Genomic DNA, 200,120 nt, shown 5'->3' with positions numbered 1-200,120 from the left:
AGCGAAAGCTTCCGCCAGGCCCACCCCTTTATTCATGGGTCATGGGTACTCGTGGACGCCCACGCCCGGCAGCGCGAACTCGCACCAGACGGCCTTGCCGCCGCCGGGGGTGCGGCGCGATCCCCAGGACGAGGCGATGGTGGCGATGATCGAGATGCCGCGGCCGGCCTCGTCCGCGGGCTCGGCGCGGCGGCGGCGCGGCAGGTGGTCGTCGCCGTCGGTGACCTCGATGATCAGGCGGCGGTCGGTGCGGCGCAGCCGGAGCCGCATGGGCGGTTCGCCGTGCTGGAGGGAGTTGGCCACGAGCTCGCTGGCGGCCAGGACGCCCAGGTCGCGGAGCTCGGTGGGGAAGCGCCAGCTGGCGAGGACGCCCGAGGCGAAGGCGCGGGCGCGGGGCGCGGCCTCGATGCCGCCGAGGAGCTCGAGCGCGGCGTTGTGGAAGAGCTCTGCGTCGTGGCCGGTGCGGAAGGGGTGCTGGAGGACGAGGAGGGCGACGTCGTCGTCGTGTTCCTGGGTGACGCCGAGGGCGCGGATGAGGCGGTCGCACATGACCTGGGGTGAGCCGGTCGCACCCGCGAATGCCCGCTCGAGTGCGGCGACGCCTTCGTCGATGTCCTCGTGGCGGCGTTCGACCAGGCCGTCCGTATAGAGGACGGCGCTGGAGCCGGGGCCGAGGGGCATGCTGCCGGAGGTGTGGAGCCAGCCGCCGGTGCCGAGCGGGGGGCCGGTGGGCTCGGCGGCCCGGTGGATGGTGCCGTCGGGGTCGCGGACGAGGATCGGCAGATGGCCCGCCGAGGCGTAGACGAGGCGGCCCTCGTTGGGGTCGTGGACGGCGTAGGCGCAGGTGGCGATCTGGGTGGCGTCGATCTCGGCGGCGAGGCCGTCGAGGAGCTGGAGGACCTCGTGGGGTGGGAGGTCGAGGCGCGCGTAGGCCCGTACGGCGGTGCGGAGCTGGCCCATGACGGCGGCCGCGCGGACGCCTCGGCCCATGACGTCGCCGATGACGAGCGCGGTGCGGCCGGCGCCGAGGGTGATGACGTCGTACCAGTCGCCGCCGACGGCGGTGTCGCTGCCGCCGGGCTGGTAGGTGGCGGCGACGCGGAGGTCGTCGGGCTGCTCCAGCTCCTGGGGGAGGAGGCTGCGCTGGAGGGTGACGGCCGCCTCGCGCTGGCGGCGTTCGCTGGCGCGCAGTCGTTCCGCGGCTTCCACCTGGTCGGTGACGTCGGCGGCGAAGACGAGGACGCCGCGCCGGCTGTCCCCCCTGTCCTTGTCGGCGGTTTCCTCGCCGACCGGGCCGTCGTCGCCGACGTCGATGGGGGTGCAGGTGAAGGTGTAGTAGCCGTGGCGGCCGGCGGCGACGGGGACGCGGCGGGACTTGACCGTGCGGGGTTTGCGGCTGCGTAGTACCTGGTCCATCAGGGGGAGCAGACCGAGCTCCACGAGCTCGGGGAGGGCGTCGCGGGCGGGGGTGCCGGGGGTGCGGGGGCCGAAGAGGGCGGCGTAGGCGTCGTTGACGTAGGCGATGCGGTGCTCGGGGCCGTAGACGACGGCGACGAGGGCCGGGACCGTGCCGAGGATGTCGTGGACGGAGAGCGCGTCCAGGCGGGGGACGGACTCGGTCTCCGGCGCCGGGGCGGACTCGGCCCGGGCGGCGGGCACGGTGCCGGGGCCGGAGGGCCCGCTACCGCCGGGGGGCGCGGGCTGTGGCTGCTGCGGGGGCGTGGCGGGCGTGCGGTCGGCGCGCGCCGCTGCTCGGCGCTGCGTTCCGGGGAGCCGGGCGCTCCAGCGGGTGAAGTTCACTGAGGATTACCTCGCGGAGTCGTTCCGGGTCAGCTCGGCGACGTGGGATGCCTTGCGGGGTGGCGGTGCCGCGCGCCCGGCTCGGCGGCGCGGTTGGCGGTGCGGGGGCCGGCCCCCGGGGGAGTGCAGCAAACGTCCGGATCCTCATGATTGTTACTCTTCGCGGCTACCAGCCCACCCATGGTCACACGTCCAGTGTGGCCGACGGGTCCGACATTCGTCAGACGCCGCGTCCCAAAAAAGGCGTTCCCGTGCTCAGGGCCGTGCCCGTCGCCGGCGTCAACTGGCCTCCGGGTGGCGTCCGGTGCCCGCCGCGAGCTCGAATTCGGCCCGGGGGTTCTCCAGCGAGCCGAGCGAGACGATCTCGCGTTTGAACAGCCCGGCGAGGGCCCAGTCTGCGAGGACGCGCGCCTTGCGGTTGAGGGTGGGGACCCTGCTGAGGTGGTAGGCGCGGTGCATGAACCACGCGGGGTAGCCCTTGAGCTTCCTGCCGTAGACGTGGGCGACGCCCTTGTGGAAGCCGAGGGAGGCGACGGAGCCGACGTACTTGTGGCGGTAGTCCTGGAGGTCGTGGCCGCGGAGGGAGGCGATGACGTTCCGGGCGAGGACCTTGGCCTGGCGCACGGCGTGCTGGGCGTTGGGGGCGCAGGTCGTGTCGGCCTGGCCGGCGGTGAGGTCGGGGACGGCCGCGGCGTCCCCGGCGGCCCACGCGTGGGGGACGCCGTCCACGCCGAGGGCGGCGGTGCAGACGAGCCTGCCTCGTTCGTCGAGGGGCAGGTCGGTGGCGGCGAGGATGGGGTGGGGTTTGACACCGGCGGTCCATACGAGCGTGCGGGTGGGGAAGCGGGAGCCGTCGCTGAGCACGGCTACGCGGTTCTCGCAGGACTGGAGGCGGGTGTCGAGGCGTACGTCGATATTGCGGCCGCGCAGTTCCCGGATGGCGTACCGGCCCATCTCCGCGCCGACTTCGGGGAGGATGCGGTGGCTCGCCTCGACCAGGATGAACTTCAGGTCTTCGGGCTGGACGTTGTGGTAGTAGCGGGTGGCGTAACGGGCCATGTCCTCCAGCTCGGCGAGCGCCTCCACGCCCGCGTAGCCGCCGCCGACGAAGACGAAGGTGAGGGCGGCGTAGCGGACTTCGGGGTCGCGGGTGGAGGAGGCGATGTCGAGCTGTTCGAGGACGTGGTTGCGCAGGCCGGTGGCCTCCTCGACCGTCTTGAAGCCGATGCCGTGGTCGGCGAGGCCGGGGACGGGGAGGGTGCGGGAGATGGAGCCGGGAGCGAGGATCAGCTCGTCGTAGTGGAGGTCGACGGCTCCGGTGCCCTCTTCCGCGGTGGCGAGGGTCTTGACGGTGGCGGTGCGGTTCTCGTGGTCGATGGCGGTGACTTCGCCGGTGAGGACCTGGCATTTGGCGAGGACCTGGCGCAGGGGGACGACGACGTGCCGGGGCTGGATGGAGCCTGCGGCGGCCTCGGGCAGGAACGGCTGGTAGGTCATGTACGGCTCGGGGTCGATGACCAGGATGTCGGCCTCGCCGCGCTTGAGCTTCCGCTGGAGGTGGAGGGCGGCGTACATCCCCACGTAGCCGCCGCCGACGACCAGGATGCGGGCGGGGGCGGAGGCTTCCTGGGCGGGGGCCCCGGTGGCCGGATCGGTTCCCGCCGGTGCGGGTTTCCGCCCCTCCCGCTCCTGCCGTCCCTCGTGCCTCTCACGCGCCGGTCCGCTCTCCAAGGCCCTCTTCCTCCTCGCGCTGCCGCGTCGTCCTGGCATCGTCCTCGCGTTGTGGCACAGCTCCTTCCCATGACGCATCGGTCTCAGTGGTTTGTCCACAGGCCTTTTGAAATGTACGACCGGCGCCGGAGCTGATCCGTCCATGCGAAGAGGCTCGTCAAGTAGGAAAAATTCGCAGGTCAGAGGGGATGCGACAGGGTCGGGCGGTGGTGCAGAATCAAAGGGGATCAGGCCTGTACTCCAATCGGGGACGGCCTGTGCGGAACTACCCCCTTCTTTCTTGACCTGGGCTCAACTATGTTCGTACTCCGTCGGGGTGTCGAGACGTGCCCCGGCAGTCAGGGCGGGGAGTCTCCGGGGGGAGACGTCATAACCGGGGGAACGTATGACCATTCAGAGCTCTCATTGGTCTGCCGCTGTCGCGACGACGGCCGACGGCACGAGTGGCCGTAATACGCCGTTGCGCGTGGATGCTCAGCGCAATCTGGAACATGTTCTGCGGGCGGCTCGCGAGGTCTTCGGCGAGCTGGGGTACGGGGCGCCGATGGAGGACGTGGCGCGCCGGGCCCGGGTGGGAGTGGGGACGGTCTACCGCCGCTTCCCCAGCAAGGACGTGCTGGTCCGGCGGATAGCCGAGGAGGAGACGGCACGCCTCACCGAGCAGGCGCGCACCGCGCTGGGGCAGGAGGACGAGCCGTGGTCGGCGCTGTCCCGGTTCCTGCGCACGTCGGTGGCGTCGGGCGCGGGCCGGCTGCTGCCTCCGCAGGTGCTGCGGGTCGGCGTCGACGTGGAGGCCGAGGAGCTCCGCGAGCGGGTTCCGGCGCGGGTGCCGCAGCAGCGGCAGCCCATGGGCGCCGGGGGCCAGCTGCACGAGCTGCGGCTCGTCGAGCAGCGGCCGACGGCGGTCCAGGAGCGGGACGACGCGGGTGCGGCGGCCCTGCTGGACGTCGTGGGCCGGCTGGTGGAGCGGGCGCGCTCGGCGGGTGAGCTGCGCGCCGATGTGACCGTCGCGGATGTGCTGCTGGTGATAGCGACGGCCGCGCCGTCCCTGCCGGACGCGGCACAGCAGGCGGCGGCCTCGTCGCGGCTGCTGGACATCCTGCTGGAGGGCCTGCGGTCCCGTCCCGCGCGGTAGTCGTCCGCGGTCGGTCGTCCGCTGGTTGGCGGAGGCTGTGATGTGACGGTTGCCGTCGGCGGCGCTGGTCGTCGGCGTCGGCAACCGCCCTTCTATCGTCGGTTCTCGTGACCATCGGTATTCCGGCCCGGCCAGGGCCCGGACGGGTGGTTGCCGTCGGTGAAGTGATCCTGCCGCGTTCCCGTATGCGAGGCTGCTCGGAGTTCGAGTGTGCCGGCGTGTACGGGGAGCCTGCGCTATGAGTGTTGACGGGCGGGAAGAGCCTCGCGGGAGCGACGGGGCCGGCGATCCTTCGCCGCTGCACAAGGTGCCCGATCAGGGAGGGTCGTCCGCGCCCTCCCCCGATCCGGGACCCGACTCCCTCTCCGGCGCCCTGGACCTGTGGTTCGGGCCCGTCGGTTCAGGGGTGCCGGCGCCGAGGGACAGTGGCCGGGCGGATGCCGAGCCGGTGGTGACAGACCGGGGTTCTTCCGGCATTCCCACACAGACCGATGCCGCCGGTTGTACCGAGAACGGTGCGCCGGTCGATGATGCGGGTGTGCGGGAAGACCAGGAAGACACGGATGTGCCACCGTCCGACCTCGAGCTGGTCGCACAGCTGCGCGGTGGGGAGAGCGGCGGGGCGTACGAGGAGCTGTACCGGCGCCATGCCGGCGCGGTCCGCCGGTATGCCCGTAGCTGCTGCCGTGACGACCACACCGCCGAGGACCTGACCAATGAGGTCTTCGCCGCCACACTCCAGGCGGTGCGGGGCGGCTCCGGGCCGGACACGGCGGTACGGGCGTATCTGCTGACCACGGTGCGGCGGGTCGCGGCGGCCTGGGGGCGGACGACCCGGCGGGAGCATCTCGTCGAGGACTTCGCCGTCTTCGCGACCTCGTCCGCGGTGGCGTCCGTCGCCGCCGAGGACGACACGCTGGGGCTCGGCGCGGACGTACGGGCCATGCAGGAGGCCGAGGAGACCCTGGCCGTGCGGGCGTTCCGCAGCCTGCCCGAGCGGTGGCAGACGGTCCTCTGGCACACCACCGTGGAGGAGGAGTCGCCGAGCGAGGTGGCACCGCTCCTCGGGCTGACCGCCAATGCCACGGCGGTGCTGGCGCACCGGGCGCGCGAGGGACTGCGGCAGGCGTATCTCCAGGCCCATGTGAGTACGTCGCTGACGTCCGGTGGCGAATGCTCGCGCTACGCGGACCGGCTCGGCGCGTACGCGCGCGGCAGTCTGCGGGCCCGGGCCGAGCGGGGGATGCGCAGGCATCTGGAGGGGTGTTCGCGCTGCCGTATGGCGGCGCGGGAGGTCGCGGACGTCAACGCGCAGCTGCGCGGGCTGCTGCCGGTCGCGGTCATCGGCTGGTTCGCCGCCGACTGGTCGCTCAAGGCGGCGTCCGGGCTCGCCACAGGCGCCGCGGGAGCGGCCGGGGCGGCGGGAGCCGCTGCCGTGAGCACGGGTGCGGGCGCCGGGGCGGATGTGGGTGCCGGTGCGAGTGCTGGGTCGGGTGCCGGTTCGGGCGCCGGTTCGGGCGCCGCCGGTTCGGGCGCCGCCGGTTCGGGCGCCGCCGGTTCGGGTGCCGGTGCTGCGGGAAGCGGGAGTGGAGGCGCGGGCGGCGCGGGCACTGCGGGGAGCGGGGCCGGGACGGGCGGGTCGGCTTCGGCGGGGTCCGGGGCGGCGGGGTCCGGGGCGTCCGGATCGGGGGCGACGGGGTCCGGGGCGTCCGGGTCCGGGGTCGCGGCGCAGGGGCTGGGACTGGCGGCGAAGGTCGCGCTCGTCGCGGGGACGGTGGCCGCCGCCGGGGCGGTCATCGCGTACACCCTCGCGTCCGGGACGTCCGCGCCGCCGGAGAAGCCTCTGGCCAAGAACACCGTGGCCCCCGCCCTGCCGACGCCGCGCGCGCCGAAGGCGACGCCCAGGCTGACCGCCTCGGAGGGCCCGACGGTCCCACCCGCGCTGGTGGCGAAGCCCGTGGCGGGCCCTTCGGGCACGCACGCGAGCACGGACGCGAGCACGGACGCGTCGGCCGGCGCCTCGCCCTCGGCGCCCACGCCCTCCGCGTCGCGCACCCCATCGGCCTCCGCGTCGGCCTCCACATCGGCGGCCGCGACGGGGTCCGGGTCCGGGCCCACCGCTCACGCCCCCACGGCCCACCCGTCCTCCCCCACCTCGAAACCCAAGCCCAAGCCCACGCCCACGCACAAGCCCGACCCCACGTCCGCGCCCGAGCCGAAGCCCACGAACAAGCCCCGGCCCCCGGCGGTCTTCCAGCTCAACCAGCTGGAGTACAGCGGGCTCGGCGACGGTTCGCAGCCCGAGGTGCGGTTCGGCGCGAGCAGTTGGCTGTGGCAGCGGTACGGCGGTGTCCGCATCGGCGGTACGGCGTACCGCCACGGGGTGACCGTCCACGCCGCGTCGTCGGTGACGATCGACCTCAACCGGTCCTGTACGTCCTACGACGCCATGGCGGGACTGGACGACATGTCGTTCGGGCTGGGCACGGTCACGTTCTCCGTCTACGCGGACGGTTCGCGAATGTGGAGTTCGGGCCCGGTGCGGGCCGGGCAGGCGGCGGTGCCGGTCCATGTGCCGCTGACGGGTCGCAAGACGCTGCGCCTCGTCGTACAGCCGGTGTCCGCGTGGGACCGGGTGGCGGTGCCGGACTGGGCGCTGGCCCGGATCAGCTGCGGCTAGCTCCCGCCCCTCACAGGCTGGGCCGGGGCGGTACGCCGCCCGCCACGGCGCGTCGGCGCGGTGCCGCCGGCCCCGTCCAGCAGGTGCCGCGCCGGGCGAGGAGGCGGCGTAACCAGACCTCCGCCGAGACGAGTTCGGCGAGCCCGTCCAGAGGAAGCGGCACGCCGCTCGCCGCCGCGTGCAGGGCGCCCCGTACGACGCCGGCGTCGACGAGACCCGCGTCGGCGAGGAGCGGTGTGGCGAAGAGGTCCTGGAGCGGCCCCAGGGAGGCCCCGATGCCGGCGCGTCCGGCCGCCGCGTGCGCGGCGTGGGACGGGGCGCCCCAGCCGGGCGGCAGTTCACGGATGCCCGCGCCGGCCAGGACGGAGCGCAGCACGGAGGCACGCGCCCCCGGCTGCACCCGGAGTGCTTCGGGGAGCGCGCGGCAGGCCCGTACGACCTGGTTGTCGAGGAAGGGGGCGTGCAGGCGCTGGCCGCGCACCTCAGCGGCCTGCTCCAGGACGCGGTGGTCCGCGGCGTGCCGGCTGAGCGCGGCGGCGGCGCGGCGTTCGCCGGGGCGTTGCGCCAGCCCGTTGGTGCGGACCGCCGCGCTCTGGAGGCGAACCGATACTTCCGCGAGCGCCTCGCCGGTCAGCCATCGGGCGGCGGGCCCGGTCCGGCACCAGGTGAGGGCGGCCAGCGAGGCGTCCACGGGGCCGCCCGCCACCCGGGCGCCCGGGAGCGGGTCGTACGCCTTCGGGGACAGCAGCTCCGCCGCGGCTCCCTCAAGGCCCTCGCGGTAGGACGTGCGGGCGAGCCGCCGCGCCGCCCGGTAGACGGTGAAGGGGACGAACAGCGAGTGCGCCGAGGGGCCGTCGGCGCGGGCCAGCGCCGAGACGGGTTTGAGGAGGTGCCGCCGTCTGCGGTCCATCAGCAGGTCGGCCAGGCGGGCCGGGTGGGCGTCGAGGACCTGCCGGGCGCCGTGTCCGACGAGGTGGTCGGCGCCGCCGGCGGCCAGTCTTCTGCGGTGCCGGGCGGCGGAGGCGATGGCGGGGCCGGGTTCGTCGGTCAGCGGGCCGTCGTACAGCTCGGCGTACGGCAGCGCTTCCGTTCCGGCGGCGACGATGACGTGGCGGAGCCGGGGGTTGGCGGCGATCGTACGGGCCCGTTCGAGTTCGGATTCGCGGGTGCGGCCGCCGTCCGAGGCGAGGTCGTTGAAGGTGACGGCGAGCAGCCGCTCGCCCGTTCCCGTGCCGAAGCCGAGGGGTGTGCCGGGCAGGCCCGGCAGCCCGGCCGCCAGCAGCGCCAGGGTGCCGGAGGCGCTGCCTCCGGAGAGGTCGGCGCCGACCCCTGGGGCCGGTCCGCGACGGTAGGCGGTGCGCCGGTGGGCCGGTCCCGCGCCGGGCGCGGATCCCATGCCAGGGGCGCGCCCGTGACCGTACGCGCCGTCGGACGAGCCGTAGGAGTCGTACGAGTTGTATGAGCTGGCCGAGCCGTATGAGTCGTACGCGCCGGCGCCCGGCAGGTGCTGCCCGTCGCCGTACTCCAGGGCGTGGCGCGGGGCGGCGAGCCGGGTCCGTACCGCTTCGACCATCGCCTCGCGGACGCCCTCGACGGCCTGCCGTACGTCGAGTTGGGGCGCGGCGACGGCGAGCGAGGCGGTGGGTTCGTAGCCGGTGATGTCCCGCGCGCCGTCGCGCAGCACCAGCGCGTGGCCGGGCGGGACGCGGCGGACGCCGGTGTAGGGCGTGCCGTCGGCGAGGGCTTCCGGGGAGTCGGGGCAGGCGAGGAGCGCGGCGAGGTAGCCGATGTCGAGCTCGGCCTCGACGAGGTCGGCGAGCGGGAGGGCCGCGGTGGCGTAGGCGGTGCCGCCGGACCAGGCGGCGTGGAAGACCGGGCGGGCGCCGGCGAGGTCCCCGGCGACGGTGAGGCGGCGGCCGACGCGGGCGACGGCGGTGTAGCTGCCCGGCCAGGCGGTCAGATGGCGCAGGGCGCCGCCGCGCGCGGCGAGGAGGCCGGAGCGCAGGGCGTCGTCGCTCGCGCCGCAGCGGCCGAGCACGGCGAGCCGGGTGCCGGCGTCGGCGTGGACGACGCGGACCTCGTCGGGGCGCCAGTCGCCGACGGCCCACAGGGGTGCCGGTTCGCCCCACAGGAGGCGGGCTCCCACGGGTTCGACCTGGGGGCCGGGCGAGTCGGGCCCGGGCTGGACTCCGGTTCCGGCAGCGCCGCGGCTCCACCCCACCAACCAGCGCATCGCCGCCTCCACAGGCTGTGGACAACCAACAGGACAAGCAACAGGACAAGCAGCAGGACAAGCAGCAGGACAAGCAGCAGGACAAGCAGCAGGACAAGCAGCAGGTCGCACATCAGGTAGCAGTCATCATGCACAGCGGGCGACGATTGCGACATCCATGGGGCGCCCGTTGGGCGACAGGTTCCGTGCGACACCGGCTGCCAACTCACCTGACAACGGAGGGAAATGGCGTTTCGTCACGGTTCGCCCAAGGGGTTGCCCCCGCGACCCGCCTGTCCTCGGCCGCGCGGCACACCCGGATCCGGCCAAATTCGGGGCGCCCCGGTTCGAGCGGTCCGCTCAGGGGGGACCGGAAAGGAGACGGACACGGCGCGAACGCGCCGGGAACGGACCGGACGGCGTGCGCGCGTACGGTCCGGGAGGCGCGAGCCACCTCCCGGACCGTGCCGCCGCCCGCGGGGAATGAGGCGACGGCCTCCCCCAGCCCACTGGTTCCAGCGCAGCGGGCCAACCCACGCGCCTCCATGGAACCGCCGCCCCTACGGGCGCGGACAGAGCGCACGGCGGGCGCACGGCCACACACAACCGGAGCACGTGCCCCTCGATGCACGCACATACGGGCCAGAATCTCGCCATCCGGGACATCGCCTCTTAACGGTCGGGATGCGGCGAACTACGCTGGGTTTACGAATGCCCCGAGCCTATGCCGGGGCGGGCGCCGTTCGTCGAGGGGTGCGCATGTCCAGGGAGCCACGCGGGCCGAATGAGAAGCTGGGCACTGTCCTCGCCCTCGCCGGCATCAGCAACGCCGGTCTCGCGCGCAGGGTCAACGACCTCGGCGCGCAACGCGGTTTGACACTTCGCTATGACAAGACATCCGTCGCCCGCTGGGTCTCCAAGGGCATGGTGCCGCAGGGCGCGGCGCCGCATCTGATCGCGGCGGCCATAGCGGCCAAGCTCGGCCGGCCGGTGCCGCTGCACGAGATCGGGCTCGCGGACGCCGATCCCGCGCCGGAGGTGGGGCTCTCCTTTCCGCGCGATATCGGCCAGGCGGTGCGGTCCGCGACGGAGCTCTACCGGCTGGATGTGGCCGGCCGACGCGGGGGCGGGGGCATCTGGCAGAGCCTGGCCGGTTCCTTCTCCGTCAGCGCGTATTCGACGCCGGCCTCGCGCTGGCTGATAACTCCCGCCGACAGTTCGGTGGCGCGCGAGCCGCAGCAGGCGGCCCGGGAGGCGGCCACGGCCGCCGCCTCGGGAGCCGGCGCGGACTGCGGTTTACCGCAGCGTGTCGGCCACAGCGATGTGACGAAGCTGCGGGAGGCCGCCGACGACGCCCGCCGCTGGGACTCCAAGTACGGTGGCGGCGACTGGCGTTCGTCGATGGTCCCCGAGTGCCTGCGCGTCGACGCGGCGCCGCTGCTGCTGGGCTCGTACAGCGACGACGTGGGGCGCTCGCTCTTCGGCGCGACGGCCGAACTGACCAGGCTGGCGGGCTGGATGGCCTTCGACACGGGCCAGCAGGAGGCCGCCCAGCGCTACTACATCCAGGCGCTGCGGCTGGCCCGGGCGGCGGCGGACGTCCCGCTCGGCGGGTACGTCCTGGCGTCGATGAGCCTCCAGGCCACGTACCGGGGCTTCGCGGACGAGGGCGTCGACCTCGCCCAGGCCGCCCTGGAGCGCAACCGGGGCCTGGCCACCGCCCGCACGATGAGCTTCTTCCGCCTCGTCGAGGCGCGCGCCCAGGCGAAGGCGGGGGACGGCCCCGCGTGCGGTACGGCGCTGAAGGCCGCCGAGGGCTGGCTGGAACGGGCGCGTCCGGGCGACCCGGACCCGTCCTGGCTGGACTTCTATACCCAGGAGCGGTTCGCCGCCGACGCCGCCGAGTGCTACCGCGACCTGCGGGTGCCACGACAGGTACAGCGCTTCACGGAGCAGGCCCTGGCCCGGCCGACGGAGGAGTTCGTACGCTCGCACGGCCTGCGCCTGGTGGTCTCGGCGGTCGCGGAGCTGGAGTCGGGGAACCTGGACGCGGCGTGCGCGGCGGGTACGCGGGCGGTGGAGGTCGCGGGACGGATCTCCTCGGCCCGTACGACGGAGTACGTACGCGATCTGCTCCACCGCCTGGAGCCGTACGGGAACGAGCCCCGGGTGGCGGAGCTGCGCGAGCGGGCGAGGCCGCTGCTGCTGGCGCACGGGTGAGGTCCGGCCGCCGGCCGCAGCTCGAACGGCTCGAACACCCACGCCCCCATCTGGCGGCCGGCTGTCAGTGCCACCCGTCATCATGGTGACGTGGGTGGCGAGGCACTGGAAGTGCGCGGTGACGGCGGCGGGTACGACTGTGATGTGCTGATCGTCGGCGGCGGGATCGTAGGCCTGTCGACGGCGTACGCGATCACGCGCGCCGCGCCGGGCACGAGCGTCGTGGTCCTGGAGAAGGAGAGCGGCCCCGCTCTCCACCAGACCGGCCGCAACAGCGGGGTGATCCACAGCGGGATCTACTACCGCCCCGGTTCGTACAAGGCCCGCTTCGCCGTGCGAGGGGCGGCGGAGATGGTGCGGTTCTGCGCCGAGCAGGGCCTGCCCCACGAGGTGACGGGCAAGCTGATCGTGGCGACCGACCGCGCCGAGCTGCCCCGGCTGCACGCCCTGGTCCAGCGCGGCCGGGAGAACGGCATTCCCGTGCGGGAGCTGGGCCCCGCGCAGATCGCGGAGTACGAGCCGGCGGTGCGCGGCATCGCCGCGATCCACGTCGGTACGACGGGGGTGTGCGACTTCGGCGCGGTGGCCCGCCGTCTGGCCCGGCTGGCGGAGGAGGCCGGTGCCTCCGTGCGTTACGGGGCGGAGGTACGGGTCGTAGGGCGACGCGGCCCGGCCGTCGCGGTGCGCACGGCGCTCGGCGAGGTGCTGCGCGCCCGGGCGCTGGTCAACTGCGCCGGGCTGTACAGCGACCGGGTGGCGCGGCTGGCGGGCGACGACCCGGGGATGCGGATCGTCCCGTTCCGGGGGGAGTACTTCGAGCTGGCCCCGGAGCGTACGGACCTGGTGCGGGGCCTGGTCTATCCGGTGCCGGACCCGGCGTTCCCCTTCCTGGGTGTCCATCTCACCCGGGGCATCGACGGCCGCGTCCACCTCGGGCCGAACGCGGTGCCCGCGACGGCCCGCGAGGGCTACGGCCGCTGGACGGTACGACCGGGCGAGCTGGCCGGCACGGTGGGCTATCCGGGCGCGTGGCGGATGGCCCGGCGCCACTGGCGCTACGGGGCGGGCGAGATACGGCGCTCCCTCTCCCGGCACGCCTTCGCGGAGGCGGTGCAGCGGCTGCTGCCGGGGATCACCGTCGAGGACCTCATACCGGCGGCGCCGGGCGTACGGGCGCAGGCGGTGCTGCGGGACGGGACGCTGGTGGACGACTTCCTGTTCGCGGAGTCGCCCCGCATGGTGCATGTGCTGAACGCGCCCTCGCCGGCGGCGACGGCGTCGCTGCCGATCGGCCGGGAGGTGGCGCGGCGGGTGCTGGTGCATCTCGGCGGGTAGGGCCGGGGGGCACCCCTCCCCGCCGCGACGGCGCCCCACCACGACGGCGGCATCCGGCGGCGCCAAACCGGCGGCACCCCCGGCAAACCGACCGGAGCTCAGCGGCCGGCGTGCTCGTACACGCGCACGTAGTCGACCAGCATCCGGGCGGGAAAGGGCGTCGAGCGGTCGGGCGGGCCGGGCCAGTCGCCACCCACGGCGAGGTTGAGCAGTAGGTAGTGCGGGTGGTCGAAGACCCACTTCTGTCCGTGCTTGAGCTGTCCGGAGCAGGCGGTCCCGTAGGGCTTGCCGTCGAGGTACCAGGTGACCTTCCCGGGCATCCAGTCGACGCGGTAGGTGTGGAAGCCGTCGGAAAGGCTGCCGCCCCGGCCCAGGGTGGTGTGGTTCTCGATGCCCTGGGCGACATACCCCGGGCCGTGGATGGTGCCGTGGACCATGGTGGGCTGCCGGCCGAGGGCCTCCATGACGTCGATCTCGCCGTTGCCGGGCCAGGTGACCTTGTCGACGTTGGCACCGAGCATCCAGAAGGCGGGCCAGAGCCCCTGCCCTTTGGGGATCTTGATCCGGGCCTCGAAGCGGCCGTAGGCGCGGGCGAACTTCCCCTTGGTCGTCAGCCGCGCCGAGGTGATGTCGCAGGGCCCGAAGCCGCACTTCTTGCCGCGTACCTCGCGCACCCGCTCGTGGCGGGCGGTGACGGCGAGGTTGCCGTGGCCGTCGAGGGAGACGTTGCTCGGCCGGTCCGTGTAGTACTGCCACTCGTGATTGCCCCACTGGGGCTCGCCGCCCCGGTCGAAGGACCATTTGGCCCGGTCGGGGCGGTGGCGGGAGGGCCCGCGGAACTCGTCGGACCAGACGAGGCGCCACTCGCGCTCGCGGGAGCGGTCGGCCTTGGGGCCGCCGGGCTTGTGATCGACGGCGGCGGTGCGTACGTGGGCTGCGGCACCGACGTGGCGAAGGCCGGTAATGCGGTCACGGGCTACGTCACGGGCCATGTCACAGCCGCCGATCAGCACCGCGGAGGCGGCCAACATCGCCACCGCCCCGGGAAACCGACGGGTGAGGGGGCGCAGTCGCGGTCGCAGTCGCATGAGTGGTCTCCGTCTCACTCATCGTGGCGGGCCGGGCGAGGAAGATCGTATGAGTGGGACGCGTCCCTGCCGGGCCACCACGCGCGTCAGCGGGCACAGCCCACCGGATCGGCGGAAAGGAATCCGTCCGCTTGACGAGCTGACGAGTAACGACCGCGGCCCCCGGCCTTGATCCGAGGCCCTTGATCCGAAACGGCTTCGCCGGCACCGCCCGTAGACTTGAGGAACTGTGCCCGAGAACCACGCTCCCACCACCGAAGCCACCGCCGAAGCCATGGCCCCCGAGGCCGTCGCGGCGGTACCGGCCCCTGCCGCCCCCGCCCGCGACCGGCGGGAGCCGATGTTCCCCGACGGCCCGGCGCCGGATCCCGCGGGCTCGCACCACGAGCGCCGCATCCGGTCCTTCCAGCCGCGCCGCAGCCGCGTCACGACCGGGCAGGGCGAGGCGCTGCGCCGGCTGTGGCCGAAGTGGGGCCTCGACATCGACGGCCTGAGCCGGCTGGACCTCGGTGAGCTGTTCGGCGACCCGGAACTGCCGGTCGTCCTGGAGATCGGCTTCGGCATGGGCGAGGCCACGGCCAGGATGGCGGAGGCCGACCCCGGCACCGGCATCCTCGGCTGCGACGTCCACACCCCGGGCCAGGGCAACCTGCTGAACCTGGCCGAGCAGAAGGGCCTGAACAACGTCCGGGTGGCCAACGGCGACGCGATCATCCTGCTCCGCGAGATGCTCGCCCCGGACGCCCTCGCCGGCATCCGCGTCTACTTCCCGGACCCGTGGCCCAAGAAGCGCCACCACAAGCGCCGGCTGATCCAGCCGGAGTTCCTGGCGCTCGCCGCGACGCGTGTGGCGCCGGGCGGTCTGCTGCACTGCGCGACGGACTGGGAGCCGTACGCGGAGCAGATGCTGGAGGTCCTTAACTCCAGCCCGGACTTCGAGAACACCCAGCCCGACGGCGGCTACGCCCCGCGCCCGGACTTCCGTCCGCTGACCCGTTTCGAGGGCCAGGGCCTGGACAAGGGCCACGTGGTCCACGACCTGCTGTTCCGCCGCCGCGCGGCGTAACGCACAGCACGTTCCAAGGGGCGGGAAAACCGTCACTTCGCTCTCCGCCCCTTGGTTAGGGTCGGGGCGTGCATGAGCCACCGCCTCACCCTCAGCAGCAGCCGTACGCGCCACCCGTCCCCCCGGCCGCAGGGCACTACGCGCCCCGCCGGGCGCTGTGGGACACCCTCTGGGACAACAAGGCGGTGCGGATCGGAACGGTGTTCCTGCTGCTCGCGCTCTGCGGCCTGATCATCCTGGCGCTGGTCCGCGAGCAGACGGGCACCAAGGGCTTCCTGGTGGGGCTGGGCCTGGCGGTACTGCCGGTACCGCTGCTCATAGCCGCGTTCCGCTGGATGGACCGCGTCGAGCCGAAGCCCTGGAAGAGCCTGATATTCGCCTTCGCGTGGGGCGCGTGCGCGGCCACGCTGGTGGCCATCCTGGCGAACGGCTACGCGACGAAGTGGCTGCTGACGACGGTGGACGTCACGCGACGCGAGGACGCGGCGGGCCTGGGCGCGACGTTCGTGGCCCCGGTGGTCGAGGAAAGCGCCAAGGCAGCGGCGATCCTCCTCCTCTACCTCTTCAGGAGGCGGGACTTCAACGGCATAGTCGACGGCGTCGTGGTCGCCGGAATCACCGCCACGGGCTTCGCCTTCACCGAGAACATCCTCTACCTCGGCAACGCCTTCGCCAACGACCAGAGCTTCGGCTACGAGGGCCTGCGGTCGACGACCGCCGCCACGTTCTTCGTCCGGGTGCTGATGTCGCCCTTCGCGCACCCGCTCTTCACGTCGATGACGGGCCTGGGCTTCGGCCTGGCGGCGACGCTGCCGTCGCGCCGCCGACTCCTCCGCTGGCTGATCCCCATAGGCGCCCTGCTGACCGCCATGCTCCTGCACGGCCTGTGGAACGGCTCGGCCACCCTGCCGGGGGCGGGCTTCCTGGCCGTCTACGCCCTCTTCATGGTGCCGGTCTTCGCGCTGCTGACGTGGCTGACCATCTGGTCCCGCCAGAACGAACTCCGCACGATCCAGACCCACCTCCCCGCCTACCAGGCCGCCGGCTGGCTCACCCCGCCCGAGCCCCACGCCCTCTCCTCCATGCGCGCGAGAGGCATAGCCCGAGACCTCGCCCGCCGCACGGGCGGGCCGGCAGCGGCTCGTGTGGTCGCGGAGTACATCTCCTACGCGACGTCCTTGGCTTTCCTCCGCCACCGAGCCCTGCGGGGCACCCCCGACCCCGCCTTCGGGGCCCGGGAGGCGGAGCTGCTGCACCACTTGTGGCAGCGCCGGGATGTCGCCCAGCCGGCGCTGTCGGGCGCGGTGGCGGGGGTGGGGGTGGCTCGGCCGATGCCACAGGCGTACGGCGTTCCGGCACAGGGGTGGGCCCCGCCGGTGCCGGGCGCGGCACAGGGGTGGGGCTCCCCTACACCCCCGGCTCCCGCCTCGACCCCGGCGTGGGGCCAGGCACCGGGGCAGCACGGCTGAGGGACACGGGCAGGCGCCCCTCCCCGCGAGACAGCGCAAACCTCGACGCCGGGGCCCAGACCATCGGGGTTAGCGCTGCCACAAGCCTCGCCCCCCACGCAGGATCGTTTCTCTCAGTCGACCAGACCCCACGCAGCAGCCGACGGCGAGCCTGCCCAGCCGCCAGGAGTCCGCCAGATTGAGGCGATCTCCAGCTCTTCCAAGTAGGGCATGTACGCCTCGATGTCCTCGCTGAACAGCGCGAGGAGGCGCGGCTTCGACGACTGCTCGTACCAGAAGTGGCTGTACTCAAGGAGCTGCCCCACCGCCTCGCGCACGGCCGAGGTCGGGTTGTGCCGCTTGATGGTCTTGGCTTCCACCAGCCACTCCACCCCATCACGGCGGAGGATCAGGTCCTTGGGGTGCTGCTTCTTCGTGATCGGAACGAACCCGCGTCCATCGACGTAGTGCCCGAATTGCTCGACCAGCACCTCATGGCTGCGCGACTTGACGATCGTCCGCTTAGCGATATGGGTGATGTAGTCGCTACCGTCCTTGGGTTGAAAGCCCTCAAGCCCCTTGTACTCGACGTGCTTCGTCGGTTGGTAACCCGCCTTAAACCCTTTAGGGGCCGGCTCAACCGAGATACCCGGCTCGACACCAGCCGCCAACTTCAGGATCTCTGCGGCGTGCCACAGGTCTTCACGCAAGACACCCTCGGCCGGCAAGGAGTCGATCTCGTAGCGTCGCGCAACGACACTGCCTGCCTCATAGGCTCGCGGCCGATCCACGGTGCTGTTGAACGACGGGCTGCCCGCCCAATCAGCTACGAGCTGCAGCGGGAGCTCACTAAACAGTGTCGCGCCGCGAGCGCTGAGGAAGTCGCGGAGCTTCTGACCCTCTCCGTATTTGTCCGTGAGCCGCGTTACGCCCTGCTGGAGGGTGAGCGTAACGGACTTGAGGTCAGCAGCGAAGATGTAGGCGAGGTAGAGACCTGCCTTCGGGTCTCGAGTGATGTCCGGGTGAAAGACACCGATCCAAGGGGTGTGTGCGGCGCTGCCTTGCCCGCCGTAGCCCTTCGCCTCGAAGCCGCCTGGTACGGCCTGCCGAACCAGCGAGGGCACCTTTCGCAAAAGGTCCTGGGCATGGACCCCGCCCTCAGTCCCTAGGTGTTGCTCATAGGTCGCAGCTATCTCTCCGAGCAGATCACGGATATCCATGACCGGACACTACCTAGAAGCGATCAACATGAGTCACACCTAGATCACTTTCAGACAAGCCTGGGTGCAGAGCCTCCCACACGCGGGGCGTCCCTCCTCGGCCCGCTGTCACACCCCGCTGGTAGAACATCCCCATCGGTTGGGGAGACGAGGGGGCCATCAATGAGCGAGCGCTTCAACAGCCAAGCAACGCCGGTACCCGGCTTGTACGAGGAACTGATCACCTCACGCCTCGAAGGGCACCTACAGAAGCTCGAAGCCAACGGCTGGAAGTCCACAGCCCAGCCGGTGGGTCAGCACTCCTCTCCCCACGTCTTGGCCCGCCACATCGCTCAGACCGTCCACCGCATCCTTGACTCGCTGCCCGCGTCCGAGCAGGTCTTGGCGGCAAACCACATCCTCGAGTCCATGAGCAGTATCGAGGGAGCCAAGCAATGGATTGAGGTTGTGGCGGACGGGCCGCGCCAGTTGCTCGCCATCGCCGAGCAGGAAGCACCGGGCGCCTACAGCATCCGGCCTGCCACGCCACTTTCGGACACGGCACTACTCACCAACTCACCCGAAGACCCCAACCTCGGCTATGAACTACGAGCCGAGCTCGCCACCGCAGACCGCGTTGACCTGCTCTGCGCGTTCGTGAAGTGGCATGGTCTGCGTGTACTCGAAGACTCCCTCAAGGGGGCGGCTGCCCGTGGCGTGCCCATCCGCGTCATCACCACTACCTACATTGGAGCCACCGAGCGGAAAGCGCTGGATCGGCTGGTCAAGGACTTCAATGCAGAGGTCAAGGTCAACTACGAGCTGCGATCCACTCGTCTCCACGCGAAGGCCTGGCTCATCCGCCGCCACAGCGGGTACGACACCGCCTATGTAGGCAGCTCCAACCTCTCGCGGGCAGCTCTCCTGGACGGCCTGGAGTGGAACGTCCGGCTGTCGTCTGTAGCGACTCCGGCGGTTCTCAAGAAGTTCGAGGCCACCTTCGATGCGTACTGGAGCGACGCAGCGTTCGAGCCGTACGACCCCGAGAAGGACGGCGAGCGACTTGCCGCTGCACTGCTCGAAGCGGGCGGTAAGGGAGGAGGGGGCAGGCCCAGCTTGACCTTGTCCGGGCTTGAAGTGCGCCCGTACCCGCATCAGAAGGACATGCTGGAGCGGCTCCAGGTCGAGCGCGACGTCCACGATCGTCACCGCAACCTCCTCGTCGCAGCGACAGGCACCGGTAAGACAGTGATGGCGGCCCTCGACTACCGGGCACTGCGAGCAAAGCTCCAGAACCGTGACCTCAAGCTCCTCTTCGTCGCCCACCGCAAAGAGATCCTGAAGCAGTCGCTCCTCACGTACCAGCATGTGCTCAACGATGCGAACTTTGGTGAACTGCTGGTCGGCGGCGATGTTCCGGAGAACTGGACCCATGTCTTCGCCAGCGTCCAGTCCCTGAACGCCCGCTCGCTCGAGCGCCTTGCTTCTGATCACTTCGACGTGATCGTCATTGATGAGTTCCACCACAGCACCTCACCGACCTACCGTCGCATCATCGACCACTTCAAGCCGGCAGAGCTTCTTGGCCTCACGGCCACACCTGAGCGCATGGACGGGAAGAATGTCCAGGATGAGTTCTTCGACGGTCGTATTGCCGCCGAGATGCGCCTGTGGGAAGCACTGGAGAACGACCTCCTGAGCCCCTTCCACTACTTCGGGATCGCTGACAGCGTGGACCTGGAAGGCCTGACCTGGAAGCGTGGCGCCTACGACACCGGTGAGCTCGACAAACTGTTCACCGGAAACCACGCTCGGGCACGCCTGGTCGTCAAGGCCGTGCAGGACAAGGTGACTGATCCTGGTGCCATGCGGGCCCTGGGCTTCTGTGTATCCGTCGCGCATGCCCACTTCATGGCTGACTTCTTCCAGCAAGCTGGGCTCAACGCCAAGGCCCTCGATGCCTCTACCCCTGCGGTAGAACGCGCCCAGGCGCTGACTGATCTACGTGAGGGCAAGCTCCAGGTCCTCTTCTCTGTCGATCTGTTCAACGAGGGGCTGGACATCCCCGACGTCGACACCCTCCTCCTGCTCCGGCCGACCTCCAGCGCCACCGTCTTCCTTCAGCAGCTCGGCCGTGGCCTCCGACGAACCCCTGACAAGGCCGTGCTCACCGTCCTCGACTTCATCGGGCAGCACCGCAAGGAGTTCCGCTTCGAGGAGCAGTTCCGAGCGCTCACCAACCTCACCCGTAAGCGCTTGGTCGACAACATGGAGCAAGACTTCCCGCTCCTTCCATCGGGGTGCCAGATCGTGCTCGACAGGAAGTCGAAGAAGCGAATCCTGGAGAACATCAAGAACCAGATCGGCGTCAATGTCACACAGCTGACCCGCGAGGTCACTGCGTACGCGGAACCGAAGCTCTCCGGCTATCTTCGCGAGAGCCAGCGGGAGCTTAAGGAGCTCTACCGAGCCAATAACTCCTGGACGCGCCTACTGCGCCGGGCCCGTTTCCTTCCCGAGGTGGGACCGGACGGCGAAGAGGCTCTGCTCAAGCGGGTCTCCGCCTTCCTCCACGTCGATGACCCAGCTCGCGTGGCTGCGTACAGCCGCATGCTTGAGGACGACGTTCCGGCGTACAACTCCCTCGACCAGCAGGGCCAGGCGTACGCCAGGATGCTCTTCTTCTCCCTATGGCCGCTGGGTGGAGGCTTCGCCTCATACGACGAAGGCTTCCAGGCACTGGCCAAACAGGTGGACTTCCGGGACGAGCTCCGGCAGGTGCTGAGCCACAACCTGGCCCACACAGAGCATCTCCCCGTACGGCTGGTAGGGGCACATGCTGACATCCCACTCACCATCCACGCCTCCTACAGCAGGGAAGAAATCCTGCCCGCGCTCGGTCAGTCGAGCGTGGGTGGGTTCCTGCCTGGGCACTTCCGTGAGGGCGTGAAGTGGTGTGAAAACGCAAAGATTGATGCGCTCCTCATCACCCTTGAAAAGGACGAGAAGGATTTCTCCCCGGAGACTCGGTACAAGGATTACGCGCGGAGTCCTGAGCTCTTCCACTGGGAGTCTCAGAACCAGACCTCCAGCACCTCACCCACAGGGGTGCGCTACCAGAACCACAAGGAGAACGGCTCGGACGTCTTCTTGTTCGTACGCCGATACAAAAAGAACGACATAGGCGGTGCCCAGCCATGGATGTTGCTGGGCCCGGCCGAGTACGTCTCGCACGAGGGCAGTAACCCCATGGCCATCATCTGGAAGCTCAAGCACGAGATGCCGGCTGATGTGTGGACATACTCTGCCATTGCCGCCAGCTAAGCCAGCGAATAACCGCTGAACGCGCCTGCGCTATGCGGTCCTCGCCACCGCCGCGTCGAAGCGCTTCTGTGCTCGGTCCAAGGCGGTGGCCGGGTCGGTGTCCTGGGCCTGGAGCCAGTGGAGGAGGTCGGCGATCAGTGCGGTCGCCACCTCCTCGGCCACCGTACGCACAGCAGGTGAGCTGGCCCTGCTCAACGCAGGAAGCCTGCCGTACACGGTGAGGAGGGCCTCGGTGTGCAACATGCGCGAGGTGGCGGGCTGGGACTCTGACGCTGGGAGTTCCGTGGCGAGCTCGCACCAGGTGGTTTTGCCGTAGTCGCTGGGGATCACGCCCCAGCGGTCGGCTGTGGCGGCGATCAGGTGTAGGCCACGTCCTCCTTCTTGCGCGGGGGTAGCCGACCGCAGCGCCGGGAAGCGTCGGGGATCCGGGTCACGGATGGCGATGCGGAGTCGCGGTCCGTCCAACGCGATGGAGATCCAGGTCGGCGTCCTCGGGCCGACGTGCGTGATGACGTTGGTGATCAGTTCCGTGACACAGAGCCGGACCGGATCCTCAAGATGCCGCAGTCCCCAGAGCCGCAAGGGAGCGCTGACTGTACGGCGGAGGTGAGCGACCCTCTCGGGGATGGCGAGGAAGGGGAACTCCCAGATCTTTGCCGGCCTGCTGTGCTCGATGCCCATGTGCGTGCCCAGCCCTTCTGATCGCGGACTCCCCGGTGCGGGAGAGCTCGAGCATGGCAGTGAGCACATCCCGCCATGCAATATGCACCAGGGGATTCCCTCCATTGGGTGATTGGCCTGGTTGATGCTGTCCGCTGGACTGAACGCCGTTCGTGACACGGGAGGTTGAAGTGGCTGGATCACCCACAGCTCGCCGACGGCGGCTGGCCATCGAGCTCAAGAAGCTTCGCGACGACCATCAGCTCACCTGCAATGAAGTCGGCAAGGCGCTGGACTGGAGCGGGTCGAAGGTCAACCGGCTCGAGACCGGCAGCGGGAGGGTGCAACCCTCGGACATCGACGCGCTGTGCCGCTACTACGGCACAGCGGACGAGCTGCGCGAGTTCCTGATGCGGCTGGCCAAGGAGTCCAAGGTTCGAGGCTGGTGGCACGCACATGGGTCGGCCGTGCCGCCCTGGTTCTCGTCCTACGTCGGGCTGGAGCAGGAGGCCTCAAGCCTGCGTCAGTACCAGTGCGAGTTCGTGCCGGGGCTTATGCAGACAGCCGCATACGCCGCGGAGCTGCATCGGGCATCCGGTCGGCTCGAAGGCGAAGAACTTGAACGCCACGTGAACGTACGCATGGCTCGCCAGCAGATCCTGCACCGAGAGGCTCCGCCCGACCTGTGGGCGATCGTGCACGAGAGCGTCCTCCGCCACATCGTCGGCGGCAGGGAGCTGATGCAGGCCCAGCTCGAATATATGCTCCTATCAAGCCAGTTGAAGAACGTGACGTTGCAGGTCCTCCCCTTCGACGCCGGAACGTACCCCGCGACGGGAGCCTTCACGATCCTCGGCTTCCCCGAGCAGGCGGATCCTGATGTCGTCTATCGGGATGGCCTGACCGACGCCGTCTACCTGGAGACTCCGGACGGCGTCAGCCAGTATGCGAAGGCATTCGACAGCATGCGTTCCATCGCGTCGAGCCCACCCCAGTCGGCTCAACTGATCAAGCGCATCTTGAAGGAGTACTCCCAATGAGCAGAGCGGCCCACGCCATATGCGCCCAGGCCGGCTGGTTCAAAAGCAGCTACAGCAACGGCACGGGCGGCGAGTGCCTGGAAGCCGCCTTCGCGACCGACGGAACCGCCTCCGTTCGGGACTCCAAGGAATCGGGCGGACCTGTGCTCGCCTTTTCATGTGCGGCCTGGGGTGGGTTCGTCACAGGCATACGCGAGGGCATGCTTTGCTGATCGTTCACGGCCCGAAGCTCGGGTTCCAGGAGTCGAGAGGGGCCAGCGGCCGGCCCCAGGAAGCGACAACCAGGGGGTTCCGTCTCCGGCGCTTGAGCTTCGGGTTTCGGGGGTCGGGATTCGAGCGCTCTTTCTGAGGAATGGGTGGTGGGTGATAACCCACCCACCCTCCCAAGTCGCGCGTATGCACACGTGGATGACTTTGCGCAACCGAGTCGCCACAGCCCGCTGTCCCCGTGTAGCGTGCGCCACAACAAAGCAACCCCGGCCGGTGCGCCAACACCTGAGCCGGGGTCTGACCACCTAGATCAGAATGAGTGATCTCGTGGCTGACGCCAACCTTACCGCTGTCCCCATGGCCGCGTCCGGATACGGCAAGCGTTCCGCGCCCGACCAAGCCCCGCGTTCCCGGGACGACTTCGCGCACCTGCCCGCCCGTGAGGCGGCCATCGCCGCGTACATCGACCGGCTTCCCGACGGTGCCGCCGTCGACATCAAGTCCCTGGCAAAGCAGATCCCCGCCTACGGGCAGCAGGCCGTGAGCACCGCCCTCAACAACCTCTCCGAGGCCGGGCACCTGCGGCGCATCCGGGAGACGGTCGGCGAGGGCCGTACGCAGTGGGTGACCCGCTCGCACTTCTCCCGGACCGCGCGGGACGATGCCTGGTGGGAGGCCTTCCTCGAGGAAGGAGAGGGCACCGCCTCTGACCCGGTCCCCGCTCGGGCCGCGTCACGCCGCCACCCCACGCGGCTCGCCCGGTCCGCCGCCTACGAGGCTCTGGTCCGGCTTGGTCGTACCGAACCGCGGCTCGGCCTCTCCGCCGCCGAGTGTTCCGACCTTGAGCCGCTCGCCGGCGAGTGGCTGGCGCGCGGGGCCACGCCGGACGACCTCGTACGAGCCCTCACCGCCGGGCTCCCCGACCTCGTCCACCACCCAGGGGCGTTCACCCGCACGAGGCTCACCGAGAAGATGCCACCCGAGGCGCCCAGTGCTCCGGAGCCGTCGCTGCCGCCCCGCCGTCGGGTCATGGAATGCACCGGCTGCGGTGTGCCGGGGCGGCCCGAAGCCCTGCCCGGTGGTTTGTGCCGCGGCTGTCGTGGCGACAGTCCGCGCCCGGAGCTGCCCGGGCCGGCGGCCGACGATGTGCGCGCGTACGTGTCGGAGCTGCGAGCCATGGCCCGTACTAGCCGCTAGGCGCGGACGTAACCTTTACGGCGTGTCCCCCACCTACGCAGAGCGTGCCTCCCGGCTGCCGCACGCTGTCGTGTGGTCGCGGGGCGCTGAGAGCGGCGAAACCGTAACCGTGCTGCCCGACGGATGCATGGATCTGCTGTGGACCGAGGGAAGGCTGCTCGTCGCCGGGCCCGACACGCGGGCGTACCGCCCTGGCTCCAGCGCGCAGGGTCCCTGGGCAGGCGTCCGCTTTCACCCTGGTACCGCTCCCGCCCTGCTCGGCGTACCCGCGCACGAGCTGCGGGATCGGCGTGTGGAGCTCGCCGACCTCTGGTCGGGTGCCGAGGTGCGCCGCTTGACGGAACGCGTTGACGCGGCGCGCGATCCGGCTGCCGCGCTTGAGGAGCTGGCGCTGCGTCTCGCGGGCGACGCGCCAGCCCCGGATCCGTTGCTGGGGGCGGTCGTGGCGTCTCTGGCGGCTGGCCGGTCCGTCGCGGCGACTGGCGAATCGGTGGGGCTCAGTGCGCGGCAGCTCCACCGGCGTGCCCTGAACGCCTTTGGCTACGGGCCCAAGACGCTGGGCCGGATTCTCCGCATGCAGCGCGCCGTCGCCCTGGCCCGCGCCGGCGTGCCCTTCGCGGAGACGGCCGTCCGGGCCGGGTTCGCTGATCAGGCTCATCTGGCGCGTGATGTTCGGGAGTTGGCGGGAGAGTCGTTGTCCGGGCTGGTGCGGCAGTAGTTCACGTCATAGGGGCGAAGAGGTCGACGCCGTTGCCGTCCGGGTCGTGCACCACGGCGTACCGCTGGCCCCAGAAGGCGTCCCACGGCTTCAGCTCGCCGTGGTATCCGGCGCCGACCAGGTCCTCGTACACCGCGTCCACGTGCTCGGGGCCCGTGCACCGGAACGCCAGCCCCATCCGGCCACCGCCCGTCGGCGGACGCCACGACGGGTGGAATGAGCGGACGGTGCTCTCGGGGTCGAGGAGGAGGCGCAGGCCGCCCGGCAGAGCGGCCTCTACGTGCGGCTGGTCCTCGGAGCCCTCGGGAAACTCGATCCCCAGGCGACGGTAGAAGGCGAGCGACGCGGCCAGATCGGAGACGACGAGACCGATGGCGTGGAATTCGGGTGCTGGTGTGGTGCTCATGACCGGGAGCGTAGGGAGGGGGCAGGCGGCCGGTCTTGAAGGAAACGGACACCCGCTGCGTTGTCAGTGGTCACCGCTAGGTTCAGGTACATGAGTTCGGGACTGAGTGTGTATCTGCTGGACCCGGCCAGGACCCGCGCCCTGGTCGGCTCGCGCGACGAGCAATTGCTCCAGGTCATCCGCGAGAGCTTCGCCGACGACCTGGCGCGGGACGACGACTGGTTCTCGCACGCGATAAAGGACGGCGCGCCCACGGCGTACGAGGCGTTGGAAGCCGTCGTCAACGGCGGGCCGTTCAGCGACGATCAGGAGCACGCCTTCCAGTACGGCTACGCCTACAAGCGGCTGTGCGACCTCACCGGTTCCTTCCTCGACAACTCCTCCTTCTGCCCCTTCCGGGGAAGCTGGCTGTCGGTGGTCGACGACGGACTGCGGGCCCTCGGGATCACGGCCGTTTCCGTGGAGGAGTTCAGCTACCCAGGCGTGCCGGCGCCTCTGCCTCGGCCTTACGAAGCACCGGGGTGTGGGGAGTGGAGCCCTGAGCAGTGCGCCAAGGCGCTGGAGCAGTTCGAGGAGACCAAGCGCAAGGGGCACGCTCCGCCGCTCGAACCCGAGGTCGTCGACGCGGTCATGGACGTCATCGGCTGGTTGCGGCACGCCGAGGCCCGGCCCGGGTTCGGGATCATCGGCTTCCGGTCGTAGGTGGCCGGGCGCGCTACATCTCCTCCGCCGCCTCCCCCTCCACGATCGACAGGACCGTGCCCGTCGGGATCACCCGAGTCAGCCGTAGGCCCGCTTCCGTGAAGAGGGCCTCGAATTCCTGCTCCGTGCGTTCGCGGCCCACCAGCGACGCCATCATCAACAGGTCGAGCGTCTTGCCCTGGTGAGGGGCATTGTCCTGGGGGATGACCGCGTCGATGACCAGGACTCGGCCGCCCGGCGCCATGGCCTCGCGGCAGTTGCGGAGGATCGTCCGCGACTGGGCGTCGTCCCAGTCGTGGAGGATGCGCTTGAGGAGGTAGATGTCGCCCGGTGGAGCCGAGGTGAAGAAGTCGCCCTCGGCCAGGGTCCAGCGGCCTGCCAGGTCGGGGGTGTCCAGGCGGTGGCCGGCCAGGACGTGGGGCTGGTCGTAGAGGATGCCCTGGAGACCCGGGGTGTTGCGGAGGGCCGCCTGGAGGAGGCCGCCGTGGCCGCCGCCCACGTCCACCACCGTGGCCGAGGGCGGGAACGAGTAGGCGTCCGCGATCGGTTGGTTCTCCGCGTCCGACATCGCCGCCATACCGTCGTGGAAGATCGCCGTTGTGTCCGCGTTCCCCTCGAAGTAGTCGAAGAACGGCATTCCGAAGATCTGGTCGAAGGCCGATGTGCCCTGCTCCACGCACCTCGTCATCTCGCCCGCCGGCAGCCAGAACGTCCGGTCCGTGATCATCAGGACCGCCGAGCGCACGGACACGGGCGCGTCCGAGCGCAGTGCCGCCCCCGTCTCCGTCAGGTGGAAGCGGCCCTCCCCGTCCTCCTCGAACAAGCCCCTCGTGGCCAGGAGGCGTAGGACTCGGTGGAGGCTGCGGGCATCCGTGCCCGTTGCCTTCGCCAGGTCGGACGGGGTACGAGGGCCGTCCGTCAGGTGGTCCGCCACGCCTGCCGTCACCGCCGCGCGCAGCGCGGCCGGGTAGACGAAGCCCAGGGCCTCGTCGATGATTCTCGCCGCGCTTCGGCGGCCCGCTTCCGCTGTCTTGCGAGCGTCATTGGTCACTCAACGATTCATGCCCAGGGCGGCGGACGATTCCTCTTCCCCCGGCGTTAGCTTTAGGACGAGATCCTTTGTTGCGCATGCGGAGGTTGTTGCTGTGGCAGTTCCTACGTCCCTGGTGGCCGCCGGTGGTCTTGTCGGCGGCTACGGCGTCGCCCGGTGGACCAAGAAGCGGCCCCTCGGTGGAGTGGCCCTCGCCGCCGCCGGGGCTCTCGCCGCCAAGCAGTGGAAGAACACCGCCGGCACCGGGGCCGCCGCCGGGCTCAGCGGGCTCTACGTCGCCGCCTTCGCCGGGTCGCATCCGCTGGCCAAGAAGGTCGGGGCTTGGCCCTCCGTCCTCGGGGTCTCCGCCGCCGTCGCGCTTGCTTCCTGGGTTGTGGAGAGGAACAGCAGTAGCGCCACTAGCTGAAGTCCAGGTCGCCCGTCCTGGTCCGCTTCAGTTCGAAGAACTTCGGGTAACCGGCCAGCAGGCGCACACCGTCGAAGATCCGGACCGCGTCCTCGCCCCGCGGAATCGCGGTCAGCACCGGCCCGAAGAAGGCGACGCCGTCGATGTGCATCGTCGGCGTGCCCACCTCCTCGCCGACCGGGTCCATGCCCTCGTGGTGGCTCTTGCGCAGCGCCTCGTCGTAGTCCGTCGAGTGCGCCGCGTCCGCCAGCGACAGCGGAAGGCCCACCTCGGCGAGGGCCTCGCGGATCACCTCGTCGCCGACCTCCCGGTCGGCGGCGTGGATACGGGTGCCCAGCGCTGTGTAGAGGTCCCGGAGCACATGGTCGCCGTGCTCCTGGGCCGCCGCCATGCACACCCGGACCGGTCCCCAGCCGGTGTCCATGATTCTGCGGTAGCGCTCCGGCAGGTCCTCGCGGCCCTCGTTGAGCACGGACAGGCTCATGACGCGGAAGCGCAGGTCGAGGTCGCGGTGCTGCTCCACCTCCAGGATCCAGCGGGACGTGATCCAGGCGAAGGGGCAGATGGGGTCGAAGTAGAAGTCCACTTTGTTTGTCATGACCACGAGCCTAGGGGGTTGATGTCCCACCGGACTGGTCCATTTGTGGCCCGTGGTCATGGGCCAATCCCTCGACCGTCAAGCGGTCGACGCCTCCGTCAGCTTCGCCAGCTCCTCGTCCGTGAGCTTCAGGTCAGCCACCGCCAGCAGCGGCGGCAGCTGCTCGACCGTACGGGCGCTGGCCAGCGGCGTCGCCACCGTCGGCTGGGCCGCGAGCCAGGCCAGGGCCACGGTCGCGAGCTCGGCGTCGTGGGCCGCGGCCACCTCGTCGAGGGCGGCGAGCACGCGCACGCCCCGCTCCTTCTCCAGGTAGTGCGCCGCGCCGCCCGCACGCGCGCTGTCCACCGTCGTGCCCGGACGGTACTTGCCGGTGAGGAAGCCCGAGGCCAGCGCGAAGTACGGGATCGCGGCCAGGCCGTGCTCGGCGGCCACGGAGGCGAGTTCGCCCTCGTAGGTGTCGCGCGAGACCAGGTTGTAGTGGGGCTGGATCGCCACGTACTTGGCCAGGCCGGCGGTGTCGGAGAAGTCGAGCGAGGCCCGCAGGCGCGCCGCCGTGATGTTGGAGGCCGCGATCTCGCGGACCTTGCCCTCCTTCACCAGGCCGTCCAGCGTCGTGATGATCTCCTCGACGGGGACCGACTCGTCGTCCACGTGCGTGTAGAGGAGGTCGATGTGGTCCGTGCGGAGACGGCGCAGGGACGCCTCCACGTCGGCCTTGACGGTCGCGGGGGCCAGGCCCCGGTGCTCGGGGACGCCGTTGCCGACCTTCGTGGCGATGACGATCGTCTCGCGGTTGCCGCGCTCGGCGAGCCAGTTCCCGATGATCGTCTCGGACTCGCCGCCCTGGTTGCCGGGCACCCAGGCGGAGTAGACGTCCGCCGTGTCGATGAAATTGCCGCCGGCCTCGGCGTAGGCGTCGAGGACGGCGAAGGACTGCTTCTCGTCGGCCGTCCAGCCGAAGACGTTTCCGCCCAGGTTCAGGGGGTGGACGGAGAGACCGCCGATTTCCGTGCGATACGTGTTGTCAGCCATGCGTTGGTCCAACTCCCCTGCCGGGCCCGTTATTCCGCGGGCGCCGGTGCCGGCAGGGGATCGGGAGGGTGGACGGACAGGGGTGCCGCGATGTCCTCCAGCGAGCGGCCTTCCGCCCGTACGGCCAGGAACGCGGCCACCACTCCGCCCATGCACATCAGGGCCGCGCCGAGGCAGAAGGCCACGACCGTATCGGCGACGACGCCGCTCTGGGTGAGGGCCGAGAAGAGGAGCGGGCCGCTGATGCCGCCCGCCGCCGTGCCCACCGCGTAGAAGAAGGCGATGGCCATGGCCCGGGTCTCCATCGGGAAGATCTCGGAGACGGTGAGATAGGCGCTGCTGGCGCCCGCCGAGGCGAAGAAGAGGACCACCGCCCAGCAGGCGGTGAGGGTGACGGCGTTCAGCTGTCCGGCGCCGAACAGCCAGGCGGTGCCGAACAGCAGGACCCCGGCCAAAAGGTATGTCGAGGAGATCATGATGCGCCGGCCGATGGTGTCGAAGAGCTTGCCCAGGAAGAGCGGGCCGAGGAAGTTGCCCACCGCTATGACCGCGAAGTAATAGCCGGTGCGGGACGTGGAGACACCGAAGAAACGGGTGAGGATGGCACCGAAACCGAAGGTGATCGCGTTGTAGAGGAACGCCTGGCCGATGAAGAGGGCGAGGCCCAGGACGGCCCGGCGCCGGTAGTCGGAGAAGACCGTACGGGCGATGTCACGGAATCCGAAGCTCTCGCGCTGACGGATGGCGAGGCGCCCTTTGGCCGGCGGGAGGGGGACGCCTTTCTCGGCGACGACGCGCTTCTCGATCGACGTGACGAGACGTTCGGCTTCCTCGGCTCTGCCGTGGATGAACAGCCAGCGCGGACTTTCGGGCACCTGGCGGCGTACGAGCAGGATGACCAGCCCCAGGATCACGCCCAGTCCGAAGGTCAGCCGCCAGCCGATGGCCTTGTCGAAGATGCTGGTGTCGAGCATCAGGATCGACAGCAACGAACCCGCGATGGCGCCGAGCCAGAAGCTGCCGTTGATGATGAGGTCGACACGGCCGCGGTAGACGGCTGGGATCAGTTCGTCGATGGCGGAGTTGATCGCCGCGTACTCGCCGCCGATACCGAAACCCGTCACGAAGCGGAAGGTGAAGAACCACCAGGACGAGTACGAGAGCGCGGTCAGGGCCGTCGCGGCCAGATAGACCGCGAGCGTGACCATGAAGAGTCTTTTACGGCCGAAGAGATCGGTCAGCCGGCCGAAGAAGAGCGCGCCGGAACAGGCGCCCGCCACATAGAGCGCGGCCGCCACTCCCGTCACCCCGCCGGAAGTGATCGGCAATCCGCTGCCCTGCTCGGAGAGACGGCCGGCGATATTGCCGACGACCGTGACCTCCAGGCCGTCCAGGACCCAGACCGTGCCGAGACCGATCACCACGGTCCAATGCCACCGGGACCAGGGCAGCCGGTCCAGGCGGGCGGGCACGGACGTGGTGATCGTCGCGGTGGTCGTCACGTCATCTGATTTCCCGATCGCACACAGAACATTCCCGGGATATCCGATATCGGGTGGTTCTGGGGTCGCTATGACCTGATTGCCCTGCCCGGCTTGCCGAACCGGCGCCCCCGCCTGCTCGGTCCACCCGCTCGGCCCGCCCGCTCGCTACGGCTCCAGGCCCCTGCCCCGCAGCCACGACAGCGGGTCCACCGGCGCGCCACCACCCGGCCGTACCTCCAGGTGGAGATGCGGGCCGGTGACATTGCCGGTCGCGCCGACCCGGCCGATGACCGTGCCCGTGCCGACCTTGCCCGACGTGACCACCATCGACGACAGGTGGCAGTACCAGACCTCGGTCCCGTCATCGAGCGTCAGCACGATGCGGTAGCCGTAGGCGCCCGCCCAGCCCGCCTGGGTGACGGTGCCGCCGCCGACCGCCTTCACCGGGCTGCCGGTGGGGGCGGCGAAGTCCTCGCCGGTGTGGTTCGCGGACCACATGTTTCCCGCCTGGCCGAAGCCGGCGGTGAGGGTGTACGAGGCCACGGGGAGGGTGAAGGATCCGCCGGCGCCGCGATGCGCGGAGGTGGACGATCCGGTCGAGTGCCGCTCCGGGGTTCCGGCCGAGTCGGCAGATCCGGCCGATCCGGCCGATCCGTCCGTCGCCGCCCCACCGCCGGCCGCCTCCTGTGCGGCCCGCTGCGCGGCCTCGTACGTCGCCGCCTTCGCGTCCGCCGCCTCGCGCTCGGCCGACTCCCGCTCCGCCGCGGCCTTCTCCGCCGCGGCCTTCTCCGCCGCCGCCTTGCGGTGCTGCTCGGCGGCGGCCTGGGCCACTCGCGCCTGCGCCTCGGCCTCGGCGGCGCCCTGCTGGTGCTCGGCCTGCTGGAGGATGCGGGCCCGCAGCACCTCGCCGGCGTCGGCGGTGTCGCGCACGGTACGTACCGTCTCGACGGGGGCCTGCTGCGCCTCGACGGCCCGCTGCCCGCCCTGCTCGTGACCGTCGGCCATGAACGAGCCGACGACCGGAATGCTCTGGGCCAGGTCCGGCATGGATATGGAGGCCTGCGGGCGGTCCTGGGCGCTGGCCATGCCGCCCGCGCCGACCGCCGCGATCATTCCGGCGCCGAGCACCGCCCCGCTGCGCGCCATCGTGCCGCCGCGCGGCTTGACGACGCGGTGCCGGCCGCGGACGGGCGCCGCCGGGTGCTCCTCGCCGGGGACCCACTCGTCGCCCGCCGCCCGGGGCGCGGGGGCGGGGACGACGGCCTCGGGAGCCGGATCCGGCTCGTAAGGGGGAATGTAGGCGGGGACGAACGGAGGGTCGTACGGAGGGTCGTACGGACTGCCATCGAACGCGGAGCTGTCGGAGCTGTTGGACGCCACGAGGGCGACTCCTTTCCTTCCTGTTCGCCTACCGGGTTAGCTGTCGGGTTCGGAGGAGGAAGGTCTCCTACAGGCCTGCGTTCGGGCCCGATTCACCCCAAATGATGGTTCCCCGGTTCCGCCCGCGGGATTCGGCGAAGGCGCACGGCACCGCCCCTGCGACGGCTGCAACGACCGCGCTGCGTTATCGAACGTTAATAGACAGAGCGGCTGGATTCCAAGCCGAAAGGGTGAATCCAGCAGGCGCGTTGGGGCTCTTTATAAGGCGCTTACTTCTGATAGTTCGTCAGTCGTTATGGATCTGAGGAGATCGCAGGCGCACGGTACGGGCGGTGACCTGGGGACGTTTGTGGGTGATGGGAGCGGTACGGAGCCTGCCGTCGATCCGCCGGATGGCGAGCAGGGCCATGTCGTCGTCCGTACGCCCGCCCGCGTGCCGGGTCACGTCCGCCGCGAGGGAGTCCAGCAGGGCGTCGGGGCTGCGGAACTGCTTGCCGTGGAGCCGTGGCTGGGGGTCATAGAACGCCCCGGCCGCGTCCCTGGCCTCGGTGACCCCGTCGGTAAACAGCAGCAACGTCGCCCCCACCGGGAACTCCCACTCCTCCACCCGGTCCGGCCACGCGCCCAGGTCCTCCATCCCCAGCGGCAGGGCGGGCGTTCGGGGGTGGGTGTCCCCGACGGTGCCGTCGGGATGGAGCAGGAGCGGGGGCGGATGGCCGCGGTTGACGATGCGCAGGGCGCCCGCGCCCGGCTGGACCTCGGCCAGGACGGCGGTGGTGAACCCCTCGGCCTGATCGACGTTCGCGCGCCGTGCGCCCTCCCGTTGAAGCGCGCGCTCCAGCCGCACCGCCAGCCCCTCCAGCGTGCGCTCCTGCTCCGCCGCCTCCCGGAACGCGCCGATCAGGATCGCGACCGCCTCCACCGCGCCGAGCCCCTTGCCCCGTACGTCGCCGACGATGACGCGGACGCCGTACGGGGTGTCCTGCACCGCGTAGAGGTCGCCGCCGATCCGGGCGTCGGCCTGCGCGGCGACATAGCGCGCGGCCACGCGGAGCCCGCCGATCCGGGCCGGGGGCGTGGGCAGCACGGCCCGCTGGGCGGCCTCCGCGACACTCCGCACGGACGCCAGCCGGAGATGGCCGCGCCGTACGACGCGGTTGATGCCCACGGCGAGCGCGCCGACGATCAGGACGGTGGCGACCTCGGTCACCGACTCGCCCATCTCCGGCGCCTGCCGCGAGAGGGAGAGCGTGACCATCGCCGCCAGGGACACGACCGCCGTGAGCAGGGTGGCGAAGAGGGAGAGGAGCGGGGCGGCGACGAGGGGCGCGGAGACGAAGAAGGGGGCGGAGGAGTACTTGGGGGGCGTGAGGACGTCGAAAGCGATGCCGCCGATGACGACGGCGGCGGGGAGGCAGCGGGCGACGACGACCGACGTCACCCGCCCGGGGAGCGGCTCGCAGAGCGGATCCGGCCCGGGCGGCAGCCCGTCTCGCTTCCCCACCGTGTGCTCCTGACCGGCCGACGTCCCTTGCTCCGTACCCGTCCACCCTTGCGGGCGGGGTACGGCCGGGCGAACGGGGTTACGCCGTTCGAGGCCCCGGCCGGACGGCCCCGAGGCCCCGGCCGGCTGGCCGGGGCCTCGGGGCCGTCGGAGTTTCAGGAGGTCAGGGCCCTCAGGGCCGCAAGGCCTCAGGACGCGGCAGGGCGGCGACCGCCGCCACCGCCGCCGCCTCGGCGCGACCGGCCGACGGCGTTGCCCGGACGGGTGCCGCCGGAGCGCCGGGAGCCCTCGCCGCCATTGCCGCCGAAGCCGCGGAACGGACGGCCGCCGCCGTTGCCCGAACCGGAACCGGAGCCGGAGCCGGTGGCCGAACCGGCACCCGAACCGGAACGCGAGCCGGAGCGGGAGCGCGAACCGCGCGAGCGCGACGGCTTGGCACCCTTGTCGCCCTGACCGCCCTGCGCCTGGGCCGGGACCGGCGGCGCGATGACGACCGGGACGCCGCTGGGCTCGCGGGCACCGGTGATACGGGCCAGCTCGGGGTCGGTCGGGTAGGTCTTGATGACGTTCGCGGTGATCTCCGCCGTGGTCATCATGCGGCTCATCTCGCGCCGCTGCTCCGGCAGGACGAACGTGACGACGGTGCCGGACTCACCCGCGCGGGCGGTACGGCCACCGCGGTGGAGGTAGTCCTTGTGGTCGACCGGCGGGTCGATGTTGACGACGAGGTCGAGACCGTCGATGTGGATGCCGCGCGCGGCGACGTTCGTCGCGATCAGCGCGGTGACCTGGTCGGTCCGGAACTGCTCCAGCACCCGGTTGCGCTGCGGCTGGCTCTTGCCGCCGTGCAGCGCCGCGGCCCGGACGCCCTGGGACAGCAGCTTCTTCACCAGCCGGTCGGCGCCGCGCTTGGTGTCCACGAACATGATCACGCGCCCGGCGCGGGCCGCGACCCGGCTGACGGCGTCCTTCTTGTCCTGGTCGGTGACGTGGAACAGGTGGTGGTCCATGGTCACCACAGCGCCCACCGACGCGTCGACGGAGTGCGTCACCGGGTCGGTGAGGAAACGGCGGACGAGCCGGTCGACATTGCGGTCCAGGGTCGCGGAGAACAGCATCCGCTGACCGCCCGGGGCGACCTGCTCCAGCAGCTTGGTGACCTGCGGCAGGAAGCCCATGTCGGCCATCTGGTCGGCCTCGTCCAGAACCGTGATCTTCACGTCGCGCAGCGAGCAGTCACCGCGCTGGATGAGGTCCGCGAGGCGGCCCGGCGTCGCGACGAGCACCTCGGCGCCGCGCGCGAGGGTCTGGGCCTGCCGGCCGATGGACATGCCACCGACGACCGTGGCCATCCGCAGGTTGACGGCGGTCGCGTACGGGGTGAGGGAGTCGGTGACCTGCTGGGCCAGCTCGCGCGTGGGCACGAGGACCAGCGCGAGCGGCCGCTTCGCCTCGGCACGCCGTCCCGCCGTACGGGCCAGCAGCGCCAGGCCGAAGGCGAGGGTCTTGCCCGAGCCCGTACGGCCGCGGCCGAGGACGTCACGGCCGGCCAGCGAGTTGGGGAGGGTCGCCGCCTGGATCGGGAAGGGCTCGGTGACGCCCTCGCGGGTCAGCGTGGAGAGCAGACCGCCGGGCATGTCCAGCTCGGCGAAGGAGTCGACGGCCGGCAGGGCCGGCGTCGTGCTGACGGGCGTCTCGAACTCACCCTGGACAGGGGCGGCGGGGCGACGCTCGGGCTGACGTCCGCCACGGGAACGGGCGGGACGGCCGGAGCGGGCGGGGCCCGCCGGACGGCCGGAACGGGCGGAGTCGGCGGAGCGGGACTCCGAGGAGCGGGCGGGGCGTGCGGAACGAGTCATTCGGGGGACCTTCCCTCAGTGGGGTGGCACGCCCGGTTCGGAGACCTCGTTCGCGGGGCGGCCCTGGACGGACGTTCCGGCGTGAGCCCTGGGCGCGCTGGCGCGGGGCGGCAAAAGGCCCGCACCCAGTGGCGCGGGCCTTTTGTCGTGCTGTGCCGCGTGACGCATTTCGGCGTCACGCTGGGCCGGACGAATCCGGCCGGGGTCGTCAGATGTTGACGATGTTCTCCGCCTGCAGGCCCTTCTGGCCCTGCGTGACGTCGAAGGAGACCTTCTGGCCCTCGAAGAGCTCACGGAAGCCGTTCGTGGCGATGTTCGAGTAGTGGGCGAAGACGTCGGGGCCGCCGCCGTCCTGCTCGATGAAGCCGAAGCCCTTTTCCGAGTTGAACCACTTCACGGTGCCGGTAGCCATAGTCTTACTCCTTTGGATGGGGTGGGTCCCCAGACCGGAACAGACCGGCAAAAACAAAAATGCGCCATCGGCAACAAACCGAGGCGCACACAAGTTCATGGGTACCACAATTGCAACTTGGTCGACCGTACCATAGGACCAGCCGCCATGGCCATGGCCTTCTCCTCACCATGGCCCGGGGCGGACGCCCCGCCACCCCGGCTCCTCCCGTACCGCGTCCCTATAACTCGACGCCCTGCGCCCTGGCATGGCGGTCGGCGGCCACCTCCGCCTCCGCCTCGTCGAGATACACCTCACACACGAGCCGCCCGTCGGCCGTCATGTTGTGCTCCAGCTCCCAGAGGCTGACCTCGCCCCCGCCCTCCAGCAAGAACGCGTGCTCGTAGAACCGGCACCAGGTGGCGTCGCGGCCCGTGGCCCGGCGCCTGGGCTTGGTGATCAGCGCGATGTGGTGGCCGAGCGCCCCCTGGAGCAGCTCGCGGACGACTTCCCCGGGCCCGTCCGCGTTCTCCGCGCGGCGCAGCAGCCTGCGGGCGTGGTCGGGCGAGGCCTCGGAGACGTACTCCCGGCGGGGCCTGGTCGGGCCCATCGCGAGGAGCAGCTCCTCCGCCAGCCAGGCGGGCAGCTCCTCGGACTCGCTCCCCGGCCCGATGCCCCCGCCGCCGATCCGGTCATGCACCCGGCGCTCGGCGGCGTCGAGCGCGCCGTCGTCGGTGTAGAGCTCGTAGAGAAAGCGTTCCTGCGGTCCCGTGTCGTGTTCCAGCTCGTAGAGCACGAGGCTGCTGCCGTCGGCGAGCAGGAAGATGTGCCGGTAGGTGTTGCACCGGAGGGGGCGCCGGCCGTCGTTGCGCTGACGGTACGAGCGGAGCTCGGTCTGGTGCATCAGCGCCGTACGCAGCCGGTCCAGGAGGGGCTCGCCGATCTCGAAGCCGTTCTGGGCCCGTTTCAGCAGCTCCGCCACCTGCTCGGCGGGCGTCTGCTCAGCCGGCGTCTGCTCGGAGCCGGTGGAGCCGTCCGGCTCGCCGCTCCGCCTGCTCTCGCCCTCGCCCCCGCCCGCTCGCGTCTTCGCCATGCCCGTCGCCTCCCGAACTCGCCGCACCACTACTGCCCACCCCGCGCACTTACCGTAGCGGCGTGAACACACGCCGGGGGCGGGGTTTTCACCAACTGACGGGTTCGCTCGCGCTCGCGGTCGCCGTCCTCTCGCGGTGCGGGACCTCGGCCGCGGGCCGTTCGTGGCTGGTCGCGCAGTTCCCCGCGCCCCTTACGGGGCGCGGCCCCCTGCGGACGCATCGGCCGTACGGCCACCCCGCCACCAGCCCGTCAGCGCCGCCGCCGACAGCAGAACGCCCGCGCCTACGAACGCCCCGGCCGGGGCCGCGTCCACGACGGGCGGCAGCAGGAGGAGTCCGGCCATCCCTGCCGACCGCGTGACCGTCTGGTCGACGGTCAGGAGCCGGAGGCGCTCGGCCGGGGCGAAGCGGGTCAGGTGGGCGCGCAAGGTCACGGCGCAGACGGGGAAGAGGAGGCCGGAGACGACGCACAGGGCGATCACAGCCGTCATGGAGTCCGCCACGCCCAGCCCGGCCAGCGCGAATCCGGACAGCGCCCAGGCGAGGCAGTACGTGGTGATCCACGACTCGGCGGGCGCGGCCGGGCCGCCGTCGGCCGGCCGTCCGACGAGCTGGCCGGTGAGGAGGTTCCCGGCGAGTCCGCCGGCGGCCGTGGCGGCGAGGGCCAGGCCGTATCCGGTGGCGCCCTGGCCGAAGCGGGAGACGAGCAGTGGGGGCAGGCCGACGGTCGAGACCGCCGCGGTGAACAGGGCCACGCCGTGCACGGCGACCGCGATCGCGATCCGGGGGTGGCGGTGGAGCAGGGACCGGGCGCGTACGTCCGGTCCCTGCCGCCCGGCGGCGGGCGGGTCCCCCGGCGCGTCGTCCGCGCTCCCCTCCGTCGCCGTGCGGTGGCCGAGCCAGCCGAGGGCCAGGGCCGAGACGACGAAGGTGCAGCCGTCGACGGCGAACAGTTCGATCTCGGACACGAGCAGCAGGAGAACCCCCACGCTCCCCTGCCCGAGCACGCCCGCGATCCTCGACGTCAGGTCGAACAGGCCGCTGACCAGCGGCAGCTCCTCGACCGGCACCAGCTGGGGGACCAGCGCGCCGAAGTTGGGGTCGAAGAGCGCGCTGAGCGTGCCGAGCAGCAGCACGAGCGTCAGGGTGATCAGGAAGCCGGTCGTGTCCGGCGACCAGAACAGCGGCACGGCCAGCGCGACGACGGCCCGGCCGGCGTCCACCCAGGCCAGGGAGCGCCAGCGGGAGAAGCGGGCCATCACGGAGCCCGCGCCGCCGAGGGCTATGTAGGGGAGCGACTCGACGACGGCCACCAGGCCCGTCCGGGAGGACGAGCCCGTCGCCTCGTACACGACCCACATCGCGGCCAGCCCGTACAGCCGGTCGCCCAGCACGGACAGGGTCATCGACAGCCACAGCACCCGCACGGATCGGCAGCGCAACAGACGTATGTGCTTCATCGCCTATGCCTCTGGCCCATGACTCATGGCGTGTTACCTCCGGCACATCCGCCTCCGGTGGCCGCACACGATAGGTCGACTGTCCAGATCGCCTCCCGGGCATTCGCCGTCAAACCCGGACCAGTCCAGCCGCGTCGCCACCCTCACGTGTGGCGTTGTTCGCCCCCTGTCTCGGGAAGCGGACGGCGGGGGACGCGCTCGGCCATCCGGGGACGTGCCGCGCGCCAGATGAGGCCATGACGACATAGAGTGACGGGAGCATTGCTCCGCGTATTCACGACCTTTTCAGGACGCGAGGGATCGACGGCCGCCGGCCTTCCTTCGTCCTGCTGAGGCGAACTGGAGGTTTCCCAGTGGCGAAGGCGAAGTTCGAGCGGACAAAACCGCACGTCAACATCGGCACCATCGGTCACGTCGACCACGGCAAGACCACTCTCACCGCGGCGATCACCAAGGTGCTGCACGACAAGTTCCCGGACCTGAACCCCTACACGCCCTTCGACGAGATCGACAAGGCCCCGGAGGAGCGTCAGCGCGGCATCACCATCTCCATCGCGCACGTCGAGTACCAGACCGCGGCGCGCCACTACGCCCACGTCGACTGCCCGGGTCACGCGGACTACATCAAGAACATGATCACCGGTGCCGCCCAGATGGACGGCGCGATCCTCGTGGTCGCCGCGACCGACGGTCCGATGCCGCAGACCAAGGAGCACGTGCTCCTGGCCCGCCAGTCCGGCGTTCCGTACATCGTCGTCGCCCTGAACAAGGCCGACATGGTGGACGACGAGGAGATCCTGGAGCTCGTCGAGCTCGAGGTCCGTGAGCTCCTCAACGAGTACGAGTTCCCGGGTGACGACGCCCCGGTCGTCAAGATCTCCGCGCTGAAGGCGCTCGAGGGCGACCCGACCTGGGTCAAGTCCGTCGAGGACTTGATGGACGCCGTCGACGAGAACATCCCGCAGCCCGAGCGTGACGTCGACAAGCCGTTCCTGATGCCGATCGAGGACGTCTTCACGATCACCGGTCGCGGCACCGTCGTCACCGGCCGTATCGAGCGCGGCATCCTCAAGGTCAACGAGACCGTCGACATCATCGGCATCCACCCGGAGAAGACGACCACGACGGTCACCGGTATCGAGATGTTCCGCAAGCTGCTCGACGAGGGCCAGGCGGGCGAGAACGTCGGTCTGTTGCTGCGCGGCATCAAGCGCGAGGACGTCGAGCGCGGCCAGTGCATCATCAAGCCGGGTTCGGTCACCCCGCACACCGACTTCGAGGCCACGGCCTACATCCTCTCCAAGGACGAGGGCGGCCGTCACACCCCGTTCTTCAACAACTACCGTCCACAGTTCTACTTCCGTACGACCGACGTGACCGGTGTTGTGACCCTCAAGGAGGGCACGGAGATGGTCATGCCCGGCGACAACGCCGAGATGACGGTCCAACTCATCCAGCCGATCGCCATGGAGGAGGGCCTGCGCTTCACCATCCGCGAGGGCGGCCGCACCGTCGGCGCCGGCCAGGTCACCAAGATCACGGCCTAGGGGCGCGAGGGCGATGGGGGGGCGACGGGGAGGAAAGGGTGGGAACGGGACATCGCCAAGGGCTGGCCAGAGGACCCTGGAGCCGGGCCGGCGGCCCCGTTCCCAACCGACACGCTAGCGTCCGCCCCTGGCCGGGCACCGGACCCAGGGCGGCGTGGCGGCGGGAAACCACTCGGGGAAAAGCCTTGGGAAAAGCCTTGAGGCCCAGGTCAGAACGGTCCGACCTGGGCCTCGGCGGTAGGCCGTGTGGGACTCGAACCCACAACCAATGGATTAAAAGTCTGCGGGTCGCGTGTGGTGCCCGATTCCACCGAATGATGACGAGTGCCGTCCCGTGCCGCCAACTGCCGAACACCACAGGCCAGAGGGAACTCTGGATCGCGACTCGTGTCGTTCCGTCCGCCCGGTGACGGTGACGGTGACTGACGGGACGTTCGGCCGAGCAATGGCCGAGCAGGACGACACCTTGACCTGCGCTGATGGCGAGGTGCAGAGGCACGGCTTCCCTGCTCACCCGCATGCGCCGGACCTTGCCGGGACCAGTAACCGGATACCGGCAAGGTCGCGCGCCGGAGTGCGGCTCAGGTCTCCCTCGCCCAACGCCTGACGGGCCCAACGACAGGACTCATCTGGCGTGCGTGCCGTGCACGGCAGCGCAACCCTTCGAAGGAAAAGGGCGTCCACATCACCCTTCGAACACGCCGGACAGCGTCGCGGTCAAGTCGGAAGACACGCGCTCAACCGGTGTACCCCCCTCGGGTCGGGTTCCCCATGCGAGGCGCATGCCGGCGGCGCGGGTCAGCCGTGGGTAAGCCAAAAGATGCTCCCGAAGAGGAGCAGCATGAGGAAGCTGACGGCTCCTCCGACGCCGGGCTTGCGCCGCTTGACGGCGCACCAGGTGAGCATCCCCAGCGCTGGCAGCCATCCGCATGCGTACAAGGCCCAGCCCGCCAGCTCGGCTTCATCGCCTCTCGCGACGTTGAAGCAGATGAAGGCGGCCGTAATGAACAAAGCGGGCGAACCCCAGAGGTTGTCCGAGACTGCCTGTTCCCTCGTCTTTTTCAACTGTGCAACTCCAGGTCAGGTGGCTGTGATGCCCCCGTACCCGGGGGCATCACAGCGTCAAGCGGTATTACATCCCGGAGAGGTAGCGGACCAGCTCAATCATGGCCTCACCGGGCAGGGCCTGGAGCGTCCACTTGACCGGGTTCCAGTCGGAGAGCCCATCGACCCAGTCCTTAAAGGCGCCCGCGCCCTTCTTAGCGGCGTTCACGGCAGCCTTGAAAAGCCCGGGGGACTTCTTCAGCAGCGCGATGATCGCGTCGATCTTCCCGCCGAACATCTCCTGGCCCTCGCCGGCGTTGGCGGCGGCCGTCAGGGCGGCGAGCTCCGCAGCGGAGATGCCGGCCTCGCCATTGGTGGCGGACCGCGGGTTTGCCGCCTTGAGGGCGGTCAGCTGCACCTCGGAGATGGTCAGCGTGGACACGCTGGCCGTATTACGGTGGGCTTCCACGGCGTTGGCGGCCGGAATGGCCACGCCGAGCGAGATGGCTGCCATCGCCGTCGCGGCCGCTATTCTCAGGGACTTGCGGTTCATGTAGTCTTACCTCCGTTGAAGGGTGTCCGCGTCCTTGCGAGGGTCGCCAAAACCAGCTGGGGCGCGGACATTTGATGGGCAGCAAGGGCAGTTTTGCATTCAAGGGATATCTGAGCCTTGCCTGATAGAGGTGCTTGGTGTCTGCCTAGTTAGGCAGTAGCGCCAAGGAGGTCGTCTCGAAGCCGTCAACTGAGACGTAGGCAAGGCCATGTCTCACGGCCTCGTTGATCTCTCGCGAGTCGTTCCCCCACTTGAGCACTAAACAGCCCCCCGGTCTGCCCTTTTTGCTGAGTGCGTGACGAATCTATGCCATTGATTGATCAAAGGGCAAGAAAATTAAGGCGATTGGCCAATTAGCCACGCTAGCGGGGGTCGCCGTGGCTTTGACCAGCCCATTTGAGCGGCAGCGCCTTGATCAATGTGGCTGCTTCTCGATGCCATGCGCCGACGTGAGGGCACCATCCGTCTTGGCATACGCTAAACACTACATAAACGACTGATTTCTTGTCTGGCGTGTCGTCCAGAAGGTTGGCGCGAACTCCAGTCAATTGGTAGTGGCGCGCCCTGATGCGCGCCATATAACCGGCCGTAAGGGCTCTCGACCTGAGACAGCACGGTCAGTTGAACGCCGAGCCGATCGATTTCAGTCAGAGATGCGGCGTTCCTGTTTCATGTCGAGCACTGCCAGGCGATGTGTGGTGCCTGCTCCTAAGCCGCGCCCAGCCGTTCGGAAGCTGATCGAAGGCCGGGCGCCGGGCCACGTCTCCGTCAGACCGATAGAGGCAGATCGGCGAGCATCACCGCGTACACCGGCGAGTCGGGGAACGGCTGGCGCTCACCGACCTTCCGGTACCCCCACGATTCGTACAGGGACTGAACCTTGGGGTGTGTCACGTCCACCAGCAGCGCGGCAAGGTCATCATCCCGGGCGCCCAGAAGGGCACGGTGCAGCCGCTCGGAGTGCCCGTGCTTGCGCCACTTCGGTCGCACCATCAGCTCGGACACATGGAACGTCTTCGCCCTCGCCGGCGCCGGGGCGAGGTGCTCCCGCCACCACTCGCGGTCCGGGTTCGCGGCGGCCCCGTAGGCGTAGCCGATCGGCTCGGAGCCGTCGTAGCCGATCACGCACGAGAACCCGGGATGGCTGGACCAGTGGTCCACGAACCAGGGGAAGCGCTGGACGAACGGATCGTCGGCGCGGTCGGCATAGGCGTCGGCGTGCACGTCGAGAAGGGTCTGGCGGATCTCGGCCGCGTCATCGTGGGTGAAGTGCCGGACATCGATGGTGGTCAAGCTCGGCTCCATTCGCTGCGGAAGCGGTCGCCCCACTCTCCCGCGACGGCGGCGTCCGGGGCCAGGGTGATGAGGTCCCGGTAGAAGTCACCCAGCAGGGACCGCATCCGGCCCGGGATCGGGTATCCAGCCATCAGGTCGAAGACGCTGGAGGCGGTGGCGCACGCCTCTTCGATCTCGCGCTGGTGCAGCTGTGCGAGGGCCAGCCGCGTGGTGGCCAGGGCCCGGTTGCGGTGGAACTGGCGCGGGATGGACGACAACGCGCGGTGCGAGGCGGCCTCGGCTTCCTCGGAATCCCCGATGCGGTCTCGGACGATGGCCTCGAGCGCCGTCAGCTCCGACAGGTCGTAGAAGGCGATCCATGACGGTTGGGGCTGGTCGGGATCGGCCTTGGACAGGGCGGCCTCGGCGTACCCGAGGGACCGAAGCGCGGCCTGGCGATCGCCCTTGGTCGCGTGACCAACGGCCGTGCGGGCGTGCGCCAGGGAGGCGTACAACGGGTCCCTGCGGCAGATCCCGACCGCTTGGGCGGCGTACCCGGCATCGATGGCCTTGGTGTGCTCCTGACGCTGGTGGGCCAGCATCGCGTAGCTGTTCCACACGCGCAGTTGAGCGGCGCCGTCCTTGGCCATGCCGGCGAGGTACAGGGCGCGGTCGAGGTGGGTCTGGGCGCGGTCGGACTGGCGGGCGTCGATGGCGGACCAGGCGGCGGTGGCCGTGTAGTCGGCGGCCACGGTGAACAGGCGCTTGCGGATGCTCTGGGTGGCGGCCTTCTGCTGGAGGTCGAGAGCTTGGCGGGCGCCGGACAGGGCGGCACCCTCCAGGGCCTCGTGGCCGCCCCGGTGGGCGTCCAGGGCCATCAGGGCGTCCAGGCCCTTGCGCAGCTCGATGACGTCGCTGGTACCGACGCGGTTCGGGCGTGTGGAGAAGAGGGGGACGACGGCGGCGGCGGTCGTCCCGGTGGTCGCGGTGAAGAAGGTGCGGCGCAGCACGGGACTCTCCGGGGTGCTGGTGGTGGTACGTCTGCCCGGGGGTGGAGCGAACCCCAGTTCTTCGGCGGTACACCCGAATACTGCCTCTAATGCCTGGAGTTGCCGAGGGTGGGGCCAGCGGGTTTTTCCGGTCAGCCACTGGCGGACGGTGCGGTCGGAGACCGTGCCGGGGTGGCCGGCGCCGATGAGGAACACGTTGACGCTGTCGGCGAGTTCGTTCTGGCTGAACCCCGCCTCGTTCATGTGTTCTTGAAGGCGCTGGTTGGGCTGCCTGTGTTCGGTCCCCTCCACGGCGCTCACGGTAGCGAGACGGCGCGTCGAGCACAGCGGCCCAGGCGAGGTGCGCCCCGGAAATTTCCGGTCGGCCGTGACCAGCACTTGCGGAACTTTTCCTCACGACCCTGCACAGGGCGCCGTTGTACTGGCGTCGGACACGCTGCGTACAGATGCGTGGCGCATTGATCTGCCGCTGTCCTCTCCCCTGCCCAGCCCGGGGGCGGGTGGCGGCCCCGGAACGCTGAGGCGACCAATGATCATGACCGCACACCCCGCCGCGACCGGCGTCCCCGCGTACACCCAGACCATGCCCCGGGAGGCCACATCCGCCCGCCGCGCCCGGCTCCTGGTGACCGCCGCCCTCAACACCTGGGACCTGCCCGACCTGATCGATACAGGTGTGCTGATCGTGTCCGAGCTGGTTGCCAACGCGGTCGTCCATACCGAGTGCCGCAACCTGCGGGTAACTGTCCCCCGGCCCAGGCCGGATCGCGTCCGGGTGGCTGTGGTGGATATGTCCCGGCAGCGGCCCGTCCGCCAGATGCCGCCCTTCGACGAGGAGAGAGGGCGGGGCCTGGCCGTGGTCGCCAGCCTCGCCGACAGGTGGAAGGTCGATTCCCTGCCCTGGGGGAAACGGGTCTGGGCCGAGCTTCACACGGACGCCAGGAAGTGACCGGCCATCCCGTGCCCAATGCCGTTCCGGTCCTCCTCACGGGTCGTACGGCTCATGGCCGGGACGCATTGGTGTGGCCGGCACCCAGCCCCTTGTACGGCTCCACTCCATTCCCGTAGCTGTACAAGGCCCGGCCGCTTCCCCCGAGGCGGCCAGCCCTTCCCGGCGCCGGAGCCCGGTCAGCCCGCGGGGCCGGGGAGGGCACTCTCCGCTAGCGATCGAGGAAAGGAAGCGCTCATGAACACAACCGTTCAGCCATGGGGCCTGACCCGCATGGAGCCCTACCCGTCGGTGATCACCAACGCCGGGACGGCCGTACGGCTCGACCCCGTCACCCAGACCACCGTCTACCACGACGCCCTCGGCCGGCCTATGGAGATGGGCAAGCACGGCACCGGCACCGGCAAGGAGACCAAGACCCGCACCAGCCAGGGCGACGGCTCCAGTTCATCGAACGCCGACGAGGGCCACGACCAGGAAAACGACCAGGACTGACCGATGGCCTCTCCTCGTCCGGTCATCGTCGTGACCGCGCTGGATGACCTGACGGCGGACCACGTCATCACCGAGCTGCACGGCCGGGACATCCCGGTCGTGCGGCTCGACCCCGGCCAGCCGGCCGACGTGACGTTGTCCGCCCGTGCGGGCGCCGGCCGCTCGTGGCACGGCCCGCTCACCACCCCGACCCGCTCCCTCGGCCTGGAGCACGCCAGGGCCGTCTACTACCGGCGCCCATCCCGCTACACCGCCCCCGGTGATCTGAACAACCAGGAGCGGGAGTTCACTGCGGCCCAGGTCCGGCACGGCCTCGGCGGGCTCCTGGCCGCGCTCCCCGAGTGCCTGTATGTCAACCACCCGCACCGCAATTCCGGTGCCGAGTACAAGCCCCGCCAGATCACCGCAGCTCTGCGGGCCGGGCTCGAGGTCCCCCCGACACTGATCACGAACGACCCGGACGCCGCACGCGCCTTCGCGAAGGAGTACGGCCCGGTGGTCTACAAGCCGCTGCGCTCCACCGAGTACCGCCAGGACGGTGAACTCCGCACGATCTGGGTCCGGCCGGTCGACGCCGGCGAGATCGGCGACGGCGTCGCCGCCTGCCCCCACCTGTTCCAGCAGGCCGTCGACAAGACCGCCGACGTACGGATAGCCGCCGTCGGCGACGAGCTGTTCGCCACCCGCATCACCATCGACGGCGATCACCTGGACTGGCGATGGGACTACGACCGGATCACCTACGCCCCCATCGACGTGCCGGGCCCGGTCCGGACCGGCGTCCGCGCCTACCTGCGCGCCTTCGGGCTGGCCTTCGGCGCGTTCGACTTCGCCCTCGGCCGTGACGGTGTGTGGCGCTTCTACGAGTGCAACCCCAACGGGCAGTGGGCGTTCGTTGATGACCACACGACCGGGGCCATCACCGCCGCCCTGGCCGACTTGCTGGAGAAAGGACTCCCCGCATGACCGAGCACACCCCCGTCGTGGTGGACGAGGTCCGCGCCGCCGAGCTGCGCGAGAAACTGGCCGACCAGCTCCAAAGCGACGGGCACCTACGGTCGGCCGTCTGGCGGTCGGCTGTCGAGACCGTCCCCCGGCACGAATTCGCCCGCACGTTCTTCCGCCACGCCGAGACCCCCCAGGGCACCCAGTGGGCCCCGGTCGTCCCCGGCCCCAGTGAGGCGGGCGCGTGGCTGCACGAGGTCTACACCGATCACACACTCGTGACCCAGCTCGACGGCCACGTGCACCCCGGGGACGTCGACGGCCCGGTCCACGGTGACCCGACCTCCTCGTCCACCCTGCCGAGCCTGCTCGTGCGCATGCTCCAGGATCTCGACCCCCAGAACGGGGACCGCGTCCTGCTGGTCGGCGTGGGCACCGGCTACTCCACGTCCCTGGTGTGCGAGCGGCTGAGCAGCAAGCAGGTCACCGGCATCGAGACCGACCCGGCCGCCGCCGAGCGCGCTCGCGCAGCGATCAAGGCCGCCGGGTACGACCCGGATGTCATCACCGGGGACGGCCTTCTCGGCCACCGCGGCAACGCGCCCTATGACAAGCTCATCGCGTTCTGCTCGGTACGCAGTATCCCGCCGGCGTGGCTGGAGCAGGTCCGGCCCGGGGGCACCATCGTGACGACCGTGTCCGGCTGGCTGTACGGCTCGGGCCTGGTCCGGCTGACCGTCGGCGACGGCGGCAGGGCCGAGGGCCGGTTCCTGCCCGGAACCGTGTCGTTCATGATCGCCCGCCCGCAGGCCGCGCCCCCGCTCACGGGCGTGTCCGACCTCCTCACCCAGGCCGCCGAGGAACGGCCGACGCAGGTCGGCCCGGAGGTCCTGAGCGAGTGGACACCGCAGTTCGTCGCGCAGCTCGCCGTACCGGGCGCCCAGTACCTCGGGATGAGCACGGACGGCGGTCCCATGCTGGACCACCTCATCGACCTGCCGAGCCGCTCGTTCGCCACGCTTGCACCCTCTGCCGACGGCGGATCTCTGGGCGGCGGGTTCACCGTCCGCCAAGGCGGCCCACTGCGCCTGTGGGACGCGGTCGAGGACGCCATCGGCACATGGAAAGCGGCCGGAGCACCGCCCCAGACCGAATTCGGCCTGACCGTCACCCCGGACCGCCAACGAGTCTGGCTCGGCTCCCCGGAGGGGCCGGGCTGGGACCTGCCGACCTGAACCACCACGAGAGGACGACCGGCATGGACGACCAGACCGAGACCCCTGACGAGCACAACGACGGCAGCTCAGAGCACAACCGGGCCGCAGAGGCCACTCCTACCGAGACCCGGGCAAGGAACGCGATCCCCTACGGATGGCCGATCAACCCTGCCCTCCCCATCACGTTCAGGACCTGACCTCGGACCGGCGCGTTTGGCGTCGTACCGGCCCCAGGCATGGGCCAAAGGTCCACACCAGCGTGTACCCCTGGACAACAGGCACGCGTCAATCCCGACCCTTTGACAGAGTAGGCGGCACCCCGCCCTTATGCCGCCAGTGATCCGGAGAAGGATCCGCACTGGTGCGGCCCCTGCCAAGCTGGCTCCTCGCAGGAGATCAGAAACGCAGATGCGCCTCGCTCCCGGAAGCCCAGGAACGGGGCGCATCTGTTCGTCTTCGGCTAAGGAACGGCCTCGGGTCAGCGCCCGAAGAGTCGGCCGATCGAGGTAGCTATGCCGGTAGTCGGCTCCGGCTCTGTGGTAGTTGCCAGGTAGTTATCGCTGGTCAGTGCTGGGCTACCTTCGGAACTACCCGCTTCGTCGCCTTCCATGGCAGAAGGAAGGGGACAGGGGGCGACCCCGTTGGGAGGGCGGTCCGGTGGACCCCGACAGAGGTGTCCCCGGCCACCTTGATGGCCCCCTTCACGGGCACCCCCAGGGCGGTGCACAGCGCCCGTGCTTCGGGCACTCCCCACCCGGCCGGGACGCCGGCGTTGTGGAGGTCGGCGACGAGGGTCCGCAGGAGCACGCCGTTGCGGTCCCCGATCAGGGTCCGGAGGCGGGTGAGGAACGCCTGAAGCACCGGCGAGGCCAAATAGCCATCGCGCCATCGACCTGCACCCGCGACACCCGTCGCGCTACGCTCGGCCACAGGCGAGTGATTCGCATCACAATGCCGCTCACGGTTGACCGGAGCCCGGCCCGGCGACGTTCGCTGCCTGCTCGCCGGAGGCACACAGCCACTCCGTGATCGTCAGCATTTCGGCCGAGCATCGGCCGAGCTAATGATCTTCAAAGCTCCGGAAACGCCTCGGGGCCCAGATCAGATGCACTCTGACCTGGGCCTCGGCGGTAGGCCGTGTGGGACTCGAACCCACAACCAATGGATTAAAAGTCCACTGCTCTGCCAATTGAGCTAACGGCCCGCACACCGCAGCATAGCCCGGCCGACCGTGGATGCCCGAGTCGTTATGGCCCCGGACGTCGCGCGGATGTCCGGAAACGGCTCCGGACGGCCGAGGGCCCGTACGGCGTGAATGCCGTACGGGCCCTCAGTTCAGCTGTGGAGAACAGCCGTTGGATCGATCGCTCGATCAGCCGTTGCGCTTCCAGCGCGGCTTCTCGGCGCGGCGGTCGAAGGAGCCGGCGCCACGGTGGTCGTCACGACGGCCGTGGGGGCGGTCGCCGCCGCCGGAGCGGAAGCCGCTGGAGGGACGGTCGTCACGACGGTCGCGGTTGAACGGGCGGTCGCCGCCGGCGGAACGGTAGCCGCCACCGGAGGGACGGTCGTCACGACGGAACGACGGGCGGTCGTCACGGCGGAAGCCACCACGGTCGCCGCCACGGTCACCACCGCGGTCGCCATCGCGACGGTCGTCGCGGCGGAAGCCGCCACGGTCGCCACCGCGCTCGTCACGGTCGTCACGACGGAACGACGGGCGGTCGTCACGACGGAAGCCACCACGGTCACCGTCACGACGGTCGTCGCGGCGGAAGCCGCCACGGTCGCCACCGCGCTCGTCACGGTCGTCACGACGGAACGACGGGCGGTCGTCACGACGGAAGCCACCACGGTCGCCACCGCGCTCACCGTCACGACGGTCGTCACGACGGAACGACGGGCGGTCGTCACGGCGGAAGCCGCCACGGTCACCGTCACGACGGTCGTCGCGGCGGAAGCCGCCACGGTCGCCACCGCGCTCGTCACGGTCGTCGCGGCGGAAGCCACCGCCACGGCGCTCGAAGTTGCCCCGCTCGTCGCGGCGCTCGGAGGCGTTCTGCGCCGGGATGGCGGCGGCCTCCTCCGCCTTGGCGGCGGCCTCGGCCTCGGCCTTGAGCTCCTCGGCGGCAGCGGCGACCGCGGCCTCCGGGTCCTCGCCGCGCTCACGGGCGGCACGGGCCACCAGGCGGTCGGCCTCCTCGCGGAGCTCCGTCGCACGGCGCTGGGCGCGCTCGAGCTGGCGGGTCAGGTCCTGGAGCTCGCGCTCGGCCTGCTTGGCGGCGTTGGCCACGGAGTCGGCCTGGACCTCGGTGAGGGAACGGGCGCCGGTGATCTTGGCGACGTCCTCGTCGAAGACGCCGGCACCGCCGACGATGTGGCGCGAGGCGTCGACGCCCGCGTCCTCCATCAGGCGGAAGATCTGCTTGCGCTGGTGCGGCAGGGCCAGGGAGACGACCGTGCCGGACTGGCCGGCGCGGGCGGTACGGCCCGAGCGGTGCAGGTAGTCCTTGTGGTCACCGGCGGGGTCGACGTTGAGGACCAGGTCGATGCCGTCGACGTGGATGCCTCGGGCGGCCACGTCGGTGGCGACCAGGACGTTCACACGGCCGCCCTTGAAGTCCTCCAGGACGCGGGTACGGGCGCCCTGGGTCATGCCGCCGTGCAGCGCGTCCGCGCGGACACCGGAGTCGAGCAGCTGCTCGGCGACGCGGTCGGCGCCCATCTGGGTGCGGACGAAGATGATGGTGCGGCCCTTGCGGGCGGCGATGGCGGCCGTGACCGGCGCCTTGTCCTTCGGCTTCACGACGAGGACGTGGTGGGTCATGGTGGTGACGGCGCCCTGGGCGGCGTCGACCTCGTGCGTCACCGGGTTGACCAGGTAGCGCTTGACGAGGGTGTCGATCTCGTTCTCCAGCGTGGCGGAGAACAGCAGGCGCTGGCCGCCGGCCGGCACCTGGTCGAGGATCTCGGTGACCTCGGGCAGGAAGCCCATGTCGGCCATCTGGTCGGCCTCGTCGAGGACGGCGACCTGGACCTTGTCGAGCTGGGCGGCACCGCGGTTGAGGATGTCGCGCAGGCGGCCCGGGGTGGCGACGAGGATGTCGACGCCGCGCTCCAGGGCGTAGATCTGGTTGCCCATGGACGTACCGCCGCAGACGACCTTCATCTTCAGGCCGAGCACGTCGCCGTACGGCTGGAGGGCGTCGGCGACCTGCATCGCCAGCTCACGGGTCGGGGTGAGGATCAGGCCGCGGGGGCGCTTCTTCTCGGTGTGGCCACCCGCCAGGGTCGACAGCAGCGGCAGACCGAAGGAGAGGGTCTTGCCGGAGCCGGTACGGCCACGGCCGAGGATGTCCTTGCCGGCCAGGGCGTCCGGGATGGTCGCGGCCTGGATCGGGAAGGGCGTGGTGACGCCGTTCTGGGCCAGCTTGCGGACGATCGCGTCGTCCAGGCCCAGGTCACCGAAGGTGATCTGGGGCTCGGCGGGCTCGGCGGCCTCGACGACCTCAGCGGTGTCGACGGCCGTGTCCGCGATCTCGACGATCTCGGCGGGCTCGACGGCCTCGGGCATGGTGGTGGTGTCAGTGGAAATGGACATGCGAAATGCGAAACCTTCCGGAGTTTCGGCACGCGCCCAAGCTCCGTGTCGGCTTCACAAATGACCGCCTCGATGCGGTCAGCCACGGCAAGGTAAGGAACGCGCCACACGGCGCGCTTCTGTGAGGCGCCGGGCAAATGGGATCAAACGATCTACCACCATACGCACCCTCCACCGGGCAGCGCAAGCGGCGGGCACATGGCCTGCGCCACAGTACCCCTCCGCACCCTACGACGTAAGGGCCCCGGGCTACGAGGGCCCCGGCTGGGGAGCGGCCGTGGAGGGCGGCTGGGTGGCGGGCGGCTGCGTGGGCGGGGCCTGGGTGGGCGCGGGCTGCGTGGCGGGCTGGGTGGGCACGGGGGGCTTGCCCTGTGCCGGGGAGCTGCCCTGGTTGGGGCCGCTCGGCGGCTTGGGGTGGTCCCCCGGCCTGCCCGGCTGCCGGGACGCCGACGGGGAGGCCCCCGGGGCGGCCGAGGCCGACGCGGAGGCGGAGGGGTGCGCATCCTTGGCCGAGGGGCTGCCGCTCGCGCCGCCCTTCACCGACTTTCCGTCCGCGTGGCCGAGGCGGCCCGCCGGGGGCCGCAGACCGCCGTCCGGCTGGGTCCCGGTCTCGCGCTGCCCACCCGTCCCCGACGGCGCCGGACGGCCCGGGTCGCTCACGCTCATGCACCCGCTCACGCACCCGCCCAGGGTCAGGGCCAGGGCAGCCGCGGCCGCGAAACGGGTGAACGCTGTCGCGTGCGCTGACGTTGCGCGCATGAAGGGGACCGCCTTCGGGTACAGGGGGACGAGCGCCCTGCCCAACTGGCCCCGCCCCGCGCAGGACACGCGCGGCGCCCGGCGATCAGCCCTCGATCATCCGTAGCCTCACCCGTGGCCCCGTCCGTGGCCTCACCCGTAGCCCAGCGCGTGGAGACGCTCGTCGTCGATCCCGAAGTGGTGCGCCACTTCATGAACGACCGTCACCTCGACCTCGGCCACGACCTCGTCCCGCGTGGCGCACATCCGCAGCGTCGGCCCCCGGTAGACCGTGATCCGGTCCGGCAGCACCCCGGCGTACCACTCGCCGCGCTCGGTGAGCGGCGTGCCCTCGTAGAGCCCCAGCAGATCCGGGTGCCCGGCCGGGGGCTCGTCCTCGACGAACACGGCGACGTTGTCCATCAGCCGCGTCAGCTCCGGCGGGATCCGGTCCAGACCCTCGGCGACCAGTTCCTCGAACTCCTCGCGCGTCATCTCCAGCACGCCGCCATTGTCCGGCACGAGGGCCTCCGGAGGGGGGTCCCGGGACGCCTCCGGCAAACCGTTTTGGCGATCGGTCCCTGCATCCCATATGCTTCTCACGTCCCCGAGGCGCCGACAAAGCGCCCAGGTGGGCCATCAGCCCTCATCGTCTAGTGGCCCAGGACGCCGCCCTTTCAAGGCGGTAGCACGGGTTCGAATCCCGTTGGGGGCACGCTGTACCGTGTGCGAGACTAGTGCTCGCACATAGCATGGTCCTGTGGAGCAGTTTGGAGTGCTCGCCACCCTGTCAAGGTGGAGGCCGCGGGTTCAAATCCCGTCAGGACCGCTTGCGATCATCTCGGTGATCGCATGGCTGGGTAGCTCAGTTGGTACGAGCGTCCGCCTGAAAAGCGGAAGGTCGCCGGTTCGACCCCGGCCCCAGCCACAGTGAGGCCCCCATCGAAAGATGGGGGCCTCGGTGTTTTCCGGGCACCTTTGCCCCACCTGGCCCCGTCGTCCCCGGCCGCCCCTAAATGCGTTCGCCGCTTCGCGGCGCGTGGTGCGATCCTGGATCCCGTATGTCTACGCAGCCTGCCGCCCCCGCCGCATTCGCCGACCTCGCCGCCCGCCTGCCCGAGCTCACGCTGCGCGATGCGCAGCGGCTGGGGCGACGGCTCGACGGGGCCCGTCGCGTCCGCAAGCCCGAGGCCCGTACGGCCGTCCTGGCCGAGATCGCGGCGGAGGTCGAGGCGGCAGAGCTGCGCGTCGCGAACCGCCGGGCCGCCATGCCGGCCGTCGACTATCCGGAGCAGCTGCCCGTCAGCCAGAAGAAGGACGCGATCCTCGAGGCGATACGCGACCACCAGGTCGTGATCGTGGCGGGTGAGACCGGCTCCGGCAAGACCACCCAGATCCCCAAGATCTGCATGGAGCTCGGCCGCGGCATCAAGGGCCTGATCGGGCACACCCAGCCCCGCCGGATCGCCGCCCGTACGGTCGCCGAGCGCGTGGCCGAGGAGCTGCGGACGCCGCTGGGCGAGGCCGTCGGCTGGAAGGTCCGCTTCACCGACCAGGTGGGCGAGACCACCATGGTCAAGCTGATGACCGACGGCATCCTGCTCGCCGAGATCCAGACGGACCGCGAGCTGCGCCAGTACGACACGATCATCATCGACGAGGCGCACGAGCGCAGCCTCAACATCGACTTCCTCCTCGGCTATCTCGCCCAGCTGCTCCCCCGGCGCCCCGACCTCAAGGTCGTGATCACCTCCGCCACCATCGACCCCGAGCGCTTCTCCCGCCATTTCGGCGACGCGCCGATCGTCGAGGTCTCGGGCCGTACGTATCCCGTGGAGGTCCGCTACCGGCCGCTGCTGGAGGAGGAGTCCTCCGACGCCGACCGTGACCAGATCACCGCGATCTGCGACGCCGTCGACGAGCTCCAGCGGGAGGGGGAGGGCGACATCCTGGTCTTCCTCTCCGGCGAGCGGGAGATCCGCGACACGGCGGACGCCCTGGAGAAGAGAAAGTTCAAGTTCACCGAGGTGCTGCCGCTCTACGCGCGGCTCTCCCATGCCGAGCAGCACCGGGTCTTCCAGCGGCACACCGGCCGCCGGGTCGTCCTCGCCACGAACGTCGCCGAGACGTCCCTGACCGTTCCCGGCATCAAGTACGTCATCGACCCGGGCTTCGCCCGGATCTCCCGCTACAGCCACCGCACCAAGGTCCAGCGGCTGCCGATCGAGCCGGTCTCGCAGGCCAGCGCCAATCAGCGCAAGGGCCGCTGCGGCCGTACGAGCGACGGCATCTGCATCCGGCTGTACTCGGAGGACGATTTCCTCGCGCGGCCGGAGTTCACGGACGCGGAGATCCTCCGGACGAACCTGGCGTCGGTCATCCTCCAGATGACGGCGGCGGGCCTCGGCGACATCGAGAAGTTTCCTTTCATCGACGCGCCGGACCGCCGGAACGTCAAGGACGGTGTCGATCTGCTCCAGGAGCTGGGGGCGATCGACCCGCAGCAGAAGGAGCCGAAGAAGCGGCTCACACCGCTGGGGCGGAAGCTCTCCCAGCTGCCGGTGGACCCGCGGCTGGCCCGCATGGTGCTGGAGGCCGACCGCAACGGCTGTGCCCGCGAGGTGATGGTGATCGCGGCCGCGCTGTCGATCCAGGACCCGCGCGAGCGGCCGTCGGAGAAGCAGGCGCAGGCCGATCAGCAGCACGCCCGCTTCAAGGACGAGACCAGCGACTTCCTCGCCTTCCTGAACCTGTGGCGGTACATCCGCGAGCAGCAGCGGGAGCTGTCGTCCTCGGCCTTCCGTCGGATGTGCAAGTCGGAGTACCTGAACTATCTGCGCATACGTGAGTGGCAGGACATCTACTACCAGCTGCGCACGGTCGCGAAGGCGATGGGCATCCACCTGGCCGAGGAGGACGCGCCGGCGGAGCGGGTGCACCAGTCGCTGCTGTCCGGCCTGCTGTCGCACATCGGCCTGAAGGACACCGAGAAGAACAATGAATTCGTCGGTGCCCGCAACGCCAAGTTCGCGGTGTTCCCGGGTTCGGCGCTCTTCAAGAAGCCGCCGCGCTGGGTGATGTCGGCGGAGCTGGTGGAGACCTCCCGGCTGTGGGCGCGCGTCAACGCGCGGATCGAGCCGGAATGGGTCGAGCCGCTCGCCCAGCACCTGGTGAAGCGCACATACAGCGAGCCGCACTGGGAGCAGAAGCAGGCGGCGGTGATGGCGTACGAGCGGGTGACGCTCTACGGCGTGCCGATCGTGGCGCAGCGGAAGGTGAATTACGGGCGGATCGACCCGGAGATCAGCCGTGAGCTGTTCATCCGCAACGCGCTCGTCGAGGGCGACTGGCGGACGCACCATCAGTTCTTCCACGACAACCGCAAACTGCTGGGCGAGGTCGAGGAGCTGGAGCACCGCGCCCGGCGGCGTGACATTCTCGTGGACGACGAGACACTGTTCGACTTCTATGACCAGCGGCTGCCGGAACACGTGGTCTCCGGGGCGCATTTCGATTCCTGGTGGAAGCACAAGCGGCGTGACGAGCCGGAGTTGCTCAATTTCGAGCACTCCATGCTCATCAACGAGAACGCGGAGGCCGTCACCAAGGACGACTATCCGGACTCCTGGCGGCAGGGCCGGCTGAAGTTCAAGGTGACGTACCAGTTCGAGCCGGGCGCGGACGCGGACGGTGTGACCGTCCATGTCCCGCTCCAGGTGCTCAACCAGGTCTCCGCCGAGGGCTTCGACTGGCAGATCCCGGGACTGCGGGAGGACCTGGTCACGGAGCTGATCCGGTCGCTGCCCAAGCCGATCCGCCGCAATTGCGTGCCCGCGCCGAACTTCGCCCGGCGCTTCCTGGACGGCTTTTCCGGGTCGGCCGCGGTGCCGCTCCAGGAGCCGCTGACGACCGCGCTGGCGCACGGGCTGCACCGGATGACGGCGGTGCGGATGGAGGCGGAGGACTTCGACCTCGCCAAGGTCCCCGACCATCTGAAGATCACTTTCCGGGTGGTCGACGAGCGCAAGCGCAAGATCGCCGAGGACAAGGACCTGGAGGCCCTGCGGCTGCGGCTCAAGCCGAAGACGCAGGCCGCGATCACCAAGGCCTTCGAGCAGGCCGCGGAGAAGACGGATGGAGCCTCCGGCGGCACCGCCCGTCCCGAGCAGCGTTCGGGGCTGACGTCGTGGACGGTCGGGACGCTGCCGCGCACCTTCGAGACGCGTCGCGCGGGCCAGCCGGTGAAGGCGTTCCCGGCGCTGGTCGACGAGGGGTCCTCGGTGGCCGTGCGGCTCTTCGACACCGAGCCCGAGCAGCGCGAGGCGATGTGGGCGGGCGTCCGCCGGCTGATCCTGCTGAACCTGCCGTCGAACCCGGCCAAGTTCGCCCAGGACAAGCTCGGCAATCAGCAGAAGCTCGCCCTCTCGCGGAATCCGCACGGCTCGATCCAGGCGCTCTTCGAGGACTGCGTCGCGGGCTCCGCGGACAAGCTGATGGCGGCCCACGGCGGGCCCGTGTGGGACGAGGAGTCCTTCCGCAAGCTCTTCGACGCCGTCCGGGCCGACATCGTCGACGCGACACTGGACACGATCCGCCGGACGCAGGAGGTGCTGGCCGCCTGGCAGGCGTGCGAGCGCCGGCTGAAGGCCACGACGAGCCCGGTGCTGCTGACGTCGCTGGCGGACGTCAAGCAGCAGCTGGCGGAGCTGATCAAGCCGGGCTTCGTCACGGCGCACGGCGTCCGCCGCCTGCCGGACCTGCTGCGCTATCTGGTGGCCGTCGACCGCCGGCTGACCCAGCTGCCCACCAACGCCGAGCGGGACCGGGCCCGGCTGGCGAAGGTCCAGGAGATGCGCGACGAGTACGCGTGGCTGCTGGAGCAATTCCCCAAGGGCCGCCCCGTGCCCCAGGAGGCCCGGGAGATCCGCTGGATGATCGAGGAGCTCCGGGTGAGCTACTTCGCCCACGCGCTGGGCACGGCCTACCCGGTCTCGGACAAGCGGATCGTCAAGGCGATCGACAAGCTGGCCCCGTAGCGGGACGCCCGCGGACGGCGCCCCGGAGGTGTGGGCGCCGTCACGGGGCGGTGGTTCGACCGCACCCCCTGACCTGCTGTAGAGTCTGTCTCGCAAGAACGCGACAGCGGGAAAGCAAACAAGGTCCTGTGGAGCAGTTTGGAGTGCTCGCCACCCTGTCAAGGTGGAGGCCGCGGGTTCAAATCCCGTCAGGACCGCAGTAGAGTCGGAGCCCGCATCCCTCAGGGATGCGGGCTCCGCTGTTTGTGCGGCCCGGGAGCAAGTGCCCCGGGAGCCCACCGACTTGAAGGCCCGGATCCGGACCCCCGGATCCGGGCCTCGGTGCTTTCGACCTTGACTGCGACACGTGCCAGGGGTACCCCAGTCAGTGGGAGGTGCCGCGCCCTATGACGACGACCGAGCGCAGCCGGCACGAGACCAGGGCGCTGCTGCGCGCCCATCTCTCCGCCGCGGCGGGCTATCGCCACCTGACGAGACACTGCCCGGTCTGTCACCGGCTCCTGCGGCTCGCCCAGGAGGCCGGGAGCGACCAGGAGGCGCCACGGGAGGGCGGCCCCCTCCCCCGGTGACGTACGGCGACTCCTGCGGCGGTGACGGGGGGTGGCACGGACGCCGCCGGGCAGTGGCTCCGCAGAGTGACCGCGAGCGGCAAGTCCTTTACCCCAGCGGCGCGATGGGGGACAAGCATGCCGCGATGTGACGGGAGTCACTGAAAGTATTTCCATGACAGGGGAACTCACCCCCTCCCTGCACCGGGTCAATTTAATATGTGCAATTGCACCGACCTTCCGGTCTTCCGCCGGCGCGTCCGATGGACCCGGGTACGGGCACACCGGAAGCGCCCGCGCGGGGATACCGGCGCATAAAAAAGATCGCGCTGGACTCGGCGGAGTCCAGCGCGATCGACGGCCGGCCCAAGTCGGTGGGCGGGACACCTGTTGGGGCAGGCGTCCGTCGTTTACCGTCTGTGGAGCTTCAGCTGGGCGAGAGCCGGGTTGGGGGCCCCGGAAATCACCCTGTCATTCAGTTGTTCAGCTGTTCAGGCCTCGCTGCGCTGCTGCGGAATGCCCGCCAGCAGGGCACGGACCTCCGCTTCGCGGTAACGGCGGTGTCCTCCGAGCGTGCGGATGGACGTGAGCTTGCCAGCCTTGGCCCAGCGGGTGACCGTCTTCGGGTCCACGCGGAACATCGTGGCAACCTCAGCCGGGGTCAGCAGCGGCTCGGCATCAGGGGTGCGAGCGGTCATGAGCGGCCTCCTCGGGAGAACCGAACCATCACGTCGGTTCTTTCCTCTAAATTCTGCACCTTGACCCGCGTTGCCCGAAATGGCGGACGCGGGCCGAGTCGGTTATAGGACGAACGGCTTGTCCTCGGCACTACAACTACACCATCTGTCCAGCCGCGTCGGCCAAACCGATGGAATTGCCCTCTCAGGTGTTCAACCTCGACGGAACCCGATGGACCATGCCATAGCGGACAGTCACCCCGCCGTGACGATCAGTCACAGCGGGATCAAACAGATCAGGGGTCACCAGATCCGCCAAGGAGTGCAATACCGAACTATCCGCCCTTACTTGGGCGGAAGGAACCCTTCCCAGACTCCTTGTCCTATTTTGCCATGGGGATGGGCGATGGGCGCAAGACCTAACGTAAGTGCGTTAGGTCACGGTTGCCGCAATGGCCCGGATCGGGACCTAGGTCCTGATCGCGGCACCGGCCGGCCGACGGTGCCGGGCGGTCAGCTGGCGAACTGCCGGTCGCGGACCGCCCTCCAACGCTCCGTCAGCCGCTCGTACGCCGCACCGGCCCGCGCCGCGTCTCCCGCCCGCAGCGCGGCCAGCCCGTCCGCCGTGTCGGCGGCCGAGCGGTCCTCGGCCAGCTGTGCCTCGGGAACCATATGCACAAGTCCGCCGTAGTCCAGCTCCACCAGGGACCGCGGATGGAACTCTTCCAGCCACCGCCCGACCTCCACGAGCCCGTCGACCAGCGGCCCCTCCTGCATCGCGTCCCGGAGCGTACGCAATCCACGGGCCACCCGCCGACGCGCCTGGACCATCGGCGTCCGGTAGCGCAGCAGCAGTCCCCCGCCACCCTCCCGGCCCTCCGGGCCCTCCGGCACGGATTTGCCGTACTCGCGCTCGTCGTCCGAGAAGAGCACGAACCAGCGCAGCGGCACCTGCCACGTCGCCGTCCTGATCCACGGCCGGGCGTCCGGGTTGCGGGCCGCCCAGCGCTCGTGGTCCGCGGCGGCCTGGTGCCGCACCACGGGCGGCAGCGCCGCGTCCAGCACGGGCGCGGGAAACCGCTCCGCCAGCTCCCGCAGCGCCAGCCAGCCCCGCAGCCGGGTCCGCCAGGGGCAGACGCACACCACGCCGTCCACGACCGCCACGAAGGCGTCGCCGCTCTCGTGCACCGGGACGGGGACGGGCGGGGTGGGCAGCAAATCCGCCAGCGAGCGGCGCAGTTCGTCCTGGGCCCCGGGGAGGCTCTCCCGGCGCGCGTACCGCAGCCAGTGGGACCGCTCCGGTTCCGGGAACGCGGCCAGCGGCTCGTAGACCCGCAGATAGGCCGCGTACGGCACGGTCACCGACGACGCCACGCCCACGCTCGCTCCCTCAAGCCGTAGGTCACCCGCGGGGAGTTGCGGGTGCCTCACCCCATACCGTCCAAATCGTCCCATGGCACCGGAGCCCGGGAGAGTGATCCTCGGCACGAGCCCGGCCGGCCGGGCCGCCAGGCCCTACCCTCGTGCCCAACCGGCCCTCCACCACCCCAGCGAGGGCGACCTCCGCGGCATATGGGAGTCACCACCGTGACCGACGTACGTCCCACCAGCGGCGCCGACGACGGCGTACTGCGCACCCTCTTCCGTTCCGACCAGGGCGGCCATGAACAGGTCGTGCTCTGCCAGGACGCCGAGAGCGGCCTCAAGGCCGTGATCGCCCTCCATTCCACGGCCCTGGGCCCGGCCCTGGGCGGGACCCGATTCCACCCGTACGAGTCCGACGAGGACGCGGTACGGGACGCGCTGAACCTCTCCCGCGGCATGTCGTACAAGAACGCCCTGGCGGGGCTCGACCACGGCGGCGGAAAGGCTGTGATCATCGGCGATCCCGATCTGATCAAGTCCGAGCAGCTGCTGCTTGCGTACGGACGCTTCGTGGCCTCGCTGGGCGGCCGCTATGTCACCGCATGCGACGTCGGCACGTATGTACAGGACATGGACGTGGTCGCCCGGACGAACCGCTGGACCACGGGCCGCTCGCCCGAGCAGGGCGGCGCCGGCGACTCCTCCGTGCTCACCGCCTTCGGCGTCTTCCAGGGCATGCGGGCCGCCGCGAGAACGAAGTGGGGCGAGCCGACGCTGCGCGGGCGCCGGGTGGGCGTCGCCGGCGTCGGCAAGGTCGGCCACCACCTGGTGGAGCATCTGGTCCAGGACGGCGCGGAGGTCGTGATCACGGACGTCCGGGCCGCCGCGACCGAGCGGATCCTGGCCCGTCACCCCCAGGTCACGGCCGTGGGCGACGCCGCCGCGCTGGTCCGCGCGCCGCTCGACGTCTATGCCCCCTGCGCCCTCGGCGGCGCGCTGGACGACGAGACCGTGGCCGTCCTCACCGCCTCCGTGGTCTGCGGCGCGGCCAACAACCAGCTCGCCCACCCGGGGGTCGAGAAGGACCTCGCCGACCGGGGCGTGCTCTACGCGCCGGACTATGTGGTGAACGCCGGTGGAGTGATCCAGGTCGCCGATGAACTCCTCGGCTTTGATTTCGACCGGGCGAAGGCCAAGGCGACCAAGATTTACGACACGACTTTGGCCATATTCGACCGCGCGCGAGCGGACGGCGTTCCGCCGGCCGTCGCGGCGGACCGGCTCGCCGAGCAGCGCATGGCGGAGGCCAGGGCCGAGGCGGCCCGGGAGGCGGTGAGCACGGTCCCCTCCCCCGCGCGGTGACCCTCCGTGTCCCGACTGACCCGCCCGGGTGATCTTCCGCCCGGGCGGGCGACCGGTGCCCGCACGGCGATCTCCACAGGGATCCCCACAGAAGAGTGACCGGAAGGCGGCGGAAGGAGAGATCTCTCACCACCCCTCGGCGGGTCGGCGCTCGGGACACGTTAAAATCACAGCTGACCAGCGCGTACTGGGCCTCTTCCGGGTCCGGCTCCGTGGCACGTCATGCGGGCGACGTACCGTATGGCCGCGGAAGCAGGTACCGTTGAAGCTCTACAGGCCGGACACCTCCTACAGGGGTCCGCTCTGACTCATGAACGTGAACGCGTGTCAAGACTCTGGGGCCGTCGAGCCCCGTCAATGAGGGGGTCGAGCCATGGGGCGCGGCCGGGCCAAGGCCAAGCAGACAAAGGTCGCCCGCCAGCTGAAGTACAACAGCGGCGGGACCGACCTCTCACGTCTGGCCAATGAGCTGGGCGCAACGCAGCCGTCGATCAAGCAGCCGCCGGAGAGCGAGCCGCTTGTTGAGGACGACGAGCTGGAGGACGACCCGTACGCTCAGTACGCGGCGCGTTACAACGACGAGGAAGAGGACGAGCACTCGTCCGACCCGTCGGTGTATCGGCGTCGCACTTGACGCGGTAGTCATAGCTTTTCAGTGACCCGGTTCGGGGCTTCGCCCCGGACCGGGTTCTGCGCTGTCCTGATGCCGTCCGGCGGGTGCGGGCCGTGTGTGCCCACCCGTGCCGCCAGGGCGGCACGGGTGGGCACACACGGCTCGGTCGTCAGCCCGCGTAGTCACCCGTCAGGGCCACCGGCTCCGCGTGGTCGCCACGGTCCTCGATCTCGCCGCACACCCACGCGTCCACGTCGCGGTCGGCGAAGGTCGCCAGAGCCACGTCCACGGACTCCTGCGGGACGACCGCGATCATGCCGACGCCCATGTTGAGCGTCTTCTCCAGCTCGGGGCGCGCCACCCCGCCCAGCTCGCCCACCAGGCCGAAGACAGGGTCCGGCGTCCAGGTGGAGCGGTCCACGGTCGCGTGGAGGTGGTCCGGGATCACCCGGGCCAGGTTGTTGGCGAGGCCGCCGCCGGTGATGTGCGAGAAGGCGTGGACTTCCGCCGTACGGGTGAGGGCGAGACAGTCCAGCGAGTAGATCTTCGTGGGCTCCAGGAGCTCCTCGCCGAGCGTCCGGCCGAACTCCGGCACCTCCCGGTCCAGCTTCCAGCCGGCCCGGTCGAAGAGCACATGGCGGACCAGTGAGTACCCGTTCGAGTGAAGTCCCGACGAGGCCATCGCGATGACGGCGTCACCCTTGCGGATGCGATCCGCGCCCAGCAGCCGGTCCGCCTCCACCACGCCCGTACCGGCGCCGGCGACGTCGAAGTCGTCCGCCCCCAGCAGCCCGGGGTGTTCGGCGGTCTCGCCGCCGACCAGGGCGCAGCCCGCGAGGACACAGCCCTCGGCGATGCCCTTGACGATGGCGGCGACGCGCTCGGGGTGGACCTTGCCGACGCAGATGTAGTCGGTCATGAACAGCGGCTCGGCGCCGCAGACGACCAGGTCGTCCACGACCATGCCGACGAGGTCGTGGCCGATGGTGTCGTAGACGCCCATCCGGCGGGCGATGTCGACCTTGGTGCCGACACCGTCGGTCGCCGAGGCGAGCAGCGGGCGCTCGTAGCGCTTGAGGGCGCTGGCGTCGAAGAGGCCGGCGAAGCCGCCGAGGCCGCCGACGACCTCGGGGCGGGTGGCCTTCCGCACCCATTCCTTCATGAGCTCGACGGCGAGATCGCCGGCTTCGATGTCGACGCCCGCGCTTGCGTAGCTGGCACCGGTGGTCGCAGACATGCTGTGAACTTTCGTGTCGTCTTGTACTACGGAGCGTTACGGGCGACGGAGCGCGTCGGCGGCGTCGGAGCCACCGGCCAGCTCGGTCTCCAGCAGCTGCTTGCCCAGCAGCTCGGGGTCGGGGAGCGCCATCGGGTACTCACCGTCGAAGCAGGCCCGGCACAGATTGGGCTTGGCGATCGTGGTCGCCTCGACCATCGCGTCGAGGGAGATGTAGGCGAGGGAGTCCGCGCCCAGCGACTTGCCGATCTCCTCGACGGTCATCCCGTTGGCGATCAGCTCCGCGCGGGTGGCGAAGTCGATGCCGAAGAAGCAGGGCCACTTCACCGGCGGGGACGAGATCCGTACATGGACCTCGGCGGCGCCGGCCTCGCGCAGCATCCGCACCAGGGCCCGCTGGGTGTTGCCGCGGACGATCGAGTCGTCGACGACCACCAGGCGCTTGCCCTTGATGACTTCCTTGAGCGGATTGAGCTTGAGGCGGATGCCCAGCTGGCGGATGGTCTGGCTCGGCTGGATGAAGGTCCGGCCGACGTAGGCGTTCTTGACCAGGCCCGTGCCGTACGGAATGCCGCTGGCCTCGGCGTAGCCGACGGCGGCGGGCGTGCCGGACTCCGGGGTCGCTATCACCAGGTCGGCGTCGACGGGGGCCTCGGCGGCGAGGCGACGCCCCATCTCCACACGGGAGAGGTAGACGTTGCGGCCGGCGATCTCGGTGTCCGGGCGGGCCAGGTACACGTACTCGAAGATGCAGCCGCGCGGCTTGGCCTCGGCGAAGCGGGAGGTCCGCACGCCGTTCTCGTCGATGGCGATCATCTCGCCGGGCTCGACCTCGCGGATGAAGGTGGCGCCGCAGATGTCCAGGGCGGCCGTCTCCGAGGCGACCACCCAGCCGCGCTCCAGCCGGCCGAGGACCAGCGGGCGGATGCCCTGCGGGTCACGGGCGGCGTAGAGCGTGTGCTCGTCCATGAAGACGAGGCAGAAGGCGCCCTTGACGTCGGGGAGGACCTTGGCGGCCGCTTCCTCGACGGTCAGCGGCTTGCCGTCGTCGTCGGTCTGCCCGGCAAGCAGGGCCGTGACCAGGTCGGTGTCATTGGTCGCCGCCACCTGGGTGGCCCGGCCGTTGTCGCGCGGGAGCGCGGCGACCATCTCGGCCAGCTCGGCGGTGTTGACCAGGTTCCCGTTGTGGCCCAGGGCGATGGAGCCGTTGGCCGTCGCCCGGAAGGTCGGCTGCGCGTTCTCCCACACCGAGGCTCCGGTGGTGGAGTAGCGGGCGTGACCGACCGCGATATGGCCCTGGAGGGAGCCGAGGGAGGTTTCGTCGAAGACTTGGGAGACCAGTCCCATGTCCTTGAAGACGAGGATCTGGGAGCCGTTGCTCACAGCGATTCCCGCGGACTCCTGTCCACGGTGCTGTAGCGCATACAACCCGAAATAGGTGAGCTTGGCGACCTCTTCACCCGGAGCCCAGACACCGAAGACGCCGCAAGCGTCCTGGGGGCCCTTCTCGCCGGGGAGCAGGTCGTGGTTGAGTCGTCCATCACCACGAGGCACACCTCGAGTCTATGGCAGGGGCGAGGTTCATCCGAACCGGGGACGGCCGGGAAATCTCACACCACGCACAGCCACTCGGCGGGTACAGCGAATCACCTGTTCGTGGCCGGATCTCTACGGTCGGCCACGCCCACGGGTGAGCTCCGCTCAAGTGAGCAAAGGAAGTTGTGCGGAGAGGTCCGCGCGTTCGCCGCTGGCCGTCACGGCGGTGGAGTCGAGGGCATCGGCCCAGGTCAGACGGCCTGTGGCCAGCCGGATCCAGGTGATCGGGTCGGTCTCGACGACGTTCGGCGGTGTCCCGCGCGTGTGTTGGGGACCCGCGACGCACTGAGTGACGGCGAATGGCGGGATACGGACCTCCACGGAGCCGCCGGGGGCCTTGGCCGCCAACACGTCGGCGAGCAACCGGGTGACGGTCGCGAGGGCCTGCCGGTCATGGCGTACGACGGTGCCCGTGGCGGTCGCGAGATCGTCGCCGTGCACCACGGCTTCCACCAGTCGGGTCACCACAAAATCGGACAGCGACATGGCGCCGAGACCCGTGGGGACGGCCTCGACGGAGCCCGGGTCGGCGAGCACGCCGGACAGCCGCTCGGCGACCCGATCCAGCGCGTGCACCAGGAAGTTGGGCTCCCGGCCGACGAGCGCCTCGGCAGCTGCGGCGGTCCTCTCCACCACGTAAGCGGCCCGCGCGCCGCTGCCCGCCGCGTACTCCGGCAGGGTGATCTCGGCCCGTACGGGCGGGGATTCACCGGAACGTTGCGCCTCGACGAGCACCGGCAACAGCTCCAACGCGCCGGTGAGATGCGTGATCAGCTCCCCGGCCGTCCACTTGCCCACCCCGGAGGGTGCGGCGAGCAGCGCCTCGGCGTCCGGTTCGGCGCACACCACGGCCACCACGTCCCGTACGGCACGGACCTGCCCTTCGAGGGCGGCCCGCGTCTTCGCGGGATCGAAGCTGCGGATACGGGGCTTGCGCGGTGCGGGAGGCATGGCGCGAGCCTAATCCTTGGCCAGGCTTCGGGTGGGCCCAACCGGCACAACCGGCCGGGCCCGTCCCGTACTGATGAAGGGAGTTGAGCGAGCGTACAGACGAGCGTTACACGAGCAACGAGGGAATCGTCGCCTCGTGTGCCGCACGCAGCTCCGCCAGCGGGATCACGAACTCGCCCTGGATGTCGAGCTCTTCGCCGTCGACAACGCCGATCCGCGTCGCCGGCAGCCCCCGCGCCCCGCACATGTCGGTGAAACGCAGCTCCTCGCTGCGCGGCACGGCGACGACCGCGCGGCCGGCGGACTCGGAGAAGAGGAGGACGAACGGGTCCACAGCGTCCGGAACGACGATCCGGGCACCCTTGCCGCCGCGCAGGCACGACTCCACCAGGGCCTGGATCAGGCCGCCGTCGGAGAGGTCGTGCGCCGCGTCGATCATGCCGTCGCGGGAGGCGGCGATCAGGATCTCGCCGAGCAGCTTCTCGCGGTCCAGGTCCACAGCCGGCGGCAGTCCGCCGAGGTGGTCGTGGATCACCTGGGACCAGGCCGAACCGCCCAGCTCCTCCTTGGTGTCGCCGAGGAGGTAGAGCAGGTGGCCCTCGTCCGCGAAGGCCATCGGCGTACGGCGGTCGACGTCGTCGATGACGCCCAGGACCGCGACCACGGGGGTCGGGTGGATGGCGGTCTCGCCCGTCTGGTTGTAGAGCGAGACATTGCCGCCGGTCACCGGGGTGCCCAGGGCCAGGCAGCCGTCCGCCAGGCCACGGGTGGCCTCGGCGAACTGCCACATGACGGCCGGGTCCTCCGGCGAGCCGAAGTTCAGGCAGTTGGAGATCGCCAGCGGGCGGGCACCGGTGGCGGCCACGTTGCGGTACGACTCGGCGAGCGCGAGCTGGGCGCCCGTGTACGGGTCGAGCTTGGCGTAGCGGCCGTTGCCGTCCGTGGCGACGGCGACACCGAGGTTGGTGTCCTCGTCGATGCGGACCATGCCGGAGTCCTCGGGCTGGGAGAGGACCGTGTTGCCCTGGACGAAGCGGTCGTACTGGTCCGTGATCCAGGACTTGGAGGCCTGGTTCGGGGAGGAGATCACCTTCAGGACCTGCGCGCGCAGCTCCTCGGCGGTCCCGGGGCGGGCCAGCTTGTTCGCGTCGTCGGCCTGGAGGGCGTCCTGCCACTCCGGACGGGCGTACGGGCGCTCGTAGACCGGGCCCTCGTGGGCGACGGTGCGCGGCGGGACGTCCACGATCTGCTCGCCGTGCCAGAAGATCTCCAGCCGCTCGCCGTCGGTGACCTCACCGATGACGGTGGCGATGACGTCCCACTTCTCGCAGATCTCCAGGAAGCGGTCGACCTTGCCGGGCTCGACGATCGCGCACATGCGCTCCTGCGACTCGCTCATGAGGATCTCCTCGGGCGAGAGCGTCGCGTCGCGCAGCGGTACGTGGTCCAGCTCGACGCGCATGCCGCCGGAGCCGGCGCTGGCCAGCTCGCTGGTGGCGCAGGACAGGCCGGCGCCGCCGAGGTCCTGGATGCCGTCGACCAGGTCCTCGCGGAAGATCTCCAGGGTGCACTCGATGAGGAGCTTCTCCTGGAAGGGGTCGCCGACCTGGACGGCGGGGCGCTTGGTGGGCTTCGAGTCGTCGAAGGTCTCGGACGCGAGGACCGAGACGCCGCCGATGCCGTCGCCACCGGTGCGGGCGCCGTAGAGGATGACCTTGTTGCCGGCGCCGGAGGCCTTGGCGAGGTGGATGTCCTCGTGCTTCATCACACCGACGCACAGGGCGTTGACCAGCGGGTTGCCCTGGTAGCAGGGGTCGAAGACGACCTCGCCGCCGATGTTGGGCAGGCCCAGGCAGTTGCCGTAGCCGCCGATGCCCGCGACGACGCCCGGCAGGACGCGCTTGGTGTCGGGGTGGTCGGCGGCGCCGAAGCGCAGCGGGTCCATGACGGCGACCGGGCGGGCGCCCATCGCGAGGATGTCGCGGACGATGCCGCCGACGCCGGTGGCCGCGCCCTGGTAGGGCTCGATGTAGCTGGGGTGGTTGTGCGACTCGACCTTGAAGGTGACCGCGTAGCCCTGGCCGACGTCGACGACGCCGGCGTTCTCGCCGATGCCGACGAGGAGGGCGTCGTTCTCGGGGGCCTTGTCGCCGAACTGGCGGAGGTGGACCTTGCTGGACTTGTACGAGCAGTGCTCGGACCACATCACCGAGTACATCGCGAGCTCGGCGCCGGTGGGACGGCGGCCGAGGATGGTGCGGATGCGCTCGTACTCGTCCTGCTTGAGGCCGAGTTCGGCCCAGGGCTGGTCGACGTCGGGGGTCTCGTTGGCGTGCTTGACGGTGTCGAGAGTCATGCGCTGACCAGCTTCTTCAGGATCGAGGTGAAGAATCCGAGCCCGTCCGTACGGCCGGTGCCGACGCCCGGCTCGACGGCGTGCTCGGGGTGGGGCATCAGGCCGACGACGTTGCCGGCGGCGTTGGTGATGCCCGCGATGTCGCGGAGCGAGCCGTTGGGGTTGCCGTCCAGGTAGCGGAAGGCGACGCGGCCCTCGGCCTCGAGCTCGTCGAGGGTGTGCTCGTCGGCCACATAGCGGCCGTCGATGTTCTTCAGCGGGACGGAGATCTCCTGGCCCGCCTCGTAGTCGGCCGTCCAGGCGGTGTCCGCGTTCTCCACGCGGAGCTTCTGGTCGCGGCAGATGAAGTGGAGGTGGTTGTTGCGCAGCATCGCGCCGGGCAGCAGGTGGGTCTCGGTGAGCACCTGGAAGCCGTTGCAGATGCCGAGGACCGGCATACCGGCCTTCGCCTGCTCGATGACGCTCTCCATGACCGGCGAGAAGCGGGAGATGGCGCCCGCCCGCAGATAGTCGCCGTAGGAGAAGCCGCCGGGCAGGACCACGGCGTCGACCTGCTTGAGGTCCTTGTCGCGGTGCCAGAGGGGCACGGCCTCGAGGCCGGCGATCCGGACGGCGCGCTGGGTGTCGCGGTCGTCGAGGGTGCCGGGGAAGGTCACGACCCCCACGCGTGCGGTCACGAGTCGACCCGCACGGTGAAGTCCTCGATCACGGTATTGGCGAGAAACGTTTCCGCCATCTCGTGGATACGGGCGAGGGCGGCCTCGTCGACCGGGCCCTCCACCTCGAGTTCAAAGCGCTTGCCCTGACGGACGTCGGCGATCCCCTCGAAACCCAGGCGTGGCAGCGCGCGCTGCACCGCCTGGCCCTGCGGGTCGAGGATCTCCGGCTTGAGCATGACGTCGACTACGACGCGTGCCACTGGCACTCCCGGTGTGTGGTGCGTGAGCTGAAGCGGTACCGCCAGCGTACAGTCCCGGAAAATCTACGCGCATAGATATGCTGGGCTTATCCTTCGCATTTTGCTCGGTCGCGACGGCGACCACTCGGGAAAATTCCGGGAAAAATCCCGGGGGAACACCCGATGGCGATTGCGGTGGGGTGGCGCGACGGAATTAACTGGGCCGCGTCATGCATTGCCCTTTGTCGCACACATGAATAAGTATGGTCTGAGAACAACCGGAACCGACACGTCACCGCAGGTCAGAGCGGTGATACTGGCCGAAAGGACCGATTTCCGTGGCGCAGCGCGTAGTGGTCACACTCTCCGATGACATCGACGGCGGGGTTGCCGCGGAGACCGTCATCTTCGGACTCGACGGCAAGTCGTACGAGATCGACCTGAACTCTGCCAATGCGAAGAAACTGCGGGGCATCTTCGAGCCTTACATGGACGCCGGGCGCAAGCAGTCCCGGTCGGGCCGCGTCTACCGCCGTACGTCCGTGGCACCCGATCCGGCGGCGGTCCGCGCCTGGGCGCGCTCGAACGGGATGGAGGTGCCGCCGCGCGGCCGCATCCCCAAGAAGGTCTACGAGGCGTTCAACGCCGCGGGCTGAGCCGGCCGCCCCGGGGCCCTCACGGGCCGCGCCCACGGTGGTGCGCGGCCCGTCGATCATCGGATTTGCCAACCGCCCCTGGTGATCAGCTAGAGTCTGGATCAACGCCGAAGGGCAACGCCGGGAAACCGGCCGGAACTTCGGGGTGTGTCTTGCGGGTGTAGCTCAGTAGTAGAGCGCCCCCTTTCCAAGGGGGAGGCGCAGTGTGCGATTCCTGTCACCCGCTCTGACCGTCCAGTGGTCCACATCAGTGGATCGTCTGGGTGGACGCGCGGGTGTAGCTCAGTAGTAGAGCGCCCTCTTTCCAAGAGGGAGGCGCAGTGTGCGATTCCTGTCACCCGCTCTGACCGTTCAACGGTCCACATCAGTGGACCGTCTGGATGGGCGCGCGGGTGTAGCTCAGTAGTAGAGCGCCCCCTTTCCAAGGGGGAGGCGCAGTGTGCGATTCCTGTCACCCGCTCTCATCGCTTTACCGACCACCGCTGTGGATCAGGTAGAGTGGTGCACGCGCCGCCCGGTGAAAGCCGGTCGGAGGCATGCGGACGTAGCTCAGTTGGTAGAGCACCACCTTGCCAAGGTGGATGTCGCGAGTTCGAGTCTCGTCGTCCGCTCAGAGAACGAAGGCCCCAGTCATTGCGACTGGGGCCTTCGGCGTTTCCTGAAACGTCCCCCTGAAGCGTCCTCATGACATCCGTCATCCGAAGTCATGACAGCCCGCACTGAGGCTCGGCGGAATTCGCCGGGAGTCTGGAGGCATGGATGTCGGGGACGGTGTGATCGAGGTCTCGGAGCTGCGCCGTAGGTACGGCGGGCAAGGGGACAAGGGATTCGAGGCGGTGCGGGACGTGTCCTTCACCGTGCGGCGCGGGGAGTTGTTCGCGCTGCTGGGGACGAACGGCGCGGGCAAGACCTCCACGGTCGAACTGCTGGAGGGCCTGGCCCGGCCGACCGGGGGAACGGTGCGGGTACTGGGCCACGACCCGCACACGGAACGCCGCCTGGTGCGGCCCCGGATCGGGGTGATGCTCCAGGAGGGCGGCTTCCCCTCCGATCTGAGCGCCGCCGAGACGGTACGGATGTGGGCGGGCTGTACGACCGGGGCGCGGCCCGTCGGGGAGGCCCTGGAGCTCGTGGGGCTCGGCCCGCGCCGGGACGTAAGGGTCAAACAGCTCTCCGGCGGCGAACGCCGGCGGCTCGACCTGGCGCTGGCCCTGCTGGGACGGCCCGAGGTGCTCTTCCTCGACGAGCCGACGACCGGACTGGACCCCGAGGCGCGGCACACCACCTGGGAGTTGGTGCGGCGGCTGCGCGAGGAGGGCACGACGGTGCTGCTCACCACCCACTACCTGGAGGAGGCGGAGTCGCTGGCCGACCGGCTGGCGATCATGCGGGACGGGCGGATCGTGACCACCGGCACACCGGGCCAGGTGATCGGCGCCCATCCGGCGCGCATCCGCTTCGCGATGCCGACGGGCTGGTTCGTGGGCGATCTGCCGCCGCTGGACGCGCTGGGGGTGCTCCGGCACGAGGAGAGCGGCGGCCGGGTGGAGCTCCAGACGGCCGAGTTGCAGCGCACGCTGACCGGGCTGCTGCTGTGGGCCCGGGAAAAGGACGTCGAGCTGGAGGGACTGGACGCGCGGACCGCCTCGCTGGAGGAGGCGTTCCTGGCGATCGCCGGGGCCGCGACGTCGGAGAGGGGCGAGTGATGGCGACGGACACGACGAGGGACGCGCGGGCGAAGAACGCACGGGCGAGGGACGCACGGACGGCGGGTGCGCGGGGTACGGGGGTCCCGGCGGGCGCGACGACCATGACGGGCCGGGCCCTGGCCCTGGGCCGCGCGGAGCTCACACTCCTGGGCCGCAACAGGATGGCGCTCTACACCGTCCTGCTGATGCCCGTGCTCATGGTCTACGCGATGAGCACGGCGACCAAGAGCCTCGACATGAGCGGCACGGGGATGTCCCTGAGGGAGGCGACGATGACGGGCGCCTTCGGGTACGTCCTGCTCTTCGTCGTCTACTACAACCTCATGAGCGTCTTCACCGCCCGGCGCGAGGAGCTGGTCCTCAAGCGGCTGCGGACGGGCGAGGCCGGCGACGCGGAGATCCTCGCGGGCACGGCGCTGCCCTCGCTGGCGATCGCCGTCGCGCAGTGCGTGATCCTGGTGGCGGCGGGCGCGGCATGGCTGCACATGCGCCTGCCGGCGCGCCCGGAACTGCTGGTGGCGGGTGTGCTGCTGGGCCTGGCCATGCTGACGCCGCTGGCCGCCGCGTCCACGGCCTTCGCCAAGACGCCGGAGAGCGCCCAGCTCGCGGCGATGCCGATGACGATGGTCTCGATGCTCGGCTCGGGGATGTTCTTTCCGCTGGAGGGGTTGCCGGACGGGCTCGCGCGGTTCTGCGAGCTGCTGCCCCTGACCCCGGTCGTCCAGCTGATGCGCGACGGCTGGCTCGGCGGCGCGGATCCGGCCGGGACCCTCGGTCATCTGGGGGCCGCTCTCGTCTGGACGGCGCTCGCGGTGTTTGCTGTACGACGGTGGTTCCGTTGGGAACCCCGGCGCTGAACTGCGAGAACGACCAGGAACTACCAGGGGGGTGGGGCGCGTGATCAGCCGTATACGGAAGTTCCGCGACCACAGCAAGATCCGGCAGATCGACATGTACATGCGCTGGGCGCTGTACGCGTGCCCCTGGCTGTTCATCGTGTTCGAGGGCCTGGCGCTGCTGGGCCTGGCCACCACCGACCGGCGGGGGCTGGGCCTGGGAACGGCCCTGCTCGTCGTGGCGATCGTGCAGGCCATGGCCGGTGTGGGCCTGCTGCGCCGCGCCCTCGACCGCTACCTCGGCAAGGAGACCGTCCTGCGGGCGCGGATGGCGGTCTCCTTCGTTCTGCTGACGGCGGCGCTCTGCCTGATCGCTCTGATCTCGACGCACGGCAGCAAGGAACTCGCGCAGGGCGTGTCCACCATGGTCATGGGGGTCGCGATAGCTCCCCTCGGCGCCCTCTGCCTGATCGTGCGCAAGCGCGTCTACTGGGCGCTGTGCGCGGCGGGCTCGCTCGTCGTCCCGGTGCCGTTCGTCCTGGTGGGCATGCCGTTCGCGGTGGCGCTGGGGGGCTCGGTGTTCGGGGCGCTGTTCATCGCCGGGTGGGTCCAGCTGGTGGCGCGCGTCTCGGGGTGGATGCTCTCCATCATGTGGGAGGTCGACGGGGCGCGTGAGGTGCAGGCGCGGCTCGCGGTGGTGGAGGAGCGGCTGCGCTTCTCGCGCGACATGCACGATGTGCTCGGCCGGAACCTGGCGGCGGTCGCGCTCAAGAGCGAGCTCGCCGTGCAGCTGGCGCGGCGCGGCTCGGACGCGGCCGTGGACCAGATGGCCGAGGTGCAGCGCATCGCGCAGGAGTCGCAGCGCGAGCTGCGCGAGGTCGTCCGCGGCTACCGCGAGGCCGATCTCCACACCGAACTGGCCGGTGCGCGAGGGATCCTGACCGCCGCCGGCATCGAGTGCCGCATCGACGCCAGGGCCGCCGACGACCTGCCGCCGGCGGTCCAGTCGACGCTCGCCTGGGTCGTCCGCGAGGCCACGACGAACGTGCTCCGGCACTCGGACGCGGGGCGCTGCGCGCTGCGGCTGCGGTGGGTCGAGGGGGGCGAGGGGCGGGCGGTGCTGACGGTGGAGAACGACGGGGTGCGGGTGGGTTCCAGCGGCGGTTCGGGTGGCTCCGGCGCCGGTTCGGGGCTGGCGGGGCTGCGGGAGCGGCTGGCGGTGCTGGGGGGCACGCTGGCGTACGAGCACGGGGGGAACGGAACGTTTCTGCTGACGGCGCGGGTGCCGGTGGGCTCGGCACCGCCGGAGGCGGACGCCGTAACCGGGGGCACACCCCCGGGAAACGGTGAGGGGGTGGGACCGGGGCGCCCCTCCCCCGCCGCGGCGGTGGGCGGCCACGACGCCGGAGTCCGGCGGCGCCGAACCGGCCTCGTACCCGAAGGGATGGACCGATGACGCCGATCCGCGTGATGCTCGCCGACGACGAGCACCTGATCCGCGGCGCGCTGGCCGCGCTGCTCGGGCTGGAGGACGATCTCCAGGTCGTGGCCGAGGCCGCGTCCGGGACCGAGGCCCTGGCGATGGCCCGCGCCCACCGGCCCGACGTCGCCGTGCTGGATCTCCAGATGCCGGGGGCCGACGGTGTGACGGTCGCCACATCTCTGCGGACCGAACTGCCCGACTGCCGCGCCATGATCGTCACCGGTCACGGCCGGCCCGGGCATCTGAAGCGGGCCCTTGAGGCGGGGGTGCGCGGGTTCGTACCGAAGACGGTCTCGGCCCAGCGGCTCGCCGAGATCATCCGGACCGTGCACGGCGGAAGCCGCTACGTGGACCCGGAATTGGCGGCCGACGCGATCAGCGCGGGCGACTCCCCGCTCACCGCCCGCGAGGCGGAACTGCTGGAACTGGCCGAGGACGGCGCCCCCATAGCGGAGATCGCCGAGCGGGCCTCGCTGACCCAGGGAACGGTCCGGAACTACCTCTCCGCTGCCACCGCGAAGCTGGGTGCCGAGAACCGTCACGCGGCGGCGCGCATCGCACGCGCTCAAGGTTGGCTATAGTGGTGTCCGCACCGCACGAGAGCGCGGGGCGAATGCGGACGTAGCTCAGTTGGTAGAGCACCACCTTGCCAAGGTGGATGTCGCGAGTTCGAGTCTCGTCGTCCGCTCAGAGAACGAAGGCCCCAGTCATTGCGACTGGGGCCTTCGGCGTTCTCGGCCCGTTCAGCCCGCCGTGGGAGGGAAACGCAGCCGGAAGCGGGCGCCGCCGCCTTCGGGGCGTTCAGCGGTGAGCTCGGCGCCATGGGCGCGGGCGATCTGGCGGGCCATGGCGAGCCCGAGGCCGGAGCCGGGCAGGGCACGGGCCTGCCGGGAACGGTAGAAGCGGTCGAAGACATGGGGCAGGTCCTCGGCGGAGATCCCGGGCCCGTGATCGCGGACGGTGAGATCGACGGCACCGTCGGCGGCGCGGACCAGCCGGGTCTCGACCATCGCTCCCGCCGGGCTGAACTTGGCGGCGTTGTCGAGCAGGTTGGACAGCAGCCGCGCCAGCCGGGCCGGTACGCCCGGGACCGTGACCTCGGCGAGGTCCGTCGTGAAGACCGCGCCCGGCCAGTGGCCGCGCGCGACGGCCGCGCAGCGCTCGGCGAGGAGGTCGAGGCGGACCTGTTCGACGAGCGGGCGCGGCTCCTCGTCGCGGGCGAGCTCGATGAGGTCGTTGACCATGCCGGTCACCTCGCGCATCTGCCGGCCCAGACCCTCGGCGGCCCGCTCCCGCTGGGCGGGCGAGAGCCGCTCGGCACGGGCGAGGAGCTCGGCGTTGGTGCGCAGCGCGGTGAGCGGGGTGCGCAGTTCGTGGGAGGCGTCGGCCACGAGGCGGCGCTGGGCGGCGACGGCCTCCTCCAGTTCGCCGAGCATGGTGTTGAAGCTGGCCGCGAGGCGGGTGATCTCGTCCTCGCGCCCGGCCTCATGCGGGGACAGCTCGATGCGGTGGGCCGGGTCGCGGGTGGCGGCGATGCGTTCGGCGGTGGCCGTGAGCCGGGTCACGGGCCGCAGCGAGGTCCGTGAGACCACATAGCCGAGCGCCGCGGCGAGCAGTACCCCGACGCCGCCGACCGCGCCGAGGTACCAGCCGGCCTGACTTACGCCCTGGTCGACGACGTCGGAGCGGGCGGCCACTTGCAGGGCGCGGCCGTCCCGGCCCGGCAGGGGCGTGGTCAGCATCCGCATGGGCCGGCCGTCGTGGACGATGTCGCTGTAGTACGCGCCGAGGGTGCCGGCGGCGACGCGGCGGGTGGCCCCGGTGACGGGCAGCGCGAGACCCCGCTGGCCGGGGGCGGCGGGGTCGGCGCGGACGATCTGGGCGCAGGCGGGGGCGGCGCGCCAGGCGCACTGGTCGTACAGGACGCCGCTGTCGGCGCCGCCGCGGGTCTGCTGGGAGATCAGCCCGGCCTGTTGCTTGAGCTGGATGTCGAGCTGGCGGACGAGTTCGTAGCGGATGACGACATAGGCCGCGCCCAGGACGCCGAGCGCGACGAGCGCGACGGCGGCGGAGGTGACGAGGGCGAGGCGGGCGCGCAGGGGGCGACGGCGGAGGAGGTGGCGGAGGGGGCGGCGACCTCGTACGGGGCCGTCGGTCATTTCCCGGCCGCCAGCCGGTAGCCGACGCCGTGCACGGTGTGGACGAGGCGGGAGGCGCCGCCGGCCTCCAGCTTGCGGCGCAGGTAGCCGATGTAGACGGCGAGGGAGTTGGACTCCGGCCCGAAGTCGGCGCCCCACACCCGTTCCTGGATCACCTCGCGGGGCAGCACCTGCCCGGGGTGGCGCAGGAACACTTCCAGGAGCGCGAATTCGGTGCGGGTGAACTCCAGGGCGATTCCCGCGCGTTCGCCGGTGCGGGTGAGGGGGTCGACGGTGAGGTCGGCGAAGGCCAGCTCCGGCGGGGCGTCGGCGGCGCCGGGCGTCGGGGCGGCCCGGCGCAGCAGGGCCCGGAGGCGGGCCAGGAGCTCGTCGAGGGCGAAGGGTTTGACGAGGTAGTCGTCGGCCCCCGCGTCCAGGCCGGCGACGCGGTCGGAGACGGCGTCGCGGGCGGTCAGGACGAGGACGGGGGTGCGGTCGCCGAGCTCGCGGAGGCGGCGGCAGACGGCGAGGCCGTCGAGGACGGGCATGGCGAGGTCGAGCACGATGGCCCCCGGCGGGGCGGCGGCGACGGCGGAGAGCGCCTCCAGGCCGTCGGCGGCGACGCGGACCGCGTAGCCCTCGACGGCGAGGCCGTCGGCGACGGCGGCCCGGACGTCGGGGTCGTCGTCGACGACCAGGACGGATGTCGGGGGCGTCGGGTCAGGCATTGCGCCTCCGGCGGGGTACGGGATCTTGTGCGTGCCCCCACGATGGCATGCCCTCTCTGAGAGGGCTCTTAGGGCCCGGACCCGGGGGGTTGGGCCCCTCGGTCAGGCGGCGCCCGCCGTCACGCCCACTTCGTGCCGGTCAGTCGCTCGTACGCCTCCACGTACTTCTCGCGCGTCCGGTCCACCACGTTCTCCGGCAGGGGGGGCGGGGGGAGTTCGCCCGTGCGGTCCCAGTCGGAGCCCGGGGAGGTCAGCCAGTCGCGGACGTACTGCTTGTCGAAGGAGGGCTGGGGGCGGCCCGGGGACCAGGTTTCGGCGGGCCAGAAGCGGGAGGAGTCCGGGGTGAGGACCTCGTCGGCCAGGACGAGCTCGCGGTGCTCGTCGAAGCCGAACTCGAACTTCGTGTCGGCGAGGACGATGCCCCGGTCGCGGGCGATGTCGCGCGCCCGGCCGTAGACGGCGAGCGTCGTCTGGCGCAGGATCGCCGCGGTTTCGGCGCCGACCTGGCGGGCGACCTCCTCGTAGGAGACGTTCTCGTCGTGCTCGCCGACCTCCGCCTTGGTGGCGGGGGTGAAGATCGGGAGGGGCAGCTCGGAGCCGTCGCCCAGGCCCTCGGGGAGGGCGAGGCCGCAGACGGTGCGGGTCTCGCGGTACTCGGCGAGGCCGGAGCCGGTGAGGTAGCCGCGGGCCACGCACTCGACGGGGACCATGTCCAGGGAGCGGCAGATCAGGGTGCGGCCGGCCCAGTCGGCGGGGGCGCCGTCCGGGAGGTCCGTGGAGAGGACGTGGTGGGGCACCAGGTCGGCCAGGCGATCGAACCACCACAGGGAGAGCTTGGTGAGGACGCGGCCCTTGTCGGGGATCTCGGTGGGCAGCACCCAGTCGTAGGCGGACATGCGGTCGCTGGCGACCATCACCAGCCGGCCCGCCTCGTCACGGTAGAGGTCGCGGACCTTGCCCGTGTGGAGGTGCGTCAGCCCCGGCACCTCGACGGGCTTGGGCTTCTCGACGAATCCGGACACGCGGCCTCCTGGTGGTTTGTCCAAACACCTCGATTCTGCCGTACGGCACCGACAGGCGACCGGGAGGGGTCAGGCTCGTTTGCAGATGCGGTCCAGGAGATTGGCCGTGGCCCGCTGGACGCGGGTGTCCGTGTGGCCGGGGCGGTCGAGGGCGGGCGACCAGGCGAAGGTGCCGGAGGCGAAGACGAGGGCGCCGCTGGGGGCCCGGTAGAGCGAGGTCTCCTGGTGGCGCTTGGCGCCCTCGCCGTCCAGGTAGGGCGAGTGGGTGAGGAGGATGCGACGGGTGTGCTCGGGCAGGGCCGTACGGGGGAAGTAGCGGTCGGCCTCGCCGGCGACGAGGCCGGGGAGCTCGTCGCCCTCGCCGGCGCCGGTGGCCTCCCAGAGCCAGTGGCCGGCGTTGCGCACGACCATCGGGGCGGGCTCGGGGACGCGGCCCGCGTACTGGATGCCGAGCAGCTGCTGCTCGGGGGGCGACATGTCGCGCCAGAGGGCGGAGCGGCCGGGGCCGCGGCGTTTGCGGCAGGTGAGCAACTGGTGGGGGCCGGCGGGCGAGGGGGCGAGCTCGACCTGCCAGTACATGGTGTTGGCGGAGAGGAAGACCAGGGACGTGCCGCAGTCGCGGGCGTTCTCCACCGTGCGGCGCATCTCGGCCGACCAGTACTCGTCGTGGCCGGGGAAGACGACGCCCCGGTAGCGTGCCGGATCGATTCGCCCCGTGTGGAGATCGCGGGTCTCGGCGTAGGCGAGGTCGTAGCCGTAGCGCTCGGCCCAGCGGATGAAGTCGTAGGCGTGGCCCACGTGCAGCGGCAGGCCGGCGCCCGCGAAGGGGCGGTCGAAGGAGACCGTGGTGGCGGCGGCGTCCTCGCCGAGGAGCCGGCCTTCCTCGTCCCAGGCGTGGTAGAGGCTGGCGCCGGTGCGGCCGTCCTCCGGGTAGAGGTTGTAGGCCTGCCAGGTGATGTCGGGGAGGACCAGCAGCAGATCCGAGGGGTTGCCGTCGCGAACGGTGAAGGGGATGTGGCTGCGGTAGCCGTCGGCGGTGGTGAGGACGGCGACATACGCGCCGGTGCTCCAGAACGACGGGATCTGGAGCCGCCAGGAGAGCCACCAGTGGTGGCAGGAGACCGTGCGGTCGACGGTGAGCGGCGGGGGCTGGACGATGCCCGACAGCCGGGGGCTGGTGGTGATCTTGGCGGCGCCGACGCCTCCGTAGTGGCCGATGCGGTAGACGTCGACGGCGAACTGCTGCGGCGGGTCCACGGTGATCCGGAAGTCGATGGCCTCGCCGGGGGCGACGGCGCTGGCGGTGGCGAAGCCCTTGATCTGGCAGTGGACGTCGTCGGCCGCCCGGGGGCCGGGCCTGCGGGGCGGCGGCACCCGCGAGCCGGCCGTGGTGGTCACCGGGTCGACGTACCAGGGGATGATCTTCCCGGTGCCGTCGAAGTAGAACTCGCCGCCGCGCAGCCAGGGCAGCGGGCCCTGCCCGAAGGGGTCCGAGACGGCGTGCGCGAGTGCCCCGGACTCCCAGCGGCGGATCTGGTCCATCCCCATGTGCGCTCCCTCCCCTGGGCCTGCGGATACCTTTTCGGATTCCCGGCAGATTCCCAGCAGATCACATGACGCATCCGGACCGTCACCGTTCGTCGGGAAATTCCCCGGAAGTGATGGCTCGGCCCCTACGCTGTGTTACGTCATCACGGAGGGTCACCCGTCCGGGCCTCACATCAGCCTGACGGGCTTCTCCATCCGGACCCCGACCTCGCCGAGCCAGGCCCGCAGCGGCTCGCCGTCGCCGTCCTCGATCAGGGTCAGGACCGTACGGGACAGCCCGGCGCGGCGGGTGCCGCCGACGAGCAGGGCGGGGCCGTCCAGCCAGTCCAGGCCGGGGGCGGCCCCGGCGGTGTCCACGGCGGCGCAGCACACCATGGCGGTCACGTGGTCGGCGAGCAGCTCGCGGCCGCTGCGCGGCGGCTGGAGGGGGAAGAGCGGGGCGAGGCCGCCGGCCCAGGAACCGCCGGCCACCGTGCCGAAGGCGCCGCGCCGGGCGGCGGCCTCCTCGCGGGCGGCGTCCCGCGCCACCTCGGCGCTCAGCCGCAGCTCCAGCTCCTCGCCGACGCCGCTGCCGCCCGGGCCGCCGAGCCGTTCCAGGACGCGGGCGACCGTGGGCGCGCCGGGCGGCACGTCCGGCCCGGGCGGGACGGCCGGCGCGGGGTCGCCGGGGGCGGTGCCGCGGGCGGCGATGTCCTCGAGGACGCGGTGCAGCCGGGCGGCCTCCAGGCGCCAGGTGCGGTCGACGACCTCCTCCGGGTACTGGCTCCAGGCGACGGGCGTCCAGCCGGGGCCGGGCTCGGCCGGGCCGCCGTGGAAGAGCCGGGCGGCCAGCAGGGAGGCGGCCTCGTCGATCAGCCCGGGCTCCTCCAGGAGGTCGCAGGCGGGCCGCTCGCCCAGCCGGGAGGCGAAGCCCTCGGCCAGCCGGTCGCGGCGGGAGAGCTCGGTGAGCGCGGAGACCACGCCCGCGTCCAGCCGGGAGGGCCAGCGGCCCATCCGCCAGGCGGGCACGGCCACGCGGTTGAGCAGCCGGTCCCAGCCGGCGTAGGCGAGGCCGACCTGCTCCTGGGCGACGATGCGCAGGCCGTAGTCGACCGCCTGGGCGCGCTCCGAGGCGGCCGCGGCCACCCCGCGCTCCATCTCGGCCGCGTGCTCGCGGCAGGACCGCAGCAGCAGCCGGGCCACCCAGCCGACGAAGGCGAGGTGGGGCCGGCCCGACGCTACGGCGACGGCGGCGTCCAGCCCCCGGACGAACCGGCGGGCGGCGGCTATGTCGGGGTGCGCGGCGGGGCCCGTGCCCGCGACGACCGGCGCCAGCAGGGCGCGCAGCTCGGCGACCCGCATCCACCACAGGAACGGCGAGCCGATCACCAGGACCGGCGCGGCCACCGCCCGCGCCCGTACCAGCGCGAACCCGCGCGGGGGGCTGTGCGCCGGGTGGGTGCGGTCCTCCAGCCAGCTGTCGCAGTCGGGCGTGAGGGCTATCGCGGAGGGCGCCGGGACGTCCAGCCGGTCGGCGAGGTCGCGCACCAGCCGGTAGAGGTCCGGGGCCGTCTCCTCGGGGATCGGGACCGTGGGGCTCAGGGCCGGACGGGCCCGGGCCACCACGGTGGCCACCATGGTGGCCAGCGCCAGGGCCAGCACGGCGACGGCGGTGACGGCCGGACGGGCGGCCGCCGGTACGGAGCCGTCGGCGATGTGCCCCGTCGCGGAGCCGACCGCCAGCACCACGGCGGCCGCCGCCGGCAACAGGGCCACGGCCAGCGCCGTGCCGCGCACCCGCAGCACCGCGAGGGCTCTGGCGCGCGCGGTCGGCGCGCCTGCTTCGGGACCTGCCACGAGACCGATCACCCCCAGTTGCCGGTAGTGCTCTGCCGAGGTGCGTTGCTTACCTCCCCCACTGTGGCACCGGCCTCTGACATCGCAATGCCGGTGGGCCGGTCGGGCCGCCGAGTCAGCCACGCGGCAGCCGGCCTGCGCCGCACCCTAGTTGGGGGTGGGGCGTGCGTCAGCCGCTTGGGCAAGCGCTCACCCGATGGAATGGCTTTGGGCGGCGGCGGCACGGGCGGACGGGCCGTTTCCGCCCGTTTTCTCCGCCCGCTTTTCGTCGCCGTTCCTCTGCCGCTCCTCCGCCGGTCGTCAGGCCGGCGTCAGAGGCTCAGGCCGACGCGGCCTTCTCCGCGATGTCCGTGCGGTGGTGGGAGCCGTCCAGCCGGATCCGGGAGACGGCCTCGTAGGCGCGGGTCCGCGCGGCGGCCAGGTCCGCGCCCGTGGCCGTGACGGACAGCACCCGGCCGCCCGCGCTCACCACGCGCCCGTCCTCGTCCCGCCGGGTGCCCGCGTGGAGGACATGCGCCTTGTCGACCTCGGCGGCCTCCGCCAGTCCCTCGATCGGGTCACCCGTGCGCGGGGTGCCGGGATAGTTGTGCGAGGCGATGACGACCGTCACGGCCGCGTCGTCGCTCCAGTTCAGCGGCGGCTCGGCGGCCAGGTTGCCGGTGGCCGCGTTCAGCAGGACGCTGGCCAGCGGGGTCTTCAGCCGGGCCAGGACGACCTGGGTCTCCGGGTCGCCGAAGCGCGCGTTGAACTCGATGACCCGCACCCCGCGCGAGGTCATCGCCAGCCCCGCGTAGAGCAGCCCGGAGAACGGCGTGCCCCGGCGGCGCAGCTCGTCCACGGTGGGCTGGAGCACGCTCTCCATGACCTCGTCGACCAGCTTGGGGGCGGCCCACGGCAGCGGGGAGTAGGCGCCCATGCCGCCGGTGTTCGGGCCCTCGTCGCCGTCCAGGGCCCGCTTGAAGTCCTGCGCGGGCGTCAGGGGCAGCACGGTCTCGCCGTCGGTGATCGCGAAGAGGGAGACCTCGGGGCCGTCCAGGTACTCCTCGATCACCACGCGGCCGCAGGCCAGCGCGTGCTCACGGGCGGCGGCCAGGTCCGAGGTGACGACGACGCCCTTGCCGGCCGCCAGGCCGTCGTCCTTGACCACGTACGGGGGGCCGAAGGCGTCCAGCGCCTCGTCGACCTCCTCGGGGGTGGCGCAGACGTAGGCGCGGGCGGTGGGCACGTTCGCCGAGGCCATGACGTCCTTGGCGAAGGCCTTGGAGCCCTCCAGCCGCGCGGCCTCGGCCGAGGGGCCGAAGACCGGGAAGCCGCGCTCGCGCAGGGCGTCCGCGACACCCGCGACCAGCGGCGCCTCCGGGCCGATGACCACGAGGTCGGCGCGCAGCGACGCGGCGAGCTCCGCGACGGCCGCGCCGTCCAGCGCGTCCACGGGGTGCGTCTCGGCGACCTCGGCGATCCCGGCGTTGCCGGGGGCACAGTGCAGCGCGGTGACGTCGGGGTCGAGGGACAGGGAGCGGCACAGGGCGTGTTCGCGGGCGCCGCCGCCGATGACGAGGACCTTCACCCCCTCACCCTATTGCCTCGATTGTGGATCACTACGACTCGGGGTGGGCACGACAGTCGTAGGAACCTCTCGTGGGGAGATCGCGGGGACCTCTCGCCGGAGCCTCTCGTCAGAACGTTTCGCCGCCCGTTCGGCGTCCACGCCTCGACCGGCGTGCACTCTTTCGGGTGAGAGCCCCTCGCCTCCTATACCTGATGTCGGCGCACTTACGGACGGAAAAGGCTGGATCTTGCGCCCAACGCCAACCGTTCGGCGGTAGGAAGGATGCTGCGATCACTGCGATCACGGCACACGGCGGAGAGGGAGTGCAGGGTGAGCCAGCCTGAGATGCAGCCCGAGGGGCTCCCGCGGGAGCAGGGGAACCCCCCGGCAGGGCAGCACCGGGGCGACCTGCGCGGCCGGACGTTCCCGCTCGGGGACTGGGGAGAGCCCGCCGAGCGACTGGACGAGCTCTACAGATGGGTCGAGGGCGGCGCGCTGAACCTGGCCGACTGGTACCTCACCGACCGGGCGTGGAAACGCCGCTGGGCGCGCGGGCTGCGGCTGGCGGCGGCGTGCTGCGCGGTTGTCGGCGCGGCCCTGCCGCTGCTGGAGCTCACCAAGGTGCTGCGCACCGGCTCCGCGTGGGCGTTCCTGGCGCTGCTGGGCGCGGTGGCCTGTGTGGCCTGCGACCGGTACTTCGGGTTGACGTCCGGGTGGATGCGGGGCGTGGCCACGGCGCAGGCGGTGCAGCGGCGGCTGGAGGTGCTCCAGTTCGACTGGGCGTCGGAGTGCGTGCGCGAGGTGCTCGGGCCGACGGAGGGCACGGCGAGTGAGGCGGCCGAGCGCTGTCTCACCGTGCTGCGGCGGTTCTCCGAGGACGTTTCGGAGCTCGTCCGGGCCGAGACGGCGGACTGGATGGTGGAGTTCCGGGCGGGGCCGGCGCCGTTGCTGACGCAGTCGTTGGTGGCGTGGGGTCCTCGGACGGATTCCGGGCCGGTGGGGCGGTTTCCGATGCCGCCGCATACTCGGCCGAACATGCCGCGGCAGCGGCCACCCGAGTCGCCTCGGTAGCGGGTGCCGCACGGTGGGGCGGGGTGGGGGTTGAGGCCCCGGTCCCGCCCTTTCACCGTTTCCTCCTCAAGCGCCGGAGGGGCTGAATTCAGCCCGAACGGCTCAGCTGAAGACGATCATCGACCCCTGCCCCAGGCTCCGCGTCGCCGCCGCGTGGAGCCCCAGCCAGACGTGGCGTTCCCTGGCGAACGGGCTGTCGTCGTGGGGGCCCGGGGCCGCGCGTTCCTCCAGGGTCGTGGGGTGGTCGGGCGGCGTCGGCGGGGCCGGTGGGTTGTCGGGGTCGATGCCCAGGACCGGTGCCACGGCGTGGAGTTCGCGCAGCAGGCCGTGGCTGGATCCCAGCGGCCCGCCGCCTTCGAGGAGTTCGTCGTTGGACAGCGGATGCGGGAAGTCCACCGGCACGTACGCCCCCGCGTGGTCGTAGTGCCAGACCAGGTGCGACTGCTGCGCCGTGCTCTCGAACATCTCCAGCAACTGCTCGTAGTCCCCGCCGAGTTCATCCACCGGAGTGACGGCGAGGCCACAGAGGTTCAGCAGATGGGCGCGGCGCAGGAAGTGCAGGGCGTCGTAGTCGAAGCCCGCGACGGGTGCCACGTCCCCGGAGAGGCCCGGCATATAGCCGAAGACGGGTACCGGGGGCAGCCCCGCCTCCCCGAGTGCCTTGTCGTAGGCGGCGATCTCGTCGGCGAAGGGGTTGTCGGGGCTGTGGCAGAGCACGTCGACTAGGGGCACCAGCCACAGGTCACAGGCCACGTGAGCTCACTCTCGTCATCGCCTTCCCGTCCGATGGTCGGGTGGTCGGGCCAGAGTAGTGCCGCTCAGCCGGTTGTCATACCGGGCCGGTAGACGTAGACGCGCCGAATCCGCTTGGCTTCCGGCCGGCTTCGGCCCCGGAGCCGGCCGGCCCGGAGCCGTCGGCCCCGGGTCAACGGTCCACGCGCACGTCCCACACCCACGTGCCGCCGATCCAGCGGGGCTCCTCGCCCGTCAGCCGGGTGACGGCCGTCCGCAGCTCGGCGCTGTGCTGCCGCTGGTCGGGGAGGACGAGCGCGTCGGCGCGCCAGAAGGCGAGGTCCTCCTGGAACGCCCGGCGCTGCGGCTCCCCGACGTCGGGCACCCGGCCGGTCTCCTGGACCTTGTGCAGCAGTTCGGAGGTGGCGCGCCACGCGGGGCCGTAGATGCCGATCCGGTCGGGGCCGTAGGGCCCGTTGAAGTAGCCGCCGGGGAACGAGAAGCCGAGGCCCGCGTCGATCTGCCAGCCGAGGGCGGCGGTCTCCTTGGGGCCGGGCACCGGTACGGGCACCAGCGAGTGCCCGTCGCGGACGTGCTCCCGCCAGGTGCCGTCGGCGAAGAACGCGGGCGCCGGGTCGCGCTCGACGGTGCGGTAGGGGGTCGGCAGCAGCGGCAGGAGGGCGGCGGCGAGGGCGGCGCAGCCGATGACCCGGCGGGAGCTCTCGCGCTCGCTGCGCTCCCGCCGCTCGGCGAGCCGGTCGCAGGCGAGGGCGAGGAGGATGCCGACGGCGGGGACGCAGACCATCGCCATCCGGGCCTCGATGACCGATTCGAAGAGCGGCGCGTCCGCCAGCAGCCGCCACGGTCCGGGGAGCGTCCTGTCGGTGCCCGGCAGCGGGATGTTCTGGCCGAGGGAGAGGACGGCGGCGGCCAGCGCGGTGAAGCCGAGGGCGCGTACGGCCGGCCGGGCCTTGAGGTGGACGACGAGGGCGACGGTGACGGCGATCAGGGGCCAGCCGAAGAAGGCGTTCTCCTCGGTCCGGTTGAAGGAGAGCGACGCGGCGACCGACCCGTCCCCGGCCAGTGAGCGGGTGGCGAACTCCAGGAGCGCCATGGGGTGGTTGCCCGCCTGTCCGTGCAGCACGCTGCTGTAGCTCTGCGGGCCGTCGAACTGCCAGGCCAGGGGGACGATCACCAGCGGCAGGGAGACGAGGGCGGCGATGCCGAGGCCGCGCAGCAGGGGCCGGGCGACGGCCGCGGCCACGTGCGGGGAGGCGGCCGCGTAGCCGAGGGCGAAGAGGAGGAGGCCGGTGGCGGCCAGCAGCAGGGCCTCCTCGCCGAGGAAGACCTGGTAGGCGAGGAAGAGGCCGAGGACGACGCCGTCGCGCACGGTCCGCCGGCCCCCGCAGAGCCGCAGCAGCCGGTCGATGATCAGCGGCATCATGAACAGCACCACGAAGTTGGGGTGGGCGTTGCCGTGCGAGATCATCGGTGGCGCGAAGGCGCAGAAGCCGCCGCCGAGCGCGGCCGCCCAGCGGGAGCGGGTGAAGCGTCTGGCCAGCAGCCAGTACCAGGCGCAGGCCGTCGCCGTGAGCCCGCCCGTGAGCACGACGGCCCAGGTGAACTGGGGGCCGAAGGCCAGGGTGAGCGGTGCGAGGGGGATGGACAGGCCCAGCATGGCGGTGTTCGCCATGAGGTTGACGCCGAGCGGGAAGTTCTGGAGGGCGCTGAAGAGCGGATTGCGCAGATGCGCGACGTTGTCGGCGGTGACGGCGAAGAACCATTCCCACTGCTGCTGGTCCTGGTCCGAGTCGATCAGATAGCGGCCGGCCGGGTCGCTCCACAGCCCCGCGTAGAGGAGGAGGCTCAGGAGGAGGAAGAGCGCGGGTATCGCGATCCGCGCCGGGCCGTCCGTCCGGCTCCGCGCGAGCCAGCGGACGCGCACGAGGTCGGCGAGGACACGGGGGTAGGCGAGGGGCCGGACCTTCGAACCGGGCTGATGGGCCCAGCGCACGGGCACCTCGGCGACCGCCCAGTCCTGCCGGTGGAAGTACCGCAGTATCTCGAAGTCGTAGGACCAGCCGTCCAGCCGGGAGCGGGAGAAGGCGGTACGGACCTTGTCGCCGTCGAAGAGCTTGAAGCCGCACTGGGTGTCGCGTATGCCGGGGACGGCGGCGGCGCGGATCAGCCGGGCGCCGATCCGGCCCATGGTCTCGCGCAGCGCGTGCTGCCGGACGGCTATCCGGGAGCCGGGCAGGGCGCGGGAGCCCACGGCGGCGGTGGCACCGTCGTCCATCCGGTGCTCCAGGAGCGCCAGTTCCTCGATGGGCGTGGCCAGGTCGGCGTCGGTTATCAGGACGCGGCGGCCGCGCGAGGCGAGGACGCCGGTGCGTACGGCGTGGCCCTTGCCCCGGTTGGCGGGGGTGCGCAGCAGCCGGACGCGGGGCTCCTCGGCGGCGGCGGCCTCGGCGACGGCCGCCGTGGCGTCGGTCGAGCCGTCGTCGACGACGATCAGTTCCCACGCGACCGGGTCGGGGCCGGCATCGAGGTGGGCGCGGACCGCCTTGAGCGTGGGCGCGAGCCGGTCCTCCTCGTTGTAGGCCGGGACGATCACCGACAGCCCGATGGCGCCCCCGTCCTCCTCGTCGGCCGCGGCGGGCGGGACCGGCGTCATCTTCATTGCGCATCACATTCCGTTGTGTCGACGACTGCGAGCGGATCACGAAACCCTATGCGTAGTGCATCGATCAGCCGTCGAACGGAATTACCGGACCTACCAGACATACCGGACTTATGTCTGGTTCAGGGCCTCGATCAGCTCCAGCGTGTGGCGGTTGTACGCGACGACGATCCGCTGGGCCCGCTCGACGTCCCGGCAGGCGATGGCCTCCGCCAGCTCGGCGTGCCGGTGCCACAGCCGTCCCCGGAGGTCGCCGAGGTGGCGCAGCAGCGGGACGGTGAAGATCCAGCTCTGTACCCGGAGCCGGTCCAGGAAGTCGGATATGTAGGGGTTTCCTACGAGCCCGGCCATCTCCCGCCAGAAGCGGAGGTCGTAGCCGATGAGGATGTCGAGATCGCCCGCGAGGGCCGCCCGCGCGGCCTCGTCGGCCCGGCGGCGCACGGAGGCCAGCGCCTCCGGGGTGGCCTGGAGCAGCGCCTGCTCGGCGGAGCGCCGGAACATGCCCTCGACGACGAGCGTGCGGGCCTCGATCATGTCGCGGAAGTCGGCGTGCGAGAACTCGCGCACCCGGTAGCCCTTGTGGAGCTCGACGTCGAGCAGGCCCTGTGAGCAGAGGTCGAGCAGCGCCTCGCGGACAGGGGTGGCCGAGACCCCGTACTGCTCGGCGATCTCCTTGACGGTGAACTGCCGCCCCGACGGGAGCCGCCCCGCGATGACCTCGTCGCGCAGGGCTTCGGCGATCTGTGAGCGCAGCGTCGTGCGCTTGACAGCCTCGCTGCCTGGCATTGGTCCTTCGTCTCCCTTTCCGTGGCCGCACGCCTGGCATGCGAACGGCCCTCGCAACCATAGGCGAGGGCCGACGTCGGGCGGTATGACCGGGCGCACGGGACGGTGAACGGTACCTGATGCTGTGTGCGCGCTGTGGGAGTGGGTACCGGCGGTACGGCCCCGCCCGGGGAGCCGGGCGGGGCCGCCGGCCGTCAGGCCGCGTACCGGTCCGCGACCGTGAGGGCCTCGTCGAGGGCCGCCAGGCCCTGCTTCGTCTCCTCGTCCGTGATGGTGCACGGCGGCACCACGTGCACCCGGTTCATGTTCACGAACGGCCAGAGGCCCGCCGCCTTGATCGCCGCCGTGACGGCGGCCATCGGCGCGTTCGCCTCGCCCGTCGCCGCGTACGGCACCAGCGGCTCGCGGGTGCGGCGGTCGCGGACGAGTTCGACGGCCCAGAAGACGCCGAGGCCGCGGACGTCGCCGACGGACGGGTGGCGCTCGGCGAGCTCGCGCAGGCCGGGGCCGAGGACGTCCTCGCCGATGCGCGCCGCGTTCTCGACGATTCCCTCCCCGTCCATCGCGTTGATCGTCGCCACGGCGGAGGCGCAGGCCAGCGGGTGGCCGGAGTAGGTGAGCCCGCCGGGGTAGGGCCGTTCCTCGAAGGTGGCGGCGATCTCCGCCGAGATGGCGACGCCGCCGAGCGGAACGTAGCCGGAGTTGACGCCCTTGGCGAAGGTCAGCAGATCGGGGACGACCCCGAAGTGGTCGGCGGCGAACCAGCGGCCCGTCCGCCCGAAGCCGGCCATGACCTCGTCGAGGATCAGGACGATGCCGTACCGGTCGCACAGCGCCCGGACGCCCGGGAGGTAGCCGGGCGGCGGGACCATGATCCCGGCGGTGCCGGGCACGGTCTCCAGGATGATCGCGGCGATCGTGCCCGGCCCCTCGAAGGCGATGGTGTCCTCCAGGTGCCGCAGCGCGCGCTCGCACTCCTGCTCCTCGCTCTCCGCGTGGAACGGCGAGCGGTAGCGGAACGGGCCCCAGAAGCGCACCACGCCGGCCGAGGCCGTGTCGGAGGGCCAACGGCGCGGGTCACCGGTCAGGTTGATCGCGGCGGCCGTGGCGCCGTGGTACGAGCGGTAGGCGCTGAGCACCTTGGGGCGGCCGGTGTGCAGCCGGGCCATCCGGACGGCGTTCTCCACGGCCTCCGCGCCGCCGTTGGTGAAGAAGATCTTGTCGAGGTCGCCGGGGGTCCGCCCGGCGATCAGTCGCGCGGCCTCGGAGCGTACGTCCACGGCGAAGCCCGGCGCGATCGTGCACAGCCGGGCCGCCTGCTCCTGGATCGCGGCGACGACCTTGGGGTGTTGATGGCCGATGTTGGTGTTGACGAGCTGGGAGGAGAAGTCGAGGTAGCGGTTGCCGTCGTAGTCCCAGAAGTACGAGCCCTCGGCGCCGGCCACGGCCGGTGGGTCGATGAGGCCCTGCGCGGACCAGGAATGGAAGACGTGGGCGCGGTCGGCGGCCTTGACCGCCGCGGCGTCGGTGGGAACGGGCTGCGTGCTCACGGGCGTGACCTCTGATCGATTGCTCGGCAGGCGCTGTCGGGCCGAGCCTAGGGAGCCGGGCCGGGCCCGGGTACCGGCACTGTGTCGGCCGCCGGGCGCGCCCGTGGACACAGTGCCGAGTGGGCCGTCCGGCCGGTGAACGCCCCCGCAAATCGCCGTGCGGGAAATCCACATTCGGCGGTTTCCTCCTGCTACGGTCTTTCGCGGTTGCAGTATTGGTCCCATTTGTCATGTGCGCCTGAAGGTCCATGATCTCGGGCGCACTTGCGTTTTTCCTGGAGTACGGAATTCCGCCGTGCGCCCCCAATAAGGAGATCGATCAGTTTGGCTACCGGCATCGTGAAGTGGTTCAACTCGGAAAAGGGGTTCGGCTTCATCCAGCAGGACGGCGGCGGCGCCGACGTCTTCGCCCACTACTCCAACATCTCCACCCAGGGTTATCGGGAGCTCCAGCAGGGGCAGAAGGTCACCTTCGACATCACCCAGGGACAAAAGGGTCCGCAGGCGGAGAACATCCTCCCCTCCCGGGTCGACGTCTGACCGACGCCTGACCGGCGTCCCACGACGTCCGACCGCCGTCCGAACCGGCGCGTCCGGCAGGATCGCGCGCCCCGTTCGCGGGCCGGGTATCGGCGATTTCGCCGTGCGGATACCCGGCCCTTTGCCGTGTCGGTATTCTCCGCCGTGAAACATGGGGGAAGGAGTGCCGGCATGGACGGCATCGAAGGTCTGTCGCCGGAGGACCCGCGCACACTCGGCTCGTACCGGCTGCTGGGGCGGCTGGGCGAGGGCGGGATGGGCCGGGTCTATCTCGCCCGTTCCGGCCGGGGCCGCACGGTCGCGGTGAAGGTGGTCCGCCCGGAGCTGGCGGGACAGGAGGAGTTCCGCCGCCGGTTCGCCCAGGAGGTGCGCTCGGCGCGGCGGGTGGGCGGCGAGTGGACCGCGCCCGTGCTGGACGCGGAGACCGAGGCGGCCGTGCCCTGGGTGGCCACCGGCTATATCGCCGGGCCCTCGCTGGGCCGGGTCGTCGACCGTGACTTCGGGCCGCTGCCGGAGCGGTCCGTCAGGATTCTCGGCGCGGGGCTCGCCCGTGCCCTCCAGTCGGTGCACGCCGCCGGGATCGTCCACCGCGACCTCAAGCCGTCGAACGTGCTGATCACCCTCGACGGGCCCCGCGTCATCGACTTCGGCATCGCCCGGGCCCTGGAGACCGTCACCGGCGCCGGCCTCACCCGTACCGGCGCGACCGTCGGCTCCCCGGGCTTCATGTCGCCCGAGCAGGTGCGCGGCGACGCGATCACCCCGGCGAGCGACGTCTTCGGCCTCGGCTCGGTGCTGGCGTACGCGGCGGGCGGCCGGATGCCCTTCGGCGCGGCCGACAGCGCCGTGCACTCCGTGATGTACCGGATCGTCCACGAGGAGCCGGAGCTCGCCGAGGTGCCGGACGGGCTGCGTCCGCTGATCGCGGCGTGCCTCGCCAAGGAGCCCGGCGACCGGCCGACGCCCGCGGAGGTCCTGGCCCGCACCGGGGTCCAGGACCAGCTGGAGGACCTGCGGTCCGCCGAGCCCTGGCTGCCCGGCGGTCTCGTCGCCCAGCTCGGCCGGCACGCGATCAGCCTCCTGGAGGTGGAGGAGCCGACGCGTACCACCGGCCACCCGCCGACGGTCGCCGAGCCCATACCCCCGGCGGCCGAGCCGCCCACCCACGTAGGGCCGCCCCCGGGCGGCCGGCCGGCGGACCCGCCCACGCTCACCGCGCAGGGCGGCGCGTACCCGCCGCACCACCAGCCGATGCCGCCGCACACGCCGGAGACGCCCGTGCCGGGCGCGTACGGCCCGTACGGCGGGCCGCAGCGCCACTCGAAGACGCCCTACCTCGTGGCCCTGATCGTGGCCGCCGGACTGCTGACGGGCGGCGGGACGGTGTACCTGCTCAACCGGGACACCAAGACCAGCGGCCAGGCCTCCGGCACGTCGTCCTCCGCCCCGGCGCCGGGGCCCTCCTCCGCGCCGGACTCGCCCTCCGGGCGGAGCACCCCGCCCAGGACCGACCCCACGCCGCCCACGGACAACCCGACCACCAAGGACCCCACCCCGGCCGGGGAGTACCCGGGGTATTCCGGCACCTGGCAGACCACCTTCGACAGCGGCGCGGGCCCCAACTACCGGATCATCACCGTCACGGGGGACGTCACCATCCAGGGCAGCGGCACCCTCTCCGACGGCACGTCCTACACCTGCCGGTGGCACGCCGCGGTGACCGGGGGCGGCGGGGGCTCCCTGCGCCTGGGGCCGTCGACCGTCACCCAGGCGAACCCGTCGTCCGCCTGCCAGCCCGGCTCCCCGTCCAGCCTGACCCTGCTGCCGGACAACCGGATGCGGCGCGACTTCACCGACTCCGGCACCAAGGACGCCTCGCTGGTCTACAGCAAGACGGGCTGAAGCAAACGCAAAGGGCGCCCCGACGGCTCGAAGCCGCCGGGGCGCCCTTGTGTACGACGCGTACGACCGGGATTACGAGAGGAAGGAGTTGATCTCGATCGTCTCGTCACGGCCCGGGCCGACGCCGATCGCGGAGATCGGCGCGCCCGACATCTCCTCCAGCGCCTTGACGTACGCCTGGGCGTTCTTCGGCAGCTCGGCGAAGGTCTTGGCCTTGGAGATGTCCTCGGTCCAGCCCGGCAGCATCTCGTAGATCGGCTTCGCGTGGTGGAAGTCGGTCTGGCTGTAGGGCAGCTCCTCGACGCGCTTGCCGTCGATCTCGTACGCGACGCAGACCGGGATCTGCTCCCAGCCGGTCAGCACGTCGAGCTTGGTGAGGAAGAAGTCCGTCAGGCCGTTGACGCGCGTGGCGTAGCGGGCGATGACGGCGTCGAACCAGCCGCAGCGGCGGTCACGGCCGGTGGTGACACCGCGCTCGCCACCGATGGTGCGCAGCGCCTCGCCGTCCTTGTCGAACAGCTCGGTCGGGAACGGGCCGGCGCCGACGCGCGTGGTGTACGCCTTCAGGATGCCGATCACGCGGTTGATCTTCGTCGGGCCCACGCCCGCACCCGTGCAGGCGCCGCCCGCGGTCGGGTTCGAGGAGGTGACGAAGGGGTACGTGCCGTGGTCGACGTCGAGCAGCGTGCCCTGGCCGCCCTCGAAGAGGACGACCTTGCCCTCGTCGATGGCGTTGTTCAGGATCAGCGTGGTGTCGGCGACGAAGGGCTTGATCTGGTCGGCGTAGTCCAGCAGGCCGTCGACGATCTTCGCCGGGTCGATGGCGCGGCGGTTGTAGAGCTTGGCCAGGAGCTGGTTCTTCAGCTCCAGGGCCGCCTCGACCTTCTGGGTCAGGATCGACTCGTCGTAGAGGTCCTGAACCCGGATGCCCACGCGGTTGATCTTGTCGGCGTAGGTCGGGCCGATGCCCCGGCCGGTGGTGCCGATCTTGCGCTTGCCGAGGAAGCGCTCGCCCACCTTGTCGAGGGTGACGTTGTAGGGCGTGATCAGGTGCGCGTTACCGCTGATCAGCAGCTTGGACGTGTCGACGCCGCGCTCGTTCAGCCCGCTCAGCTCGGAGAGCAGGACAGCCGGGTCGACCACGACACCGTTGCCGATGACCGGGGTGCACCCCGGCGAGAGGATTCCGGAAGGGAGAAGGTGAAGCGCGTATTTCTGGTCACCCACGACGACCGTGTGGCCGGCGTTGTTGCCACCTTGGTAGCGCACCACGTAGTCGACGGATCCACCGAGGAGGTCGGTGGCCTTTCCCTTGCCCTCGTCACCCCACTGAGCACCGAGCAGCACAAGTGCGGGCACAGGCGTACACCCCTTCCGGGCGGGGCATGTCCAACGTGCACAGGTGGCCTGCCGCCCGCGTGATACGGGCGCTCACCACCGCTAGAGCCGTCGAACCGGTGCCCCGGATAGACGAAGCCCCTGGCGCAACAACGACAGGGGCTCTTGCACCGAGAGATTACCTGAGGAAGGACGAAGGTGTCGGCTCCAGACCCGAGCGGAGCGCAGCTGCTCGTCGTCATCGACCCGGTCGCCAGGCGTGTGGACGGCGAGTCCACGCGGATCGCGAGGGATGTGCTGTGCGCCGGAGCGGTGGCCAAAATCTGTCTCCCGGGCGGTCCGGAGGAGGTGGCGCGCGCCGTCGCCCGGCGCGGACGGCGACGGATCGTCGTGATCGGCGACGACCGGGCCCTGCTGCGAATTGTGGGCCTGCTCCACCGCCGCCGCGAGTTGGCGGACGCCCCGCTGGCGTGGGTGCCCGTCGGCGCGCTCCCCGCGGTGTCGGTGGCCCGGGTGCTGGGCGTCCCCCTGGGGACCGTGGCGGCCGCCAGGGCGGTGCTGGACGGCGCGGAGCGGCGGCTGGGCCTGTTGGCCGACGAGAGCGACGGCGTCGTCCTGGGCGGCCTCTGGGCGCCCGCCGGGGCCGTACGGGCGGGACGGGCGGACGACCGGAGCACGCCGGCGGGGGCGGTGGTCCCCGCGCCCGGGGGCGGGCCGGACGGGGGCCCCGGCGGGCATCAGTCGTGGTGGACGCCGGCCGCCCGGACCGCCCGTACGGCCCTGACACTGCTGTCCGGGCCGGCGGCGGCCGGGCGGCATCCGCTGCCCTCGGCGACGCGGCTGCGGGTGGAGGCGGACGGGGAGGTGCTGGCCGACCTCGACCGGCCGGTCGGGCGGGTCGCGGTGACGGCCGTGGACGGCCTGGCCGAGGTCGTCGTCCACGCGGGCGACCCCGCGGGCGCCCCGCTGCGGGTCCTGGCCCGCACGGTCACGGTCTCCGGCCCGGACTTCCGCTACCGCGCCGACAACCGCGTCCGGGGGCCGGTACGCACCCGGACGTGGACGGCGGTGGGGGACGCGTGGGGGCTGACGCTGCCACGGGAGTAGCGCGGCGGAGTGGGATGCCCGGGGGTGTCAGCCGCCCGGCCGGACCAGGCCCGCCTCGTACGCGAAGACGGCCGCCTGCGTCCGGTCCCGCAGGCCGAGCTTCACCAGGATCCGGCTGACGTGCGTCTTCACCGTCGACTCCGCCACCACCAGATGCTCCGCGATCTCCGCGTTCGAGCGCCCCTGGGCGACCAGCACCAGCACCTCCGTCTCCCGCTCCGTGAGGTCGCCGACGCGCTCCGGCGTGGGGGCCTTGGGGGTGCCCAGGCGGGAGAACTCCTGGATCAGCCGCTTGGTGACCGTGGGCGCCAGCAGCGCCTCGCCGTCGGCGACGACGCGCACGCCGTCGGCGAGCTGGCGGGCGGAGGCGTCCTTCAGCAGGAAGCCGCTCGCCCCGGAGCGCAGCGCCTGGTAGACGTACTCGTCCAGGTCGAAGGTGGTGAGCACCAGCACCTTCGCGCCCGAGTCGGCGGCGACGATCTCGCGGGTCGCCTCCAGGCCGTTCATGTTGGGCATGCGGATGTCCATGAGCACCACGTCCGGCCGCAGCTCGGCGACCTTGCGGACGGCGTCGAGGCCGTCCACGGCCTCCCCGATCACCTCGATGTCGGGCTGGGCGCCCAGCAGGACGGAGAAGCCCTCGCGGACCATCATCTGGTCGTCGACGATCAGCACACGGATGGTCATACGGCGGCCCCGCCCGGTGCGACGGGGAGGAAGGCGACGACCTCGAAGCCACCGTCGTGGGTGGGCTCCGCCGTCATCTCGCCGCCGAGCATCGTGACGCGCTCGCGCATGCCGAGGACGCCGTGGCCGGCGCCCGGGGAGGGCTTGGCGAGGCGGTCGGGGCGGCCGTTGACGATCCGCAGGCCGAGCCCGCCGAGGACGTAGGAGACCTCGATCCGGGCCGTGGCGCCGGGCGCGTGGCGCAGCACGTTGCTGAGCGCCTCCTGGACGATGCGGTACGCGGACAGCTCCACGCCCTGCGGCAGCGGCCGGACCGAGCCGGTCGTGACCCGGTCGACGGGGAGCCCGGCGGAGCGGACGTTGTCCAGCAGCCCGTCGAGGTCGGCGAGCGTGGGCTGCGGGGCCTCGGGGGCGGCGAAGGCGTCCGGGTTCTCGGACCGTACGACGCCGAGGACGCGGCGCAGCTCGGTGAGGGCGGCCACGGCGTTCTCCCGGATGGTGGCGAAGGCGGCGGCCAGCTCGGGCGGGGTGTCCTGGACGCGGTAGGGCGCGGCCTCGGCCTGGATGGCGACCACGGACATGTGGTGGGCGACGACGTCGTGGAGCTCGCGGGCGATGGTGGTGCGCTCCTCCAGCACGGTCCGCCGCGACCGCTCGACCTGGGTGACGGCGACCTGCTGGGCGACCTCCCGCTTGGACTCGCGCATGGCGCGCACGGCGGCCACGGCGAAGAGCAGCACGCCGGAGAGCACGGACATCTCGAAGACGTCGCTGCGGATGCCGTAGCTGCCGGCGAAGGAGACGAACACCTGGAAGGCCATGGTGATCAGCCACATCTCGGCGGCCAGCCGGGGGCGGGTACGGATGGTGACGAGCACCATGACGGCGACGTGGGAGATGTAGCCGCCGGGGGTCCAGGGCCCGCCGCCGATGGTCACGGCGGTGACGAAGGCCGCGCCGATCGACAGCCACCAGGCGCCGACGGGCCGCAGCAGCGTGGTCACCAGGGGGACGGCCACGAACAGCGCGAGGACCAGGCCGGACATGCTCGGCCGCTCGGTCAGGGTGCCCAGCGCGACCAGCCCCGCGAAGGCGGTGACCAGTGTGTGCGGCAGCCAGCGCGTATAGCGGCCCAGGCCCAAGGGGGCCATGCGGACCAGCGCGCTTCCGTCGCCGAGCGGCGGCAGCGGCCGGAAGGCGAAGGCGTCGGTGAACAGGTCCTTGCGTATCTCGTCGGTGGCGCTCTCCAGGAGGCGCATCTCGCTGCGCAGGCCGTTCGTGTCATGCGTCTTGGTCACACATCAACCGTAGGCAACGAGAACGGAGACGTCGTCCGCTTGTCAGCGGATCTCCGGGGGTCCGTCTCAAGTACTACGTGAGGACGTCCCCCAGCACCTCCCCCAGCGTCCGCGCCGCCCGCTCCACCTCGCCGAAGGTCGTGTACAGCGGGGTGAAGCCGAAGCGGAGGAGGTCCGGGGGGCGGTGGTCGCCGACCACGCCACGGCGGACGAGCTCGGCCATGGTCCCCGCGGCGGCCTCGGCCGGGGCGGCCTTCAGGGCCACCTGGCTCCCCCGTTCCGCGTGCGCGACGGGCGTGACGGACACGACCCGGCCGGCCGGTACGTACGCCTCCGCGCAGCGCAGGAAGAAGTCGGTGAGGGCGAGGCTCTTGGCCCGTACGGCCGTGAGGTCGACGTCCTCCCAGACGTCCAGGGCCGCGTCCAGCGCGAGCAGGGAGAGGATGTCCGGGGTGCCGACACGGCCGCACTGCGGGCCGCCGGCCGGGGTGTGGTCGGGGGCCATGCCGAAGGGGTCGGCGTGGGAGTTCCAGCCGGGCAGCGGGGAGTCGAAGCGGGGCTGGAGGTCCCGCCGGACGTAGAGGAAGGCGGGCGCCCCGGGGCCGCCGTTGAGGTACTTGTACGTACAGCCGACGGCGAGGTCCACGCCGTGCGCGTCCAGGCCGACGGGCAGCGCACCCGCGCTGTGGCACAGGTCCCAGACGATCCGCGCCCCGGTGGCGTGCACGGCGGCCGTGAGGGCGGGCAGGTCGTGGAGGCGGCCGGTGCGGTAGTCGACGTGGTTGACGAGGGCCACGGCGGTGCGGGGGCCGGCCGCGGCGGCGAGGTCGCCGACGGGGACGGCACGGATCCGGCAGCCGGTCAGCCGGGCCGCGGAGGCGGCGATGTAGCCGTCCGTGGGGAAGGTGCCCGCGTCGACGAGGATCTCGTCCCTGGCCCGGCCCCCGGCCCCCGCGCCCTCCCCCATGCGGACGGCGGCGACGACGGCCTTGAAGACGTTGACGCTCGTGGAGTCGCCCACGACGATCCGGCCGGGCCCGGCCCCGACGAGCCGCCCGACGCGGTCGCCGACCCGCTCGGGCGCGGTCCACCAGCCGGACTCGCTCCACGACCGGATGCGCAGCCGCCCCCACTCGCGCCCGACGACATCGGCCAGGCGGGCGGGGACGGCGCGCGGGAGGGCACCGAGGGAGTTCCCGTCGAGGTAGACGGTGTCGTCGTCGAGGACGAACTCCGCGCGCTTGGCGCGCAGCGCGTCGGCGGCGTCGAGGGCGGCGGCTTCCCCGCGTAACGTCCCTGGGTCAGACACGGCTTCGCGCCGTCCACAGTTCGGGGAAGACATGCTTCCCGGCCCGCTTCTCCAGCCAGGCGACCCCGGCCGAGCCGCCCGAGCCCACCTTGGCGCCCATGGCGCGTCTCGTGGCGACGAGGTGGTCGTTGCGCCAGCGCCACACCAGCTCCGCGACCTCGGTGAGGGCCTCGCCGAGCCGGCACTCGTCGGTGTTCTGGTCGCCCGCGTAGACGCGGTGCCAGACGTCCTCGACGGCCGGGTCGCTCGTGTAGCGCGTGGCGAGGTCGCGGTCGAGGACGGCGGCGGGTATCGCGTGGCCGCGCCGGGCCAGCCAGCCCAGCGCCTCGTCGTAGAGACCGGGCGCGTGGAGGGCCTTCTCCAGCTCCGCGTGGACGCGCGGCGCGCCCCGGTAGGGGACGAGCATCGCGGGGGACTTCTCGCCGAGCAGGAACTCCAGGCGGCGGTAGGTCGCCGACTGGAAGCCGGACGCCTCGCCCAGGGCGGCGCGGTAGGAGTTGAACTGGGTGGGCGTCAGATGGGCGAGCGGCTCCCAGGAGGAGTTGAGCGCCGCCAGCTCGTACGTGGACCGCTTGAGCGCGGCCATCGCGACGGGCAGTTCGTCCTCGCGCAGGGCGCGGGCGGCGGTCTCCCACTCATGGACGACGACCGTGAACCACAGCTCCATGACCTGGGTGGTGACGAGGAAGACCATCTCGCCGGGGTCGCTGGAGAGCGGCTTCTGAAGGTTCGTGAGGACCTCGGCGCGGACGTAGGCCTCGTACGGGGTCGTGCCCTCGAAGTCGAGGTGGGGGGCGGTGGGGGCGTGCGGCATCGCGGACTCCTCGCAGAGTGCTCCCGGGTAGCGGTCCGCCCCTTCCCGTCGGCATCGGAGCCCCGGTCCCCTGTGCGCATCTTGCGTCCCGGACACCGCCCACGGCAAGAGCCGTGGGCGGTGTCCGGGCAAGCGTCAGCCCAGGGTGCTGGCGGCCGTCGGGGAGCTGTCGCGGAGGAACTGGCTGCACCGCTCGTACTCCTCCTGCTCGCCGATCGCCTGGGCGGCGCGGGCGAGGGCGTGGAGGGCGCGCAGGAAGCCGCGGTTGGGCTCGTGCTCGAAGGGCACCGGGCCGTGGCCCTTCCAGCCGCTGCGGCGCAGCGCGTCGAGGCCGCGGTGGTAGCCGGTGCGGGCGTAGGCGTACGACTCGACGGTGCGGCCGGCCTCGTACGCGTCGTCGGCGAGCTGCGCCCAGGCCAGCGAGGACGACGGGTACTTGGCGGCGACGTCGGCGGGGGCCGCGCCGGAGGCGAGGAGCTCGCGCGGCTCGGGGTCGTCGGGCAGGTGGGTCGGGGGCGGTCCCCCGAGCAGGTTCTCGTGAATGGACATGGGGCCCAGTCTGCCGCAGCCGTGCGCGGTGCCGGAGGTCCCCTCGGGGTCATCGTTCCGCGTTACCGGCGGCGTCCCCCGGGTCCAGCGGCGGCGCGGTCACCCCGCAGTGGAAGGCGCACTCCGGGTGGCAGGACGCCGGTTTCGGCTCGCGGATCGTCCACCAGGCGATTCCGGCGCCGATGACCAGCGCTCCGGCGCAGTAGACCATGGCCGGGCCGAACGCGCCGGAGAAGGCCGCCGGGTCCCGGTAGGCGTCCGGTCCCATGCCCGCCGCCAGCGGCAGCGCGGCCACGGCGATCAGTCCGGCGGCCCGGGCGGCGGCGTTGTTGATGCCGCTGGCCAGCCCGGCCCGGGCCACGTCGACGGAGGCCAGGACCGTGGCGGTGAGCGGCGCGACCAGCGTGACCATGCCCAGGCCGAGGACGACGAGCGGGGGCAGCACGTCCCGCCAGTAGGAGGCGCCGTGCCCGACGCGCGTCATCAGCAGCATGCCCACCGCGCACAGCAGCGGCCCGACCGTGAGCGGGAGGCGCGGCCCGACGCGCTGCGCTATTCGGCCGGAGCGGGAGGACAGCAGCAGCATCAGCACGGTCGTGGGCAGCAGGGCCGTGCCGGCCTCCAGGGCGGACCAGCCGACGACGACCTGGAGCTGGAGGACGGAGAGGAAGAAGAAGCCGCTGAAGGCCGCGTAGACGAAGAACGTGACGACGTTGACGGACGAGAACAGCCGGACGCGGAAGATCCCGAGCGGCAGCATCGGATCGGGCCGCCGCCGCTCGACCCGGAGGAAGGCCGCCCCCAGCAGGACGCCCGCGACCGCGGGGACGATCACCCAGGCCGAGAGGCCCTTGTCGGGGGCGGCGATCAGCGCGTAGGTCACGGCGGCGAGGGTGAGCGCGCCCAGCGCGGCGCCGGCGGCGTCGAAGCGGCCGTGGGCCGTGGGGTCCCTGGTCTCGGGGACGTGCCGCCGGGCGACGAGGACGCACAGGGCGGCGGGCGGAAGGTTGATCAGGAACACCCAGCGCCAGCCGGGCCCGTCCACCAGCCAGCCGCCGACGAACGGGCCGACGGCCGCGGCCACCCCGCCCAGGCCCGACCAGGCGCCCACCGCGGCCGCCCGGTCGTCGGGGTGGAAGACCGCCTGGAGCACCGCGAGCGAGCCCGGGGTGAGCAGCGCGCCGCCGACGCCCTGGAGGGCCCGGGCGGCGATGAGCACCCGGACGTCGGGCGCGATGCCGCACAGCAGCGAGGCCAGGGCGAACCACACCACGCCGATCACGAACACCCGGCGGCGGCCGTAGCGGTCGCCCAGCGAGCCGCCGAGGAGGATCAGCCCGGCGAGGGTGAGCATGTAGGCGTTGACCGTCCACTGGAGGGCGGCGAGGTCGGCGCCCAGGTCCCGGCCGATGTGGGGCAGCGCGACATTGACGACGGTGCTGTCGAGCAGCGCCATGCCCGAGCCGAGGACGGTCGTCAGCACGACCCACCGGCCGGTGGGGGTGCCGAGGCGTACGGCGGCGGTGCCGGGCGGCCCGGCGCCCGGGCCGGCCTCCGGCCCGTCCGGCTGGGGGGACACCCGCCCGGGGTCCCGTGCGGAGTCGCTCATGCCCGGATCATCTCTCGCGGGGGCCGCCGCGGCCACAGGAAAGGGCCCGGCACGGTTCGTACGAACCGTGCCGGGCCCCTGACCCTTGGCGGGTTACTTCAGCTTGGTGCCGGTGGAGCGCAGGTCGGCACAGGCCTTGGTGACACGCGCGGCCATGCTCGCCTCGGCGAGCTTGCCCCAGGTGCGCGGGTCGTAGGTCTTCTTGTCGCCGACCTCGCCGTCGACCTTCAGGACGCCGTCGTAGTTCTTGAACATGTGGGCCGCCACCGGGCGGGTGAAGGCGTACTGGGTGTCGGTGTCGAGGTTCATCTTCACGACGCCGTTCTCCAGCGCGGTGCGGATCTCCTCCTCGGTGGAGCCGGAGCCGCCGTGGAAGACGAAGTCGAACGGGTCGGCCTTGCCGTGCTTGGCGGCGATGCCGTCCTGGAGGTCACGGAGCAGCTCGGGGCGGAGCACGACGTTGCCCGGCTTGTAGACGCCGTGGACGTTGCCGAAGGAGGCGGCCAGCAGGTAGCGGCCCTTCTCGCCCAGGCCCAGGGCCTCGGCGGTGCGCTCGACGTCCGAGACGGTGGTGTAGAGGTCGTCGTTGATCTCGTGGGAGACGCCGTCCTCCTCGCCACCGGTCGGGGTGATCTCGACCTCAAGGATGATCTTCGCCTTCACGGCCTCGGCGAGGAGCTCCTTGGCGATGGCCAGGTTCTCGTCGAGCTTCTCGGCGGAGCCATCCCACATGTGGGACTGGAAGAGCGGGTTCTGACCGGCGGCGACGCGCTCCTGGGAGATCGCGAGCAGCGGGCGGACATAGCCGTCCAGCTTGTCCTTCGGGCAGTGGTCGGTGTGCAGCGCGATGTTCACCGGGTACTTCTTGGCGACGACGTGCGCGAACTCGGCGAGGGCGACGGCGCCCGAGACCATGTCCTTGCTGTACTGGCCACCCAGGAATTCCGCGCCACCGGTGGAGATCTGGATGATGCCGTCGCTCTCCGCCTCGGCGAAGCCGCGCAGGGCGGCGTGCAGAGTCTGCGTCGAGGTCACATTGATGGCCGGGTAGGCGAACTTGCCTGCCTTCGCCCGGTCGAGCATCTCGTTGTAGACCTCGGGGGTTGCGATGGGCATCTGTCCGCTCCTTGTGATGTGCGGGTACGGGCTGAACGGGCCCTGACCTAGGGGGCGACGGTCATCGTCGAACCCATCTTCCCAGACTCCCGAAATTGCTCCACATGGTGCTGGTCACGGATCTTCAACGGAATAACCGAAGGGCGCGGTGTTTCACGTGAAACACCGCGCCCTTCAGGGTCGAACGGGGCTCGCACTTTCGCGCGAATTCCCACGAAAGTGCAGGTCAGGCCAGTAGGCCAGGCCGACGGATCAGGCCAGGCCGAGCTCGTCCAGGGAGTAGGCGTAGACGTAGGGAACGCCCGCGGTCTCGCTGATCTTCTCGGCGGCACCGGTCGCCCGGTCCACGATCGTGGCGACCGCGACGACCTCGCCACCGGCCTCGCGCACGGCCTCGACGGCCGTGAGCGGCGAGCCACCGGTGGTGGAGGTGTCCTCGACCACCAGGACGCGGCGGCCCTTGATGTCGGCACCCTCGATACGGCGCTGGAGACCGTGGGCCTTGGCCGCCTTGCGCACGACGAAGGCGTCCAGCGACTTCCCGCGCGCCGCGGCGGCGTGCAGCATCGCGGTCGCCACCGGGTCGGCACCCATGGTCAGGCCACCCACCGCGTCGAAGTCGAGCTCGGCCGTCGTGTCGAGCATGACCTGCCCGACCAGCGGCGCGGCCGTGCCGTCCAGGGTGACCCGGCGCAGGTCGATGTAGTAGTCGGCCTCCATGCCGGAGGAGAGGGTGACCTTGCCGTGGATCACGGCCTTGTCCTTGATCTGGCCCAGCAGTGCCTCACGCGCTTCGCTCATGTCCATGAGCTTAGGCCAGGCCCAGGGACCGCCAGGTCCAGGTCGTGGCGATCTCCAGGGGGTCGATCGGGGTGACGAGGCGGGGGTGGGTGTTCAGCCCGTTGGGCGGGCCGGACTGCGGTTCCACGCACACCGCTTCGGTCTGCTCGTCGTAGACCACGACCCACTCGGCGCGGCTGGTGACCTTCAGCTCCAGGGCGCCGGGCCAGGTGAGGGTGACATCGACGCCGTCGGGCATCCCGAAGCAGTCGTCCCAGGGGCCGGGCCGGGGATCGATCCGCCGTCCGGTGGGGAGGTGGTCGTCGCCGCGCTCCTCCTGCCAGGACGGTTGGAAACCGATCTCCACGTCCTTGCCCACGCCGAGGTTCCGCAGGAACCAGGGGTGCCAGCCGGCCTGCGCCGGGAAGGAGTCGTCATAGGTCTCGACGCCCATGGTGAGGGTGAGGGATTCCTCCGTCAGCTCCACCAGTTGGGTGACCCGGCCGCTGTACGGCCAGGGGTCGGCGAGGTCGTAGGTGAACGCGGCGGAGCGGTCATCGACCCGGGCGGTACGCCAGGCGACGTCCCGGCCGGTGCCGTGGATGGCGTGCGGGGCGGAGTTGATGGGCATCTGGTGCGTCTCGCCGCCGTCCCGGAAGCGGCCGAGCGCGATGCGGCCGCACCACGGGACCATGGGGAAGGCGCCATAGCGGGGGCCTTGGCGGAGCAGCTCGACTCCGTCGATCCTGAGGCCGGCGAGCCGGCATCCATTGCCCGGGTCCACGGTCACTTCGGCACGGCCGGCGGCCAACGTTACGTTTTCGCTCACGGGATTGACCCTAGGGCCTGGGGCTTGCCGCCGCCCCGGTCCCGCCAGGGGACCCGGCGTTCAGCGCCTGCGGCGGAACGCGCGGGTGACAACCACCGCACCCGCCAGCGCGATCGCCGCCGCCGGCGCGGCCCACCGCAGCACCGCCGTGCCGGTGGCCGCCTCGGGCGCCGGCACCGGCGCGTAGCGCCCACGCGGTGGCGCGTGGTCGACCTCCTCCGCGCTGCGGCCGATCATCGTGCGGCGGGCGTGCGCCGCCTCCGCCGGGGGCTCGCCGTCGAGGACGTCGTCCTCGAAGCCGCCCGCCCCGCCGAGCGGCCCGTCGTCCTCGCCGTCGCCGTCGGGCTCGGTGTCACCGTCGGACGCCGGTGCCGGCGCGGGCGCCGACACCGCCGGCACCTCCGCCGCGTCCTCCCGCAGCTCCTCCGCCAGCGCCGCCCCGAAGCGGTCGAGCAGCCGCCGCGCCACGGACTCGGCGGTCTTCGCGTCGAACTCCGCGAGCCGGCCCACGCCGGCGACCGTTCCCGTGCAGCTCAGCCGGGTGCCCCCGGGCGTCTCCTCCGGCTGCGCGCTCAGCGTGAGCGTCACCGTGCCGGAGCCCCGGGCCTCGGTGCCCTCACCGGAGAGCTGGTACGAGCCGTCCCGCTCGGTCAGCCGCATCTCACCCCGGTAGGTGATCGTGGATCCGCCGATGCGCAGCCGGAGCCGCCCGGTGAGGGCGGCACCGGACGAGGCGTCCTGCTGGAGGCCGGGGACGCAGCGGGCGACGCGCGCGGGGTCGGAGAGGACCCGCCGCACCGCACCGACGGGAAACGGAACGAACACCTCATGCTCCATAGCTAGCGAGCCTACCCATCGGGCCCCGCACCAGGCCCGCCCCGGTCGAATCCGATCGAACTTTCCGTCAGAAGACGGTCAGTCTCCGACAGTGAATCGCTCTCCGACGTGCTTGGGCGTCTCGATCTCGTCGATCAGCGCCACCGCGTAGTCCTCGGCGGAGATCCGGCTCTTGCCCTCCGCGTCCACGACGAGGTCGTCGAGCGCGCTGCGGTAGGTGCCCGAGCGCTCGCCGGGCTCGATCAGACCGGCCGGGGAGACATTGGTCCAGCGGACGTCGGAGACCGTGCGGTAGAAGTCCAGCGCGTCGCCGTGCGCGTGCATGATCTGGAGCAGGAACTCCGGCAGCCCCTCCGCGTCCCAGACCAGCTTGCCGTCCGGGGTCCGCAGCGAGCCCGCGCCGCCGACCGTGATCAGCCGGGGGGCCGTGTCGCCGAGCGTGCGCAGACCGGCGACCAGCGACTCCGCCGCGGGCTTGATGGTGGCGACATGGCCGGGGCCGTCGCCGCCGCCCACGGCGCTGACGACGACGTCCTGGCCCTTGGCCGCCGCGGCGACCGAGGCCGGGTCGAGGACGTCCCCGGTGGTGACGGTGAGGTTCGGGTGCTGCTCGGTGAGCTTGGCGGGGTCGCGGACGACGGCCGTGACCTGGTGGCCGCGGTCCAGCGCCTCGCGCAGGACGCGGGTGCCGATGGTGCCGGTGGCTCCGAAGAGGGCGATCTTCGCCATGAGGGTGTCTCCTGTCGCACGGTTCAAGGACGTGTGGTGACGTGGATGTGTGTGGTGATCGGTACGCGTGGTACGCAATGACCACGCTAGGAGCGACCGCACCACCCGGCCAGGTAGGCTCGCGTCTTCCCATGGTGAAAAAGCGACACACTGCCCGATGCACGTCCGTCGAGGGCGACGGCGGCATCCTGGAGCTCGCCTATGAGTCCCCGCCCGGCGCCCCGCCCGGGCTGGAGGTGATGCCCCTGGCCGAGCTGCGCGAGCGGGCCGCCGAGGGGTTGCTGACCAGGCCGCAGCGGCTGGACTTCCACCAGATCGTCGCCGTCGACGCCGGCTCCGCCGTCCACACCGTCGACTTCCGCACCCACACCCTCGACGCGGGATCGGTGCTGTGGGTCCGCCCCGGGCAGGTCCAGCAGTTCGGCGACGTCGACGCGATCGAAGGCACGGTCGTGCTCGTCCAGCCGGGTTTCATTCCCCCGGGCACGGCGGTCTCCGAAGCGGCGGACGACCCGTTCGGGCCGGTGCTGTGGCGGCCGGGCGACGAGGACCGGGAGGCCGTCTTCTGCGCCGTACGCCATCTGGCGACGGACTACCGCACCGGCGAGCGGCTGGCCTCCGCCATCCGCACGGAGGTACTGCGCCATCTGTTCTCGGTGCTGGTGCTGCGGCTGACGCACGCCTCCGCTCCCGTGAGCGGCCTGCCCGCCCCCGGGGACGCCTTTATGCGTTTCCGCGCCGCCGTGGAGCGCGACTTCGCCGCACATCGCCGGGTGGCCGACTACGCCCGGACCCTGGGCTACGCGCCCCGCACCCTGTCACGGGCCACCCTGGCGGCGGCCGGGGTCGGGGCGAAGGAGTTCGTCGACCGCCGGGTAATGCTGGAGGCCAAACGGCTGCTGGCGCACAGCGAGCTGCCCGCCGCGCGGATCGCCGAACGGCTCGGCTTCGCCGACGCCGCCAATTTCTCCAAGTTCTTCCAGCAGCGCGCGGGAGACACCCCCGGCGCCTTCCGGACGGCCCTGCGCGGTCAGCCCGCGTAGCCGTCAGCCCGCATAGCGCGGGTGCATCAGCGTCGACGGCAGGGCGCCCACCTCCTTGCGGCGCTCGGCCGCCCGGCCCTCGGCGCGCAGCGTCTCCGGGGTGAGGGACGGCAGGGGCGGCCGGGCCTCGGCCAGCGCCAGCCGTACCGGCGCCCGCGCGGCCAGCAGGAACCCCCAGTCCCGCTCGGGCGCCCCGCGTCCCTGGGGGACGGCCGCGCGATAGGGCGCGGTGCGCAGCCCCACGGACCGCAGCGTCGCGTCGACGGTCCAGAAGACATGCGGCCGGGCGTCGAGGTCTCCCCCGTGCACGGCTATTCGGCCGCCGGGGGCGAGGACGCGCGTCACCAGCCCGTAGAACTCCTGGGAGTAGAGCTTGGTACTGGGCGTCAGCCCCGGGTCGGGCAGATCGGAGATCACCACGTCGTACGGGCCGACGGCCGGCCGGCCCTCGCGCAGCCAGTCGAAGGCGTCGGCGGTCACCACCCGCACCCGTGGATCGCGGTACGCCCGGCGGTTGAGGGCGGCGAGGCCGGGATCCGTCCGGGCCAGCCGCAGCACCTCGGGGTCGAGCTCGACGACGGTCACGGAGCGGACGTCGGCGTAGCGCAGCACCTCGCGGACGGCGAGGCCGTCGCCGCCGCCGAGGACGAGGACCCGGCGGTGCGCCCCGGCCATGGCGGGGTGGACGAGCGCTTCGTGATAGCGGGGCTCGTCATCCCCGCTGACCTTCAGCCGGCCGTCGAGGAAGAGGGAGAGCGGCCGCCCGTCGCCGTCCCCGCCGGCCAGCACCACCTCCTGGACCCCCGATCGCACCGCGACCCTTACATCCGTGCCGTAGACGGCCTGCCGGGCGGCCCGTTCGAAGGGGCCGGTGAGCACCGAGCCCGCCGCCAGCACCACCAGCACCAGGCCATTGGCGGTGAGCAGCGCCCAGCGGGCCCGCGTCGACAGATCGCGCCGGAAGAGCCAGAGCACCAGCGCCCCGCCCGCCACGGCGTTGACCGCGCCGGTGACCAGGGCGCCCGTCAACTGGCCCAGCACGGGCAGCAGTAGGAAGGGAAAGGCGAGCCCGCCGACCAGGGCGCCCACATAGTCGGCGGCGAAGAGATCGGCGACCGCGCAGCCCGCGTCCTGGCGGCGGATGCGCTGGATGAGCGTCATCAGCAGCGGCACCTCGGCTCCGATGAGCACCCCGATCATGAGCGAGAAGCCCACCATGGCGAGCCGGGCCTGCCCGTACCAGGCGAAGCAGGCGTAGAGCGCCATGGCGGAGAGGCCGCCGGTCAGCGCGAGCACCGCCTCGACGACGGCGAAGCCGAGCGCCGGGCGGGCGCGCAGCCGCTTGGCGAGCAGCGAGCCGATGCCCATGGCGAAGACCATGACCGACAGCACGACGGACGCCTGCGTGACGGAGTCGCCGAGGAGGTAGGAGGCGAGGGCGACCAGCTCCAGCTCGTAGACGAGCCCGCAGGCGGCGCAGACGAAGACCGTGGTCAGCACGGCGAGACGGCCGAGCCCGGCCGGTACGGGCAGCCGCGCCGGTACCGGGCGGTGGAGGACCATGCGGTAACGCTACGTCACGAACCAGGGCCCCCTTGTCACCCACACGGGTTTAATATTCACGCGCCTGGGCGACTCCCACAGGGGCGCGGTCATCTCTCACAAGATCCCTTACAAGGTCTCTTACAAGATCTCTTACAGGGGCGCGGTCATCCGCACGCCGACCCGGGTCCGGGTGGCCACCAGCCGCCCCTCCTGGGGGTACGCGTGCCAGGTGCGCCAGCTGATCTGGCCGTCGCGGCGCTGGGCGAGCAGGGCCGTGAAGGCGTGGGGATCGCCGGGAAACGTTCCGGCCAGCCCCTGGGGGTGTTCGGCGACCAGCGCCAGGAGCTCCTGGGCGCGGCCCGCGAACGAACATCGCGAGAGGGTCTCCACCCGGGCCGCGAACTCGTACTCCCACGCGCCCACGCGCTTGGCGACACCGAGGGGCAGCGGGGTCTGGCTGCCGGGTATGCAGGCGACCGTCTCCGAGCAGAGTCCGTCCTCCTCTTCGAGTATGACCTGGTGGGAGGCGCCCAGCAGGCGCAACTGCACCGCCGAGTCGTCGAGTTGCAGATCGAGCACCGCCAGCGCTGGCAGGGGGTCCTTCCCCAGACACCAGGCGAGATCGGCGGCGCGGGTATCGGTGTAGGTGGTCTTGAGGGTGGTGAGCATGGGTCGGCTCCGCGAGCGGCAGTGGAGGGTGGGCCGGCCCGCCCCGAGGAGGACCAGATTCCTGATCGAGTGCGCCGGCTCATGCCCACATTTGAGGTCCCGCGGACCGGTTCCGGCAGGGGCCATTCCGGTGTGCTGGGATTCCCGGGGATTGTCTCAACGTGGCTCTGATTGAGAGGAAATCACGAAAGAGCGGCGCCCACAGCGGTTTTACCCATCATCTGCAACTTTCCATCCACCCGAGGGCCATGCAGTTCAAATGTTCAACAGACCGGCGCACATAAGTTCAACACCTCGGCGTCCGGCGGATACGGAAAACCCGCCGGACGCATATGCGGCTGGGCATGAGCCCCTTGCAAATCTCCCGATCAGGCGGCGGCGATCAGCTTCTCCACGGCCTCGACCACGGACTTCTCCCGCCGGCAGAAGGAGAAACGCACCAGATGGGAGGGGGCGTCCGGAGCGAGCTGGAAGGCGGAGGTGGGAATCGCCACCACCCCGGCGCGCAGCGGCAGTTCACGGCAGAATCGCACGCCGTCCGCGTGCCCCCACGCGCGGATGTCCGCCTGGAGGAAATATCCCGCCTCCGCGCGATAGGGGCGCAGACCGGCCCGGGTGAGCCCCTCGCTCAGCAGATCCCGGTTACGGCGCAGAGTGCGCCGGAGCTCCCCCGCCCACTCCTCCACGCCCCCCAATGCCCGCGCGAGCGCCTCCTGATAGGGCGTACCGGACGCATAAGTGAGGAATTGTTTCGCCGCCGCCACCGCCGACACCAGCCGGGCCGGACCGCACACCCAGCCGACCTTCCACCCCGTGACGTTGAAGGTCTTGCCGGCCGAGGAGATGGTCAGGGTCCGCTCCCGCATCCCCGGCAGGGCGGCGATCGTCCGGTGCGGCACGTCGTCGTAGACCAGGTGCTCGTAGACCTCGTCCGTCACCACCGTCAGATCGCGTTCCCGGCAGAGCTCCGCGATCGCCGCCAGCTCCGCCGCCGTGAACACCTTCCCGGTGGGGTTGTGCGGGGTGTTGAGCATCAGGACGCGGGTACGGCCGGTGACGGCGGCCCGCAGCGCGTCCAGGTCCAGTACGAAGCCGGGCCGTCCGTCCGCGCCTGTCTCCTCGGCCAGGGGCACCGGCGCCAGCCGCGCCCCGGCGAAGCGGGCCACCGCCGGATAGGCGTCGTAGCAGGGGTCGAAGGCGAGGACCTCGTCACCCGGATCGCACAGCGCCATCAGCGCCGCCGCGATCGCCTCCGTGGCACCCGTGGTCACCAGCACCTCGCCCTGCGGCGCGTACTCCAGCCCGTACCGCCGCCGCTGGTGCCCAGCGACGGCCTCGCGCAGCGCGGGGAAGCCATAGGCGGGCGGGTACTGGTTGGCGCCCGCCAGCACCGCCGCGGCGGCCTCCTCCAGCAGCGGGCGGGGCCCGTCCAGCTCGGGCACCCCCTGGCCCAGGTTGACCGCCCCGGTCCGCCGCGCCAGCTCGGTCATCTCCGTGAAGACCGACTCCCCCATGCCCCGCACCCGCTCCGCCGGGCGCCAGCCCGTCTCCCTGGTGTCCATGCTCATCCCCACTCCCGTTGTCCCATCGGGTCATTCCGGTCCGGACGATCGAGATCACGATAGGCGGGGCGCGCGGCGCCGCCCAGCACACCGGACGGCCCCAGCACACCGGGCGGCCTTCGGCCCGCCGACACTCCGGGGTGCGCCCGAGCGGGTGGAAGGCACACCGCTTACGGGCGTTTCCCGGTCGCGCGCGCGAGGACCGCGCCGCATGGTCGGTATGCCTCGATCGTTCCGGTCGGTGTGCCTCGACCGTCCCGTCCCGCACCGGAGGTACCCCGTGTCCGCCGGCCCCGCCGTCCACCGTGACGCAGTGCCCGTCCGGGCCCCCGAACCGCGCCGCGCCCCCCAGGGCCGCCGCCGTCCCGGCCGTACCGACCGCGTTCGCGCGGCGCTGCGCCGGGCGCTGCCCGCGCTCGGGCTCTACGCCGCCACCCGGCTGACCGGCATGACGGTGATGGCCGCGTGGGCCTGGTGGATCGGCAAGCACCCGCGCACCCTCCTCGGCCACCTCTGGGACGGCATCTGGTACGCGGGCGTCGCCCGCCACGGCTACGGCCTGGTCGTCCCCTCGCCCACCACCAAGGGCGTCTTCTACAACGACCTCGCCTTCTTCCCCCTCTACCCCGGGCTGGTCCGGGGCGTCGTGGCCGTGCTGCCGGTCAGCGTCGTCACGGCCGGGCTCCTGGTGGCGTGGGCGGCCGCCGGGGCCGCCGCCTGGGGCGTCTACGCGGTCGGCGAGCGGCTGCACGGCCGCCGCGTGGGCACGGTCCTGGTGCTGCTGTGGGGGCTGCTGCCGCACGCGATCGTGCAGACCATGGCGTACACCGAGTCCCTGATGACCGCGCTGGCCGCCTGGTCGCTCTACGCCCTGTGCACCCGCCGCTGGCTCTGGGCCGGGGCGCTGGCGCTGCTCGCCGGGCTCTCCCGGCCCAACGCGATCGCCGTGGCCGCCGCGATCGCCGTCGCCGCGGCCATCACCCTGTGGCGCGATCCGGACGCCCGCCGGGACCGGCGGATCTGGGCGGGCACGGCCATGGCGCCGCTGGGCTGGGCGGGCTATGTCGTCTGGGCCGGCCTCCAGTCCGGGGGCGGGCCGCTGGGCTACTTCAGGGTGCAGCGGCTGTGGGGCTCGCGCTTCGACTTCGGGCGCGACGCCTTCCTCTTCACCCGGCACCTGTTCACCGGCCGGGACTCCATGGCGTACTACGTCACCCTGGCGATCCTCGCCGTCGCCCTCGTCGCCCTGGTCTTCCTGGCCCTGGACCGGCCGCCCGCCGCGCTGCTGGCGTACGCGCTGGTGCTGGCCGTCATCGCGGTCGGCGGCTCCAGCTACTTCGCCTCCAAGCCGCGGTTCCTGCTGCCGGCCTTTCCGCTGCTGCTGCCGGCCGCCGTGGCGATGGCGAGAGCCCGGCCGCGCACCGTCGTCGTGACGATCGGCGCGCTGGCCGGGCTCTCGTTCCTCTACGGGACCTATCTGCTGACCGTGGCCAGGGTCCCGATGTAACCGCTGTAACCGCTGCAGCCGCTGTCGCGACTGAGACAGCCAAGACGCGAAAGGCTCAGGCCTCGTCGTCCGGCTTCTCGATCTCGGCCTCCAGGCCCAGCTGCTCGACGAGCCACTTGTCGAACTCGATCGAGGCACGCACCCAGCTGACCGTGCTGGAGACGAAGTGCTCCAGGGCCACGCCGACGCCGATCAGCATCTGCGCCTCACCGATCAGACGGACGGTGCCGTCGTCGTGGGTGTGGGTGTAGACCTTCGGCCACAGCGTGCGGCGGTTCCAGTCGTCGATGGCCTCAAGGAGCTTGCCCTTGGCCTCGATGTCGTGCGGACGGTCGTAGAACGTGCGCACGGAGAAGACCTGCTGCTCCTCCTCGCCCCGGAACATGAAGTACGTCCGGAACTGCTCCCACGGCGCGGCGAGGTCACCCTCGTCGTCCTCGACGTACTTGAGCTCCATCTGCTCCAGGAGCTGCTTGATCAGGTCCTTGTCCGGGATGACGGGGCCACTCGCGCCCGCCTCATGCTGCGGCTCGGGCTGGTTCCCGAAATTCGGAATCGAGGACGGGTCGATGCTCACCGATTTCTTCCCTTCGTACGGTCTCCCGCCATCCTCCCCCATCGCGGGCGGGGCCTGGTAGCCCCGCCCCGCCGGATGTCATGGCGTTTTCTCGAACGCCTCTTCCCGCACCGGCGAAACGGTAAGCTCCTGCGCTCCGTCCGCCACATCGACGCGAACCGTGTCCCCGTCCCGGACCTCCCCGGAGAGGATCGCGCGGGCGAGCCGGTCGCCGATGGCCGTCTGGACCAGCCGGCGCAGCGGCCGCGCGCCATAGGCCAGGTCCGGCTGAGCGGCGCCTTCCGCCCCCGGCTCGTGGCCGAGCCAGGCGAGCCAGCGCAGGGCCTCGTCGCTGACGTCCAGGGTGAGCCGGCGGTCGGTGAGACGGCGCTGGAGGTGGCCGATCTGGATGCGGGCGATCCGCTCCAGCTGGTCGGTGCCCAGCGGGTGGAAGACGACGGTGTCGTCGAGCCGGTTGAGGAATTCGGGTCGGAAGGAGGCGCGGACGGTCTCCAGCACCCTCTCCTTCTTCTGCTCCTCCTTCAGCAGCGGGTCCATCAGGAAGGCCGAGCCGAGGTTGGAGGTGAGGATGAGGATGGTGTTGCGGAAGTCCACCGTCCGTCCCTGGCCGTCGGTGAGCCGGCCGTCGTCCAGGACCTGGAGCAGGATGTCGAAGACCTCGTGGTGGGCCTTCTCCACCTCGTCCAGCAGCACCACCGTGTACGGGCGGCGGCGCACGGCCTCGGTGAGCTGGCCGCCCTCCTCGTAGCCGACGTAGCCGGGGGGCGCGCCGACCAGGCGGGCGACGGAGTGCTTCTCGCCGTACTCGCTCATGTCGATGCGGACCATCGCCCGCTCGTCGTCGAAGAGGAAGTCGGCGAGCGCCTTGGCCAGCTCGGTCTTGCCGACGCCGGTGGGGCCGAGGAAGAGGAACGAGCCGGTGGGACGGTCGGGGTCGGCGATCCCGGCCCGCGAGCGCCGCACGGCGTCGGAGACGGCGCGTACGGCCTCGGCCTGGCCGATCAGCCGCTTGCCCAGCTCCTCCTCCATGCGCAGCAGCTTCTGCGTCTCACCCTCCAGCAGCCGGCCGGCGGGGATGCCGGTCCAGGAGGCGACGACGTCGGCGATGTCGTCCGGGCCGACGTCCTCCTTGACCATGAGGTCCTTGGTGGCGGCCTCCTGCTCGGCCTCCACCTCGGCCTTCGCGGCCTCCTCCAGCTCGCGCTCGACGGCCGGGATCTCCCCGTAGAGCAGCTTGGAGGCGGCGTCGAAGTCGCCGTCGCGCTGGGCGCGCTCGGCCTGCACCCGCAGATCGTCCAGGCGCTCCTTCAGCTCACCGACGCGGTTGAGGGACTGCTTCTCCTTCTCCCAGCGGGCGGTCAGGCCGCGCAGCTCCTCCTCCTTGTCGGCGAGGTCGCGGCGGAGCTTGGCCAGGCGCTCCTTGCTGGCCTCGTCGGACTCGTTGCGCAAGGCCAGCTCCTCCATCTTCAGCCGGTCGACGGCGCGCTGGAGCTCGTCGATCTCCACGGGCGAGGAGTCGATCTCCATCCGCAGCCGGGACGCGGCCTCGTCGACGAGGTCGATGGCCTTGTCGGGCAGGAAGCGGGAGGTGATGTACCGGTCGGAGAGCGTGGCGGCGGCGACCAGCGCGGAGTCGGCGATCTGCACCTTGTGGTGCGCCTCGTAACGGCCCTTGAGGCCGCGCAGGATGGCGATGGTGTCCTCGACGGACGGCTCGGCCACCAGCACCTGCTGGAAGCGGCGCTCCAGCGCGGGGTCCTTCTCGATCCGCTCGCGGTACTCGTCGAGGGTGGTCGCGCCGACCATGCGCAGCTCGCCGCGCGCCAGCATGGGCTTGAGCATGTTGCCCGCGTCCATGGCGGAATCCCCGCCGGCGCCGGCGCCCACGACGGTGTGGAGCTCGTCGATGAAGGTGATGATCTGGCCGTCGCTGGCCTTGATCTCGGCCAGGACGGTCTTCAGCCGCTCCTCGAACTCGCCCCGGTACTTCGCGCCCGCGACCATCGCGCCCAGGTCGAGCGCGACCAGCCGCTTGTTCCTCAGCGACTCGGGAACGTCACCCTTCACTATCCGCTGCGCGAGCCCCTCGACGACGGCCGTCTTGCCGACGCCGGGCTCACCGATGAGCACGGGGTTGTTCTTCGTCCGCCGCGAGAGCACCTGCACCACGCGCCGGATCTCGTGGTCCCGGCCGATGACGGGGTCGAGCTTGCCGTCCCGGGCGGCGGCCGTGAAGTCCGTGCCGAACTTCTCCAGCGCCTTGTACGTGCCCTCCGGGTCGGGCGTCGTCACGCGCCGGCCGCCACGGGCCGCCTCGAACGCCTCCAGCAGCTTCTTGGCGGAAGCGCCCTGCTGGTCCAGAAGCGCGCCGCTGCGGCCGCCGCGCGCGGCGAGGCCCATCAGCAGATGCTCGGTCGAGATGTACTCGTCGCCCAGGTCACGGGCGCGGTCGGCGGCGTCCGCGAGGACGGCCATCAGCTCCCGGTCCGGCTGCGGCGGCGCCACGGTCGACCCCTGGACGCTCGGCAGCCCCGCCAGCAGCCGCTCGGCCCCCGACCGCAGCGCGGCGGCGTCGGCCTCGACGGCGGCGAGGAGATCCATCACGTTCTCGTTCTCCTGGCCGGCCAGGAGGGCCAGCAGGAGGTGGACCGGCGTCAGGTCGGCGTGCCCGGCCGACACGGCACGGTCGTTAGCGGCGCTCAGCGCTTCCCGGCTCTTGTTGGTCAGCTCGGCGTCCACGGTGACGGGCTCCTCCTCGTACTCACAGGCCTTGCCTGCCGGAACATGCAATAAGTTGAGTCTATTCCACTCAACCTTCGCCGCGCAGCCCTCACGCCCGAAAAGTACAGCCATTCCCCTTTCCGGGCGGAGCTGTGCCAAGATCATTTACGGCGTTCCCCCCACCAAACGGCGCCAACCGTTCTCACACCAGGGACTTTCACCATGTTCCGATCCCACGGGGGACCGCGCCCCTTGAACCGCCCCTTGAGCCGCGCGGCCATCGGCACCGCACTCGTCCTCGCCGCGACGGCGGGACTCGCCCTTCCGGCCTCCGCCGCGCAGACGGCACCCTCATCCGCCGTCACAGCCGTCGCAGCCGTCGCTTCCGGCCCGTCCGTGCCCACGGATTTCGAGGCCCGCTACGAGAACGGCGTCGTCCTGACCTGGACCGCCAACAAGGACGAGGCCACCACCGGCTACCGCATCCACCGCTGGCGCACGGCGGACGGCCCGGACACCGCCCAGGTGATCGCCACCGCGGGCAAGGTGCCCTTCGCCGGGCGCCATGTGGACGAGACCGAGCTGGACAAGGGTGGCGTCCACTACAGCTACGCCATCACGGCCGTCGGCAAGGACGGCGCGGAATCCGCCTTCTCCACGCCCCGGGACATCGTCCGTCCCTGGCACGCGGCCCCGGTCGACGTCGCCGCCACCCTGGCGGACGGCACGCTGAACATCCACTGGAAGCAGCCCGAGGTGGGCGACCGCCCCGACCACTGGATGATCTACCGCTCCAAGACCGCCCCGGTACGCCCCGAGACCGGCGCCGAACTCTTCCACGAGGCCGGCGGACCGGACGTCACCCTCCAGGTCCCGGAGAAGGAGGGCAACGACTACTTCTACGCGGTCGTCGCCGTCACCCCGGCCCGGTCGGCGTACTCGAAGTCGGTCAAGCCCACCGTCGCCGAGCGCAAGCCCGGACAGCCCGCCGCCCCCGTCATGTGGAACGTCGGCAGCGCCGGCAACCAGGGCGAGATCGCCCTGGTGAGCTGGGACGACGGCAAGGCCAGGCCCGGCGACCCCCGGATCGTGGGCTACAACGTCTACCGCTGGACGTCCGAGGAGCGGCCCGACGCCACGGACCGCAGCGGCGCGACGAAACTGAATACGGCGCCCGTCAGCGGCCGTTCGCTCCAGGACGCGGACGTCAAGGACGGCACCAAGTACTGGTACGCCGTGACGGCGGTGACGGCGGACGGCACCGAATCGGCACCGGCCGCGCCGGTCCTGTACTGGACCGCCTGACACCTGCTGGACCGCCTGACGTGCCCGGTCGGCCGGACCGCCTGACGGCCCCGATCGGCCGGGCGGGCCCCACGGCCCGGCCGACCGGGTCTAACCTGGCCGCCATGGCGATCGACCTCCGCGACCCCGACCCCGCCTACCTCGCCTTCTGGCGCGAGCGGCACGTCTGCACCCTCACCACCCTGCGCCCCGACGGCTCCCCGCACGTCGTGCCCGTCGGCGTCACCTACGACCCCGAGGCGGGGATCGCCCGGGTCATCTGCGACAAGAGCGGCCGCAAGGTCGCCAACGTCCAGGCCGCGGGCCCCGGGGGCGCCCGGGTCGCCGTGTCCCAGCACCAGGGCAAGCGCTGGGCCACCCTCGAAGGCCGCGCCGTCGTCCGCACCGAGGCCGACGCCGTCGCCGACGCGGTGCGCCGCTACGCGGAGCGGTACGAGCGCGTACCGCGGCCGAATCCCGACCGGGTGGTCATCGAGATCGCGGTCACGAGGGCGCTGGGCCGGGGCTGAGCGCTCCGCGGGAGGCGCCACGGCGGGGCGGGTCGATCGGCTGCGGCGCCGTCGTGGCTGGTCGTGCAGTTCCCCGCGCCCCTTCGGGCGCTGCCCCCTCCTCAGACAGCGCTGCCACCGGTGAGACGGGCCTCGAACCCGTCGAAAATGGCCCGCAGGCCGAACTCGAAGGTGCTGTCCGGCGCGGCCGCGTAGCCGGTGGCGGCGGCGGTGCCGAGCCGCTCGCGCAGGCGCGGGAAGCCCATGGCGACCTCGGTGGCCCGCGCCATGGTCTCGGCCATCTGCTGCTCCGCGTCCCCGTCCTTGCCCAGCCGCCGGTTCAGTGAGACCTCGGAGGCGGGCCCCAGTGCGCTGCCGACCACGAAGAGGAACACCGTGCCGGCCGCCCGGTCCGCGTCGGCCGCCGCGAAACCCGCCTTCTCGTAGAGGGCGAGGGTGTGGTCGTCGTAACGGGACTTGCCGGGCCCGTAGAGAAAGTGGCTGCCGAACGCCTGCCCGAGCCACGGATGCCGGGTGAGCATGGCGTGCATGCCGGTGGCCATGGCGGTGGCGGCCGTACGCCAGTCGTGGGCATCGAGGTCGGGCAGCGCCACCTCGCCCCAGACCGCGTCGCCCGCCAGCCGGACCAGATCGTCCTTGGTCTTGATGTGCCAGTAGATCGCCGTGGCGGCCGAACCCAGCCGTTTGCCCAGGCTGCGCATGTTGAGACCGTCCAGCCCCTCCTCGTCCAGCAGCGTGATGGCGGCACGGACGATCTGGTCTGCGGTCAGGGTGTTCCGAGGCATACCCATCACCCTACTTGAACTAAGTACAGGACCTGCCCTACGCTGCACTTGCACTTAGTTCAAGTAAGTAAGTCAGCGGAGGGGAAAGCGATGTCGCAGGAGCAGCAGCTGGCCGGGTTCGTCGAGGCCAAGGCCGAGGAGCTGGGCGTTCCCGGCGTGGCCGTCGGGGTGCTGATGGACGGGCGCGAGACCTACGCGTCCCACGGCGTGACCAGCCTGGACAACCCGCTGCCTGTCGACGAGCGGACGCTCTTCCACCTGGCCTCGGTGAGCAAGACCTTCACGGCGACGGCGCTGATGCGCCTGGTCGAGGCAGGAAAGGTCGACCTGGACGCGCCGGTGCGCCGCTACGTCCCCGAGCTCGAACTCGCCGACGAGGAGACCGCGGAACGCATCACCGTTCTCAACCTCCTCAACCACACCGGAGGCCTGGACTGGGCCCTGCTCGACACCGGCGAGGAGGACGGCACCCTGCCCTCGTACGTGGCGAGGATGGCCCAGCTCCCCCTCATCGCCCCGCCGGGCGCCCGCCCCTCGTACAGCCAGGCCGGCTACAACCTGGCCGGCCGGATCGTCGAGAAGGTCACGGGCCTGAGCTTCGAGAAGGCCATATCCTCACTCGTCCTCGAACCCCTGGGCCTCTCGAACACCTTCTACGACCCCGAGGACGTGATGATCCGGCGCTTCGCCGTCGGCCACAACCTCGGCGAGGACGGAACGATGCGGTCCGCCCAGCCCTGGAAGGCCTTCCGCCCCGGCGACCGCGCCAACAACCCCGGCGGAGGCATCGCCTCCTCCGCGAGCGACCTCCTGCGCTGGGCCCGCTTCCACCTCGGCACGACCGCCGCAGACAGCGTCCTCCCCGCAGACGCGCTGCGGCGCATGCAGAGCGAGACGGTCGCCCTGCGCGGCAGCACGCTCGGCGACGCCTTCGGCATCGCCTGGTTCCTGCGCGACATCGACGGCGTCCACACCATCGGGCACGGCGGCTCGGGCAACGGCCAGTTCGCGGAGCTCCTCGTCGTACCCGAGCGGAACTTCGCCGTCGTCGCCCTCTCCAACGCCGGCCCCGACGGCTACGTCTTCAACCAGGCCGCCCTCCGCTGGACCCTGGAGCACTACCTCGGCGTGGTCGAGCACGCCCCCGAGCCGCTGCCGTACGACGCCGCCGCGGCGCACGAGGTCGTCGGCCACTACGAGAACGACGCCATGAACCTCGACATCGCCACCGACGGCTCCCGCCTCACGCTGGCGGTCGGCATCAAGCCGGAGATCCGCGAGGCGTCGGACATGGAGATGCCCCCGGACTACCCGGCGGCCGCGATGGGCCTCCTGCCCGGAGGCGACGACGAATACGTCATCACCGAGGGCGGCCTCGCGGACCAGCGCGGCTTCTTCACCCGCGACGACGCCGGCACGATCGTTGGCGTCGACCTCGCCGGTCGCCTCTTCGGTAGGCGGGACGACCGCCAGCGCCGCTAGGCGCGGAGCGCGCGTGCGTGTGCGTGTGCGTGTGGCAGCGCAGTCCCCACTCCGGTGGGCGTTTTGCGGCCCTTCCCGTGAAGGATCGCGCTGCCCTACGCCGAGACGCGCCTAGGCGAAGGCGAAGACGACGACGAGCAGGACGACGAGCAGGGCGAGCGTCTCCCACCGGCCCGCTCGCCTGAGCGTACGCAGCGACATGGGCTTCCCGGACCGCGAGGTCGCCGGCCGGTTCGGCGCGGCGTCGTCGGACGTGGTGTCGTTCATCCCGCCACGTTAACAAGGGCGCACCCAGTCCTGAACATGCGCGGATTTCCCCCGTACCACGCCGGCCGAGGGAGGCACGCAGGCCACGGGAACGACCCGGCCCCACCCCGGGCCTCGTGGGCACGTGCGGCAGCGAAAACCTCACACGGGTGGGCGATTTGTGGCCCTCCGCGGGGAGGATCGCGCTGCCTTGCGGCGAGCGTGGCGACCGATGGGCGCCGGTCAGGCGCGGGTCGCCTTTACGGCGCGTATGAGTGCCGCGAACGAAGCCGGTGCGGTCACTATGACCGTGCCGGGGGCGTCGCTTTCGCGAAGGGTGACATCGCCGTTTACAGCGGCGACTTCCACACACTCGTTGTTGGGAGTCCCTCCCGAGTACGTGCTCTTCTGCCAGGCCATTCCCTCATGCCTCCCGTGCAATGCAGCGCATGAGGTCCCTCGATGCAGCCGGAGTCAGCGCTAGGCCCTCTACAGCAGTGAGAACTCGTCTGTAGTCGACAAGCCGGTCTTCTTCGCCCACGAAGACACTGTGGTGCACCGCGTCGAACTGAACCGTGTCCAGCTGTCGCACTGCCGCTTCGGCGTAGAGCATCGCATACGAGGCGCCGCCGAAACCATCCGCCGCGAAAGGGATAACTCGCACGCTCACACCTGGTCGTTCAGACGTCTCCAGGATAAATGCGATCTGTTCCCGCAGAACCCGGCTGTCGCCCACTTTGATGCGAAGGGCTGCTTCGTGGACGAGGACGTCCAACCTCGGCGGCGCCTCGCGGTCGAGAATCTGGCGACGCTTCATCCGGAAGTCAACGATGGCATCGAGCTCTTGAGGAAGCAGCTCGTGCGAGTTATTGCTGTACACCGCACGCGCATACGCTTCGGTTTGCAAAAGCCCCGGCATGTGGACCACTTGCAGCGACCTCAGTCGCACAGCGTGGTGCTCCATTTCAGCCAGGTCCAGGAGCGGCTGAGCGATGACACTCCGGTATTTCTCCCACCACCCGCGCCTACGCTCCGTTGCCATGGCAACCAGCGCATCCACCAACGCGGCGTCCGGCACGCCGTAATGGCTCGCCAGCCGACGCAGTCGCTCCTCGCTCACCGCCGTACGACCCGACTCGTAGAGCGACATCTTGCCCTGATCAACGCCGACGACGCGTGCAGCCTCACCCGCAGCCACACCAGCGCACTCTCGCAACTTCCTTAGCTCTGCCCCCAATCGCACCTGGCGAGCGGTGGGATTCGTCCTCGGCGGCATACACCTCTCCTCGTACTCTCGCGCCACTGTGGCACGACCGGACCCCATCGGGCGAACTTTCCCAACGCGGTTGCTGGGTGCCATATTTGGCACCTACGTTGAGTGGCGCGCCGCTCACACAGTGGCGAAATCCGGCCGCCCCGGAAGCGCACCGCCCTGCCCTGCCCGCGCAGCGGCGCGGCGGCATCGACACCGGCTCGGCCACCAACACCCCACCGCAGGAGGCGACATGCTGCTGCACCTTCCCGCCACCCCGAAGCCATCCCCCGCCCCGGACGTCGAACCGTTCGAGTATCGCCTGCTCATCCCCCACGACGCCCGAGCCGTCCAGGTCGCCCGCACGACCATCCGCGCCACCCTCATCGCCCACGGGCTACGCGAACTCATCGGCCGGACCGAGCTGTTGGCAGGGGAAATGCTGACGAACACGATCGTGCACACCACCAGCACCGCCGAGCTGACGCTCGCCTGGTCGCAGTGGGGGACCCTACGGGTCGTCGTACGGGACGCGTGCGCGAAGACGCCCGCACTCCGCGCGACAACACGCCCGTTCGACAGCAACGGCCGCGGCCTCCGCCTCCTCCAGGCACTCGCGGACCGGTGGGGGTACACCCCGCTGCATCGCGACCTGCACGGCGAGGAGACCAAGACGGTCTGGTGCGAGATCAGCCACAGGGTGCCCGCCGCATGGGCGGCGGCGGCCACATGAAACGCACGACGGGCCCGTCACCCACACAGTGGGTGACGGGCCCGCGGGCCGAACCGAAAGAATCAGCCGTGCTTCTTCTGCTCCCGCTTAGGGCGCCAGACGACGAGCGCGCTCGCCTGCTGGACGTCCTGGTACGGGACGAGGTCCCGGCGATAAGACGCGTGGACCTGCGCCTCGCGCTGCTGCATCGCAGCCGCCGCGCCGTCGACGACGGACTGCAGCTCGGCGACACGGGCGCTCAGCGCAGCGACCTGGTTCTCCAGCTCGATGATGCGCTTGATGCCGGCCAGGTTGACGCCCTCGTCCTGGCTCAGCTGCTGCACCTGACGCAGGAGCTCGATGTCACGCGCCGAGTAGCGGCGGCCGCGGCCGGCCGTGCGGTCGGGGGAGACCAGGCCGAGGCGGTCGTACTGCCGCAGGGTCTGCGGGTGGAGGCCCGACAGCTGGGCCGCCACGGAGATGACGTAGACCGGCGACTCCTCGGTGAGCTCGTAAGGATTGCGTCGGCGGCCGATTCCTTCCATGGGTCACGCTCCCTTCGCGGCCTGGAACAGCTCCGCGCGCGGGTCCTCATCGACTGTGGCCTCGCGGTAGGTTTCCAGGGCTTCCCGGGCCTTGTCGCTCAGTTGGGTGGGCACGGCGACGTCGATGGTGACGAGGAGGTCGCCGCGGGTGCCGTCCTTGCGGACCGCGCCCTTGCCGCGGGCACGCATCGTCCGGCCGTTGGGCGTGCCGGCGGGCAGCTTGAGGGTGACCGGCGGGCCGCCGAGGGTGGGGACGCGTACCTCGCCGCCGAGGGCCGCCTCCGTGAAGGTGACGGGCACGGTGATGGTGAGGTTGTCGTCCTTGCGCCCGAAGACGGGGTGGGAGCCGACGTGGACGACGACGTAGAGGTCGCCGTTGGGGCCGCCGCGCTCGCCCGGGGCGCCCTTGCCGCGCAGGCGGATCCGCTGGCCGTCGGAGACTCCGGCGGGGATGCGGACCTGCATGGTGCGGGAGGACTTGGCCCGGCCGCTGCCGTGGCAGACGTCGCAGGGGTTCTCGGGGATGAGCCCGCGGCCCTTGCAGTCGGGGCAGGGGTCGGTCAGCGAGAAGCCGCCGCCCGAGCCGCGCGACACCTGGCCGGTGCCGACACAGGTCGGGCAGACCCTGGGCGTACCGTTTTTGTCGCCCGTGCCGGAGCACGCCTTGCATGCCGCCGAGGAGGACATCCGCAGCGGGACGGTGGCGCCTTCGACCGCCTCGGTGAAGTTGAGCGACACCTCGGACTCGATGTCCTGGCCGCGCCGGGGCTGGGTGCGGGGACCGCCGCCGCCCCGGTTGAAGAGGCCGCCGAAGACATCGCCCAGACCGCCGCCGAAGCCGCCGGCTCCGGTGCCCGTGCCGGCTCCGCCCTGGGCGCCTCCGAAGAGGTCGCCCAGGTCGAAGTTGAACGAGCCGCCGCCCGGCCCGGCACGGAAGCCTCCGTTGCCGAACAGGGCGCGGGCCTCGTCGTACTCCTTGCGACGCTTGGGGTCGGCCAGGACGTCATTGGCCTCGGAGATCTCCTTGAAGCGCTCCTCGGCCGAGGCGTCGCCCTTGTTGGCGTCCGGGTGGAACTCGCGGGCGAGCTTCCGGTACGCCTTCTTGATCTCCGCCTCGGTGGCGTCCTTGGAGACGCCGAGGACCTTGTAGAGGTCCTTTTCCAGCAAGTCCCTGCTGAGGCTCATCCTCGGCGTCCCTCCTTCCCGTCACTCATAGCGTCAGCCCTCTTCCGGGCCACCGCTCTCCTCGTCGGAGTCCTCGCCCTTGGGGCTCGCGCCCGGCTGCGGCTCGGCCACCGCGACGCGCGCGGGGCGGATGGTCCGCTCGCCGATGCGATACCCCGGCTGGAGGATCTGCACGCACGTCGTCTCGGTGACGTCGGGCGCGTAGGCGTGCATCAACGCCTCGTGGACCAGCGGGTCGAAGGGCTCGCCCTCCTTGCCGAACTGCTGGAGGCCCATCTTGGCGACGACGGTCTCCAGCGACTCGGCGACGGACTTGAAGCCGCCGACCAGCTCGCCGTGGTCGCGGGCGCGACCGATGTCGTCGAGGGTGGGGAGGAGCTCGGACAGAAGGTTCGCCACGGCGACCTCCTTGACCGCTACCCGGTCCCGCTCCACCCGGCGACGGTAGTTCTGGTACTCGGCCTGGAGCCGCTGGAGGTCCGCGGTGCGCTCACCGAGCGCGGCCTGGGACTGGTCCAGCTGTGCCTGGAGGCCAACCTCGACGAGGTCCTCGGCCGCGGCCGGGCCGGCCGGGGCCGCCTTGTCGGCGGACCCGGCGGCCTTCGCCGCGTCGTCGGGGGTCGTGGCGTCGGAGGTGCCTTCAGGCTTCTCGTTCTCGTCGAAGCCCGGGGTCTCCTCCGTCACGCCGACGCACCGCCCTTCGGCTTCTCGTCGTCGACGATCTCGGCGTCGACGACGTCGTCCTCGGCCTTGGCCTGCTGGCCGCCGGCGGCACCGGCGCCCGCGGCACCGGCGGCGCCCTGCGCGCCCTGGGCGTCGGCGTACATGGCCTGGCCCAGCTTCTGGCTGACCGCGGCGACCTTCTCGGTCGCGGTGCGGATCTCGGCCGAGTCCTCGCCCTTGAGCTTCTCCTTGAGCTCGGCGATGGCGGTCTCGACCTCGGTCTTCACCTCGGCCGGGACCTTCTCCTCGTTGTCCTTGAGGAACTTCTCGGTCTGGTAGACCAGCTGCTCGCCCTGGTTACGGGTCTCGGCGGCCTCGCGACGCTTGTGGTCCTCCTCCGCGTACTGCTCGGCCTCCTGGCGCATGCGGTCGACCTCGTCCTTCGGCAGCGAGGAGCCGCCGGTGACGGTCATCTTCTGCTCCTTGCCCGTGCCCAGGTCCTTGGCGGTCACGTGCATGATGCCGTTGGCGTCGATGTCGAAGGCGACCTCGATCTGCGGGACACCGCGCGGGGCCGGCGGCAGGCCCGTCAGCTCGAACATGCCGAGCTTCTTGTTGTACGCCGCGATCTCGCGCTCGCCCTGGTAGACCTGGATCTGCACGGACGGCTGGTTGTCCTCGGCCGTCGTGAAGATCTCGGAGCGCTTGGTCGGGATCGTGGTGTTGCGCTCGATCAGCTTGGTCATGATGCCGCCCTTGGTCTCGATACCGAGGGACAGCGGGGTCACGTCGAGGAGCAGGACGTCCTTGACCTCACCCTTGAGGACACCGGCCTGGAGGGCGGCGCCGATGGCGACGACCTCGTCCGGGTTCACACCCTTGTTGGCCTCCTGGCCGCCGGTCAGCTCCTTGACGAGCTCGGCGACGGCGGGCATACGGGTGGAGCCACCGACCAGGACCACGTGGTCGATCTCGGAGAGGGCGATGCCCGCGTCCTTGATGACGTTGTGGAAGGGGGTCTTGCAGCGCTCGAGGAGGTCCGCGGTCAGCTGCTGGAACTGGGCGCGGGTGAGCTTCTCGTCCAGGTGGAGCGGGCCCTCGGCGGACGCCGTGATGTAGGGCAGGTTGATCGAGGTCTCGGTGGACGAGGACAGCTCGATCTTCGCCTTCTCGGCGGCCTCACGGAGACGCTGGAGCGCCATCTTGTCCTTGGACAGGTCGACGCCGTGGCCGTTGGCGAACTGCTTGACCAGGTAGTCGACGACGCGCTGGTCCCAGTCGTCACCACCGAGGTGGTTGTCACCGTTGGTGGCCTTGACCTCGACGACACCGTCGCCGATCTCCAGCAGCGAGACGTCGAAGGTGCCGCCACCGAGGTCGAAGACCAGGATGGTCTGGTCGTCCTTGTCCAGGCCGTAGGCCAGGGCGGCCGCGGTGGGCTCGTTGACGATGCGCAGGACGTTCAGGCCCGCGATCTCGCCGGCCTCCTTGGTGGCCTGACGCTCGGAGTCGTTGAAGTACGCCGGGACGGTGATGACCGCGTCGGCGACCTTCTCGCCCAGGTACGCCTCGGCGTCGCGCTTCAGCTTCTGCAGGATGAAGGCGCTCATCTGCTGCGGGTTGAAGGTCTTGCCGTCGACCTCGATCTTCCAGTCAGTGCCCATGTGGCGCTTGACGGAGCGGATCGTCCGGTCGACGTTGGTGACGGCCTGGCGCTTGGCGACCTCGCCGACCAGCACCTCACCGTTCTTCGCGAAGGCGACGACGGACGGCGTGGTCCTGGCGCCCTCGGCGTTGGTGATGACGGTGGGCTCACCGCCCTCGAGAACACTGACGACGGAGTTCGTCGTACCCAGGTCGATGCCGACCGCACGTGCCATGTCGATTCCTCCAGCTGACTTGAGTGGAACAGACTCAAGAGTGCAACAGGGAGGGAAAACCTGTCAACAGACCTGAGTCGTCCACACTCAACTTTTATGTCGGCCTTACAGTCACCCAGGGGCACAGGAGGGGTGGAGGAGGGCCGCGAAGGGTTGCCTGCGCGACGCAGATCACCGGCGATGCGGGTATATCGCGCGCGGGAGAGTGAGTAGTCTCGAACGGACTGGATAAGTTACCGATTAGTAATCCCGCTCTCCCACCCGGAGGAGCCCTCCCATGCAACTCGCCGCGATCATCGTGTCGCTGGTCCTCATCGCGGTCGGCGTCGCGCTGTTCGGCCGTGCCCTCCTCCAGATCTACCGCTTCGTAAGGCTCGGCCAGCCCGTACCGGCGGGAGTCCGCACCGACGAACCGGTACAGCGCACGGTCACGGTGGCCAAGGAGTTCCTCGGCCACACCCGTATGAACAAGTGGGGCGTCGTCGGCGTCGCGCACTGGTTCGTGGCGGTGGGCTTCTTCTCGCTGCTGCTGACGATCGTCAACGCCATCGGCCAGCTCTTCAAGGCCGACTGGATCCTGCCGGTCATCGGCGACTGGGCGCCGTACAACGTCTTCGTCGAGTTCGTCGGCACGATGACCGCGCTCGGCATCCTGGCGCTCATCGTCATCCGGCAGCTGAACCGGCCGGGCGGCGCGGGCCGCAAGTCCCGCTTCGCCGGCTCCAACACCGGCCAGGCGTACTTCGTCGAGGCCGTCATCCTCATCGTCGGCGTCTGCATCTTCATGCTGCACGCCCTTGAGGGCGCCCAGCACCATGTGGACGGCTACGAGGCCTCGTTCTTCATCTCGTACCCGGTCGTCTCGTGGCTGGAGGGAATGGACCTCTCCACCCTCCAGAACCTCACCTACTTCTTCGCCGGGCTGAAGATCGCGACGTCCTTCATCTGGATGATCACGGTCGCGCTGAAGACGGACATGGGTGTGGCCTGGCACCGCTTCCTGGCCTTCCCCAACATCTGGTTCAAGCGCGAGTCCAGCGGCGACGTGGCGCTGGGCGCGCTCCTGCCGATGACCAGCCGCGGCGAGCCGATCGACTTCGAGGACCCGGCGGAGGACGCCGTCTTCGGCGTCTCGAAGATCGAGGAGTTCTCCTGGAAGGGCATCCTCGACTTCTCCACCTGCACCGAGTGCGGCCGCTGCCAGTCGCAGTGCCCCGCCTGGAACACCGGCAAGCCCCTCTCCCCCAAGCTCCTGATCATGGCGCTGCGCGACCACGCGCACGCCAAGGCGCCGTACCTGCTCGCGGGCGGCGGCAAGGACGCCGAGGGCGAGGAGAAGGGCACCGAGGAGCAGCTGAAGGACGTCCCGGCGGCCGCCCTGGCCGAGGCCGAGCGCCCGCTGATCGGCACGCTGGAGGAGAACGGCGTCATCGACCCGGACGTGCTGTGGTCCTGCACCACGTGCGGCGCGTGCGTCGAGCAGTGCCCGGTCGACATCGAGCACGTCGACCACATCGTCGACATGCGCCGCTACCAGGTGATGATCGAGAGCTCCTTCCCGTCCGAGGCGGGCACGATGCTCAAGAACCTGGAGAAGAAGGGCAACCCCTGGGGCCTGGCCAAGAAGCAGCGGCTCCAGTGGACCAAGGAGGTCGACTTCGAGGTCCCGGTCGTCGGCAAGGACATCGAGGACCTCACCGAGGTCGACTACCTCTACTGGGTCGGCTGCGCCGGCGCCCTGGAGGACCGCGCCAAGAAGACCACCAAGGCCTTCGCTGAGCTGCTCCACATGGCGGGCGTGAAGTTCGCCATCATGGGCGGCGACGAGAACTGCACGGGTGACTCGGCCCGCCGTCTGGGCAACGAGTTCCTCTTCCAGCAGCTCGGCCAGCAGAACGTCGAGATGCTGAACATGGCGTTCGGCGAGGACGCGGACGAGGGCATCAAGGTCGAGAAGGCGAAGAAGAAGATCGTCGCGACCTGCCCCCACTGCTTCAACACCATCGCGAACGAGTACCCGCAGCTGGGCGGCGAGTACGAGGTCATCCACCACACGCAGCTGCTCCAGCACCTCATCGACGAGGGCAAGCTGATCCCCGTCACCCCGGTCGAGGGTCTGATCACCTATCACGACCCCTGCTACCTGGGCCGCCACAACAAGGTCTACACCCCGCCGCGCGAGATCATCGCCAAGGTGCCGGGCCTGCGCAACGAGGAGATGCACCGTCACAAGGAGCGCGGCTTCTGCTGCGGCGCCGGCGGTGCGCGCATGTGGATGGAGGAGCGCATCGGCAAGCGCATCAACAACGAGCGCGTGGACGAGGCGCTGTCCCTCAACCCGGACATCGTCTCCACCGCCTGCCCCTTCTGCCTCGTCATGCTGACCGACTCGGTCAACGGCAAGAAGAACGACGGCAAGGCCAAGGAGTCCATCCAGGTCGTCGACGTGGCCCAGCTGCTGCTGGAGTCCGTCAGGACCCCGGCCGCCCCGGAGGGCGACGGCGAGAAGGCCGACGCGCCGGAGCCGGACCCGGAGCCGGTGAAGTAACCGCTTCCGTGCCGTGTACGAGGCCGGGCCCCGCGAGCGATCGCGGGGCCCGGCCTCGGTCGTTTCCGTGACGACCAACACTCTTGATCTCAACCATGCTTGAGGTCCTACCGTCGTAGACATGACGACGACGCCGCAGAACACCCAGCTGACCACCCCCAAGGCCGACGACGCCAACCTCGCCGGGCAGCCCATCGGCTACTGGAGCCACGCGACCCACAAGGCCGTCATCCGGCACATCCGCGGCGCCCTGGCCACGCAGGACGTCACGCAGCCGCAGTGGTGGGTCCTGAACCGGACCGTCCTCGTCGAGGGCGGCCTGACGAGGCAGGAGCTCCGCGAGTCGCTCACCGTCAACCTCGACCACCGGCCCGAGGAGATCGACCAGGCCCTGTACGGCCTCCTCGCCCGCGGCTGGATGACCGAGGGCGGCGAGGACCGCTATGTGCTGACCGACGCCGGCCACGAGGCCAAGGAGCGCATCTTCGAGGTCGTGCGCAGGGTGCGCGCGGAGATCCACGCCGGCATCACGGACGAGGAGTACGCCGCCGCCCTCACCGTCATGCGCCGCATGATCAGTAACGTGGGGGCCGACGAACTGCTCTCGCCCGACCGGTGGCTGCCCAAGCGGTAGCCACCGGTCCCCTGGGTTTTCCCCTAGGGGATGTCACAGGTCGGCCGCAAAGCCCGGCTTGTTCGCCCATGGGCGGCTACGGGAGCTCTCCGGAGCGGGTACGTTCGAAGGCGTGGCTGGATTCAGGATGGGACGAGGACGGGACGCCCAGGGCCCCGGGCCCGCGTGGCAAGGACAGCAGGCTCCGTACGGCGGCGGCCAGGGCGCACCCGGACACTCCGGCGCGCCCGGCGGCGGCTACGGGGACCAGCGGCAGTGGCAGGCGCAGGGACAGGGGCAGGGCGGCTACGACGAGCCGGAGTACTTCGGCGGGGGCGGACAACCCCAGCAGCAGCCGTACCAGCAGCCGCAGCCCCCGCAGGGCTACCCCCAGGACCCGTACTACGGGCAGGACGCGGGCCGCACCCAGCAGTTCAGCGTCGGCGAGGCACCGGACGCGTACGGCGGCTACGGCGACGGGCCCGCCGGCCCTCCCCCGCCGCCGCCCGGACCGCGGCTGCACTGGAAGGAGCTGCTGACCGGCATCGTGCTGCGCCCGTCGGCCACCTTCTGGCAGATGCGGGACCACCAGGTGTGGGCCCCGGCCCTGATCGTCACCTTCGTCTACGGCCTGCTCGCCGTCTTCGGCTTCGAGAAGGCCCGCGCGGACGTGCTGCACGCCTCGTTCGCCGATGTGCTACCCGCCGTACTGATCACCGGCGTGATCATGGTGGTCGCCGGGCTGATCCTCGGCGCGGTCACCCACACCCTCGCCCGGCAGCTCGGCGGCGACGGCATATGGCAGCCGACCGTCGGCCTGTCGATGCTGATCATGTCGATCACGGACGCGCCCCGGCTGCTCTTCGCGATGTTCCTGGGCGGCGACAGCACCCTCGTCCAGTTCCTGGGCTGGGCCACCTGGCTGGCGTGCGGCGCGCTGCTGACGTCGATGGTGAGCAAGTCGCACGACCTGCCGTGGCCCCGGGCGCTGGGCGCCTCGGCGATCCAGCTGGTCGCGCTGCTGTCGCTGATCAAGCTGGGCACGCTCTAGAGACGGCATGAAGGAAGGGCCCCTCCGGATTCCGGAGGGGCCCTTCCTTCGTACCGCTACGCCTTACGCGTCGAGGACCTGGCCCTCGCGCCGCACCACCGGCGGCTCGACGGACCACGGGAAGTTGATCCACTCGTCCGTCTTCTTCCAGACGTACTCGCACTTCACGAGCGAGTGACTCTTCTCGTAGATGACCGCGCTGCGCACCTCGGCGACGTGGTCGAGGCAGAAGTCGTGCACGAGCTTGAGCGTCTTGCCGGTGTCGGCGACGTCGTCGGCGATCAGGACCTTCTTGTTGGAGAAGTCGATCGCGTTCGGGACGGGGGAGAGCATGACCGGCATCTCCAGCGTCGTACCGACGCCCGTGTAGAACTCGACGTTCACCAGGTGGATGTTCTTGCAGTCCAGCGCGTAGGCCAGACCGCCCGCGACAAAGACGCCACCACGGGCGATGGACAGGATGATGTCCGGCTCGTAGCCGTCGTCCGCGATGGTCTGTGCCAGCTCACGGATGGCCTGCCCGAAGATCGGGTAGGTCAGGTTCTCGCGGATCTCACTCACTGTTGCTCTTCGCCCTGTTCCCTGGACCGTCTTAGCTGTGGACGGTCAGACCTGCGTGCGGTGGAAATTCTGGAAGGAACGCGAGGGCGTGGGCCCACGCTGTCCCTGGTAGCGGGAACCGTGCTTCGCGGACCCGTAAGGATGCTCGACGGGTGACGTCAGCCGGAACATGCACAGCTGGCCGATCTTCATCCCGGGCCACAGCTTGATCGGGAGCGTGGCCATGTTCGACAGCTCCAGCGTCACATGCCCGGAGAAGCCCGGGTCGATGAAGCCGGCCGTCGAGTGCGTCAGCAGACCGAGACGGCCGAGGCTGGACTTGCCCTCCAGCCGCGAGGCGACGTCGTCGGGAAGCGTGATCACCTCGTACGTCGAGGCGAGGACGAACTCGCCCGGGTGGAGGATGAACGCCTCGTCGCCCTCCGGCACCACCTCACGGGTGAGGTCCGCCTGCTCGACCGCGGGGTCGATGTGCGGGTACCGGTGGTTCTCGAACACCCGGAAGTAGCGGTCAAGCCGCACATCGATGCTCGACGGCTGCACCATCGATTCGTCGAACGGGTCGATCCGCACACGGCCGGCGTCGATCTCGGCCCGGATGTCCTTGTCTGAGAGAAGCACGTCTCGAGGATACGCAAAGAAGCCGGACAACCTGACAACGCGACCCCGGCCCCGGCGGGGGCCGGGGTCGCGCCGGTCGTCAGCTCCTCGTCATCGGCACTTCGTCATCGGTTCTTCTCGGACGTCACAGGGACGGAGTGCCGCAGCCGCGCGCAGCGGGGGCAGCGCAGCAGCCGCCCGGGACCGATCCGGGAGGATCCGAGATGCTGCATCGGGAACGAAGCGGTGCTGAACACGTGCCCCTCGGCACAACGAACGACGGTGCGCTCCATAGAGCTCCCTTTCCCCAAGTACATGACCAACAAAAGCCACATTAGGGGATGAATCGGACCGGCCGAAGCGCGGCACCCCGACACCCCCTCGCGGTTTGCCGGCCCCCCACGGTACGCCCCAACTCCCGCCCGCCACGCCCGCGTCCCCATCGCCACCACAGCGCCCTCACACGACAGGAAGGCCACCACGGCGAGCGCGCCGGGGGCCTTCGATGAGGTAGAGTGTGCGACGATGCGAGGCCCTGAGGGGCCTTCGCGCGGGCGTAGTTTAATGGTAGAACATGAGCTTCCCAAGCTCAGAGCGCGAGTTCGATTCTCGTCGCCCGCTCTTTTGAAACGGACCCCAGGCCGGATGGCCTGGGGTCCGTTGCGTTGTCGGGGGCTTTGGGAGCCCCCGACCCCGCTACGTCGTCAGGTGGGCGACCCGGCCGAGTTCCGGCCGGAGGGCTTCCGCCGCCGCCGGATCGGTCGTCCGCAGCAGCGCCCAGGCGGCGTGGGCGTTGCGGGCGACGCGGCGGGTCTCCACGTCCCGGGCCCCGGCCTGGCGGCGGCGTTCGGCGGTGAGCAGGTGGAGCCGGGTGGCCGCGGCCCAGTCGTCGCGCAGCAGCAGGGACAGCCAGGCGCGGGTGCCCAGCGCGCCGAGGGCGTGGGGGTGGAGGGGGCCGAGCTCCGCGCTCAGCGCCGTCTCCAGTTCCTCCGCCGCGACGGCCGCCCCGGCCAGGTCGCCGCGCAGTTCGGCGGCGACGACCCGGGCGAGCACGGCGGCGTGGTGGGGGGCCAGCGGTCCTGCCTGCTCCGTGGGCGCGGGCGCGGGCGTGGGCGGTACGACGGCCGGCGCCGGTACCGGGTGCGGCCCGTCCAGTGGGGTCACCGCGCCGTCGTGATCGACGATCAGGGGCCAGACCGAACCGTCCGGCTCCTTGGCGTTGATCCGCACCGGGTGCCCCCGGCGGGCGGCCCGGACGCGGATGTCGGCGAGTGCCGACGTACGCGCGTCCTGCCCGGGGAGGTTCTCGACCTGCTCCCCGTCGACAGTGGCTTCCCCCGTGGCACTGATGACGATCGTGTACACGGGCGTCAGGGGGACCGAGTCGAGGTCCGTCACTACAGGCATGGCCAATCAATCCTTACTTCCCGCCGGTCCCCTTCGGTTCCGCCGCACCGTCATCATCAGGATCATCCCGCGTTGGGGTAGTAGGGGGGCGACCAGCCCAGGTACTTGGCGCCCCACTTCGTCTCGATCGCGGTGGCCGGGACGATGGCTATCTCGCCCTTGCCCTCGATGTCGTTGGACGCGATGTTGCCGTCCCCGACGTAGATCGCGACGTGTCCGGCCCGGTGCCCGGTGTCCCAGAACATCAGGGCGCCCTTCGGCGGGTTGCGGTCGCCGTCGTGCCGCATGTCCTTGGGCATGATCTGCGTGTAGTGGTCGATGGCGTAATCGGTGCCGGAGAAGTTCCAGCCGTATGCGATCGAGGTGAAGGCCAGACACTTCTGGTACCAGTCCGCGCGGTGGCTGGCCGCCTCGGCCTTGGCCCACGCGATGGCGTCGTCGGTCGAGCGGCGGTTGACCACCTTGGCGGGCCATCCCGAGGCGCCGTCGTGGAACGGTTCGCCGGGTGCGGCGGGGGTGCCGTTGCCATTGCCGGTGGTGTTGCAGTTCCCCGGACCGCCGTCGGGCTTCGGGTGGCCGTCCTGCGCCGGCTTGTTCCCGGACTGCCCCGGCCGGCCCGGGTGGTTGTCGCCCGCGCGCTCCAGATCGATGCCGGCTTCCTTCGCGATGCTGCGCGCCTGGGTCTCCTTCGGCCCGTAGGCGTCGGGGAAACCGGATCGCTGCACCTTCTGGGCGGCGTCGTTGAGCGACATGCCCTCCCACGAATAGCTCGTCAGCCCCGGCGGGTCACCGCTGTCGCCGCCGAAGAAGAACATGTGGGCCGCGTACTTGGGGTCCATGATCTGCTCTTTGGTGCCCCAGCCCGTCGACCACTGCTGCTGGAAGAGACCGAGGGAGTCCCGGTCTCCATAGTTGATGTTGTCCAACTCCGACTCCGCCAGCGCCGTCATCAGCGCGATGAGCGTGGCGCGGCCGGGCAGCTTCCCGTCCTTGGCGACCTGGTCGATGATCTTCGCGTTCTCCACCTGGCGCTTGCGCAGCTCCTTGCCCGCCCCACCCGTCTCGTCCCCGCCACGCCCGTTGGCCCCGTCGTCGGCGGGCTGGCCGGGCTTGCCGCAGGCGGCGGCGGACGAGGCGCCGCCGCCGATGCCGGCGAACGCGCCGAGCAGGACCAGGAAGGCCATGAACAGGGCCGCGACCGGTACGCCCAGCTTGACCATGAGGGCACGCCGGGCTCCCCCCGCCGCCAGGGCGAGGGCTTCACGTCCGTTCAACGACTCAGACCCCCAGGACCCTGCCCACGCGCCAGCCGTCGTCGCCGCGCGTGATCTCGGTCAGCAAGACCTTGGTGTCGTTGTGCTTCTGGTAGCCGGCGACGGTGGTCTCGACGGTGACCCTCCGCCACACCCGCGTCGGGGTGTCCGCCTGCTTGCGCACACGGTCGTCGTCGGCCGGGCCGACGGTGACCTTGTCCACCGTGGCCACGCCGCCGTCGGCCACCAGCTGGTACCAGGCCTTGTCGTCGAACTGTTCGAGGTTCTTCTCCAGCGCCTCGGTCATCCACGGAGCCGCCCGCCGGACCGGGACCTTCTGGTCCTTGTCCACGGGCGGGTTGCGGGTCATATAGGCGCGCGCCCAGCCCTCGGCGGTCTTCTCCGGGGTGCTGAGGTCGGCCTTCGGCGCGGCACCGGAGGCGGCGGGGGACGGCGCGGCGCCGGGGCTCCCGCCCCGGCCCGCCCTGGCCTCCGCGCCCGGTGCGTCCCCGCCCGCCTGGACCACCGTCGACGGCGCCCCGGCGTGGTCGGGCCACCAGTGGTCGGCGGCCAGGCCGACGAGCAGCAGGCAGACCACCACGACGACCGCGCCACCCGCCGTGACGGGCTCGCGACGCCGCTCCTCGGCGATGCGCCGCTTGAGCTCGACCTTCTGGTCCTGCCGGTAGATCTTGCGGGCCCGCCGGCGCAGGGAGCGCTTGGGGGCCTGCTGGATCTCCTCGGGGTACTCGTACTCGAATCCGGCCTTGAGGAGCTCCCGCCACTCGGCGGAGTCCTTGGGCCTGTCCGCCTTGGTCACGAGCCGTTCCTCCTCCTGCGACGGCGGCCGGGGGCCGGAGTACGGGCCGCGGTGGCGGCACCGGAGGAGGAACGATTCTGCGGCTGGCGGTCACGCTGCTGCGCGGCACCGTTCCGGTGGGCCGCGGTCGCCGCCCTGCGACCGTCACTGATGCGCTGCTGCCGGGGCACGCCGCGCGGCGGCGGCGCCGAGCGGAAGCGGTAGCCGTCCTGGCCGTTGCCCCCACCGGGCCGCGCGGGCGACGGACGGCGCCGGTTCGCGGCCTGCTGCTGCGCCACGGCCCCCGTACGGCCGGCCTGTGCCGGCGCGTTCGCGTTCCGGCCCTGGGTCTTCTCCCGCTCCGCCGCTCCGGCCATGGACCGCGGCCGTACGGTGCCCACCGGGGTGGTGCGCCGCGTCGGCAGGTCGGCGGTCTTGCCGGCACCGCCGCGGTACGTGCCCGCGCCGGACCCGCCACCGGAGCCGCGTCGCCCGGCCGTACCGCCCGCGCCCTGCCGACCGGAGGTGTCCTGCCCGGCGCCCGAGGCGCCCTGTGCCGCGCCGCCCCGGGACTTGCCGCCTGTGCCCAGGCTGAGCGGCACGGCGGGGTTCTTGGCCATCCAGGAACCCATGGACGCGGCCTTGCCTATGTGGGAGACCTTCTCGTCGAAGGCCTGGGCGCCCTTCCGCGCACCGGCCATCGCCATCCGGCCTGCGCCCCTGCCCGCCATTCCGGCGCCGCGCAGGGACTTCTTGGCCGTCCAGCCCCCGGCCCGTCCCGCCAGCCTTCCGGCGCCGCGCGCCATCGCGGAACCGAACGCGGAGGCTCCCGGGCTCATGGCGCCGGTGACACCGACGATGCTCTCCATGACACCGCGGAACTTGAACGCCACGACCGCGCTGGTGATGCTGATGCCCGCCGAGGCGAACCAGCCGTACTTGCCGATCATGGAGACGCTGGCGGTGTTCAGGATCAGCACACAGCCGAGCACCATCGTGCTGACGAACGACTGGAGCGTGAAGCCCAACAGCATGTCGAACCAGCGCATTCCCCACTGTCTCGGTCTGCCGGGGATGACCCACATGCAGGCGAAGACCACTCCCGCCAGGAGCAGCATCAGCGCGCCGATGAGCGAGGCGAGCGAGGCGAAGGCGAGCATGATGGCCAGGGCGGCAAAGAGGACGACGCAGACGAAGGCGGCGATGGTGACAGGGACGCGGCCGGCGTTCTTGCCCTTGCGCCAGTTGACGGCGGGCTCTCCGACGCAGTCGGAGCAGACGTGTTTACTCAGCCAATCCTCGCGGGCACCTGTGTCATCGCCCTTCTCGTCCCAGAGCTTCTGGGCGTACTCCTTGCACACGTTCATGTTTCCGAACTCGGCAACACACCAGGGCGTTACGACGTACGAACGCCAGATGGCGTCCGCCGACTGACGCAGCATGTTGTCCTGCGTCGAACCGTTGAAGGCCACATCGCCCCCGATGTCGATGGGCTCCTTGGTCTCCTTGCCCATACCGGCGCTGGTGGCCTCCATGGCGATGGAACTGCCGATGCTGCGCACGGAGTCGATTCCGCCCACCCACGCCTGTGGCGTGGTCAGCAGTGACGCCGACAGGATTCCCGACGCGGCCACCCAGCCCAATTGACTGAGGGCGCTGCCCCCGGCCTTTCTGTGGTTGACCCACGCCACCAGCGCTCCCACCGCCAGGGCGGTGGGGAGCAGTGTCTCGGAGACGGCTCCGGCGGCGCCCGAGATGGCGTGGGTGATCGCCTCCTGGAGCTCCTTGACGGAGGTGAACTTGATGGCCCACTGCACGACGACCACGGCCGCCAGACCGACCAGGACCGTCAGGCCCATGAAGATGACGGCGATGCCCTGCTGGATCTGGTAGCCGATCTCGTCCCAGCCCAGCTGGCAGTCCAACTGGTAGAGACCGCTGCCGCTGTAGCGCTCGAACAGCGTCCCCGACTGTCCGGAGGGGCGGGTACTGGGCGAGGGCAGCAGTACGCCCATGCCCGCCGGGTTGTACTTGGACGTGTCCTTGGCGGAGGCGGCGCCGCCCGTCACCATCAGGGTGGTGAGTGTCCCCATCAGGGGGATGGCGAGGGTACGGAGCCGCGGAATCCTCACTTCGACCTCATGAGGGCGTCGCGCACGGGGTCGGCATGCCGCATCTCGGAGTCATAGATGTCCGCGTCCTGCTCGACCAGCCACGTGGCGCCCTCCTTGACCATGCGCAGGGCGACCCGTTCGGCGTGACGGCCCTCGCTGTTGGTGAACGTGGTCGTCACCATGAGGCCGGTTCCCGCGAGGTAGCGGTCGGTCGCCGGAACGGTCTCGGGGGTTCCCTCGAAGACGACCGTGGCCGGGCTGGCGTCACCATCGCCCGCGATGTTGGCCTTCGCGCAGTCGTCCACCGACTTGCCGTCCCGGCCCTGCTGGGTGGACAACTCGCACGCCTGACGCCAGTCCCGCTGGTGCACGGACTGCCGGTACTTGACCGCCACGGCCTTCATCGCCGCCTCGTCCTGCCCGAAGGCGCCCGGTGCCTTGGACGCACCGGAGGAGCCCGGCTTCTTGCCGTCCTTGCCGTCGCCGCCGTCCTTCCCGCCGTCCGAGGACGACGAGCATCCGGTCACCAGCAGGGCCGACGCGACCACCACGGCCGCGGCCGTCATCCGCTTCATGCGATTGCCTCCTGAGGTTCGGACTTGCTCATGGACACGGAGGACGGCTGTTCCGCCCCGATACCGGTCGTCTTCGGCGTCGTGTTCAGCAGCTCGAGAATCTCCAGCGACGGCACGTCGAACTGCACCGTCGCGCTGCTGAAGCGCCGGTCGCGCATGATGCAGTGGCCGTGGCGGATCTCCTGCGTCACATCGACGCCGATCGCCTGGATGAGCTGGCGCGTGTGGTCGCCCTTCGGCAGGTCGAGCAGCGCGGCCATCGCGTCCTGCTGTTCGGGCGTCGTCAGCTGGAAGCCGAAGACCGTGGTCATCTGCTCCACCAGACCCGTCAGGCTCGCCAGCGACTCCGGGTCCTGGGTGTCGACGACCAGCGCGGTGTGGAGGGCGCGGCCGACACGGGCGATGTATTGGAGGAAGGAGCTGCCCTCGCGGGTCGCCGTCAGGACGTGCACCTCCGGCACGGCCACGACCTTGCGCAGACCGCGCAGGTCCTTCCGGCCGGCCATGCTGATGCCGTACGCGAGCAGCGAGTGGACGAGGGCCACCGACAGGCGCTGGTGCACCGACCAGTCGTCGCGGTCGTCGTCCGGCGACGGCAGGGTGATGCCGGGGACCTGGACGACCCAGATGCCGGGGTTCGGCGTGATCAGCGTGGTGCCGGACGGCCTGCCCATGAAGGGCGCGCCCAGGCCCGTCAGCGACAGCTCGTAGAGCGCGTCGCCCGCCTCGCGGCTCAGCTCGTCGTCCGACTTCCGCAGCCGCTCGATGACCTTCCAGGTCGCGGGGTCGCCCTCGGCGATGACCTCGTTGACCGCGCTCTGGATCGGGGTCTCCGCGCCGCGCATCCGCAAGTGTTGCGGCAGCGCGATGCCGAGCTGGGCCGGGACCTCGGTCTGGGCGCGCTCGGCGCTCTCGCCGGAGAGGAGGGTGAAGAGGTCGGCGACGCCGGCGAACTGCGAGCCCGTCTCGATGAGATGGGCGTTGAGCCCGTAACGCTGACCGGCCGAGACGAGGCCGCCCATGTCGCCCTTGAAGTCCAGGGCCAGCACGAAGGAGCCCCGGAAGCCGGAGTCCAGCAGGGACAGCATCATCGCGGTCGTCTTGCCGCGGCCGCTTCGTCCGATGAAGGCCGAGGTCGTGGCGTCGCCGCGCTCGGAGCCGCCGGTGAGGTCGTTGCGTACGACGCCGGGCGTCGAACCGGTCAGATAGCCGATGATCGGGCCGCTGTCGTCGCCCACCGACGCGCCGCCCCAGAACCAGGAGCCGGCGAACGCGCCGACCGTCCGGGTGTGCAGCAGGTCCGGCACCCGCAGCATGTCGCCGGGCTGGGACTCCAGCCACAGCTCGCGCTGCTCCTCGGCGGCGACGCTGACCTCGATACCCAGTCCGCCGTAGAAGCCGATGACCGCGTCGCAGCGGTTGCGCAGGTCCTCCAGTGAGACGTCACTGCTGATGATCAGCCGGGGGTGGTCCTCCAGCAGCGTGACGTCCTCGCGCTTCATGTCGCGCGAGAGGGCCGTCATCGTCTCCTCGGTCTCCTCGATCTCCTGCGCGGTCTCGCCGGCGGAGTGCTTGGCGGCGCTCTGCCGCTGCTCCTTGGCCAGCCGGCGGACCTCGTCGATCTGCTTCAGCGCGTCCCGCTTGTGCAGCACCTTGAAGCGGACGGACGGCTCGGCGTTGACCGGCTTGACGTGGATGTCGCGGTCGAGGTCGTCGTCCGTGTACTCGGGCACGTACGTGATCTCGGCGACCGCCCGCAGCCATTCGCCGGCGCCCGGGGACTCCATCTCCTCCGGGAAGCCGTCCATGGTCAGCACCGCCGTCCACGCGGACGTCTCGCCGCGCTGGTCGACGATGCGCAGGTGGTCGGGGTAGGGCAGCACCCGGCCGCGGGTGAGCTGGGCCAGCTTGGCGCCGGTGATCGTGCCGTCGCCGTCCGGCGTCGGCAGCGGGGCGCCGCGGCGCTGCTCGCGCGCGATCATCCAGGCCAGCATCTCGACGGTGGCCGGCTGGGCCTTCCAGGGCGTGGTCTCCAGCTGGCGGCCCAGGCGCCGGGTCAGGGCGTCGAGCCGCGCGAGCTCCTTCGGGGAGACGGACGTGGAGCCGATGCCCATGGCGTCCTGGACGCCCCGACTGCCCCGGGCCTTCGCCTGCGTGGAGCGCTCCTGGATACGGACGCCGAGCAGCAGCAGCCGGGTGGGGAGCTCCAGGTCGTCGAGGCGCTCGATGCGGGTCTCCGCCCAGGCCGCGTAGTCGCCGGCCGAGAAGAGGCTCTCCGCCTCGTCGCGGTACTCGTTGGAGTTCAGCGGCGCCCAGAGCACCCTGAGGTGGCAGTCGTAGCCGGAGAGGGTGCGGGCGAGCGCGCTGCTGGCCTGGTCGTGCTCGGCGTCCCGGGCGCTCTCCGACATCAGGTCGGTGTTGGAGCCCGCGAGGACGAACCACGCCTCGGCGTGCGTCTCGGTGACGATCAGGCCGTCCGCGAGGGCGACGTAGCGGGGCGGCGGGGCGGAACGGTCACCCTCGACGCCGAGGAAACGGGCGATGCCCTTGAACAACTTCACTGTCGGGTACCTCTACCTGCCTTCGGGGCCGGGCCGGTGCGCCGCACTGCCCGTCCATGCCTGTTGGGCCGCGTGCGGGCCGTTCTGCTGAGCCGCCGCCCGCTCGGCGGCTTTGCGCTCCTTCGCGGAGAGGCCGCGCATCCGCGCGCGGTAGACGTGGTCCGGGCCGTAGAGCCGGGGCCGGGCGTCGAGCTTCGCCGGGCGGCCCGCCGTCGGCCTGGGCTCCTCGCCACCGAGGGCGCCCTCGAACACGCCCATGCCCGGGAGGGCCAGGAACTCGTCCGTCCGCTCGCCCAGACGGGCCCGGAGCGGCAGCCACTCGCTGCGGTCGGCCGCGCGCCGCCCGCCGTTGATGACGGGCCGGTGGCCCACCGTCAGATAGCGGATGGCCAGGGCCCACTGGGTCAGGTTCCACCGCCGCTCGTTACGCCGAGAGCGCTGCGCGCCGTAGAAGGTGATGAGCGCGGGCGGGGCGAAGTAGAGGGTGAAGAGGAACTTCGACGGGAATCCGAAGATGAGCAGGAGTCCACCCACCCAGACCGTGTAGATCACGGCACCGGTCACCAGGACGCGCCGCGAGGGGCCCTCGCCGAGGTCCATGCCGAACAGCTCGTGCTGCCGCGTCTCCAGGTCGAAGTGGCGGGTGAAGGTGTGCCCCACCCTCATGAACCGGCCACTTTGTTCCAGATCGCGATGAGCATGGTCTTCGCGGTTCCCGACGAGAAGACGAAGCCGGCCACGACCACTCCGGCCACGAAGTGGCCGAGGAGCTCGCCCCATTCACGCTTCGCGTAGTGGCCGACGGCCCTGACCGCAAGGACGATCAGGAAGATGTTTCCGGCGACCATGATCACCCAGGACTGGAGTTCGGCCCCAGTGGTCAGCGCGAGTTGCATCGGTATTCCCCCATGATGAGACGGTGAGACGGGCAGCGGTGAATGGATGGAAAGCCGGCGGACCGGCGAAGAGGAAAGGGGTGTCGGCGGTGCGGCGGGCCGGGCCGGCTACGGCGTGAATCCGCCGTGGACCTCGGCGACCTGCCAGCGCTCGGCCTGCGCCGAGGACACGCGGGTGAGCTTGACCCGGTAGGTCTGCTCGATCTCGGCCCCGCCGACGTTCCAGATGACGACGGCCGTGCCGACGCGGTCGGTGCCGCTGCCCTCGTCCACGGTCCAGTTGCGGATCGTGCCGAGCGTCATGCCGGACGGCAGGGCGGGGATGGAGGCGCCCGGCGCGGCGACCGAGTCGGACTCGCCCGCGGCGTACTTCGAGAAGAACTCCTCGACCACACCGCGGGTCTTGTCGCTGAACTCCATGTCGTTGCTCTTGGCGGCCGGCGCGGGTACGGACGGGCCGCTGTTCGGCACGCCGACGATGCCGGGCTCGCCGGTGACGACGACGCGGCCGGACGCCTGGACGACGGGAACCTCCAGGCCCATCCACCGGGTGGCGGAGGCGGGCTTGGCGTCCTTCTTGGCGTCGTCCTTCTTGGGCTCGTCCTTCTTGTCGCCCTTGTCCTTGTCCTTGTCGGCCGGGGCGGAGTCGGTCGGCGCCGGGCCGCTCACCAGGAGGTCCACCCGGACGCGGGCACGCTTGTCGCCGAGCACGGAAACGGTGCTCGGCAGGACGACGAGTACCTCCTGGTGCCCCTTGGAGTTCCAGCCGGCGGCGGTCTCGGCCCCCCTGGGCATGTCCCGCGCGAGGGCGCCGGCCCGCGCCTGCGGGTCGGCCTCGTCCCAGGTCAGATACGAGCGCGCGAAGCGCGCGGCGACCGCCTGGGCCTCCTGGACGGGGTACTGCGGACCACTGTCGACCTTGGTGGGGGCGGGCTTGGGCGGGGCGGGGGTCCAGAACCACGAACGGATGCCGGTGATCGCGGCGAGGGCGACGACGCCCCAGAGCACACCGCGGCCCACCTTCACGGCGAACTTGGAGCCGCTCTTCTCGTCCTCGATCTTCCAGGGGACCTGGCTGCCGGCGGCGGGCCTGGGCGCGCCTTCGGGCGCCGCCGGCTCGGTACGGGCGGGACCGGGCGTCTGCCCCTGGAGCCGCGCCGCGGCGTCCGTCCACTGCTGAAGGCCGGCGGGAGCGGGAGCGGGAGCAACGGTTGGCTGGGCCACCGGGGTTGCTCGTGTCGCGAGCATGTCAGCAGTCGGTGCGGCCGGAGCCTTGTCGCGCGGATCCGGCAGATTCAGTATTCGCCACACGACTGTCTTGAATGCGCTCAACCCTGGCGACCCTTCCCCCGTACAACGCCTGAGTGCGAGGACAGTACGTTGGCTGATTACTGATCGTCAAATGTCTTCATTTGACAACTAGTAGCAGAACAGTTACCAACTCTGTCCGCTTCGAAAGGCACAAAGTTCCGACAAGGTGGACTGTGCCGGAAACGCCCGCCCCCGGCTCGGGCCGGCGGGCGGGCCGGGGGCGGCCCTTTGTGGCCATTCTGTTGCGCGGGGCCCCTACGACATGGATCGGCCACGTCCCCGCGACTGCGTGGGCACGGGGTCGGCGACGGTGGGGCGGGCCTCGGAGCGGAGTGGCTGTTCGGCCTTCGCGCCCAGTCTGTCGCGCAGGTTGGGGCCACCGGTGTCCAGTGATTCGCCCAGGCCATCGGCGAGCGAGTTCGCCTGTTGCTGCTCCTTGGCAGCGGCCTCGGCGGCGTGCGTGGCCTTGAGATCCGCCTCCATGCGCCGGACGTGCTCGATGACCTCGGGGTCCAGGTTCGGATTGAGCGTGGCACGAATCTTGCGCTCGTTCAGCTCTTCGGCGCCCGGGGGGATGCGGACGTTCTCGTACCGCTCGTTCTGGAGAAGGTCCGACGCCTCCTGGTAGGCCTCGGAACGCTTCGGCTCCTTTTTGGTATTGAATTCCTCGAACTTCCCCGAGCGGGCCAGCTCATAGAGCTCGTGGTTGTCCGACTTCGCCTTGAAACTCTCCGGCGTGTGGAACTGGAGCTCGAACTTCTCCTTGGTCTCCGGGTGTTCCCACGCGGTGTTCACGCCCTTGTACACCGGGTCTTCCCAGGTGTTGTACTCGGCCACGGTCTCGTAGCCGCGCTCCCGGAGCTCCGCGTACGCCTGCTTCGTGCCCTGGACGTATTCGTCCGCTTCGAAGGTCAGCGTGTAGCGGTTGAGGTCGTCGACTTCCTCGCAGACCTCCTGGGCGTCACCACCGTTTCGCTTCACCTCGACGGCGGCCTTCCGGCGGAAGGAGTCCAGGCCCTTGAGGGAGTGCTCCAGCCCTTCCAGCCTTCCGCCCCGCCCGGCCGACTGGCGCTCGACCCCCTGCATGATGCCGTCGAGACGGCCGCGCGCCTCCTTGGCGGCCTCCCAGCGGGCGGTGACCAGGCGGTTCTGGTCGGCCGTCAGTTTCAGGTGGTCCTCGGCCTTTTCCGCCGACCCCTGCCACGCGCCGGTGTCCGAACTGCTCACAGCTGGGTGGCCCCCATCACCCCGCGCAGCTCCTGAAGGAGTCGCTCAGCCTCCTCGACCGTGATCTCCTCCAGGTGCGGAGGGTTGGTCTGCCGGGCGTCGAAGGCTTCGAAGATCGCGCTGTCGGGCTCCCACACATCGCCCTGCATGAACGTTTCATCGAAAATGCGCTCAGGGCTCCTCCGGCGCCGGACGACCGTGGTGGGGCCCTTGCCGGCCCGCCACCTGCGCTCGGACGAGTAGAACGCCCAGTAGGTCACCCAGCCCTGCCGGTCCGCCTCCAGCTCCGCGGCCCGCCCGGCGGTCACCGGGTGCAGGGCCCCGGGCCCGGGCACATGCTCGATGGTGCCCTTGACCTTGTGCCACCCCCAGTCGAGCAGCGACAGGAATTCCCACTCGTCCGCCGACCGCCGCCACAGGCTGGAGGGCCGCTCCGGCGTGTACGGCTGCGTCGCCTTGACGAAGTACTCGTAAGTGCTCTGATCACCCATCAGTGACCTTCCTTTCCGGATTCCATTCCGTAACGCCCGCTCTGCACCAGCACCGCCGCCTGCTCGTGCGCCTTCGAGAACTCCGGGCCGGACACGGCACGCACGCCCCGCATCCGCCCCGAGCGGTAGAGATCGTAAAGGAGCTGGTTCTCGGACTGGGCCGAATAACTCTCCGCCGTATGGAAGCGGATCTCGAATCGTGGCTCTCCGCCCGGACGCTGCCAGGCCGCCCGGAATCCCTTGTAGAGGGGGTCCTCCCAAGTGTTCCGTTCCGAGCCGGGGACGAGCTCGAAGCCCTGTTCGTGCAGGAGGGCGTATGTCTGCTGGACGCCCGCCGTGTAGTGATCGGTTGCGAGGACGAGGGTGTAGCGGTTGAGGTCCGTGACCTTGCGCACGAACACTTCCACGTCGACACGGAGGCGTTTGCGGGTGGCGGCCCGGCGGCGGAAGGCGATGAGGGACTTCAGGCGGTACTGCTTTCCCTCCAGGCGGGCCCCGTACGGTTCGGCCAACCGGGTCGCCAGGGTTTCCACGACCGTGTCGAGCTGGGGGTGGGCCGCGCGGGCCCGTTCCCAGCGGGCCGTGACGAGGCCGTTCTCCTCGGCCGTCAGGGACAGGGGACGGGCGTCGTCGGGGCGGGCGTCCTGCCAGGCGCCCACCGGCTTGTCGGTGTTCACAGGCCGATGTCCCCGTCCGCCAGCCGGGCCGCCTCCGTCGCGTCGATCTCCACCAGGTGCGGTGGGTCGGAGGGCCGGGCGCTGAGGAAGTCGTGAACGGCGTCGGTGGGCTCCCAGGCGCCGTCCGGGCCGTACGCCTCGTCGAGGACGCGCTCCGGGCTGCGCCGGCGCCGGACCACCGTGGTCGGCGGCATCCCGGCCCGCCAGTCCGGCTCGTCGGTGTGGTGGGCCCAGTAGGTGACCCAGGACTGACGGTCGGCGGCCAGTTCCAGCGCCCGTTCGGCCGGCAGCGGGTGGAGGATCTCCCGCTTCACGGGCAGTTTCTCCACCGCGTGCCACTCCCAGTCGAGGAGCGAGAGGTACTCCCACGTCTCGTCTGTCTCGTCCGTCTCGTCGGCCGAACGCCACAGGCCGTCCGGCCGGTCGACGGTGAACCCCGGCGGGACCTCGGCGAAGAACACGTACCGCGCGTTCTCCAGGCGCAGGCGCTCCGTCTCCGCCTCGGCGACGCGCGCGCGGAGGGCGGTCGTGTCGGTGGGGCGGCCGGGACGGTCCGGGGAGTGGTCGGTCTCGCACTCGCTGAACATGTAGTTGTGCCGGATGCGCTCGACCGTCGGCCACAGCCACATCTGGTGCCAGTACGCGAGCTCGGAGCCGGCACGGGCCGGGTCGGCGTCGGCCTCGACGGCCGCGCACCAGGCCGCGCGGAGGGCGGCGAGCTCCTCGACGACGCCGCCGTGTGCCGGCCAGCAGGGCCAGATGCGCAGGTGGAGCTGGGGTGCGTAGTGGCGGCCGAGCCAGTCGATCCAGTCGGCCAGGTCCTGCCAGTCCTTCTCCGTGGCGCGCAGGGACCACGGGAGGTGGCCGCCGGGAGACGACGCCGCCGGCGTCTCCAGCGCGTTCAGGCGGTCGAGGATCTCGCCAAGGATCTCCTCGACCTCGCCCTGTTCGCGCTTCACTCCCAGCGCGAACTTCTTGATGTGCTCCTCCAGCTCCGCCCGGTAGGCGGCGAAGTCCGAGCGCTTCAGTACGTCGTCAGCCACGTGTCGTCATCCCTTACAGCGGTCCGCCGACGCGCGCCGCGCGCGTGGCCTGCTCGGCGGCGCGCAGCGCCGGGCCGTCGGGGCTCTGGTCCCACGGCTCCAGCTCGACGATGACGCCCGGGGCGCCGCGGAAGAGGAGGAGGGCCCGGCCGTGCGGGAGCTGGCGGATCTCCTCGGGGCGCAGGATGCGGCGTTCGCGGTTGACCTCGGAGGTGGTGTAACCGAAGAGGCGCTGGGTGTCGCGGGAGGTGGAGAGCTCGGCCATCTCGGTCTCGCCGATGAGCTCGGAGAAGCGGCGCAGGGCCTCGATGTCCTTGAGGCCGCCCATCACCATGGTCGCGGCGGCGTTGTCGAGGAGGGTGGCTGCTTCCTTGTCGCCCCAGCGCTGCCCGGCCTGGGCGAGGGACTGGAGGGCGTAGACGAGGTGGATGCCGTAGCCGCGCGCGTCGGAGGCGAGCGCGGGGAGCTTCGGCAGCGGGGCGACGTTGGCGACCTCGTCCAGCACCAGGCGGAGGAAGGGGTCGAGGCGGCCGGACGGCGTCCGGGGCGCGCGGCGCTTGGCCGCGTCGACGACCTCGCCGAGCAGCATGGTGGTGAGCGGGGAGACGTTCGTGGAGGCGTTGGAGTCGCTGATGAGGACGAGCGTGTCGCGGGAGGCGACGAAGCGGTCCGCGTCGAAGACCGGCACGCCTTCCTGGGGGGTCACACAGCGCAGGACCTTGCGCAGCGCGAGGGGTTCGAGCTGCGCGGCGAGGGTCTGCCGGGTGGAGGCGACGGTCTCGTCGGCGCCCGTGGAGACGGAGCGCAGCAGGACGTCCCAGCCGGGCTCGGCGCCGGGGTGGTCCGTGAGGATGGCGCGGGGTTCGCTCGCCTTCTCCAGGTTGGTGGCCCAGCGCAGTACGTGCTCGATGGTGCGGCCTTCGAGCGCGGCCGCGTGCAGCAGGCGGGTGAGGGCGGACGAGGCGGTCTGCTGGAAGAAGCCGGCGTTGGTGGACGAGCCGTCGTCGGCGCCCATGCCGACGGAGAAGGACAGGGCGCGGGAGGTGGCGGTCTCGCCGTCCTGGCAGCCGGCGACCGGGTCCCACACCATGCGCTCGGGCCAGCCGACCGTGTCGAGCGGGTCGAAGACCCACACCTTGCCCTGGCGTGAGCGCGGCTGGGCGATGACGTCGAGGACGTCGGCGCGCGTCGAGGTGACGACGAGCGGGCCGGGCGCGTCGAGGCAGGCGGGGATGACGACGTTGCGGGACTTGCCGCCGCCGGAGGGGGCGATGACCGCGATGGAGTCCTCCGGCGTGGCGACGAGCGGCTGTCCGGTGCCGAGCTGCCGGCCCATCCGCCAGCCGAACTCGCGCAGTTCGGCGCGGGCGACGGCCCTGGCGTCGTGGCGGCCGTCCTTGCCGGCGAAGGTCGTGGCGCGGGTCTGCGCGGCGGCGGCCCGGGCACGGGCCTCGCCGAGGTCGCGGCGGGCCTCGACGGCGGAGGCCAGGCCCTCACCGCCGGCGCCGTGGACACGCCGGGCGCGGGCGCGCACGGCCAGCGTGATCAGGGTGATGGGCAGGGCGATGAAGGCCAGCCAGACGCAGACGGTGACGGCGGGCGAGGCGGCCCGGATGCCGTCCTCGGTCAGTCCGTCCAGCGGCCGGTGGAGGGCGAGGGCCTTGACGGTGGCGGCGACGTCCGTCACGGCCATGTCGTCGGCGGTGGCCACCAGGGCCAGATGCCAGGTGGCGAAGAGCCCCGCCACGACGGCGACACCCTTCACCAGGGCTATCTCGCCCTGGGGCCCGGTGCCCTTTTCCCTCTTCCGTCCCGTGTCCCGTGCGTTCGCCACGCGCGACCCCCGTCCTCGCCTGCGTTCCTGTAGGAGCCCAGACGGTAACACCCCTGATTCCAGCGAAAGTCCCTGGTCAGGGCTGTTGGAAGGGAGGGTCCGTGCTGTCCTGGCCGCGGGATCGCCCTCTTATGGCGCTTCGTCCTCGTCCTCGTACGGCGCCTCTTCCAGCAGCCGTTCGCCGATGTCGTCGGACCAGGCCCGGGCCCAGCCGCGCAGCTCGGCGACGCGGTCCTCCGCCAGCCCGTACGCGGTGAACTCGCGGTCGTCGATCCAGTCGGCGCCGTCCAGCCGGGCCCGCAGGTCGGCGAGGTCGAAGGCCTCGTCCCAGGCGTGCCGTCTGCCGAACTCCTCCAGTTCGGCGGGCGGCCAGTGGGCGGAGGCGGCGTGGACGTCGATGAAGTCGCGGGCGAAGCCGCGGGCGGCCAGGGCGCGGACCTTGGTGCCGACGACGTCCTCGGCCGCCAGGGAGGGGCCGAGCTCCGTCGGGACGAGCGGGCGCCAGACCGTCTCCTTGAGGATCTGTACGGCGCGCTCCTCACCGGTCTCCGGGTCGGTCACCGCGAAGCGGGCCGACAGCGGGTCGGTCTCGGCGTGTCCCACCTGCCAGCCGTGTTCCGTAAGGGCCGTGCGCAGTGCCGCGACGACGGCGGGCATCGGCTCCTGGCTGTCGGTGGCGAGGGCCGCGTTGCCCACGGGCCGGGCGGTCAGGCCGAGGGCCCGTAGGGCGAGGCCGCCGGTCAGGACGAGCGGATACGCCGTCCCCGCCGTGACGAGGTGGGCGATCAGCCGCCGGAGGGACCCGGCGATCGGCTCAGGGCCATCCGCTTCCATGGCCGTGATTATCGCGCAGGGAATGATCACCACGCGCGGTCGCGGGGCGCGGCCGTGCCGCGCCCCGCGAGTGTCGTCGTCAGTGCTGCGGCCAGCCGTCCAGCTGGCGGTGGACCTTCACGGACGGGCGGGCCGGGTGGGCGGCGGTCAGCGAGGTGGGCCGGGAGAGCAGGTCCTTGACCTCGTCGGCCAGGGCGTCCGCCTGGCGCTTGAGGTCGGCGGCGGGCACCCGGGAGGCGCTCAGCGCGTCCAGCCTGCGGTGGATGTCGGCGAGCCGGTGCTGGGCGTCGGCGGTGAGCCGGGCGGGCGTGGCGGTCGAGACGACGAACTGGTAGGCGCCCGCGAGGGTCTGGCAGCCGACGCAGTGCTCGTTGACGGCGTGGCCGTTGTTGACGGCGGAGAGCCGGACGTTCTGCCCCGAAAGGGTGACGACCTGGAAGGACAGTGCCACCGAGCGGCAGGCGTCGTCGGCGGTGCACCCCACCGACTTGGCGTCCGCGCGGTTGCCGACGCGGGCCGCCGCGACCGTGCCGAACTGGTGGATGGTGAAGCTGTCGCGGTACTCGATGTGGTGCCGGTGGTCCGCCGTCGTCCGGACGCCGTCCTGGGTGACGGCGATGGCCTCGGCGGCCTGGGCCGGGCCGGTGGCGGCCACGGCGAGCCCGGCGACCAGCAGACCGGCCCGCAGAAAGTGGCGCGAGAGGTAGGCGTTCATGGAGTGCTCCTTGCGGCGGAGTGACTGAGTGGATCAGTGGGTCGCGGCCGGCGACGCCGTCGGCGAGGGCGCCGGGGGCGACGGGGGCGCGGTGGTGGGCGCCGGAGCCGGAGGGCTCGCCGGCGCGGGGGCCGGGGCGGGCGGAGCGGACGCGGCCGACGGGGACGCGGTCGCGGCCGGGCTGGGCACCGGCTTGGGTGCCGGGGAGGGCGGCAGCGCGGGGGGCTTGGGGGGCGCGGTGGTGGGCGCCAGGACGATCGGGGCCGGGACCGCGGAGGGCTTGGGGGCCGGCGCGGGGCCCGCCGCCGGGGCGGCCGGGGCCGGAGCGGCCGACGGGGGCGGCGAGGGAAGCCCGGGGGCGGCCGACGGGGTGCGCCAGGGCAGCGGCGAGAGCGCCGGGCCGGCCGCGTCCGGGGCGGCACCGCTCGGGGCGCGTCCGGCGATCGGGGCGTGCGCGATCGCCTCGGCCGGGTCGGGCGGGGGCGGCACGGTGGGGACGTTGGGCTGGAGGATCGGCGCGATCGGCGGCTTGGGCGGCAGCGGCTTGGGCGTGACCCCGCTGGTCCAGGCGTAGGCGAGGACCGTGGCCACGGCGGCGACGGCCAGGACGAGCGCGGTGCGCAGCCGGGGGCGTCCGGCGGTGGCGCGCAGGGCGTTGCGGCCGAGCCGTCCGGAGAGCCGGATGGACAGGTACGTCATGCCGGCCAGCGGGACGATGAGCATCAGGCTGCCCAGCACTCCGGCGAGCCCGGCGGCGAGCTGGCCGTCGGCGAACGCCTCGTAGGTGCCGCTGAGTTGCTGGGTGAGGGAGCGGACGCCGGTGGCGATCAGGCGCGGGAGGTTCCACAGGGCGTAGGCGACCTCGGCGGCCAGCAGCGGGACCATGGTCAGCACCCAGGTGGTGACGACGGCCCGGGTCCTGGGCTTGAGGTCGGCGACGGCGGGGTCGGTGCCGCGCCAGGGCAGCGCGCTCAGCAGAATCGGCTTGATCTTGCCGTAGAGGTCGGGCACTCCGGCGAGGTCGCCGAGGATGAAATAGCCGTCGAGCCGGACGGCGGGCATCAGCTGTTCCAGCACCTCGAAGTGGCCGAGGTAGACCGCGCAGAGCAGGAAGGGCTGGCCGGTGGCGAAGTACAGCCCGGTCAGCAGCAGCATGAAGACGACGTTGAAGTAGACCCCGCCCAGGTCGGTGCGGATCCGCCCGGCCCGGCCGATGCGGTAGACGTCGGTGACGTCCGTGTACATCGAGGGCCAGATCAGGAAGAGGCCGCAGCCGATGCAGCCGGGTGTCGCGCCGTCGTATCTGCACGCCGAGGCGTGGCCGAACTCGTGGAAGACGAGCGAGGCGACGGTCAGCCCGAAGACCACGAGCAGCAGCAGCGGCTGGTCGAGGACGTTGAGCACGGGCGTCATCGCGCCGTGGAAGCCGAACAGCCAGGTGTCCATGGCCAGGGCCAGCAGCAGGACGAGCGCCACCACGGGCGGGCGGTGCAGCCAGGCCAGCGAGCGGGCGATGACGGCGACCCGCCGCTCGTTGAAGATCACGCGGTGGCCCTTGAGGGCCAGCAGCAGGTCGGAGCGCGGGGCGTGGACCTCGTCGCTCTCCTGGCCGGGCGGCACGGTGATGCCGAGCGGCTGGAGCTTGGTCTCCACGAGATAGGCGATGTTGTCGGCGCTGACCTCGCGGCCGAACGAGACGCTGACCTCCCGGGCGATGGCCCAGGTGTCGCGCCGCCCGTCGACGGCGGAGGCGACCAGGTGGAGCAGCCGGGAGAGCTGCACCACCTGGCCGTCGCCGCGACGGGCGATGTACTTGGGCTCGGTGAACCCCGAGCCCTGGTACTCGCCGTGCAGCCGCAGCCCGGCGCTGAGCCGTGGGACGACGGCTTCCGCGTCGGGCGGCGGCAGGGTCCCGGTGGTCTCCCCCTCCCCGTACGCCGGTGGCAGGACGTACGGGATGGTCTCCCCCTCCCCGTACGCCGGTGGCAGGACGTACGGGAAACCGCCGGGCCCCGGCACCGGGGCTCCGTCGTCCCCTGTCCGGACGTCGGTCCCCCCGGTGCCGAAGTGGATCGTCGTGGTCGTGCCCGTGGTGCGGCGACGGCGGCTACGGCCGGCCTCGTGGTCTCCGACCACCGACATCTTGTTCCCCCTGGACGAAATTCGACGGATCCACCCCTGTCCCCAACCCCCAAGCCCCCCCTGGGGATCGGCGGACCGCGCTTCCCCTGGACGCGGTCCGCCGAGCGCGTGGGCCGGGTCGGCCTACTGCTTGATGGAGATGGACTGGGCCGCCTCGGACTGCGCCACCGCCAGCGGCGAGTTGTCGTTCACCGCGAGCGACTCGTTGTGCGCGTGGACGTTGGCGATGTGCTTGGTGACGCTGGTGGTGCGGGAGAAGCTGAACTTCAGCTTGCCCAGGGCCTCACGACCCGGCAGCAGCTCGGCGGACTCGGCGTCGAGCTCGTGCGCGTTCATGCTCATGGCAGTGCCTTTCTCTGACGACGTGCGAACGATGTGCGAACGAAGTGCCGGTGGCGGGCCGCGGGCGGCCGGAGCCGGCCGCGGCCCCCGCCGCTACTGCTGGATGGCGATGGTCTGCGTGGCCGCCGACTGGGCGACGGCGTCGGGCGAGCAGACGTTCAGCGCCGTCGACGTGTTGTGCGCCGAGACGTTGGCGATGTGCTTGGTGACGGTCGTGGTGCGGGAGAAGCTGAACTTCAGCTTCCCCAGGGCCTCACGACCCGGCAGCAGCTCAGCGGACTCGGCGTCGAGCTCGTGCACATCGAGCATGGTCGTCCCCCTCGGGATGGTGGTCCGCGATGACGGACCGCGGTGTCGCAACCGGACCCGGGCAGGACCCCCCGGCTCGCGTCCGATGCGGTCGGACAAGCTGTCCAACGAGATTGGACAGTAGTGGGGTCCGCCGACGCCGCGCAAGGGGTTCCCGAAGATCCCCTCTGGACGGCCTCCGTAGAATCGGTTCACCCGAGCGCGCCCGAGCCAGCCGAGAGCAGGAAGCGACCTTCAGTGACCAACGCACTGAGCCAGATCATCAAAGATCGCCTGGACCGGCAGGGGTGGTCCTACGGGGAGGTCGCCCGCCGGGGCGGCGTTCCGCGGTCGACCGTGCACCACCTGGCCACGGCCGAGCGTCTGGTGCGGATGCCGCAGCCGGCCACGCTCGAAGGACTGTCGCGCGGTCTCGATCTCCCCCTGGACACCCTGCGCCGCGCGGCCGCCGAGGCCTGCGGGATCCACCTCTACCCGACCGCGGAGCCGGCCCCGGACTCCAGGGAGCCGGCCGCGCCGGCGGACCCGGAGGTCGATCTGCTGATCGCGAGTGTCCAGCGGCTGTCCTCCGACGACCGCCGGCATGTGGCGGCGCTGGTCGAGTCGTTGCTCGAACGCTCGCCCAAGGACCACCCGGACGGGGGCTGAACCACCCCTTCGGGCCCGCGAGTTACGTACCGGACGTCGGCGGCGACGCCCACGGTTCCCTGGACCACCGGATTCCGGCGAATATTCGCGTCCGCCCGAGGAGCGCGTCCCCACCGGGCTATCGTCTCGGTCTGCCCGAAGCCAGGGGGAATGCGTGCTCGTTGTCAGTGGTGCCTCGACGTCCAACGCCGTCGTACGGGGGCGCTGTGGGGAATCCGTGGTCCTGCTCTCCGGTGAGCTGCCCGAAGTGCTCACCGAACGGAGCGTCGCCGAACTGCTCGACCTGGCGGCCGCCGTGCTGACCGGCGAGGAGATGGCCATGTTCCGCGACTGCCTGAGCGCGCTGCGCCGGGGGGAACGGCTGGGGCACCGCCGTGTGGAGGTCGGCGGCGCGGTGCTGACCATTTACCACGAGAGCTGAGACACAAGAGCCGGGACAAGAGGGCTGGGACAAGCGGGCCGAGGCAAGAGGGCTGAAAACGGAAGGGGAGCCGCCCCCGGCCCCGAGACCGGAGGGCGGCTCCCGCACCGGGCGGGTCAGGCGCGGCCGTCAGTGGCCATGACCGTGACCGTGCCCGCGGACGCCCAACTCCCCGAAGAGACCTCCCTCATTGCCGGAGCCATTGCCCGACAGGATCGGGATGTCGTCGAGGATGTGCGACAGCGGGTCGTCCCCGTCGTTGATCGTCGAGTTCTCGGTGCACATCTGCTGCTGCTGCGAGGACAGGATCGGGATGTCCTGGAGCCCGACGCCGAGCACACCGATGAGCGACTGGGCGCCCAGCTTGCCGATGGCGATGCACGGCTTGTTGAACGAGCCGTTGATCAGACCCATCTGGGGGCTCATATAGCCGCTGGTGTAGGTGTTGCCGTACATCTGCATGGCGCCGTTGGCGTTGTAGACGTCCCTGGCGTCACCCCCGCCGTACGCGAACGCGGGGGCCGACGACACGCCGACCGCGGAAACCGCGAGCGCGGCCGTGGCCACAACCTTCTTGAACACGTTTCTTCCTCAGCTCCGGTCGACGGAATTCCTGGACGCTCTGCCTAACTCGGAGCGACCGCGAAGGTTATCGGCCTTCATTCCTTCGGCCCAGCGCGGGAAAAAGGGGAGTCCCCCCGCAGCGGGTCCCGCACACCCGCCGCAGAGGGACTCTTGTCCGTAGCCGGACGGTCCGGTCAGTGACCGTTGCCCGAGCCGTTGCCCGACAGGATCGGGATCTCGTCGAGGATGTGCGACAGCGGGTCGTCCCCGTCGTTGATCGTGGAGTTGTCGGTGCACTGCTGCTGCTGCTGCGACGTGAGGATCGGCACGTCCTGGAGGCCGATGTTGAGGACTCCGATGAGGGACTGGATGCCCAGCTTGCCGATGCCGATGCACGGCTTGTTCAGCGTGCCCTGGATCAGGCTCATCTGCGGGCTTTCCTTGCCGCCGGTGAACGTGTTGCCGTAACCGGTCTTGGCACCATTGGCGTTGAGGACATCCTGGTCGTTTCCGATGGCCATCGCCGGCGAGGCGACGGCGCCGACCGCGGAAGCCGACAGGGCGGCCGTGGCGAGAACCTTCTTGAGCACGTCTATGCCTTTCGATCGAGTAGCGCCCCCACAGAGAAAGCGCTCTGAATAACTCCGGCCCATTCCCTGGGTTGCGGGGTTTCACTCGTTCGATCCAGTGGACGCGCTAGGTCCGATCGGCGTTCATAGCCAAATCCAAAAGACCCTCAACGGGTCAGTCGTCGATAGGAAAAAATGCTGGTCAGCGTCACGTACCGATATTGCCCGCCACGCTCGCTGCGCAGTTCGCCGCGCTCGATGAGATGGGCCACGGTCCACGGGGAGAGCCCCAACAGCGAGGCCGCCGTGCGCACCGGGACGCTCAGCCCCTCGAATACCGCGGGAAGGGGCTCCGCCGGGGAACGACCGGCCGGAGCCCGGTCGTCCGGCGCGGCGTCGGCGGGCACCTCATGGCGCGTACCACCGGCCGCGGCGAGACCCGTCGCGTAGTAGTCGTGTGCGTAGTAGTCGATCGCGGCAGCAACATGTCGTGCCATGTCGACGCGCACCATCCCCTCGGTCCAGTCACATTTACGTACCTGCCGCCAGGCTAGTCAGCTCGGTCGGAAGCGTAAGAGTCCCCTAGCCGGGCGTCAAGTATGGTTTCGCCTTGCCTGCCGTCCGGCTAGATTCCCTCCGTCGCACCCGTCCCGGCTGCCACAAGGGCACCGATGAGGGGGGTCGCCCGTTACTTACTTGCCGACGGGCTAGTTATGACCTTAAAGAAAGCGCACCACGGACCAGCAGGAGAGTGAGCCCATGGGCAGCACATCCCAGGCACGCAAGAGCGACACCCGCGAGCGCATCCAGCGAACGGCCCTCGATCTCTTCGTCTCGCGGGGCTACGAGAAGACCTCCCTACGGGAGATCGCCGAGGAGCTCGGCGTCACCAAGGCCGCGCTGTACTACCACTTCAAGACCAAGGAGGACATCCTCGGCGCCCTCTCCGACCAGCTCGGCGGCCCCGTCGACGAACTGATCGCCTGGGGCCGGGACCAGCCCGCCACCCTGGAGACCAAGCGCGAGCTGCTGCGCCGCTACAGCGCGGCCCTGCGCGAGGCCGCGCCGATCTATCACATCCTCCAGGAGAACCAGGCGACGCTGCGCGAGCTCGCCATCGGCGAGACGCTCCGGCAGCGGGTGACGGCGGTCTCCGGGCTGCTCCACGACGGCGAGGCGCCGCTGGACACCCGGGTGCGCCTCTCCAGCGCCCTGCTGGCCGTCCACTTCGGCGCGCTCACCCTGGACGCGCTGCCGGGGGACCGTGAGGCCAAACGCGCGGCCGTCCTCCGGGTCGCCCTGGAGATCCTGGACTCCACCGCCCGCGAGAGCGCCGCGCGGGCCGTCACCGCGGGCTGACACCCGGGCTGACGTCCCGCACCACGGGAAAGGCCGGGCCGGCCGCTTCGTAAAAAGTGGCTGGCCAATACAACGGTTCAATACCGTCACGTCGGTTTGCTCTGCTGCCGACGAATGATTTCAGCCGCCACTTTCCGGCCAGCTTAAGAGAAACGGGTGCCCTGCGGCACCCTTTTTACGGAATAAGACACTCCGGAATAAGACACTCCACCCCGGTGGGAAAGCCGGGAAAACGGCCCGCGGTTCAGCCCACCCCGGCCGGCGCGGCCTCCAGGGCGCCCTCGGCCTCGGCCGCCGACCGCAGACGCTGCCGTTCCGCCTCGGCCAGGGCCCGGGCACCGCGCCCGGGGGCCAGGTCGAGCCGGGCCAGCACCGAGGGCACGGCCACGCTGGGCATCACGTGCTCGTAGAGGATCGTGGCGCGACGCTCCAGGTCGGAGCGGTTGTTGATGGCCTGGGACATGGTGTTGATGCCGGCGTACGCGCCGACGATCAGCTCCGCGGTGTCGGCCGGGACCACGTGCGGCAGCACCTCACCGCGCTCCTTGCCCTCGGCCAGGACCCGCGTGTGGAGTTCCGTCCAGCCATGGAAGGGGCCGCTGCGGTTGAGGTTCGTCGAACCGTGTTCGAGGGTGAGCCGGACGCTGCCGCGCAACAGCGGGTCCACGAGCAGCCGATGGGCGAAAATCATGCCCATGTCGACCAATTCCTGCATCTTGGACGCCCGGCCGGGCTCGGCGGCCGGGAGGTCCGTCATCATCTGGGCATCGATCACGGCGAGCGCCAGCTCCTCCTTGGAGGCGAAGTGGAAATACAGCGCCCCCTTGGTCACTTCGGCCCGGGTCAGGATCTCCGTAATGGTGGCGGCGTCGTAACCCCGCTCGTCGAACACCACCGCGGCCGCTTCCAGAATGGACTGGCGAGTCCTGATCGCGCGGTCCTGCTTTGCCACGGTCTGCCTCCGGATCGATGAGATAGCTCCGCCGCGTCCCGGCGGCGAGGGCGACATGTCGCCGGCCATACGTGCCGCGGTCGCCCCGGAAATCAAACCGGCGAGTACGTATCCTATCAAGTGCCGTCTGGCAACATGGCGCAATACACTCGATACCAATTCGTCCGGGGCGGCGCGTCCGGTCGCCCAACTCCCGTGTCACACCATGTGGAAGCCGCCGTCCACGGGAACGGTGGCGCCGGTGACGAAGGACGAACGGTCGCTCAGCAGCCAGGCCGCGGCCTCCGCTATCTCCGCCGGCTCGGCGGTGCGGGGCTGGGGTGACGCCGCGTGCAACGCCGCCTCCATTCCCGGGTTCCGCTCGAACCACTCCGCCACCACCTCGGTGCGCGTGGTGCCCGGGGCCACGGCGTTCACCCGGATGCCGCTCGCCGCGTATTCGGCGGCCGCCGCCCGGGTGAATCCGATGACCGCGTGCTTGGCGGCCACGTACGGGGCGGCCACGGGAGTGGCCAACAGCCCGCCCACACTGCTGTTGTTGACGATGGACCCTCCGGTTCCGCCCTCCAGCATGGCGGTTATCTCGTCCCGCAGACAGTTCCAGGTGCCCCGGGCGTTGACGTCCATGATGGCGTCGTAGAGGTCGTCGTCCATCAGATGCAGCGGAGTGCGCCCCTGGCCCCAACCGGCGTTGTTGAAAGCGGAGTCAAGTCTTCCGTATCGTTCCACGGCGAAGGCGACGGCACGGGCCGTGTCCTCGCGCCGGGTCACATCGGTGACCACGTACGCCGCCTCGGCCCCCTTGTCGCGCAGCTCCGTCACCAGTTCGCGCAGCCGGTCCTCGCGCCGGGCGGCCAGCACGACCGTCGCCCCCTCACGGGCGAACACCCGTGCGGCCGCCGCGCCGATGCCACTGCTGGCACCGGTGATCAAGGCGATCCGGTCCCGCAGCAATCCCTGGTCACTCTTCATCAAGGGAACCCCTTCACTCACGCTCCGGCAGCGGTACCGTCGGGGGCGGTACCGTCAACCGGCTCCATGATGCTGGTTCGTCAGGCGTCGCCCGGCCCGGTGGGGGCCGCCCACGACGTCCCGGCAGCGGCCTCCGCGTCGACGGTGCGCAGCAGCGACTCGTCGATGGCGGAGAGCGAGCCGGCCAGGTGCCGTACGCCCGCCGCCCGCATCAACTCGCCCTGGAAGCCGTGGGCGAAGCCGGAGGGGTGCCCGATGAACGCCACGCCGAGCTCGCGCGCCGCCTCCGCGACCCGGGCGACGTCGTCGATGAACACCGTCTCGTCGGGACGGAGCCCGAAGATCTCCGCGATCTCCTTGACTCCCGGCCGGAAATCGTTGGTGCAGACGTACCGGGGGCCGTCGAAGAGGTCCGCGTACGCGCCGAGGTGGCGGTCGAAGTGAGCGGCCGCGAGGCCGCCGTAGCAGACGACGCGCAGGCCCAGGGCGCGCAGCCGGCGCAGCAGGTCCACGGCGCCGTCGAGCAGCCGGACCGGGTCGTGCTCCAGATACGCGGCGCGCTCCTGGAAGTAGACCTCCAGCACCTTCTCCGGCGCCCAGTCCACCCCGGCCGCCGTGCCCAGCGCGCGGGCCGCCACCAACTGGGGCTGGGAGAAGACGTCGTACTCCACGTCGGCGGTGTACCGGCCGCCCCGGTCGGTGACGAACCGGTGGATCACCGGGCTGAACGTGTCGTTGAGAAGGACGCCGTCGATATTGACGGCGGCCAGCCGTATCCGTCGCAGGGACCCGACCACTACCGACCTCCATTGTCGAACGAATGCACAGGCGGGGGAACGTCTCCTCGAATTACAAAGCGACGCACCGCGATTGCCCCAGGTGAGAGAGGTAAATCACATCGGCGCTGAAAGGCCGTCACCCGCCTTGTATCTTGACCCCCCGAAGGGCGTTGGCCGGGGGGCCGTCAGCAGCTCGAGAAGCTCTGACAGCACGCACCTTGACATATCCGCAGTCGATCCTGGGCGCAGCATGCTGATCCGAGGGGGAACCATGTCCCAGACCACCTCCGCCCCGGCGTCCTTCGCCCCGGCCCTGCCCCGGCTGACGACCACCGTCCCGCGTGAGTACGTCCACCGCGCGGCGGTCGCCGAGGTGTTGCTCACGGGCTGGCGCAAGGTCGAGGCGAACCGTTTCCGGGTCTGGGCCCAATGGCCGCGCGGCCACAGTTTCTTCGCCCCGCTCCGGGGAGTGCAGCACGATCCCATGCTGATCGCCGAGACCGTACGGCAGATCGGCTCGCTGCTCGCCCACGCGGAATTCGACGTACCACTTGGATTCCAGTTCCTGATGTGGCACCTGGACTACGCACTGCGTCCCCAGCACACGACGCTCGAGTCCACCCCCGCCGAGCTGGTGCTGGACGTCGAATGCTCGGAAATCCGCCGCAAGGGCCGAAGCTTCGGCGGCATGCGCTACGACGTGGTCATCCGCCGGGACGGGGCGATCGCGGCCACCGGCAGCGCCTCGTACACCTGTACCTCTCCCGAGGTCTACCGCCGACTGCGCGGCGATCGGCTCCCCGGCACGCCGAACGTGCTCGGCGCCCCGATGCGCCCCCGGCGCGTCGGCCGCCACTCCCCGTTCGACGTGGTGCTCGCCGAGGAGGACACGCCCGGCGCGGCCCGGTGGCGGCTGCGCGCGGACGGGCGGCATCCCATCCTCTTCGACCACCCCGTCGACCACGTCCCCGGGATGGTCCTGCTCGAGGCCGCCCGTCAGGCCGCCGCCGTGCTCTCACCGGACCCGGTCATCCTCCCCACCGAGCTCACCAGCAGCTTCCACCGCTACGCGGAGCTGGACAGCCCGATCTGGATAGAGGCCACCCGCGAGACCTCCACCGGGGGGCGGAGCGGGCCGGCCGCCACCGTCGTCCGGGGCCATCAGGACGACGAGGTGCTCTTCACCTGCGCGGTGACCTCCATACGGCCGCGGAACGCCCCCGTTCCGCCCGGCGACACGGCCGTCAACCCTTCCGAGTAGCCCTGCCCCGTTTTCTCCGGCGCTCCCTCCCCCGCTCCATTAAGGTCGTCCCGCCATCGGGACCGACGAGCCGAGGGGGCGTCCGCGGGATGGGCCTGAGCCTCACCAGCACCGCGTTCCTCGTTCTGCTCGTCGTCGCGTCCGTGCTGGCCGTGGTCGCCACACTGCTGCTGTGGGGGCGGGTCCCCGGACCGGCGCCGCTGCGCTGGCTGGGCCGGGTCCTGCTGATCGGCCTCTGTCAGGCGACCGCGATCTGCGTGGTCGCGGTCTCGATCAACTCCAGCTACGGCCTCTACGCCTCCTGGGACGACCTCCTCGGCCGCAAGAGCACCGGGCCCGTCTCGATGCCCGGCCCGCCCGCCCACCGCGCCCGCTTCGGCAAGGCCGACTACGGCATGCAGGAGACGTACTTCCGCGGCTCGCGCTCCCAGCTCTCCGGCCAGGTCCTGGTGTGGACCCCGCCGCAGTACGAGCAGGAGCGCTACCGCCACACGAACTTCCCGGTGGTCGTCCTGCTGCACGGGGTGCCCGGCTCCCCGCAGTCCTGGATGGAGCTGGGCCGGATGCCGGGCGCCTACGAGCGGCTGCTGAAGGAGGGCGCGACCCGCCCGTTCATCCTGGCCGTGCCGATCATCAACCCCGGCGGCGTCGACACCGACTGCTCCGACGTACCCGGCCGCAAGGTCGCGACCTGGCTCTCGGAGGACGTGCCCGAGCTGCTGCGCAAGCACTTCCGTACGGGCCGGGGCCCGGAGTCCTGGGGCGTGCTGGGCATCTCCACCGGCGGCTACTGCGCGGCCAAGCTGCCGCTCCAGTACCCCCGGGCGTTCACCGCGGGCGCGGCCCTGGACCCGGATCCGCTCAACGGCGACGGCGGCGCGATCCCCGATCCCGGGCTGCGGAAACGCAACAGCCCGACGTGGCTGGTGCGGCACACCGACGCCGACGTCGGGCTGTTCGTGGCGACGTCCCGGCAGGACCGGGACAGCCCGCCGCGCTATGTCGAGGAGTTCCAGCGGGAGGCGGCGGGAACGAAGGTCCGGCTGCGGACGATGCTGCTGCCGTCCGGGGGCCACAACTACGGCACCTGGATCAACCTCTACCCGGCGGCCTTCGCCTGGCTGGGGCAGCAGCTACGGGGCGGGCCCGGCTAGCGGCCGGCTATTCGGCCGCCTCGGGCTCCTCGGACGCCTTCGGTTCCTCGGACGCCTTCGGCTCCTCCGTCGGCTTGGGCTCCTCCGAGGGCTTCGCGGCCTGCGAGGGATCCGGCGTCCCGGACGGCTTGCCGCCGTCCTTCGGCTTCGGCTTGTCCGCCGTGTCCTGCGGGAACGTCAGCTGCTGGCTCATCCACTCCAGCACCGGGCCGATCTCCCGCCGCCACGTGGTGAAGTGGTGGCTGCCCTCGGGGAGGATGATCGAGGAGGCGGTCATGGGCTGCTTGACGGCCTTGAGGAACTTCTCCGTCTCGGCGTAGTTCTTCTCGCCCTTCTTGCTGCTGGTCACCAACACGTTCACCCGGGGCGCGGGCATGTTCTCCAGCCGCCAGAGCAGGTCGTGCTCCTGCTGATTCCGCTTGCCGTCCGGGCCGCCGCCGAAGAGGTTGCCGGTGGTGAGGTCGTTGCCGACCTTGTAGTCGCCGGAGAGCGCGGCCGCCGCGGGGTAGACGTTCGGCCGGCGCATGGCGAGCTCCAGCGCGCAGGTGCCGCCCGAGGAGTAGCCGAGAACGCCCCAGGCGCTCGGGTCGTGGCCGACCCGGTAGGTGCTCTTGAGCGCGTCGGGCAGGTCCTTGGTGAAGAACGTCTCCGCCTGCGGGCCGTCGGGCACGTCCACGCACTCGGTGTCGCGCGGCGGCGCGATCGTCGGCCGAACCATCACGATGATCGTCGGCTGCATCCTGTTCTCCTGGAGCAGCCGGCCCGCCGTCTGCGGCACCTGGAGGTGCTGGGCCAAATTCATGATCCCGCCGGGATAACCGCTGATCACGACCATGACGGGAAAGCGGTGACGTTCGTACTGCTTCTGGAAGTACTGCGGCGGGAGATAGACGAATGCGGGGTTGATGGCCCGGGAGCGCTCTCCGACGATACGGACCGACTGGACCTTCCCCTCCTTGTCGGCGGGGCCGCGCGGAATTCCGCCCACCTTGTCGAGCCCCTGCGGACCGGCCGGCTGCACCAGCCCGTCCTTCGACGCGCCGACCGTGGCGTACGGGCCGCCCCGGCCCATCTCGTTCACATTGACGGGGGCCTTGTCGACGCGCCCGAGGAGCTGATTCCAGGTGCCGTAGAAGCCGCCCCAGGAATTCACGGCCAGCGCCAGCGCCGCCATGATGGACAGCTGGGTGGTCACGATGGCCCCCAGCCGCCCCAGCACCGGCCGGACCCCGCGGCCGGCCAGCCGGGGCCAGATCCAGACGGTGAGCCCCACGCACAACACGGCGGCGAATACCACCGTGTACAAGAGTGACCTGCTGGTCAGGCCCATGCGCCTCTCAACTCCCTGCCCCCGTGGTGGGTACTCATGTTCGGTCCGGTAATACTCACCGATAAAGAGGCCGGAACATGCGGACAGGGTTGCCCTGACCTCATTTATTGCCCTGCTCTTGGCCTGCCCGTGCCCTGGGCTTCCCCAGGCGTTCCCGACAACGAAAGCCCCCTTCGGGCGGTTACCCCGGCCCGGTGAAGAACGGTCGACCGCCGGATGGAGACTGGCCGAACGCCTCCTTCCGCTGTTTGGTGGAATCACGGCCGAGCGTCGGGGGCACCGCCCGGGGGCGGCGGGGACGGGGCGGGTGGAGGTGGGGCGGCATGAACCGGAATCCGGACGCCGAGGAGCGCAATCCGTACCTCGGGGGGTTCTACGCCCCCGTGACGGACGAGACGACCGCCTTCGACCTGCCCGTGACGGGACGGCTGCCCGAGTCGCTGCGCGGCCGCTATCTGCGCAACGGCCCCAACCCCGTGCACGTCGCCGACCCGGCCGGCTACCACTGGTTCGGCGGCGAGGGCATGATCCACGGCGTCCGGCTCCGCGACGGCCGCGCCGAGTGGTACCGCAACCGCTGGGTGCGCTCCGACGCCGTCGCCGGGCAGCTCGGTGAGAAGCTGCTGCACGGGCGGCGCCACCGGGGCCTGGACTTCGCGCCCAACACCCATGTCCAGTCCTTCGCCGGGCACTGTCTCGCCCTCGTCGAGGGCGGGGCGCTCCCCTACGAGCTGGACCCCGAGCTCCATACGATCGGCCCGTTCGACTTCCACGGCACCCTGCCGGGCGGCTTCTCCGCCCACCCGGTGACCGACCCGCGCTCCGGCGAGCTCCACGCGGTGGCGTACTGCCTGGACTGGCCGTATGTGCAGTACGTCGTCGCCGGGCGGAACGGCTGTGTGCGCCGGCACGTCGAGATCCCCGTCGCCGGCTCCCCGATGATGCACGCCTTCTCGCTCACCGAACGGTACGTGCTGCTGTACGACCTGCCGGTGGTCTTCGGGCGGGACCCGCGCGACGGCGGCCCCTATCCGCGCTGGGATCCGTACCGGCCGGCCCGGCTCGGGGTCCTGCCGCGCGACGGCGGGGTGGCGGAGACGCGCTGGCTGGAGACCGAGCCGTGCTTCGTCTTCCACCCCATGAACGCGTACCAGCGCGCCGACGGCCTGATCACCGTCCATCTCGTCGTCTACGAACGGTACTTCGACCATCACCGGCCGCTGCCCGGCGAGCGCCTCGCCCACCTGGAGCGCTGGACCGTCGACCCCGCCGCGGGCACCGTGCGCCGACTCCCGCTGGACGACCGGCCGGTGGAGTACCCCCGCGTCGACCCCCGGCGGCTGACCGTCCACCACCGCTTCGGCTACGTCATGCGAGAGCGCGCGGCAGGACGGGACACCGCACTCATCAAATATGACCTGGAGCGCGGTACGAGCGAGGAGTTCGAGGTGGCGGCGGGCGGCGACGTGGGCGAGGGCGTGTTCGTCCCGGCCGCGCCCGGGGCGGCGGAGGACGAGGGATGGGTGCTGGCGTACGCGTACGACCCGGAACGCGGGGCAGGCGAACTGGTGGTGCTGGCGGCCCAGGACTTCACGGCCGGCCCCGTGGCCCGGGTGCACCTCCCGGTACGGGTGCCGCTGGGTTTCCACGGGAGCTGGATCCCGGACTGTCCATGACCGGACCGCCCGTGACCGGACTGTCCATGACCGGACCGCTCATGACACACGCCACGGCGTGTCGGGTGTGAACGTACTGGACCGGACTTGACAGCTAGCCTTACGTAGTCGTCAAGCATGCGGACTTTTACGAGCAGTACGGACATAAACCTCCTCTCCTCCACCCCCCTCCACCCCCGGCATCACTCGCACCCCGAGACACACGAAGGGCATCTCCCCATGGGCATTCGGAGTCTGCTGCGGAACGCGTTCGGCCGCGCCAAGGCCGCCGGACGCGACGAACCGAGCCTCCCCCAGCAGAACGCGGGCCCCGACCACACAGCGAACGCCGTGTCCGTTCCGGCCCAGCCGACCGCCGAGACCGCCGACCGCGTCGGCACGACCGTCCCCGACCTCGGCTCGACCGTTCCCGACCCCGGCCCGCTCGGCCCCATCCCCACCCCCGGCCCCGCCAAGCCCGAGCCGGTCCCCGAGCCCGAGCCGTCGCCGACCCCGATGCCGAAGCCCAAGCCCATCCCCGAGCCGGACCCGGTGCCCCGGCCGGACCCCCACCCCGTGCCCGAGCCGGCGCCCGGCCCGGACCCGGAGCCCGCTCCCGCGATGACGGCGGAGCCCGGCACGGTAGGGGCTGCCATCAGCCTGGAAAAGGTCGAGGAGAGCGCGCCCGGCCTCGTCAGCCTCTACAAGTCGGCGGGCGTATCGCTGCGGAAGCAGGGCCTGGCGGACCAACGCGCGGCGGTCTACCTGGTCCTGGACCGCTCGGGCTCCATGCGCCGCTACTACAAGGACGGCTCCGTCCAGCACCTCGCCGAGCAGGCGCTGGGCCTGGCGGCCCACCTCGACGACGACGGCGTCGTCCCCGTCGTCTTCTTCTCCACGGACGTCGACGGCACGGCCGAGATCGACCTCGGCAACCACCAGGGCCGGATCCAGGAACTCCACGAGTCCTACGGCCACATGGGCCGCACCAACTACCACTGGGCCATCGAGGCCGTCATCACGCACTACAAGGCGTCCGGCGCGACCGACCCCGCGTTCGTCATCTTCCAGACCGACGGCGCGCCCTACAGCAAGCCCGCCGCGGAGAAGGCGCTGTGCGAGGCTGCCGAGCTGCCGATCTTCTGGCAGTTCGTGGGCTTCGGCGACCCCGAGGCCAAGGGCTTCGACTTCCTGCGCCGTCTCGACGACCTGCCCGTGCCGGAGCGCCGGGTGGTCGACAACGCCGGCTTCTTCCACGCCGGTCTCGAACCGCGGCTGGTGACGGACGACGAGCTCTACAAGGAGCTCATGGTCGAGTTCCCCGAATGGCTGGTGGAAGCACGCGCCGCCGGAATCGTCCGCTAGCCCGCCCGTCCGCGCCGACGCGCCCGGCGGGACGCCCGGCCGGCAGGCCGACGACCACCCGGAGGCCGCCCCCCACGTTGGGGGCGGCCTCCGACGTGTCACCCCACGCCCTCTTGATCCCCGCGTCACTCTCCGCAACCATTCAATAACCGATCAGGCGACGCGTGAGTGGGCATGGATAGAGGCGTGAGCGATGAAATTCCCTGTGGGACGTACGCCGTCGACACCCGGACCGGGCGGCTCGGCGAAGTGATGGACCACCATGCCGGTCACGTACAGCTACGACCGCCGCGCGGCGGTCTGGAATGGAACTGCCCGCCCGAGCACGCGCGGCCGGCGACGGAGAGCGAGGCCGGTCCACCCGGGGGCGGCGGCGAGGGGCATGGAGAGGGGGCACGGTCGTGACGGCGCGGACGGTCTTCCTCTTCGGTACATGGACGCTCGCGCCGGATCAGGAGCCGGACGCCGAGCCGATCATGTACGCGATGGAGTGCTCCGTGTGCGGGGCGGGCTCGGAGTCGAGCGAGGACGCGGCGGTGGGGCAGCGGTGGACGTTCCAGCACGTGGGGCGGAACCCTTCCCACCACACCTTCCGGGAGTCGATCACCCGGCCGTGGCGGGCCTGGATGCAGCCGTGAGCGGGAGGAACGCGCGGGCTTCCGACATTGACACAGCCGTCATAAAAGCAGCGCGGCCCCCCTCTGGCGCTCGGATACGCTAAAGGTGCACAAGCCTTTGACACACAGCGACCAGGGAGCAGCCGCAATGGCTCGACACCTCATCACCAGCGCCCTTCCGTACATCAACGGGATCAAGCACCTGGGCAACATGGTGGGGTCCATGCTCCCGGCCGATGTGTACGCGCGCTTCCTGCGGCAGACCGGCCGCGAGGCCCTGTACATCTGCGCCACCGACGAGCACGGCACGCCCGCCGAGCTGGCGGCCAAGGAGGCGGGGCTGCCCGTCGACACCTTCTGCGCCCAGCAGCACGACGCGCAGAAGGCGATCTACGACGGCTTCGGGCTGTCCTTCGACTACTTCGGCCGCAGCTCCTCGCCGGAGAACCGCGAGATCACCCAGCACTTCGCGCGCCGGCTCCAGGAGAACGGGTTCATCGAGGAGCGGTCGATCCGCCAGGTCTACTCCCTGGCCGACGGCCGTTTCCTCCCCGACCGCTACATCGTCGGCACCTGCCCGCACTGCGGCTACGACAAGGCGCGCGGCGACCAGTGCGAGAACTGCACCCGTGTCCTCGACCCCACCGACCTGATCGACGCCCGCTCGGCCATCAGCGGCAGCAGCGACCTGGAGGTGCGCGAGACCAAGCACCTCTTCCTCCTCCAGTCGAAGCTCCAGGGCGAGGTCGAGGCCTGGATCGAGGAGCACGGCAAGGACTGGCCGGTGCTGGCGTCCTCCATCGCCCGCAAGTGGCTGACCGAGGGCCTCAACGACCGCGCCATCACCCGGGACCTGGACTGGGGCGTCCCGGTCCCGGCGGACACCTGGCCGGAGCTGGCCGCCGAGGGCAAGGTCTTCTACGTCTGGTTCGACGCGCCCGTCGAGTACATCGGCGCCACCAAGGAGTGGGCGCAGGCGGACCCGGAGAACCGCGACTGGAAGTCCTGGTGGTACGAGGCCGAGGACGTCCGCTACACCCAGTTCATGGCCAAGGACAACGTCCCGTTCCACACGGTGATGTTCCCCGCCACCGAGCTGGGCACCCGTGAGCCCTGGAAGAAGGTCGACTACGTCAAGGCCTTCAACTGGCTGACGTACTACGGCGGCAAGTTCTCCACCTCCCAGAAGCGCGGCATCTTCACCGACGCCGCCCTTGAGGTGCTCCCCGCCGACTACTGGCGCTACTTCCTGATCGCGAACGCCCCGGAGTCCGACGACTCGTCCTTCACCTGGGAGCACTTCGCCGCGACGGTCAACAAGGACCTCGCCGACACCCTGGGCAACTTCGTCAACCGCGTCCTGTCCTTCTCCCGCAAGCGGTTCGGCGACGAGGTCCCGGCCGGTCTGGAGGAGGGCGAGGCCGAGGCGCAGCTGGGCCACCAGATCGCCGAGCTGCTCGCGGAGTACGAGCGGCACATGGAGGAGCTCCAGTTCCGCAAGGCCGCGCAGGCGCTGCGCGCCCTGTGGAGCGCGGGCAACTCCTACCTGGAGACCAAGGCCCCCTGGCTGGAGATCAAGACCAACCCCGAGGGCGCCGCGCTGACGCTGCGTACGGCGATGAACCTCATCCACCTGTACGCGATCGTCTCCGAGCCCTTCATCCCGGCCTCGGCGGCCGCCATGCACTCGGCCTTCCAGCTGGAGGGTGACAACGCCACCTGGGTCACGCAGGACGAGGCCCGCTCGCTGACCTTCGTCCCGGCGGGCACCGCGTTCACCGTGCCGCCGGTGCTCTTCGCGAAGATCACCGAGGACGACCTGGCGGCGTACCGCGAGCGCTTCGGCGGCGGCGAGAACGCCGTCTGAATCTGACGGACACCGGCTGACGGAGGCCCGGAACCGCTCTCGCGGTGCCGGGCCTCCGTGCGCTATACGCGCGTTGATCGTTCGACAATCGTTCGTTCAGCCCGCTCCGGGAGGCTTCACCATGTGTTCGAGAAGTCCATCACCGTAAACGTTCATTCCGCCGACGAGATCGGCCGGCACCGGATCGTCCGGCAGCTCCGGTCGCTCCCCGGTGTCGACGTCGTCAGCAAGGCGCCGGCGGTCGACATCCTGCTGATGGGGCGGTACGACACCGACGCCCCGGAGAAGCTGCGCAGACTGGCCCGGGCCGGGGACGCGCCCCTTGTGGTGATCGCCGACGAGCTCGGCGAGACCGAGCTGATGGCCGTGTCGGAGTACGGCGTGCGCTCCGTCCTGTGGGGGGAGCGGCTCACTCCGGGCCGGTTGTCGCGGGCGGTGCACCAGGCGGCGGGCTGCTGCCCCAGAGAGCCGATATCCGCCGCCCTGGTCTGACCACCGCCGCGAGACAGCGAAACGCCGCAGGGCGGGCTCGATGTCGAGCCCGCCCTGCGGCGTTCGCGGAAGCGGAAGGTGTTACTTCACCTGGGTCTGCGGCTTGCGGATCGACAGGTGGAGCTCCTTCAGGCGGGACTCGTCGACCTCGCTCGGGGCGCCCATCAGGAGGTCCTGGGCGTTGCCGTTGAGCGGGAAGGCGATGGTCTCGCGGATGTTCGGCTCGTCGGCCAGCAGCATCACGATGCGGTCGATGCCCGGGGCGATGCCGCCGTGCGGCGGGGCGCCGAACTTGAAGGCGCGCAGCATGCCGCCGAACTCCTGCTCGACCTCCTCGTTGCTGTAACCGGCGATCTCGAAGGCCTTGTACATGACCTCGGGCTCGTGGTTACGGATGGCGCCGGAGGACAGCTCGGTGCCGTTGCAGACGATGTCGTACTGCCAGGCCAGGATGTCCAGCGGGTCCATCGTGTTCAGCGCCTCCAGGCCGCCCTGGGGCATGGAGAACGGGTTGTGGGAGAACTCGATCTTGCCGGTCTCCTCGTCCTTCTCGAACATCGGGAAGTCGACGATCCAGCAGAACCGGAAGACGTTCTCCTCGAACTGGCCGGCGCGCTTGGCGGCCTCGACGCGCACGGCGCCCATGATCTTGGAGACCTCGTCGAACTCGCCGGCGCCGAAGAAGACGGCGTGGCCCGGGGTGAGGCCGAGGCGCTCGACGAGGGCCTTGACGTTCTCCGCGGTGAGGAACTTGGCGATCGGGCCGGTGAGGACGTCGCCCTCGCCGACGCGGACCCAGGCCAGGCCCTTCGCGCCCTGCTCGACCGCGTAGTCGCCGAGGCCGTCGAAGAACTTGCGCGTCTGGTCCTGGACGTCCGGCACGGCCAGGGCGCGGACGTGCTTGCCCGCGAAGGCCTTGAACTCCGAGCCCTCGAAGACGTCCGAGACGTCGACGAGCTCCAGCTTGGCGCGCAGGTCCGGCTTGTCGGAGCCGTACTTCAGCATCGCCTGGCGGAACGGGATGCGCGGGAAGGGCGAGGTGACGTGGCGGCCGTTGCCGAACTCCTCGAAGAGGTCGGTCATGACCTTCTCGATCACCTGGAAGACGTCCTCCTGCTCGACGAAGGACATCTCCATGTCGAGCTGGTAGAACTCGCCCGGCGAGCGGTCGGCGCGGGCGTCCTCGTCGCGGAAGCAGGGCGCGATCTGGAAGTAGCGGTCGAAGCCCGCGATCATCAGCAGCTGCTTGAACTGCTGGGGAGCCTGCGGCAGCGCGTAGAACTTGCCGGCGTGCAGCCGGGACGGCACCAGGAAGTCGCGCGCGCCCTCGGGGGAGGTGGCGGACAGGATCGGGGTGGCCATCTCGTTGAAGCCGAGGTTCGTCATCTTCTCGCGGATGGAGGAGATGACGGCGGAGCGCAGCATGATGTTGCTGTGCATGCGCTCGCGGCGCAGGTCGAGGAAGCGGTACTCCAGACGGCGCTCCTCGTTCACCCCGTCCTCGGCGTTGATGGTGAAGGGGATCTGGTCGGCGGCGCCCAGCACCTCGATCTCGGTGACCTCGACCTCGACCTCGCCGGTGGGCAGCTCGGGGTTGACGTTCTCCGCGCCACGGCTGGTGACCTTGCCGTCCACGCGGACGACGGTCTCCTTGGTGAGGTGGCTCAGGGCCTCGTTCGCCTGGGTGCCGGGGCGGGCCACCAGCTGGGTGATGCCGTGGTGGTCACGGAGATCGATGAAGAGGATGCCGCCCAGGTCGCGCCGATTGTGCAGCCAGCCACTCAGACGGACGTCGGTGTCGACGTCAGCCGCACGGAGCTCGCCGCAGTTGTGGGACCGGTACCGATGCATCGTTCATCCAAGTCGTGGTCGAGGGCGTTGGTCTAAGGTGCGCCGCACAGTGCATACAGCACCAAGCAAGGGTACTGCCCCACCCGGCATCGGTGGTCTCCCCTGTGCATACCTGCATAAGGTGGGGCAATGCGCACCGAGGACGTCCTGGCCACCGTGGCGACCGGCCTGTGGTGCTGGGACAACGCCGCCGGAGCCGTCACCCTCGACGCCGAGGCCAGGCGACTGCTGGCGCTGGCCGAGCACGCCCCGCTGACCGAGGGTGCCATCCGCGCCCGCTTCCACGCCGTCGACTGGCTGGAGTTCCGCAGCGTCCTCGCCCTCTCCGGGGCCGAGGGGTCCCTCGGCGAGCTGCGGATGCGCGTGGTGGACGACCAGGGAGAGACGCTACGCACCGTACGGCTGCGCGCCAAGCCGGCCCGGGGCGGCAGCGACTACGTGATGGTCGGCACCGTCGAGGAGATCGCCGAGGCCATGGAGGGCACCTCGACGGCCCGGATGCCCATCGTCGCCGACTGGCACCGCAACCGCGAGGCGTTCCTGCTCGACGCCGGCCGGGCACTGGCCGAGGCGCACTCGACGTCCGAGGTGCTGCGGGTGGCGGCCGGGCTGTCGATGCCGGGGTTCGAGCCGTCGGGGCTGGCGGTCTTCGTCGGCGAGGCCGGCCGGGTGCGGGTGATCGGCCACCACGGCTACGCGCCGGGCGAGGCGGACCCGTTCCTCGACCAGCCGCTGGACTCGGCCTACCCCGCCGCCGAGGTCATCCGCACCGGCCGCGCCGTCTATCTGCCCACGCCCGACGACTACCGGCGGCGCTTCCCCGAGGCCTATCGCAAGGTGGCCCACTTCGGCCGCACCTCCTGGGCCTTCCTCCCGCTGATCAACGCGGGCCGCACCATCGGCGCCTGGATGGCCGGCTTCGGCGTCCCCGTCGCCTTCACCCCCGACGAGCGCTCGGTGCTCACCACCGTCGCCCGGATGCTCGCCCAGGCGCTCGGCCGGGCCAGTGTCACCGAGTCCGAGCGCGAGCTCAGCGTGGGCCTCCAGCGCTCGATGCTCCCCACCGTCCAGCCCGACATCCCGGGCATGGCCGTGGCCGCCCGCTATGTGCCCACCGGCGGCGGCCTGGAGGTCGGCGGCGACTGGTACGACATGATCCCGCTGCCCAACGGCAAGATCGCCCTGGTCATCGGCGACGTCCAGGGCCATGACGTGAAGGCCGCCGGGCTCATGGGCCAGCTGCGGATCGCGCTGCGCGCGTACGCCTCCGAGGGCCACCACCCCGACGCGGTGCTCTCCCGCGCCTCCCGCTTCCTGGCCGGCATCAACGGCACCGGCGACACGGGCGACGAGCAGCGCTTCGCCACCTGCCTCTACATCGAGGTGTGTCCCTCCAGCGGACTGCTGGTGATCGCGCGGGCCGGCCACCCCGACCCGGCGATCCGGCTCAGCGACGGCACCCTGCTGGTACGGCCCACGGCGGGCGGGCTGCCGCTGGGGATCATCCCCGACACGGACTACCCCACCACCCGGATCGTCCTGGAGCCCGGCGAGACCATGCTCGTCTTCACCGACGGGCTCATCGAGACCGGCGGCCACGACCTGGAGTCCGGCATGGCCCGGCTGCGGCAGACCGTCGAGGGCCACGCCCTGGACGCGGACGGCGACCTGGAGAAGCTCGCCGACGCGCTCGTCCAGGCCGTCCACGGGCCGCCCTCGCACTACACGACCGGGCCGCTCATCGACCGCCGCGAGGACGACATCGCCCTGCTGCTGCTCCGCCGCACGGTCCCGGCCGCCGTACTGGAGGGCGCGGCGCCGGGGGCGCTGCCGCATCCGCCGCGCCGCACGGTGATGACCATCGCCCAGGCCGAGCCGGAGCGGATCGCGCAGGCCCGGCAGCAGATCCGCGAGCTCATGCACGACTGGCCGGATCCGGACCAGACCGACTCGGCGGTGCTGATGGTCTCCGAGATGGTGACGAACGTCCTCGTCCACACGGACGGCGACGCGCTGCTGATCGCCGAGATATCGGGCGAGCGCGGCACCCGCTGCATCCGGGTCGACGTCGCGGACTCCAGCGACGAGCTGCCCCACCGCCGGCACCCCGGGGAGATGGCCTCCTCGGGCCGCGGCCTGGTGCTGATGGAGCTGCTGGCGGGGGCCTGGGGCGTCGACCCCCGGGGCGAGGGCAAGAACATCTGGTTCGAGCTGTACGAGGCCGCCGCCGGCGTGGAGGCGCAGTTCGAAGGCGTGACGTAGGCGGGGTTCAGAACGTCGTCGTCCACCCGGCCCCACGGACCTGATCGCGGGTGTAGGCGACGCCGTGCACCTTGAAACCCGCCGGATCGATCAGGGTGACCGCTCCCCCCTCCGGGCCGAGCCGGAATCCGTTGCCTCCCGCGACGGTGACGGTCGTCCCGGAGGCGAGGGATTCCGTGGGGAGCGGGCGGAGGTGTCCCCGGCCGTCGGCGAGCCGCCAGCCGCCCATGTCGACGGGGTCGGGAGAGGCGTTGAGCAGCGTGACGGACTCGGCGCCCTGCCCCGGGCGCGCCGGGCCGACGCGGGCGGCCACGATGCGCAAGGGGGCCGCGCGTTCCCCGGCCGGCAGCGGCGCGCCGTCCGCTGTGCGCAGGGTGTGCCCCGTGGTGTCGTCGGTGTGCCACGCCTGCGACTGGAAGGCCAGGAAGACCCCCACCCAGCGGTCCTCCGCGGTCACGTGGAACAGCAGCCCGCCGTCCTGCCAGACGCCGTCGTCGGGGACGAACGGCTCGACGTTGCCCTGGTTCATATGGATGTCGTGGACGCCGATGACGGCGGGGCCGCTCGCCGCGGACCGGAACCGGAAGACCCTGGAGAGGAGGGAGCGGTGGGGCCCGAAGCCCTGGCCGAAGGCGTAGACGGCCACCGTGGGGTCGGCGATGGCGCGCTCGGCGTAGTGGTCCAGGAAGTCGGAGAGGTCGTTGTCCATGCCGGGGCGGTCCGGCGGCAGCGGGCGCATCCGGGTGTGATCGAAGAGATTGCCGCGGACGAAGTCGAGGGCGCCCGAGCCCGCCTGCGAGGCGAGCGGGGTCCAGCCGCTGCCCGCAGGCGGCAGGAGCTGTGTCACCGGGTGACGGAAGTCGTCGTCCGCCAGGAACAGCAGCTCGGACGGGGCCACTTTGGACAGGACGTTCACGGGCACCTGGTAGGAGGCGCCGGCGTTGTCCTTGAGGAAGAGCTGGTAGTGCGGCGTCTGGGTGCCACCCTCCCGATGTCGGTCGGTGGCACGAGCCGCCAGTACGCCATAGGGCCTGATCGGCATGACCGGGCCTCCGTTTCTGGAGGATTCCGCTGGTAACACCCACCCCCATTTCCACCCTGCGCCCGCCGGAACCCCGGCACCACTCGACTGGCGCCGGGGTTCCCGGACGTGGGGTCCGCTCAGACCGCCGGGACTGTCCCCAGCCGGCCGGCCCGGAAGTCCTCGAAGGCCTGGGCGAGCTCGGCGTCGGAGTTCATCACGAACGGGCCGTAGTGCCGCATCGGCTCACGGATCGGCTGCCCGCCCAGCAGGACCACCTCGAAGTTCGGGCTGCGCGACTCCTGGCTCGCGTCCGCCCGGAGGGTGAGCGCGTCCCCGTCGCCGAAGACCACGGTCTGGCCCGTGCGGAACGGCCGTCCCTCCGCGCCCGCGGTGCCGCGGCCGGCGAGGCCGTAGGCCAGGGCGTTGAAGTCCGGGCGCCAGGGCAGGGTGAGCTCGGCGCCGGGGCTGAGGGAGATGTGGGTCATCGTGATGGGCGTGTGGGTGATCCCCGGCCCCCGGTGGCCGTCGATCTCGCCCGCGATCACACGGATCACCGCCCCGCCGTCGGCGGAGGTGAGCAGCGTGACCTTGCCGCCGCCGATGTCCTGGTAGCGGGGCGGCATCATCTTGTCCTTCTTCGGCAGGTTCACCCACAGCTGGAGGCCGTGGAAGAGCCCGCCGCTGACGACCAGCGACTCCGGCGGCGCCTCGATGTGCAGCAGCCCCGACCCGGCGGTCATCCACTGGGTGTCGCCGTCGCTGATCGTTCCGCCGCCCCCGTGGGAGTCACGGTGCACAAACGTTCCGTCGATCAGGTAGGTGACGGTCTCGAAGCCGCGGTGAGGGTGCCACGGGGTGCCCTTGGGCTCGCCCGGGGCGTATTCCACCTCGCCCATCTGGTCCATCATGATGAACGGGTCCAGGTAGCGGTAGTCGATCCCCGCGAAGGCCCGGCGGACGGGGAAGCCCTCCCCCTCGAAGCCGCCGGGGGCGGTGCCGACGTACAGCACCGGGCGCCGCGCCACGTCCCCGGCGGGTGTGGCCACACGGGGCAGGGTCAGCGGGTTCTCTACGGTCACGGCGGGCATGGCTGCCTCCTCGGCTGGGGTGCGGTTCCAAGTTAGTTGAATAGTGAACCACTGGCAAGGAGCGTTCATTCCCGGAAGAGGGACACTTGATCAATGCGCCCGACTCACGCCGCTCTCGTCACCGCCGCAGCGCTGGCCCTCGTCGCCCTGGGGCTCTTTGTGGCGACCAGCGGTCCGGCCGCGGACGCGCCGCTGGCCACCGGCGACGCGACCGGGCACTACAGACAGTCGAAGGCGGCGGCCGACGAGGCGGCGAAGGCGCTGAAGGACGTCGTGCGCGTCGCCCGGCAGGCCGCGCCCGCCCCGCTGAACGCCCCGCCGCAGGCCGGCCCCGCCGAGGCCGCCCCGGAGTCCCCCGCGCAGCCGCCGTCCGCCGCCGAGGCGGGCCCCTCCTCCGCCGTGGGGCCGCTGTTCTACACCGCCGAGAGCGAACCGGCCCACGGCTGCACCGCGAGCGTGGTGCACAGCCCGGCGGGCGACCTGGTCGTCACCGCCGCGCACTGCGTGTACATGGACGGCTTCCGCACCGACCTCGCCTTCGTCCCGGGCTACAAGGACGGCACGGCTCCCTACGGGGTGTGGGTGCCGACCTCCATCGACGTCGACCCGGAGTGGGCGGCGGACCGGGACCCGGACCACGACGTGGCGTTCCTGCGCGTCCGCCCGGCGGAGGGCGGCTCCCCCGTCGAGCGGGTGACGGGGGCGGAGCGGGTGCGCTTCGACCCGCCGCGCGAGCGGCTCACCCAGGTGCTGGGCTACCCGAACGACGACGAGCGGCCCGTGTCCTGCCGGAACTCGACGGAGGGCGAGGGCGACACCCAGCTGCGCTTCGACTGCGAGGGCCTGCCGAACGGGACGAGCGGCAGCCCGTTCCTCACGGACGTGGACCCGGGGACGGGGCTGGGGACGCTGGTCGGTGTCCTCGGCGGGAAGGACGAGGGCGGCGACGAGGAGACGTCGTACGCGTCGTACTTCGGGCCCGCCGTCAAGCGGCTGTACGAGCGCGCGACGCGCGCGTAGGCCTCAGCCCCGCACGCCTCAGCCGTACATCCGCCGCATCGCGAAGTCGACCATCTGCTCCACCGACTTCGCGTCGAAGACCATGCGGTGGTCGCCCTCCATGTCGAGGACGAAGCCGTAGCCGGTCGGCAGCAGGTCCAGGACCTCGGCGCCGGTGATGACGAAGTACTTGGACTCCTTGCCCGCGTACCGCCGCAGCTCCTTCAGCGAGGTGAACATCGGGATCACCGGCTGCTGGGTGTTGTGCAGCGCCAGGAAGCCGGGGTTCTCGCCGCGCGGGCAGTAGACCTTGGAGTTCGAGAAGACCGTCTGGAAGTCCTCGGCGGACATCTGGCCCGTGGTGAAGGCCCGTACCGCGTCGGCGAGCGACGGGGGCGACGGCTCGGGGTACAGCGGCTGCTCGCCGTAGCCCCCGGGCTGCTGCGGGGGCGCGTAGCCCTGCTGTGCCGCGTTCTGGTCGTAGCCGTACATGACTCCAAAGCCTAGAGGGTCGTACGGGTCACAGTTGGCCGATCAGGTCTTGCTTCTTATTACCGGTGGGTAGCATCATGCTGCTTACTGACCGGTACGCACAGAGGATCGTCCCTCCCGTCCCTTACGGAGCCGTCTGTCATGGGCCACTACAAGTCGAATCTTCGCGACATCGAGTTCAACCTCTTCGAGGTCCTCGGCCGCGACAAGGCGTACGGCTCCGGCCCGTTCGCGGAGATGGACGTCGAGACCGCGAAGAGCGTCCTGTCGGAGATCACCCGGCTGTCGGAGAACGAGCTGGCGGAGTCCTTCGCGGACACCGACCGCAACCCTCCGGTCTTCGACCCGGAGACCAACACGGCCCCGATCCCGGCCTCTTTCAAGAAGAGCTACAAGGCGTTCATGGACGCCGAGTGGTGGCGCCTGGGCATCCAGGAGGAGATCGGCGGCACCACCGCGCCGCGCTCCCTGATCTGGGCGTACGCGGAGGCGATCCTCGGCTCCAACCCCGCCATCTGGATGTACTCCTCGGGCCCCGCGTTCGCGGGCATCCTCTTCGACGAGGGCACCGAGCAGCAGAAGCACATCGCGAAGATCGCGGTGGAGAAGCAGTGGGGCTCCACCATGGTCCTCACCGAGCCGGACGCCGGCTCGGACGTGGGCGCCGGCCGCACCAAGGCCGTCCAGCAGGAGGACGGCTCCTGGCACATCGAGGGCGTCAAGCGCTTCATCACCTCGGGTGAGCACGACATGGCGGAGAACATCCTCCACTACGTTCTCGCCCGCCCCGAGGGCGCCGGCCCCGGCACCAAGGGCCTCTCCCTCTTCCTCGTGCCGAAGTACGAGTTCGACTTCGAGACCGGCGAGCTGGGCGAGCGCAACGGCGTCTACGCCACCAACGTCGAGCACAAGATGGGCCTGAAGGCCTCCAACACCTGCGAGATGACCTTCGGCGACAAGCACCCCGCCAAGGGCTGGCTCATCGGTGACAAGCACGACGGCATCCGCCAGATGTTCATGATCATCGAGTTCGCCCGGATGATGGTCGGCACGAAGGCCATCGCCACCCTCTCCACCGGCTACCTCAACGCGCTGGAGTACGCCAAGGAGCGCGTGCAGGGCACGGACCTGGCGAACTTCATGGACAAGTCCGCGCCCAAGGTCACCATCACCCACCACCCCGACGTGCGCCGCTCGCTGATGACCCAGAAGGCGTACGCGGAGGGCATGCGCGCCCTCGTCCTCTACACCGCGACCGTCCAGGACGAGATCGCCGTCAAGGAGGCCGCGGGCGAGGACGCCAAGGCCCTCCACGGCCTCAACGACCTGCTGCTGCCCATCGTCAAGGGCTACGGCTCGGAGAAGTCCTACGAGCTGCTCTCCCACGAGTCGCTCCAGACCTTCGGCGGCTCCGGGTACCTCCAGGAGTACCCGATCGAGCAGTACATCCGGGACGCCAAGATCGACACCCTCTACGAGGGCACCACCGCCATCCAGGGCCAGGACTTCTTCTTCCGGAAGATCGTCCGTGACCAGGGCCAGGCGCTCACCACCCTCTCCGAGGAGATCAAGAAGTTCCTCGCCGAGGCCGCCGGCGGCGAGGAGCTCGCCGACGCCCGCGAGAAGCTCGCCACGGCCGCGGTGGACCTGGAGGGCATCGTCGGCGCCATGCTGACCGACCTCGCCGCCACCGAGAAGGACGTCAAGTCCATCTACAAGGTGGGCCTGAACACCACCCGCCTGCTGATGGCCTCCGGTGACGTCGTCGTCGCCTACCTCCTCCTCAAGGGCGCGGCCGTGGCGGCCGAGAAGCTGCCGAACGCCTCGACCAAGGACAAGTCGTTCTACGAGGGCAAGATCGCCGCGGCGAAGTTCTTCGCCCACACGGTCCTGCCGGCGCTGGCCGTCGAGCGCACGCTCGCCGAGTCCGTCGACCAGTCCCTGATGGAGCTGGACGAGGCCGCCTTCTAGGACTCGTCCACGGCCCTCGCGGGCCGTTCCTCCCGCATCGTCAAAGGGCAGGTGCCGGGCGCCCGAAAGGGCCGCCCGGCGCTTGCCCTGATCCTTATCCTGAGGCTTATGAGCTCTGCGCACCGCTTCGACCGCGGCCACACCGACGACCTGATGTCCTTCCTCGCGGCCAGCCCCTCGCCGTACCACGCGGTGGCCAACACCGCCGAGCGGCTGGAGAAGGCCGGTTTCCGCGAGGTCGTGGAGACCGACGCCTGGGACGGTCGCACCGGCGGGATGTACGTGCGCCGCGGCGGCGCCGTCATCGCCTGGTACGTGCCCGAAGGGGCCACCGCCGCCACCCCGTTCCGCGTCATCGGCGCGCACACCGACTCCCCCAACCTGCGGATCAAGCCCCTGCCCGACACGTCCTCGCACGGCTGGCGGCAGGTGGCCGTCGAGCTCTACGGCGGCACGCTGCTCAACACCTGGCTCGACCGCGACCTCGGCCTCTCCGGCCGGATCACCCTGCGCGACGGCAGCCACCGGCTCGTCAACGTCGACCGGCCGCTCATGCGCGTCCCCCAGCTCGCCATCCACCTCGACCGCGGGGTCAACCAGGACGGCCTCAAGCTCGACAAGCAGCGCCACATGACCCCCATCTGGGGCCTCGGCGAGGTGGGCCAGGGCGATCTGATCCGCTTCGTCGCCGAGGAGACCGGCGTCGCGGCCGATGAGATCGGCGGCTGGGACCTGATGCTGCACAGTGTCGAGGCGCCCGCCTACCTCGGCCGTGACAGCGAGCTGCTGGCCGGCCCGCGCATGGACAATCTGCTGTCCGTGCACGCCGGCATCGCCGCTCTCGTCGCCGCGTCCTCCTCCGCGAGCCTGCCGTACATCCCCGTGCTGGCCGCCTTCGACCACGAGGAGAACGGCAGCCAGTCCGACACCGGCGCCGAGGGCCCGCTGCTCGGAAACGTCCTGGAGCGCTCGGTCTTCGCCCGCGGCGGTACGTTCGAGGACCGGGCCCGCGCCTTCGCCGGCACCATCTGTCTGTCCTCCGACACCGGCCACGCCGTGCACCCCAACTACTCCGAGCGTCACGACCCGGGCCACCACCCGATGCCCAACGGCGGCCCGATCCTCAAGGTCAACGTCAACCAGCGCTACGCCACCGACGGCGCCGGACGGGCCGTCTTCGCCGCCGCCTGCGAGCGGGCCGGGGTGCCGTGGCAGCACTTCGTCTCCAACAACGCCGTGGCCTGCGGCACCACCATCGGCCCGATCACCGCGGCGCGGCACGGCATCTCCACGGTCGACATCGGTGTGGCGATTCTCTCGATGCACTCCGCTCGCGAGCTCTGCGGCGCCGAGGACCCCCATCTTCTCGCCGCCGCGCTGACCGCTTTCCTTGAAGGATGATCGCCGACTGATCGTTCTTGATTGATCGTTCTCGATGGCCGCTACCGAGGGCTGATATACAGCCTTCACACGTCATACGTCCGTCCCACCCCCCGGGGGAAGCACCATGACCACCCGCACCCTGCGGATCGCCGTCGCCGCGCTCACCGCCACGGCCGCCCTCACGCTCACCGCTTGTGGCGGCTCGGACGGCGAGGAGGGCAAGGCGGCCAAGGACGAGCAGGTCACGGCCGACGCCGCCACCGGTGGGAACGACGAGGGCGGGGAGACCACCTCGGACGACGAGAACGGCCAGGAGCAGGAGAAGGGCGACGCCTGCGGCCCCGGCACCGTGAAGATCGAGGCGAAGGCGGTGAAGTCGCCCGTCAACCACGTCCTGCTGGTGGCGACCAACACCTCCAAGTCGCCCTGCACCGCCTATGGCTTCCCGTTCCTGCGCTTCGACCAGGACCAGGCCACGGCGATCGCGGTCGAGGAGAGCAAGCCGAAGGGCAAAGTCACGATCGCCCCGGGCAAGTCGGCCTACGCCGGGGTGCTGGCCTCCGCCGCGGACGGCTCGGGCGGCACCGGCCGGGACGCCAAGCAGCTGTCGGTCACCTTCCAGACCCCGGGCGGCGACCCCCTCGCGGGTGACCCGTCCTCGGCGGCCGCGCCGGGCGGATCGCTGCACGTGGACGACTCGGCGCGCACGACGTACTGGGTCGACGCGGAGGACGCCGCGCTGAAGTGGTGATCCCGGTGCCCCCGGCTGACGACTGACGGCCGGGGGACACAGGGCACACCGAGCCCCGCTACGCGTCCAGCCCCGCCAGCACCAGCGGCAGCCGGTCCGCGCCGCCGGCGACCACCCGCACGGGGACGCCCCAGTCCTGCTGGTGGACATGGCACGCCGGGTACTCGTTCGCCGGGTCGTCATCGCACGACGCCGCCATCGCCGAGACGTGGAGGACGCCCTCGGTCACCCCGTCCGCGAGCCGCAGCTCACGGACGAGGTCCGTGCCCTTCCCGGCGCCCTCCGCGAGGAGCTCCGGCGGGGTGGAGCTGACCAGCAGCCGCGTCGACGGCCCGTAGCGGGTGTCGAGCTTCTGCCCGGCGGGCGCCTGGAAGACCACGTCCAGCCGCAGCGTGCCCGGGGCGATCTCCGTGGCCTCGCGCCGGGTGCGGTGGGCGACGGACTCCACCCGCACCGCCTCCTCCGGCAGCCGCAGCCGCGTCAGCCGGTGCCGGGCGGACTCGACCACGACGATGTCCTCGCCGACGAGGACGGCGTCCGAGGGTTCCCGCAGATCCGTGGCCAGCGTCGACACCTCGCCCGTCGCCGGGTCGAAGCGGCGCAGCGCGTGGTTGTAGGTGTCGGAGACGGCCACCGAGCCGTCGGGCAGGGCGGTGACGCCGAGGGGGTGCTGGAGGAGGGCCTGGGCGGCGTCGCCGTCGCGGTGGCCGAAGTCGAAGAGGCCGGCGCCCACGGCGGTGCGCACCGTGCCCTCACGGTCGATCCAGCGCAGCGCGGACGTCTCCGAGTCGGCGAGCCACAGCCGCTCGCCGTCGGCGGAGGTCGCGAGCCCGGACGGCTGGGCGAACCAGGCCTCGGCGGCGGGGCCGTCCACCAGGCCCTCGTTGGTCGTTCCGGCGGCGACCTCGACGGTGGCCGTCTCCGGGTCGTACGTCCACAGCTGGTGGACGCCCGCCATGGCGATCCAGACGCGGTCGTCGAACCAGGCGACGTCCCAGGGGGAGGAGAGGTCGACCTCGCGGGCCGGGCCGCTCGTGGGCGAGCCCTGCCACCACTGCTTCCCGGTGCCGGCGACGGTCGTCACGGTGCCGGTGGCCGGGTCGTAGGCGCGCAGCGCGTGGTTGACGGTGTCGGCGACGATCACCGTGCCGTCGGGGAGCAGGGCGAGGCCCTGGGGCTCGCTGAAGGCGGCGGTGGCGGCCGGGCCGTCGACGAGGCCGCGCTCGCCGGTGCCGATTCGGCGGACGACGGTCTCGCCGTCGGCGGCGAGCTCGACGAGCCGGTGGCGGGTGGAGTCGGAGACGAGGAAGCCGCCGTCCGGCAGCAGCAGCGCCTTGCCGGGGAAGCGCAGGTCGCCCGCGACGGGCTCGGGGGCGACATAGGGGCCGTCGCCGCGGCGGAGGGTGCCCTTGGCGGCGTGGGCGGCCTCCAGCTCCTCGACCAGCTTGGCGAGGGCGTGGGCGTGGCCCTCGCCGGCGTGCTGGGCGACGACGTAGCCCTCGGGGTCGATGACGACGAGCGTGGGCCAGGCCCGGACGGCGTACTGCTTCCAGGTGGCGAGCTCGGGGTCGTCGAGGACGGGGTGGTGGACCCCGTAGCGCTCGACGGCGTCGACGACGGCCTGATGGTCGGCCTCGTGGACGAACTTCGGGGAGTGGACGCCGATGATCACCACGGTGTCGCGGTGCTTCTCCTCGAGCTCGCGCAGCTCGTCCAGGACGTGGAGGCAGTTCACACAGCAGAACGTCCAGAAGTCGAGTATGACGATGCGGCCCCGCAGATCGGCGAGGGTGAGGGCGTTGCCGCCCGTGTTCAGCCAGCCGCCCTTTCCGATGAGTTCGGGGGCGCGGACGCGTGCGTGGGAAGCCATGTGTCCATCCAACAACATCGGGCCGGAAAGATTTCCACAGGCGCGATCGGAAAGTATTAACGTCCTATGAAGCCTGCGCAGTGCTAATTCGGCGGCGCGTTCCCCAGGACGCGGTCCTTCAGCGCCGGGAATTCCTCACGGACCGTGTCGACCCGCTTCGGGTCCAGGTCGACGGTCAGCACCTCCTCGTCCGCGCCCGCCTCCGCCAGGACCTCGCCCCAGGGGCCGACGACGATGCTGTGGCCGGCCTGCTCGACGCCCGCGTGGGTGCCCGCCGTGCCGCAGGCGAGGACGTAGCACTGGTTCTCCACGGCCCGCGCGCGGGCGAGCAGGGTCCAGTGCTCGCGGCGGCGCTCCGGCCAGCCCGCCGGGACGACGAAGAGCCGCGAGCCCGCGTCGACCAGGGCCCGGAACAGCTCGGGGAAGCGCAGGTCGTAGCAGGTCGCCAGGCCCAGCGTGGCCTGCGGGTGGGGCACCGTGACGGGTTCGGTGCCCGCGCTCATCAGGATCGCCTCGCCCTTGTCGAAGCCGAAGCGGTGGATCTTCCGGTACGTGCGGACGAGCGCGCCGTCGGGCGAGAAGACGAGGGAGGTGTTGAACAGGGCTCCGTCGGGGGCCCGTTCGACGATCGAGCCCGCGTGCAGCCAGACGCCCGCGTCCCGGGCGGCGGCCGCCATGGCCTCGGCCGTGGGGCCGTCGAGGGGCTCGGCCTCGGTGGTGAAGGACTCGAAGGCGAAGGCGCCGACGGGCCACAGCTCCGGGAGCACCACGAGATCGCTGTCGCCCAGCGACCGGACGAGTCCGGCGGCGCGCTCGCGGCGCGCGGCGACCGGTTCGAACGGATCGACTTCGAACTGGATCAGGGAAGCGCGCACAGTACCACCACTCTCCGCATGCGTCACACGAAACCTCTGCCGTGGCGACCGTCCGCAGCGTAACTTAACAAGTGAGAACCCCGACAGCCTTGCTCGCCCCGGACAGCCTTGCCCGCTCCGCAGCCCGCCGTCGCACGTCACCCGCAGCCGCACGTCACCCGCAGCCGCCGCCCAGCACCGCCGAGGGATCCGCCCGTGACAGTCCACCCCAGCCTTCAGCCCGCGATCGACGCCTGGACACAATCCATCGAAGCCGTGCACGAGTTGGTCACACCCCTGGCCGAGAGTGACTGGAACCGGGCCACCGAGTGTCCCGGCTGGTCCGTGCGGGACGTGGTCTCGCACATCATCGGCGTGGAGTGCGAAATGCTGGGCGAGCCACGGCCGATCCACACCCTCCCGCGCGATCTGCGGCACGTCACCGACGAGTTCTCGCGCTACATCGAGGTCCAGGTGGATGTGCGGCGCTGTCACACGGCGCCGGAGATGACCTCCGAGCTGGATTACACGATCATCCGGAGGTCGCGGCAGCTGCGCAACGATCAGCGCTCCCCGCAGGCGTCCGTCCGCTGGCCGCTGGGCGGCGGCAGTGAGCGGACGCTCGAACGGACGCTGGCCATGCGGGCCTTCGACGTCTGGGCCCATGAGCAGGACCTGCGCCGCGCCCTGGGCGTCCCCGGGAACCTCGACTCGCCCGCCGCCGTCATCGCCCGGGACATGCTGCTGGCGGCGCTGCCCCAGGTGGTGGCCCAGGACGCCGGTGCGCGGCCCGGTACGACGGTGGCCTTCGACGTGCACGGCCCGCTGGAGTTCCTGCGCACCGTGCGGGTCGGCCCGCAGGGCAGGGGGACGATCGACGGCAGCGTCTCCCTGGGGCCCACGGCGACGCTGATCCTGGACTGGGAGACGTATGTGCGCCTCGCGTGCGGGCGCGTACGGGCGGAGTCGGTGGCCGACCGGGTCAAGACCGAAGGCGATCAGGAACTGGCGTGGTCGGTCCTCCGGGAGTTCGCGGTCACCCCCTGAACCCGTAAGGCCCCTCAGGCCCGCAGCCCGCCGCCTTTGTTGTCCCGCACCGGTACGTGCACGGTCGTCACGCGCGACGCCACGATCCGCTCCCGCTCGCGCCGCAGCGCCGGGCCGCGCAGCAGCAGGATCCGGGTCAGCCCCAGCGCCTGGAGGACGAAGACGGAGCAGAAGGCGATCCGGTAGCTGCCGCCGGTGGCGTCCAGCAGGACACCGACGGCCAGCAGGGTCGTGATGGTGGCGAGGAAGCCGCCCATGTTGACGATGCCGGAGGCGGTGCCCTGGCGCTCGGGCGGGTTCGCGGGGCGGCCGAAGTCGAAGCCGATCATCGAGGCCGGGCCGCAGGCGCCGAGCACCACGCACAGGGTGACCAGCAGCCACAGCGGCGCGTGCGCCCCCGGCCAGCCGAGGACGGCCGCCCACAGCAGGGCCGTCGCCGCGAGCGTGCCGAGCGCGAGGGGCAGCCGGGCCTCGTGGTGACGGGCGACGACCTGCCCGTAGACCAGGCCGACGCCCATGTTGGACAGGACCACGAGCGTCAGCAGGGTGCCCGCCGTCCCCCTGGCCAGCCCCTGGGCCTCCACCAGGAACGGCATGCCCCACAGCAGCAGGAAGACCATCGCGGGGAACTGGGTGGTGAAGTGCGTCCACAGGCCGAGCCGGGTGCCGGGCTCCCGCCACGCCCCCACGAGCTGCCCGCGCACCGCGCCCTTGCCGGGGCGGGGGCCGGGGGCGGGCTCGTACCCCTCGGGGTGGTCCTTGAGGAAGAACAGGAGCAGGGCCAGCGCCACGAGGCCGGCGGCCGCGCTGCCCGCGAAGGCCGGGGTCCAGCCGATGTCGTGGAGCAGCCGGGACAGGACGACGGTCGAGACGAGATTGCCGCCCATCCCGATGAGCGCCGCGACCTGCGCGATCATCGGGCCCCGGCGGGCGGGGAACCAGCGGGCGCCCAGCCGCAGGACGCTGATGAAGGTCATGGCGTCGCCGCAGCCCAGCAGGGCCCGGCAGGCGAGCGCCGCGCCGTAGGAGTGGGCGAAGGCGAAGCCGAGCTGGCCGGTGGTGAAGAGCACCGCGCCCAGGGCGAGCACCTTCCTGGTGCCCATCCGGTCGACCATCAGGCCGACGGGTATCTGCATGCCCGCGTAGACGAGCAACTGGAGTATGGAGAACGCCGACAGCTCCGAGGCGCCGACGTGGAAGCGGTCGGCGGCGTCGATGCCGGCGACCCCGAGGCTGGTGCGGAAGATGATCGCGACGAAGTAGACCGTCACGCCGACGCCCCAGACGACCATGGCCCGGCGGCCACCGGGTGGGTCGCCGGGCAGTCCTGGGGCGGCGCCTCCGCCGGGGCTCACCGTGTCTCCCCGCGGGCCAGGTTGCGCACCCAGCTGACGTGCCGGTGGACGATGTCCGTCGCCGCCGCGGCGTCCCCGGAGCGCAGGGCGGTGAGGATCTCGGTGTGCTCGGCGATGTTCTTGGCGATCCGGTCGGGGTGGGCGTGCATCACGGCCACGCCCATCCGCAGCTGGCGGTCGCGCAGCTGCTCGTAGAGGTCCGAGAGGATGCGGTTCCCGGCGCTGCGCACGATCTCCGCGTGGAAGGCGCGGTCGCTGCGGGAGACGGCGTTCAGATCGTCCGCCGCGGCCTGCTCCCGCATGTCGTCCACCAGCTCCTCCAGCCGGGCGATCAGCCCGGGCGGGGCCGGTACGGCCTTGCCCACCGCGTGCTTCTCGACCAGCAGCCGGGTCTCCACCACATCCGCGATCTCCTGTGCGGACACGGCCAGCACGAGCGCCCCCTTCTTCGGGTAGAGCTTGAGCAGCCCCTCGCCCTCCAGTCGCAGCAGCGCCTCGCGCACCGGCGTCCGGGAGACCCCGACGGCCTGCGCCAGATCGCCTTCGGTGAGGAGCGTGCCGCCTTCGTAACGCCGTTGCAGTACGGCTTCCTTCACATGTGCGTAGACACGGTCCGCGGCGGCGGGACGTCTGCTCTGGACGGTGGGGGCGCTCGGCATGCGCACAGCATAGATACAACACAGATGCGTGATGAGGCCCTGTCCGCGATACGGACGATCGCCCGTCCAGGAGCCGGCTCCGGCGCGCCGGCGAAACGTCACCTCGGGACGCCCGCCCAGCCGTCCGCCGGAGTGATGAAGACGAAGCGCAGATCCGTGCGCTGTATCGGCAGCAGCACATGACTGGTCACGCATACCTCGGCGTGCCCGTGGTACGGCAGGCGCAGCCGGAAGACATGGCCGTCGCGATGCTCGACCACGTCGTACTCCTCGGCCCAGATACGGCGGCAGTCGGCGTCGGAGTCGAGGATCTCCTGGACGAGGGCGCGCAGTTCGGCGTTGCCGGGGTCGCTGTTGGCGGCGACGCGGAGCATGGCGAGGTAGACGCGGGCGCAGGCGTCCTCCCAGTCGAGCATCTGCTCGCGGGCCTCGGGGTCGAGGAGTGCCCAGCGCATCAGATTGGGGCGGGGGCGCAGGACCCAGGGGAACCACTCGCCCATGAGGGCGTTGGCGGCGACGACGTTCCAGGCGCCGTCGGAGAGGTAGGCGGGGTAGGTGACCTGCTGCTGGAGCAGGGCCTGGACGCCCCGGGGGAGGTCCGTGCGGTCGCGCCCGGCCTCGGGCGGGCGGCGGCCGGAGACGGCCAGGAAGAGGGTGAGCGTCTCCGCCTCGCTGAGCCGGAGGGCTTCGGCGACCCTCAGCAGAAACCTTTCGGAGAAGTCCTGGCGACGGCCGGCCTCCAGCGCGCGGTACCAGCCTTCGCTGACGCCCGTCATCCGCGCGACGTGCGCCTGCGAAAGCCGACGCCCCGGTCTGGGAAAAAGCCCGCGCAACTCGCGGACCGTCCGCGCGTCGACACGGCCCCGCCAGGCCCGGAGCAGACGGCTGATGGATTCACCGTCGTCCGCGCGGTCCACCGCGGCCTTCAAAGCGGCCTCCAAATCCGACAGTGCAAGTGTCGGTCAATCTTAAGTAAATTGCCCAGCACGGGCCATTCCACCCTCTGTCAGGGTGATGCCCCGAGGCCGCTCCGCATGCGGACAGAGGGCCCGGACGCCATGCTCTCTCCTCACTGGAGGGGGGTGAGGAGCGAGTGTCCGGGCCCTCTGTCCTGTACGCGACATCTTGGTCGTTGGTCCGTTTTCCGGACCGCGGAGCCGGTTTTATATGGCCTATGAACGCATCTCCATAGGGCCCCTATGAACGTCCGGTCACGCCCAGGTGATCAGGCGCTTGGGGTCCTCCAGAACGGCGGCGACATCCGCGAGGAAGCGGGAGCCGAGCTCGCCGTCGACCAGGCGGTGGTCGAAGGAGAGCGCCAGCGTGGTGACATGACGCGGCTTGACCTTGCCCTTGTGGACCCACGGCTGGAGCTTGATCGCACCGAAGGCCAGGATCGCGGACTCGCCCGGGTTGAGAATGGGCGTACCGGTGTCGACGCCGAAGACGCCGACGTTGGTGATGGTGAGGGTGCCGCCGGCCATGTCCGCCGGGGACGTCTTCCCCTCACGGGCGGTGGCCACGAGGTCGGACAGCGAACTCGAGAGCTCCGGGAGCGTCTTGTCCTGGGCGTCCTTGATGTTCGGCACGATCAGCCCGCGCGGCGTCGCCGCCGCGATGCCCAGGTTGACGTAGTGCTTGAGGACGATCTCCTGGTTCTCCTCGTCCCAGGCCGCGTTGACGTCCGGGTTGCGCTTGACCGCCACGAGCATGGCCTTGGCGACGAGCAGCAGCGGATTGACGCGCAGACCGGCCATGTCGGGATCGGCCTTGAGCTTCTGGACGAGCTTCATCGTGCGGGTGACGTCGACGGTGATGAACTCCGTGACGTGCGGCGCGGTGAAGGCGCTGGCGACCATCGCCTGGGCGGTGGCCTTGCGGACGCCCTTGACGGGGATCCGGGTCTCGCGTGCCCCACTCGTGGCGGGCACGGCGACGGGGGCGGCGACGGGCGCCACGGCCTCGGTGGCCGGCTGTGCGACGGCCTGGGTCGCGGCGTGGACGTCCTCCCGGGTGACGACCCCGCCGGGGCCGGTCGGTACGACCGTGGTCAGGTCGACGCCGAGGTCCTTGGCGAGCTTGCGCACCGGAGGTTTGGCGAGCGGACGAGCACCAACGGGCGCCGCGGGCGCGCCGGCCGCCGGAGCGGGTGCCGGAACCGGCGCGGCGGGAGCCGCCGGGGCGACCGGTGCGGTGCCCGCGTGCCCGTTGAGCTCGGCCTGGATCGCGGCGACCACAGCCGTGCGCGGCGCGGCCGGGCCGGTGCCCTCCGCCGGGACGCCGGCGTGCGGCCCGGCCGTGCCCGTCGCGGCGGCGACGGACGCCTTGCGCGGGCGGCGCTTGGTCGAGGACGGCGCGGCGCCGTAGCCGACCAGCACGGCCTGGCGGCCCTGCTGCTCCGGCTCGGGCTCCTCGGTGACGGCCGGGGCCGCCGCCGGGGCCTCCTCCGCGGGCCCCGCGCCGGGCTGGGTGTCCACCGAGATGATCACCTGGCCGACGTCCACCGTCGTGCCCTCGCCGAAGCGCAGCTCGTGCACCACGCCGTCGAAGGGGATCGGCAGTTCCACGGCCGCCTTGGCGGTCTCGACCTCGCAGACCACCTGTCCGTCGGTGACCGTGTCGCCGACGTTCACGTACCACTTGAGGATCTCGGCCTCGGTCAGTCCTTCGCCGACGTCCGGCATCTTGAACTCACGGAAGCGCTGGGTGTTAGCGGTCATCGTCACGACTCTTCCTCGTCCCTAGTACGCCAGCGCGCGGTCGACGGAGTCGAGCACACGGTCCAGGCCCGGCAGGTACTCGTCCTCCAGCCGGGACGGCGGGTAGGGGGCGTGATAGCCGCCGACCCGCAGGACGGGGGCCTCCAGGTGGTAGAAGCAGCGCTCGGTGATCCGGGCGGCGATCTCGGCGCCCGAACCGAAGAAGACGGGTGCCTCGTGGACGACGACCAGCCGGCGGGTCTTCTCCACCGACCGCTGGATCGCGTCGAAGTCGATGGGCGAGATCGACCGCAGGTCCAGGACCTCCAGCGACTTGCCCTCCTCCTCGGCCGCCGCGGCGGCCTCCAGACAGGTCTTGACCATCGGGCCGTAGGCAACCAGCGTCAGGTCCGTGCCCTCGCGCACCGTGCGCGCGGCGTGCAGCGGGCCGGGGATCGCGGCCGTGTCGACCTCGGCGCGGTCGTGGTAGCGCCGCTTGGGCTCGAAGTAGATGACCGGGTCGTCGCTCTGGATGGCCTGCTGCATCATCCAGTAGGCGTCGGCGGAGTTCGACGGCGAGACGATCTTCAGACCGGCGACGTGCGCGAACAGCGACTCCGGCGACTCGCTGTGGTGCTCCACCGCGCCGATCGCGCCGCCGTAGGGGATGCGGATGACGACGGGCAGCTTGATCTTGCCGAGCGCGCGGGCGTGCATCTTCGCCAGCTGCGTGACGATCTGGTCGTACGCCGGGAAGACGAAACCGTCGAACTGGATCTCCACGACCGGCCGGTAGCCGCGCAGCGCCATACCGATCGCGGTGCCGACGATGCCGGACTCCGCCAGCGGAGTGTCGATGACGCGGTCCTCGCCGAAGTCCTTCTGGAGGCCGTCGGTGACCCGGAAGACGCCGCCGAGCTTGCCGACGTCCTCACCCATGATCAGGACCTTGGGGTCGGTCTCCAGGGCGGTCCGCAGGGAGGCGTTGATCGCCTTGGCGATCGTGAGCTTCTCGACGCTCATGGCTAGTTGGTCTCCTCTGCGAACGAAGCCTGGTACGCGGCGAACTGGGCGCGCTCCTCGTCGACCAGCGCGTGGCCGTCGGCGTAGGTGTGCTCGAACATCGCCATGTGGTCGGGGTCGGGCATGGCGCGCACGGTGTCGCGGACCCGCTTGGCGAGCGCGTCGCTCTCGCTCTCCAGCTCGGCGAAGAAGTCCTCGTCGGCGAGGCCCTCGCGCTCCAGGTGGGCGCGCAGGCGCAGGATCGGGTCCTTCGCCTCCCACAGCTCCCGCTCCTCGTCCCGGCGGTACTTCGTCGGGTCGTCCGAGGTGGTGTGGGCGCCCATGCGGTAGGTGAACGCCTCGATGAGCATCGGGCCCTCGCCGGTGCGGGCGCGCTCCAGCGCGGCCTTGGTGACGGCCAGCACGGCCAGCACGTCGTTGCCGTCCACCCGGACGCCGGGGAAGCCGTAGCCCTGGGCGCGCTGGTAGAGCGGGACGCGGGTCTGCCGCTCGGTGGGCTCGGAGATCGCCCACTGGTTGTTCTGGCAGAAGAAGACCACCGGCGCGTTGTAGACGGCGGCGAAGGTGAAGGCCTCGGCCACGTCGCCCTGGCTGGAGGCGCCGTCGCCGAAGTAGGCGATCACGGCGGAGTCCGCGCCGTCCTTGGCGATGCCCATCGCGTAGCCGGTGGCGTGGAGCGCCTGGGAGCCGATGACGATCGTGTAGAGGTGGAAGTTGTTCTCGTTGGGGTCCCAGCCGCCGTGGTTCACGCCGCGGAACATGCCCAGCAGGTTCGTGGGGTCGACCCCGCGGCACCAGGCGACGCCGTGCTCGCGGTAGGTCGGGAAGACGTAGTCGTCGTCGCGGGTGGCCCGGCCGGAACCGATCTGCGCGGCCTCCTGGCCCAGCAGCGAGGCCCACAGGCCCAGTTCGCCCTGCCGCTGGAGAGTCGTCGCCTCGCCGTCGAAACGGCGGGTCAGCACCATGTCGCGGTACAGGCCACGCAGTTCCTCGGGCGACAGGTCGATGGAGTAGTCCGGGTGCTCGACCCGCTCGCCTTCCGGCGTCAGCAGCTGTACGAGCTCGGGCTCGCCGGTGGCCTTCTTGGCCCCGGCGCGCTTGACGCCGCTGCGTCGCGACTTGCGCGCGGCAGTGCTGTCCACGGTCACGTGTGCTCCTCCGTCTGTCCGGCCCCCGGGGTCGCCGGCGGCCAGAGGGGGTCTCCCCGCCGTGAGGCGGGAAGAGGCTCGCTCGATCCCCGACGGCACACGGGGTGGGTGTGCCGAGGCCGGAACCGGGCGTGACAGGTTGCCCCGGCGAATGGCCTGCAATAAGCACGTTACCCAGTGCGAGGCATTCCTGCGAAACCCCGCCTGACCTGCGATTTTGCTTGGATTTCCAAGTAAATCGAGAAAGCCGGGCCAATGGAGGTGCCAATCCACTGGTCAGCGCCTTGCGAACCGCCGTCGGAACGGGGGCACGTTATCCCGGCGGACAAGGGCGGGGGAAGACTTGACGTGCAAGACTGGCACCGTGCGCGAACAAGGAAAAATCACGGTATTTCTGCTTGACGACCATGAAGTCGTACGCCGCGGCGTCCACGAGATGCTCGCCGGGGAGCCGGACATCGAGGTCGTGGGCGAGGCCGGAACCGCCGCGGACGCGCTGGTGCGCATTCCGGCCACCAGACCGGACGTCGCCGTACTGGACGTTCGCCTTCCGGATGGCAGCGGAGTAGAAGTATGCCGTGAGATCCGTTCGCAGGACGAAAACATCAAATGCCTGATGCTCACCTCGTACGCGGATGACGAAGCGCTCTTCGACGCCATCATGGCGGGCGCGGCGGGCTATGTCCTCAAGGCCATCCGCGGCAATGAGCTGCTCTCGGCCGTACGCGACGTGGCGGCCGGCAAATCCCTGCTGGACCCCGTGGCCACCGCCCGCGTCCTGGAGCGGCTGCGCGACGGCAGGACCTCCCGGGGCGACGACCGCCTCGCCTCCCTCACCGACCAGGAGCGCCGCATCCTCGACCTGATCGGCGAGGGCCTGACCAACCGCTCCATCGGCGAACGGCTGCACCTGGCCGAGAAGACCATCAAGAACTACGTCTCCAGCCTCCTCTCCAAGCTGGGCATGGAACGCCGTTCCCAGGCCGCCGCCTATGTGGCCCGGCTCCAGGCGGAGAAGCGCTAGCGAACGGCCCGGCCGGCAGCGCGCCCGGGACCTAGGTCCCGGCCATCCGGGACGGGTGGCCCCTACGAGCCGTGCGCGACGGCAGTGCAGAGTGGTGCCCATGCCAACCGCGCCTCACGACGGACACCGGGCGGACGAATACCGCGCGCTCGAGCTGCTCTCCCGCACGCCCTACGGCAGGGTCTCGGTGAGCATGCGCGCCCTGCCCTTCGTCACCGTCGCCCGCCACGTCGTCGTCGACGGCAAGGTCCTCATGCGACTGCACGGCGGCTTCGGCTACGCCCAGGCGTGCGACGGCAGCGTGGCGGCGTACGGCGCCGACAACCTCGCCGACCGCGAGGAGGGCGACGAATCCGTCTGGACCGTGCAGTTCGTCGGCACGGCGCGGATCTTCGTACCCGGCCCGGAGGAGCTCCGGCTCTTCGGCCGCGCCCCGCACTCCGCCGACGACGCGCCCTTCGTCCCCGAATACCTGTGCATAGAACCTCAGTTCATCACCCTGCACCACCTCGAAGGCGTACCCGCGCGACGAGCCGCGCACTCAGCGTGAACTAACATTTGGGGCGTGCCGCGCTCACTTGTCACCGATGCCGATGCCCCAGCCGACACCGGACCCGACACCGGCACCCTGCGCGCCCTGCTGCGCCGCTACGAGAAAGCCGGCGAGCCCGTCGCCTGCGACACGCTGACCGAGGGCCTGCTCAACCGCGGCTACCGGCTCACCACCACCCGCGGCCGCTTCTTCCTCAAGCACCACCTCGACGGCGACCGGGACGCCATCGCCCGCCAGCACGAGGCCACCCGCCGGCTGGGCGCCCTCGGCCTGCCCGTCGCCCCGCCCGTGGCGGACACCGCCGGCGAGACCGTCGTGGTCCTCGGCGGCCGCTGCTACGCCCTCCACCCCTGGATCGAGGGCCGGCACCGGGACGGCGGCGAGCTCACCGCCCCCCAGTCGCGCCGTCTGGGCGCGTTGCTGGGCCGGGTGCACAAAACCCTGGAGCAGGTCATGGAAGGCCCTGAGGGGGCCTTCCAGGGCCTCGGGGCGGCCCGGGACGCGGCGGCCGACCCCGAGGACACCTTCGCCCTGATCGAGGAGCTCCTGAGCCTGGCCCGCGGCGGGGACAGCCGCCCCCGCGACTGCTTCGACGAGCTGGCCGAGCACCGCCTCGTCGAGCGCCGCGCGCTGCTGGAGCTGCACGCCCACCGGCGCCCGCCGGCCGCCGCCACCCCCGCCCGGGGATGGGTGCACGGCGACTTCCACCCGCTCAACCTGCTCTACCGGGGCGCCGAGCCCGCCGCGATCGTCGACTGGGACCGGCTGGGCGTCCAGCCGCGCGCCGAGGAGGCCGTACGGGCCGCGGTGATCTTCTTCCTCCGCCCGGACGGCACGCTGGACCTGGCGAAGATACGCCCCTACGCGCGTGCCTACCGCCGGGTCACCGGCGCGGACGCGGCGGAGCTGGGCGCCGCCGTGCACCGGGTGTGGTGGGAGCGGCTGAACGACTTCTGGATGCTGCGCTGGCGCTACCAGCTGCGCGACCACCGCGCCGACCCCGGCTTCCCGGCCTCGGCGGCGCTGGCGGTGTGGTGGACGGGCGCGTACGAGTCCGTGCGCGAGGCGTTCACGGACTGACAGGGCCCGCCGACGGGACCGCCAGGGACCCCCTTACGGCTCGAGGCCGGACCCCGATGTGGGGTCCGGCCTCGGAGGTTCAGCCCGTGGGGCCCTGGTTGCTGCCGCCCTGGACGGTGCCGGGGGTGCTCCCGCCCGGGTCGTGCGTCGGCGGCTTCGGGTCGTCCGTCGGCGGCTGCTTGGACGGGTTGGTCGACGGGTCCGTGCCGCCCGACGGGTTGGTCGACGGATTGCCGGTCGGCGGCTTGCTCGCGTGCTTCGACGAGTCGTCGGAGGGCTCGCGCTGCCGGTCCCGGGTGTTGTCGCTCCAGTCGTCGCTCTCGCCGCCCGTGCCGGTGTTCGTGTCCGAGCTGTGGCCCTTGGAGGGCTTCCGGCTGGGCTTGTCACTGGTGCTGGGCGTGGGCGCGCTGGGGGTGGTGGTGACCTTGTCGGTGGTCGTCTTGTGGTCGCCGCCGCCCGCCTTGTCCTGCTTGAGCATGAACGCGACGCCCGCCACGACCGCGACCACCGCGAGCGCGGCGACCAGCCACAGCTTGCCCTTGCCGCCGCCCGAACCGCCGCGGCCGCCGTTGTAGCCGCCGTTGTAGCCGTTGAAACCGCCGTCGTCGGCACCCTGGCGGCGCGGGATCACCGGCTGCTGCGAGGTGTCGCCGTGCTGCGGGTGCGGCATGGCCGTGGTGGCGCCCACGCCGCCGCCGATGCCCGCGCCGCCCATGACCTGGGTCGCGGCGTTGACGTGGTCGATCGGGCCGGTGTTCCAGGCACCCGTGTGGCTGCCCGCCTCGTGCAGCATCTGGAGCGCGTACTGAACCAGCCCGCGCATCTCCTCCGCGCTCTGGAACCGGTCGTCCGGGTCCTTGGCGAGGGAGCGCATGACGAGCCCGTCCAGCTCCGGCGGCACCGACGCCTGCACCTGCGACGGCGCCACGGGGGTGTCCTGGACGTGCTGGTAGACCACCGACAGCGGGGTCTCGCCGGTGAACGGCGGGCGCAGGGCGAGCAGTTCGTAGAGCAGACAGCCGGTGGCGTAGAGGTCCGAGCGGGCGTCGACGGTCTTGCCGAGGGCCTGCTCGGGGGAGAGGTACTGGGGCGTGCCCATGACCATGCCGGTCTGGGTCATGGTGGACGCCGCGCCGTGGAGGGCGCGGGCGATGCCGAAGTCCATGACCTTGACCGCGCCCGTGTTGGTGATGATCACGTTGGCGGGCTTGATGTCACGGTGCACGATGCCGTGCTGGTGGCTGTAGGCCAGCGCCTCCAGCACCCCGGAGACGATGATCAGCGCCTGCTCCGGCGGCGGGGCCTCGGAGTTGAGGAGGAGGTCGCGAATGGTGCGGCCTTCGACCAGCTCCATGACGATGTACGGCACGACGCCGCGGCCGACGGTGTCCTCGCCGGAGTCGTAGACGGCGACCACCGCGTGGTGGTTCAGCCCGGCGACGGACTGTGCCTCGCGGGTGAAGCGCGCCTTGGAGACCGGGTCCTCGGCGAGGTCGGCGCGGAGCAGCTTCACCGCGACGGTACGGCCCAGCCGTACGTCCTCGGCGGCGAAGACCTCCGCCATGCCGCCGCGGCCCAGGCGGTGGGTCAGGCGGTAACGGCCGTCACCGACCAGACCCCCATTGCCCCACATTTCAGGCGCATCGGGCATTCCGCCCCCGTTGGCGTCAGGGTCGGACGGCCCCTGGGCGCTCTGCGTCTGTGCCATCAGTCCTCGCCGTCGTGTCTGGTCCGCCGCCGTCGCTTCGCGTCGGAAGGCGATTGCGCGGGGTAACTCGGGAAAGCAGTCTTCCGCTAGGGCACGCTACAGGCTTTGCGACGTGTCCCGGTCCGGGATGGACCGGCTATCAAACCCGTACCGGTACGAGCAAGGCAAATCCCGTGACACCTTGTCGCGCATCCGGTCACGGAACGGGCACGCGGCTTGACGTGCCCGGCGCCTCGGGCAGACTTGGCCGGGATACGTCGAAGAACAGCTGGATCAACGCGCTCGGAGCGCGTCACGAAACCACTCCAGCGACGCCAGTTTCGCCAGGCAGTGCGCCGAGGCCGAGGGGGAAGCAACACCATGAGCCAGGACGGCGCTCAGGGCCGCTACGCGGGACGATCTGTCGGCCGGGGCCGCTACCAGCTGCGGGACCTGCTCGGCGAGGGCGGTATGGCGTCCGTGCACCTGGCCTACGACACGGTGCTGGACAGACAGGTCGCGGTCAAGACCCTTCACACCGAGCTGGGCCGCGAGTCCTCGTTCCGCGAGCGTTTCCGCCGCGAGGCCCAGTCCGTGGCCAAGCTCACCCACACCAACATCGTCTCGGTGTTCGACACGGGCGAGGACGACCTCGACGGCTCGACGATGCCGTACATCGTCATGGAGTACGTCGAGGGACAGCCGCTGCGCTCGGTGCTCGACGCGGACGCCGCCCAGTACGGCGCGATGCCCGTCGGGAAAGCGCTCAAGATCACAGCCGATGTGCTGGCCGCGCTCGAGGTCAGCCATGAGATGGGCCTGGTCCACCGCGACATCAAGCCCGGCAACGTGATGATGACCAAGCGCGGCGTGGTCAAGGTCATGGACTTCGGCATCGCCCGCGCCATGCAGTCGGGCGTCACCTCCATGACCCAGACCGGCATGGTCGTCGGCACCCCGCAGTACCTCTCGCCCGAGCAGGCCCTGGGCCGCGGCGTGGACGCCCGCTCCGACCTCTACTCGGTCGGCATCATGCTCTTCGAGCTGATGACCGGCCGGCTGCCCTTCGACGCGGACTCCCCGCTGGCGATCGCCTACGCGCACGTCCAGGAGGAGCCGGTCGCGCCCTCCACGATCAACCGCTCGATCCCGCCGGCCGTGGACGCGCTGGTCATGCGCGCCCTGAAGAAGAACCCGAACGAGCGCTTCCCGAGCGCCGAGGCCATGCGCGACGAGTGCGCCCGGGTCGCGGGCACCGCCCAGGCGGCACCCGCGCCGATCATCATCGCGGGCGGCCCGCCGGCCCGCAGCGGCGCCGGCGTCGGCTCGGCGGTCTTCCCGCCCGTGGACGGCCAGACGCCCGCTCCGGGGCCCCAGGGCGTCCAGACGCCGTACCAGCCCCACCCGGCCCCCGCAGGCCCGTACAACGGCGGCTACGGGCCTTCCACGCCCCCTCCGGCCCCCCAGGCCTACCCGACGCCCGCGTACACGGACGCGCCCGCGTACGCCGCTCCGTCGGCGCCCGTCGGCGCCACCGGCTCCGGCTCGGGTTCCGGCTCCGGGGGCAAGAGCAACAAGCCGGTGCTCATCGGCTCGGGCGTTGTCGCGGTGCTCGCGGTCATCGGCGTGATCGCCGCCTTCTCTCTCAAGGGCGGCGACGACAACAACAAGAACGAGGCGGGCGGCAACGGCCAGAGCTCCGCCCCGGCCCCCGCCGACCCCGGCGGCGGCAACGGCAGCACCACCGGCGGCTCGGGCACCGCGGGCGGCTCGGCCGGAGGCAACGCCAACGGGACGGGCAAGGGCAACGCGAACGGCAACGCCAACGGTGCCCAGACGAAGGTCAAGGAAGGCGACAAGTCCAAGGTCATCGAAACGGACAAGTGCACGAAGGCCTACGACAACTTCCAGGACAAGACGAAGAAGAGCGCTCCGGGCTTCCAGTACATCTACATCGACTCGGTCAAGGAGTGTCTCCAGGCCGCGGGCTGGAAGTACCGCGTCGACAAGGTGAACGAGAACACCTGGGGCAAGGGCACCGTGATGACCCAGCAGCCGCAGTCGGGCGACCCGTTCGACCCGAAGACCGACCAGTTCGTCCTGACGGTGTCGACGGGCGAGTCGGGCTCCTGACGCCGTAACGGTCCGTATGGACGGAACGGTTCATACGGGTCCACAAGCAATACGAAGGCCGGTTGTCGCGTCTCATGCGACAACCGGCCTTCGTGTGTCAGTGACCCCGGCCGAAGTGATTACAGATACGGGCCGGAGCGGGCGCCGCCGTGCTGATGGCCCTCGTGGTCGTCGTCGATGGAGATGCCGGCCGGCAGCGCGCGCCGCATCTGCTCCAACTGGGCGCGGGCGGCCATCTGCTGGGCGAACAGCGTGGTCTGGATGCCGTGGAAGAGGCCCTCCAGCCAGCCCACGAGCTGGGCCTGTGCGATCCGCAGCTCCGCCTCGGTGGGGATCGTGTCGTCGGTGAAGGGCAGCGACAGCCGCTCCAGCTCCTCCACCAGCTCGGGCGCGAGACCGTCCTCCAGCTCCCTGACCGAGCTGTGGTGGATCTCCTTGAGGCGGACCCGGCTCGCCTCGTCGAGAGGAGCCGCCCGGACCTCCTCCAGCAGCTGCTTGATCATGCTTCCGATGCGCATGACCTTGGCGGGCTGTTCCACCATCTCCGTCACCGGGACCTCGCGCGGCTCGTCGTCGCCCTCCCCGCCGCCGGGGCTGGCGCTGCCGAGAGCCATGCCGTCCGGTCCCACGACCAGGACGTGCGGGCTCTCCTGCGACCGTTCATTCCTCGGCATATCCATGCCGCCATTCTCTCGCACAGGTGATTTCCCCCTCTTGATGCCCTCGTACACGCCTGATCCACCGTGGGGGGCGCATGGAAGCGCGCCGTGTTTCCGGCTATCTGCGCCGCAAACGGAGCGCGATAAAGCCCAGCCCGAGTCCCGTCAGCGTCATTCCGGTCCCCAGCGGGAGCACTCGCATCACCCGGTCCGGCTCTCCGGCGGCCTCCCGCCGCCCCGGCGCGTGAGCGGCGCCGCCCGGCACGGCACCGGGGCCCGCACCGCCTGATCGCCCGCCCCGGGTGGCCCCGGCGGGGGCGGACAGCGACGGCGACGGCAACGACGGTGATGACGATGCCGACGGCGATATCGCGGACGGGGATATCTCCGTACGGCCGGGGTGCCCCCGCCCCTCGCCCGCGACGGTGCCGGCGAGCAGACCGGCCACGGGGGAAGACGGCGCGGACGGGAACACCGTGGTCGACGTCGTGGCCACGAGCGGGACGGAGGGCGCGGGGGCCGTCGGCTCGCGCTCGTCCGCCCACGCCACCGAGGGGACGGTCAGCGCCATCGACGCCGTCGATATCGCCATCCCGAGAAGGAACGTCCTGCCCGCTCTGCGCGGTCCATTGGTCGATCCATTGGTCGATCCGGTGGTCGATCCCGTGGTCATGTTCGCCGGCCTCCGTACGGGAGACCCCCCTACGGACCCCTCCACCCTCACACGCCGCCCGGCGCGGGGCGCGCTGGGCGGCGTGTGAGGGTGAACGGTCAGACGGTCAGCAGGACCTTCCCGACGTGCGCGCTGTCCTCCACCACGCGATGGGCGGCCGCCGCGTCCCGCATCGGCATGGTGCGGTCGACCACCGCCCGTACCCGGCCGCCCGCGATCAGCGGCCACACGTGTTCGCGCACCGCCGCCACGATCGTGGCCTTCTCGGCGAGCGGGCGGCCGCGCAGCGAGGTAGCCGTGATCGCAGCGCGCTTGGCGAGCAGCTTGCCCAGGTCCAGTTCGCCCTTGCGGCCGCCCTGGAGGCCGATGATGGCGAGCCGGCCGTTGACGGCCAGGACGTCGAGGTTCCGTTCCAGGTACTTGGCGCCGATGATGTCGAGGACGACGTCCACGCCGATGCCGCCGGTGAGTTTGCGCAGTTCATCGACGAAGTCCTGCTCGCGGTAGTCGATGAGGATGTCCGCGCCCAGCTCCCGGCAGCGCTCCAGCTTCTCCGCCCCGCCCGCCGTGACCGCGACACGCGCGCCGACCGCCTTGGCCAGCTGCACGGCCATGGTGCCGATGCCGCTGCCGCCGCCGTGGACCAGGAAGGTCTCACCGGCACTCAGGTGGGCGATCATGAAGACGTTCGACCAGACCGTGGCCGTGACCTCGGGCAATGCCGCCGCCGAGACCAGGTCCAAGCCGTCGGGCACGGGCAGCAACTGCCCGGCCGGTACACAGACCTTCTCCGCGTAACCGCCGCCGGCCAGCAGCGCGCACACCTCCTCGCCGACGGCCCAGCCGGTCACCCCGGGGCCGAGCGCGGCGATCCGGCCGGAGACCTCCAGGCCCGGGTAGGGGGAGGAGCCGGGGGGCGGGTCGTAGAAGCCCTGCCGCTGGAGCAGATCGGCGCGGTTGACACCCGCGGCCACGACCTCGACCAGGACCTCTCCCCCGCCGGGCGCGGGGTCGGGGACCTCGGCCCAGACCAGGGCCTCGGGTCCGCCGGGTACGGGAATGGTGATCGCATGCATGACCGCGAGGCTACTCCGGGAGCCGCCGACTCCCGGGGGACGCGCGGTGATTCGTACGACGATTCGTACGGCCGCGCGTCCCGCTCCCGGTCACTCGTCCGGTAGGGCCGGGCGGGCCCGGACGATCGTGATCAACCGGTCCGTGGACTTCAGGGGGCTGGCCTCGGGGTCGTCGTAGCCGAGCAGCCGGTGGCCGCGCAGCACGGAGACGACCAGGTCGTCCGTGTCGCGCACGCTCCGTCCCACCTCGGCCTTGACCACGGGGCGTTCGACGAGGTCGAGGCCGCTGCCCTGCTGGATGAGGTCCTCCATGACCGTCCCGGCGCTGGGGCTGATCACGGACATGCCCAGCAGCCGGCCGGCGGCGCTCGCGCTGGTGATGACCGCGTCCGCGCCGGACTGCCGCAGCAACGGGGCGTTCTCCTCCTCGCGCACGGCGGCCACGATCTTGGCGGCCCGGTTGAGCTGACGGGCGGTGAGGGTCACCAGGACGGCCGTGTCGTCGCGCTGGGTGGCGACGATGATCTGACGGGCCTTCTGGACCTCGGCGCGCAGCAGGACGTCGCTGCGGGTGGCGTCGCCGATGACGCCCGCGTAGCCGAGGGCGGTGGCCGACTCGACGACCTTGGGGTTGGGGTCGACAACGACGATCCGATCCCTCTCCCGGGCCTGCCCGCCCGCGCAGAGGGCCTGTACGGCCGAACGGCCCTTGGTGCCGAAGCCGACGACGACGGTGTGCTCGCGCAAGGCGGACCTCCAGCGGGCCAGCCGCCACTGCTCACGGGTGCGCTCGGTGAGGACCTCGAGGGTGGTGCCGACCAGGATGATCAGGAAAAGGACACGGAGCGGCGTCACGAGCAGGATGTTCGACAGCCGCGCGCTGTCGCTGTACGGGACGATGTCGCCGTATCCGGTGGTGGACAGGGTGACGGTGGCGTAGTAGATGGCGTCGAGGAAGTCGACGCTGCCGTCGGCGTTGTCGTGATAGCCGCCGCGGTCGCCGTAGACGATGGCGACGGTGGCGGCCATGACCAGCAGCGCGAGCAGCAGTCGCCGGCCCACCTGCCGTATCGGGGCCACGGTGTAGCGGGGCAGACGGACGCGGGAGTCGGTCGCGTGCTGGTCGCGCGATCGGCCGTCCTGCTGGGCATCGCGTTGGGCGTCGCGGTGGGCGTCGCGCTGCGCGTCGTGCTCGGGGAGCTTCACCGGTCGCCCTCCCAGGGGAGGGCGAGGAGTTCGGCCTCACGGGCCGGGCCCGGCCCGCCCGGCGGCACGACGGCCAGCGCGTCGGCGGCGGCCAGGCCGCGCAGCATGGCCGGGCCGTGGAAGCGCAACGGCCGGGCGTACCCGTCGGGCGTACGGACCACGGGCACCAGCCGGGTGCTGGTGGCGTGGCCGGGCACGTCCTCGGTGAACGGGGCCCGGCACGGGCGCCGCGCGGGACGGCCCACGAGCGTACGGAGCAGCGGCTCGGCCAGCGTCAGCAGACCGGCGACGGCGGCGAGCGGGTTGCCGGGCAGCCCGACCAGATGACGGCCGGGCGCGAGGCGCGCGAGCAGCATCGGATGCCCCGGGCGCACCGCGACCCCGTCGACCAGGGGCTCGGCGCCCAGCAGCCGCAGTGTGGGGCGCACGTGGTCGACGGGCCCCGCGGCCGTGCCGCCGGTCGTCAGCACGAGGTCGGCGTCCGACGCCTCCAGCGCGGCGCGCAGCGCCGAGGCGTCGTCGCCGAGGCGACGCGTCGCCACGACCTCGGCGCCGAGAGCGGCGAGCCAGGGCCCGAGCATGGGCCCGAGCGCGTCCCGGATCCGTCCGTCGTGCGGCAGCCCCTCGCGGAGCAGCTCGTCCCCGAGGACGAACACCTCGACCCGGGGCCGTGGCACGACGGGCACCTCGTCGTACCCACTGGCCGCCGCCAGCCCGACCACGGCGGGCGTCACGACGACCCCGGCGGGCAGCAACTCGTCCCCCTCCCGGCACTCCTGCCCCCGGGGCCGCACGTCCTGCCCCTGCGTCAGATGCCGGTCGGCGTACAGCTCTCCGTGCGGCCGTACGACACCGTGCTCGCTCCGCAGTACAGCGGTGGCACCGGGGGGAACCCGGGCCCCGGTGGCGATCGCGACGGCCTCGCCGTCGCTCAGCCGCAGATCACCGCTCTGACCGGCGAGGATGCCGGGATGACTGCCGGGATGGTTCCGGCTGTCGGGCAACCGCCAGGGCCCGGGCCCGGCGACGGCCCAGCCGTCCATCGCGGAGGAGTCGAAGGAGGGCAGATCGGTAAGCGCCACCAGCGCCCCGGCAAGCGTCTGCCCCAAGGCCCGATCGAGCGCCACCGTCCGAGCGGCCCCCTCCTTCCGCCCAGCCGCCCGCCGGGCCACGTTCCGCGCGACGTCCCAGGGGGTGACGGCCGAATGCCCGGGGCGGGCTTCGCGGGGGGAGGGGGAGGGGGAGGGGG

173 protein-coding genes, 11 tRNA genes and 1 riboswitch are annotated in these 200,120 nt (G+C 71.1%); of the genes, 71 read left to right on the top strand and 113 right to left on the bottom strand.

Going from position 1 to position 200,120, the window contains the following annotated elements:
• Positions 1 to 39: 39 nt before the first annotated feature.
• Positions 40 to 1,800 carry an ATP-binding SpoIIE family protein phosphatase gene (locus RM609_RS20935; RefSeq protein WP_311612989.1) on the bottom strand — a complete coding sequence of 587 codons (1,761 nt, stop codon included), beginning with the start codon at positions 1,798 to 1,800 and terminating at the stop codon, positions 40 to 42.
• A gap of 279 nt (positions 1,801 to 2,079) precedes the next feature.
• Entirely contained in the window at positions 2,080 to 3,405 is a 1,326-nt protein-coding gene (locus RM609_RS20930) for an NAD(P)/FAD-dependent oxidoreductase (protein WP_311613018.1), read from the bottom strand.
• 511 nt (positions 3,406 to 3,916) lie between these two features.
• On the opposite strand from RM609_RS20930, the gene RM609_RS20925 reads away from it, so the two are divergent.
• On the top strand, positions 3,917 to 4,666 hold the full coding sequence (locus RM609_RS20925; protein WP_311612987.1) for a TetR/AcrR family transcriptional regulator: 750 nt from the start codon (positions 3,917 to 3,919) through the stop codon (positions 4,664 to 4,666).
• A gap of 565 nt (positions 4,667 to 5,231) precedes the next feature.
• Positions 5,232 to 7,346 (top strand): sigma-70 family RNA polymerase sigma factor, encoded by a 2,115-nt coding sequence (locus RM609_RS20920; protein WP_311612985.1) that lies wholly within the window; start codon positions 5,232 to 5,234, stop codon positions 7,344 to 7,346.
• A gap of 10 nt (positions 7,347 to 7,356) precedes the next feature.
• On the opposite strand, the gene RM609_RS20915 is transcribed toward RM609_RS20920, so the two are convergent.
• Entirely contained in the window at positions 7,357 to 9,579 is a 2,223-nt protein-coding gene (locus tag RM609_RS20915; RefSeq protein WP_311612983.1) for an asparagine synthase-related protein, read from the bottom strand.
• A gap of 738 nt (positions 9,580 to 10,317) precedes the next feature.
• Between RM609_RS20915 and RM609_RS20910 the strand changes: the two genes are divergently transcribed.
• Both RM609_RS20910 and lhgD read left to right on the top strand, forming a co-directional pair.
• Entirely contained in the window at positions 10,318 to 11,778 is a 1,461-nt protein-coding gene (locus RM609_RS20910) for an NsdA family TPR-like regulatory protein (RefSeq protein ID WP_311612981.1), read from the top strand.
• A 90-nt stretch (positions 11,779 to 11,868) separates the two neighbouring features.
• Positions 11,869 to 13,113 carry an L-2-hydroxyglutarate dehydrogenase gene (lhgD, locus tag RM609_RS20905; protein WP_311612979.1) on the top strand — a complete coding sequence of 415 codons (1,245 nt, stop codon included), beginning with the start codon at positions 11,869 to 11,871 and terminating at the stop codon, positions 13,111 to 13,113.
• Positions 13,114 to 13,211: 98 nt separating this feature from the next.
• Here lhgD and RM609_RS20900 read toward each other — a convergent pair whose 3' ends face one another.
• Entirely contained in the window at positions 13,212 to 14,201 is a 990-nt protein-coding gene (locus RM609_RS20900) for a glycoside hydrolase family 16 protein (protein ID WP_311612977.1), read from the bottom strand.
• A 274-nt stretch (positions 14,202 to 14,475) separates the two neighbouring features.
• Here RM609_RS20900 and trmB point away from each other — a divergent pair, with 274 nt between their 5' ends.
• Positions 14,476 to 15,267: a tRNA (guanosine(46)-N7)-methyltransferase TrmB gene (gene trmB, locus RM609_RS20895; protein WP_311613016.1), complete on the top strand. Its 792-nt coding sequence runs from the start codon at positions 14,476 to 14,478 to the stop codon at positions 15,265 to 15,267.
• A 68-nt stretch (positions 15,268 to 15,335) separates the two neighbouring features.
• Positions 15,336 to 16,736, top strand: coding sequence for a PrsW family intramembrane metalloprotease (locus tag RM609_RS20890; RefSeq protein ID WP_311612975.1), 1,401 nt, complete (start codon positions 15,336 to 15,338; stop codon positions 16,734 to 16,736).
• A 113-nt stretch (positions 16,737 to 16,849) separates the two neighbouring features.
• On the opposite strand, the gene RM609_RS20885 is transcribed toward RM609_RS20890, so the two are convergent.
• Positions 16,850 to 17,935: an MrcB family domain-containing protein gene (locus RM609_RS20885; protein ID WP_311612973.1), complete on the bottom strand. Its 1,086-nt coding sequence runs from the start codon at positions 17,933 to 17,935 to the stop codon at positions 16,850 to 16,852.
• A 162-nt stretch (positions 17,936 to 18,097) separates the two neighbouring features.
• Here RM609_RS20885 and RM609_RS20880 point away from each other — a divergent pair, with 162 nt between their 5' ends.
• The gene (locus RM609_RS20880; RefSeq protein ID WP_311612971.1) at positions 18,098 to 21,238 is read left to right on the top strand and encodes a DEAD/DEAH box helicase; all 3,141 of its coding nucleotides are present in this window, start codon (positions 18,098 to 18,100) and stop codon (positions 21,236 to 21,238) included.
• Positions 21,239 to 21,268: 30 nt separating this feature from the next.
• On the opposite strand, the gene RM609_RS20875 is transcribed toward RM609_RS20880, so the two are convergent.
• Entirely contained in the window at positions 21,269 to 21,919 is a 651-nt protein-coding gene (locus tag RM609_RS20875) for an ATP-binding protein (protein ID WP_311612969.1), read from the bottom strand.
• Positions 21,920 to 22,089: 170 nt separating this feature from the next.
• Here RM609_RS20875 and RM609_RS20870 point away from each other — a divergent pair, with 170 nt between their 5' ends.
• The 4 genes from RM609_RS20870 to RM609_RS20855 all read left to right on the top strand — a co-directional run bounded on the left by RM609_RS20870 (position 22,090) and on the right by RM609_RS20855 (position 25,063).
• Entirely contained in the window at positions 22,090 to 22,938 is an 849-nt protein-coding gene (locus tag RM609_RS20870) for a helix-turn-helix domain-containing protein (protein WP_311612966.1), read from the top strand.
• Complete coding sequence (locus tag RM609_RS20865; RefSeq protein ID WP_311612964.1) at positions 22,935 to 23,150, top strand: DUF397 domain-containing protein; 216 nt, start codon at positions 22,935 to 22,937, stop codon at positions 23,148 to 23,150. The genes RM609_RS20870 and RM609_RS20865 overlap by 4 nt, the downstream gene beginning before the upstream one ends.
• Before the next feature lie 325 nt (positions 23,151 to 23,475).
• Positions 23,476 to 24,345 carry a hypothetical protein gene (locus tag RM609_RS20860; RefSeq protein ID WP_311612962.1) on the top strand — a complete coding sequence of 290 codons (870 nt, stop codon included), beginning with the start codon at positions 23,476 to 23,478 and terminating at the stop codon, positions 24,343 to 24,345.
• A 22-nt stretch (positions 24,346 to 24,367) separates the two neighbouring features.
• Positions 24,368 to 25,063, top strand: coding sequence for a DUF6597 domain-containing transcriptional factor (locus RM609_RS20855; RefSeq protein WP_311612960.1), 696 nt, complete (start codon positions 24,368 to 24,370; stop codon positions 25,061 to 25,063).
• 1 nt (position 25,064) lies between these two features.
• Here the strand turns inward: RM609_RS20855 and RM609_RS20850 are convergent, their stop codons facing one another.
• Positions 25,065 to 25,469, bottom strand: coding sequence for a VOC family protein (locus RM609_RS20850; protein WP_311612958.1), 405 nt, complete (start codon positions 25,467 to 25,469; stop codon positions 25,065 to 25,067).
• A 90-nt stretch (positions 25,470 to 25,559) separates the two neighbouring features.
• Here RM609_RS20850 and RM609_RS20845 point away from each other — a divergent pair, with 90 nt between their 5' ends.
• Positions 25,560 to 26,171 (top strand): DUF7691 family protein, encoded by a 612-nt coding sequence (locus tag RM609_RS20845; RefSeq protein ID WP_311612956.1) that lies wholly within the window; start codon positions 25,560 to 25,562, stop codon positions 26,169 to 26,171.
• Positions 26,172 to 26,184: 13 nt separating this feature from the next.
• Here RM609_RS20845 and RM609_RS20840 read toward each other — a convergent pair whose 3' ends face one another.
• Positions 26,185 to 27,222, bottom strand: coding sequence for a methyltransferase (locus RM609_RS20840; RefSeq protein WP_311612954.1), 1,038 nt, complete (start codon positions 27,220 to 27,222; stop codon positions 26,185 to 26,187).
• Between the two features lie 94 nt (positions 27,223 to 27,316).
• Between RM609_RS20840 and RM609_RS20835 the strand changes: the two genes are divergently transcribed.
• Positions 27,317 to 27,628 (top strand): hypothetical protein, encoded by a 312-nt coding sequence (locus RM609_RS20835; RefSeq protein ID WP_311612952.1) that lies wholly within the window; start codon positions 27,317 to 27,319, stop codon positions 27,626 to 27,628.
• Here RM609_RS20835 and RM609_RS20830 read toward each other — a convergent pair.
• The 9 genes from RM609_RS20830 to RM609_RS20790 all read right to left on the bottom strand — a co-directional run bounded on the left by RM609_RS20830 (position 27,621) and on the right by RM609_RS20790 (position 38,430).
• Positions 27,621 to 28,226, bottom strand: coding sequence for a mycothiol-dependent nitroreductase Rv2466c family protein (locus RM609_RS20830; protein WP_311612950.1), 606 nt, complete (start codon positions 28,224 to 28,226; stop codon positions 27,621 to 27,623). The genes RM609_RS20835 and RM609_RS20830 overlap by 8 nt on opposite strands.
• A 78-nt stretch (positions 28,227 to 28,304) precedes the next feature.
• Positions 28,305 to 29,258 carry an aldo/keto reductase gene (locus tag RM609_RS20825; protein WP_311612948.1) on the bottom strand — a complete coding sequence of 318 codons (954 nt, stop codon included), beginning with the start codon at positions 29,256 to 29,258 and terminating at the stop codon, positions 28,305 to 28,307.
• A gap of 29 nt (positions 29,259 to 29,287) precedes the next feature.
• Positions 29,288 to 30,760 carry an MFS transporter gene (locus RM609_RS20820; protein WP_311612946.1) on the bottom strand — a complete coding sequence of 491 codons (1,473 nt, stop codon included), beginning with the start codon at positions 30,758 to 30,760 and terminating at the stop codon, positions 29,288 to 29,290.
• Between the two features lie 147 nt (positions 30,761 to 30,907).
• The gene (locus RM609_RS20815; protein ID WP_311612944.1) at positions 30,908 to 32,122 is read right to left on the bottom strand and encodes a M23 family metallopeptidase; all 1,215 of its coding nucleotides are present in this window, start codon (positions 32,120 to 32,122) and stop codon (positions 30,908 to 30,910) included.
• A gap of 10 nt (positions 32,123 to 32,132) precedes the next feature.
• A riboswitch (cyclic di-AMP (ydaO/yuaA leader) is annotated at positions 32,133 to 32,269 on the bottom strand.
• 139 nt (positions 32,270 to 32,408) lie between these two features.
• Positions 32,409 to 33,626, bottom strand: coding sequence for a PP2C family protein-serine/threonine phosphatase (locus tag RM609_RS20810; protein WP_438828491.1), 1,218 nt, complete (start codon positions 33,624 to 33,626; stop codon positions 32,409 to 32,411).
• Between the two features lie 188 nt (positions 33,627 to 33,814).
• Complete coding sequence (locus tag RM609_RS20805; protein ID WP_311612943.1) at positions 33,815 to 35,485, bottom strand: DEAD/DEAH box helicase; 1,671 nt, start codon at positions 35,483 to 35,485, stop codon at positions 33,815 to 33,817.
• Between the two features lie 208 nt (positions 35,486 to 35,693).
• Positions 35,694 to 35,897 carry a cold-shock protein gene (locus tag RM609_RS20800; protein WP_311612941.1) on the bottom strand — a complete coding sequence of 68 codons (204 nt, stop codon included), beginning with the start codon at positions 35,895 to 35,897 and terminating at the stop codon, positions 35,694 to 35,696.
• Between the two features lie 220 nt (positions 35,898 to 36,117).
• On the bottom strand, positions 36,118 to 36,969 hold the full coding sequence (locus RM609_RS20795) for a DUF6227 family protein (protein WP_311612939.1): 852 nt from the start codon (positions 36,967 to 36,969) through the stop codon (positions 36,118 to 36,120).
• Between the two features lie 192 nt (positions 36,970 to 37,161).
• The gene (locus RM609_RS20790) at positions 37,162 to 38,430 is read right to left on the bottom strand and encodes an MFS transporter (RefSeq protein ID WP_311612937.1); all 1,269 of its coding nucleotides are present in this window, start codon (positions 38,428 to 38,430) and stop codon (positions 37,162 to 37,164) included.
• A gap of 353 nt (positions 38,431 to 38,783) precedes the next feature.
• On the opposite strand from RM609_RS20790, the gene tuf reads away from it, so the two are divergent.
• Complete coding sequence (gene tuf / locus RM609_RS20785; RefSeq protein ID WP_311612935.1) at positions 38,784 to 39,977, top strand: elongation factor Tu; 1,194 nt, start codon at positions 38,784 to 38,786, stop codon at positions 39,975 to 39,977.
• A 798-nt stretch (positions 39,978 to 40,775) separates the two neighbouring features.
• Here tuf and RM609_RS20780 read toward each other — a convergent pair.
• From RM609_RS20780 to RM609_RS20765, 4 genes are all read right to left on the bottom strand, one after another.
• On the bottom strand, positions 40,776 to 41,042 hold the full coding sequence (locus RM609_RS20780; RefSeq protein ID WP_311612933.1) for a hypothetical protein: 267 nt from the start codon (positions 41,040 to 41,042) through the stop codon (positions 40,776 to 40,778).
• 67 nt (positions 41,043 to 41,109) lie between these two features.
• Positions 41,110 to 41,574: a hypothetical protein gene (locus RM609_RS20775; protein WP_311612931.1), complete on the bottom strand. Its 465-nt coding sequence runs from the start codon at positions 41,572 to 41,574 to the stop codon at positions 41,110 to 41,112.
• A gap of 768 nt (positions 41,575 to 42,342) precedes the next feature.
• Positions 42,343 to 42,879: a GNAT family N-acetyltransferase gene (locus RM609_RS20770; RefSeq protein ID WP_311612930.1), complete on the bottom strand. Its 537-nt coding sequence runs from the start codon at positions 42,877 to 42,879 to the stop codon at positions 42,343 to 42,345.
• Entirely contained in the window at positions 42,864 to 44,150 is a 1,287-nt protein-coding gene (locus RM609_RS20765) for an NsdA family TPR-like regulatory protein (RefSeq protein ID WP_311612928.1), read from the bottom strand. The genes RM609_RS20770 and RM609_RS20765 overlap by 16 nt, the downstream gene beginning before the upstream one ends.
• 244 nt (positions 44,151 to 44,394) lie before the next feature.
• Between RM609_RS20765 and RM609_RS20760 the strand changes: the two genes are divergently transcribed.
• From RM609_RS20760 to tgmC, 4 genes are all read left to right on the top strand, one after another.
• Positions 44,395 to 44,808 (top strand): ATP-binding protein, encoded by a 414-nt coding sequence (locus tag RM609_RS20760; RefSeq protein ID WP_311612926.1) that lies wholly within the window; start codon positions 44,395 to 44,397, stop codon positions 44,806 to 44,808.
• A gap of 237 nt (positions 44,809 to 45,045) precedes the next feature.
• The gene (gene tgmA / locus RM609_RS20755) at positions 45,046 to 45,303 is read left to right on the top strand and encodes a putative ATP-grasp-modified RiPP (RefSeq protein ID WP_311612924.1); all 258 of its coding nucleotides are present in this window, start codon (positions 45,046 to 45,048) and stop codon (positions 45,301 to 45,303) included.
• 30 nt (positions 45,304 to 45,333) lie between these two features.
• Positions 45,334 to 46,269, top strand: coding sequence for an ATP-grasp ribosomal peptide maturase (tgmB, locus tag RM609_RS20750; protein WP_311612922.1), 936 nt, complete (start codon positions 45,334 to 45,336; stop codon positions 46,267 to 46,269).
• Entirely contained in the window at positions 46,266 to 47,483 is a 1,218-nt protein-coding gene (tgmC, locus tag RM609_RS20745; protein WP_311612920.1) for an ATP-grasp peptide maturase system methyltransferase, read from the top strand. Before tgmB ends, tgmC begins: the two co-directional genes overlap by 4 nt.
• Before the next feature lie 1,113 nt (positions 47,484 to 48,596).
• Here the strand turns inward: tgmC and RM609_RS20740 are convergent.
• The 4 genes from RM609_RS20740 to RM609_RS20725 form a co-directional block, all read right to left on the bottom strand.
• Positions 48,597 to 48,669, bottom strand: a tRNA-Lys gene (locus RM609_RS20740).
• Positions 48,670 to 48,837: 168 nt separating this feature from the next.
• A complete protein-coding gene (locus tag RM609_RS20735) occupies positions 48,838 to 51,063 on the bottom strand; it encodes a DEAD/DEAH box helicase (protein ID WP_311612918.1) in 2,226 nt (741 codons plus the stop codon).
• Between the two features lie 249 nt (positions 51,064 to 51,312).
• Positions 51,313 to 51,822: a hypothetical protein gene (locus RM609_RS20730; RefSeq protein WP_311612916.1), complete on the bottom strand. Its 510-nt coding sequence runs from the start codon at positions 51,820 to 51,822 to the stop codon at positions 51,313 to 51,315.
• 132 nt (positions 51,823 to 51,954) lie between these two features.
• Positions 51,955 to 52,305 (bottom strand): metallopeptidase family protein, encoded by a 351-nt coding sequence (locus tag RM609_RS20725; RefSeq protein WP_311613014.1) that lies wholly within the window; start codon positions 52,303 to 52,305, stop codon positions 51,955 to 51,957.
• A 138-nt stretch (positions 52,306 to 52,443) separates the two neighbouring features.
• Here RM609_RS20725 and RM609_RS20720 point away from each other — a divergent pair.
• The 6 genes from RM609_RS20720 to RM609_RS20695 all read left to right on the top strand — a co-directional run bounded on the left by RM609_RS20720 (position 52,444) and on the right by RM609_RS20695 (position 57,406).
• Positions 52,444 to 52,516: transfer RNA gene (locus tag RM609_RS20720), tRNA-Glu, on the top strand.
• 39 nt (positions 52,517 to 52,555) lie between these two features.
• Positions 52,556 to 52,630, top strand: a tRNA-Asp gene (locus tag RM609_RS20715).
• Positions 52,631 to 52,655: 25 nt separating this feature from the next.
• Positions 52,656 to 52,729, top strand: a tRNA-Phe gene (locus RM609_RS20710).
• A 133-nt stretch (positions 52,730 to 52,862) separates the two neighbouring features.
• Positions 52,863 to 56,837, top strand: coding sequence for an ATP-dependent RNA helicase HrpA (gene hrpA, locus RM609_RS20705; protein WP_311612914.1), 3,975 nt, complete (start codon positions 52,863 to 52,865; stop codon positions 56,835 to 56,837).
• 122 nt (positions 56,838 to 56,959) lie between these two features.
• Positions 56,960 to 57,034: transfer RNA gene (locus tag RM609_RS20700), tRNA-Asp, on the top strand.
• Positions 57,035 to 57,223: 189 nt separating this feature from the next.
• Positions 57,224 to 57,406, top strand: coding sequence for a DUF6274 family protein (locus tag RM609_RS20695; RefSeq protein ID WP_311612912.1), 183 nt, complete (start codon positions 57,224 to 57,226; stop codon positions 57,404 to 57,406).
• Between the two features lie 470 nt (positions 57,407 to 57,876).
• On the opposite strand, the gene bldC is transcribed toward RM609_RS20695, so the two are convergent.
• Both bldC and RM609_RS20685 read right to left on the bottom strand, forming a co-directional pair.
• Positions 57,877 to 58,083 carry a developmental transcriptional regulator BldC gene (gene bldC, locus RM609_RS20690; protein ID WP_003949541.1) on the bottom strand — a complete coding sequence of 69 codons (207 nt, stop codon included), beginning with the start codon at positions 58,081 to 58,083 and terminating at the stop codon, positions 57,877 to 57,879.
• Between the two features lie 492 nt (positions 58,084 to 58,575).
• On the bottom strand, positions 58,576 to 59,442 hold the full coding sequence (locus tag RM609_RS20685; protein ID WP_311612910.1) for a DUF8083 family protein: 867 nt from the start codon (positions 59,440 to 59,442) through the stop codon (positions 58,576 to 58,578).
• Positions 59,443 to 59,634: 192 nt separating this feature from the next.
• Here RM609_RS20685 and RM609_RS20680 point away from each other — a divergent pair, with 192 nt between their 5' ends.
• Both RM609_RS20680 and RM609_RS20675 read left to right on the top strand, forming a co-directional pair.
• The gene (locus RM609_RS20680; protein ID WP_311612908.1) at positions 59,635 to 60,789 is read left to right on the top strand and encodes a Leu/Phe/Val dehydrogenase; all 1,155 of its coding nucleotides are present in this window, start codon (positions 59,635 to 59,637) and stop codon (positions 60,787 to 60,789) included.
• Between the two features lie 373 nt (positions 60,790 to 61,162).
• A complete protein-coding gene (locus RM609_RS20675) occupies positions 61,163 to 61,423 on the top strand; it encodes a DUF3073 domain-containing protein (protein ID WP_311612906.1) in 261 nt (86 codons plus the stop codon).
• Positions 61,424 to 61,571: 148 nt separating this feature from the next.
• On the opposite strand, the gene purM is transcribed toward RM609_RS20675, so the two are convergent.
• The 6 genes from purM to purS form a co-directional block, all read right to left on the bottom strand.
• Positions 61,572 to 62,639 (bottom strand): phosphoribosylformylglycinamidine cyclo-ligase, encoded by a 1,068-nt coding sequence (gene purM, locus RM609_RS20670; RefSeq protein WP_311612904.1) that lies wholly within the window; start codon positions 62,637 to 62,639, stop codon positions 61,572 to 61,574.
• A 36-nt stretch (positions 62,640 to 62,675) separates the two neighbouring features.
• Complete coding sequence (gene purF / locus RM609_RS20665) at positions 62,676 to 64,193, bottom strand: amidophosphoribosyltransferase (RefSeq protein ID WP_311612901.1); 1,518 nt, start codon at positions 64,191 to 64,193, stop codon at positions 62,676 to 62,678.
• Positions 64,194 to 64,340: 147 nt separating this feature from the next.
• Complete coding sequence (locus RM609_RS20660) at positions 64,341 to 65,186, bottom strand: sterol carrier family protein (protein WP_311612899.1); 846 nt, start codon at positions 65,184 to 65,186, stop codon at positions 64,341 to 64,343.
• 106 nt (positions 65,187 to 65,292) lie between these two features.
• The gene (gene purL, locus RM609_RS20655) at positions 65,293 to 67,542 is read right to left on the bottom strand and encodes a phosphoribosylformylglycinamidine synthase subunit PurL (RefSeq protein WP_311612897.1); all 2,250 of its coding nucleotides are present in this window, start codon (positions 67,540 to 67,542) and stop codon (positions 65,293 to 65,295) included.
• Positions 67,539 to 68,219 (bottom strand): phosphoribosylformylglycinamidine synthase subunit PurQ, encoded by a 681-nt coding sequence (gene purQ / locus RM609_RS20650; RefSeq protein WP_311612895.1) that lies wholly within the window; start codon positions 68,217 to 68,219, stop codon positions 67,539 to 67,541. Before purQ ends, purL begins: the two co-directional genes overlap by 4 nt.
• A complete protein-coding gene (gene purS / locus RM609_RS20645; RefSeq protein ID WP_042151546.1) occupies positions 68,216 to 68,461 on the bottom strand; it encodes a phosphoribosylformylglycinamidine synthase subunit PurS in 246 nt (81 codons plus the stop codon). The genes purQ and purS overlap by 4 nt, the downstream gene beginning before the upstream one ends.
• Positions 68,462 to 68,778: 317 nt before the next feature.
• Here purS and RM609_RS20640 point away from each other — a divergent pair, with 317 nt between their 5' ends.
• From RM609_RS20640 to RM609_RS20595, 10 genes are all read left to right on the top strand, one after another.
• A complete protein-coding gene (locus RM609_RS20640) occupies positions 68,779 to 69,096 on the top strand; it encodes a histone-like nucleoid-structuring protein Lsr2 (RefSeq protein ID WP_311612892.1) in 318 nt (105 codons plus the stop codon).
• A 154-nt stretch (positions 69,097 to 69,250) separates the two neighbouring features.
• Positions 69,251 to 69,322: transfer RNA gene (locus RM609_RS20635), tRNA-Gly, on the top strand.
• A gap of 45 nt (positions 69,323 to 69,367) precedes the next feature.
• Positions 69,368 to 69,439, top strand: a tRNA-Gly gene (locus RM609_RS20630).
• 45 nt (positions 69,440 to 69,484) lie between these two features.
• Positions 69,485 to 69,556, top strand: a tRNA-Gly gene (locus RM609_RS20625).
• Between the two features lie 78 nt (positions 69,557 to 69,634).
• A tRNA-Gly gene (locus tag RM609_RS20620) sits at positions 69,635 to 69,707 on the top strand.
• Positions 69,708 to 69,851: 144 nt separating this feature from the next.
• A complete protein-coding gene (locus tag RM609_RS20615) occupies positions 69,852 to 70,802 on the top strand; it encodes an ABC transporter ATP-binding protein (protein WP_311612890.1) in 951 nt (316 codons plus the stop codon).
• Positions 70,802 to 71,662 carry an ABC transporter permease gene (locus RM609_RS20610; protein WP_311612888.1) on the top strand — a complete coding sequence of 287 codons (861 nt, stop codon included), beginning with the start codon at positions 70,802 to 70,804 and terminating at the stop codon, positions 71,660 to 71,662. The genes RM609_RS20615 and RM609_RS20610 overlap by 1 nt, the downstream gene beginning before the upstream one ends.
• A gap of 40 nt (positions 71,663 to 71,702) precedes the next feature.
• On the top strand, positions 71,703 to 73,097 hold the full coding sequence (locus RM609_RS20605; RefSeq protein ID WP_311612886.1) for a sensor histidine kinase: 1,395 nt from the start codon (positions 71,703 to 71,705) through the stop codon (positions 73,095 to 73,097).
• Positions 73,094 to 73,705, top strand: coding sequence for a response regulator transcription factor (locus tag RM609_RS20600; RefSeq protein WP_311612884.1), 612 nt, complete (start codon positions 73,094 to 73,096; stop codon positions 73,703 to 73,705). Before RM609_RS20605 ends, RM609_RS20600 begins: the two co-directional genes overlap by 4 nt.
• 34 nt (positions 73,706 to 73,739) lie before the next feature.
• A tRNA-Gly gene (locus RM609_RS20595) sits at positions 73,740 to 73,812 on the top strand.
• 55 nt (positions 73,813 to 73,867) lie between these two features.
• On the opposite strand, the gene RM609_RS20590 is transcribed toward RM609_RS20595, so the two are convergent.
• The 6 genes from RM609_RS20590 to purD all read right to left on the bottom strand — a co-directional run bounded on the left by RM609_RS20590 (position 73,868) and on the right by purD (position 81,963).
• Positions 73,868 to 75,283, bottom strand: a complete 1,416-nt coding sequence (locus RM609_RS20590) for a sensor histidine kinase (RefSeq protein WP_311612882.1) — start codon at positions 75,281 to 75,283, stop codon at positions 73,868 to 73,870.
• Positions 75,280 to 75,990 carry a response regulator transcription factor gene (locus RM609_RS20585; protein WP_311612880.1) on the bottom strand — a complete coding sequence of 237 codons (711 nt, stop codon included), beginning with the start codon at positions 75,988 to 75,990 and terminating at the stop codon, positions 75,280 to 75,282. Before RM609_RS20585 ends, RM609_RS20590 begins: the two co-directional genes overlap by 4 nt.
• A gap of 119 nt (positions 75,991 to 76,109) precedes the next feature.
• Positions 76,110 to 77,012 carry a phosphoribosylaminoimidazolesuccinocarboxamide synthase gene (locus RM609_RS20580; RefSeq protein ID WP_311612878.1) on the bottom strand — a complete coding sequence of 301 codons (903 nt, stop codon included), beginning with the start codon at positions 77,010 to 77,012 and terminating at the stop codon, positions 76,110 to 76,112.
• A gap of 69 nt (positions 77,013 to 77,081) precedes the next feature.
• Positions 77,082 to 78,560 (bottom strand): N,N-dimethylformamidase beta subunit family domain-containing protein, encoded by a 1,479-nt coding sequence (locus tag RM609_RS20575; protein ID WP_311612876.1) that lies wholly within the window; start codon positions 78,558 to 78,560, stop codon positions 77,082 to 77,084.
• Positions 78,561 to 78,728: 168 nt separating this feature from the next.
• Positions 78,729 to 80,408, bottom strand: coding sequence for a hypothetical protein (locus RM609_RS20570; protein WP_311612874.1), 1,680 nt, complete (start codon positions 80,406 to 80,408; stop codon positions 78,729 to 78,731).
• Between the two features lie 307 nt (positions 80,409 to 80,715).
• Complete coding sequence (purD, locus tag RM609_RS20565; RefSeq protein ID WP_311612873.1) at positions 80,716 to 81,963, bottom strand: phosphoribosylamine--glycine ligase; 1,248 nt, start codon at positions 81,961 to 81,963, stop codon at positions 80,716 to 80,718.
• A gap of 327 nt (positions 81,964 to 82,290) precedes the next feature.
• Here purD and RM609_RS20560 point away from each other — a divergent pair, with 327 nt between their 5' ends.
• Entirely contained in the window at positions 82,291 to 83,016 is a 726-nt protein-coding gene (locus RM609_RS20560) for an SLATT domain-containing protein (RefSeq protein WP_189455853.1), read from the top strand.
• Positions 83,017 to 83,118: 102 nt separating this feature from the next.
• Here the strand turns inward: RM609_RS20560 and RM609_RS20555 are convergent, their stop codons facing one another.
• The 4 genes from RM609_RS20555 to RM609_RS20540 form a co-directional block, all read right to left on the bottom strand.
• Complete coding sequence (locus tag RM609_RS20555; protein ID WP_311612871.1) at positions 83,119 to 83,769, bottom strand: putative DNA-mimic protein; 651 nt, start codon at positions 83,767 to 83,769, stop codon at positions 83,119 to 83,121.
• Between the two features lie 172 nt (positions 83,770 to 83,941).
• Positions 83,942 to 86,428 carry a dolichyl-phosphate beta-glucosyltransferase gene (locus RM609_RS20550; protein WP_438828490.1) on the bottom strand — a complete coding sequence of 829 codons (2,487 nt, stop codon included), beginning with the start codon at positions 86,426 to 86,428 and terminating at the stop codon, positions 83,942 to 83,944.
• Positions 86,429 to 86,539: 111 nt separating this feature from the next.
• Positions 86,540 to 87,214, bottom strand: a complete 675-nt coding sequence (locus RM609_RS20545; protein ID WP_311612870.1) for a GntR family transcriptional regulator — start codon at positions 87,212 to 87,214, stop codon at positions 86,540 to 86,542.
• A 194-nt stretch (positions 87,215 to 87,408) separates the two neighbouring features.
• Complete coding sequence (locus RM609_RS20540) at positions 87,409 to 88,764, bottom strand: aspartate aminotransferase family protein (RefSeq protein WP_311612869.1); 1,356 nt, start codon at positions 88,762 to 88,764, stop codon at positions 87,409 to 87,411.
• Between the two features lie 324 nt (positions 88,765 to 89,088).
• Between RM609_RS20540 and RM609_RS20535 the strand changes: the two genes are divergently transcribed.
• The gene (locus RM609_RS20535) at positions 89,089 to 89,304 is read left to right on the top strand and encodes a cold-shock protein (protein ID WP_311612867.1); all 216 of its coding nucleotides are present in this window, start codon (positions 89,089 to 89,091) and stop codon (positions 89,302 to 89,304) included.
• A gap of 180 nt (positions 89,305 to 89,484) precedes the next feature.
• Entirely contained in the window at positions 89,485 to 91,206 is a 1,722-nt protein-coding gene (locus RM609_RS20530; RefSeq protein ID WP_438828492.1) for a serine/threonine-protein kinase, read from the top strand.
• A 72-nt stretch (positions 91,207 to 91,278) separates the two neighbouring features.
• Here RM609_RS20530 and RM609_RS20525 read toward each other — a convergent pair whose 3' ends face one another.
• Positions 91,279 to 92,565 carry an adenylosuccinate synthase gene (locus RM609_RS20525; RefSeq protein WP_311612864.1) on the bottom strand — a complete coding sequence of 429 codons (1,287 nt, stop codon included), beginning with the start codon at positions 92,563 to 92,565 and terminating at the stop codon, positions 91,279 to 91,281.
• Between the two features lie 177 nt (positions 92,566 to 92,742).
• Here RM609_RS20525 and RM609_RS20520 point away from each other — a divergent pair, with 177 nt between their 5' ends.
• Entirely contained in the window at positions 92,743 to 93,651 is a 909-nt protein-coding gene (locus RM609_RS20520; RefSeq protein ID WP_311612862.1) for a diacylglycerol kinase, read from the top strand.
• 27 nt (positions 93,652 to 93,678) lie between these two features.
• Here RM609_RS20520 and RM609_RS20515 read toward each other — a convergent pair whose 3' ends face one another.
• The 11 genes from RM609_RS20515 to RM609_RS20465 form a co-directional block, all read right to left on the bottom strand.
• On the bottom strand, positions 93,679 to 94,338 hold the full coding sequence (locus tag RM609_RS20515) for a response regulator (RefSeq protein ID WP_311612860.1): 660 nt from the start codon (positions 94,336 to 94,338) through the stop codon (positions 93,679 to 93,681).
• Positions 94,335 to 95,636, bottom strand: a complete 1,302-nt coding sequence (locus RM609_RS20510; RefSeq protein WP_438828489.1) for a sensor histidine kinase — start codon at positions 95,634 to 95,636, stop codon at positions 94,335 to 94,337. Before RM609_RS20510 ends, RM609_RS20515 begins: the two co-directional genes overlap by 4 nt.
• A 73-nt stretch (positions 95,637 to 95,709) precedes the next feature.
• Entirely contained in the window at positions 95,710 to 96,978 is a 1,269-nt protein-coding gene (gene kynU, locus RM609_RS20505; protein WP_311612858.1) for a kynureninase, read from the bottom strand.
• The gene (locus RM609_RS20500) at positions 96,938 to 97,759 is read right to left on the bottom strand and encodes a tryptophan 2,3-dioxygenase family protein (protein WP_311612856.1); all 822 of its coding nucleotides are present in this window, start codon (positions 97,757 to 97,759) and stop codon (positions 96,938 to 96,940) included. The genes kynU and RM609_RS20500 overlap by 41 nt, the downstream gene beginning before the upstream one ends.
• A gap of 135 nt (positions 97,760 to 97,894) precedes the next feature.
• Positions 97,895 to 98,308: a DUF3151 domain-containing protein gene (locus RM609_RS20495; RefSeq protein WP_311612855.1), complete on the bottom strand. Its 414-nt coding sequence runs from the start codon at positions 98,306 to 98,308 to the stop codon at positions 97,895 to 97,897.
• Between the two features lie 49 nt (positions 98,309 to 98,357).
• Positions 98,358 to 99,917 carry an MFS transporter gene (locus RM609_RS20490; RefSeq protein WP_311612854.1) on the bottom strand — a complete coding sequence of 520 codons (1,560 nt, stop codon included), beginning with the start codon at positions 99,915 to 99,917 and terminating at the stop codon, positions 98,358 to 98,360.
• A gap of 93 nt (positions 99,918 to 100,010) precedes the next feature.
• Complete coding sequence (gene fbaA / locus RM609_RS20485) at positions 100,011 to 101,033, bottom strand: class II fructose-bisphosphate aldolase (protein WP_311612852.1); 1,023 nt, start codon at positions 101,031 to 101,033, stop codon at positions 100,011 to 100,013.
• A 252-nt stretch (positions 101,034 to 101,285) separates the two neighbouring features.
• On the bottom strand, positions 101,286 to 101,834 hold the full coding sequence (gene pyrE / locus RM609_RS20480) for an orotate phosphoribosyltransferase (protein WP_311612851.1): 549 nt from the start codon (positions 101,832 to 101,834) through the stop codon (positions 101,286 to 101,288).
• Between the two features lie 10 nt (positions 101,835 to 101,844).
• Positions 101,845 to 102,642, bottom strand: coding sequence for an aldose epimerase family protein (locus tag RM609_RS20475; protein ID WP_311612849.1), 798 nt, complete (start codon positions 102,640 to 102,642; stop codon positions 101,845 to 101,847).
• A 60-nt stretch (positions 102,643 to 102,702) separates the two neighbouring features.
• Positions 102,703 to 103,479, bottom strand: a complete 777-nt coding sequence (locus RM609_RS20470; RefSeq protein ID WP_311612847.1) for an SRPBCC domain-containing protein — start codon at positions 103,477 to 103,479, stop codon at positions 102,703 to 102,705.
• 78 nt (positions 103,480 to 103,557) lie between these two features.
• Positions 103,558 to 104,208, bottom strand: coding sequence for an NAD(P)-dependent oxidoreductase (locus RM609_RS20465; protein ID WP_311612846.1), 651 nt, complete (start codon positions 104,206 to 104,208; stop codon positions 103,558 to 103,560).
• Between the two features lie 131 nt (positions 104,209 to 104,339).
• On the opposite strand from RM609_RS20465, the gene RM609_RS20460 reads away from it, so the two are divergent.
• A complete protein-coding gene (locus RM609_RS20460) occupies positions 104,340 to 105,251 on the top strand; it encodes a helix-turn-helix domain-containing protein (RefSeq protein WP_311612845.1) in 912 nt (303 codons plus the stop codon).
• A gap of 3 nt (positions 105,252 to 105,254) precedes the next feature.
• Here RM609_RS20460 and RM609_RS20455 read toward each other — a convergent pair whose 3' ends face one another.
• The 3 genes from RM609_RS20455 to RM609_RS20445 form a co-directional block, all read right to left on the bottom strand.
• Positions 105,255 to 106,814 carry a polyamine aminopropyltransferase gene (locus RM609_RS20455; protein WP_311612844.1) on the bottom strand — a complete coding sequence of 520 codons (1,560 nt, stop codon included), beginning with the start codon at positions 106,812 to 106,814 and terminating at the stop codon, positions 105,255 to 105,257.
• Positions 106,815 to 106,946: 132 nt separating this feature from the next.
• Positions 106,947 to 107,465, bottom strand: a complete 519-nt coding sequence (locus RM609_RS20450) for a DUF2617 family protein (RefSeq protein WP_311612843.1) — start codon at positions 107,463 to 107,465, stop codon at positions 106,947 to 106,949.
• 368 nt (positions 107,466 to 107,833) lie between these two features.
• Positions 107,834 to 109,027 carry an aminotransferase class I/II-fold pyridoxal phosphate-dependent enzyme gene (locus tag RM609_RS20445; protein ID WP_311613005.1) on the bottom strand — a complete coding sequence of 398 codons (1,194 nt, stop codon included), beginning with the start codon at positions 109,025 to 109,027 and terminating at the stop codon, positions 107,834 to 107,836.
• 280 nt (positions 109,028 to 109,307) lie between these two features.
• On the opposite strand from RM609_RS20445, the gene RM609_RS20440 reads away from it, so the two are divergent.
• Positions 109,308 to 110,534, top strand: coding sequence for a hypothetical protein (locus RM609_RS20440; RefSeq protein ID WP_311612842.1), 1,227 nt, complete (start codon positions 109,308 to 109,310; stop codon positions 110,532 to 110,534).
• Between the two features lie 55 nt (positions 110,535 to 110,589).
• Here RM609_RS20440 and RM609_RS20435 read toward each other — a convergent pair whose 3' ends face one another.
• Both RM609_RS20435 and clpB read right to left on the bottom strand, forming a co-directional pair.
• Positions 110,590 to 111,111, bottom strand: coding sequence for a YbjN domain-containing protein (locus tag RM609_RS20435; RefSeq protein ID WP_311612841.1), 522 nt, complete (start codon positions 111,109 to 111,111; stop codon positions 110,590 to 110,592).
• A 78-nt stretch (positions 111,112 to 111,189) separates the two neighbouring features.
• Positions 111,190 to 113,850, bottom strand: coding sequence for an ATP-dependent chaperone ClpB (gene clpB, locus RM609_RS20430; protein ID WP_311613003.1), 2,661 nt, complete (start codon positions 113,848 to 113,850; stop codon positions 111,190 to 111,192).
• Between the two features lie 234 nt (positions 113,851 to 114,084).
• On the opposite strand from clpB, the gene RM609_RS20425 reads away from it, so the two are divergent.
• A complete protein-coding gene (locus tag RM609_RS20425; protein WP_311612840.1) occupies positions 114,085 to 115,137 on the top strand; it encodes a fibronectin type III domain-containing protein in 1,053 nt (350 codons plus the stop codon).
• A gap of 104 nt (positions 115,138 to 115,241) precedes the next feature.
• Positions 115,242 to 115,646, top strand: coding sequence for a pyridoxamine 5'-phosphate oxidase family protein (locus RM609_RS20420; protein ID WP_311612839.1), 405 nt, complete (start codon positions 115,242 to 115,244; stop codon positions 115,644 to 115,646).
• Positions 115,647 to 115,747: 101 nt separating this feature from the next.
• Here RM609_RS20420 and RM609_RS20415 read toward each other — a convergent pair whose 3' ends face one another.
• A complete protein-coding gene (locus RM609_RS20415) occupies positions 115,748 to 116,431 on the bottom strand; it encodes a TetR/AcrR family transcriptional regulator (protein ID WP_311612838.1) in 684 nt (227 codons plus the stop codon).
• 90 nt (positions 116,432 to 116,521) lie between these two features.
• Between RM609_RS20415 and RM609_RS20410 the strand changes: the two genes are divergently transcribed.
• Positions 116,522 to 117,913 (top strand): serine hydrolase domain-containing protein, encoded by a 1,392-nt coding sequence (locus RM609_RS20410; protein WP_311612837.1) that lies wholly within the window; start codon positions 116,522 to 116,524, stop codon positions 117,911 to 117,913.
• Positions 117,914 to 118,024: 111 nt separating this feature from the next.
• Here RM609_RS20410 and RM609_RS20405 read toward each other — a convergent pair whose 3' ends face one another.
• From RM609_RS20405 to RM609_RS20395, 3 genes are all read right to left on the bottom strand, one after another.
• Complete coding sequence (locus tag RM609_RS20405; RefSeq protein ID WP_311612836.1) at positions 118,025 to 118,180, bottom strand: hypothetical protein; 156 nt, start codon at positions 118,178 to 118,180, stop codon at positions 118,025 to 118,027.
• 222 nt (positions 118,181 to 118,402) lie between these two features.
• A complete protein-coding gene (locus RM609_RS20400) occupies positions 118,403 to 118,579 on the bottom strand; it encodes a DUF397 domain-containing protein (RefSeq protein WP_311612835.1) in 177 nt (58 codons plus the stop codon).
• 4 nt (positions 118,580 to 118,583) lie between these two features.
• Positions 118,584 to 119,435, bottom strand: a complete 852-nt coding sequence (locus RM609_RS20395; protein ID WP_311612834.1) for a helix-turn-helix domain-containing protein — start codon at positions 119,433 to 119,435, stop codon at positions 118,584 to 118,586.
• A gap of 229 nt (positions 119,436 to 119,664) precedes the next feature.
• On the opposite strand from RM609_RS20395, the gene RM609_RS20390 reads away from it, so the two are divergent.
• Positions 119,665 to 120,144, top strand: a complete 480-nt coding sequence (locus RM609_RS20390; RefSeq protein ID WP_311612833.1) for an ATP-binding protein — start codon at positions 119,665 to 119,667, stop codon at positions 120,142 to 120,144.
• 62 nt (positions 120,145 to 120,206) lie between these two features.
• On the opposite strand, the gene RM609_RS20385 is transcribed toward RM609_RS20390, so the two are convergent.
• The 4 genes from RM609_RS20385 to dnaK are packed head-to-tail and all read right to left on the bottom strand — an operon-like array spanning position 120,207 to position 124,396.
• Complete coding sequence (locus tag RM609_RS20385; RefSeq protein ID WP_311612832.1) at positions 120,207 to 120,668, bottom strand: heat shock protein transcriptional repressor HspR; 462 nt, start codon at positions 120,666 to 120,668, stop codon at positions 120,207 to 120,209.
• A gap of 3 nt (positions 120,669 to 120,671) precedes the next feature.
• Entirely contained in the window at positions 120,672 to 121,853 is a 1,182-nt protein-coding gene (gene dnaJ, locus RM609_RS20380) for a molecular chaperone DnaJ (RefSeq protein ID WP_311612831.1), read from the bottom strand.
• 33 nt (positions 121,854 to 121,886) lie between these two features.
• Positions 121,887 to 122,537, bottom strand: coding sequence for a nucleotide exchange factor GrpE (gene grpE / locus RM609_RS20375; RefSeq protein ID WP_311612830.1), 651 nt, complete (start codon positions 122,535 to 122,537; stop codon positions 121,887 to 121,889).
• Positions 122,534 to 124,396 carry a molecular chaperone DnaK gene (gene dnaK / locus RM609_RS20370; protein WP_311612829.1) on the bottom strand — a complete coding sequence of 621 codons (1,863 nt, stop codon included), beginning with the start codon at positions 124,394 to 124,396 and terminating at the stop codon, positions 122,534 to 122,536. Before dnaK ends, grpE begins: the two co-directional genes overlap by 4 nt.
• Before the next feature lie 277 nt (positions 124,397 to 124,673).
• On the opposite strand from dnaK, the gene RM609_RS20365 reads away from it, so the two are divergent.
• The 3 genes from RM609_RS20365 (at position 124,674) to RM609_RS20355 (ending at position 128,608) form a co-directional block, all read left to right on the top strand.
• Positions 124,674 to 126,944 (top strand): (Fe-S)-binding protein, encoded by a 2,271-nt coding sequence (locus tag RM609_RS20365; RefSeq protein WP_311612828.1) that lies wholly within the window; start codon positions 124,674 to 124,676, stop codon positions 126,942 to 126,944.
• A gap of 121 nt (positions 126,945 to 127,065) precedes the next feature.
• A complete protein-coding gene (locus RM609_RS20360; protein WP_311612826.1) occupies positions 127,066 to 127,578 on the top strand; it encodes a MarR family winged helix-turn-helix transcriptional regulator in 513 nt (170 codons plus the stop codon).
• A gap of 127 nt (positions 127,579 to 127,705) precedes the next feature.
• Positions 127,706 to 128,608 (top strand): Yip1 family protein, encoded by a 903-nt coding sequence (locus tag RM609_RS20355; RefSeq protein ID WP_311613001.1) that lies wholly within the window; start codon positions 127,706 to 127,708, stop codon positions 128,606 to 128,608.
• A gap of 63 nt (positions 128,609 to 128,671) precedes the next feature.
• Here the strand turns inward: RM609_RS20355 and RM609_RS20350 are convergent, their stop codons facing one another.
• Together RM609_RS20350 and dcd are read right to left on the bottom strand one after the other, a co-directional pair.
• The gene (locus RM609_RS20350) at positions 128,672 to 129,169 is read right to left on the bottom strand and encodes a phosphoribosyltransferase (RefSeq protein WP_311612824.1); all 498 of its coding nucleotides are present in this window, start codon (positions 129,167 to 129,169) and stop codon (positions 128,672 to 128,674) included.
• Between the two features lie 45 nt (positions 129,170 to 129,214).
• Entirely contained in the window at positions 129,215 to 129,790 is a 576-nt protein-coding gene (dcd, locus tag RM609_RS20345; RefSeq protein ID WP_071962992.1) for a dCTP deaminase, read from the bottom strand.
• Positions 129,791 to 130,319: 529 nt separating this feature from the next.
• On the opposite strand from dcd, the gene RM609_RS20340 reads away from it, so the two are divergent.
• Positions 130,320 to 130,390, top strand: a tRNA-Gly gene (locus RM609_RS20340).
• 75 nt (positions 130,391 to 130,465) lie between these two features.
• On the opposite strand, the gene RM609_RS20335 is transcribed toward RM609_RS20340, so the two are convergent.
• The 19 genes from RM609_RS20335 to RM609_RS20245 form a co-directional block, all read right to left on the bottom strand.
• Positions 130,466 to 131,176 carry a hypothetical protein gene (locus RM609_RS20335; protein ID WP_311612820.1) on the bottom strand — a complete coding sequence of 237 codons (711 nt, stop codon included), beginning with the start codon at positions 131,174 to 131,176 and terminating at the stop codon, positions 130,466 to 130,468.
• Between the two features lie 62 nt (positions 131,177 to 131,238).
• Positions 131,239 to 132,450: an NlpC/P60 family protein gene (locus tag RM609_RS20330; RefSeq protein WP_311612819.1), complete on the bottom strand. Its 1,212-nt coding sequence runs from the start codon at positions 132,448 to 132,450 to the stop codon at positions 131,239 to 131,241.
• Between the two features lie 4 nt (positions 132,451 to 132,454).
• Positions 132,455 to 133,249, bottom strand: a complete 795-nt coding sequence (locus RM609_RS20325) for a hypothetical protein (RefSeq protein WP_311612817.1) — start codon at positions 133,247 to 133,249, stop codon at positions 132,455 to 132,457.
• Complete coding sequence (locus RM609_RS20320; RefSeq protein ID WP_311612815.1) at positions 133,246 to 135,321, bottom strand: hypothetical protein; 2,076 nt, start codon at positions 135,319 to 135,321, stop codon at positions 133,246 to 133,248. Before RM609_RS20320 ends, RM609_RS20325 begins: the two co-directional genes overlap by 4 nt.
• A gap of 35 nt (positions 135,322 to 135,356) precedes the next feature.
• The gene (locus RM609_RS20315; RefSeq protein WP_311612813.1) at positions 135,357 to 135,917 is read right to left on the bottom strand and encodes a hypothetical protein; all 561 of its coding nucleotides are present in this window, start codon (positions 135,915 to 135,917) and stop codon (positions 135,357 to 135,359) included.
• Positions 135,914 to 138,478 carry an ATP-binding protein gene (locus tag RM609_RS20310; protein ID WP_311612811.1) on the bottom strand — a complete coding sequence of 855 codons (2,565 nt, stop codon included), beginning with the start codon at positions 138,476 to 138,478 and terminating at the stop codon, positions 135,914 to 135,916. The genes RM609_RS20315 and RM609_RS20310 overlap by 4 nt, the downstream gene beginning before the upstream one ends.
• A 12-nt stretch (positions 138,479 to 138,490) precedes the next feature.
• Positions 138,491 to 139,144: a hypothetical protein gene (locus RM609_RS20305; RefSeq protein ID WP_311612810.1), complete on the bottom strand. Its 654-nt coding sequence runs from the start codon at positions 139,142 to 139,144 to the stop codon at positions 138,491 to 138,493.
• Positions 139,141 to 139,374 (bottom strand): hypothetical protein, encoded by a 234-nt coding sequence (locus RM609_RS20300; RefSeq protein WP_311612808.1) that lies wholly within the window; start codon positions 139,372 to 139,374, stop codon positions 139,141 to 139,143. Before RM609_RS20300 ends, RM609_RS20305 begins: the two co-directional genes overlap by 4 nt.
• Before the next feature lie 108 nt (positions 139,375 to 139,482).
• Positions 139,483 to 140,598 (bottom strand): conjugal transfer protein, encoded by a 1,116-nt coding sequence (locus RM609_RS20295; protein ID WP_311612807.1) that lies wholly within the window; start codon positions 140,596 to 140,598, stop codon positions 139,483 to 139,485.
• Between the two features lie 342 nt (positions 140,599 to 140,940).
• The gene (locus RM609_RS20290; RefSeq protein ID WP_311612805.1) at positions 140,941 to 141,912 is read right to left on the bottom strand and encodes a hypothetical protein; all 972 of its coding nucleotides are present in this window, start codon (positions 141,910 to 141,912) and stop codon (positions 140,941 to 140,943) included.
• Entirely contained in the window at positions 141,909 to 142,403 is a 495-nt protein-coding gene (locus RM609_RS20285; RefSeq protein ID WP_311612804.1) for a hypothetical protein, read from the bottom strand. Before RM609_RS20285 ends, RM609_RS20290 begins: the two co-directional genes overlap by 4 nt.
• Entirely contained in the window at positions 142,403 to 143,080 is a 678-nt protein-coding gene (locus RM609_RS20280; RefSeq protein ID WP_311612802.1) for a hypothetical protein, read from the bottom strand. Before RM609_RS20280 ends, RM609_RS20285 begins: the two co-directional genes overlap by 1 nt.
• Positions 143,077 to 144,123: a hypothetical protein gene (locus RM609_RS20275; protein ID WP_311612801.1), complete on the bottom strand. Its 1,047-nt coding sequence runs from the start codon at positions 144,121 to 144,123 to the stop codon at positions 143,077 to 143,079. The genes RM609_RS20280 and RM609_RS20275 overlap by 4 nt, the downstream gene beginning before the upstream one ends.
• 13 nt (positions 144,124 to 144,136) lie before the next feature.
• The gene (locus RM609_RS20270; RefSeq protein WP_311612800.1) at positions 144,137 to 145,957 is read right to left on the bottom strand and encodes a type IV secretory system conjugative DNA transfer family protein; all 1,821 of its coding nucleotides are present in this window, start codon (positions 145,955 to 145,957) and stop codon (positions 144,137 to 144,139) included.
• A gap of 129 nt (positions 145,958 to 146,086) precedes the next feature.
• Entirely contained in the window at positions 146,087 to 146,791 is a 705-nt protein-coding gene (locus tag RM609_RS20265; protein WP_311612798.1) for a nucleotidyl transferase AbiEii/AbiGii toxin family protein, read from the bottom strand.
• Positions 146,792 to 146,870: 79 nt separating this feature from the next.
• Positions 146,871 to 147,506 (bottom strand): hypothetical protein, encoded by a 636-nt coding sequence (locus RM609_RS20260; protein WP_311612797.1) that lies wholly within the window; start codon positions 147,504 to 147,506, stop codon positions 146,871 to 146,873.
• A gap of 33 nt (positions 147,507 to 147,539) precedes the next feature.
• Entirely contained in the window at positions 147,540 to 149,648 is a 2,109-nt protein-coding gene (locus RM609_RS20255) for a hypothetical protein (protein ID WP_311612795.1), read from the bottom strand.
• Between the two features lie 123 nt (positions 149,649 to 149,771).
• Positions 149,772 to 149,990 (bottom strand): hypothetical protein, encoded by a 219-nt coding sequence (locus RM609_RS20250; RefSeq protein WP_311612794.1) that lies wholly within the window; start codon positions 149,988 to 149,990, stop codon positions 149,772 to 149,774.
• Between the two features lie 93 nt (positions 149,991 to 150,083).
• Entirely contained in the window at positions 150,084 to 150,299 is a 216-nt protein-coding gene (locus RM609_RS20245; RefSeq protein WP_311612792.1) for a hypothetical protein, read from the bottom strand.
• A gap of 237 nt (positions 150,300 to 150,536) precedes the next feature.
• On the opposite strand from RM609_RS20245, the gene RM609_RS20240 reads away from it, so the two are divergent.
• Both RM609_RS20240 and RM609_RS20235 read left to right on the top strand, forming a co-directional pair.
• Positions 150,537 to 150,947: a helix-turn-helix domain-containing protein gene (locus RM609_RS20240; RefSeq protein ID WP_311612790.1), complete on the top strand. Its 411-nt coding sequence runs from the start codon at positions 150,537 to 150,539 to the stop codon at positions 150,945 to 150,947.
• 154 nt (positions 150,948 to 151,101) lie between these two features.
• On the top strand, positions 151,102 to 151,368 hold the full coding sequence (locus RM609_RS20235; protein ID WP_311612789.1) for a hypothetical protein: 267 nt from the start codon (positions 151,102 to 151,104) through the stop codon (positions 151,366 to 151,368).
• Positions 151,369 to 151,497: 129 nt separating this feature from the next.
• Here the strand turns inward: RM609_RS20235 and RM609_RS20230 are convergent, their stop codons facing one another.
• The 3 genes from RM609_RS20230 to RM609_RS20220 all read right to left on the bottom strand — a co-directional run bounded on the left by RM609_RS20230 (position 151,498) and on the right by RM609_RS20220 (position 152,998).
• A complete protein-coding gene (locus tag RM609_RS20230; protein WP_311612787.1) occupies positions 151,498 to 151,950 on the bottom strand; it encodes a rodlin in 453 nt (150 codons plus the stop codon).
• Between the two features lie 176 nt (positions 151,951 to 152,126).
• On the bottom strand, positions 152,127 to 152,522 hold the full coding sequence (locus tag RM609_RS20225; RefSeq protein ID WP_311612786.1) for a rodlin: 396 nt from the start codon (positions 152,520 to 152,522) through the stop codon (positions 152,127 to 152,129).
• A gap of 146 nt (positions 152,523 to 152,668) precedes the next feature.
• A complete protein-coding gene (locus RM609_RS20220) occupies positions 152,669 to 152,998 on the bottom strand; it encodes a hypothetical protein (RefSeq protein WP_311612784.1) in 330 nt (109 codons plus the stop codon).
• Positions 152,999 to 153,260: 262 nt separating this feature from the next.
• Here RM609_RS20220 and RM609_RS20215 point away from each other — a divergent pair, with 262 nt between their 5' ends.
• Positions 153,261 to 153,860 carry a TetR/AcrR family transcriptional regulator gene (locus RM609_RS20215; RefSeq protein WP_311612782.1) on the top strand — a complete coding sequence of 200 codons (600 nt, stop codon included), beginning with the start codon at positions 153,261 to 153,263 and terminating at the stop codon, positions 153,858 to 153,860.
• A gap of 244 nt (positions 153,861 to 154,104) precedes the next feature.
• Here the strand turns inward: RM609_RS20215 and RM609_RS20210 are convergent, their stop codons facing one another.
• The 3 genes from RM609_RS20210 to RM609_RS20200 all read right to left on the bottom strand — a co-directional run bounded on the left by RM609_RS20210 (position 154,105) and on the right by RM609_RS20200 (position 156,581).
• A complete protein-coding gene (locus tag RM609_RS20210) occupies positions 154,105 to 154,812 on the bottom strand; it encodes a ScbR family autoregulator-binding transcription factor (RefSeq protein WP_311612781.1) in 708 nt (235 codons plus the stop codon).
• 198 nt (positions 154,813 to 155,010) lie between these two features.
• On the bottom strand, positions 155,011 to 155,784 hold the full coding sequence (locus RM609_RS20205; protein WP_311612779.1) for an SDR family NAD(P)-dependent oxidoreductase: 774 nt from the start codon (positions 155,782 to 155,784) through the stop codon (positions 155,011 to 155,013).
• A gap of 80 nt (positions 155,785 to 155,864) precedes the next feature.
• Positions 155,865 to 156,581, bottom strand: a complete 717-nt coding sequence (locus tag RM609_RS20200; RefSeq protein ID WP_311612778.1) for an HAD family hydrolase — start codon at positions 156,579 to 156,581, stop codon at positions 155,865 to 155,867.
• Between the two features lie 253 nt (positions 156,582 to 156,834).
• On the opposite strand from RM609_RS20200, the gene RM609_RS20195 reads away from it, so the two are divergent.
• A complete protein-coding gene (locus tag RM609_RS20195; RefSeq protein ID WP_311612776.1) occupies positions 156,835 to 157,824 on the top strand; it encodes a ScbA/BarX family gamma-butyrolactone biosynthesis protein in 990 nt (329 codons plus the stop codon).
• Between the two features lie 89 nt (positions 157,825 to 157,913).
• Positions 157,914 to 158,978, top strand: coding sequence for an alpha/beta hydrolase (locus tag RM609_RS20190; RefSeq protein WP_311612775.1), 1,065 nt, complete (start codon positions 157,914 to 157,916; stop codon positions 158,976 to 158,978).
• A 7-nt stretch (positions 158,979 to 158,985) separates the two neighbouring features.
• Here the strand turns inward: RM609_RS20190 and RM609_RS20185 are convergent, their stop codons facing one another.
• Positions 158,986 to 160,308 carry an alpha/beta hydrolase gene (locus RM609_RS20185; RefSeq protein WP_311612773.1) on the bottom strand — a complete coding sequence of 441 codons (1,323 nt, stop codon included), beginning with the start codon at positions 160,306 to 160,308 and terminating at the stop codon, positions 158,986 to 158,988.
• Positions 160,309 to 160,631: 323 nt separating this feature from the next.
• Here RM609_RS20185 and RM609_RS20180 point away from each other — a divergent pair, with 323 nt between their 5' ends.
• The 5 genes from RM609_RS20180 (at position 160,632) to RM609_RS20160 (ending at position 166,304) form a co-directional block, all read left to right on the top strand.
• The gene (locus tag RM609_RS20180) at positions 160,632 to 161,984 is read left to right on the top strand and encodes a carotenoid oxygenase family protein (RefSeq protein WP_311612771.1); all 1,353 of its coding nucleotides are present in this window, start codon (positions 160,632 to 160,634) and stop codon (positions 161,982 to 161,984) included.
• 600 nt (positions 161,985 to 162,584) lie between these two features.
• Positions 162,585 to 163,328 carry a vWA domain-containing protein gene (locus RM609_RS20175; protein WP_311612999.1) on the top strand — a complete coding sequence of 248 codons (744 nt, stop codon included), beginning with the start codon at positions 162,585 to 162,587 and terminating at the stop codon, positions 163,326 to 163,328.
• 401 nt (positions 163,329 to 163,729) lie between these two features.
• Positions 163,730 to 163,966, top strand: coding sequence for a DUF7848 domain-containing protein (locus RM609_RS20170; RefSeq protein ID WP_311612769.1), 237 nt, complete (start codon positions 163,730 to 163,732; stop codon positions 163,964 to 163,966).
• A 127-nt stretch (positions 163,967 to 164,093) separates the two neighbouring features.
• Positions 164,094 to 165,812: a methionine--tRNA ligase gene (gene metG, locus RM609_RS20165; protein WP_311612768.1), complete on the top strand. Its 1,719-nt coding sequence runs from the start codon at positions 164,094 to 164,096 to the stop codon at positions 165,810 to 165,812.
• Positions 165,813 to 165,935: 123 nt separating this feature from the next.
• The gene (locus RM609_RS20160; protein ID WP_311612767.1) at positions 165,936 to 166,304 is read left to right on the top strand and encodes a DNA-binding response regulator; all 369 of its coding nucleotides are present in this window, start codon (positions 165,936 to 165,938) and stop codon (positions 166,302 to 166,304) included.
• A gap of 81 nt (positions 166,305 to 166,385) precedes the next feature.
• Here the strand turns inward: RM609_RS20160 and aspS are convergent, their stop codons facing one another.
• Positions 166,386 to 168,155: an aspartate--tRNA ligase gene (aspS, locus tag RM609_RS20155; RefSeq protein WP_311612766.1), complete on the bottom strand. Its 1,770-nt coding sequence runs from the start codon at positions 168,153 to 168,155 to the stop codon at positions 166,386 to 166,388.
• Between the two features lie 129 nt (positions 168,156 to 168,284).
• On the opposite strand from aspS, the gene RM609_RS20150 reads away from it, so the two are divergent.
• On the top strand, positions 168,285 to 170,417 hold the full coding sequence (locus tag RM609_RS20150; RefSeq protein ID WP_311612764.1) for an ATP-binding SpoIIE family protein phosphatase: 2,133 nt from the start codon (positions 168,285 to 168,287) through the stop codon (positions 170,415 to 170,417).
• 7 nt (positions 170,418 to 170,424) lie between these two features.
• On the opposite strand, the gene RM609_RS20145 is transcribed toward RM609_RS20150, so the two are convergent.
• Together RM609_RS20145 and RM609_RS20140 are read right to left on the bottom strand one after the other, a co-directional pair.
• A complete protein-coding gene (locus RM609_RS20145) occupies positions 170,425 to 171,459 on the bottom strand; it encodes a DUF2278 family protein (RefSeq protein ID WP_311612763.1) in 1,035 nt (344 codons plus the stop codon).
• Positions 171,460 to 171,578: 119 nt separating this feature from the next.
• Positions 171,579 to 172,529, bottom strand: coding sequence for a pirin family protein (locus RM609_RS20140; protein WP_311612761.1), 951 nt, complete (start codon positions 172,527 to 172,529; stop codon positions 171,579 to 171,581).
• Positions 172,530 to 172,622: 93 nt separating this feature from the next.
• Here RM609_RS20140 and RM609_RS20135 point away from each other — a divergent pair, with 93 nt between their 5' ends.
• Positions 172,623 to 173,549, top strand: a complete 927-nt coding sequence (locus tag RM609_RS20135) for a trypsin-like serine peptidase (protein ID WP_311612759.1) — start codon at positions 172,623 to 172,625, stop codon at positions 173,547 to 173,549.
• Between the two features lie 18 nt (positions 173,550 to 173,567).
• Here the strand turns inward: RM609_RS20135 and RM609_RS20130 are convergent, their stop codons facing one another.
• Positions 173,568 to 174,020, bottom strand: coding sequence for an SseB family protein (locus RM609_RS20130; protein ID WP_126914970.1), 453 nt, complete (start codon positions 174,018 to 174,020; stop codon positions 173,568 to 173,570).
• Positions 174,021 to 174,161: 141 nt separating this feature from the next.
• Between RM609_RS20130 and RM609_RS20125 the strand changes: the two genes are divergently transcribed.
• The 3 genes from RM609_RS20125 (at position 174,162) to RM609_RS20115 (ending at position 178,125) form a co-directional block, all read left to right on the top strand.
• Positions 174,162 to 175,991, top strand: a complete 1,830-nt coding sequence (locus RM609_RS20125; protein WP_311612757.1) for an acyl-CoA dehydrogenase — start codon at positions 174,162 to 174,164, stop codon at positions 175,989 to 175,991.
• Positions 175,992 to 176,099: 108 nt separating this feature from the next.
• A complete protein-coding gene (locus tag RM609_RS20120; RefSeq protein WP_311612756.1) occupies positions 176,100 to 177,392 on the top strand; it encodes a M18 family aminopeptidase in 1,293 nt (430 codons plus the stop codon).
• A gap of 106 nt (positions 177,393 to 177,498) precedes the next feature.
• Positions 177,499 to 178,125 (top strand): DUF4232 domain-containing protein, encoded by a 627-nt coding sequence (locus RM609_RS20115; RefSeq protein WP_311612755.1) that lies wholly within the window; start codon positions 177,499 to 177,501, stop codon positions 178,123 to 178,125.
• Positions 178,126 to 178,183: 58 nt separating this feature from the next.
• On the opposite strand, the gene RM609_RS20110 is transcribed toward RM609_RS20115, so the two are convergent.
• On the bottom strand, positions 178,184 to 179,995 hold the full coding sequence (locus RM609_RS20110; RefSeq protein ID WP_311612754.1) for an NHL domain-containing thioredoxin family protein: 1,812 nt from the start codon (positions 179,993 to 179,995) through the stop codon (positions 178,184 to 178,186).
• Positions 179,996 to 180,078: 83 nt separating this feature from the next.
• Positions 180,079 to 180,870, bottom strand: a complete 792-nt coding sequence (locus RM609_RS20105; protein ID WP_311612753.1) for a carbon-nitrogen family hydrolase — start codon at positions 180,868 to 180,870, stop codon at positions 180,079 to 180,081.
• A 195-nt stretch (positions 180,871 to 181,065) separates the two neighbouring features.
• On the opposite strand from RM609_RS20105, the gene RM609_RS20100 reads away from it, so the two are divergent.
• Positions 181,066 to 181,896 (top strand): maleylpyruvate isomerase family mycothiol-dependent enzyme, encoded by an 831-nt coding sequence (locus RM609_RS20100; protein WP_311612752.1) that lies wholly within the window; start codon positions 181,066 to 181,068, stop codon positions 181,894 to 181,896.
• Positions 181,897 to 181,910: 14 nt separating this feature from the next.
• Here the strand turns inward: RM609_RS20100 and RM609_RS20095 are convergent, their stop codons facing one another.
• The 6 genes from RM609_RS20095 to pdhA form a co-directional block, all read right to left on the bottom strand.
• Positions 181,911 to 183,188 carry an MFS transporter gene (locus tag RM609_RS20095; protein ID WP_311612997.1) on the bottom strand — a complete coding sequence of 426 codons (1,278 nt, stop codon included), beginning with the start codon at positions 183,186 to 183,188 and terminating at the stop codon, positions 181,911 to 181,913.
• A gap of 59 nt (positions 183,189 to 183,247) precedes the next feature.
• Positions 183,248 to 183,910: a GntR family transcriptional regulator gene (locus RM609_RS20090; protein WP_311612750.1), complete on the bottom strand. Its 663-nt coding sequence runs from the start codon at positions 183,908 to 183,910 to the stop codon at positions 183,248 to 183,250.
• A 98-nt stretch (positions 183,911 to 184,008) separates the two neighbouring features.
• Positions 184,009 to 184,827, bottom strand: a complete 819-nt coding sequence (locus RM609_RS20085) for a helix-turn-helix transcriptional regulator (protein ID WP_311612995.1) — start codon at positions 184,825 to 184,827, stop codon at positions 184,009 to 184,011.
• 294 nt (positions 184,828 to 185,121) lie between these two features.
• The gene (locus RM609_RS20080; RefSeq protein ID WP_311612993.1) at positions 185,122 to 186,630 is read right to left on the bottom strand and encodes a dihydrolipoamide acetyltransferase family protein; all 1,509 of its coding nucleotides are present in this window, start codon (positions 186,628 to 186,630) and stop codon (positions 185,122 to 185,124) included.
• A 21-nt stretch (positions 186,631 to 186,651) separates the two neighbouring features.
• The gene (locus RM609_RS20075) at positions 186,652 to 187,632 is read right to left on the bottom strand and encodes an alpha-ketoacid dehydrogenase subunit beta (protein WP_311612748.1); all 981 of its coding nucleotides are present in this window, start codon (positions 187,630 to 187,632) and stop codon (positions 186,652 to 186,654) included.
• A 2-nt stretch (positions 187,633 to 187,634) separates the two neighbouring features.
• The gene (pdhA, locus tag RM609_RS20070; protein WP_311612746.1) at positions 187,635 to 188,780 is read right to left on the bottom strand and encodes a pyruvate dehydrogenase (acetyl-transferring) E1 component subunit alpha; all 1,146 of its coding nucleotides are present in this window, start codon (positions 188,778 to 188,780) and stop codon (positions 187,635 to 187,637) included.
• Positions 188,781 to 189,144: 364 nt separating this feature from the next.
• Between pdhA and RM609_RS20065 the strand changes: the two genes are divergently transcribed.
• From RM609_RS20065 to RM609_RS20055, 3 genes are all read left to right on the top strand, one after another.
• Positions 189,145 to 189,804, top strand: coding sequence for a response regulator (locus RM609_RS20065; protein WP_311612991.1), 660 nt, complete (start codon positions 189,145 to 189,147; stop codon positions 189,802 to 189,804).
• A gap of 100 nt (positions 189,805 to 189,904) precedes the next feature.
• Positions 189,905 to 190,354, top strand: a complete 450-nt coding sequence (locus RM609_RS20060; RefSeq protein WP_311612745.1) for a pyridoxamine 5'-phosphate oxidase family protein — start codon at positions 189,905 to 189,907, stop codon at positions 190,352 to 190,354.
• Between the two features lie 15 nt (positions 190,355 to 190,369).
• On the top strand, positions 190,370 to 191,437 hold the full coding sequence (locus tag RM609_RS20055) for a phosphotransferase (RefSeq protein ID WP_311612744.1): 1,068 nt from the start codon (positions 190,370 to 190,372) through the stop codon (positions 191,435 to 191,437).
• Positions 191,438 to 191,516: 79 nt separating this feature from the next.
• Here the strand turns inward: RM609_RS20055 and RM609_RS20050 are convergent, their stop codons facing one another.
• Entirely contained in the window at positions 191,517 to 193,145 is a 1,629-nt protein-coding gene (locus RM609_RS20050; protein WP_311612743.1) for a protein kinase domain-containing protein, read from the bottom strand.
• Between the two features lie 360 nt (positions 193,146 to 193,505).
• Here RM609_RS20050 and RM609_RS20045 point away from each other — a divergent pair, with 360 nt between their 5' ends.
• On the top strand, positions 193,506 to 195,257 hold the full coding sequence (locus RM609_RS20045; protein ID WP_311612741.1) for a protein kinase domain-containing protein: 1,752 nt from the start codon (positions 193,506 to 193,508) through the stop codon (positions 195,255 to 195,257).
• Positions 195,258 to 195,376: 119 nt separating this feature from the next.
• Here RM609_RS20045 and RM609_RS20040 read toward each other — a convergent pair whose 3' ends face one another.
• On the bottom strand, positions 195,377 to 195,937 hold the full coding sequence (locus tag RM609_RS20040) for a bacterial proteasome activator family protein (protein WP_311612740.1): 561 nt from the start codon (positions 195,935 to 195,937) through the stop codon (positions 195,377 to 195,379).
• A gap of 281 nt (positions 195,938 to 196,218) precedes the next feature.
• On the opposite strand from RM609_RS20040, the gene RM609_RS20035 reads away from it, so the two are divergent.
• Positions 196,219 to 196,677 (top strand): hypothetical protein, encoded by a 459-nt coding sequence (locus RM609_RS20035; RefSeq protein ID WP_311612739.1) that lies wholly within the window; start codon positions 196,219 to 196,221, stop codon positions 196,675 to 196,677.
• Positions 196,678 to 196,687: 10 nt separating this feature from the next.
• Here RM609_RS20035 and RM609_RS20030 read toward each other — a convergent pair whose 3' ends face one another.
• From RM609_RS20030 to RM609_RS20020, 3 genes are all read right to left on the bottom strand, one after another.
• Positions 196,688 to 197,665, bottom strand: coding sequence for an NAD(P)H-quinone oxidoreductase (locus tag RM609_RS20030; RefSeq protein WP_311612738.1), 978 nt, complete (start codon positions 197,663 to 197,665; stop codon positions 196,688 to 196,690).
• A 90-nt stretch (positions 197,666 to 197,755) separates the two neighbouring features.
• Entirely contained in the window at positions 197,756 to 198,871 is a 1,116-nt protein-coding gene (locus RM609_RS20025; protein ID WP_311612736.1) for a potassium channel family protein, read from the bottom strand.
• Positions 198,868 to 200,120 (bottom strand): molybdopterin molybdotransferase MoeA (locus RM609_RS20020; RefSeq protein ID WP_311612734.1); only part of this gene is annotated, 1,253 nt, incomplete at its 5' end. The genes RM609_RS20020 and RM609_RS20025, both read right to left, overlap by 4 nt.

It is taken from the genome of Streptomyces hesseae, from assembly GCF_031845785.1.
In the GTDB taxonomy this organism is placed as follows: Bacteria; Actinomycetota; Actinomycetes; order Streptomycetales; family Streptomycetaceae; genus Streptomyces; species Streptomyces hesseae.
The sequence above is the reverse complement of the archived record's forward strand: the minus strand, read 5'-3'. Positions and strand labels throughout refer to the sequence as shown.

Excerpts from the sequence above, each read along its gene's own strand:
- RM609_RS20925 (WP_311612987.1), top strand. The coding sequence starts at position 3,917 with ATGACCATTCAGAGCTCTCATTGGTCTGCCGCTGTCGCGACGACGGCC.
- RM609_RS20915 (WP_311612983.1), bottom strand. The coding sequence starts at position 9,579 with ATGCGCTGGTTGGTGGGGTGGAGCCGCGGCGCTGCCGGAACCGGAGTC.
- RM609_RS20910 (WP_311612981.1), top strand. The coding sequence starts at position 10,318 with ATGTCCAGGGAGCCACGCGGGCCGAATGAGAAGCTGGGCACTGTCCTC.
- RM609_RS20900 (WP_311612977.1), bottom strand. The coding sequence starts at position 14,201 with ATGCGACTGCGACCGCGACTGCGCCCCCTCACCCGTCGGTTTCCCGGG.
- trmB (WP_311613016.1), top strand. The coding sequence starts at position 14,476 with ATGGCCCCCGAGGCCGTCGCGGCGGTACCGGCCCCTGCCGCCCCCGCC.
- RM609_RS20885 (WP_311612973.1), bottom strand. The coding sequence starts at position 17,935 with ATGGATATCCGTGATCTGCTCGGAGAGATAGCTGCGACCTATGAGCAA.
- RM609_RS20880 (WP_311612971.1), top strand. The coding sequence starts at position 18,098 with ATGAGCGAGCGCTTCAACAGCCAAGCAACGCCGGTACCCGGCTTGTAC.
- RM609_RS20875 (WP_311612969.1), bottom strand. The coding sequence starts at position 21,919 with ATGGGCATCGAGCACAGCAGGCCGGCAAAGATCTGGGAGTTCCCCTTC.
- RM609_RS20865 (WP_311612964.1), top strand. The coding sequence starts at position 22,935 with ATGAGCAGAGCGGCCCACGCCATATGCGCCCAGGCCGGCTGGTTCAAA.
- RM609_RS20850 (WP_311612958.1), bottom strand. The coding sequence starts at position 25,469 with ATGAGCACCACACCAGCACCCGAATTCCACGCCATCGGTCTCGTCGTC.
- RM609_RS20845 (WP_311612956.1), top strand. The coding sequence starts at position 25,560 with ATGAGTTCGGGACTGAGTGTGTATCTGCTGGACCCGGCCAGGACCCGC.
- RM609_RS20830 (WP_311612950.1), bottom strand. The coding sequence starts at position 28,226 with ATGACAAACAAAGTGGACTTCTACTTCGACCCCATCTGCCCCTTCGCC.
- RM609_RS20825 (WP_311612948.1), bottom strand. The coding sequence starts at position 29,258 with ATGGCTGACAACACGTATCGCACGGAAATCGGCGGTCTCTCCGTCCAC.
- RM609_RS20805 (WP_311612943.1), bottom strand. The coding sequence starts at position 35,485 with ATGACTCGTTCCGCACGCCCCGCCCGCTCCTCGGAGTCCCGCTCCGCC.
- RM609_RS20800 (WP_311612941.1), bottom strand. The coding sequence starts at position 35,897 with ATGGCTACCGGCACCGTGAAGTGGTTCAACTCGGAAAAGGGCTTCGGC.
- RM609_RS20795 (WP_311612939.1), bottom strand. The coding sequence starts at position 36,969 with ATGGCGAAGACGCGAGCGGGCGGGGGCGAGGGCGAGAGCAGGCGGAGC.
- RM609_RS20790 (WP_311612937.1), bottom strand. The coding sequence starts at position 38,430 with ATGAAGCACATACGTCTGTTGCGCTGCCGATCCGTGCGGGTGCTGTGG.
- RM609_RS20775 (WP_311612931.1), bottom strand. The coding sequence starts at position 41,574 with ATGAACCGCAAGTCCCTGAGAATAGCGGCCGCGACGGCGATGGCAGCC.
- RM609_RS20770 (WP_311612930.1), bottom strand. The coding sequence starts at position 42,879 with ATGGAGCCGAGCTTGACCACCATCGATGTCCGGCACTTCACCCACGAT.
- RM609_RS20760 (WP_311612926.1), top strand. The coding sequence starts at position 44,395 with ATGACCGCACACCCCGCCGCGACCGGCGTCCCCGCGTACACCCAGACC.
- tgmA (WP_311612924.1), top strand. The coding sequence starts at position 45,046 with ATGAACACAACCGTTCAGCCATGGGGCCTGACCCGCATGGAGCCCTAC.
- tgmC (WP_311612920.1), top strand. The coding sequence starts at position 46,266 with ATGACCGAGCACACCCCCGTCGTGGTGGACGAGGTCCGCGCCGCCGAG.
- RM609_RS20735 (WP_311612918.1), bottom strand. The coding sequence starts at position 51,063 with ATGTCCATTTCCACTGACACCACCACCATGCCCGAGGCCGTCGAGCCC.
- RM609_RS20730 (WP_311612916.1), bottom strand. The coding sequence starts at position 51,822 with ATGCGCGCAACGTCAGCGCACGCGACAGCGTTCACCCGTTTCGCGGCC.
- hrpA (WP_311612914.1), top strand. The coding sequence starts at position 52,863 with ATGTCTACGCAGCCTGCCGCCCCCGCCGCATTCGCCGACCTCGCCGCC.
- RM609_RS20695 (WP_311612912.1), top strand. The coding sequence starts at position 57,224 with ATGACGACGACCGAGCGCAGCCGGCACGAGACCAGGGCGCTGCTGCGC.
- bldC (WP_003949541.1), bottom strand. The coding sequence starts at position 58,083 with ATGACCGCTCGCACCCCTGATGCCGAGCCGCTGCTGACCCCGGCTGAG.
- RM609_RS20680 (WP_311612908.1), top strand. The coding sequence starts at position 59,635 with ATGGGAGTCACCACCGTGACCGACGTACGTCCCACCAGCGGCGCCGAC.
- RM609_RS20675 (WP_311612906.1), top strand. The coding sequence starts at position 61,163 with ATGGGGCGCGGCCGGGCCAAGGCCAAGCAGACAAAGGTCGCCCGCCAG.
- purM (WP_311612904.1), bottom strand. The coding sequence starts at position 62,639 with ATGTCTGCGACCACCGGTGCCAGCTACGCAAGCGCGGGCGTCGACATC.
- RM609_RS20660 (WP_311612899.1), bottom strand. The coding sequence starts at position 65,186 with ATGCCTCCCGCACCGCGCAAGCCCCGTATCCGCAGCTTCGATCCCGCG.
- purL (WP_311612897.1), bottom strand. The coding sequence starts at position 67,542 with ATGACTCTCGACACCGTCAAGCACGCCAACGAGACCCCCGACGTCGAC.
- RM609_RS20615 (WP_311612890.1), top strand. The coding sequence starts at position 69,852 with ATGGATGTCGGGGACGGTGTGATCGAGGTCTCGGAGCTGCGCCGTAGG.
- RM609_RS20610 (WP_311612888.1), top strand. The coding sequence starts at position 70,802 with ATGGCGACGGACACGACGAGGGACGCGCGGGCGAAGAACGCACGGGCG.
- RM609_RS20600 (WP_311612884.1), top strand. The coding sequence starts at position 73,094 with ATGACGCCGATCCGCGTGATGCTCGCCGACGACGAGCACCTGATCCGC.
- RM609_RS20590 (WP_311612882.1), bottom strand. The coding sequence starts at position 75,283 with ATGACCGACGGCCCCGTACGAGGTCGCCGCCCCCTCCGCCACCTCCTC.
- RM609_RS20585 (WP_311612880.1), bottom strand. The coding sequence starts at position 75,990 with ATGCCTGACCCGACGCCCCCGACATCCGTCCTGGTCGTCGACGACGAC.
- RM609_RS20575 (WP_311612876.1), bottom strand. The coding sequence starts at position 78,560 with ATGGGGATGGACCAGATCCGCCGCTGGGAGTCCGGGGCACTCGCGCAC.
- RM609_RS20560 (WP_189455853.1), top strand. The coding sequence starts at position 82,291 with ATGCAGCCCGAGGGGCTCCCGCGGGAGCAGGGGAACCCCCCGGCAGGG.
- RM609_RS20550 (WP_438828490.1), bottom strand. The coding sequence starts at position 86,428 with ATGAAGATGACGCCGGTCCCGCCCGCCGCGGCCGACGAGGAGGACGGG.
- RM609_RS20545 (WP_311612870.1), bottom strand. The coding sequence starts at position 87,214 with ATGCCAGGCAGCGAGGCTGTCAAGCGCACGACGCTGCGCTCACAGATC.
- RM609_RS20515 (WP_311612860.1), bottom strand. The coding sequence starts at position 94,338 with ATGACCATCCGTGTGCTGATCGTCGACGACCAGATGATGGTCCGCGAG.
- kynU (WP_311612858.1), bottom strand. The coding sequence starts at position 96,978 with ATGTCTTCCCCGAACTGTGGACGGCGCGAAGCCGTGTCTGACCCAGGG.
- RM609_RS20500 (WP_311612856.1), bottom strand. The coding sequence starts at position 97,759 with ATGCCGCACGCCCCCACCGCCCCCCACCTCGACTTCGAGGGCACGACC.
- RM609_RS20495 (WP_311612855.1), bottom strand. The coding sequence starts at position 98,308 with ATGTCCATTCACGAGAACCTGCTCGGGGGACCGCCCCCGACCCACCTG.
- RM609_RS20490 (WP_311612854.1), bottom strand. The coding sequence starts at position 99,917 with ATGAGCGACTCCGCACGGGACCCCGGGCGGGTGTCCCCCCAGCCGGAC.
- fbaA (WP_311612852.1), bottom strand. The coding sequence starts at position 101,033 with ATGCCCATCGCAACCCCCGAGGTCTACAACGAGATGCTCGACCGGGCG.
- pyrE (WP_311612851.1), bottom strand. The coding sequence starts at position 101,834 with ATGAGCGAAGCGCGTGAGGCACTGCTGGGCCAGATCAAGGACAAGGCC.
- RM609_RS20470 (WP_311612847.1), bottom strand. The coding sequence starts at position 103,479 with ATGGAGCATGAGGTGTTCGTTCCGTTTCCCGTCGGTGCGGTGCGGCGG.
- RM609_RS20465 (WP_311612846.1), bottom strand. The coding sequence starts at position 104,208 with ATGGCGAAGATCGCCCTCTTCGGAGCCACCGGCACCATCGGCACCCGC.
- RM609_RS20460 (WP_311612845.1), top strand. The coding sequence starts at position 104,340 with ATGGTGAAAAAGCGACACACTGCCCGATGCACGTCCGTCGAGGGCGAC.
- RM609_RS20455 (WP_311612844.1), bottom strand. The coding sequence starts at position 106,814 with ATGGTCCTCCACCGCCCGGTACCGGCGCGGCTGCCCGTACCGGCCGGG.
- RM609_RS20450 (WP_311612843.1), bottom strand. The coding sequence starts at position 107,465 with ATGCTCACCACCCTCAAGACCACCTACACCGATACCCGCGCCGCCGAT.
- RM609_RS20445 (WP_311613005.1), bottom strand. The coding sequence starts at position 109,027 with ATGGACACCAGGGAGACGGGCTGGCGCCCGGCGGAGCGGGTGCGGGGC.
- RM609_RS20420 (WP_311612839.1), top strand. The coding sequence starts at position 115,242 with ATGGCGATCGACCTCCGCGACCCCGACCCCGCCTACCTCGCCTTCTGG.
- RM609_RS20415 (WP_311612838.1), bottom strand. The coding sequence starts at position 116,431 with ATGCCTCGGAACACCCTGACCGCAGACCAGATCGTCCGTGCCGCCATC.
- RM609_RS20410 (WP_311612837.1), top strand. The coding sequence starts at position 116,522 with ATGTCGCAGGAGCAGCAGCTGGCCGGGTTCGTCGAGGCCAAGGCCGAG.
- RM609_RS20405 (WP_311612836.1), bottom strand. The coding sequence starts at position 118,180 with ATGAACGACACCACGTCCGACGACGCCGCGCCGAACCGGCCGGCGACC.
- RM609_RS20400 (WP_311612835.1), bottom strand. The coding sequence starts at position 118,579 with ATGGCCTGGCAGAAGAGCACGTACTCGGGAGGGACTCCCAACAACGAG.
- RM609_RS20395 (WP_311612834.1), bottom strand. The coding sequence starts at position 119,435 with ATGCCGCCGAGGACGAATCCCACCGCTCGCCAGGTGCGATTGGGGGCA.
- RM609_RS20390 (WP_311612833.1), top strand. The coding sequence starts at position 119,665 with ATGCTGCTGCACCTTCCCGCCACCCCGAAGCCATCCCCCGCCCCGGAC.
- RM609_RS20385 (WP_311612832.1), bottom strand. The coding sequence starts at position 120,668 with ATGGAAGGAATCGGCCGCCGACGCAATCCTTACGAGCTCACCGAGGAG.
- dnaJ (WP_311612831.1), bottom strand. The coding sequence starts at position 121,853 with ATGAGCCTCAGCAGGGACTTGCTGGAAAAGGACCTCTACAAGGTCCTC.
- dnaK (WP_311612829.1), bottom strand. The coding sequence starts at position 124,396 with ATGGCACGTGCGGTCGGCATCGACCTGGGTACGACGAACTCCGTCGTC.
- RM609_RS20365 (WP_311612828.1), top strand. The coding sequence starts at position 124,674 with ATGCAACTCGCCGCGATCATCGTGTCGCTGGTCCTCATCGCGGTCGGC.
- RM609_RS20360 (WP_311612826.1), top strand. The coding sequence starts at position 127,066 with ATGACGACGACGCCGCAGAACACCCAGCTGACCACCCCCAAGGCCGAC.
- RM609_RS20355 (WP_311613001.1), top strand. The coding sequence starts at position 127,706 with ATGGGACGAGGACGGGACGCCCAGGGCCCCGGGCCCGCGTGGCAAGGA.
- RM609_RS20335 (WP_311612820.1), bottom strand. The coding sequence starts at position 131,176 with ATGCCTGTAGTGACGGACCTCGACTCGGTCCCCCTGACGCCCGTGTAC.
- RM609_RS20320 (WP_311612815.1), bottom strand. The coding sequence starts at position 135,321 with ATGGGGACACTCACCACCCTGATGGTGACGGGCGGCGCCGCCTCCGCC.
- RM609_RS20315 (WP_311612813.1), bottom strand. The coding sequence starts at position 135,917 with ATGAAGCGGATGACGGCCGCGGCCGTGGTGGTCGCGTCGGCCCTGCTG.
- RM609_RS20305 (WP_311612810.1), bottom strand. The coding sequence starts at position 139,144 with ATGAGGGTGGGGCACACCTTCACCCGCCACTTCGACCTGGAGACGCGG.
- RM609_RS20300 (WP_311612808.1), bottom strand. The coding sequence starts at position 139,374 with ATGCAACTCGCGCTGACCACTGGGGCCGAACTCCAGTCCTGGGTGATC.
- RM609_RS20285 (WP_311612804.1), bottom strand. The coding sequence starts at position 142,403 with ATGGGTGATCAGAGCACTTACGAGTACTTCGTCAAGGCGACGCAGCCG.
- RM609_RS20265 (WP_311612798.1), bottom strand. The coding sequence starts at position 146,791 with ATGGAAGCGGATGGCCCTGAGCCGATCGCCGGGTCCCTCCGGCGGCTG.
- RM609_RS20260 (WP_311612797.1), bottom strand. The coding sequence starts at position 147,506 with ATGAACGCCTACCTCTCGCGCCACTTTCTGCGGGCCGGTCTGCTGGTC.
- RM609_RS20255 (WP_311612795.1), bottom strand. The coding sequence starts at position 149,648 with ATGTCGGTGGTCGGAGACCACGAGGCCGGCCGTAGCCGCCGTCGCCGC.
- RM609_RS20250 (WP_311612794.1), bottom strand. The coding sequence starts at position 149,990 with ATGAGCATGAACGCGCACGAGCTCGACGCCGAGTCCGCCGAGCTGCTG.
- RM609_RS20245 (WP_311612792.1), bottom strand. The coding sequence starts at position 150,299 with ATGCTCGATGTGCACGAGCTCGACGCCGAGTCCGCTGAGCTGCTGCCG.
- RM609_RS20220 (WP_311612784.1), bottom strand. The coding sequence starts at position 152,998 with ATGGCACGACATGTTGCTGCCGCGATCGACTACTACGCACACGACTAC.
- RM609_RS20215 (WP_311612782.1), top strand. The coding sequence starts at position 153,261 with ATGGGCAGCACATCCCAGGCACGCAAGAGCGACACCCGCGAGCGCATC.
- RM609_RS20205 (WP_311612779.1), bottom strand. The coding sequence starts at position 155,784 with ATGAAGAGTGACCAGGGATTGCTGCGGGACCGGATCGCCTTGATCACC.
- RM609_RS20195 (WP_311612776.1), top strand. The coding sequence starts at position 156,835 with ATGTCCCAGACCACCTCCGCCCCGGCGTCCTTCGCCCCGGCCCTGCCC.
- RM609_RS20190 (WP_311612775.1), top strand. The coding sequence starts at position 157,914 with ATGGGCCTGAGCCTCACCAGCACCGCGTTCCTCGTTCTGCTCGTCGTC.
- RM609_RS20185 (WP_311612773.1), bottom strand. The coding sequence starts at position 160,308 with ATGGGCCTGACCAGCAGGTCACTCTTGTACACGGTGGTATTCGCCGCC.
- RM609_RS20180 (WP_311612771.1), top strand. The coding sequence starts at position 160,632 with ATGAACCGGAATCCGGACGCCGAGGAGCGCAATCCGTACCTCGGGGGG.
- RM609_RS20175 (WP_311612999.1), top strand. The coding sequence starts at position 162,585 with ATGACGGCGGAGCCCGGCACGGTAGGGGCTGCCATCAGCCTGGAAAAG.
- metG (WP_311612768.1), top strand. The coding sequence starts at position 164,094 with ATGGCTCGACACCTCATCACCAGCGCCCTTCCGTACATCAACGGGATC.
- aspS (WP_311612766.1), bottom strand. The coding sequence starts at position 168,155 with ATGCATCGGTACCGGTCCCACAACTGCGGCGAGCTCCGTGCGGCTGAC.
- RM609_RS20150 (WP_311612764.1), top strand. The coding sequence starts at position 168,285 with ATGCGCACCGAGGACGTCCTGGCCACCGTGGCGACCGGCCTGTGGTGC.
- RM609_RS20145 (WP_311612763.1), bottom strand. The coding sequence starts at position 171,459 with ATGCCGATCAGGCCCTATGGCGTACTGGCGGCTCGTGCCACCGACCGA.
- RM609_RS20140 (WP_311612761.1), bottom strand. The coding sequence starts at position 172,529 with ATGCCCGCCGTGACCGTAGAGAACCCGCTGACCCTGCCCCGTGTGGCC.
- RM609_RS20135 (WP_311612759.1), top strand. The coding sequence starts at position 172,623 with ATGCGCCCGACTCACGCCGCTCTCGTCACCGCCGCAGCGCTGGCCCTC.
- RM609_RS20130 (WP_126914970.1), bottom strand. The coding sequence starts at position 174,020 with ATGTACGGCTACGACCAGAACGCGGCACAGCAGGGCTACGCGCCCCCG.
- RM609_RS20125 (WP_311612757.1), top strand. The coding sequence starts at position 174,162 with ATGGGCCACTACAAGTCGAATCTTCGCGACATCGAGTTCAACCTCTTC.
- RM609_RS20120 (WP_311612756.1), top strand. The coding sequence starts at position 176,100 with ATGAGCTCTGCGCACCGCTTCGACCGCGGCCACACCGACGACCTGATG.
- RM609_RS20115 (WP_311612755.1), top strand. The coding sequence starts at position 177,499 with ATGACCACCCGCACCCTGCGGATCGCCGTCGCCGCGCTCACCGCCACG.
- RM609_RS20110 (WP_311612754.1), bottom strand. The coding sequence starts at position 179,995 with ATGGCTTCCCACGCACGCGTCCGCGCCCCCGAACTCATCGGAAAGGGC.
- RM609_RS20095 (WP_311612997.1), bottom strand. The coding sequence starts at position 183,188 with ATGGTCGTCTGGGGCGTCGGCGTGACGGTCTACTTCGTCGCGATCATC.
- RM609_RS20090 (WP_311612750.1), bottom strand. The coding sequence starts at position 183,910 with ATGCCGAGCGCCCCCACCGTCCAGAGCAGACGTCCCGCCGCCGCGGAC.
- RM609_RS20080 (WP_311612993.1), bottom strand. The coding sequence starts at position 186,630 with ATGACCGCTAACACCCAGCGCTTCCGTGAGTTCAAGATGCCGGACGTC.
- RM609_RS20075 (WP_311612748.1), bottom strand. The coding sequence starts at position 187,632 with ATGAGCGTCGAGAAGCTCACGATCGCCAAGGCGATCAACGCCTCCCTG.
- RM609_RS20060 (WP_311612745.1), top strand. The coding sequence starts at position 189,905 with ATGCCAACCGCGCCTCACGACGGACACCGGGCGGACGAATACCGCGCG.
- RM609_RS20050 (WP_311612743.1), bottom strand. The coding sequence starts at position 193,145 with ATGGCACAGACGCAGAGCGCCCAGGGGCCGTCCGACCCTGACGCCAAC.
- RM609_RS20045 (WP_311612741.1), top strand. The coding sequence starts at position 193,506 with ATGAGCCAGGACGGCGCTCAGGGCCGCTACGCGGGACGATCTGTCGGC.
- RM609_RS20040 (WP_311612740.1), bottom strand. The coding sequence starts at position 195,937 with ATGGATATGCCGAGGAATGAACGGTCGCAGGAGAGCCCGCACGTCCTG.
- RM609_RS20030 (WP_311612738.1), bottom strand. The coding sequence starts at position 197,665 with ATGCATGCGATCACCATTCCCGTACCCGGCGGACCCGAGGCCCTGGTC.